191 protein-coding genes and 4 tRNA genes (1 of these 195 cut by a window edge) are annotated in these 230,686 nt (G+C 35.9%); 77 read left to right on the top strand and 118 right to left on the bottom strand.

What is annotated here, in order from left to right:
* From hemH to lnt, 3 genes are all read right to left on the bottom strand, one after another.
* Window positions 1-178, bottom strand: partial view of a ferrochelatase gene (gene hemH, locus GQN54_RS04010; RefSeq protein WP_160632222.1) — the 5' end (the start) only. Its footprint begins 836 nt before the window's first position; only the first 178 of its 1,014 coding nucleotides appear in the window; it begins with the start codon at window positions 176-178; its stop codon lies beyond the left edge, outside the window.
* Window positions 179-259: 81 nt separating this feature from the next.
* Window positions 260-1,657, bottom strand: a complete 1,398-nt coding sequence (gene lpdA, locus GQN54_RS04005) for a dihydrolipoyl dehydrogenase (protein ID WP_160632221.1) — start codon at window positions 1,655-1,657, stop codon at window positions 260-262.
* 101 nt (window positions 1,658-1,758) lie between these two features.
* The gene (lnt, locus tag GQN54_RS04000) at window positions 1,759-3,363 is read right to left on the bottom strand and encodes an apolipoprotein N-acyltransferase (RefSeq protein ID WP_160632220.1); all 1,605 of its coding nucleotides are present in this window, start codon (window positions 3,361-3,363) and stop codon (window positions 1,759-1,761) included.
* Between the two features lie 62 nt (window positions 3,364-3,425).
* Here lnt and GQN54_RS03995 point away from each other — a divergent pair, with 62 nt between their 5' ends.
* Complete coding sequence (locus GQN54_RS03995) at window positions 3,426-5,054, top strand: endonuclease (RefSeq protein ID WP_160632219.1); 1,629 nt, start codon at window positions 3,426-3,428, stop codon at window positions 5,052-5,054.
* 70 nt (window positions 5,055-5,124) lie between these two features.
* Here the strand turns inward: GQN54_RS03995 and GQN54_RS03990 are convergent, their stop codons facing one another.
* Genes GQN54_RS03990 through GQN54_RS03980 form a run of 3 tightly spaced genes read right to left on the bottom strand, consistent with a single transcriptional unit; the run spans window position 5,125 to window position 12,128 of the window.
* Complete coding sequence (locus GQN54_RS03990) at window positions 5,125-6,015, bottom strand: hypothetical protein (RefSeq protein ID WP_160632218.1); 891 nt, start codon at window positions 6,013-6,015, stop codon at window positions 5,125-5,127.
* 48 nt (window positions 6,016-6,063) lie between these two features.
* Entirely contained in the window at window positions 6,064-11,052 is a 4,989-nt protein-coding gene (gene porU2, locus GQN54_RS03985; protein WP_160632217.1) for a putative type IX secretion system sortase PorU2, read from the bottom strand.
* Entirely contained in the window at window positions 11,052-12,128 is a 1,077-nt protein-coding gene (locus tag GQN54_RS03980; protein ID WP_160632216.1) for a putative type IX sorting system protein PorV2, read from the bottom strand. Before GQN54_RS03980 ends, porU2 begins: the two co-directional genes overlap by 1 nt.
* A gap of 195 nt (window positions 12,129-12,323) precedes the next feature.
* Between GQN54_RS03980 and pssA the strand changes: the two genes are divergently transcribed.
* Window positions 12,324-13,046: a CDP-diacylglycerol--serine O-phosphatidyltransferase gene (pssA, locus tag GQN54_RS03975; RefSeq protein WP_160632215.1), complete on the top strand. Its 723-nt coding sequence runs from the start codon at window positions 12,324-12,326 to the stop codon at window positions 13,044-13,046.
* On the top strand, window positions 13,036-13,287 hold the full coding sequence (gene purS / locus GQN54_RS03970; protein WP_160632214.1) for a phosphoribosylformylglycinamidine synthase subunit PurS: 252 nt from the start codon (window positions 13,036-13,038) through the stop codon (window positions 13,285-13,287). Before pssA ends, purS begins: the two co-directional genes overlap by 11 nt.
* Here the strand turns inward: purS and lptB are convergent.
* Genes lptB through GQN54_RS03945 form a run of 5 tightly spaced genes read right to left on the bottom strand, consistent with a single transcriptional unit; the run spans window position 13,284 to window position 18,743 of the window.
* A complete protein-coding gene (lptB, locus tag GQN54_RS03965) occupies window positions 13,284-14,021 on the bottom strand; it encodes an LPS export ABC transporter ATP-binding protein (protein WP_160632213.1) in 738 nt (245 codons plus the stop codon). The two genes, purS and lptB, sit on opposite strands and share 4 nt — an antisense overlap.
* A gap of 10 nt (window positions 14,022-14,031) precedes the next feature.
* Window positions 14,032-16,500 (bottom strand): DUF5686 and carboxypeptidase-like regulatory domain-containing protein, encoded by a 2,469-nt coding sequence (locus GQN54_RS03960; RefSeq protein WP_207554813.1) that lies wholly within the window; start codon window positions 16,498-16,500, stop codon window positions 14,032-14,034.
* A gap of 46 nt (window positions 16,501-16,546) precedes the next feature.
* Complete coding sequence (locus GQN54_RS03955) at window positions 16,547-16,894, bottom strand: carboxymuconolactone decarboxylase family protein (RefSeq protein WP_160632211.1); 348 nt, start codon at window positions 16,892-16,894, stop codon at window positions 16,547-16,549.
* An 18-nt stretch (window positions 16,895-16,912) separates the two neighbouring features.
* Window positions 16,913-17,746: a twin-arginine translocase subunit TatC gene (gene tatC / locus GQN54_RS03950; protein WP_235932958.1), complete on the bottom strand. Its 834-nt coding sequence runs from the start codon at window positions 17,744-17,746 to the stop codon at window positions 16,913-16,915.
* Between the two features lie 31 nt (window positions 17,747-17,777).
* Complete coding sequence (locus GQN54_RS03945; protein ID WP_160632210.1) at window positions 17,778-18,743, bottom strand: KpsF/GutQ family sugar-phosphate isomerase; 966 nt, start codon at window positions 18,741-18,743, stop codon at window positions 17,778-17,780.
* 101 nt (window positions 18,744-18,844) lie between these two features.
* On the opposite strand from GQN54_RS03945, the gene recQ reads away from it, so the two are divergent.
* Window positions 18,845-21,040, top strand: a complete 2,196-nt coding sequence (gene recQ / locus GQN54_RS03940) for a DNA helicase RecQ (RefSeq protein ID WP_160632208.1) — start codon at window positions 18,845-18,847, stop codon at window positions 21,038-21,040.
* A 15-nt stretch (window positions 21,041-21,055) separates the two neighbouring features.
* Here recQ and GQN54_RS03935 read toward each other — a convergent pair whose 3' ends face one another.
* On the bottom strand, window positions 21,056-23,020 hold the full coding sequence (locus tag GQN54_RS03935) for an ABC-F family ATP-binding cassette domain-containing protein (protein WP_160632206.1): 1,965 nt from the start codon (window positions 23,018-23,020) through the stop codon (window positions 21,056-21,058).
* Between the two features lie 26 nt (window positions 23,021-23,046).
* On the opposite strand from GQN54_RS03935, the gene GQN54_RS03930 reads away from it, so the two are divergent.
* Entirely contained in the window at window positions 23,047-23,697 is a 651-nt protein-coding gene (locus GQN54_RS03930; protein WP_160632205.1) for an alpha/beta hydrolase, read from the top strand.
* Window positions 23,698-23,743: 46 nt separating this feature from the next.
* Here GQN54_RS03930 and porN read toward each other — a convergent pair whose 3' ends face one another.
* The 7 genes from porN to topA all read right to left on the bottom strand — a co-directional run bounded on the left by porN (window position 23,744) and on the right by topA (window position 33,232).
* Window positions 23,744-24,577, bottom strand: coding sequence for a type IX secretion system ring subunit PorN/GldN (porN, locus tag GQN54_RS03925; protein ID WP_160632203.1), 834 nt, complete (start codon window positions 24,575-24,577; stop codon window positions 23,744-23,746).
* Window positions 24,578-24,587: 10 nt separating this feature from the next.
* Window positions 24,588-26,237, bottom strand: coding sequence for a type IX secretion system motor protein PorM/GldM (gene porM / locus GQN54_RS03920; protein WP_160632201.1), 1,650 nt, complete (start codon window positions 26,235-26,237; stop codon window positions 24,588-24,590).
* A 54-nt stretch (window positions 26,238-26,291) separates the two neighbouring features.
* The gene (porL, locus tag GQN54_RS03915; RefSeq protein WP_160632199.1) at window positions 26,292-27,113 is read right to left on the bottom strand and encodes a type IX secretion system motor protein PorL/GldL; all 822 of its coding nucleotides are present in this window, start codon (window positions 27,111-27,113) and stop codon (window positions 26,292-26,294) included.
* 68 nt (window positions 27,114-27,181) lie between these two features.
* Window positions 27,182-28,471, bottom strand: a complete 1,290-nt coding sequence (gene porK / locus GQN54_RS03910) for a T9SS ring complex lipoprotein PorK/GldK (RefSeq protein WP_160632197.1) — start codon at window positions 28,469-28,471, stop codon at window positions 27,182-27,184.
* 98 nt (window positions 28,472-28,569) lie between these two features.
* Window positions 28,570-29,520, bottom strand: a complete 951-nt coding sequence (locus GQN54_RS03905) for a PorP/SprF family type IX secretion system membrane protein (RefSeq protein WP_160632195.1) — start codon at window positions 29,518-29,520, stop codon at window positions 28,570-28,572.
* A gap of 110 nt (window positions 29,521-29,630) precedes the next feature.
* Complete coding sequence (locus GQN54_RS03900) at window positions 29,631-30,812, bottom strand: formimidoylglutamase (protein ID WP_160632194.1); 1,182 nt, start codon at window positions 30,810-30,812, stop codon at window positions 29,631-29,633.
* Window positions 30,813-30,814: 2 nt separating this feature from the next.
* Entirely contained in the window at window positions 30,815-33,232 is a 2,418-nt protein-coding gene (topA, locus tag GQN54_RS03895) for a type I DNA topoisomerase (protein WP_160632192.1), read from the bottom strand.
* A gap of 235 nt (window positions 33,233-33,467) precedes the next feature.
* Between topA and miaB the strand changes: the two genes are divergently transcribed.
* The 7 genes from miaB to groL all read left to right on the top strand — a co-directional run bounded on the left by miaB (window position 33,468) and on the right by groL (window position 40,182).
* Entirely contained in the window at window positions 33,468-34,916 is a 1,449-nt protein-coding gene (gene miaB, locus GQN54_RS03890; RefSeq protein WP_160632190.1) for a tRNA (N6-isopentenyl adenosine(37)-C2)-methylthiotransferase MiaB, read from the top strand.
* 6 nt (window positions 34,917-34,922) lie between these two features.
* Entirely contained in the window at window positions 34,923-36,185 is a 1,263-nt protein-coding gene (locus tag GQN54_RS03885; protein WP_160632188.1) for a sigma-54 interaction domain-containing protein, read from the top strand.
* A complete protein-coding gene (locus tag GQN54_RS03880) occupies window positions 36,182-36,691 on the top strand; it encodes an LptE family protein (protein ID WP_207554812.1) in 510 nt (169 codons plus the stop codon). Before GQN54_RS03885 ends, GQN54_RS03880 begins: the two co-directional genes overlap by 4 nt.
* Window positions 36,691-37,704: a tetratricopeptide repeat protein gene (locus GQN54_RS03875; protein WP_160632186.1), complete on the top strand. Its 1,014-nt coding sequence runs from the start codon at window positions 36,691-36,693 to the stop codon at window positions 37,702-37,704. Before GQN54_RS03880 ends, GQN54_RS03875 begins: the two co-directional genes overlap by 1 nt.
* Window positions 37,705-37,715: 11 nt before the next feature.
* Window positions 37,716-38,081, top strand: coding sequence for a preprotein translocase subunit SecG (gene secG / locus GQN54_RS03870; RefSeq protein WP_160632184.1), 366 nt, complete (start codon window positions 37,716-37,718; stop codon window positions 38,079-38,081).
* A gap of 171 nt (window positions 38,082-38,252) precedes the next feature.
* Window positions 38,253-38,528: a co-chaperone GroES gene (locus GQN54_RS03865; protein ID WP_160632182.1), complete on the top strand. Its 276-nt coding sequence runs from the start codon at window positions 38,253-38,255 to the stop codon at window positions 38,526-38,528.
* A gap of 19 nt (window positions 38,529-38,547) precedes the next feature.
* Window positions 38,548-40,182, top strand: coding sequence for a chaperonin GroEL (groL, locus tag GQN54_RS03860; protein ID WP_160632180.1), 1,635 nt, complete (start codon window positions 38,548-38,550; stop codon window positions 40,180-40,182).
* Between the two features lie 202 nt (window positions 40,183-40,384).
* Here groL and GQN54_RS03855 read toward each other — a convergent pair whose 3' ends face one another.
* On the bottom strand, window positions 40,385-41,005 hold the full coding sequence (locus GQN54_RS03855; RefSeq protein ID WP_160632178.1) for a hypothetical protein: 621 nt from the start codon (window positions 41,003-41,005) through the stop codon (window positions 40,385-40,387).
* Window positions 41,006-41,143: 138 nt separating this feature from the next.
* Between GQN54_RS03855 and GQN54_RS03850 the strand changes: the two genes are divergently transcribed.
* Entirely contained in the window at window positions 41,144-41,758 is a 615-nt protein-coding gene (locus GQN54_RS03850) for a hypothetical protein (protein WP_160632176.1), read from the top strand.
* 65 nt (window positions 41,759-41,823) lie between these two features.
* On the opposite strand, the gene GQN54_RS03845 is transcribed toward GQN54_RS03850, so the two are convergent.
* The 14 genes from GQN54_RS03845 to mraZ form a co-directional block, all read right to left on the bottom strand.
* Window positions 41,824-42,270, bottom strand: coding sequence for a GatB/YqeY domain-containing protein (locus tag GQN54_RS03845; protein WP_160632174.1), 447 nt, complete (start codon window positions 42,268-42,270; stop codon window positions 41,824-41,826).
* A gap of 103 nt (window positions 42,271-42,373) precedes the next feature.
* Complete coding sequence (gene ftsZ, locus GQN54_RS03840; RefSeq protein WP_160632171.1) at window positions 42,374-43,918, bottom strand: cell division protein FtsZ; 1,545 nt, start codon at window positions 43,916-43,918, stop codon at window positions 42,374-42,376.
* A gap of 46 nt (window positions 43,919-43,964) precedes the next feature.
* The gene (gene ftsA / locus GQN54_RS03835; RefSeq protein ID WP_160632169.1) at window positions 43,965-45,257 is read right to left on the bottom strand and encodes a cell division protein FtsA; all 1,293 of its coding nucleotides are present in this window, start codon (window positions 45,255-45,257) and stop codon (window positions 43,965-43,967) included.
* A gap of 4 nt (window positions 45,258-45,261) precedes the next feature.
* Window positions 45,262-46,053, bottom strand: coding sequence for a cell division protein FtsQ/DivIB (locus GQN54_RS03830; RefSeq protein WP_160632168.1), 792 nt, complete (start codon window positions 46,051-46,053; stop codon window positions 45,262-45,264).
* A complete protein-coding gene (gene murC, locus GQN54_RS03825) occupies window positions 46,046-47,416 on the bottom strand; it encodes a UDP-N-acetylmuramate--L-alanine ligase (protein ID WP_160632166.1) in 1,371 nt (456 codons plus the stop codon). Before murC ends, GQN54_RS03830 begins: the two co-directional genes overlap by 8 nt.
* Window positions 47,416-48,519 carry an undecaprenyldiphospho-muramoylpentapeptide beta-N-acetylglucosaminyltransferase gene (gene murG, locus GQN54_RS03820; RefSeq protein ID WP_207554811.1) on the bottom strand — a complete coding sequence of 368 codons (1,104 nt, stop codon included), beginning with the start codon at window positions 48,517-48,519 and terminating at the stop codon, window positions 47,416-47,418. Before murG ends, murC begins: the two co-directional genes overlap by 1 nt.
* The gene (locus GQN54_RS03815; RefSeq protein WP_160632162.1) at window positions 48,512-49,657 is read right to left on the bottom strand and encodes an FtsW/RodA/SpoVE family cell cycle protein; all 1,146 of its coding nucleotides are present in this window, start codon (window positions 49,655-49,657) and stop codon (window positions 48,512-48,514) included. Before GQN54_RS03815 ends, murG begins: the two co-directional genes overlap by 8 nt.
* 4 nt (window positions 49,658-49,661) lie before the next feature.
* The gene (gene murD, locus GQN54_RS03810) at window positions 49,662-51,005 is read right to left on the bottom strand and encodes a UDP-N-acetylmuramoyl-L-alanine--D-glutamate ligase (RefSeq protein ID WP_160632160.1); all 1,344 of its coding nucleotides are present in this window, start codon (window positions 51,003-51,005) and stop codon (window positions 49,662-49,664) included.
* A 1-nt stretch (window position 51,006) separates the two neighbouring features.
* Entirely contained in the window at window positions 51,007-52,260 is a 1,254-nt protein-coding gene (gene mraY / locus GQN54_RS03805) for a phospho-N-acetylmuramoyl-pentapeptide-transferase (protein WP_160632158.1), read from the bottom strand.
* A 3-nt stretch (window positions 52,261-52,263) separates the two neighbouring features.
* Complete coding sequence (locus GQN54_RS03800) at window positions 52,264-53,724, bottom strand: UDP-N-acetylmuramoyl-L-alanyl-D-glutamate--2,6-diaminopimelate ligase (protein ID WP_160632156.1); 1,461 nt, start codon at window positions 53,722-53,724, stop codon at window positions 52,264-52,266.
* Window positions 53,725-55,854: a penicillin-binding protein gene (locus tag GQN54_RS03795; RefSeq protein ID WP_207554810.1), complete on the bottom strand. Its 2,130-nt coding sequence runs from the start codon at window positions 55,852-55,854 to the stop codon at window positions 53,725-53,727. It abuts the gene before it with no gap.
* Window positions 55,847-56,248 carry an FtsL-like putative cell division protein gene (locus GQN54_RS03790; protein WP_160632153.1) on the bottom strand — a complete coding sequence of 134 codons (402 nt, stop codon included), beginning with the start codon at window positions 56,246-56,248 and terminating at the stop codon, window positions 55,847-55,849. The genes GQN54_RS03795 and GQN54_RS03790 overlap by 8 nt, the downstream gene beginning before the upstream one ends.
* Window positions 56,235-57,155 (bottom strand): 16S rRNA (cytosine(1402)-N(4))-methyltransferase RsmH, encoded by a 921-nt coding sequence (gene rsmH, locus GQN54_RS03785; RefSeq protein WP_160632151.1) that lies wholly within the window; start codon window positions 57,153-57,155, stop codon window positions 56,235-56,237. Before rsmH ends, GQN54_RS03790 begins: the two co-directional genes overlap by 14 nt.
* A complete protein-coding gene (mraZ, locus tag GQN54_RS03780; RefSeq protein WP_160632149.1) occupies window positions 57,136-57,612 on the bottom strand; it encodes a division/cell wall cluster transcriptional repressor MraZ in 477 nt (158 codons plus the stop codon). Before mraZ ends, rsmH begins: the two co-directional genes overlap by 20 nt.
* A gap of 282 nt (window positions 57,613-57,894) precedes the next feature.
* Between mraZ and GQN54_RS03775 the strand changes: the two genes are divergently transcribed.
* Both GQN54_RS03775 and yihA read left to right on the top strand, forming a co-directional pair.
* The gene (locus GQN54_RS03775; protein ID WP_160632147.1) at window positions 57,895-58,659 is read left to right on the top strand and encodes an alpha/beta fold hydrolase; all 765 of its coding nucleotides are present in this window, start codon (window positions 57,895-57,897) and stop codon (window positions 58,657-58,659) included.
* Between the two features lie 83 nt (window positions 58,660-58,742).
* On the top strand, window positions 58,743-59,348 hold the full coding sequence (yihA, locus tag GQN54_RS03770) for a ribosome biogenesis GTP-binding protein YihA/YsxC (protein ID WP_160632146.1): 606 nt from the start codon (window positions 58,743-58,745) through the stop codon (window positions 59,346-59,348).
* Between the two features lies 1 nt (window position 59,349).
* Here yihA and GQN54_RS03765 read toward each other — a convergent pair whose 3' ends face one another.
* Window positions 59,350-60,060, bottom strand: a complete 711-nt coding sequence (locus GQN54_RS03765; RefSeq protein ID WP_160632144.1) for a GIN domain-containing protein — start codon at window positions 60,058-60,060, stop codon at window positions 59,350-59,352.
* Window positions 60,060-61,064 (bottom strand): acyloxyacyl hydrolase, encoded by a 1,005-nt coding sequence (locus GQN54_RS03760; RefSeq protein WP_207554809.1) that lies wholly within the window; start codon window positions 61,062-61,064, stop codon window positions 60,060-60,062. The genes GQN54_RS03765 and GQN54_RS03760 overlap by 1 nt, the downstream gene beginning before the upstream one ends.
* A gap of 263 nt (window positions 61,065-61,327) precedes the next feature.
* Here GQN54_RS03760 and GQN54_RS03755 point away from each other — a divergent pair, with 263 nt between their 5' ends.
* Window positions 61,328-62,029 carry a DsbA family oxidoreductase gene (locus GQN54_RS03755; RefSeq protein WP_160632140.1) on the top strand — a complete coding sequence of 234 codons (702 nt, stop codon included), beginning with the start codon at window positions 61,328-61,330 and terminating at the stop codon, window positions 62,027-62,029.
* Window positions 62,030-62,053: 24 nt separating this feature from the next.
* Here GQN54_RS03755 and GQN54_RS03750 read toward each other — a convergent pair whose 3' ends face one another.
* Window positions 62,054-62,230 carry an Arc family DNA binding domain-containing protein gene (locus GQN54_RS03750; protein ID WP_160632137.1) on the bottom strand — a complete coding sequence of 59 codons (177 nt, stop codon included), beginning with the start codon at window positions 62,228-62,230 and terminating at the stop codon, window positions 62,054-62,056.
* A 32-nt stretch (window positions 62,231-62,262) separates the two neighbouring features.
* Window positions 62,263-63,114 carry an SPFH domain-containing protein gene (locus GQN54_RS03745; RefSeq protein ID WP_160632135.1) on the bottom strand — a complete coding sequence of 284 codons (852 nt, stop codon included), beginning with the start codon at window positions 63,112-63,114 and terminating at the stop codon, window positions 62,263-62,265.
* A 472-nt stretch (window positions 63,115-63,586) separates the two neighbouring features.
* Here GQN54_RS03745 and GQN54_RS03740 point away from each other — a divergent pair, with 472 nt between their 5' ends.
* A complete protein-coding gene (locus GQN54_RS03740) occupies window positions 63,587-66,562 on the top strand; it encodes a leucine--tRNA ligase (RefSeq protein WP_160632133.1) in 2,976 nt (991 codons plus the stop codon).
* Window positions 66,563-66,675: 113 nt separating this feature from the next.
* Here the strand turns inward: GQN54_RS03740 and GQN54_RS03735 are convergent, their stop codons facing one another.
* On the bottom strand, window positions 66,676-67,173 hold the full coding sequence (locus GQN54_RS03735) for a hypothetical protein (protein ID WP_160632131.1): 498 nt from the start codon (window positions 67,171-67,173) through the stop codon (window positions 66,676-66,678).
* Window positions 67,174-67,424: 251 nt separating this feature from the next.
* On the opposite strand from GQN54_RS03735, the gene GQN54_RS03730 reads away from it, so the two are divergent.
* The 4 genes from GQN54_RS03730 to GQN54_RS03715 all read left to right on the top strand — a co-directional run bounded on the left by GQN54_RS03730 (window position 67,425) and on the right by GQN54_RS03715 (window position 71,675).
* Window positions 67,425-68,246 (top strand): DUF3108 domain-containing protein, encoded by an 822-nt coding sequence (locus tag GQN54_RS03730; RefSeq protein ID WP_160632129.1) that lies wholly within the window; start codon window positions 67,425-67,427, stop codon window positions 68,244-68,246.
* A 129-nt stretch (window positions 68,247-68,375) separates the two neighbouring features.
* Complete coding sequence (locus tag GQN54_RS03725) at window positions 68,376-69,380, top strand: tryptophan 2,3-dioxygenase family protein (protein WP_160632127.1); 1,005 nt, start codon at window positions 68,376-68,378, stop codon at window positions 69,378-69,380.
* 3 nt (window positions 69,381-69,383) lie between these two features.
* Window positions 69,384-70,670, top strand: coding sequence for a peptidoglycan DD-metalloendopeptidase family protein (locus GQN54_RS03720; protein ID WP_160632124.1), 1,287 nt, complete (start codon window positions 69,384-69,386; stop codon window positions 70,668-70,670).
* Window positions 70,671-70,676: 6 nt separating this feature from the next.
* Entirely contained in the window at window positions 70,677-71,675 is a 999-nt protein-coding gene (locus GQN54_RS03715) for a GSCFA domain-containing protein (protein ID WP_160632122.1), read from the top strand.
* A gap of 2 nt (window positions 71,676-71,677) precedes the next feature.
* On the opposite strand, the gene GQN54_RS03710 is transcribed toward GQN54_RS03715, so the two are convergent.
* On the bottom strand, window positions 71,678-72,433 hold the full coding sequence (locus tag GQN54_RS03710) for an SDR family oxidoreductase (protein ID WP_160632119.1): 756 nt from the start codon (window positions 72,431-72,433) through the stop codon (window positions 71,678-71,680).
* A gap of 9 nt (window positions 72,434-72,442) precedes the next feature.
* Window positions 72,443-72,631 (bottom strand): hypothetical protein, encoded by a 189-nt coding sequence (locus tag GQN54_RS03705; RefSeq protein WP_160632117.1) that lies wholly within the window; start codon window positions 72,629-72,631, stop codon window positions 72,443-72,445.
* Between the two features lie 235 nt (window positions 72,632-72,866).
* On the opposite strand from GQN54_RS03705, the gene GQN54_RS03700 reads away from it, so the two are divergent.
* The 4 genes from GQN54_RS03700 (at window position 72,867) to GQN54_RS03685 (ending at window position 76,870) form a co-directional block, all read left to right on the top strand.
* Window positions 72,867-73,106 carry a FeoA family protein gene (locus GQN54_RS03700; RefSeq protein WP_160632115.1) on the top strand — a complete coding sequence of 80 codons (240 nt, stop codon included), beginning with the start codon at window positions 72,867-72,869 and terminating at the stop codon, window positions 73,104-73,106.
* A gap of 2 nt (window positions 73,107-73,108) precedes the next feature.
* Window positions 73,109-75,085: a ferrous iron transport protein B gene (gene feoB, locus GQN54_RS03695; RefSeq protein ID WP_317163935.1), complete on the top strand. Its 1,977-nt coding sequence runs from the start codon at window positions 73,109-73,111 to the stop codon at window positions 75,083-75,085.
* Window positions 75,085-75,696 carry a SprT-like domain-containing protein gene (locus GQN54_RS03690; protein ID WP_160632113.1) on the top strand — a complete coding sequence of 204 codons (612 nt, stop codon included), beginning with the start codon at window positions 75,085-75,087 and terminating at the stop codon, window positions 75,694-75,696. The genes feoB and GQN54_RS03690 overlap by 1 nt, the downstream gene beginning before the upstream one ends.
* A 91-nt stretch (window positions 75,697-75,787) precedes the next feature.
* Complete coding sequence (locus tag GQN54_RS03685) at window positions 75,788-76,870, top strand: mannose-1-phosphate guanylyltransferase (protein WP_160632111.1); 1,083 nt, start codon at window positions 75,788-75,790, stop codon at window positions 76,868-76,870.
* Between the two features lie 63 nt (window positions 76,871-76,933).
* Here the strand turns inward: GQN54_RS03685 and GQN54_RS03680 are convergent, their stop codons facing one another.
* The 8 genes from GQN54_RS03680 to GQN54_RS03645 all read right to left on the bottom strand — a co-directional run bounded on the left by GQN54_RS03680 (window position 76,934) and on the right by GQN54_RS03645 (window position 82,533).
* A complete protein-coding gene (locus tag GQN54_RS03680) occupies window positions 76,934-78,004 on the bottom strand; it encodes a WD40/YVTN/BNR-like repeat-containing protein (RefSeq protein WP_160632109.1) in 1,071 nt (356 codons plus the stop codon).
* 79 nt (window positions 78,005-78,083) lie between these two features.
* Window positions 78,084-78,560, bottom strand: coding sequence for an ExbD/TolR family protein (locus GQN54_RS03675; protein WP_160632107.1), 477 nt, complete (start codon window positions 78,558-78,560; stop codon window positions 78,084-78,086).
* Window position 78,561: 1 nt separating this feature from the next.
* Window positions 78,562-79,161 (bottom strand): ExbD/TolR family protein, encoded by a 600-nt coding sequence (locus GQN54_RS03670; RefSeq protein ID WP_207554808.1) that lies wholly within the window; start codon window positions 79,159-79,161, stop codon window positions 78,562-78,564.
* A gap of 36 nt (window positions 79,162-79,197) precedes the next feature.
* Window positions 79,198-79,611: a hypothetical protein gene (locus tag GQN54_RS03665; protein WP_160632105.1), complete on the bottom strand. Its 414-nt coding sequence runs from the start codon at window positions 79,609-79,611 to the stop codon at window positions 79,198-79,200.
* 6 nt (window positions 79,612-79,617) lie between these two features.
* The gene (locus GQN54_RS03660; protein WP_160632103.1) at window positions 79,618-80,454 is read right to left on the bottom strand and encodes a MotA/TolQ/ExbB proton channel family protein; all 837 of its coding nucleotides are present in this window, start codon (window positions 80,452-80,454) and stop codon (window positions 79,618-79,620) included.
* A gap of 85 nt (window positions 80,455-80,539) precedes the next feature.
* Window positions 80,540-80,626, bottom strand: a tRNA-Ser gene (locus tag GQN54_RS03655).
* A 105-nt stretch (window positions 80,627-80,731) separates the two neighbouring features.
* Window positions 80,732-81,766 (bottom strand): asparaginase, encoded by a 1,035-nt coding sequence (locus tag GQN54_RS03650; protein WP_160632101.1) that lies wholly within the window; start codon window positions 81,764-81,766, stop codon window positions 80,732-80,734.
* Window positions 81,763-82,533: a TatD family hydrolase gene (locus GQN54_RS03645; protein WP_160632099.1), complete on the bottom strand. Its 771-nt coding sequence runs from the start codon at window positions 82,531-82,533 to the stop codon at window positions 81,763-81,765. The genes GQN54_RS03650 and GQN54_RS03645 overlap by 4 nt, the downstream gene beginning before the upstream one ends.
* 76 nt (window positions 82,534-82,609) lie before the next feature.
* Here GQN54_RS03645 and GQN54_RS03640 point away from each other — a divergent pair, with 76 nt between their 5' ends.
* Complete coding sequence (locus GQN54_RS03640) at window positions 82,610-83,620, top strand: glycosyltransferase family 9 protein (protein WP_160632097.1); 1,011 nt, start codon at window positions 82,610-82,612, stop codon at window positions 83,618-83,620.
* A gap of 1 nt (window position 83,621) precedes the next feature.
* Here the strand turns inward: GQN54_RS03640 and GQN54_RS03635 are convergent, their stop codons facing one another.
* The 3 genes from GQN54_RS03635 to kdsB all read right to left on the bottom strand — a co-directional run bounded on the left by GQN54_RS03635 (window position 83,622) and on the right by kdsB (window position 85,999).
* Window positions 83,622-84,158 (bottom strand): acyl-CoA thioesterase, encoded by a 537-nt coding sequence (locus GQN54_RS03635; RefSeq protein WP_160632095.1) that lies wholly within the window; start codon window positions 84,156-84,158, stop codon window positions 83,622-83,624.
* A gap of 64 nt (window positions 84,159-84,222) precedes the next feature.
* Window positions 84,223-85,230, bottom strand: a complete 1,008-nt coding sequence (locus GQN54_RS03630; protein ID WP_160632093.1) for an HU domain-containing protein — start codon at window positions 85,228-85,230, stop codon at window positions 84,223-84,225.
* A gap of 34 nt (window positions 85,231-85,264) precedes the next feature.
* Window positions 85,265-85,999 (bottom strand): 3-deoxy-manno-octulosonate cytidylyltransferase, encoded by a 735-nt coding sequence (kdsB, locus tag GQN54_RS03625; protein WP_160632091.1) that lies wholly within the window; start codon window positions 85,997-85,999, stop codon window positions 85,265-85,267.
* Window positions 86,000-86,114: 115 nt separating this feature from the next.
* Between kdsB and dprA the strand changes: the two genes are divergently transcribed.
* The 3 genes from dprA to kbl all read left to right on the top strand — a co-directional run bounded on the left by dprA (window position 86,115) and on the right by kbl (window position 89,976).
* Window positions 86,115-87,212 carry a DNA-processing protein DprA gene (gene dprA, locus GQN54_RS03620; protein ID WP_160632090.1) on the top strand — a complete coding sequence of 366 codons (1,098 nt, stop codon included), beginning with the start codon at window positions 86,115-86,117 and terminating at the stop codon, window positions 87,210-87,212.
* Between the two features lie 118 nt (window positions 87,213-87,330).
* Window positions 87,331-88,689, top strand: coding sequence for an NADP-specific glutamate dehydrogenase (gene gdhA / locus GQN54_RS03615; RefSeq protein WP_160632088.1), 1,359 nt, complete (start codon window positions 87,331-87,333; stop codon window positions 88,687-88,689).
* 96 nt (window positions 88,690-88,785) lie between these two features.
* The gene (kbl, locus tag GQN54_RS03610) at window positions 88,786-89,976 is read left to right on the top strand and encodes a glycine C-acetyltransferase (RefSeq protein WP_160632086.1); all 1,191 of its coding nucleotides are present in this window, start codon (window positions 88,786-88,788) and stop codon (window positions 89,974-89,976) included.
* A gap of 41 nt (window positions 89,977-90,017) precedes the next feature.
* On the opposite strand, the gene GQN54_RS03605 is transcribed toward kbl, so the two are convergent.
* From GQN54_RS03605 to GQN54_RS03565, 9 genes are all read right to left on the bottom strand, one after another.
* The gene (locus GQN54_RS03605) at window positions 90,018-91,805 is read right to left on the bottom strand and encodes a cytochrome-c peroxidase (RefSeq protein ID WP_160632084.1); all 1,788 of its coding nucleotides are present in this window, start codon (window positions 91,803-91,805) and stop codon (window positions 90,018-90,020) included.
* An 11-nt stretch (window positions 91,806-91,816) separates the two neighbouring features.
* Entirely contained in the window at window positions 91,817-93,280 is a 1,464-nt protein-coding gene (locus GQN54_RS03600) for an alkaline phosphatase PhoX (protein WP_160632082.1), read from the bottom strand.
* A gap of 303 nt (window positions 93,281-93,583) precedes the next feature.
* Window positions 93,584-95,659 carry a peptidylprolyl isomerase gene (locus GQN54_RS03595; protein ID WP_160632080.1) on the bottom strand — a complete coding sequence of 692 codons (2,076 nt, stop codon included), beginning with the start codon at window positions 95,657-95,659 and terminating at the stop codon, window positions 93,584-93,586.
* Between the two features lie 64 nt (window positions 95,660-95,723).
* Window positions 95,724-96,995 (bottom strand): hemolysin family protein, encoded by a 1,272-nt coding sequence (locus tag GQN54_RS03590; RefSeq protein ID WP_160632078.1) that lies wholly within the window; start codon window positions 96,993-96,995, stop codon window positions 95,724-95,726.
* A gap of 31 nt (window positions 96,996-97,026) precedes the next feature.
* The gene (locus GQN54_RS03585; protein WP_160632076.1) at window positions 97,027-97,242 is read right to left on the bottom strand and encodes a hypothetical protein; all 216 of its coding nucleotides are present in this window, start codon (window positions 97,240-97,242) and stop codon (window positions 97,027-97,029) included.
* Entirely contained in the window at window positions 97,226-97,792 is a 567-nt protein-coding gene (gene lptC / locus GQN54_RS03580; protein WP_160632074.1) for an LPS export ABC transporter periplasmic protein LptC, read from the bottom strand. The genes GQN54_RS03585 and lptC overlap by 17 nt, the downstream gene beginning before the upstream one ends.
* A complete protein-coding gene (locus GQN54_RS03575; protein WP_160632072.1) occupies window positions 97,793-99,079 on the bottom strand; it encodes a tetratricopeptide repeat protein in 1,287 nt (428 codons plus the stop codon).
* Between the two features lie 17 nt (window positions 99,080-99,096).
* Window positions 99,097-100,371, bottom strand: a complete 1,275-nt coding sequence (locus GQN54_RS03570; RefSeq protein WP_160632070.1) for a hypothetical protein — start codon at window positions 100,369-100,371, stop codon at window positions 99,097-99,099.
* Window positions 100,346-101,077, bottom strand: coding sequence for a type III pantothenate kinase (locus GQN54_RS03565; RefSeq protein ID WP_160632067.1), 732 nt, complete (start codon window positions 101,075-101,077; stop codon window positions 100,346-100,348). Before GQN54_RS03565 ends, GQN54_RS03570 begins: the two co-directional genes overlap by 26 nt.
* Window positions 101,078-101,167: 90 nt before the next feature.
* Here GQN54_RS03565 and GQN54_RS03560 point away from each other — a divergent pair.
* A tRNA-Phe gene (locus GQN54_RS03560) sits at window positions 101,168-101,240 on the top strand.
* Window positions 101,241-101,541: 301 nt separating this feature from the next.
* Window positions 101,542-102,105, top strand: a complete 564-nt coding sequence (locus tag GQN54_RS03555; protein WP_160632064.1) for a hypothetical protein — start codon at window positions 101,542-101,544, stop codon at window positions 102,103-102,105.
* A gap of 58 nt (window positions 102,106-102,163) precedes the next feature.
* Here GQN54_RS03555 and GQN54_RS03550 read toward each other — a convergent pair whose 3' ends face one another.
* The gene (locus GQN54_RS03550; RefSeq protein WP_160632063.1) at window positions 102,164-102,670 is read right to left on the bottom strand and encodes a hypothetical protein; all 507 of its coding nucleotides are present in this window, start codon (window positions 102,668-102,670) and stop codon (window positions 102,164-102,166) included.
* 155 nt (window positions 102,671-102,825) lie between these two features.
* Here GQN54_RS03550 and GQN54_RS03545 point away from each other — a divergent pair, with 155 nt between their 5' ends.
* From GQN54_RS03545 to GQN54_RS03515, 7 genes are all read left to right on the top strand, one after another.
* On the top strand, window positions 102,826-103,182 hold the full coding sequence (locus GQN54_RS03545) for a response regulator (protein ID WP_160632061.1): 357 nt from the start codon (window positions 102,826-102,828) through the stop codon (window positions 103,180-103,182).
* Window positions 103,183-103,219: 37 nt separating this feature from the next.
* Window positions 103,220-104,620, top strand: a complete 1,401-nt coding sequence (locus GQN54_RS03540; protein ID WP_160632058.1) for a sigma-54-dependent transcriptional regulator — start codon at window positions 103,220-103,222, stop codon at window positions 104,618-104,620.
* 43 nt (window positions 104,621-104,663) lie between these two features.
* The gene (locus GQN54_RS03535; protein WP_160632056.1) at window positions 104,664-106,106 is read left to right on the top strand and encodes a hybrid sensor histidine kinase/response regulator; all 1,443 of its coding nucleotides are present in this window, start codon (window positions 104,664-104,666) and stop codon (window positions 106,104-106,106) included.
* Window positions 106,107-106,111: 5 nt separating this feature from the next.
* Window positions 106,112-107,011 (top strand): mechanosensitive ion channel family protein, encoded by a 900-nt coding sequence (locus GQN54_RS03530; RefSeq protein WP_207554807.1) that lies wholly within the window; start codon window positions 106,112-106,114, stop codon window positions 107,009-107,011.
* Between the two features lie 63 nt (window positions 107,012-107,074).
* Complete coding sequence (gpmI, locus tag GQN54_RS03525) at window positions 107,075-108,598, top strand: 2,3-bisphosphoglycerate-independent phosphoglycerate mutase (RefSeq protein WP_160632054.1); 1,524 nt, start codon at window positions 107,075-107,077, stop codon at window positions 108,596-108,598.
* Between the two features lie 17 nt (window positions 108,599-108,615).
* On the top strand, window positions 108,616-109,986 hold the full coding sequence (locus GQN54_RS03520; protein ID WP_160632052.1) for a dipeptidase: 1,371 nt from the start codon (window positions 108,616-108,618) through the stop codon (window positions 109,984-109,986).
* 3 nt (window positions 109,987-109,989) lie between these two features.
* Entirely contained in the window at window positions 109,990-110,469 is a 480-nt protein-coding gene (locus GQN54_RS03515; protein WP_160632050.1) for an LEA type 2 family protein, read from the top strand.
* On the opposite strand, the gene GQN54_RS03510 is transcribed toward GQN54_RS03515, so the two are convergent.
* The gene (locus tag GQN54_RS03510) at window positions 110,466-113,153 is read right to left on the bottom strand and encodes a PKD domain-containing protein (RefSeq protein WP_160632048.1); all 2,688 of its coding nucleotides are present in this window, start codon (window positions 113,151-113,153) and stop codon (window positions 110,466-110,468) included. The genes GQN54_RS03515 and GQN54_RS03510 overlap by 4 nt on opposite strands.
* Window positions 113,154-113,258: 105 nt before the next feature.
* On the opposite strand from GQN54_RS03510, the gene GQN54_RS03505 reads away from it, so the two are divergent.
* Both GQN54_RS03505 and GQN54_RS03500 read left to right on the top strand, forming a co-directional pair.
* Window positions 113,259-115,286 carry a thioredoxin domain-containing protein gene (locus tag GQN54_RS03505; protein ID WP_235932957.1) on the top strand — a complete coding sequence of 676 codons (2,028 nt, stop codon included), beginning with the start codon at window positions 113,259-113,261 and terminating at the stop codon, window positions 115,284-115,286.
* Complete coding sequence (locus GQN54_RS03500) at window positions 115,267-116,154, top strand: hypothetical protein (protein WP_160632046.1); 888 nt, start codon at window positions 115,267-115,269, stop codon at window positions 116,152-116,154. Before GQN54_RS03505 ends, GQN54_RS03500 begins: the two co-directional genes overlap by 20 nt.
* Here the strand turns inward: GQN54_RS03500 and GQN54_RS03495 are convergent.
* The 5 genes from GQN54_RS03495 to GQN54_RS03475 form a co-directional block, all read right to left on the bottom strand.
* Window positions 116,148-116,729, bottom strand: coding sequence for a DUF922 domain-containing protein (locus GQN54_RS03495; protein WP_160632045.1), 582 nt, complete (start codon window positions 116,727-116,729; stop codon window positions 116,148-116,150). The two genes, GQN54_RS03500 and GQN54_RS03495, sit on opposite strands and share 7 nt — an antisense overlap.
* Window positions 116,730-116,797: 68 nt before the next feature.
* The gene (gene tsaB / locus GQN54_RS03490; RefSeq protein ID WP_160632043.1) at window positions 116,798-117,481 is read right to left on the bottom strand and encodes a tRNA (adenosine(37)-N6)-threonylcarbamoyltransferase complex dimerization subunit type 1 TsaB; all 684 of its coding nucleotides are present in this window, start codon (window positions 117,479-117,481) and stop codon (window positions 116,798-116,800) included.
* Between the two features lie 2 nt (window positions 117,482-117,483).
* Window positions 117,484-118,782 (bottom strand): efflux RND transporter periplasmic adaptor subunit, encoded by a 1,299-nt coding sequence (locus GQN54_RS03485; protein WP_160632041.1) that lies wholly within the window; start codon window positions 118,780-118,782, stop codon window positions 117,484-117,486.
* 4 nt (window positions 118,783-118,786) lie between these two features.
* Window positions 118,787-120,232: a TolC family protein gene (locus tag GQN54_RS03480; protein WP_160632038.1), complete on the bottom strand. Its 1,446-nt coding sequence runs from the start codon at window positions 120,230-120,232 to the stop codon at window positions 118,787-118,789.
* Between the two features lie 117 nt (window positions 120,233-120,349).
* Window positions 120,350-121,129: a hypothetical protein gene (locus tag GQN54_RS03475; RefSeq protein ID WP_160632037.1), complete on the bottom strand. Its 780-nt coding sequence runs from the start codon at window positions 121,127-121,129 to the stop codon at window positions 120,350-120,352.
* Window positions 121,130-121,216: 87 nt separating this feature from the next.
* Between GQN54_RS03475 and GQN54_RS03470 the strand changes: the two genes are divergently transcribed.
* Both GQN54_RS03470 and GQN54_RS03465 read left to right on the top strand, forming a co-directional pair.
* Window positions 121,217-121,810, top strand: a complete 594-nt coding sequence (locus tag GQN54_RS03470; RefSeq protein ID WP_160632035.1) for a thymidine kinase — start codon at window positions 121,217-121,219, stop codon at window positions 121,808-121,810.
* A gap of 12 nt (window positions 121,811-121,822) precedes the next feature.
* Complete coding sequence (locus GQN54_RS03465) at window positions 121,823-124,315, top strand: bifunctional UDP-N-acetylmuramoyl-tripeptide:D-alanyl-D-alanine ligase/alanine racemase (RefSeq protein ID WP_160632033.1); 2,493 nt, start codon at window positions 121,823-121,825, stop codon at window positions 124,313-124,315.
* On the opposite strand, the gene GQN54_RS03460 is transcribed toward GQN54_RS03465, so the two are convergent.
* The gene (locus GQN54_RS03460; protein ID WP_160632031.1) at window positions 124,303-125,397 is read right to left on the bottom strand and encodes a glycosyltransferase; all 1,095 of its coding nucleotides are present in this window, start codon (window positions 125,395-125,397) and stop codon (window positions 124,303-124,305) included. The genes GQN54_RS03465 and GQN54_RS03460 overlap by 13 nt on opposite strands.
* A 42-nt stretch (window positions 125,398-125,439) precedes the next feature.
* Between GQN54_RS03460 and GQN54_RS03455 the strand changes: the two genes are divergently transcribed.
* Entirely contained in the window at window positions 125,440-126,138 is a 699-nt protein-coding gene (locus GQN54_RS03455; protein ID WP_160632029.1) for an SDR family oxidoreductase, read from the top strand.
* On the opposite strand, the gene GQN54_RS03450 is transcribed toward GQN54_RS03455, so the two are convergent.
* Window positions 126,135-126,827 carry a response regulator transcription factor gene (locus tag GQN54_RS03450; RefSeq protein ID WP_160632027.1) on the bottom strand — a complete coding sequence of 231 codons (693 nt, stop codon included), beginning with the start codon at window positions 126,825-126,827 and terminating at the stop codon, window positions 126,135-126,137. The two genes, GQN54_RS03455 and GQN54_RS03450, sit on opposite strands and share 4 nt — an antisense overlap.
* Window positions 126,828-127,127: 300 nt before the next feature.
* On the opposite strand from GQN54_RS03450, the gene GQN54_RS03445 reads away from it, so the two are divergent.
* The gene (locus GQN54_RS03445) at window positions 127,128-128,828 is read left to right on the top strand and encodes a Na/Pi cotransporter family protein (RefSeq protein WP_160632025.1); all 1,701 of its coding nucleotides are present in this window, start codon (window positions 127,128-127,130) and stop codon (window positions 128,826-128,828) included.
* Here GQN54_RS03445 and GQN54_RS03440 read toward each other — a convergent pair whose 3' ends face one another.
* On the bottom strand, window positions 128,829-129,299 hold the full coding sequence (locus GQN54_RS03440) for a hypothetical protein (RefSeq protein WP_160632023.1): 471 nt from the start codon (window positions 129,297-129,299) through the stop codon (window positions 128,829-128,831).
* Between the two features lie 90 nt (window positions 129,300-129,389).
* Here GQN54_RS03440 and GQN54_RS03435 point away from each other — a divergent pair, with 90 nt between their 5' ends.
* A complete protein-coding gene (locus GQN54_RS03435; RefSeq protein ID WP_207554806.1) occupies window positions 129,390-130,364 on the top strand; it encodes a LuxE/PaaK family acyltransferase in 975 nt (324 codons plus the stop codon).
* Here GQN54_RS03435 and GQN54_RS03430 read toward each other — a convergent pair whose 3' ends face one another.
* The gene (locus GQN54_RS03430; protein ID WP_160632021.1) at window positions 130,365-131,069 is read right to left on the bottom strand and encodes a hypothetical protein; all 705 of its coding nucleotides are present in this window, start codon (window positions 131,067-131,069) and stop codon (window positions 130,365-130,367) included.
* Window positions 131,070-132,359, bottom strand: a complete 1,290-nt coding sequence (tyrS, locus tag GQN54_RS03425; protein ID WP_160632019.1) for a tyrosine--tRNA ligase — start codon at window positions 132,357-132,359, stop codon at window positions 131,070-131,072.
* A gap of 107 nt (window positions 132,360-132,466) precedes the next feature.
* Here tyrS and GQN54_RS03420 point away from each other — a divergent pair, with 107 nt between their 5' ends.
* Window positions 132,467-133,483 carry an NAD-dependent epimerase/dehydratase family protein gene (locus GQN54_RS03420; protein ID WP_160632017.1) on the top strand — a complete coding sequence of 339 codons (1,017 nt, stop codon included), beginning with the start codon at window positions 132,467-132,469 and terminating at the stop codon, window positions 133,481-133,483.
* Here the strand turns inward: GQN54_RS03420 and GQN54_RS03415 are convergent.
* The 5 genes from GQN54_RS03415 to GQN54_RS03395 all read right to left on the bottom strand — a co-directional run bounded on the left by GQN54_RS03415 (window position 133,460) and on the right by GQN54_RS03395 (window position 137,504).
* Window positions 133,460-133,852, bottom strand: coding sequence for a DUF4296 domain-containing protein (locus GQN54_RS03415; RefSeq protein WP_160632016.1), 393 nt, complete (start codon window positions 133,850-133,852; stop codon window positions 133,460-133,462). The two genes, GQN54_RS03420 and GQN54_RS03415, sit on opposite strands and share 24 nt — an antisense overlap.
* A complete protein-coding gene (locus tag GQN54_RS03410; RefSeq protein WP_160632014.1) occupies window positions 133,853-135,193 on the bottom strand; it encodes a dihydroorotase in 1,341 nt (446 codons plus the stop codon). It lies immediately after the preceding gene.
* A complete protein-coding gene (locus tag GQN54_RS03405; protein WP_160632010.1) occupies window positions 135,193-135,930 on the bottom strand; it encodes a polyprenol monophosphomannose synthase in 738 nt (245 codons plus the stop codon). The genes GQN54_RS03410 and GQN54_RS03405 overlap by 1 nt, the downstream gene beginning before the upstream one ends.
* A 67-nt stretch (window positions 135,931-135,997) precedes the next feature.
* Window positions 135,998-136,765 (bottom strand): alpha/beta fold hydrolase, encoded by a 768-nt coding sequence (locus GQN54_RS03400; RefSeq protein ID WP_160632008.1) that lies wholly within the window; start codon window positions 136,763-136,765, stop codon window positions 135,998-136,000.
* Window positions 136,766-136,772: 7 nt separating this feature from the next.
* On the bottom strand, window positions 136,773-137,504 hold the full coding sequence (locus GQN54_RS03395) for a pyridoxine 5'-phosphate synthase (protein WP_160632006.1): 732 nt from the start codon (window positions 137,502-137,504) through the stop codon (window positions 136,773-136,775).
* Between the two features lie 88 nt (window positions 137,505-137,592).
* On the opposite strand from GQN54_RS03395, the gene GQN54_RS03390 reads away from it, so the two are divergent.
* From GQN54_RS03390 to GQN54_RS03350, 9 genes are all read left to right on the top strand, one after another.
* On the top strand, window positions 137,593-138,255 hold the full coding sequence (locus GQN54_RS03390; RefSeq protein WP_160632004.1) for a CBS domain-containing protein: 663 nt from the start codon (window positions 137,593-137,595) through the stop codon (window positions 138,253-138,255).
* Window positions 138,256-139,683, top strand: coding sequence for a BamA/TamA family outer membrane protein (locus GQN54_RS03385; protein WP_160632002.1), 1,428 nt, complete (start codon window positions 138,256-138,258; stop codon window positions 139,681-139,683). It begins immediately after the preceding gene.
* Between the two features lie 5 nt (window positions 139,684-139,688).
* Window positions 139,689-140,567, top strand: coding sequence for an NAD kinase (locus tag GQN54_RS03380; RefSeq protein WP_160632000.1), 879 nt, complete (start codon window positions 139,689-139,691; stop codon window positions 140,565-140,567).
* Between the two features lie 81 nt (window positions 140,568-140,648).
* On the top strand, window positions 140,649-141,536 hold the full coding sequence (locus GQN54_RS03375; RefSeq protein WP_160631998.1) for a DUF6089 family protein: 888 nt from the start codon (window positions 140,649-140,651) through the stop codon (window positions 141,534-141,536).
* Window positions 141,537-141,587: 51 nt separating this feature from the next.
* On the top strand, window positions 141,588-142,286 hold the full coding sequence (gene porG, locus GQN54_RS03370; RefSeq protein ID WP_160631996.1) for a type IX secretion system protein PorG: 699 nt from the start codon (window positions 141,588-141,590) through the stop codon (window positions 142,284-142,286).
* Between the two features lie 51 nt (window positions 142,287-142,337).
* On the top strand, window positions 142,338-143,084 hold the full coding sequence (locus GQN54_RS03365; protein WP_160631994.1) for an isoprenyl transferase: 747 nt from the start codon (window positions 142,338-142,340) through the stop codon (window positions 143,082-143,084).
* Window positions 143,081-145,597, top strand: a complete 2,517-nt coding sequence (gene bamA / locus GQN54_RS03360; protein WP_160631992.1) for an outer membrane protein assembly factor BamA — start codon at window positions 143,081-143,083, stop codon at window positions 145,595-145,597. The genes GQN54_RS03365 and bamA overlap by 4 nt, the downstream gene beginning before the upstream one ends.
* A gap of 55 nt (window positions 145,598-145,652) precedes the next feature.
* A complete protein-coding gene (locus tag GQN54_RS03355) occupies window positions 145,653-146,180 on the top strand; it encodes an OmpH family outer membrane protein (protein ID WP_160631990.1) in 528 nt (175 codons plus the stop codon).
* Window positions 146,181-146,222: 42 nt separating this feature from the next.
* Window positions 146,223-146,726, top strand: coding sequence for an OmpH family outer membrane protein (locus GQN54_RS03350; RefSeq protein ID WP_160631988.1), 504 nt, complete (start codon window positions 146,223-146,225; stop codon window positions 146,724-146,726).
* Window positions 146,727-146,799: 73 nt separating this feature from the next.
* Here GQN54_RS03350 and GQN54_RS03345 read toward each other — a convergent pair whose 3' ends face one another.
* Window positions 146,800-147,312 carry a gamma carbonic anhydrase family protein gene (locus tag GQN54_RS03345; RefSeq protein WP_160631986.1) on the bottom strand — a complete coding sequence of 171 codons (513 nt, stop codon included), beginning with the start codon at window positions 147,310-147,312 and terminating at the stop codon, window positions 146,800-146,802.
* A 77-nt stretch (window positions 147,313-147,389) separates the two neighbouring features.
* Between GQN54_RS03345 and GQN54_RS03340 the strand changes: the two genes are divergently transcribed.
* The 3 genes from GQN54_RS03340 (at window position 147,390) to nhaA (ending at window position 150,867) form a co-directional block, all read left to right on the top strand.
* Window positions 147,390-148,022: a NifU family protein gene (locus tag GQN54_RS03340; protein WP_160631984.1), complete on the top strand. Its 633-nt coding sequence runs from the start codon at window positions 147,390-147,392 to the stop codon at window positions 148,020-148,022.
* A 44-nt stretch (window positions 148,023-148,066) separates the two neighbouring features.
* The gene (locus GQN54_RS03335) at window positions 148,067-149,431 is read left to right on the top strand and encodes a T9SS type A sorting domain-containing protein (RefSeq protein ID WP_160631982.1); all 1,365 of its coding nucleotides are present in this window, start codon (window positions 148,067-148,069) and stop codon (window positions 149,429-149,431) included.
* Window positions 149,432-149,532: 101 nt separating this feature from the next.
* Window positions 149,533-150,867 carry a Na+/H+ antiporter NhaA gene (gene nhaA / locus GQN54_RS03330; RefSeq protein WP_160631980.1) on the top strand — a complete coding sequence of 445 codons (1,335 nt, stop codon included), beginning with the start codon at window positions 149,533-149,535 and terminating at the stop codon, window positions 150,865-150,867.
* A 55-nt stretch (window positions 150,868-150,922) separates the two neighbouring features.
* Here the strand turns inward: nhaA and odhB are convergent, their stop codons facing one another.
* The 3 genes from odhB to GQN54_RS03315 form a co-directional block, all read right to left on the bottom strand.
* Complete coding sequence (gene odhB, locus GQN54_RS03325) at window positions 150,923-152,167, bottom strand: 2-oxoglutarate dehydrogenase complex dihydrolipoyllysine-residue succinyltransferase (RefSeq protein WP_160631978.1); 1,245 nt, start codon at window positions 152,165-152,167, stop codon at window positions 150,923-150,925.
* A 26-nt stretch (window positions 152,168-152,193) separates the two neighbouring features.
* Window positions 152,194-154,926: a 2-oxoglutarate dehydrogenase E1 component gene (locus GQN54_RS03320; protein ID WP_160631976.1), complete on the bottom strand. Its 2,733-nt coding sequence runs from the start codon at window positions 154,924-154,926 to the stop codon at window positions 152,194-152,196.
* An 85-nt stretch (window positions 154,927-155,011) separates the two neighbouring features.
* Entirely contained in the window at window positions 155,012-155,383 is a 372-nt protein-coding gene (locus tag GQN54_RS03315; RefSeq protein ID WP_160631974.1) for a hypothetical protein, read from the bottom strand.
* 71 nt (window positions 155,384-155,454) lie between these two features.
* Here GQN54_RS03315 and GQN54_RS03310 point away from each other — a divergent pair, with 71 nt between their 5' ends.
* A complete protein-coding gene (locus GQN54_RS03310) occupies window positions 155,455-156,363 on the top strand; it encodes a TIGR01777 family oxidoreductase (protein WP_160631971.1) in 909 nt (302 codons plus the stop codon).
* On the opposite strand, the gene GQN54_RS03305 is transcribed toward GQN54_RS03310, so the two are convergent.
* The 7 genes from GQN54_RS03305 to GQN54_RS03275 all read right to left on the bottom strand — a co-directional run bounded on the left by GQN54_RS03305 (window position 156,360) and on the right by GQN54_RS03275 (window position 165,120).
* Entirely contained in the window at window positions 156,360-157,334 is a 975-nt protein-coding gene (locus tag GQN54_RS03305; RefSeq protein ID WP_160631968.1) for a polyprenyl synthetase family protein, read from the bottom strand. The genes GQN54_RS03310 and GQN54_RS03305 overlap by 4 nt on opposite strands.
* On the bottom strand, window positions 157,335-158,270 hold the full coding sequence (locus GQN54_RS03300; RefSeq protein WP_160631966.1) for an NAD-dependent epimerase/dehydratase family protein: 936 nt from the start codon (window positions 158,268-158,270) through the stop codon (window positions 157,335-157,337).
* Window positions 158,271-158,272: 2 nt separating this feature from the next.
* Window positions 158,273-159,136, bottom strand: a complete 864-nt coding sequence (rfbA, locus tag GQN54_RS03295) for a glucose-1-phosphate thymidylyltransferase RfbA (protein ID WP_160631963.1) — start codon at window positions 159,134-159,136, stop codon at window positions 158,273-158,275.
* Window positions 159,137-159,140: 4 nt separating this feature from the next.
* Window positions 159,141-161,543 carry an efflux RND transporter permease subunit gene (locus tag GQN54_RS03290; RefSeq protein ID WP_160631961.1) on the bottom strand — a complete coding sequence of 801 codons (2,403 nt, stop codon included), beginning with the start codon at window positions 161,541-161,543 and terminating at the stop codon, window positions 159,141-159,143.
* Window positions 161,544-161,714: 171 nt separating this feature from the next.
* Entirely contained in the window at window positions 161,715-162,299 is a 585-nt protein-coding gene (locus GQN54_RS03285) for a hypothetical protein (RefSeq protein ID WP_207554805.1), read from the bottom strand.
* A gap of 77 nt (window positions 162,300-162,376) precedes the next feature.
* Complete coding sequence (locus GQN54_RS03280) at window positions 162,377-163,744, bottom strand: LPP20 family lipoprotein (protein WP_160631957.1); 1,368 nt, start codon at window positions 163,742-163,744, stop codon at window positions 162,377-162,379.
* On the bottom strand, window positions 163,741-165,120 hold the full coding sequence (locus GQN54_RS03275) for a CsgG/HfaB family protein (protein ID WP_160631955.1): 1,380 nt from the start codon (window positions 165,118-165,120) through the stop codon (window positions 163,741-163,743). Before GQN54_RS03275 ends, GQN54_RS03280 begins: the two co-directional genes overlap by 4 nt.
* An 88-nt stretch (window positions 165,121-165,208) precedes the next feature.
* Here GQN54_RS03275 and GQN54_RS03270 point away from each other — a divergent pair, with 88 nt between their 5' ends.
* Window positions 165,209-166,219 (top strand): glycoside hydrolase family 113, encoded by a 1,011-nt coding sequence (locus tag GQN54_RS03270; protein ID WP_160631953.1) that lies wholly within the window; start codon window positions 165,209-165,211, stop codon window positions 166,217-166,219.
* Between the two features lie 3 nt (window positions 166,220-166,222).
* Here the strand turns inward: GQN54_RS03270 and GQN54_RS03265 are convergent, their stop codons facing one another.
* From GQN54_RS03265 to GQN54_RS03255, 3 genes are read right to left on the bottom strand one after another with little or no spacing between them, the layout of a single operon-like run.
* Window positions 166,223-167,038, bottom strand: a complete 816-nt coding sequence (locus GQN54_RS03265) for a purine-nucleoside phosphorylase (RefSeq protein WP_160631950.1) — start codon at window positions 167,036-167,038, stop codon at window positions 166,223-166,225.
* A gap of 53 nt (window positions 167,039-167,091) precedes the next feature.
* Window positions 167,092-167,703, bottom strand: coding sequence for a TIGR04282 family arsenosugar biosynthesis glycosyltransferase (locus tag GQN54_RS03260; protein ID WP_160631948.1), 612 nt, complete (start codon window positions 167,701-167,703; stop codon window positions 167,092-167,094).
* A gap of 1 nt (window position 167,704) precedes the next feature.
* Window positions 167,705-168,421 (bottom strand): DUF547 domain-containing protein, encoded by a 717-nt coding sequence (locus tag GQN54_RS03255; protein ID WP_235932956.1) that lies wholly within the window; start codon window positions 168,419-168,421, stop codon window positions 167,705-167,707.
* A 94-nt stretch (window positions 168,422-168,515) separates the two neighbouring features.
* Between GQN54_RS03255 and GQN54_RS03250 the strand changes: the two genes are divergently transcribed.
* The 3 genes from GQN54_RS03250 to GQN54_RS03240 are packed head-to-tail and all read left to right on the top strand — an operon-like array spanning window position 168,516 to window position 169,949.
* Window positions 168,516-169,208, top strand: a complete 693-nt coding sequence (locus tag GQN54_RS03250; RefSeq protein WP_160631946.1) for a LytR/AlgR family response regulator transcription factor — start codon at window positions 168,516-168,518, stop codon at window positions 169,206-169,208.
* Entirely contained in the window at window positions 169,209-169,607 is a 399-nt protein-coding gene (locus GQN54_RS03245) for a response regulator (RefSeq protein WP_160631944.1), read from the top strand. It begins immediately after the preceding gene.
* A 9-nt stretch (window positions 169,608-169,616) separates the two neighbouring features.
* On the top strand, window positions 169,617-169,949 hold the full coding sequence (locus GQN54_RS03240) for an Hpt domain-containing protein (RefSeq protein WP_160631942.1): 333 nt from the start codon (window positions 169,617-169,619) through the stop codon (window positions 169,947-169,949).
* Here the strand turns inward: GQN54_RS03240 and GQN54_RS03235 are convergent.
* On the bottom strand, window positions 169,946-172,855 hold the full coding sequence (locus GQN54_RS03235) for a sensor histidine kinase (protein ID WP_160631940.1): 2,910 nt from the start codon (window positions 172,853-172,855) through the stop codon (window positions 169,946-169,948). The two genes, GQN54_RS03240 and GQN54_RS03235, sit on opposite strands and share 4 nt — an antisense overlap.
* Before the next feature lie 191 nt (window positions 172,856-173,046).
* Here GQN54_RS03235 and GQN54_RS03230 point away from each other — a divergent pair, with 191 nt between their 5' ends.
* A complete protein-coding gene (locus GQN54_RS03230; protein WP_160631938.1) occupies window positions 173,047-173,439 on the top strand; it encodes a hypothetical protein in 393 nt (130 codons plus the stop codon).
* A 177-nt stretch (window positions 173,440-173,616) separates the two neighbouring features.
* On the opposite strand, the gene GQN54_RS03225 is transcribed toward GQN54_RS03230, so the two are convergent.
* Window positions 173,617-173,689 (bottom strand) — tRNA-Gln (locus GQN54_RS03225).
* Window positions 173,690-173,831: 142 nt separating this feature from the next.
* Here GQN54_RS03225 and GQN54_RS03220 point away from each other — a divergent pair.
* Window positions 173,832-176,918 carry a DUF2723 domain-containing protein gene (locus GQN54_RS03220; protein ID WP_160631936.1) on the top strand — a complete coding sequence of 1,029 codons (3,087 nt, stop codon included), beginning with the start codon at window positions 173,832-173,834 and terminating at the stop codon, window positions 176,916-176,918.
* 104 nt (window positions 176,919-177,022) lie between these two features.
* Here GQN54_RS03220 and GQN54_RS03215 read toward each other — a convergent pair whose 3' ends face one another.
* Window positions 177,023-179,455, bottom strand: coding sequence for a DUF5686 and carboxypeptidase-like regulatory domain-containing protein (locus GQN54_RS03215; RefSeq protein ID WP_160631934.1), 2,433 nt, complete (start codon window positions 179,453-179,455; stop codon window positions 177,023-177,025).
* A gap of 41 nt (window positions 179,456-179,496) precedes the next feature.
* Here GQN54_RS03215 and GQN54_RS03210 point away from each other — a divergent pair, with 41 nt between their 5' ends.
* Window positions 179,497-180,519, top strand: a complete 1,023-nt coding sequence (locus GQN54_RS03210; protein WP_160631932.1) for a radical SAM/SPASM domain-containing protein — start codon at window positions 179,497-179,499, stop codon at window positions 180,517-180,519.
* Window positions 180,520-180,656: 137 nt separating this feature from the next.
* On the opposite strand, the gene GQN54_RS03205 is transcribed toward GQN54_RS03210, so the two are convergent.
* The 9 genes from GQN54_RS03205 to GQN54_RS03165 form a co-directional block, all read right to left on the bottom strand.
* Entirely contained in the window at window positions 180,657-181,211 is a 555-nt protein-coding gene (locus tag GQN54_RS03205; protein ID WP_160631930.1) for a 2'-5' RNA ligase family protein, read from the bottom strand.
* A 60-nt stretch (window positions 181,212-181,271) separates the two neighbouring features.
* On the bottom strand, window positions 181,272-181,835 hold the full coding sequence (gene frr, locus GQN54_RS03200) for a ribosome recycling factor (protein ID WP_160631928.1): 564 nt from the start codon (window positions 181,833-181,835) through the stop codon (window positions 181,272-181,274).
* Between the two features lie 12 nt (window positions 181,836-181,847).
* On the bottom strand, window positions 181,848-182,558 hold the full coding sequence (pyrH, locus tag GQN54_RS03195) for a UMP kinase (RefSeq protein WP_160631926.1): 711 nt from the start codon (window positions 182,556-182,558) through the stop codon (window positions 181,848-181,850).
* A 97-nt stretch (window positions 182,559-182,655) separates the two neighbouring features.
* On the bottom strand, window positions 182,656-183,492 hold the full coding sequence (gene tsf, locus GQN54_RS03190; RefSeq protein ID WP_160631924.1) for a translation elongation factor Ts: 837 nt from the start codon (window positions 183,490-183,492) through the stop codon (window positions 182,656-182,658).
* Between the two features lie 35 nt (window positions 183,493-183,527).
* Window positions 183,528-184,289: a 30S ribosomal protein S2 gene (gene rpsB / locus GQN54_RS03185; RefSeq protein WP_160631922.1), complete on the bottom strand. Its 762-nt coding sequence runs from the start codon at window positions 184,287-184,289 to the stop codon at window positions 183,528-183,530.
* A 142-nt stretch (window positions 184,290-184,431) separates the two neighbouring features.
* Window positions 184,432-184,818, bottom strand: a complete 387-nt coding sequence (gene rpsI, locus GQN54_RS03180) for a 30S ribosomal protein S9 (RefSeq protein WP_160631920.1) — start codon at window positions 184,816-184,818, stop codon at window positions 184,432-184,434.
* Window positions 184,819-184,822: 4 nt separating this feature from the next.
* The gene (rplM, locus tag GQN54_RS03175; RefSeq protein ID WP_160631919.1) at window positions 184,823-185,278 is read right to left on the bottom strand and encodes a 50S ribosomal protein L13; all 456 of its coding nucleotides are present in this window, start codon (window positions 185,276-185,278) and stop codon (window positions 184,823-184,825) included.
* 177 nt (window positions 185,279-185,455) lie between these two features.
* Window positions 185,456-185,866 (bottom strand): BrxA/BrxB family bacilliredoxin, encoded by a 411-nt coding sequence (locus tag GQN54_RS03170; protein ID WP_160631918.1) that lies wholly within the window; start codon window positions 185,864-185,866, stop codon window positions 185,456-185,458.
* Between the two features lie 343 nt (window positions 185,867-186,209).
* The gene (locus tag GQN54_RS03165; protein ID WP_160631916.1) at window positions 186,210-186,659 is read right to left on the bottom strand and encodes a nucleoside deaminase; all 450 of its coding nucleotides are present in this window, start codon (window positions 186,657-186,659) and stop codon (window positions 186,210-186,212) included.
* Window positions 186,660-186,756: 97 nt separating this feature from the next.
* Between GQN54_RS03165 and aspS the strand changes: the two genes are divergently transcribed.
* Window positions 186,757-188,517 (top strand): aspartate--tRNA ligase, encoded by a 1,761-nt coding sequence (gene aspS / locus GQN54_RS03160; RefSeq protein WP_160631914.1) that lies wholly within the window; start codon window positions 186,757-186,759, stop codon window positions 188,515-188,517.
* 75 nt (window positions 188,518-188,592) lie between these two features.
* Here the strand turns inward: aspS and GQN54_RS03155 are convergent, their stop codons facing one another.
* The gene (locus GQN54_RS03155; RefSeq protein WP_160631912.1) at window positions 188,593-197,961 is read right to left on the bottom strand and encodes a LamG-like jellyroll fold domain-containing protein; all 9,369 of its coding nucleotides are present in this window, start codon (window positions 197,959-197,961) and stop codon (window positions 188,593-188,595) included.
* A 475-nt stretch (window positions 197,962-198,436) separates the two neighbouring features.
* Here GQN54_RS03155 and GQN54_RS03150 point away from each other — a divergent pair, with 475 nt between their 5' ends.
* Both GQN54_RS03150 and GQN54_RS03145 read left to right on the top strand, forming a co-directional pair.
* Window positions 198,437-200,002, top strand: coding sequence for a sensor histidine kinase (locus GQN54_RS03150; protein ID WP_160631910.1), 1,566 nt, complete (start codon window positions 198,437-198,439; stop codon window positions 200,000-200,002).
* Window positions 199,999-200,652 (top strand): LytR/AlgR family response regulator transcription factor, encoded by a 654-nt coding sequence (locus GQN54_RS03145; protein ID WP_160631908.1) that lies wholly within the window; start codon window positions 199,999-200,001, stop codon window positions 200,650-200,652. The genes GQN54_RS03150 and GQN54_RS03145 overlap by 4 nt, the downstream gene beginning before the upstream one ends.
* Before the next feature lie 67 nt (window positions 200,653-200,719).
* On the opposite strand, the gene GQN54_RS03140 is transcribed toward GQN54_RS03145, so the two are convergent.
* From GQN54_RS03140 to GQN54_RS03120, 5 genes are all read right to left on the bottom strand, one after another.
* Complete coding sequence (locus GQN54_RS03140; protein ID WP_160631906.1) at window positions 200,720-201,310, bottom strand: SPOR domain-containing protein; 591 nt, start codon at window positions 201,308-201,310, stop codon at window positions 200,720-200,722.
* Window positions 201,310-202,416 (bottom strand): PorP/SprF family type IX secretion system membrane protein, encoded by a 1,107-nt coding sequence (locus GQN54_RS03135; protein WP_160631904.1) that lies wholly within the window; start codon window positions 202,414-202,416, stop codon window positions 201,310-201,312. Before GQN54_RS03135 ends, GQN54_RS03140 begins: the two co-directional genes overlap by 1 nt.
* Before the next feature lie 5 nt (window positions 202,417-202,421).
* Window positions 202,422-205,778 carry a cadherin domain-containing protein gene (locus tag GQN54_RS03130; protein WP_160631902.1) on the bottom strand — a complete coding sequence of 1,119 codons (3,357 nt, stop codon included), beginning with the start codon at window positions 205,776-205,778 and terminating at the stop codon, window positions 202,422-202,424.
* A gap of 304 nt (window positions 205,779-206,082) precedes the next feature.
* Window positions 206,083-206,802: a head GIN domain-containing protein gene (locus GQN54_RS03125; protein ID WP_160631900.1), complete on the bottom strand. Its 720-nt coding sequence runs from the start codon at window positions 206,800-206,802 to the stop codon at window positions 206,083-206,085.
* 44 nt (window positions 206,803-206,846) lie between these two features.
* Window positions 206,847-208,781 (bottom strand): tetratricopeptide repeat protein, encoded by a 1,935-nt coding sequence (locus GQN54_RS03120; RefSeq protein ID WP_160631899.1) that lies wholly within the window; start codon window positions 208,779-208,781, stop codon window positions 206,847-206,849.
* A 291-nt stretch (window positions 208,782-209,072) separates the two neighbouring features.
* Between GQN54_RS03120 and GQN54_RS03115 the strand changes: the two genes are divergently transcribed.
* Window positions 209,073-209,918, top strand: a complete 846-nt coding sequence (locus GQN54_RS03115) for a T9SS type A sorting domain-containing protein (RefSeq protein WP_160631897.1) — start codon at window positions 209,073-209,075, stop codon at window positions 209,916-209,918.
* A gap of 148 nt (window positions 209,919-210,066) precedes the next feature.
* Here the strand turns inward: GQN54_RS03115 and GQN54_RS03110 are convergent, their stop codons facing one another.
* The 6 genes from GQN54_RS03110 to GQN54_RS03085 form a co-directional block, all read right to left on the bottom strand.
* Window positions 210,067-213,579 carry a T9SS type A sorting domain-containing protein gene (locus GQN54_RS03110; protein WP_160631895.1) on the bottom strand — a complete coding sequence of 1,171 codons (3,513 nt, stop codon included), beginning with the start codon at window positions 213,577-213,579 and terminating at the stop codon, window positions 210,067-210,069.
* 284 nt (window positions 213,580-213,863) lie between these two features.
* Entirely contained in the window at window positions 213,864-214,436 is a 573-nt protein-coding gene (locus GQN54_RS03105) for an REP-associated tyrosine transposase (RefSeq protein ID WP_160631893.1), read from the bottom strand.
* A gap of 269 nt (window positions 214,437-214,705) precedes the next feature.
* The gene (locus tag GQN54_RS03100; RefSeq protein WP_160631891.1) at window positions 214,706-215,293 is read right to left on the bottom strand and encodes a hypothetical protein; all 588 of its coding nucleotides are present in this window, start codon (window positions 215,291-215,293) and stop codon (window positions 214,706-214,708) included.
* Window positions 215,290-216,090 carry a hypothetical protein gene (locus tag GQN54_RS03095; RefSeq protein ID WP_160631890.1) on the bottom strand — a complete coding sequence of 267 codons (801 nt, stop codon included), beginning with the start codon at window positions 216,088-216,090 and terminating at the stop codon, window positions 215,290-215,292. Before GQN54_RS03095 ends, GQN54_RS03100 begins: the two co-directional genes overlap by 4 nt.
* Window positions 216,026-216,535, bottom strand: a complete 510-nt coding sequence (locus GQN54_RS03090) for a hypothetical protein (RefSeq protein ID WP_160631888.1) — start codon at window positions 216,533-216,535, stop codon at window positions 216,026-216,028. The genes GQN54_RS03095 and GQN54_RS03090 overlap by 65 nt, the downstream gene beginning before the upstream one ends.
* A 241-nt stretch (window positions 216,536-216,776) precedes the next feature.
* Window positions 216,777-216,850, bottom strand: a tRNA-Ile gene (locus GQN54_RS03085).
* Between the two features lie 202 nt (window positions 216,851-217,052).
* Between GQN54_RS03085 and GQN54_RS03080 the strand changes: the two genes are divergently transcribed.
* Complete coding sequence (locus GQN54_RS03080) at window positions 217,053-218,306, top strand: MFS transporter (protein WP_160631886.1); 1,254 nt, start codon at window positions 217,053-217,055, stop codon at window positions 218,304-218,306.
* 114 nt (window positions 218,307-218,420) lie between these two features.
* Window positions 218,421-220,247 (top strand): GNAT family N-acyltransferase, encoded by a 1,827-nt coding sequence (locus GQN54_RS03075; RefSeq protein ID WP_160631884.1) that lies wholly within the window; start codon window positions 218,421-218,423, stop codon window positions 220,245-220,247.
* 45 nt (window positions 220,248-220,292) lie between these two features.
* Here GQN54_RS03075 and GQN54_RS03070 read toward each other — a convergent pair whose 3' ends face one another.
* Both GQN54_RS03070 and GQN54_RS03065 read right to left on the bottom strand, forming a co-directional pair.
* Window positions 220,293-222,698 (bottom strand): TonB-dependent receptor, encoded by a 2,406-nt coding sequence (locus GQN54_RS03070; RefSeq protein WP_160631881.1) that lies wholly within the window; start codon window positions 222,696-222,698, stop codon window positions 220,293-220,295.
* Between the two features lie 68 nt (window positions 222,699-222,766).
* The gene (locus GQN54_RS03065) at window positions 222,767-223,243 is read right to left on the bottom strand and encodes a hypothetical protein (RefSeq protein ID WP_160631879.1); all 477 of its coding nucleotides are present in this window, start codon (window positions 223,241-223,243) and stop codon (window positions 222,767-222,769) included.
* Window positions 223,244-223,444: 201 nt separating this feature from the next.
* Between GQN54_RS03065 and GQN54_RS03060 the strand changes: the two genes are divergently transcribed.
* From GQN54_RS03060 to GQN54_RS03040, 5 genes are all read left to right on the top strand, one after another.
* Window positions 223,445-224,563 (top strand): pseudouridine synthase, encoded by a 1,119-nt coding sequence (locus tag GQN54_RS03060; protein ID WP_160631877.1) that lies wholly within the window; start codon window positions 223,445-223,447, stop codon window positions 224,561-224,563.
* 55 nt (window positions 224,564-224,618) lie between these two features.
* Window positions 224,619-227,237 (top strand): AsmA-like C-terminal region-containing protein, encoded by a 2,619-nt coding sequence (locus tag GQN54_RS15565; protein WP_160631875.1) that lies wholly within the window; start codon window positions 224,619-224,621, stop codon window positions 227,235-227,237.
* 75 nt (window positions 227,238-227,312) lie between these two features.
* Entirely contained in the window at window positions 227,313-228,866 is a 1,554-nt protein-coding gene (locus GQN54_RS03050; protein WP_160631873.1) for a sensor histidine kinase, read from the top strand.
* The gene (hemW, locus tag GQN54_RS03045) at window positions 228,832-229,962 is read left to right on the top strand and encodes a radical SAM family heme chaperone HemW (protein ID WP_160631871.1); all 1,131 of its coding nucleotides are present in this window, start codon (window positions 228,832-228,834) and stop codon (window positions 229,960-229,962) included. The genes GQN54_RS03050 and hemW overlap by 35 nt, the downstream gene beginning before the upstream one ends.
* A gap of 249 nt (window positions 229,963-230,211) precedes the next feature.
* Window positions 230,212-230,686, top strand: a 475-nt coding sequence (locus tag GQN54_RS03040; protein ID WP_160631869.1) for an REP-associated tyrosine transposase, incomplete at its 3' end; no start/stop codon positions are given.

The following is a 230,686-nucleotide window of genomic DNA, read 5'->3' as shown; positions in this document are numbered from 1 at the left end:
AGGAGCTAAACGATCGGAAAGGAACAATGATAAGGTTCACTAGAATTTTTCGAGCCAACCATGGGATATCAATCACCCGTGGGTCGTTCAAAAACTCACTTAAATATGGTCGAACATCTTTTACTTTTGGGCTATCTGGAGTTCCCAAATTAACTACCAATACTCCTGTCTTATCCATTTTGTTATTTTTAAAAATTGAAAGCGTTGTAAATTTTCACTCACAACGCTTTTCAAACATTCTTTTAGAAAAATAGTTCGCTTAAATATGTATTGCTCTGTTGTCAGTTGCTGCTAATGCTGCTTCTTTTAATGCTTCTGTAAAAGTTGGGTGAGCATGACTCATTCTTGAAATATCTTCAGCTGTCGCTCTATACTCCATGGCTACAACAGCCTCAGCAATCATATCTGCAGCTCGTGGACCAATCATATGGACACCTAAAATTTCATCAGTGGTTTTATCTGCCAAAACTTTCACCAAACCATCAATATCCATACTTGCCCTAGCTCTTCCACTTGCTTTAAATGGAAATGAACCTACTTTGTAGTCTACTTTTTTCTCTTTCAACTGCTCTTCCGTTTGTCCAACACTAGCCACCTCTGGCCAAGTATAAACTACTCCCGGAATTAAATTGTAATCGATATGAGGATGTTCGCCATTCATATGCTCGGCTACAAACATTCCTTCTTCTTCAGCCTTGTGAGCCAACATTGCTCCTTTCACTACATCTCCAATGGCATAGATATTATCGACATTGGTCTTCAAATGTCCGTCTACTTCTACTCTACCTCTATCGTCTAATTTTACACCTGCTTTCTCTAATCCTAAGCCTTTTGTATACGGAATTCTACCTACAGATACTAGGCAATAATCCGCATCAAGTGTTACTTCTTCTCCTTTTTTATTGTCAGCCTTTACTGTAACTGATTTCCCTTCGTTTTTAACCGACTTAACTTTGTGACTCAAATAGAATTCAACACCAATTTTCTTCATCGATTTTTGTAATTCCTTACCCATGGTTTTATCCATAGTAGGAATTATTCCATCCATGTATTCAATAACGGATACTTCTGTACCTAAACGAGCATAAACAGAACCCAATTCCAATCCGATTACTCCACCACCGATTACAATCATCTTTTTAGGAATTTCTTTCAATTCCAACGCTTCTGTAGATGTAATCACTCTTTCTTTATCTAATTCGATGAAAGGAAGAGAACCAGGTTTAGAACCTGTAGCAATTACAATCTTTTTTGCTTCGATCTTTTTGATATCCTTCCCTTCGATATTGATAACCGTATTGCTTTCCAAAGAACCTGTACCATGCAACACATCAATCTTATTCTTTTTCATTAAAAAGTCGATACCACCAACTGTTTGCTCAACTACACTTCTCTTCCGAGCTACCATCTGCTTGAAATCCACTTTCAAATCTTTCAGGTTGATTCCATGCTCAGGAAATTGATGTTTAGCTTGATGATAATGCTCAGATGAATCTAATAAAGCCTTAGACGGTATACACCCTACATTTAAGCAAGTCCCACCTAACGAATCATATTTTTCGATGAGTGCTGTTTTCATACCTAGTTGAGCGCATCTTATGGCACACACATATCCACCAGGTCCTGATCCAATAATTGCTACATCGTACTTTTCCATTTTCTTTATATTGAAATTATAGTTCTATAAATTATATTCTTCGTTTCAAATCCATTGCAAAATTAATGAAAGTTCAATGGAATCATTATTTAATTCAAGTCTTATTTCGCGCTAAGCTTCCTAACAAAGGCTAACAACAATAACAAGGGAGCGATAAAAGCAGCTGACCTACCAATAATGTCTCCATAGTCGGCATAAACTGTAATTGTATCGTTCTTATTCAACTGCGCCTTAATTACTGCTTGTTCCCACCAAGCAGTCTTTTGAAATACTTCTCCCTTTTGATTAATAAATGCAGAAATTCCGGTATTGGCGCTTCTTGCAATACTCCTTCTGTAGGATATGGCTAAAATTCGAGCATAGGCCAAGTGCTGTCTATAACCAGCTGTATTGTCCCACCACCCATCGTTGGTGATGATAAAAATCAATTCTGCTCCTTGACTAATGTATTCTCCCACATATTCTGGATAAACAGATTCATAACAAATCACTGGAGCTATAACTGTATGTTCCGTACTTTCAAAATTAGTTGGATGTTCTTGATAGCCTAAAGATCCAGTTGCGCCACCTAGCTTTATAGAAAATTTATCGATAAAGCTAAGGTATTTTCTAAAGGGTAATTTCTCTACTCCTAAAACCAATTTAGATTTCCGATGCAATGGAATATTTGGTGTACTATCAATCTGGAGAGCTGCATTGTATATATCGTATCTACCAGGACTATCCTTTCCAAAACTTCTTGCAGTGTAGGGATATTCTTCTCCTTCCGTATACAACTTTGCAGTAGACAAACCTCCAACAAATGTTACTCTTGGAAACTTTTTAATGGTTTCTCGTGCACGCTCAGTCCCATAAATAAAGTCCAACTCATGTTCCCAATAGTTGGCAGGAAAAGAGGTCTCAGGTGCTACAATATAGTCTGTATTTTCATCCACTTCTCTTTCTGCTAAATCAAAAATTCGGTCGATTTGTTCAGACTCTGAAATTCCACCAAACTTTTCGTTGTAGGGATCAATATTGGGCTGAACTACAACTACCTCAACAGGATCTACCGACTCAGCGTATTTATCAAATAGTTGTAGCGACCAAATCATCGGTCCAACTAGAATCATCAATAAAAACACAATTAAGCCCACTTGTTGCATCATATTCTGTTTGAGTAAGGCAATGTTTCTGAAGATAAAGAACACGACTAAATTGACTACTAAAATCCATAGTGAACCACCCAAATGACCAGTATACTCATACCATTGTATCCAATCAGGTGTATTTGCAAAAGCATTTCCAAAAGTTAACCAAGACCATGACAACTCCCAGTTCAGATGTAAATATTCAAAAGCAATCCATAAAATAACCAATCCTATGTAGCCTTCTTTTTTCCCTACCCTGGTTTTCACCAAATGGAAAAAGAAAAACACAGCAGCCATAAAAAATGAATTGAACACTATGGCCATTATAGCTCCTGGAAGGGATGCATAATAAATCCACCACGTAGTGATGAGATTGAAAACAAAAAAAGTTAAGTAGCTGTGTAAAAAGACCGAAACTGAGTTGTTTTGAGACGCTTTAGAAAGATTATGCTCTACAATTAATAATGGAACAAGCGCAAAAAAGATTAAGAATGTGATACCTGGAGTTTCTGGCCAAGCGAATGCCAATAATAAACCGCTTAAAGTAGATAGTAACGTATTCTTAATCCTTGTCATTTGGCATTTGAAGTTTTGTAAAGTTATTAATATTTACTTTTGTGGTAAATTAAAATAACAAAATGAAACAATTATTACTTCTAGCAATCTGTATCCCTTTATTTTCAACGGCTCAAGTTTTGACAGTAGATCAAACTCAATTAAATTTTGGAACCGTAAATGAAATTACTCCAGACAGCCTTCAGTTGACGATTACTAATACTTCTGCCACTCCGATAACCGTTAATCAGATCAAATTTTACAACACCTATAACACCACTCCGTTTTCTGTGAATGAAAGCAACTTTACCATTGCTGCAAATGGAAACAAAACGGTTTGGGTGAAGTTTAGTCCCCAACATAACATCATGCACAACTCAGAGATGATTATAAAGCATACTGCTAATAGCGGTTATACAAGAGTGGACTTAATGGGTCAAGGAACGTATTCTAAAACCTATTATTCTTCGACAGAGAACACTTCAGAAGAGGCATTGAAAACGGCTTTAAATACTCGGTTGGGTCAAGGATACATCTCTTTGGGATATAATTCGGCAAGAGATGCCATGTTTATGACCATTGACAACGAAAAAACGAATGGACAAAATGCGACTGTAAACACCTTAGAATGTGTATATACCGGAACAAAAATTACAGGTTATAGCAGCCGATCTGCCGCGCAAAACGGTTCACCACAGTTCAACACTGAGCATACCTATCCGCAAAGTACATTTAGCTCGGCAGAACCAATGAAAAGCGACTTGTTCCATCTATTTCCAACTACAAACACATCCAATAGTAATAGAGGAAACAATCCATTTGGAGTTGTTTCTAATGGTACTGCAACAGGAGGAGGATCTTTTTACAATAGCTCCATGTTTGAGCCTCGAGATGCCCAAAAGGGAACTACAGCTAGAGCTTTAATGTATTTTGTATTAAGGTATCAGAATTATGGGAATCATTTCACCTCTCAAGAAAACATTTTAAAACAATGGCATGCTACTTTCGCTCCAGATGCGATTGAGCAAAGAAGAAATGACGATATTTTTGCGGTTCAAGGCAATAGAAACCCATTTATTGATTACCCTCAATTCGCTGACCGAATCACCAATTTTGTAACCACCTCATCCGCTCCAACAATTAAAAGTATAGACATTACTCAACCTACTATTAGTTTTGGAACTGTAAATTCGGATACACTTTTCAACTATATCATTGTAAACACCGGAAATACTGCTCTGAATTTAACTAACATCACATTGTCTAATACCACTGATTTAAGTTTCTCTCCTGCTATTGGTGCATCAGCCACGTTAAATGTAGGTGAAGCCTTTGTGTTTCCAATTAAGCTTTCAGCCAACACTTTTGGGACCTTGTCAGAAACTCTATCATTCAATACAGGGCTTCCAGGCTCTCAAGGATCAATCTCAGTTCCAATTACCGCAAATGTGGTTACTTCTTTAGGAGAAATTACATGGGAGCAATCCATCAGTATTTTCCCAAATCCTGTAAATAATCAATTGAATATTAACAGTTCCTATAGTGGAAAGCTAGATGTTAAATTGTATAATTTATTGGGACAACCAACTGCAGTTGATCAAATTAACAGCAATGGCAATATTCAGATAAACACCACTGAATTACCTGAAGGCGTTTATTTATTAGAATTGACCAATGGAAATGAGCGAATTCTTAAAAAAATTATGAAATAGTCTTTTTGAACGGTAAAATAAAAAAGGAGCTTCAAAATTTGAAGCTCCTTTTTTTATCATTTATCTCAATTTATCTGAATTCATATTTATAACCTAATGTCCATATTCTCGCTGTAGTTATCGTACTTGTGCTGGCTTCAGGTATATTATAAAAATAAACACTTGGCTGGTAATCGAAAACAATATGGCTATTCATCCAAAAGGGCGTGCTTTTCCCAATCCTAAAATCTACTCCCAATGGTAGGGAAGCTATAAAAGAAAAGCTAGGGTCATTTTGGTAATATTCATCCTTGGATAGAGATTCATAATTTCTCCAAGGATCATCTATAGAAGCATTTGAATTACTGTTGTACGAACTATTATATTTTGATATAAAAGTATATGAATCAATTGCAAATCCTAGCATAATACTACCTCCTCCAAAAAATGACCATCGTTTAGCAGGATGGGTACTAATCAAGTAGGCTCCATTTAAAAAGACTTCAGTCTGACCATAATCCATATACACTCCACTACTCGCCGTTGAGTCTACATAATAAACTCTATTAGTAGTAGAAGAGTATAACGTGTCAATTCTAAATTTCTCAGATTTTGAATACCCTCTGGACAGCTTTCTTGTATCGGAGAAGGAAATTCCCAACCTAAGCGAACTAAAAAGTTTTTGGTCTTTCTTTTGTTCATTAATAAACTTGAAATGAATATTTATACCGGTCATAGATGCCGATTCATAGTTATCAAAAAGTGCATTTTTATCATAGGAAGAAAAGTCCTCCTTTAGAATATCTGATTCAGGTGCAAGCATTCTAAAATTTTGCATTGTACCAATACTTCCTTGATGTGAAAGTACTCCAGAGTATACAGAGACGCCTGAGAAAACTAGCTTTGATTGATCACTATTCTGAGCAATACTCGTCAAAACTGAGAAAAAAACAATTCCAATTAACCCAACCTTTATATTCATACAATTAATTCTGATTAGTTCCCTTCAAACGATATTAATGCTTACAAATTATCGCATTAGATACATTTTGCCAAAATCTTCTTTAAAATATTTATCAGCACCAGAAGCTCTATGCTCAATTGACTGACCATCGAGGTTAGTTCTTACTCGGTATAAATAAACACCATTTGCCAATCGATCTCCAAATTCATCTGTACCGTCCCATGCATAATCCGTAATATTTTGACCAATGTGAATATTTCCAAGCTCAGCCAAATCAATCTCTCTCACTATTTTACCTGTAATAGTCATTATTTGTATTTGCATAAAATCTGGAATCCTTGTTCCACTTAGTGTGAATACGAATCTCGTAGAGGTAGTAAAAGGGTTAGGGTAATTCATCAATCGAGAAATCGAAGCTTTAGTCTCAATTTGGAAGCTAATTAAATAGTCGTTGCTACCTGATAAATTTCCACTTTTATCATTTGCCTGAGCCCTCAATTGATAAGTCCCGTCTTCATAAAGCTTTGGTCGATATACGATTCTTGCCTTATTCTGTGGTAAAGTCCCTTCTCTAAACTCCATCTGACTTCCATCGGATTGAACTCCAAAATATACCCGCTTTTCATTTTGATTGGGTGTTTTCAAATAAATAGCAAAATCAGAGGTATCGTTTAAAAGCAAGTACTTATTTTCATCCATTAATTGAATAACAATCTCAGGCTCTGGCCCAATCAACTCTCCATTTATTATTCTTCGTCCATCAAATGTTACATCCATTAACGGATTGATATTATCCTTTAAAACATAAAAACTGTATTGACCAATATTGTTAAAGTGAAATTGTTCAGGCTGATCATTCAAAGGATTAACCTCAATAATGAGGGTATTACTCCCTGGTAAACCCAATGTAGGAACCGATACTTCAAGCTGATAATTTTCTCCAGATAACAAGGGTTTTATTCGAGTTTGAGGCAATCCTATTACTTTATTCTGGGAATTAACAATTTGATATTTTATCAAAACACTATCCATATCAAACTCACTGACATTAGTCAAATCTACAGCCAACTGAAAGGTTTCTCCTTCCATTAAGGTATCCTTGTTGACGCTAAAATAATTTTGGGGATTTAGAGCCGCTTCAGGGACTGGGTCATAGTACACATGCCACAAATCCAACTGCGGAGGAGTTTGAAACTGCTCATCATTGGCAGACATTTGTAATCTTAAATAAGGTTTTGTAACAGCGTCAATTGCGGCACTCACATCCAATCGACTCATAGACTTGGGAAGTTTTGTAAATATTTCTGTACCGTTTACCTCTGAATTTACAAATGAACTAATTGTCAGTGCTGAACTATCTTGAGAGTTTAATTCCAAACTTTTCGTTACCCAAACTACAGTATCCCATGCCATAGCCGGACCCACAAACCTTGAGGTAATATCTCCGAAAGTAGAACTAGAAACTAATGTCATCTTCAATTCTATCTGTTGGTTAATACTATCCCCTACCACTTCTTTAATAGTGGATGGCTTCCCTTTTTTTACCGCAAGAATAAAAGGAATAGAGTCAGATATTCCTGTCACCTTAGTTGCCCCTAAAGTTGTAAACGTTTGCATAATAGCTGGGTCGATAACATTTATATCCGTATACTTTATATTGTACCATGAATAAACCAATATATAATTTCCATCGGGCACACTGTCTAAGAGCATTGTTCGCATCGACTGCAATTGTGTTGGTGAATTAGCCCTGAACATGAAGTAACCTTCTGATCGAGAACGACAACTGCCATTAATATTTGCTTGACCATAGTTTCTATTGGCATTCTGTCCATTATAAGGGGTCTGCCAAGATTCAAAAGAAAGGGAGTCTAACACTGCAACCATAAATGTTGGCGAAACTGTACATCCATTCTTCTCCCTCAGCTCGCTATCTACTGAATACTTAATGTTTCCTAAGATGGTAGTGGTTGGTGGATTTCCTATATTCACACATGACAATTGACGAACATTATCAACGAAATCAAATCGTTGACTGGAAATATTCGGCTCCATAAATTGAAAATCGTTCAACTTTAATTGATCGAAATGATCTTGCCCCCACCCTCTTTTGTTAGGAATATACTGAAATGAGAATGTCTTCCAGAAATACCTTCCTTGACTATCAGGTGTCTTACTTACTCTCCAAAAGTAAACCGCACTATCTGGCATATTTGTAAGTATCGACGGTGCCCATTCGACAACCCCTCCAGCTGAAAACACCGATGCAGATTGACGAGATGGCGAATTAAAATCTGCGTTCACATCAATTTCCAATAAGTAGTTTTTACCAGTTTCGAATGCAAATGCAGTAGATGCTTTTAAAGTAATTCCTTGATTAGGCACAACAGCATAATTGTATGGATAAATTGGAATCAAATCTCCAGAACGAATAATGATAGTATTTGAGGCTTGATTATTTAATTCGCTCAACTCTTCTATTTCGCTGTACCTATCAAGTATTACCGTAAACACGTTCTCCCCTATTCCTCTCAATACATCTATCGGCACTTTCAATTTAAAGTTAGATTGATATAAGAGCGGCGCTAACTTAAAAATGTATGATGTATCTCCATTTGTTCCTGGAAATCTTCTATTCAATTCGATGGTGAGTGAGTCAGGGACCGCTTTTCCTAAATTTTCTATCACTACGTTCACAAAAAAAGAATCCACTTCAGTTGTTACTTCTCTTGGATTGAATGAAATATTTGACTTTAGTATTCTAAAATCAGGTTTCAATGGCGAATTCATTACTAGAGCTGGATCACCATGTAAACTCATTTCCAACAAAACACTTTCTAGGCTAGGATCAGGATTCGGACCTACTGTCTTAACAGCTTGTTGCATACAATAAGCCATACTTTTTCCGTAATTCTTATCTGAAAACTGGCGATAAAATTCACTAGAAAAAACATTAAGGCTTGCTGAATAGCTCAAGTCTACAGTAGCTATAAACCCTATTGCTCCCTTATCCGCAATGAGCACAAAATCCTCTGAAGTGCTCAAATTACCTTCCTGATGCACATCACCTGTGTAACAAGCATTTCCCAAAATAAACGGATACTTTCCTTTATTCTTTAAGTTTTGAGGCTCATCTATATTGATATCAAAACCACCCGTATTAGAAGCATGACCGAAAAAAGTCATCAAACTAGCACCCGAATTGATTAAGTTCTGAATAGAATCCGACAAGGTGGTTTGGATAGGGGCCGAAGTTGTTTTTTTAAATGTACTAACCTTACCTCCAAATTGAACATCCGTGAAGGTATTGGCATATTGAATCATATAATTTTCTAGTTGCTGTGTTTCAAACAAACTAGTGCCTCCCACAAAATGTAGTGCATTTTTCATCCAATTGGCTGTAGTGGCAGACTCATACTCAACCACCTTATTAAGATACATTTTAAGTTCTTCAGTATTTCTGGCTGCTATTCTACCTGTAGGAATTGCGACTTCTAATCCAGAGGTCCCTAAACCTGAAGAAAATAAATTATCTGTTGCGGGATTACCCATAGTTGGAACTAGGTTATTCGCAAACAAGGATGGTTTACCACGAACAAACTTTGCCCTAACCGACTTACCAATGAAGTATAAATATTTAGGTGGAGCACTCTTTTTTAAAACCAACTCATTCAAAAAATTACGAATTGCCAATGGATGCTGAGCAATACCAAATCCATATTGCTTATACAATTGATTCACATCTACGACAAATGGCCTAAATCCTTTAGCCTGTCTGTAATTAAAATAATTGAATACTTCGTTAGCTAAAATCGGATTGCTCACCATTAAATAGGCCGAATCAGGTATAGTAGAGAAATAATCATTAAAAAAACCATTTTCTCCAGCAGGTCGGATACCACCAACCGATTGCACCGCATTTTCAGAAAAAATAATACATGACTTTAATCCGCCGTTAGGAATCAAAAAACGATATTCATTACCAACTTGAGTAACTTCAATTCTTCTATTATTAGTTTCGTCGATTACAAAATTATTGGTTGAACCAGCAAAATTATTGAGTCTTAGATAACTTTTATTTCCAACGGAAACATCATTCACGGCGAATTCAAAAAAGGACTTTCCTTCCGCATCAGGCAGATGATCGTATTGAATTTTTACATAGCCAATTGACATTCGATCGCTACCAGCACCTAGGTCGTCTATTTGATTAAATGAAAAAGCTGAAGTAAGCTGCCCTAAATTACTGGTTGAAATCAGCTTCCTTTTCCTTATTAACTGATAACCTTCAAATATAGTATCAAATGATTGATTGGAATAATTCACCACTAAATGGTGGTCTCCATTTTGAATTGGACCATAATTAGATTGACCTGTCACTAAAAACTCTATAGCAGCGAAACCATTAGAAGCAGCTTTCTCGCTGTTAACATTGGTTGTAAACGTTCGTTGTCCTGAATTACTAATAACAGGGCTCATCCAACCTTCAGAAGGAACATATTCTGGACTCGTTAAATCCCCTTGAACAGTTTCTCCATCATAATAGTTAGATTGAAAAGAATTTCTTTTCTCCACCAGAATAGAAGGAACGGGTGTGTATCCAGTAAAATTATTATCCGTTTCTATTTGATACCTCAAGTTATTCCCACTAGTATTCCAAGTTAGGTAATAGGACGCAGTATCAGTGATTAAACTATAGTATGGATTCGGTTGGTTTTTAAACCCTTTGTATAAATTAGAATCTAACCAACCATCATTTTTTCTAGCAACAAATTCTATAAAATCTGTAGGATTGAAAGTATTATCTCCCTCTCCTTGAATATATAAAGGAATTTCAGTTCCTCTTCCAAATACTTGGATGTTCTTTGGATTAATAGTGTTAATTGGGATTCCTGCACTTGCTAAATCTGCATAAGTAACTCTATAAATTCCGTCCTTAACTATCTTAAATTCGTAATATTTTTGATTATAGTTGATCCACTCATTGCCAAACGATTGAGCAATAATGCCTGAAACTGAAAAGATTAAAATACAAAACAGTAAAAGTTTCTTCACTAGCTACCTTTTTTATTCAATTCTATTCTCAAAGAGAAAACGTTGGAATATAAAGATGCAGATTGATCTCCGACATCTGTTAAAGCATAATCTATCGAAAAACCTTTAAATTGAACACCTACACCGAAATTAGGTTGAAAAGTTGTTTGACTTAAACCCAAAACTGTTTGTTCTTTCTGAAAGTTTCCGACTCCTCCTCTCAAAAATATAAACTTTTGGTAGGCCAACTCCAATCCAAACCTTGGGCTTATGGATATAGGGTCAGCACTAATTAAGTCATTCCTTTCTCCATCGAAGGTAACTCCAAGATCCAATTCCGTGAAGGCAGAAAATTTTTCTCCAAAATTAATTAATCGCCCTGCCCCTAAAATCAACTGTGGTAGAGTTATTTCTAAACCATTCTCAGGAATTTCATTACCTGTGTTAATAAAAACAGATTCGGTTTCGTCGTCTAAAGTATAACTCCACGCATTAAAAGTACTAGTTACATCCTTTCCTACTGCTGAAAAAGCCCAATTGTCCTTTTTATACAATGCTGAGAAATCTACACCAAAACCATATGCATTGGCAAAATCTCCTACATTTCTATAAATCACCTTTGCGTTTCCACCCAAGCTCAATCCTGTAATATTTGTCTCCCTAGCATATGAAATCAAGAATGCATAATCTGCAGCAGTAAATGATTTGATATTATCATAATTAACATTCCCGTTTTGATCTATCAATTGGGTAGTGTTGGGAATATCGTCTACTCCAAAACGCAAAACAGAAAATCCAATTACACTTTTTTCATCAATACGAGTGGCAAAACCACCATAATCATACTTGGCTATTCCTGCAAAATACTCGGAATGCATCAAACCTACTTGAAAATCACCTTCTATCTGAGTTAGACCAGCTGGATTCCAATATCCTGCAGTAACATCATTTGCTCTAGCGGAAAAAGCATTCGACATTCCAAGTGCTCTTGCGCCCACACCAATGTTTAAAAATTCATTACTGTATTTTCGTGTTTGAGCAAATAAACTACTCGAAAAAACGAATGCGGCTAATATTAAATAGGCTTTATTATTCATAGACTTAAATAGCGTGTAAAACAATTGAATGCTCTAATAACTGCAATTTCATTATTTTATTACCCAAAAATAAGTAATTCTAAAGACAGGCAAGTTATTTATTCGGTGATTGGTCATTATATCGCCACAAAAGCATTCATAAAAATATACTAAGGCATTAATATATCCTTACTTTTGCAGCCACAGAATCATAAGATGAAAAAGAGTGTCCCAAATATTATAACATCAGCCAACTTATTCTCTGGTTGCTTATCCGTAGTAATGGCCTTCAATGGTAAACTAGCGGAGGCGGGGATATTAATATTAGTAGCCGCGTTTTTAGACTTTTTCGATGGACTTTCTGCCCGATTATTGAATGTTGCCTCACCTATCGGTAAAGAACTAGATAGTTTAGCGGATGTCGTTTCTTTCGGATTTGCACCTTCAGTAATTGTTTATCAGTTGTTACTTCGCTCAAGCCTAGATTTTCCCTATTTAGAATATTCAGCATTCCTTATGACTATCTTCTCTGCTTATCGATTAGCAAAATTTAATCTAGACGAAAGACAAACTTCTTCATTTATAGGAGTACCCACTCCTGCCAACGCACTTTTTTGGTTATCCATTCCATTAATAGCTTGGCAGAAAGACACATTTGATGATGTTTTTGCTCGTGAAGTTTTAAGTCTGCTGACGAACTCCTACTTTATTCTAATCGGGATCTTGGTTTGGAGTTTATTAATGGTTAGTGAAATCCCATTATTTGCTTTAAAATTTAAATCCTTGAAATGGAAGGAGAACAAACTTAAATTTAGTTTTATTGCCGTTTCTGTTGCACTTATTGCATCATTTTATTTTATTGCTGTCCCAATTATTTTAATTTTGTACATCATTTTATCAGTTATTAATAACTCCATCTCAAAAAATCATGAAATTTAGAGCCGAAATAGACATTATGCCATTGAAAGCACTTTTAGACCCACAAGGTAAAGCTGTAACTTCTAGCCTAAAAAACCTAAACCTTAGTGAAATCGAAAATGTAAGAATTGGCAAACATATTTCATTAGAAATAGAAGCAACTGATAAAGCTACGGCATCCTTAAAAGTTGAAGAAGCGTGTAAGAAATTACTAGCTAATCAGCTAATGGAAAGCTATGAATTCGAATTAATAGAAGCCTAATCCAATTTAGGTTTCTTCAATTCAAAATTCTTACCCAAATATACCTTTCTTACTTGTTCATCGGCAGCCAGCTCTTCAGCTGTGCCTGCCTTCAGAATGTTACCTTCAAAAAGTAAGTAGGCCCTATCTGTAATTGCTAAGGTTTCTTGCACATTGTGGTCGGTAATCAAAATGCCTATATTACGTTTTTTCAAACCTGCTACAATACCTTGAATATCCTCTACAGCAATAGGGTCTACTCCCGCGAAAGGTTCATCCAATAAAATAAATTTAGGATCTGTAGCCAAACATCTGGCGATTTCACACCTTCTTCTCTCTCCACCAGATAATAAATCACCTCTGTTTTTTCTTACGTGATGCAAACTAAATTCATCTAAAAGACTCTCTAACTTATCGGACTGCTCCTTTTTGCTGAGCTTTGTCATTTGAAGGATTGCGCGAATATTATCTTCTACAGACAGTTTACGAAACACCGAGGCCTCTTGCGCTAAATAACCAACACCTCTTTGAGCTCTTTTGTACATTGGCAAACTAGTTATATCTTCATGATCTAAAAATATCTTCCCTTCATTCGGAGTCACCAAGCCAACCATCATATAAAATGAAGTAGTTTTACCAGCACCATTAGGCCCTAATAATCCAACGATTTCTCCTTGTTCTACTTCAACAGAAACGCCTTTTACAACGACTCTCTTTTTGTATTTCTTTATTATATTCTCAGCGCGTAACTTCATAGTATATTTTCTAGAACTGTATTTCAAAAGTTGCTCTAATTCCAAATTTAGCAATATCTGGATGATCCAAATACGTTAATCGCCAAAGTGCGTCCACTCGAATTATTTTGAAAATGTTTTCTATTCCAACAGCAGCTTCTGCATATGGCCCTGTTAACTCGTACATATTATTTGGCAACTCCAATACTGCCTTATTCTTATCTTGGAGACTCCCAACAACCGCTCTTCCTGTTACAACCTCTCTCCATTTTAATTTTCGCATTAAAGGTATTTTATTCAAGAAGAAACCTTCAAAATGATGGGTCATCATTAAACTGGCATACTCATCACTAATAAACTCAAAAAAGTTCATGAGGTTAAATGCCGCATTGTCGAAAAAGTAGGTTTCATTCCCATTGTGAATTTCTAATAATGTAAAGGGTAATGTACCAAAGTATTTTCCTGCCTGGGCTTTTACTTCAGTTCTTCCAAAAGTTCCCAATTTAATATTATCAGAAACTGAAAGAGCTACTTTTGTGTAGTTATAATCTCCACCAAACACATCTTTCAAACCAAACCCCATATTGAGTTCTAATATAGGGTACTCGGTTCCTAAACTAATCCGATCAAACTCTCCTGCGACAAAGGCTTCTTGGTAAGCAAATCGAGTTTTTAATCCAACTTCTGTGGTTCGAATACTAGACACAGAAGACAATGAACCGTCGTCTAGAGATTTATTATATCGAATACTTCCTAGCGGCTTCATTGTTCTATTGGTGATCGAAAGTGTATTGGAAAACCCATTGAACCAAAAACGTTCAGTACCCAACTTAAACTCTTCTACGCCTGTCAGTTTATCATTGGGATTTCTTCTTAATACTGAAGATAATATATTGTCTTCACTGAATGCGTTCTGACTAAGCCCTAGCTGCTCTACATCCAAGGAGTAGTTAAAACTAACCGAATGTCGTGGTTCCTTCGATAGAAAATATAAAACTCCACCACCATATTTAAAACGTTCATCTTTGAGACCATAAGCCAAATAACCATCAAACATAACCTGCGTACTGAAGTTATTACTAGTTCTGCCTCCCACTCTAAATCGATGTCCTTCTACTTTATTAAAACTGTATGCATTAAAGTAAGGGCCAATTTCGAAAAGTCCCACCTCCTTATAACCTGTGAACACCAATTGAACCACATCAATAAATGTTCTAAAAGCGGGTACATTCTTTACAGAATCCACCATTAGGTATATATTCTTTTCGTTCTCTGATAAAGAATCATGTCGGTTTTTATCCCAAAATTCCTCATCCTTTTCATTGGCGCCCTTTTGTACCACAACCTTCTCAACTCCTTCAAAAGTTGCATCAGGTCGAGGTTTATTCATGACGAAATCTTTGTAGGTTGTCGTTTTACGGCCATACAAACCCATGGAGTTCTTTGTAATGGTAAAGTCCACTACCAAATTATCTTTGGATAACATCCAGAACTCACCATCTACTTTTTTATAGCGCTGCTCTACAGTAAATCCATTAATAAAGTTGATGTTGGCTTGTTCATTTATTCCTGCTTCAATTCGTTTAATTGCATAGGTAGTATCATTGATCCACATAGTTCCAGAAAAAACAGGTTCTTGAGCTTGCTTAGGCACAAATTCTATTTGATAGCAAAAATTACCATCAACAACCATTGAATCAATTAAGTAGTATTTATAAAATCGCTTACCAAAATCAGCTATAGGGCTAACGAATGACTTCCCAAAAACCCCAATATGATTCTCATATACATTAACATTCTGATACATATCTCCCAAAAACTGAGAAATACTTTCATTCGAAACACCTGAGACCTTCGTTCCTTTTATTACTTCCCTTTCAGCTTTTGGATCTCGACGATAATAATAATCAGACAATGATTCTGTCATAAACATTGGTAAATATTCCTTATCACTTGATGTGCTGTCGATATAATCAAAAATAAATTGGAGGCTATTGAAGACCCTTCTATCTTTAAACTCATCGGAGATGTTATTCAAGTCAAATTCTACCTTATTGTATACTTCGTATTCATATGCATCATACTTTTCTCGATTATTGATTGCTTTGTTATCAATAACTCTATCTAGAATTTTGTGGGCCGGATTACCAGTATAAGTCACCACTACTTCGCCCAATTCAACACCTCCACCAATTGACATTTCAAAGTTCACCACTTGACTTTGATCCTGTCGTACTTTTTTGGTTTGAGAATTATAACCAATAAAACTTACTGTTAATGAATCGGAGGCATAGTAGGTTTCTATTCGGTAGTTTCCATCGATATCAGTTGTTGTTCCCGATTTAGTATTTTTAAATATAACGTTAACAAAGGGCATCGGCTCCTTCGTTTTGGCGTCAATCACAGAGCCACTAACAATCGTTTTCTGAGCAAAAAGCAGCTGTGAACACAGAATTGTAATTGATGTAAGAAAAAATAATTTGAATATATTCCGTGACATTTACTTTTTGAAAACGGTAAAAATAAGAAATTAAAGTAGTTGAAATTTATTTCAAGGATTCCAATTCATCCCAATACTCAGCAGCTCTTCTGGTATGTGGAATAACAATAGTACCTCCAACTATATTCGCTATTGCAAAAACTTCATATACCTCTTCTTTAGTCACTCCATTTTCAAATGATTTACCTAGATGATACTTTATGCAATCATCACACCTTAGAACCATTGAAGCTACTAATCCGAGCATTTCTTTTGTTTTTACATCTAAAGCCCCTTCAGCGTAGGTATTGGTATCCAAATTAAAAAGACGTTTAATCACCTTGTTATCGGCAGCTAAGATCTTTTCATTCATTTTTTCGCGATAAGTATTGAATTCATTAACCAAATCACTCATAATTGCAAGAAGTTTAAATTAAGTAGCTTGTTTTCTAACCACCATTCTAGATATTATAATACTAACCTCATATAAAAACACCAAAGGAATAGCCACTAAAATCTGACTAGTAATATCAGGAGGTGTTATGATTGCAGCTAAAATAAGTACAACAACAATGGAATGCTTTCTATAAGCTTTCATTAACTGCGGAGTCAAGATTCCCACTTTTGACAAGAAATATACAATGATTGGCAACTGAAAAACAATAGCACAAGCCAAAGTAATAGATGTTAAAGTGCTAATATACGAGTTCAGACTGATGGAATTTGAAACGGTACTACTAACTGTGTAATTCCCTAAAAATTGAACAGATAAAGGACTAATCACATAATAGCCAAACAGCACTCCCCCCATAAAAAGAAGAGAGCCAAAAAATACCAAAGCCATAGCAGATTTCTTCTCTGACTGTTTTAACCCAGGCAATATAAACCGCCATACTTCTATTAGAATATAGGGGAACGCTAATATAATTCCAGCCACTGCAGAAACCAAGATATGAGTGGTAAACTGCCCCGACATAGTAATATTAATTAAACTGAAGGAAATATCATTGAAGCACAATTTATCTCCTAAGTCTAAATAATGTGACAAATCACAAAATAATCTATAAGTTAAAAAATTACTTTTTTGTGGAGCAAGAATAATTTGATCAAAAACGAACTCTTTAAAAATAAAGGCAAGGGTCATGAACAACAATACAGCTATTACTGATCGCACTAAATGCCATCTTAATACCTCTAAGTGATCAAGAAATGACATTTCACCTTGGTTAGAAAATTCTTCGTCGTATGGGGATTGGTTGCCTTTCATAGAAGCGGCAAATTTAATGGTAATCTATTAACTAAAGTATCCCTTCACGAATCAAATCGTGAATATGTATTAAACCCGCGTATTGTCCTTCTTTTAGCACAATCAACTGAGAAATGTTGTGCATCTTCATAACCTTTAAAGCTTCTACAGCCAAACTATCATAATCTATTGATTTTGGGGATTTAGACATAATATCCGCCGCCGTAATAGTATCAAAATCAACAGACCCAGAAAGCATTCTCCTTAAGTCTCCATCGGTAATCACCCCTTTCAAACCTCCATTCTCCACTACAGCTGCAGCTCCCAATCGATTGGCAGATATTTCAACAATCACGGCTTTTAAATTATCTGTTAACTTGACAGAAGGCTTCTCGTTTCGATCTGCGACCTCTCCAACTCTTAAGTACAATTTTTTGCCTAAAGCCCCTCCGGGATGATACTTTGCAAAATCCGTAGAACTAAATGACTTTAAATTCAATAGACAAACTGCCAAAGCATCACCAATGGCCAATTGAGCTGTTGTGCTGGTGGTTGGAGCTAAATTGTTGGGACAAGCCTCCACATCTATAGTGGCATTCAAAACAAAATCAGCTGAGGTAGCTAAATTAGAAGTCATATTTCCGGTAATCGCAATAATTTTATTTCCAAAATTCTTAATTAAAGGGATAAGCACCTTTACTTCCGGTGTTGTTCCACTTTTAGAAATACAGATTACCACATCATCTTGCTGAATATTCCCAAGATCTCCATGAATAGCATCCGCCGCATGCATATAAATGGAGGGAGTACCTGTAGAATTCATGGTGGCCACAATTTTTTGTGCAATTATTGCACTTTTACCTACACCTGTAATAACTACTCTGCCCTTTGACTCAAAAATCAATTGAACACTTTTAACAAAGTCGTCGTCAATGTAGTCTATTAACTTAAGTAGCGCATCAGCTTCATTTTTTAAAACTTCTTTTGCAATTCTTTTTACTTCTATGTCAGATTTCAAGCCCTTATTTTTTTTATTATTTCAATTTTTGCTAAATTACACTGTAAATGATAGTAAATTAGTAAAGCAAAAGTAATTTAAAATAGCTAAATAGATATTTCATGCAAACCCTTGAGGAATTGAACTTAAACAAGGAGCTGAAAAAGTTTTTCGGATTCAATAAATTTAAAGGCAAACAAGAATCGATCATTTCTAACATACTAAATGGAAATGACACCTTCGTTATCATGCCTACAGGTGGTGGAAAATCCATGTGTTACCAACTTCCAGCATTAATGTCAGAGGGAACTGCAATAATAGTCTCTCCTCTAATTGCGTTAATGAAAAATCAAGTGGATGCGCTAAGGGGCTTTTCTTCAGATGATAGAATTGTTCACTTTATGAATTCATCATTGAACAAAACAGATACTGCCAAAGTTAAAAATGATTTAATGGAAGGCGTTACGAAGCTACTTTATGTAGCACCTGAGACTCTAACTAAAGAAGAGAACATTGATTTTTTAAAGCAAATAAAACTTTCATTTGTTGCTATAGATGAAGCTCACTGTATCTCAGAATGGGGACATGATTTTAGACCTGAATATAGGAAACTAAGAAGCATAATTGAGGCAATTGATAGGGTTCCTATCGTTGCGCTTACTGCAACTGCAACACCAAAAGTTCAGCAAGACATACAAAAAAACTTAGGCATGCAGGATGCAAAAGTTTTTAAGGATTCATTCAATAGAAAGAATCTTTACTACGAAGTACAGCCAAAGAGAGACGTAGGAAGTCAGATCGTACGATTTATTAAGAATAACTCAAATAAATCTGGGATTGTTTATTGTTTAAGTAGAAAAAAGGTAGAAGAAATCTCACAAACTTTACAGGTTAATGGGATTAAAGCTCTACCTTATCATGCAGGACTAGATGCGAACACAAGAGCAAAGCATCAAGATATGTTCCTGATGGAAGAAGCGGATGTGATAGTGGCCACTATAGCATTTGGAATGGGAATCGACAAACCTGATGTTCGATTTGTGATTCATCACGATATTCCCAAAAGTTTAGAAGGCTATTACCAAGAAACTGGAAGAGCTGGAAGAGATGATGGAGAAGGGAAATGTATTGCATTTTACCGTTATAAAGACATCGAAAAACTAGAAAAATTTTTACAAGGAAAACCAATAGCCGAGCAAGAAATTGGTCGTCAATTAATATTTGAAACAGTATCTTATGCAGAGACGGCTGTTTGTAGAAGAAAACAACTTTTACATTACTTTGGTGAGGAATTTACTGAAGAAAACTGTGGAAGCTGTGACAATTGTTTGAACCCAAAAGAAAAGTATGACGGACAAGTAGAAGTCACTCTATTATTACAAACAATTTTTGCACTAAAAGAGAAATTTAAAGCAAAATATATCTCTAATTTTATCGCGGGAAAAGAGACTAGTGAAATCAAAACTTATAACCATTTAACGCATGAATTATTTGGCAAAGGAGACAACATTAGTAGTGACCCTAAGCATTGGGAATCAATTATTCGACAATGTATTATAGATGGTTTTTTAATAAAAGAAATAGAAAATTACGGCGTTTTAAAAGTGAGTAAAAAAGGAAAAGAATTTGCAAAGAAACCTGGTAAGGTTGACTTAGTAAAACCTCACGATTATAGTGAGGATGAAAATGACAAAGAAATAGATAATGGCTCCAAAGGTGGAGGTGCTGGAGATGATCAGCTATATTCTATCTTAAAAGATTTAAGAAAGAAAGTCGCAAAAGAGAAGGACTTACCACCTTATGTACTTTTTCAAGATGTATCTCTTGAAGATATGGCCACTCGGTACCCTATAACCATTGAAGAGTTAACAAACATCACAGGTGTAGGTCAGGGTAAAGCTGAGAAGTTTGGAAAACCTTTTATTGATGCTATCAGAAAGTATGTGGACGAGAATGAAATCGACCGTCCTGATGATATGGTAGTAAAGTCTGTAGTCAACAAATCCGGTTTAAAAGTATACATAATACAAAGTGTAGACCGAAAACTTCCATTGGAAGATATTGCCTCTGCTAAAGGAAAAACTGTCGATGAAATTTTAGAGGATATTGAACATATTGTCCATTCTGGAACTAGAGTTAACCTAGACTATTGCATTGGAGAGCTACTTGACGAAGAATATCAAGATGAAATATTCGATTATTTCAGAGAAACCTTAACTGACTCTATTGAGGATGCAGTTGATGAATTCGAAGGAATTTATTCAGAGCAAGAGTTACGATTAATGCGAATTAAATTTTTATCTGAATTAGGAAATTAACACTTAAGAGTAATATCAGCCGAGCTTTTCAAGCTCGGCTGTTTTTTTGTCGTATGCTTCTTGTGCGTCCTCCCACTTACCCATAGCAAGTTCTAGTTCAGAGTTATTCTCTTGCCATTGTTTAAGTATTTTATCATATTCTTTATCCTTATAAAACATTGGATCATGCAATTTCTCATTCAACTTTTCAGAAATCTCCTCGAACTTTGAGATATTTTTTTCTAAGTTTTGGATTGTATTTTTCAAACTTTTACATTCCCTTTTTAGTTCTTTTTTAAGTTCAAATAAATTTGGATTGCTATCTTTCTTCGGCTGCTCTTCTCTGATTGTTGGTTTTGAACTACCTACACCCTTCTCAATATCAGTAAAAGAATCTACCTTTCTTGTTCGCAAAAACTCATATACATCACCAATGTGTTGATTAACATTTCCATCTTTAAATTCATACACCTTTTCTGTTAATCCTTGAAGAAAATCCCTATCGTGTGAGATAACAATCATAGCTCCATCGTAGGCTATAAGGGCTTCTTTTAAAATTTCCTTCGATCTTAAATCCAGGTGATTAGTTGGCTCATCAAGAATTAATAAATTAATTGGCGCTAATAACAATTTACAAAAAGCCAAACGCGCCCTTTCTCCTCCAGATAACACTTTCACTTTTTTATCTACATCCTCACCACTAAATAAAAAAGATCCCAATAGACCCCTCACCTTAGTGCGCATATCTCCTTTCGCCTCGTCATCTATTGTTTGAAATAGTGTCTTCTCACCATCAAGAATATCCGACTGATTTTGGGCATAATAACCAAGCTCTACATTATGACCTATAGTAATATTACCTGTATAGTTTTCTAATCCTACCAACAATTTCACCATTGTAGATTTACCTTCACCATTCTTCCCCACGAAAGCTACCTTTTCCCCTCTTACTATACTTAGGCTAACATCATCAAATATTTGCCGCTTTCCATATGCTTTACCCACATCTTTTATATCGACAACAACTTTACCAGACCTGGGAGCCGGTGGAAAATAAAATCGCATTGCAGATGTATCTTCTTCATCAATCTCAATACGTTCTATTTTATCCAATTGCTTAATTCTAGACTGCACTTGAACAGCTTTTGTAGCCTTTGATCTAAAACGCTCAATAAACTCTTCAGTGTCCTTTATTTGCTTTTGTTGATTATTATAGGCCGCTATTTCCTGCTCTCTTCTTTCTTTCCTAAGTTGAACATACTTAGTGTACGGCGCTTTATAATCATATACCTTCCCGATTGATATTTCAATAGTTCTATTCGTAACATTATCCAAAAATGCCCTATCGTGTGAGATTAAAACAATGGCACCATCATATGTCTTCATGAAATCTTCTAACCATTGAATAGATTCAATATCTAAATGGTTGGTTGGCTCATCCAAAAGTAAAAGATCAGCATTAGTCAATAGAATTTTAGCTAATTCTATGCGCATTCTCCAGCCACCACTAAACTCAGATGTCTGACGAATAAAATCTGAACGTTTGAAGCCTAATCCAAGTAGTATTTGTTCAATTAATGCGTCAACATTTCCTGCATCCAATAAAATCAATTCCTCATTCAAATGGGTTAGATCATCTAGCAACTTTAAGTAACCGTCAGACTCATAATCTTCTCTTTCTACAAGTTGGTGATTAATTTTATCAATTTTAGACTGAATATGAGCCAATTTATCAAACACAGTAGCTGTTTCCTCCCACACCGTTCTTCCTTCTTCGAACTCCATGTCTTGAGGTAAGTAACCTAAAGAAAAGTCACTAGGGGTAGAAATGTTACCTGAATCAGGGATTTGAACTCCTGCCAAAATTTTAAGCATCGTAGACTTTCCTGCTCCATTCTTCCCTACTAAACCTATTCTTTCTTGTTTATTGATTATAAATGATACATTGTTAAACAAGAATCGATCAGCGAAACTTAACGTAATTTTATTGATTCCAACCATAGCGCAAAAGTATTAAAACTAGACTGATGATAGAAAGTATTTTAAAAGAGAAACTAATTGTAAAAACGACTGCTAATGTATATACAATGGGACAGTTGAATAAAAACACACAATCAATTTGGATAGTTTTTCATGGATATGGACAAATGGCAGAACATTTTATTCGGAAGTTTTCATTCTTAGAACAATCCTTTATTATTGCACCTGAGGCAACAAACTACTTCTATCTTCAAGGAACCTCAGGAAGAATAGGTGCCAATTGGATGACTGCATATGAACGTGAAGACGCTATTAAAGACTACATCAATTACTTAAATGAAATAGCTTATTTATACCAATTAAACCAAAAAAGTCACCTTAAAATTAATCTACTTGGCTTCTCCCAAGGGGTAGCTACATTGAGTCGCTGGTATTCTCAAATCAATTTTCAGATTAATAATATCATACTGTGGGGAGCATTAATTCCTGACAGTCTAGAATTGAAAAATCAATTTAATCCCTCCAACACGTATTGTGTTTACGGTGATGAGGACGTATATATCAAAGCCAATCAAGAATACTTCGATAAACAATTGAAAACATATGAAAATTTACAATATAAAATTATCAGATACCGGGGTGGACATCGTATTCCTATTTCTGAATTAAAGGGCTTATACACTAAATTGTGGAAATAAAAAAGGGGAATCAAATTGACTCCCCTCTTTAAAAAATATTTCATTTCTAGTATTGCCACATATCGTGTTCGAAATTAACAATCTCTTCCATGATTTTATTTGACTCTAAAAGCAAATCAATTCCAGACTTATAAGATGTTAACTTTCTGTTATCATAAACGTTTGTTTCTTGATAAATATAGCTACTAAACATTCTTTTCCAGAAATAGTCATCGAAAGTCATTCGAGCACCATCATTTCCAGAACTATACACCTCAGCATTAGCAAAAACATATCTAGCTTCCGGAAAATAAATAACAAATGGACGAACCATTGATTGATCCTTAGGGTTAACATATATAGGAGCAATACCTATAATCCTAACATCCATAACAGAGCGCTCTCTGTCAAAGAACCAGTCTTCTTTTATTTCAAATCTTACTACGTCTGCACTTGAAAATGCTACAGGTAGTTCAGTTTGAGTTTCAAATCCATTCTCATCATAATCAGTAACGATCTCAGTATACTGCATTTTATCTGAAGCCTCAGCTTGGGTTAATTTAACAGTAAAACCAGAAATCTCTGAATCATAAGCTTGAATTGTCCCCTCGTCAATACCTTGCTTAATCACATCAATCAAACTCATTCTAACGTAGCCCAATTCATTAATAGGCTCATTTGGAAATTTCATTGGATAATTCTGCTTTTCAGCCAATTCAACCATTCTCCAAACTCGCTTGGTATACAATACGTCTGCCTCACGAACATGAGTATAAGGTACTACTTTTCGTGTAGGAGTGTTCTCTTTAATATATACCCCATCCAATACTTCCTGCGCCACTGATGCACTACCAGACAGGATTAAGATTGAAACCGCAAACGACTTTAAATGAGTTTTCATAATTATAAATTTATATCATTTTAAACACAACAGGCGTTGAAAAACGGGTTGTACCATCAGGCATCTTTACCTTGATTGTTTCAAACGAAACTGTTGTATTTCTTTTTACTCTTCGTAGTTTATCTTTTACGTCTTCAGTAATGTTTCCTCCATTAACCTTGATTGTACTGGTAAAACCATCAACCACGTAGCTAAATTCATAGGATAAAACATCTACATTAACATCAAATACAAAACCTTCCATATCTAAAAATATACCAGAAACTGCAGCTAAAACTCTAGGAGATAAAGCTCCACTACTTTTACCTGAAATTAAGGCTTTTGGAGTTGGAATTTGTTTAACTCTGAAATCCATAGACCCCATCATTTTACTTCTTCCATTCATTTCAGCATTTACAGTAATCTTAACATCTCCAGGTTTAGTAACAGTAACAATCCATTCTCCGCCAGTACCTTTTTTAATACTACCGCCACCACCAGAAATTGATGGACGTATTGCTTCAGCAGGAACACCAGGTGCAGAAATAGAAACTGGATTCGGCACTCCCATGTAGAAAACATTCATTTTAGTAGCAGAAATAGTAGTACTTGGCTTTGCCACCATATAGGTTGTCTCAAAAGTTCTAGGAATAATTTTTCCGCCTGGAGCTTCAAAATTAATAGCTCCTTTCCAAGTAAACTCCCCTTCAGAACGAGTAGGAACCTTTACATATCCTTTACCGTCAACCATTTTAACATTCAATGAATCGCCAGAAGATTTAAAACCCTCACCATCAGGAAGTATATCTTTTCCAACAACAATCTTTGGATTCTTAGTAGAGTCCATAGCTGCTAAGAAAATCTCTGCTCTAAATGTGTCTCCCAACAAAATATAATTTGATGGGGAAATAACAGCAGCTTCCAGCTTGTTAAATTTAAAAGAGGCTGCATCAACTTCTGAATAAAGGTATTTTACAGCGTCCGACTCGAAGTTTCTAATGTCTGTTTGCATCTTAGACAACAATGTAATAGATGCTGCTGCTGGTACACCATAGAAGTTAAATGACTCCCATGATGAGTTTGTACCTCCGCTTTCCTTTTTATCGCTGAAGTCAAAAGTTTTCATCAATGATTGGTAAATAGCTGTTGAAGAATCAACTTTACTTGCAATCACATTTTTGAAATCTTCTAATTTACCTTTTAAAGCAGTTGCTGAAAGATCACCAGTTTTAGGCTTTCCTGGTTCACTACCAATCAATATCGAGGTTCCGATATCAGTATTGTCCTTAGAGCTAATTCTTGCTAAGTTCAAAATAGTATCGTTCCCAAATTGATCCGGTCCGATTACTGCTGCAGTATCCATCTTCTCTAATAAAGCAATAATATTTACTTTTATTCGATCAATATAGTCTGATGCCGCATCAGCAACAACCTTAATTTCTTGAGCATTATCATAATAAGGCTTAACCTTTTTCTGATTTTCTTGATATGAAGCTTCGAAATCTGCATATAAATCAGAGTTCTTGCTTTTAAAATTTACAACAGTCTTTTCCAAACCATCATTGATGATTACAAAAGAGTCTAATATTTCTTTGGAAACATTCAATGCAAGAAGTGCAGTAAGCACTAAGTACATCATTCCAATCATTTTCTGCCGTGGGGGTAATTTTCCTCCTGCCATCTTCTTTAAAGTATTTTAAATGTGTTTGTAATAATTGATTTGGCTTAATGATTATTAAGCATTCACATTCATAGCAGTAAGCATATTACCATAAACTCTATTTAAAGCACCTAGGTTTTTAGAAAGCTCAGCAATGTTCTCTTTGTATTTCTGAGTATCTTCAACTGAATTATTCAAGTTAGTAATCAAACTACTCATACCTTCAAAAGCCTTATTGGTGACCTCCATGTGCTGACTTGCTGAGTTCAATTGTAACTCATAAACATTGTTCAATTCAGATAACTTTGCAGAAATAGACATCAAATTCTCAGAATAGGAATTTCCTGCATCAGGAGAAACTGAAATACTTGTTAGGCTTTCAGAAGCTTTTAAATAAGATTCTGACAACTGACCCATATTATTTGAAGCTGCTCTAACATTGTCAACAAACTCGTTAGTTGCTACAGAAGCATCTGAAATATTATTTAAGTGAGAAGTGTGCTCAGACAAGTTTTGAAATCCTTTACCAAGACTTTCAATTAATTCAGGTCCAATCTTGGCTTCTTCTAACATTCTGTCCAATTCTTGAGAAACAGCATCTCCATTTCCACCACCAACATTTCTTCTTGAAGGTTTAGTCAATGCATCATCTTCCATTCCTGCTAATTCAGGATAAGCCAGAGTCCAATCAACTTCCATATGTGGAGGTTCAAATGCTGATACTGCAAAAATTAATGCCTCAACACTAAGACCGATAATAAGCATCGCTGATGCACCAGGCCAGTGTTGTATTTTAAATAAAGCGCCAATAATTACAACAGCAGCACCCATTCCGTACAAAAGGCCCATTACCTTTTTACCTTTCTTGGTTTCAAATAAAAACTCAACAAATCCCATAATATTTAAATAAGTAGTTTAAAAAAATTGATAAATAATAATTAGTTAGTGTAAATCTTAGCTATTTGTTACAACTGGTCGTTAGTTCCTCTTCCCAAATAAGACATAACGTTTCTAAATCCAATATAACATTTAGCAGTATCTTGATATTCGTATGTTCTAGTTCCATTCATAAGGTACATTCCTACATCCTTCCATGAACCTCCTCTAATAACTTTTCTTTTCAATGAAGGTGGATCAGATTCCTTGGCTTCATAGACATAATCCATATTTAAATCATGTGCAAAATTGTACGAAGACTCATCAAATGCATTACTTGTCCACTCAGCAACATTTCCAGCCATACAAAACAATCCATAATCATTTGGATTATAAGCATTAACTGCTACTGTTGTTAATCCACCATCATCCACATAATTCCCTCTTAATGGCTTAAAGTTTCCTAAGAAACAACCTTTGGTATTTCTGATGTAAGGACCACCCCATGGGTATTGGTTATTATCCAAACCGCCTCTTGCAGCCCATTCCCATTCAGACTCAGTCGGCAATCTAAAGTATTGTACGGTTGTCATTCCTCGCTGGTCCAGGAAATTGTTCAACAATTCACTTCTCCAAATAGAAAACGCTCTTGCTTGTTTCCAGCTAACACCTACCAATGGATAGTCATCATAAGATGGATGCCAAAAATAAGCATTGGTCATTGGCTCATTGAATGAGTATGTAAAATCATGCACCCATGCTAAAGTATCTGGATAGATGTTGATGATATCCTTTTTTATAAATACAGAACGGTCAATTTTTCCTTGCTCTCTGTTTTTTCTAGAGGCAGCTGCTTGCCAATCAATCCATGAATACTCAAACATAAGCTTTCGAGTATCAATTTCTTTTCTTCCATAAAAACGCTCATAATCAGGCAGATACATCACCTCAAGAGCTTCTCTCTCCTCATCTCCATCCCAACGGAACTTCATTTGCCAATTGATAATTGGTGGATCAATATCTTCACCGTAGATATTTACTGTGTGTAGATAATCTTCTGAAACTTCTTCTCCAAGAATTTTTCTTGCGATTGAATCTCTCACCCAATAAACAAACTGTCGATATTCATTATTTGATATTTCTGTCTGATCCATGTAAAATGCCGCAACAGAAACTACTTTTGTCTGTGCAACGGCAGAACTGGTAACATCCTGATCATCATTTCCCATAGTATAACTACCCTGAGGAATTAACAACATACCGTAAGGAACAGGCTGATAAAACATCTCCCGTCCTTGCACTCCTATAAGCTCGCCGTTCTCCTGACTACAAGAAGAAAACAAAGCTATAACCGCTCCTAATATGACTAACTTTTTCATTTTTTTCTATTTACTAATAAGGCCCTTACTACAAAGCCTTGGTTGAAGAGTTCTTTATACCTTCTTTTTTTTAAAAGGTTTCAAATGTATACTTTTTTTTATAAAAATCGAACGCTCTTATATCGCTGTATTTTTAATGGATTCTTGATTGGGTAACAATACCCTAACATAAACTCAAGTGAACCATCATTATATTCATTTAAGATCGAGGTACTGAAATCATATGAGACCCCAACTTTCAACCCATCAATCATGGGCACATTCACTCCTGCCAAAATTGCCACAGCATCTTCATATCTATAAGTAAAACCTCCCCACACCGTTTCGTTCCACTCCAACAAAGCGTTCACATCTATTTGCGTAGAAGAAACATCAGACTTGATAAAAATCGAAGGCTTCAATACAAACGGACTACTAAAGCTAATATTGTATCCCCCCATTACATAAAAGTGTCTGGCTAAACTATACTCAAACGATGACCTTGTAGCCTTGCCACTTAATGAAGGCACAGTTAGGTGAGTACTTGAAATTCCAACATAGTAATCAGTTGTTACATAATATGCACCGACTCCTAAATCAAATGACAAATCTGAAGCTTCTCCATTTGGAATCGAAGGATCTTCGGATCCATCTCCAAAAAAACCACCTGTAACCCAGTCTCCATTTATATTCTTATTATAAACTCCCCCTTCAACACCTACAGACAGCAATCCGTTTCCAATGGTCTTATGGTAAGCATATGCTAATTTTGCAGAAAAAGTTTTTTCAGGCCCAATCTCGTCTTGCATAATGGTCAAACCCACACCACTATTAAATCTATCGAACGGCCTAATTTTAGCATCTAAGCTAAATAGGTTTGTTTGAGGATTTCCTTCAAAACCCATCCATTGCTGGCGAGAAATTAAAGTACCACAATACGCATTGCTTGTTCCTGCGAAACCAGGATTGACAGCCAGCTTATTAAACATGTTTTGTGTGAATTGCGGATCTTGTTGCGCATACGACGCACCAGCAAAAAGAACTAAAGCACTAAGTAACAGTTTCTTCATAGGATGAAATTTCTTTTTAACAAAGATTTTGGTGCACTAAAATACCTAAAATTTGTAAGTTGTTAAACTTTTTTAACGAATCTCTTGAATTTTTCTTTCCAATTTTTTGACTATCGTAGCTTCTTAAATGTCTGAACCCATCTGTCTGGCAACTCGTTATTGCAAGCTACTTGATAATCCAAATAGCTACATGGAACTAACAAATGTCGTTCATATTTACTACCTGAGGCATTCGGATATGGCACATCCATAAACCAACGGTCACTTTTCTCACTTTTATAAAAAACGATATCGTCCTTTTGAGATTCCATAGCAACCGTATACTTAATATATTCTGTTTTATTACAAGCAGGAAAATCCTTTTTACGATTAAAAACACCATCCATAAAATACCAAACCATTTGAGCTAACAAGTGGCTTGTTTGTCCGTGAAAATCAAGAGAAGGATTCACCTCGTAAAAGCCAATTGATGTTAATTTGTCGCTCAAACCAGCGTATCTTGCCAATTGACAGGCTTCGTCACCAAACAGCCCATTGGGTGTAGCTGATGCACATGCAGGAGCCTCAGACTGCCTGATTGAAGAAATATCAAAACTTACGAAGTCCGCATTCCTTATAATCGGTTCATTTTCCCGAATATCAGAACGCACAAAACCAAGCCTATAGGTGTCGAAAAACAATTGATCAATCAAAGCCACTTCGTTTTGACTGACGAAATAAGTCTGGTAACCTATATTGCTAAAATTGAAAAGAAAATTAGGTTGATGAAGCACTACTTTACTCAAATAATTCGAGGCTGATATAGGCGCAGTAGTTTCCCCTATATTAAATGCAGAATCTATAGCAGTAAGATTAACCGTTTGTTCCAGTGTTTTATAAGCTTGGAAATTTGCAAAAGTCAAATCTTTGGTCCCACCAATAATTACCGGAATTATCCCTTTCTTTATTAAACCACTAACTGTTTCTGAAACTGCAAAATAAGTATCAGACAATGCATCTCCTGCTTTGATATTTCCCAGATCGACTATATTGGCAAAACCTACTCCTTTATAAAGTTGGTAAAAATATTTTCTAAATTGGTCAGGAGCATCTGCAGCACCAAGGTTAACAGCATTTCCCCGATCTTCTTCTACTCCAACAATAGCAATTTTATCAGAAGGCAACCACTCAAAGGAACCAACATCTTCAGTGGTTCTAATTCTAACAACATTTTTTAGATGATCTGCTTGATAATTTATATTGGCAAGCGCTTTATCTAATTGAACACCTTCAATAAAATCCAAAAAATCCATTTTTACTTCTTTTTAGGTGGTGTCTTTTTCGCAGTCGTCTTCTTGGCTGTAGTCTTTTTCTTTGCTGGAGCTTTTTTAGTGGTAGTTTTTTTTGCTGCAGTCTTCTTAGTAGAAGCCGCTCCTCTACCTTTTTTATCCGGCGCCTCAGCTGATAACTTTAAACATTGCTCCAATGTCAAAGAACTTGGCTCAACATCTTTGGGAATTTTAACATTTTTTTTCCCGTGTTTAATGTAAGGCCCGAATCTACCCTTTAGAACCTGAACATCCGGATCTTCTTCAAATACTTTGATGTATTTTTCTTTTTCTGCCTGAATTTTAGCCTGAACAATTTCTACTGCTCTATCGTGAGTAATTGTCATTGGGTCATCCCCATCCGCTTTCTTAATAGAAGCAAATAGTTTACCATAACGTATATAAGGTCCAAATCTTCCAATTGCTGCAAACATCTTTTCCCCTTTATATTCTCCAACTTCACGAGGCAACTTGAATAAATCCAATGCTTCTTCAAAAGTGATTGTTTCCAAATTTTGAGTTGGAAGAAGACTAGCAAACTGTGGCTTATCTTCATCTTCAGAATCTCCAATTTGAGCCATGGGTCCAAATCTTCCAATTCTAACGATTAGCTTTTTACCTGTTTTTGGATCCTTCCCCAACTCTCTTTCACCACTAGCGCGATCCGCATTTTCTAATGTATCCACAACATTGGTATGAAAAGTTTTGTAGAAGGTTTCAATCATCTTATTCCATTTCCTTTGTCCCTCTGCAATTTCATCAAACTGCTTTTCAACATTTGCAGTGAAACTATAGTCCATGATTCTTTCGAAATGCTCTAATAAAAAATCAGTTACTACCATTCCTATATCAGTAGGAAACAATTTATTTTTTTCAGCTCCTGTCGTCTCGGTTCGCTCTTCTTTATTTATCCCTTTCGCATCTAGTGTTAATTGCATGTATTTTCGTTCAACACCTTCTCTTGCCTCTTTGATTACATACCCCCTCTTTTGAACCGTTGATATAGTTGGTGCATATGTAGACGGACGACCTATACCTAACTCTTCTAGCTTTCGAACTAAACTTGCCTCTTGATATCTTGGTGGATGTTGTGTAAAACGCTGCGTAGCCGAAATTTCCTTCAATCCCAACTTCTCACCAACTTTCATTGGAGGAAGCACTCCTTCTTTTTCCTCTTCAGATTCATCATCTGTTGATTCAAGATAGACTTTCAAGAATCCTTCAAATTTGATAACCTCTCCTTTTGCAACGAAATCTTGATCAGCTTTAGAAACATCAATTTTAACAGTCGTTTTTTCCAATTGAGCATCACTCATTTGGGAAGCAATAGACCGTTTCCAAATCAAGTCATACAATCTTGACTCTTGAGAGGAACCTCCAATTTCATGTACAGCAAAGTCTGTCGGTCGAATGGCCTCGTGAGCTTCTTGCGCTCCCTTTGACTTAGTCGCATACTTCCTAGTTTGTGCATACTCTTTACCGTAAGCCGAAATAATCTCATTACGTGCACCATTCAATGCCGTTTCTGATAAGTTAACAGAATCTGTTCTCATGTATGTAATCTTTCCAGATTCATACAATCGTTGAGCGATCATCATTGTTTGGCTAACAGAATACCCTAACTTCCTACTTGCTTCCTGCTGAAGAGTAGAGGTAGTAAAAGGAGCCGTAGGTGATTTTTTGGCAGGCTTAGTCTCTAGGTCTGCAATCGAGAATTCAGACTTAGCACATGCTTCTAAAAAATCTTGCGCTTCTTCCATTGAAGGAAATCGCTTTGGCAACTCTGCTTTTAAAATGGTTTTTCCACCAATTACAAAATTCCCAATAACTCGATAAGAGGAAGAAGCATTAAAATTCATGATTTCACGCTCCCTTTCAACAATTAAGCGAACTGCAACAGATTGCACCCTACCAGCAGAGAGAGAAGGTTTAATTTTCTTCCAAAGAATAGGAGACAATTCATAGCCTACTAGTCGGTCTAATACTCTTCTTGCTTGTTGCGCATCCACCAAATTTTTATCTAATGCTCTTGGGGTTTCAATAGCGTGAGTTATAGCACCCTTTGTAATCTCATGAAAAACAATTCGTTTAGTCTTTTTCTCATCTAACCCAAGCGCTTCTAATAAATGCCATGAGATGGCCTCTCCTTCGCGATCCTCATCCGTCGCTAACCACACCATATCTGAGGATTTCGAAAGTTTTTTTAATTCAGCGACCACTTTTTTCTTGTCATCGGAGATAACATATTTGGGTTCGAAATTATTTTCTATATCAATGGAAATATCTTTTCCTGGAAGATCTCGAATGTGACCAAAACTCGATTTCACAACAAAGTCCTTCCCTAAAAATCCTTCAATTGTCTTTGCTTTTGCTGGTGATTCTACTATTACTAAGTTTTTGGCCATTCTTGATTTTTTAAATCTATTAAGTGAAAAATTCGATACAAATAAAATGATAAAACAATTAGCTAACAAAAGTATTCACAAATATCATTTTAAAACTCATTCCCAACACACTGCTTTCTAGGACGCTAAAATCACAATATCCACTTAAATTAAATTATCTTAAAAAATATGTCATTTTGTCACACTTTTAAAAAATGGCTAATTTTGAAATTCGAAAAAGTACAATTAAACAAAAATGCTGAAAGAAGGAATAAAAGTAGTGGATGAGAATAGACAAGGAGAGGCTTTGGCTCCTCCCTCAGCAATCAAAAGTAGCTCTGAGCGAAAAGTATACATTGAAAGCTATGGTTGTCAAATGAATTTTGCGGATAGCGAAGTAGTAGCTTCTATTCTTTCGCAGGATGGATTTGGCACGACCAAAGAATTAGCTGAAGCGGACTTGGTGTTATTGAACACTTGTTCTATCCGTGACAAAGCTGAACAAACTATTCGGAAGAGACTTTCAAATTTTAATACTATCAAAAAAAACAAACCCGAAATGATAATCGGGGTTTTAGGATGTATGGCTGAGCGCCTAAAGTCTCAACTAATCGACCAAGAAAAGTTGGTTGATTTAGTTGTGGGTCCTGATGCATACAGAGATCTTCCGAACTTAGTGAATGAAGTAGACAATGGTCAAAAAGCGGTAAATGTAATTTTATCCAAGGAGGAAACCTACGGAGATATTGTTCCAAAAAGAACCAACGAAAACGGCGTAACAGCCTTTGTTTCTATTACTAGAGGTTGCGACAATATGTGTACCTTTTGCGTTGTCCCTTTTACCAGAGGAAGAGAACGAAGTAGAGATCCAGAGAGTGTTTATAATGAAGCAAAACAATTGTTTGAAAGCGGATATAGGGAGGTTACTTTATTGGGACAAAACGTAGACTCCTATCTATGGTATGGAGGCGGCTTAAAGAAAGAATTTAAAAATCTTTCTGAAGAAGAAAAAGCTAAAAGTGTCAATTTTGCTCAATTACTAGAGAAGGTTGCACAGATTAGTCCGCTCTTAAGGGTTCGTTTTTCAACTTCACACCCTCAGGATTTGACAGATGATGTATTACATGTTATTGCAAAGTATCATCATGTTTGTAGCTACATACACTTACCAGTGCAGTCAGGAAGCTCAAGAATACTCAAATTAATGAATCGAGGTTATACCAAAGAATGGTATAAAGAACGAATCGATGCAATAAATAGAATTATACCCGGTTGTGCTATTTCTACTGATATTATTGTTGGTTTTTGTACCGAAACGGAAGATGATCATCAAGAAACCTTAGAAATGATGCGTTATGTTAAATACGGCTTGGGATATATGTTTAAGTACTCCGAGAGACCAAACACTGTCGCTCAGAGAAAGTTTAAGGACGATGTACCAGAGGATACTAAACAACGAAGATTAGAAGAGATAATCCGACTGCATAGAGAAAACGCTGCATTTAGAAATAGTGAAATGGTAGGCAAAACCTTTGAAGTACTAATTGAAGGGGTCTCTAAAAAGTCTGACCAGGAGTTATTTGGCAGAACTCCCCAAAATGCAGTAGCGGTTTTCCCAAAAGAAAATCACAAAATTGGCACATATGTAAATGTGCTAATAGAAGATTGCACAACCGGCACTTTATTAGGAAAAGTCGTAAATTAAACAGAAATGACAGTAGATCAAATAAAACAACGTTTTGGGATTATCGGAAACTCCCCGGTACTATTAAGAGCTATTGATATTGCTGTTCAAGTAGCCCCTACCGACCTATCTGTGTTAGTAGGTGGTGAAAGTGGAGTTGGAAAAGAAAATATGCCTCAGATTATCCATCAACTAAGTGCGAGAAAACACAATAAATACATTGCAGTAAACTGTGGGGCTATTCCAGAAGGCACTATTGATTCCGAATTATTTGGACATGAAAAAGGTTCATTTACAGGGGCTAATGAGGCGAGAAAAGGATACTTCGAAGTCGCAGACGGCGGAACTATCTTTTTGGATGAGGTTGCTGAACTACCTTTACAGACTCAGGTTCGATTGTTAAGAGTTTTAGAAACCGGTGAATTCTTAAAAGTAGGATCTTCGAAAACTCAAAAAACAAACGTTAGAATAGTAGCAGCGACCAACGTTAATATTCCAGAAGCAATAAAGAACAATAAATTTCGGGAAGATTTATACTACCGATTAAATACCGTTCCAATCTTAATTCCACCTTTGCGGGAGCGAAAAGAAGACATCTACCTATTATTTAGAAAGTTTGCTTCAGATTTCGCTGCTAAATACCGAATGCCTGTCGTTCAGTTAACTGATAGAGCAAGAATTTTATTAGAGAACTTCAGATGGCCAGGTAATATTCGTCAATTAAAAAATGTAACTGAGCAAATTTCTGTAATTGAGAAAAAAAAGGAGATTGATGAATCTATATTAAAAAATTACTTACCAACTATTGACAATCACCATCTACCTGCAATTTATAAAAGCGATGAAGGTGAAGCCGGAATGAATGAAAGAGAAATTTTGTATAAAGTATTATTTGATTTAAAACGAGACGTCACTGACTTAAAAACTCTTGTTTTCAAAGCACTTAACTCTGACAATGGTTTTGTAAATAGTAAAGAAGGTGCTCAAATTATTCAGCGATTGTACGATGATGAACATGATGTTGAAAAAAATGAATTACCAGTAAGAATCCAGCAATACAGTCAACCAATCGAAAATAACTCCGCTGCTAATTATGAAGAGGACGAGACTGAAGAGCCTAACCATGAAATTGTAGAAGACACCTTATCCATAGCTGACACAGAGAAAGAATTGATTAAACGTGCCTTAAAGAAATACGATGGCAAACGAAAAAATGCCTCCAAAGAATTAGGAATTTCTGAGCGAACGTTATATCGTAAGATAAAAGAATATAATATTGCAGACTTATGAAAATGACGATCAAATCCATACTCATCAGTTGTGTTATCGCAACACTGTTCTGTTTCAATGGGTGCTACTCGTTTACTGGCGCCTCAATTGATCCTAAAGTAAAAACTGTTTCTGTTGCACTATTTCCCAACTATGCACCAATTGCTCAGGTTACGGTGAGTCAAAAATTTACTGAAGCATTAAAAGATGTTTTTATCTCTCAAACTAACTTAACGTTAGTAAGAGAATCAGGTGACCTTAGATTTGAAGGTGCCATTACGCGGTATGAAGCAGTTCCTTTAGCTATCCAAGGAAATGAAGTTGCTGCACAAACCCGTTTAAATATGACAGTAAATGTTAAGTTTACCAACACTGTGGACGAAACACAAAGCTTTGAACGCTCATTTACTCAGTTTGAAGACTTCTCTTCTACAGAAAATTTATCTGCAGTAGAAGATCAATTGATTGAATCAATTAATGAAAAACTGACACAAGATATTTTTAATGCATCAGTTAGCAATTGGTAATGAATAAAAATGAATTCATATCATTTATAAAACACCCTGAAAATGTTCAGCAGGATGCAATTGCGGCATTACAACAGTTCACGATAGATTTCCCGTATTGCCAAACTGGACAAATAGTATTAGCCAAGGCTTTTCACAATTCAGATGATATAGCGTTCGAGAATCAATTGCGCTTAGCTGCAGCATACGCAGCAGATAGAAAAGTTTTGCATCGATTAATATTAGAGAGAAAAACAGTTTCAATATCTGAAAAAGTGACTGAATTAGATGAAACGCAATTTCCTTCTGATGCAGAAACAACGTCAGGAGATATTAGCACTTTTCCTAATAATTCAGAATCGCATTTAAACGAAAGTAAGAAAAGCTTAGAGGACAATCAAAAGGCACCTGATACGATAGATGTTACCCCTACGAGCTCTATTAATAACGATATAGCATCAGCTCACAATCAATCGGAGAACACTCCAGCTTCTACTATCGTTGAAACTAACTCTACTACTGAATCCATAAAACCGGTAAAAACGGAAGAAGACATCTTCTTAGAACAACAAATATTAAGTTCCGCTATTAGTAGTTCCTTACTTTTAGAAGTAGATGAAATAGATTCGGAAGACAATACGCAGAATGATGAACAACCAACTGTAAGTGCAGCGTCAGTAATAGAGGCTGGAGAACACAGCTTTAATGAATGGTTGGGGATATATGCCAACGATGCACCTCAAAAAAAGGAAGAAACAAAACCAACTGCTGCAAAAACTGATTTAATCAATAAGTTTATTAAATCGGAACCTCAAATACGTCCTAAGCGAGAATTTTACTCTCCGGCCAACATGGCTAGGCTAAGTGTAAAGGAAGATGATGACTTGGTAACTGAAACATTAGCAAAAATTTATGCTCAACAAGGCAATAAAGAGAAAGCAATTTCAGCTTATGAGAAATTAGCCTTGAAATATCCAGAAAAAAGAATTTATTTTGCAAACCAAATTAATAAACTGGGTGAAGAACCTAAATAAATAAAAATAGAATGGGCACAATTATATCCGTATTGATTTTAATCATCGCCATCTTATTGATTCTAGTAGTACTAGTTCAAAATCCAAAAGGTGGTCTTGCTTCTAACTTTTCATCATCCAACCAAGTAATGGGAGTTAGAAAGACAACCGACTTTATAGAGAAAGCGACTTGGACATTAGCGATTGCATTGGTAGTACTAAGCGTTGTCTCGGCGACTTTTAATGAGAACACTACTGTTTCGGTAGAGCCTACAGAGTCTGAATTGACCAACGAAGCCAACCAAATTATCATTCCAACAGAGCAAGCTCCATTGTTGCAAGACGATATTGCTACTCCTGATAATGCAGAAGATGTTCCTGCTGAAGAAGCAGAATAAAAAAATAGAAAATAAATCTTATTTTAAAGTGTCAGAATGTCATATTCTGACACTTTTTTTGTGTCCAAAATTCATTTATTCTGTCAATTTTTAACAAAAACAGCATTGGCATAAAATATGACAATTGCTCTCTCGTAAAAATTAAATTCATTTTTAAAATTTAGTAAATATATGTCAGTAAACATTAAACCACTTGCAGATAGAGTTCTGGTAGAACCAGCTGCAGCAGAAGAGAAAACGGCAGGAGGTATTTTTATTCCTGATACCGCTAAAGAGAAACCACAGAGAGGCGTTGTAGTAGCCGTGGGTAATGGCAAACCTGATGAACCAATGACTGTAAAAGTTGGAGACAAGGTTCTTTATGGAAAATACTCAGGATCAGAGTTGGCATTAGAAGGAAAAGACTATTTGATCATGAGAGAGTCTGATATTTTAGCAATTGTTTAAATCTAAAAATTAAAAGAAAATGGCAAAGGAAATAACATTCGACTTAGAAGCACGTGATGCACTGAAAAGAGGTGTAGACATTTTAGCGAACGCAGTAAAAGTAACGCTAGGCCCTAAAGGTAGAAATGTAATTATAGATAAAAAATTTGGAGCTCCATCAGTTACTAAGGATGGTGTATCAGTAGCGAAAGAAATCGAACTGAAAGACACTGTTGAGAACATGGGTGCTCAGATGCTAAAAGAAGTAGCTTCTAAAACTGCAGACGATGCAGGTGATGGCACAACTACGGCGACTATTCTGGCGCAAGCAATTGTTACTGCGGGTTTGAAAAACGTAGCAGCTGGAGCTAATCCAATGGATTTAAAGAGAGGTATAGACAAAGCAGTATCGGCTATCGTTGCTGAATTGAAGAAAGTATCTAAAACTGTTGGTGACGATAATCAAAAAATTGAGCAAGTTGCTACTATTTCTGCAAACAATGACAATTCCATTGGTAAGTTGATTGCTGAGGCAATGGCAAAAGTGAAAAAAGAAGGTGTAATCACTGTAGAAGAGGCAAAAGGAACTGAAACTACTGTAGAAGTAGTAGAAGGAATGCAATTCGACAGAGGATACTTATCTCCTTATTTCGTGACAGATACAGAAAAAATGATTGCTGATTTGGATAATCCTTACGTATTGATTTACGACAAGAAGGTTTCTAACATGAAGGATTTATTACCTGTACTTGAAAAATCTGCACAATCAGGAAGACCTTTATTAATTATTGCTGAAGATGTAGAAGGTGAAGCTCTAGCTACCTTGGTAGTAAACAAAATCAGAGGATCATTAAAAATTGCTGCTGTTAAGGCTCCAGGATTTGGTGACAGAAGAAAAGAGATGTTGGAAGACATCGCTATCTTAACTGGTGGTACTGTGATTTCCGAAGAAAGAGGTTACAAATTAGAAAATGCTGATTTATCTTACTTAGGTCAAGCAGAAAAAATCACTATCGATAAAGACAATACGACTATCGTAAATGGTTCTGGAAACAAAGAAGATATTCAGTCTAGAGTAGCTCAGATTAAGGCTCAGATGGAGAATACTACTTCTGATTACGATAGAGAGAAGCTACAAGAGCGTTTAGCTAAATTAGCTGGTGGTGTAGCTGTTCTTTATGTAGGTGCTGCTTCTGAAGTAGAAATGAAAGAAAAGAAAGATAGAGTGGATGATGCTTTAGCTGCAACAAGAGCTGCAGTAGAAGAAGGAATCGTTCCTGGTGGTGGTGTTGCTTACATTCGTGCTTTGGTGGCATTAGATGGCTTAGAAGGCGAAAATGCAGACGAAAAAACAGGCATTCAAATTATCCGAAGAGCTGTAGAAGAGCCATTGAGACAAATTGTGGCTAACTGCGGTGGTGAAGGTTCAATCGTGATTCAGAAAGTAAGAGAAGGAAAAGGGGATTACGGTTACAACGCAAGAACTGAGGTTTACGAGAACTTATTCGATGCAGGTGTAATTGACCCAACTAAAGTATCTCGTGTAGCTTTAGAAAATGCTGCGTCTATCGCAAGTATGCTATTGACTACTGAGTGTGTAATTGCTGACATCCCTGAAGAAGGTGGTGCTCCAGCTATGCCAGGTGGTATGGGCGGAATGGGTGGAATGATGTAATCATCCTCTCAATCGACTTAATTTATATAGAAAGAGCTCCAATGTATTGGGGCTCTTTTATTTTGTTAATGCTCTAATTAATTTTTAGGGGATTTATTAATAGAATAAATAAAGGTTTATCTAAATAGATAAAAACTCAAAAAAAAGACCTTGGATACTCCAAGGTCTTTTAAATATATAGATCGAACTAAAAAAGCTAGTTCTAGATAACCCCCAATAATCTTAGTATTAATAAAATTAACAAAACGGCGACTAGAGTTCCAATTACTCCACCTCCCAATTCTGCTAGAATACTTAAAATTACAAGAACAAGTAATATCACTAACAATAGCCAAATGAGTCCTCCGATTGCCGAATCGTCGTCAACGGCGGGGGTAGCAAGCATAGTTCCATTAGAAGGCATCAAATCATTCCAATTGCTTAGCCCACTTAGTCCAAGAAATGGAGGAAATTCATTCAACTTACTCTTTTCATGCTGAACCTCTTTCTCTGTTCTTAGCTTGATTGACTTCAACCTTTCAGGTTTTCTATTCTGTAGCTTTGGACTTGAAACTTCATTCGCTATCAGATCAGATTCAATAACAGTTCGCTCTAATTTTTCGGTTTCATATTTTTCAATGTCACCTTGACTCAACTCAGTAGCCTCCGACCTTTCAACTTTATCCGTTTTGGTCAATTTTACCCCCTTTAAATGCGGGTGATATTTCACTCGATTGAAATTATTAACATCACCAGATTTCACCATTGAGCAAGAAGAAAAAACAACGGCAATAATTAAGGCTAGTAAAGTTGATTTGTGATTAAGTATGTTAGCTTGTTTCATAATAAATGTTTTATTGGTTTGGAAACATCATAAGCAAACGCAAGACCTTTTTATAAATCCTTAATTTTATAGGAAAATAGACTCTAGTAGACAAAAAACCGTTACGATATGTCTATATTATTGTAGAAAATAAACACCATGAAATATTATCTTATACTATTCCTACTTCTACTTTTTGGCATGAATACAATTGCTCAAGAGGACCATTTGATATATGGAGAGGAAATCGCGATGAAAAGAAAAGAAATCGCCTCCAATGCTTTAGTAAATTTAAGGAATGGAACTCTTTTAGTGAGATTAAATACTTCTAGTAAACAATTGGAATTGCTTCAAAAAATGGGGCTAACTGAAAAGTTAGAAGAAGTCAAAAAAGAACAACAGAATGAGAATAAAAGCATTGTTGAGGCTTTTCAGAATCAATTAACCTTTACTAAGCAGGTTTATTATTTTTATAGTGAAAACACGCCAGAAGTTATTGATGGCAGGTTTATTGGAATCCTCTTGGACACCAATTTAAACCCAATTAAAGAAAGCATCAATATAGATTATTTTCTCATTGCAGATTTCAACCGAACAGAAAATTTGGGAATTCCCGCATTGGTCATTTACGACTCTAGCCTCAATCAAATGCCACCACCCTTCCCCTATTTCACTAGAACTTATGAATCATTACCCATATTCAACAGAGGTCATGACCGCACGGTAGAGTTATTTAATGAAAAACTATTTTTCGAGTACAATAAACCCAATTAAATAAAAAAAGGGGAGCAAAATGCCCCCCTTTTTAATATTGCTTTGAATAGTTGAATTGGCCTCAACTAACTCAACATTCCTTTTACAATTCTTGAAATATCTTTCCCGTCTGCTTTACCAGCTAACTTTTTTGTAGCAGCTCCCATTACCTTACCCATATCAGCAGGACTAGTAGCACCTACTTCACTTATAATTGCAGTAATCTCCTTTACCAACTCCTCCTCACTCATTTGTTTTGGAAGGTATTGTTCTATTATAATAGCCTGATCAATTTCATCATTTGCCAAATCTTCTCTCCCTTGGGTTTTGTATATTTCAGCAGCTTCACGGCGTTGCTTCACTTGCTTTTGCAACATTCTCACCTCTTCTGCTTCAGCATTTGAACCTCCACCCTTTTCGGTTGCTGCTAATAACAATGCAGATTTTATTGCTCTTAAAGCAGCTAACTTAGGCTGATTACGCTCTTTCATTGCCGTTTTTATATCGTTATTGATTTGTTCTGTTAAAGTCATTTCAATCTATTTTTTTATGAGAAACAAAGATAAAAAAAAGCCATCCCATCTCAACAAAAATGAGACAGAATGGCTTCTAAATTTAAAAAGTAATAAAAGTTAATCAATCCACATTATCGTGTAAGAAAGAATTGTTCTGTCTTAACGTTGTCTTTTTATCATCATCTTCGGAGAGCGTATATCTAGAGACATTAGATTCTGAACTATGTGGAGTAGAATCCAAACGAATGTTTCGGCGTTTGTAGGCCGGCTCATTTTCTAAATCATTAATTCCTCCAGGAGTCTTCATTTTCAAATTCAAACTCTTTAGTTTCAAAATACGCTCATGCGCTCTTCGCATCTGCTCTTCATCACTAATTGTTTTTCGTTGCATCGTTTCTTCGTGAGAAGAATCGTCGTTTGCGCTATCGATCTCCTCGTCTAGCGTATGACGTATTATTTCTGGCTCAGGTTTTTTCTTCATTTCTGGCTCAGGAGATGGCATTTGTCTTGGCTCAGGCTTTTTGATTTCAAACTCAAAACTAACTTGACTCTCAGAAGATTTTAAATAGGGCTCATTAGGGGCCTTTTTAGGCTCCTCTTCTTTTTTATCATCTCCGTTTACTTGCTGAGTGATATTGGTTGGCACTTCGTCCGTCAAGTTTCTAACAATCTTCTTAGGTTCAGCATTAAAGTTTACATCAATGGCATTCTTTGACCCAAAACCAGTAGCAACTATCGTCACACTTACTTTATTCCCTAAAGATTCGTCAATTCCGTTACCCCAAATAATATCAGCTGTATTACCAGCTTCTTCTTGAATATATTCAGTGATGGAATCGATCTCATCCATAGAAATTTCATCCTCGCCAGAAGTAATATTTAGCAGAATATACTTGGCACCTTTAATTTCATTATCGTTCAACAATGGAGACGCCATAGCCTTCGTCACCGCTGTTATCGCTCGATCAGTTCCCTCAGCACTTGCTGACCCCATAATGGCGGTTCCACCATCTTTCATTACAGTTTTTACATCTTCAAAATCGACGTTGATATAACCTGCTACTGTAATTATTTCAGCAATTCCTTTTGCTGCAACAGTTAGAATATCATCAGCTTTTGAAAAAGCTTCAGACATTTTTAAGTTTCCATACATCTCACGCAATTTATCGTTGCAGATAATTAGCAATGTATCCACATTATTTCTCAAAGACTCCAAACCTTCATCAGCTTGCAATTTTCTTCTTCTCCCTTCAAAAGAAAAAGGAATTGTAACAATACCAACTGTCAAAATACCCATTTCACGGGCAGTCTGAGCAATAATTGGCGCCGCACCTGTACCAGTTCCACCACCCATACCAGCGGTAATGAATACCATTTGTGTATTGGTCGCAAACAATTCTTTCAATTCGTCAACATTCTCAATAGCAGAATTTTTACCTACTTCTGGATTAGATCCTGCTCCTCTACCTTCGGTAAGTGTTGCCCCCAACTGAATTTTATTAGGAATAGGGCTTAAATCTAAAGCTTGCTGATCAGTGTTGCAGATGATGAAATCTACACCAGTAATCCCTTGATTATACATATGGTTCACTGCGTTGCTTCCGCCGCCGCCTACACCAATTACTTTGATGATCGATGATTGATCTTTTGGTAAGTCAAAATTCATAATGCTATGGTTTTTATTGTTCTGCTAAAATTCTTTTTCTAAATAATTAATCTTCTTCCTCAAAAAACTGCTTCCCCTTATTCAAAATATTTTGGAAGAAGCCTCCTTTGATTTTATCGCCCTGACGAACAGTGCCCGATTCAGGCTCTTGTTGCGAAGAACGATTTATTCTATTTTTTTGTTTTTCTAACTTTTGGAAACCTTTAATCACCAATCCAACACTTGTCGCAAACATTGGACTCGTTACTTCATCAGCATTTCCTTTTGCTAAATATTCATTCGGATAACCAATTCTAGTATCCATTCCTGTAACATACTCAAAAAGCTGTCCCACATGTCTCAACTGAGCTCCACCACCTGTGATTACCATACCGGCAATCAGCTTATTCTCATATCCAGAATTCTTTATTTCGTAATATATATTCTCAATAATTTCTTCCAGTCTAGCCTGAATAATACTTGCTAGGTTTTTGATTGAAATTTCTTTTGGCTCTCTTCCTCTTAATCCAGGAATAGAAACAATCTCATTATCCTGACTCTCGTTCGACAATGCAGAACCAAACTTAATCTTCAACAATTCGGCTTGGTTTTTAATAATGCTACAGCCTTCTTTAATGTCTTCTGTAATCACATTTCCACCAAAAGGAATCACTGCCGTATGACGAATAATTCCATCTTGAAAAATGGCTACATCAGTAGTACCACCTCCTATATCCACTAAAACTACTCCGGCTTCTTTTTCTTCCTGGCTTAAAACAGCCTCAGAAGATGCTAAAGGTTCTAATATCAAATCCTGAACTTCTAAGCCTGCCTTGTGAATACATTTATAAATGTTCTTCGCTGCTGCAACTTGTCCGGTAATGATGTGAAAATTCGCTTCCAATCGAATTCCAGACATCCCAACAGGATCTTTAATTCCTTGCTCGTTATCTACTATAAATTCTTGTGGCAATACATCGATAATTTCTTCTCCTGGAAGCATTACCAATTTATGCATATCGTTAATCAATAAATCAATGTCGTCTTGACTAATCTCATCATCTAATGAGTTTCTCACACGGATTCCTCTATGCTGTAAACTTTTAATATGCTGACCTGCAATCCCTACATTTACGACCTTGATGTCTACTCCACTTTTTTGCTCAGCTTCATCAACCGCCATACGAATAGATTGAACTGTTTTTTCAATATTGGCTACTACTCCTCTTGTAACTCCAAGAGATTCAGACTTACCCATACCCAAAACCTCCAACTTTCCATGTTCATTTTTGCGCCCAACCATGACCACAATTTTGGTAGTTCCAATGTCCAACCCTACAACTATGTCAGAAGAATCCATACTATTATCGTTTTGTGCAGACCACTTGGTCTTTAAATTTTAAATTAATGACGCTATACTCATTCCATCCAGTATTACTCAACCCCTTGTTATAAAACACAATGAGCTTTTCAAATTTACTTTCGATGTTATCTGCGTCCCCAAATACAATTCTATGATTTCCAACACGTGGAATCAACTCTATATCCATATCTTTATTAACATGCAACTGTTCAATCTGAGCTTTCCAGAACGGATGATTATTGATAAAAGTGGCATATTTGTACACTTCATCTACCATGGTTCTTTTAGCGATAGAATCTGGTAACTTTTTCGAAAAATCAACACCTACAAAAGTGCTGTAGGGACTATAAACAAATCCATTTGCGACAAGCACTCTGGCAGTGTATTTATCAGACAATGGCATCATTCTACCCAACTTATCGATGTAATAACTATCACCATTACTGGAATAAACACGGACTATTGGCTCTCTTTGCTTTACTTTAACCGACAGCTTTCCATCCAATGTTTTAAAAACCTCTGCATTCTGAATCGCTGGATGACTGTTCAATTGAAATTCCATCTGATGGCTATTCAAATCCACTAAAGGACGATTAATCACAGACGAAACTTCCTCATGAATCATGGCTTCAACATCCTCTTCATCAATAAAAAAGTTCTGTTCACTTCTATCGATTTGAATTTTTACAGCAGTGCAAGTTTGTTGGTCTCTAGCTTTTTCAACAAAACCAAGCAATACTATCATTGAAATACCCATCAATGACCACAATACAAATTTTAATGTTTTATTCATTGCTAATCCATGTTTTTATGGGTTGAACAAAACGGTCAATGTCACCTGCTCCGATAGTTAATAAAACCTCTATTTCTTTATTTTTTAAAGTGTCCATCAATTGCTCTTTCAAACACACTTCTTTATTCTTTATAGTTATGTTTTTCAACAAATTTCTTGAAGTCACCCCTTCAATTGGTAATTCTCTTGCAGGATAAATATCCAACAAAATCAACTCATCTACTTGGGAAAGACTCTCTGCAAATTCATCAGCAAAATCTCTAGTCCTACTATACAAATGCGGTTGAAAAATGGCTGTTAATTTTTTGTTTGGAAACAACTCCCTAACCGATTTAACGCAAGCATTGATTTCACTCGGATGGTGTGCATAATCATCGATATACACCTTTTCACCATCGTTAAATTGCACATCAAAACGGCGCTGAACACCTCTAAAGCTATTTAACGACGCTTTCAAACTTTCTTCTTTCACACCCAACAAATGCGCAATAGCAATCACAGAAACAGCATTATCTACATTATGCCGGCCGGGCAATCCTAACGACAAATCGGTATAACTTCCTTCCGGTGTAATCACATCAAAATGATACTTTGCATCCTTAACTTCTATCTGATGGGCAGTGTATTCTTCATCACCTTCCAAGCCGTAAGTGATGACTTGTATATCATCTCTAAAACTCAAAACAGGTGCAAAAGCCAGTTTGGTTATGAGCGTCCCTCCAGGCTTAATCTTTCGAACAAAATCTTGGTAATTTTTTATCATTTCATCTGGTGTACCATAAATATCTAAATGATCGGCATCCAATGAAGTGATTATGGCGATATCTGGTGACAACTGCAAAAATGAACGATCGTACTCATCCGCTTCTGTTACAAAATATCGGGCGTCATCGTTTAAAACTAGATTGCTATCAAAATCGCGAGAAATGCCTCCTAAAAAAGCATTAATGGCAACTGCAGAATCATTTAATACATGCGCCAATAAACAAGAAGTCGTTGTTTTTCCATGCGTACCAGCAACAGCTAATGTTTTATAAGCACTAGAAATCAACCCTAACACTTGTGACCGCTTGAACATCCTAAATCCATTAGACTCAAAATAATCCAATTGAGCATTCCCTGTTTTTACTGCAGGGGTATAGACCACCAAAGTGCTGTTTTTATCCAGTTTTTCAATCTCAGTTAAATCAGCATCAAACCAAATTTTAATCCCTTCTTCTTCCAAGCGATTAGTTAAGGCAGAAGGTGTTTTATCATAACCCCATACTGCTTTGTCTTGTGTCAGAAAATAGCGCGCTAAAGCACTCATGCCGATGCCGCCAACTCCTACAAAATAAACAGTATGTATATTATTCATTTCCATTACTTCTTCACCAGTTTTAAAACTTCATTGGCGATAATATCTGCAGAGTTATTCATTCCCAGCTTGGCAATATTGAAACTTAATCGCCCCAACTCCTCTTCATTCGAAATCAACCGAAAAACTTTTGATTCTAATTCATTATTTATTTCTCCATCTGCAACTAATTCAGCTGCCTTATGGTTCACAAGAGCCATCGCATTTTTGGTTTGATGGTCTTCGGCTGCCGATGGAAGTGGTACAAGAATAGCTGGCTTTTTCACCAAACATAATTCTGATACCGCAATAGCTCCTGCTCTAGAAATTACCAAATCTGCAGCAGCATATCCCAAATCCATTTTTGTAATGAATTCCATGGTTTTTATTCCTGCACCTTCTTTTCCTGCAACTGCCTTTGCAGCCCTCTCGGCAAACAACTTTCCTGTTTGCCAAATCAACTGCACCCCTTCTTTTTCAAACCGATCAATCATTTTTTCTATGGCATGATTGATGCTTCTTGCGCCTAAGCTACCTCCAACAACCAATACCGTCTTTTTCTCCGGATCTAATCCGAAAAACTCCATGGCTCTTTCTCTTTTTCCTTCCAACTTCACCACCTCTTGTCTCACAGGATTTCCTGTCAAAATAATCTTCTCTTTAGGAAAAAATGCTGCCATTCCATCATAAGCTACACAAATAGTCTTGGCTTTCTGCCCAAGAATTTTATTAGTAACTCCTGCAAATGAATTCTGCTCTTGAATTAAACAAGGAATATTTCTATTCATCGCTGCTTTTAAAGTAGGTCCACTGGCGTACCCACCAACACCTACTGCAACATCAGGTACAAAATCTTTAACTACTTTTCGGGCTTTAAGCATACTTGCTAACAGCTTAAAAGGAAACTTTAAATTTTGAGCAGTCAACCTTCTATGCAGTCCCATAATTGGTAGCCCAACAATAGTGTAGCCAGCTTGAGGAACTTTCTCCATTTCCATTTTTCCTTCAGCTCCTACGAATAGGATTTCTACTGATGGATTTATTTTTTTTAGTGCATTAGCAATAGCAATAGCAGGAAAGACATGCCCCCCTGTACCACCACCACTAATGATTACTTTTGGATTATGCATTTGCGACCTCCTTTTCTTCTTCATAAACACTTCGGCTCACGCTGAGAATAATTCCTACAGCAAGGCAAGTAAACCAAATAGAAGTTCCACCCATACTTACCATGGGGAGTGGCTGACCAGTCACAGGAAATAAGTTCACAGCGACGGCCATATTTATCATGGCTTGAAAGACAAGACTAAAACTGAGCCCAACTGCCAGTAACGACCCGAATGTTCGAGGCGCTTTTATCGAAATTATTATACCTCGATATAGGAGAATTAAATACAGTAGCAACAAGGTGAATCCACCTAGAATCCCATATTCTTCTATTACAATTGCATAAATAAAATCCGAATAAGGATGTGGCAAGAAATTTCGTTGAGTGCTTCCTCCAGGTCCTTTCCCTAAAGGACCACCAGTGGCAATTGCAATTTTTGATTGTTCTGCCTGATAATTACTTTCCGAATCATCAGACATAAAATTTTCAATCCTATTCTTCCACGTTTCCACCCTTCCGGTATAATTGGAATTAACCACTATGGCAATAAAAACAGAAAGCAATACAACACCAATACCTATCATAGATATGATGTATTTAAGATTGATTCGGCCAATAAACATAATGACAACAGATGTTGTAAACAACATAGCAGCAGTAGAAAAATTAGCAGGCAAAATTAACCCACAAACTGCTAATATTGGTATCATTATGGGAACGAATGCCGAGTTAAAATCCTTAATCACCTCTTGTTTTTTGGACAACATTCTCGCTAAAAACATGATCAATGCTAACTTGGCTAAATCCGATGTCTGAAAGGTTTGGTTAATCACAGGAATGACCAACCATCTACTAGCATCATTGATACTAGCACCAGTCAGTAACGTAAATAGCAGCAAGGGTACTGCTATAAAAATCGCTAACTGAGATATTCTTGAATAGTATTTATAATTTAATTTATGAGCAGCATACATCAGTCCGAAACCTACAATTAAAATGAAACCATGTTTGAATAAAAAATATTCAGTGTTTCCATCCTGGTATTTGTAGGCCAGAGAAACGATAGAGCTGTATACAGCCAATATCGACAAGATGCCTAAAAATAGCACCACTGCCCATATTACTCGATCGCCTTTCAGATTTTTGAATAATGCCTGCATAAAATTATAAGCTTCTTACTGCTGTTTTAAATTGATGACCACGATCTTCATAGTTTTCAAACAAATCAAAACTTGCACATGCTGGTGACAATAAAACTGCATCGCCTTTAGTCGCTAACTCATAAGCCTTTGTTACAGCTTCTCTAGCCGTTTTAGCTTGTTGAATTGCTCCTACCTTGTCGCCAAAAGCATCTACAATTTTTTGATTATCATTCCCAAGACAGATGATTGCTTTCACCTTATCTTTCACAAGCTCAAAAAGCATGGAATAATCATTTCCTTTATCTACTCCTCCAACTATCCATACAGTTGGCTTTCCCATGCTTTCTAAGGCATACCATGTAGAGTTGACATTAGTCGCTTTGGAGTCGTTAATAAATTCAATTCCGTGAACATTGGTCACATGCTCTAAGCGGTGCTCAATGTTTTGAAAGTCTGACAATGACTCTCGAATCAACTCTTTCCGTAAATCAAGAATTCTTCCTGAAATTCCTGAAGCCATCGAATTGTACAGATTGTGTTTCCCTTGTAGTGCTAAATCGTGTATTGACATCTCGAATGTTTGGTTATTAATGTTTATTTGTAGTTTCTCTTTTATTTTATTGAGGCTTGCGCCCTCTTTAAGTTCTTGTGTGTCGCTGAATGGATAACATTTCGCTTCAATGGAATAATTTTTCATCGCATTGGGGATAAACTCATCATCTGCCCAATAAATGAAAGCTCCATTTTTGTCCATGTTTTGAAGGATTCTCATTTTGGAAGCCACATAATTTTCCATTTTGTACTCGTATCTATCCAAATGGTCGGGAGTAATATTCAATAAGACTGCGATATCAGCTTTAAAATCAAACATCCCATCTAACTGAAAACTACTGAGCTCAAGAACAAAATATTCTCGGTCTCCTTCTGCAACTTGTTTAGCAAAGCTTTGCCCGATATTACCAGCTAACCCTACATCTAACCCAGCCTTTTGATACAAATGATATATCATCAAAGTGGTGGTAGTCTTTCCATTACTTCCTGTAATACAAGTAAAATGCGCTTTAGAATACCTCGCGGCAAATTCAATCTCAGAAATGACTGGAGTCCCTTTTTCATGCGCTTTTTTAATCAAAGGCGCGGTATCTGGTATGCCAGGACTTTTGATAATTTCATCGCTCGATAGAATTCTATCTTCCGAATGAGTTTCCTCTTCCCATTCAACTTTCAAACCTGTAAGAACGCTCTTGTACTTTTCCTTTATCTTACTTCTATCGGATACAAAAACATCATATCCTTCTTTTAGTGCTAACTGTGCAGCTCCAACTCCACTTTCTCCTGCTCCTAATATGGCTAGCCGCTTTTTCATTCTACCTCAACTTCAGTGTTACGATAGATAGAATAGCCAGCATAATTCCCACAATCCAAAAACGTGAAACAATCTTGGCTTCGTGGTAGCCCTTCTTTTGATAATGATGATGCAGTGGTGCCATCAAAAACACCCTTCTCCCTTCACCAAACTTTTTCTTAGTGTATTTGAAATAGGCCACCTGTATCATTACTGATAAATTCTCTACTAAGAAGATTCCACAGAATACAGGAATTAACAATTCTTTACGAATCGCTAGAGCGAATACAGCGATTATTCCACCTAAAGCCAAACTACCAGTATCACCCATAAAAACCTGAGCAGGGTATGAGTTGTACCACAAGAAGCCTATACACGCTCCTACAAAAGCACCAATAAATATTACTAATTCACCTGAATCAGGGATGTACATAATATTGAGGTAGTCCGCAAAGATGGTATTACCCGATACGTATGCGAAGATGGCGAGCACAACGCCTATAATCGCAGAAGTCCCAGTAGCTAGTCCGTCCAAGCCATCCGTCATATTGGCTCCATTCGAAACAGCCGTAACGATGACAATGACAATCGGAATAAAGACTAACCAGGCATAATCCATAGCATTTTCTCCTGCCCAATCTACCAACCAAGCGTAATCAAATTCATTGTCCTTCACGAAAGGAATGGTTGTTACAAAGGACTTCGTCTCCTTCCAGTAATAATTTGCACTGGTTGTTTTATCAACATCGTTGTGAATTAATTCCTGAACATGAATCGGTGCATTTTCATCAAATACCTTCTCCTTTACGACTACGTCCTCATGGAAATATAATATGCATCCAACAATCAGCCCAACAATCACTTGCCCTACTACTTTAAATTTTCCGGCAAGGCCTTGTTTGTTCTTTTTGAAAACTTTGATGTAATCATCCGCAAATCCAATCGCACCCAACAAAACAGTTGACACTAGCATCAAGATCACATAAATATTATGCAATTTGGCAAACAACAAAGTAGGAATAAGAATAGATGCTAAAATAATTAGCCCCCCCATGGTTGGAGTTCCTGCCTTTTGATTTTGACCTTCTAACCCCAAATCGCGGATGGTTTCACCCACTTGCTGCACTTTTATGAACTCGATAATCCGCTTACCGAATACCATGGAAATCAATAAAGAGACTATGACAGAAGCCGCCGCCCTAAATGTGATGTACTGAAACACACCTGCTCCAGGAACATCCAATTCATTTAAATACTGAAATAAATAGTACAACATAGTTTAAGCGTTTAATTCGTTTAGCGTCTCTTGTAAAATTTCCATATCGTCGAAGTGATTTCTCACCCCATTAATCTCTTGATAGTTCTCATGACCTTTACCAGCTACTAAAATGATATCACCACTTTTTGCTAAAGCACATGCCATTCGTATCGCTTCTTTTCGGTCTGTGATTGCATTTGCCTTTTTCTTATTTACTGGGTCCAATCCGACCTTCATTTCTTCTATAATTTGTTGTGGGTCTTCCGTTCTAGGATTATCAGAAGTCAATATCACTCGGTCCGATAATTCAGCCGCAATACCCGCCATCAATGGACGCTTGGTCGTATCTCTATCGCCACCACAGCCAACAACGGTTATCACTTGCTCATTACCTGTTCGGATTTCTTTGATGGTTTTTAGGACATTTTCCAGCGCATCAGGGGTATGTGCATAATCTACAATTCCAGAAATATCATTTACACGGATGTATTCAAACCTTCCTTCTACAGGTCGCAAACTGCTCAATGCTGTCAACACCTCTATTTTATTTTGTCCCAGCAAGATCGCTGTAGCATATACAGCAGTTAAGTTATATGCATTAAACTTCCCTATGATTGGGCACCACACCTCTTGGTCATCAATCTTTAGAAGCAATCCAGTAAAATTGCTTTCCATGATTTTGCATTTAAAGTCTGCAGCAGCTTTCACCGCATAATAATTCTTCTTAGCCTTAGACTCTTGTAACATTACCTCAGCACGCTTATCATCCTTATTGGATAAAGCAAAAGAATCCTTCCCTAACTGAGTAAAAAAGCCTCGTTTTGCAGCGATATACTCATCAAAAGTTTTATGATAGTCGAGGTGGTCGTGAGAGATATTAGTAAAGACCCCACCTTTAAAGTGAAGCCCTAAAACTCTATTCTGAACTACCGCATGTGAACTCACTTCCATAAAACAGTATTCACATCCCGCGGCCACCATTTGAGACAGTAGCTTATTTACACTCAAGGAGTCTGGAGTCGTGTGCGTAGCTTTTACTTCCTTTTCGTCAATATAGTTTACAACCGTTGAAAGTAAACCTACTTTATACCCCAACTTTTTAAATAAATTATATAAAAGCGTTACAGTAGTAGTTTTTCCATTTGTTCCAGTCACCCCTACTAACTGTATATCTTCTGATGGATTATCATAAAAATTGGCAGCCATAAAAGCTAAGGCTTCATGTGTACTCTTCACTTTCACAAAAGTGATTGCAGTAGACATCTCTTGAGGCAAGTCCTCACATATTATTGCAACAGCACCTTTTGCTATAGCACCTTCTATAAAATCATGACCGTCTACTTTTAGTCCTTTTTGAGCAACATAAACTCCCCCTTCAATAACACTGCGAGAATCGAAGGAAATATCAGACACCTCAACATTAGTGGTACCATGGACCTCTAAAATTGCAACTTTATATAATATGTCTTTCAGTAATTTCATTTATGTCAGTTCTAATACGATTACACTTCCTTTATGCGCTCTTGTTCCTGCTTGAATAGATTGACTTTTCACTGCCCCACGACCTACAAAACGCACCTTTAACCCAGCGTTCTCTAACAGATATACCGCATCCATCACTCCCATCCCTTTCACATTCGGAACTAAATTTTCAATCACTTTTCTACTTTCTAATGTCACTGATTTCTCTTGGGTTGAAGTAGTAACCCATTCTGGATTAGCAGCAGCAGTTTTCATTTCCACCCCCATGGTTTGGAAGACACGCTTCACATCCTCTCCATAACCACTTTTAGAATAAGGAATAGCAGATGCCGCTAGGAACTTCTGCGGTCCTAGTGGCTTATGAATCTCCAAACTATTGGCATAAACCTTATCAGCTACTTCTTTAAATATTGGACCTGCCACTAAGTTTCCATAATACACATTTCTAGAAGGTGCATTCACCACCACAATGCAGCTATACTTCGGATCTTCCGCAGGGAAATACCCTACAAATGAAGCCTGGTGACTTACCTTCGACTCATACTTATATCCATAACTCTCATTCGCAATTTGAGCTGTCCCAGTTTTTCCAGCAATTTTATAATTGGCATTGCCTAAATTTCTTGCAGTACCATTTTCAATTACCCCTTCTAAAGCTTGCTTCACTTTATCAATTGTACTTTTCGAACAAATTGCAGGATTAATCACCTGCGTTTCAATTTCTCGAACTATCGATCTACCTTTCGTGATTTTATCGGCAAACTTTGGACGAACCATCTTACCATTATTAGCAACCGCGTTGTAATAGGTTAAAATCTGTAAAGGAGTTTGTAAAACTTCATATCCATGCGCCATCCATTCTAAAGTAATTCCAGACCACGAATTATTATCGGTATTCTTGATATTTGGACTTCCTTCTCCAGCAATTGAAATTCCAAGCGGCTCCGCCAAACTCATCGACTTCAAATGATCAACAAATTTTTGAGGATTCTTTGAATAAGCCCCACGAATAATTTTTGCCATTCCTATATTGGAAGAAACCTCAAATACTCGCTTCACCGAAATTTTCCCCCAACCACCTTCATCATAATTAGAGTCATACATGGTACGATCATAAAGATTTAGCTTTCCATTACCGCAATCTACTATGTCATCTAAATCCACATATCCATCTTCTATTGCAGCAATCAACGCTGGCAATTTAAAGGTAGAGCCTGGCTCCGTACTCTCCCCAATTGCGTAATTATAACCTTCATAATAATTACCGTTTGCATTTCTTTTAAGATTTGCAATTGCCTTAATATTACCCGTCTGCACTTCCATCAACACTACACAACCGTGATCAGCCTGTTGCTTTACTAACTGTTTTAACAAAGCACTTTCTGCTACATCTTGAATATTGATATCTATGGTTGAATAAACGTCGTAACCATCTAAAGGCTCTGTCTCGTTTTCATCACCAACTGGCATCCAAACGCCACCAGCAATTTTTTGCATCAATCGTTGCCCATTGATACCTGACAACTCTTTTGAATAAGCTCCTTCTAATCCAACAGGAGTAACACCATCTTTTTCATAACCAATAGTTCTAGCCGCCAACACTTGAAACGGAAGCTCTCTTTTGTTTTTCTGAATAGTTAAAAACCCACCTTTATATCGCCCTCTTCTCATTATCGCAAATGTTTTCATCTGCTTTAACTCGGTATACCTCACATTCCTTTTGATCAAATGATATCTTGCACCTTTTGCTCTCGCTCTGACTAATTCCTGCTTCCATGAAGAAGGGCTTCTGTCTTTAAAGAGGTGACTCAATTGATAAGACAAAGAATCAATACCAGCATTAAAAATCTCATCGGTTAACGCTTCTGTATTTAAATCCATTCGTATTTCATATATCGGAATAGAAGTAGCTAACAAACTCCCATCTGATGCATAAATATTACCACGAACAGCCTCAATACTTTTATCCACCAAAGTCAGACTCTCTACTTTCTTTTTCAACTCAGCCCCTTCTACAATCTGAATAGTTAAAGCCTTGCCAATTATGACTAAACCAAATAGACATATAGCAAAGTAGACGAGGTAGGCTCGCCACTTGATATCTTTTTGTATGTCTTTCTCGCTAGTCAATCTTCTTTATTTTTTTATCTTTCTTTTCTACAATTATTTTTTTAGGAGGCTCCGTCAATTCTTTCAACCCAATAATTTCAGTCGCCCTAGCCACTTGTGACTGTTTACTGATGTACATCAATTCTGATTTTGTAGTGATGTACTCAGAGCGCAATTCTTTTATTTCATTATTCGTTTTGTACAACTCGCGAATTGTCTTTTCTGCATGATAGCCATTACCGATATAACATATTCCCAAGAATGTCAAGAAGAAAATATAAGGAAGAGATGATACCACGTTTGTTCCAGAAAGAAAATTTCCGGACATCACTCCTCTCACCCCCTTTACTCCTTCTGAAGTAGGCGCTTTAGACTTTTCAGCCTTCTCCGTCTCTTTTTTCTTAAACCGATTCATTCTCTATCTTTTTTGCAACTCTTAATTTTGCACTCCTCGACCTATTATTCTCCCCTAACTCCTCCATGCTTGGCATAATTGGCTTTCGATTCACCAACTCAAATGGAGTTAATTTATTTCCAAAGAAATCCTTCTCCACCTCTCCTTCAAACTTCCCTTTCTGCATAAAATTCTTTACCAATCGATCTTCTAAAGAGTGGTAAGTAATCACTGACAATCGACCACCTGGTTTCAACATTTCTAACGACTGCTCTAGTAGCGCCTTTAAAGAATCCAATTCTCCATTCACTTCAATTCTCAATGCTTGAAAAACCTGCGCTAAAAACCGATTCTCCTTTCCCCAAGGAGTTAAAGGCTGCAGCACACTTTTAAGCTGCTCAATAGTTTTTATTGGTTTTTCAGATCTCGCAGCAACTATAACCTGGGCAATCTTTCGAGAATTTCTCAACTCCCCATATTGAAAAAGAATATCTGCTATAACCGATTCCTCGTATTCATTAACAATTGTGGCAGCGGTCAATGGAGACTTTTGATCCATTCGCATATCTAGTGGACCATCAAATCGGATGGAAAAACCACGACTTCCCTCATTGAACTGATGAGAAGAAACACCCAAATCGGCTAATATGCCATCCAACTCGCTTACTCTGTAAAATCGCAGATAATTCTTCAAAAACTTAAAATCTTGAGCAATCAACTCAAAACGATCATCCTCAATCTTATTATTGGCCGCATCCGGGTCTCGATCAAAAGCAAACAATCTCCCACCTTCACCCAAGCGCTCTAATATTGCTTTAGAATGTCCACCTCCTCCGAAAGTAACGTCGATATAAACACCGTCTGGCTTGATATCTAAACCATCAATACTCTCGTGAAGCATAACTGGCTTATGATATTCCCCCATCATCCTCCTGCTTTTTAGTATTTCCCATCACCTCTTCTGCGAGTGTTGCAAAATCCTCAGGTTCATCCGTCAACAACCCATCGTACACCTCTTTATTCCAAACTTCAATTCGATTAGAGTAAGCAAACAGAACCACTTCCTTAGCAACATCTGCATATTCCAAGAGTCGCTTTGGAAACAAAACTCTCCCAGTGCTATCCAACCCCAATTCCGTGGCTCCTCTATAGAAATAGCGGATGAAATCGCGATTTTTCTTCACATATTGATTCAGCTGATTGATTTCTGTACTGATTATTTCCCACTCATTTTTGGGATACAACACCAGGCATTTTTCAAACCCTCGATTTAGAACAAACTTCTCCTGGGCGGCGGGATCCAACTGTTTACGAAGGCCTGCCGGCAACATCAAACGCCCTTTCGGGTCGAGCTTACACTCAAATTCGCCAATGAAGTTTGCCATTAAATGCTATTAATTAAAGCTATTGCGGTTCAATGTGTAAAAATAAAAAAGATTTTACCACAATCTACCACTTCCTACCACTTTGTTGATAACTTTCACCCAAAATAGCCTTAAGAATCGCTTAGAAGCCCCGTAAATACTGAAACAGCAAAGGTGTGTTAAAAGTGGTAACTCTATAAAATTGGCGTTTTTTATTTTCAACAGTTCTTTGTTAAATACCTCATCATTTTTGCGGTCCTCAGGAAATTAAATTATATTACATTTGAAAAAATAGAAAGCGCTATGAGTCACGAAAACGCCATCACTAAAGAAGGGAAGTTCGAATTTTTAGAAAAGGGTGAAGGCCATACTATAATTATCTTGCATGGTTTATTTGGTGCGTTGAGCAACTTCAATGAAGTAATTGACCAATTTTCCCAAAAGTATAAAGTCGTTGTTCCTTTAATGCCACTTTACGATTCTCCTCTCTTAAAAACTAGCGTGGGTGCAATGGCTGAATTCATCAACGAATTCATAAAATTCAAGAACTACAACAATGTCACTCTTTTAGGAAATTCATTAGGAGGTCACATTGCATTAGTATATGCCCTAAAACACCCAGAAAGAGTTCACTCTATGGTATTGACAGGCAGCTCTGGATTATACGAAAATGCCTTTGGAGGTTCATTTCCAAGACGAGAAGACAAAGAGTATTTGAGACAAAAAATTGCTGTTACCTTTTACGACCCAGCTGTAGCAACTGACGACTTAGTAGACGAAGTTCACAAAATAGTGAACGATAGAAATAAGCTGGTGCGAATTTTAGCATTGGCTAAATCAGCAATTCGACACAACATGGAGAAAGACTTGGTAAAATTCAAAATGCCTGCTTGCTTAATTTGGGGTAAAAATGACTCGATTACACCTCCAAATGTAGCTGAAGAATTTCATGCTAAATTACCTGATTCAGAATTATTTTGGATTGACAAGTGTGGACATGCAGCAATGATGGAACACCCAGAAGAATTCAACCAGCTTTTAGATGCGTGGTTAAGTCGCAAAGTGTAGCTACTTGCTTTAACATTTAAAATCTGTATCAAAATGACCATTCAGCTTAATTTAAAGGCTACTTAATTCTGTAACTTTGCGCCATGCAAGTAAAAACAGCCGAATTTGTAATGAGCAACACTCGTGTTGACTTATGTCCAGAACCTACCAAACCGGAATACGCGTTTATAGGTCGATCTAATGTTGGAAAATCATCGTTGATTAACATGATAACCAACCACAAGAACTTGGCTAAAACTTCAGGAAAACCAGGGAAAACTCAACTAATCAACCACTTCATAATCAATGAAGAATGGTATTTAGTAGATTTGCCTGGATATGGCTATGCAAAGGCTTCAAAAAAGTCTAGAGCCCAATGGGATCAATTCATCACACGATACATGCTTGAAAGAGAAAATCTACTGTATGTATTCCTATTGATCGATTGCAGGATTCCTGCTCAAAAAATAGACCTAGAATTCATGGAATTTTTAGGCACCAAGGGCATCCCCTTCATCATAGTTTTTACCAAAATGGATAAGCTCTCGGGCTCAGCTTTTGGAAAAAATATTGCGGCCTACAAAAAAACACTTCTTGAAACGTGGGATGAACTTCCCATTATGGTATTTTCTTCTGCTACTGCTGCAAAAGGACGTGAAGAAGTCTTAGACATTATCGAACAAACGAATACGGATTTTGTGGAGAGGTAGCTTAATAATTCACCAACTTCCCACTCGAAGAAGAAGTCTCCATTTCATAAATTTCAGCAGGATTGCCATATAGATTAATATTGCCTTTATTATGAATACTATAATCAAGTCTATCATTGATTAGAACATAAATATCTCCTATGGAACGATTAGTAATATTTCCATAATCTGCTTTTAAGCACTTAGCATCAACCACATACAATGCATCCGTCCATAACTTTAACTGATTAGTCTTACCAAACAACTCTAGTTCGCCACCGCAAGGGAAGTTATTCCAAAAATAAAATACATTACAATTCAACTCCAGCCGAGCATTATTTAATTTCCCTCCAACTACTAACCCAAACTCATCAGAAGTTATTGGATTAATTGTAGTTATATTACAAGCTTCATTGGCTTCTACTTGTGACAAAGGCAGCGAATGAATGATGATTTGAATCTTATTTTTAGTTGGTTGCAACCACTTCAACTTTTTAGAATTCGACAATTTCAACACTTCTTCTTCTACTCGGTATTCCACATAATCTAATAGCTCTTCATCTCCAACCAATTCGATATAGTAAACGGAATCCTCCTGTAAACCTATCTCAAAAGTACTGTTTAGCTGAACTTCAGTAAATGGTTGCAATGGTATGATCTTCGTATCAATTTCCTCCTTTTGGCAAGAAAACAAGGCACTTAAAAACAGAGTGAAGATTACGATCTTTTTCATTATTTCAACTTTATACCAATTCCGATTTCAGGGTAATCCAAGATGTGCAAGTGAGATTTCATCGCTAACCGAACACTAAAATTGTCGGTTAAATTATACTTGATGATTCCTCGATTATACATCACTTTTTGCACCACTTCATTCTTCAATCCGACATAAATCCCTTCCTGCAAACTCAGGCTAAAACGATTATATCTCAAGGTTTGAGAAATATGAATTCCAGTTTGAAAATAATCTTGCTGCCGAAACTCTCGACCGTCTTTTTCTAAAAATGCTGGTACGGAAGAGTCATAGAAAAAATCAACACCTGCTCCGAAATGTAAAATTCTGAATGTCTCCCGCACATATTCTAACGAAAGAGAATTGACTACAAAATACTTGGTCGATAAAGATTGTAAATGCTTCCCCCCAACACTTCCAAACAAATACCAGTTGCTTTTAGGTTCGTGCTCTGGCAACTCCACTCTTCTCTTTTCTGTTTTATTTCCTAAATAATAAGAAAATCCCGTAAAGGCCGTCAGGTAATTGATTCCTAAGTTGGGCTCTGCAGTGTTGGCGTTAGATAAATGATCAAAAGAAAGACCCGCATTAAAGTTTAGTTTTTCCGACAAAGCATAAGTCCCACCAAACCGGCAATTGAAGTGAATGTTTACATGCGACCCAACTGCTACGTTTGATGGATTAGTTTCCAAATCAAATCGCTTAGTGACATAATCCAACCCGATACCTATTCGATTATACAGCTGAAGTTTATCACGATTTAAAATATAGATTTTAAAAAAGTAGGTCAGCGCCAATTCATTCCCAAAAATCTCCTTATTACCCAAAGTGGAATAAAAGAGCGACAAGCCATATTCCGGATATTTAAAGACTTGCTCCCATGAAGTCTTTCCGATTGTTTGCTTAGACAAAGTCAAATCAAACGACTGAATTGGTCGATTAACAATCAATAAAAAATTAGAATATTCCGGCAAACTATAACCTTTATGGTAGCTTGCACTCAATTTCAAATTGTCGGAAAATTTATCTTGCGAAAAAGCTCCTCCTAGAGTTAGAAAACAACATAAAAAAAATATGAAATGATTACTGTTGCTCACTTAGAGATTTTGTTAATTTTTTAGAAAAATAAATATAGTAGTTATTTACTGGATTCAAGTCAAAGCTCTTGACAAACTATCAAATAAAACAAGAATGGACTCGTCGCTTAGATTACATTTTAGCTCTAAAATTCATCTTAATTTTGTAGCACATTTTAACTGAAAGAATTATGGAAATTAATATATGGTCGGACATTAGATGTCCTTTTTGCTACATTGGAAAAAGAAAATTTGAAGCTGCAATGAAGCAATTCCCAAACTCTGAAAACGTAAAAGTAACTTGGAAAAGTTTCCAATTGGATCCAAGCATAGTTACTCAACCCAACACCAATGCTATCGAACACTTGGCGCAAGCCAAACAAATGCCATTAGAACAAGCAAAAAGCATGGTAGAACACGTGGTAAATATGGCGAATGAAGAAGGATTGCAATTTGACTTCGAGAAAGCTGTTGTGGCTAATTCTTTCAACGCACACCGTCTGTTGCACTTTGCAAAAAGCAAAGGACTAGGCGACCAACTAAAAGAAGCATTGTTAAAAGCGCATTTCGTAGAAGGTAAAAACATAGATGATAACGCTACATTGATTGCAATTGCTAAAGAAAACGGACTAGACAAAAATGCAACTGAAGCCATGCTCAACTCCGACGACTTTTCTTACAATGTGAAACAAGACGAAATGGAAGCTCAAAACATAGGAGTTAGAGGTGTTCCTTTCTTTGTATTTGATAATAAATATGCCGTTTCTGGTGCTCAGCCAACAGAAGTATTTTTAGAAACCCTAAACAAAGCTTGGAGCGAATTTGAAACAGAAAAACCAGAGCTGATTGTTTCTAAAGGAGACAGTTGTGACGTTGATGGGAATTGTGATTGATCCAATATAAAAAAAGCGAAGAGATTACTCTTCGCTTTCATTTTGTTTCTTAGATTTTAGCCGTTTAGCATCTTTTAAACTTTTGCTAATCATCCATTCTATTTGGCCGTTTACACTACGAAACTCATCGTCGGCCCACTTTTCAATTTGCTTGAAAAGCTCCGGATCTATCCGCAGTGCAAAAGTTTTTTTCTTACTCATTCAATCCTTGTTTTGATCTTAGCAGTTCACTTCTAGTTTAAACTACCCGTATTCACTACTGGTATTACTTCTTTATCTCCGCACAAAACTACCATCAAATTACTCACCATTGATGCTTTCTTATCATCGTCAAACTCAATAATATTATCTCGAGATAATTGTTCTAACGCATCTTCTACCATTCCAACAGCTCCTTCTACTATTTTCTTTCTCGCAGCAACAATTGCCACTGCTTGCTGACGCTTCAGCATGGCACTTGCAATTTCAGGCGCATAAGCCAAATAACCAATTCGAGCCTCCATCACCTCTATTCCTGCCATCGCCAAACGCTCCGTTATTTCATTTTCCAAGGCATCATTCACCTCATCCATTCCTGAACGTAAAGTTAGCTCAGCACGTTCATCATCAAAATTATCATATGGGTAAGATCCTGCTAACTTTCTCACTGCTGCATCTGTTTGAACTCGTACAAACTCCTCATACTTATCTACTTCAAAAGCTGCTTTAAAAGTATCACGTACCCGCCATACTGCAATTACATTAATCAAAATTGGGTTTCCAACTTTGTCATTCACCTTTACTCGTTCACTATCGAAATTCCTTGCTCGAAGTGAGATCCGTTGTTTACTGTAAAAAGGATTTGCCCAATGAAAACCATTTTCTCTTACCGTCCCTTTATAAGCTCCAAACAAAACTAAAACCTTAGAGCCATTAGGATTCACAGTGAAGAAACCCGGCGCAATGAATAAAATTACTACCAACAATCCTAAAAAAAATGGGTTCTTGAATAATGCTATTCCCAAAATCATGGTCAATAAGAAAACCCCTAAAACTGATAGTGCTACATAACCATTGGTTACTTTAACATTCTTTTCTTCTTTCATAATAATATCATTTTGATATCACAATGATAATAAAAAAATTTCAGTAATACTAATCCCCTAATTTGTTCAAAAGATCTGAGAAACCTAAGAGCATGCAATACCACTCACCCTTGCTTGACCACTTGACCAGAGTGATCCATTGGCTTTGTATTGTGTAAAAACCCAACTGAATGAAATTATGTAATAAAAAACAAGATGACGATTTCCATAAGGTACCTCCAGAAAAACTGCTTACATTTTATTGAAAATAAAATCACTTTTTTCCAGAAATTACTTTTCCAAATAGAATTCATTGAATTGGATATTGCATGCATCTTAGATTATAATCAGTAGTTTCTACAAATTTGATCTTTTGCTATTCTATTACTTTCACGACAAAAAGGTAATTTACTCTACCTATTTACTGGTATTTTTTAATTTCTAGTTCAGGTCATTATTGATACTTTTGCAGCTTCAAAAAGCATAATAACTGATGGATTATAATTTTAGAGCGATAGAAGCCAAATGGAGAACCTTTTGGCAAGAAAACAAGACGTACAAAACCGAAATAGACAATTCGAAAGAGAAATTTTATGTGCTGGACATGTTCCCTTATCCATCCGGAGCAGGACTGCACGTAGGACATCCACTCGGTTATATCGCTTCTGATATTTATGCGCGTTACAAAAAACACAAAGGATTTAATGTATTGCACCCTATGGGTTACGATGCGTTTGGTTTACCTGCTGAGCAATACGCCATTCAAACGGGGCAACATCCTGCTATTACAACAGCGGCAAACCTTAAAAGGTACCGTGAGCAGTTGGATCAAATTGGATTTTCATACGATTGGGACAGAGAAGTGAGAACTTCTGACCCCAACTATTACAAATGGACGCAGTGGATATTCTTACAGTTATTCCATTCGTATTACAATACGGAATTAGATAAAGCAGACGATATCAAAAACTTAGTGGCTTTATTTGAAAAAGAAGGAAATGCAGCCGCAAAAGCGCATGGCGACCAAGAGACGGTGTTTACAGCAGCAGAATGGAATGCAATGAATGAGAAAGAGCAGCAAGCCATTTTGATGAATTATCGATTGACTTATCTTTCAGATTCATTTGTGAACTGGTGCCCTGCTTTAGGAACTGTATTGGCAAACGACGAAATCAAAGACGGTGTTTCTGAAAGAGGTGGCCACCCTGTGGAGCGTAAAAAAATGCAACAATGGAGCATGCGAATTACGGCTTATGCAGAGCGCTTATTGACCGGATTAGATCAATTAGATTGGACAGATGCTATTAAAGAAATTCAGCGCAACTGGATTGGGAAATCGGTTGGTGCTTTAGTTTCCTTTGAAATTGATCAACACAAAGAAAAGATAGATGTATTTACGACTCGCCCTGACACCATTTTTGGGGTAAGTTTTATGGTGATAGCGCCAGAGCATGAGTTAGTCAATCACATTACAACAGCTGAACAAAAAAAAGCCATAGAAGCATACCAAGTAAAAGCTGCTGCCCGTTCTGAACGAGAAAGAATGGCAGATGTAAAACAAGTAAGCGGTGAATTTACTGGCGCATATGCCAAGCATCCTTTTTCAGGGAATTTGATTCCAATTTGGATTGCCGATTATGTATTGGCAAGCTACGGAACCGGGGCTGTAATGGCCGTTCCTGGTGGCGATCAGCGGGACTGGGATTTTGCACATAAATTCGGTTTAACTATTCCTGTTATTATAGAAGGACAAAATATTTCTGAAGGAGCTGATGCCAACAAAGAAGGTATTATTTGCAATTCAGATTTCTTGAACGGATTGAAAGTAAAAGACGCCATAGTAAAAGCCATTGAAGCAATGGAAGCAAAAGGAATTGGGAAAGGAAAAACCAACTACCGATTGAGAGATGCGGTTTTTAGCAGACAACGGTATTGGGGTGAACCGATTCCAATTTATTACAAGAATGGAATTGCGACAGCGATGGACGAAAGTGAATTACCATTGGAGTTACCAGAAGTAGATAAATATTTACCAACCGAAGATGGGGAGCCACCTTTGGCAAGAGCAGAAAATTGGAAAACTGCTGAAGGACATCCCATTGAAACGAACACCATGCCAGGTTGGGCAGGCTCTTCGTGGTATTTTGCACGTTATTTAGACCCAAATAATACAGGTGAGTTTGCTAGCCAAGACGCCTTGAATTATTGGAAAAATGTAGATTTATACATGGGTGGAGCTGAGCATGCGACTGGTCATTTATTGTATGCTCGATTTTGGACTAAATTCTTAAACGACAAAGGATTTTTGCCGTTTGATGAGCCGTTTAAGAAAATGATTAATCAGGGGATGATTACTGGGAATAGTAGATTTATTTATAGGATTTTATTCTCAATAGACCAGTCAGGAATAAACGACAATGACATCATCAAAAACATAGAGTTTGATGGAAAGCTAATCCACATCTCAAAAGAATACTACGAAGCTTGGACTAATTCATCAATTACAAAACCGGATGAAAAAAATCTCTCTGAGCAACTAAAATTGCTAATCAAAGAACATGAAGCATCTGAGACAGAACGATTAAAAGCTATTTATCCAAACTTTAAAGGAAAAGTTTCCTATTGGGCTACCCCATCTAGTATTATAAAAGCCCAAATCCCAATCAAGCATGTGGATGGATATTCATTAAATGTTGAAGCTTTAAAAAATGACAAAGAATTTTCTAACTATATGAATTCAACTTTTCTATTCCAGAACCAATTTATATGTTTAGGGGAAATTGAAAAGATGTCAAAATCTAAATTCAATGTGGTGAACCCTGATAATATTATCGAAAGCTACGGAGCCGACACCTTGCGTTTATTTGAAATGTTCTTAGGCCCATTAGAGCAATCAAAGCCCTGGGACACGGACAGTATTGAAGGCGTTCATCGATTTTTGCGGAAATTCTGGCGTTTGTTTCACGACGGAGAAAATAACTTCAGTGTAACGAATGCAGAGCCAACCAAAGAAGAATTGAAAGTATTGCATAAAACCATTAAAAAAGTAGAAGACGACATTGAACGCTTTTCTTTTAATACAGTGGTCAGTGCCTTCATGATTTGTGTGAATGAGTTGAACGATTTAAAATCGAACAACAAAACCATATTGGAACAATTGGTGATTTTAATTACTCCTTATGCTCCTCACATTGCTGAAGAGTTGTGGCATAAATTAGGAAATACTGAAAGTGTAACCTTACAAGCATTTCCAAAATTTGAAGCCAAATATTTAGTGGAGTCTTCTCATAAATACCCAGTTTCATTCAATGGAAAAATGAGGTTCATGTTAGAAATGCCATTGGATTTATCGAAAGAAGAAATAGAAAAAACGGTAATGGAGCATGAAGAATCTCAAAAATGGCTGGATGGGAAAACCCCTAAAAAAGTAATTATTGTACCGAAGAAGATTGTGAACATTGTTATCTAATGGTTGATTATTAATTAAAAATGGCTTCGATTAATCAACAAGAAGCAAAACAAAAAAAAGGGCATTTACAAATTCTGTAAAAGCCCTTTCTGTTTTTTAGTTTAACCAATCAACTAAAAATAGGAGCCATCCGTAAAAACTCCATTTTTGACAAATAGCACCTCTCCATTCGGGCTACCATTTACTAATTTTTGTAATCTACCATTAAAAGTTGCTGATACTTTATTCCCTTCGTGCTTTGTAATGTTGACTTCCCCACTATCGCTCATCCAATAAGTTGAAGAAGCATCAGGAAACCAATAAATCCTAGACTTGCCTTTCATTTTAACATTGCCTGCAGGGAAGGAACCTACCATTGGATCCTGAGTAAACCAATCAATGGATAGCTGCTTTCCATTGCTTTCATATTTAGCGAAATAGGAAGTATCATCCAAGTGATACATTCCAACATTACTTGTATACGAAGAATCCTCTATATCAAAACAGATCTTACGTTCTCCACAACTGACAGTTGGATTTTTAACTTCTGGAATTTCTGGCTTTACTTCATCATCCTTTTTACAAGCCATAAATGCTGCACTGATGAATACACTTATGATTATCCTTTTCATATTTACTTGTTTTCAACAAAAGTCTACTTGTTCCTCTCTGAAGTAAATACGGTAATCAGCGTATTTCTAACTTTTATTACTACCAGATTTTTCGAATTTTTATGATTCCAAACATTACATTAAAATCAAACCCTTAATTTTATAGTGAATACTATTCATAAGTGACTTAATCGACTATAAATATCATCCACGAAATGAATTCTATAAGCATCTGGCATAAATATTGGAATACAGTTACAAAATATATAACTATGAAAAAGCTTATTGGATTTACAGCGATTTACATCTTGGGTAGTCTTGCTGGCTATACCACAGATCAGCATCAAGGTCTTTTTCAAGAAGATTTAGATAGCGCACAATTTAGAACAATAAAACATCAAACTTTCCAACCGGGAGAGAAACTTAAATATTCTGTTAATTACGGTTGGATGACCGCGGGAGAAGCTACCTTAGAAGTTAAAAAAGCTCCCCAAAAAATTAATGGTAGAGAAATTTACCACATGGTAGGCACAGGAATTAGCGTAAACACCTTTGATTGGTTCTTTAAAGTGAGAGATAAGTATGAAACTTACATGGATGCAGATGGAGTTTTTCCTTGGGTTTTTGTAAGGAGAATAAACGAGGGAGGCTACAGTAAAGCTCAAGACTATCAATTTTTTCAGCATAAGAAAATGGTGAGAAATCAAAAGGCTCAAGAATTTAATGTGCCGGTTGGAGTGCAAGACATGCTATCTGCCTTTTACTATGCAAGAACTTTAGATTTTAGTAAAGCTAAAAAAGGCGACATTTTCACCATTCCTGCATTTGTGGATGAAGAGTACTATGATTTAAAAATAAAGTATGCGGGTACTGATAAAATCAAAGTTAACAAAGGAAAATTTGATTGTATGGTATTTCATCCAGTCGTCCAAACTGGTAGAATATTCAACGACGAAGAAGATTTAACTGTCTACATTACTAATGATAAAAACAAAATTCCTGTTTTGGCAAAAGCTAAAATATTAGTCGGGTCTATCCGAATGGAGTTAGAAGACTACAGCGGATTAGCCAACCCAGTTGCCAAATTAGATTAATTGAAAAGAACCTTCAACAAAACAGTTGAAGGTTCTTTTTTGCTCCACATTACATTGTTTATAATTGCGATAAAAAAGCAACGTACTCTCACTTAAAGCCATTATTTTTGCTGAAACAAAGTGTGCGAAATGGATTCGAATAACCCTCAACAATCATCAGAATTTAGCGAAGAAATAATCAAACAGTTACAGCAATTAAAAGACAAATATGCTGTTATGGGGCAAGATTTGGGCGCCTATTTGGATGGGTTGATTTACTCCGATTATCTGACTTATTGGGACTACATTCATTTGGACACTTTATTGAGTCTACAATCACCAAGAACAGCCTTTCCTGATGAAGAAATTTTCATCATGTACCATCAAATTACCGAGTTGTATTTCAAGCTTAGTTTACACGAATACAACCAGCTAGCAGAAAAAGAAAATATTGATGTAAAATTCCTGACAGCTAGAATTAGAAGAATCAATAACTACTTCAAAGCCTTGACCGCTTCTTTTGAAATCATGATTGACGGAATGGAAAAAGAGCAATTCTTAAAGTTTAGAATGGCTTTACTGCCTGCTAGCGGCTTTCAATCAGGACAATACAGAAAAATAGAAATCTGCTCTACGGATTTTAGGAATTTAGTTGACAAAGATTTTAGAGATCAATTTACCGATAGCGAATTAACTGACGAAAACATTGAAAAGATGTATGAAAACATCTATTGGTTAAAAGGAGCTACTGAATTGGCCACAGGAAAGAAAACATTGACTTTGCTGCAGTTTGAAAAGAAATACAACAAAGAATTTAAAGAACTAGCAAAAGACTTCAAGCATACCAACCTTTGGCATTTATTTCAAAAACTAACGCCCGAAGAGCAAAAGGATGAAGCATTGAGAAACGAGTTACGTTTCCTAGATGTGAACATAAATATCAATTGGCCATTAATGCATTATAAGTCTGCAGTACGTTATTTGCATAAGACCCCAGAAGACATTGCAGCTACTGGTGGTACTAATTGGCAAAAATACTTACCTCCTCGTTTTCAGAAACGTATTTTTTATCCAGAATTGTGGTCTGCTGAAGAGCACGAAAATTGGGGTAAAGCCTGGGTTGAAGAAAACGTATTCTTAAAAAAAGGAAACTAGTCGATGAAAAAGAAGTTCCGCATCATTTCGCGTATTCTAACTCTTTTATTGGCAATCACTGTTGCTCTTTTTATCTATCAAAGTAGAACAGTCGATTTTGAAGAAGGGACGGTGGAAATCGCCCCATTAGACACATTACAGCCAGAACCAATCATAGAGTTTGGGTTACTAGCCGACTCGTTTGATATTGTAAGAGGAGAAGTTCAGCGAAATGAATTTTTGTCCAATATCCTGTTAAAGTACAATGTTCCATATGTGGAGATTGATGCATTGGCAAAAGCTTCGCGAGAGGTATTTGATGTTAGAAAAATTGCAGTTGGCAAACCATACACCATCCTGCAGCGCAGAGACAGTTCAGCGAAGGCAGAATACTTCATCTACCAGCCTAACGCCATAGATTATGTAATTTATCACCTAGGAGATTCTATTTCCATAAAAATGGAGCAAAAACCGGTAGAAATTGTAGAAAAAACAATGGGTGGAGTGATCAACTCATCATTATACGAAAGTTTACAAGAGAATGGAGGAAGCCCTTCACTGGCCATTGAGCTGGCCGAAGTTTATGCATGGTCTATTGACTTCTATCGCATTCAAAAAGGAGATTATTTTAAAGTCGTGTACGAAGAAAAAATGGTAGATGGCGAAGTAATCGGAATAGGGAAAGTAAAAGCCGCCCAATTTCACCACTTCAATGATGATTTTTACGGATACTTTTTCGAAACTGAGGATGGAGGAGATTATTACGATGAAAATGCAAAGAGTTTGAGAAAGGCTTTTTTAAAGTCTCCATTAAAATTTAGCCGACTAAGTTCTAGGTATACTCAACGGAGGTTTCATCCAGTACAAAAACGTTGGAAAGCGCATTTAGGAACAGACTACGCAGCACCAACGGGAACTCCAATTATGAGCACAGGAACAGGTGTGGTTATAGAATCTGCCTATTCAAGATTTAATGGAAATTATGTGAAAGTGAAACACAACAGTGTTTATACCACACAATATCTCCACATGAGTAAAAGAAATGTAAAAGTGGGTCAGCGAGTTCGTCAAGGTGATATTTTAGGTTATGTTGGAAGTACTGGTTTGGCAACAGGGCCTCACGTATGTTATCGATTTTGGAAAAACGGAAAACAAGTGGATCACTTGGCAGAAAAATTTCCACCAGCAAAACCCATCGAAGAATCGCACAAAGCTGCTTTCCTGGCATTTCAAACTGCCATGAATGCAAAATTGGTGAAAGTGCAATTAAATAAAAAGCCCAAACTAGAGCAGTTATCAGCAAGTAAATAATTTAAGATGATGGATTCAAATAATTTTCGCACTATCCTTCCCCATATTGAGTCGAAAGTTTCTATCCAACATGAAGATAAGATTGTGCTGTTTGGCTCATGTTTTTCTGAACATATCGCGGAAAGATTAGGGTTACATAAATTTCAGATCTTAAAAAACCCATTTGGGATATTGTATCATCCCGCGGCAATCGCAAATGCGGTTCATGAAACGATAACAAAAAAAGTTTATTCAATAGAAGATTTAACTCAACACAATGAACTATTTCATAGTTGGAATCACCACAGTCAATTTTCTGGCTTAGACCAAGATTTAGTATTAGATAAAATTAACATTGAGATAAAAAAGGCTCATGTACATTTAAAAAAAGCAAAATATTTAGTGGTTACATTCGGCAGTGCTTGGGCTTATCAATTAATCTCTAACCATCGTTTGGTAGCCAATTGTCATAAATATCCCAATACTCAATTTCAAAAACGACTCACCTCAGTAGACGCAATTGTTGAACAATGGAGCAACTTGCTCATTAGTTTAAATCAATTTAACTCGAATTTAAACATCATTTTTACCATTAGTCCCGTACGTCACTTAAGAGATGGATTTAGAGAAAATCAATGGAGTAAAAGCGTGCTGCATATTGCTGTTCAACAATTACAACAACAGCATCACCAATTAAATTATTTTCCTGCTTACGAATTAATCATAGACGACTTAAGGGATTATCGTTTTTTTGAACAAGATATGGTTCATCCTAATTCTCTAGCTATAGACTATGTGTGGGAGCGCTTCAGCAGCACCTATTTTAATAACACAACCAAAGAGCTAAATAAACAAATTATTCAATTTATCCGAGCAAGTTCTCATCGGCCGTTCCAACCAAAATCTGAAGCACATCAAAAGTTTGTAAAAAAACAGATCGCATTAATTAGTCAACTTGTACAGACTAAAAAATTCTTAGATTTTGGCTTTGAATTAGAAAAACTGCAGAGCCAACTAGTTCAGTAAAATTACTTATTGATGTAAACAGAGGAAGCCTGAACTGTAGGCATTACAATCATATCATTAATATTGACGTGTGCAGGACGTGAAACAACAAACCAAATAGTTTCAGCAATATCTTCTGCATTAAGCGGCTCAAACCCTTTGTATACTGCAGCGGCTCTTTCGGTATCTCCATGAAATCGTACTTGAGAAAACTCTGTCTCTACCAAACCTGGACTTATTGAAGTCACTTTTATTCCCTCTTTCAGCAAATCTATACGCATAGACTTAGTTAGTGCTTCTACTGCATGCTTTGACGCACAATAAACATTTCCATTCGCGTAGACTTCCTTTCCTGCTATAGATCCAATGTTAACAATATGACCTTTTTTTCGTTCAATCATCAATGGAATCACACACTTCGAAACATAAAGCAACCCTTTAACATTAGTGTCAATCATCTTCTCCCAATCTTCCACATCTCCATCTTGAATTGGATCCAATCCGCTTGCTAGGCCAGCATTATTGACCAGCACATCTATTTTCTTCCACTCTTCTGATAATGCATTAATGGAGTCATTTACAGACTCACGAACCCGAACATCAAAAACTAAAGTTTGCACTTTAATTCCGTACTCAGAAGTAAGTCGTTTGGATAATTCCACTAATCGACCCGCTCTTCTACCCGAAATAATAAGATTATAATCATGCTTTGCTAACTCAATTGCTGTGGCTTCTCCAATCCCTGAAGTGGCTCCAGTTATAAATGCTATTTTTGACATCTTTCTATTCTATTTTTTTGTCTTTCGAGCTAAATAATAAATGACAACTCCGACCAAAAATAGCCCTATTTTAAAAGAATAACCACTATCGATATTCCATTCTCCACCATTTGAAGAAATTTTAACAAACACCCCACTAACGATTGCAAATCCCATCATAACGAGACCTATTATTCGCAATAATTTATCTAACTCCATAATAACAAACAATATATATAACACTTCTGAATAATCAAAATAATAAAAAAAAGGATCACTATTGGCTAATCGAAAACTCTATATATAATAACATTGAAGTTGAGAAGAAATTCCTTTTTTTTTTATAAAAGATATTTCACTTATCGACTATAGGGATTGGGGTAATTTTTCGCATTTTTAATGGTGGATTAAAACAAAAACACCTAATTTAGCTATTTAGAATCAATCTAAATAAATGAGCAATTTCATTCACCTATCCGAAGCAAAAAAAGGAGATTTTGTACGAATTGAATCCATTGATAATGAAAAACTTTCAGTACAATTACTTTGTATGGGCTGTATGGTTGGCGAAATCGCACATATTGAGCAAATCGCACCTTTGGGTGATCCAATGATGATAAGCATTGACGGCTCTTTATTGAGCCTAAGAAAGTCAGATGCAAGAGAGGTAATCGTTTCACAACTGAAGAAATAAAAGTGGGTAGAAAAAACGTGGGATCAAATCAGAAAAAGAAAATTCGCTTATTACTTGTAGGAAATCCAAATGCTGGGAAAAGCTCACTATTCAATGAGTTAACAGGACTCAATCAACAAGTCGGTAATTTTCCTGGAGTGACAGTAGAAAAGAAAAGTGGAAATGCTAAAATAGCTGAACATTTATCTGCCGAAGTTATTGACCTTCCAGGAACATATAGCCTTAGCCCGAGATCCGAGGATGAGAGAGTTACTTTTGATTACCTCAATCAGAAACGACCTGATAACAAAGAGGAAATCATTGTGGTTATCGCTGACGCCAGCAATTTAAGAAGAAACCTCTTGTTATGCTCGCAATTGATTGATTTGAATTTACCCGTCATATTGGCTTTAAATATGATGGATATCGTTCAAAAAAACAAACAGTCCATTGATATAAAATACCTTTCAGAAACTTTAAGCATTCCTGTAGTACCGATGAATGCCAGGTTAGGGAAAGGGATAACCGAATTAAAAGCAAACATCACAAAATTTGCTCGCAAGGACAGACCTCCATTCATTAGTATAATCGAAGGAGAAAAGCCCATCGACAATGCGCAAAGAAGAAACCAACGAATTAGAGAAATTGTAGCCAAAGCGGTAACTGCAGAAGGCGAGATGAAAGTAAATGACTTGACTCGTAAACTTGATGCTATTCTTACTCACAAGGTATGGGGCTATGCTATTTTTCTATTTATTCTTTTTTTAATTTTTCAAGCCGTCTTCTCTTGGTCAGAGTTTCCAATGCAAATGATAGAGGAAGGCTTTTTGTTCTTCGGTAATTTTGTTGCTGAAAGCTTACCTCCTGGTGTTTTAAACGACCTACTAGTGGATGGAATCATTGCAGGCTTGGGTGGTATCATCATCTTTATTCCGCAAATTGCTGCTCTATTCGCTTTCATCTCCATTTTAGAAGATACAGGATATCTCTCAAGGATTAGTTTTATGATGGATGGACTTCTTAAAAAGTTTGGTCTAAACGGAAGGTCAATCATCCCATTGCTAAGCGGAGCCGCTTGTGCTGTACCAGCCATTATGAGTGCAAGAACAATCAGCAATAAAAAAGAGCGATTACTGACCATTTTTATCACTCCGTTAATTAGTTGTTCTGCACGAATTCCTGTTTACACCTTGATTATCGCCTTAATCATTCCGGCAGAAGCATCCATAGGAATATTCAATTTACAGGGAATAGTCATGATGGCATTATACCTATTCGGATTCCTTGCAGCAATAGGAACATCCTTTTTTATGAAATTCTTTGTAAAAACAAATGAATCCAGTCACTTTATCATGGAGATGCCAATTTACAGAGCACCTCGTTGGAAAAATGTAGGTTACACCATTGTCAATAAGGTAAAGGTATTCTTATTTGAGGCAGGTAAAATTATTATAGCTATATCAATCATTCTTTGGATTTTATCATCATATGGCCCTGGAGACTCTTTTGAGAAAATCGATGAAAAATATGCAAGCGGTTTATTGGAACCCAACATCAATAATGAAACCATGGAAGAACAGCGAGCTAGTGCAAAACTCCAAGCTAGTTACGCAGGTCAACTAGGGAAATTTATTGAACCTGCTATAAAACCATTAGGATTTGATTGGAAAATCGGAATTTCAATTATCACTTCTTTTGCTGCTCGAGAAGTATTTGTTGGAACTATGGCAACAATATACTCAGTAGGTGATGCTGATAATACCACATCATTGAAAGAAAAAATGAATCAAGCAAAAGACCCCGTTACAGGAGAAAAAATATATACTAAAGCTACAGGTTACTCACTTTTAATTTTTTATGCATTTGCATTGCAATGCATGGCCACAGTAGCAATAGTTGCCAGAGAAACAGCCTCGTGGAAATGGCCAGTAATTCAGATTATTTACATGGGCGCCTTGGCCTATTTTGCAAGCTTAATTACCTACAATTTATTTAGTTAATGACCAAACTTTCAGCTACCGAAGTACTAAAAAAGTATATTCCTGAAAGCTCTATTGCCCCATGCTTGAAGTGGATTAATGATTATCGACTTCAATTAACCATCAAGAAAAGTAGGTCCACGAAACTTGGTGATTTTCGACCCGCTTTTAATGGCAAGCCTGCAAAAATCACTGTAAACGGAGATCTTAACAAATATGGCTTTCTAATCACATTAGTTCACGAAATAGCACATGGCGTTTGTTGGATAAAATATCAACATAAAGTAAAACCACATGGAAAAGAATGGAAAGACATATACACTACTATGCTAGCGTTGTTTATTGGAAACAATACTTTCCCAGTGGAACTAGAACAATTCATCGTGGCTCATATTAACAATCCCAAAGCCTCTAGCTGTAGCGACATACACCTTTTAAAAGCACTGAGAGCTTATGATAAGAATCCAGTCACTTTTTTAGAAGATTTGCCTTTAGAGTCCAAATTTGAATTAGGTTCGGGACGAAAATTTATCAAGAAAGAACAAAAGCGAAAAAGATTTTTATGTCTAGAAATCTCTAGCAATAGAATGTATCTGGTAAGTCCAATGGCAGAAGTAAAACCCATTGAATAACCGATCATTTTAACATTTAACCGTTTTTACTTTTTATGGAAAAGCAAGGCTATATAATTGGTAATTTAGCCACTTAAAATGAACAGAAATAATGAACAAGAATAACTATTGCGTTATTATGGCGGGCGGTATCGGAAGTCGCTTTTGGCCAATGAGCAGAACTTCATATCCCAAACAATTTATAGATATCTTAGGAACGGGAAGAACTTTAATTCAGCAAACATACGATAGATTACAACGAATTGCACCAAAAGAAAACATCTTAGTTGTCACCAACGAAGATTATAGAGAGCTTGTATTACAACAGTGTGAAGAGATGAACCCTTCTCAAGTATTATGTGAACCTACAAGAAGAAACACTGCACCATGTATAGCCTATGCTAGTTATAAAATTAAGGCACTTAATCCAGATGCCAATGTACTTGTAGCTCCTGCTGATCATCTGATCTTAAAAGAAGATAAATTTATAGAAAGTGTTAACGTGGCATTGGACTATGTCAGCAATAATGATGCTTTACTAACTTTAGGAATCGAGCCATCGCGTCCTGATACAGGATATGGCTACATTCAGTTTGACAGTACAGACAAAAAGAGTAGGGTTAAAAAAGTGAAAACATTTACTGAAAAACCTAATATTGAATTGGCAAAACAGTTTGTTGAAAGTGGAGAATTTAGTTGGAATTCGGGAATGTTTATTTGGAGCAACAAAAGTATACTTAAAGCATTCGAAAACAATTTAAGCGAAGTAAATTCCCTATTTGTAGATGGCTTTTCTAAACTAAACACTCCTGATGAAGAAAACTTCATAAAGGATACATATGCTGTCTGCAAAAGCATTTCGATAGATTATGGAATAATGGAGAAAGCTCCAAATGTCTATGTTATATCAGCTGATATTGGTTGGTCCGACCTAGGAACGTGGGGTTCTATATATACTCACCTTAAGCACGACGAGAACTTAAATGCTACAATTGGAAAAAATGTGATGATGTATGAAAGCCAGAACTGCATTGTAAGCATGCCAAAAGAAAAATTAGTAGTTCTGCAAGGTTTGGACGGATACATTGTTGTAGAATCCAATAACACACTTCTAATATGCAAAAAAGAAGATGAGCAAAAAATAAAAGAATTTGTAACCGATATTAGAATAGAAAAAGGAGAAAAATTCGTTTAATCTATTAAAAATAGACAAACTCTTAAAAGGAAACTTATTAGCTATAAGTTTCCTTTTTTTCTTTTAATAAATAGTGATTTTATAGATTTCTCCTTTACTACCTATCATATAACCGAAATTTCTATTTTCCACGAATTGTATTGAGTTTAACCCTTTTTCAAAATTGGAAATCCTAGTCCAATTCACTCCGTTATCCTTACTGATGTCGATTCCATTTGTACCAATTGCTACAAAAGTATTCGCGGGTCCACAGTAAGCCACACAAGATCGATATCCGCTTAACGGTGTTTGAGGATTAAGCCATGTTTTCCCTCCATCTTGCGTGTATATTGAATTCTCTACCATCATAGAATCAGGTAGTGTATAATCTCCTCCAACAGCAACACCTATGGAATCATTCTTGAAAGTAATAGAGTATATCCCTCTGGTAGGAGCACCTTGGAAGATTGGAGTCTGTATGGCGACCCAGTCTTTGTAAGGAGGCTGTGAAGTAAGTATTCGACCCTTAAAACTTAGCCCAATAAAAACACGATTGTCAGGTGTAAATGATATACTGGAACCACTCGCCGCAAAAGCGGCTTCTCCTTCTAAAGATTCAACTGGAAATTCTTCTGATAGAACGTCCCAAGTTAAGCCGTTATTTCGAGTAGACAGCATATAATGATGTCCTTCAATAGGATCCCCGTATGCTAAACCAAATCCTACAGAATTAAAATTGATTGCATCTAGAAAGAGGTCCTTGTGTGGTGACGAAAACAATTCGATCCAGTTTGTACCGCCATCGCTAGATTTATAAATTCGGCTAGGATTTCCAGAACTCATTAGTACAATTTCAGATGTGCTTTTTATAAAAACATCTCTAAAATCAAAACTATCTGCCTTTTTTGGGGGAGGGATTATCGAAAGTATTTGTCCACCATTAAGTGTTGCAACAATACTACCTTCCGCACCACTAAACCAAGCTACGGAATCATTCAAAATTGAAATTCCTCTTAAACTAGAATTTATAGGACTATTTAGTTTAACAATTTCTAATCCAACATCTTTATCTCCAAACACAAATTCATCCACTTTGTCTACCCTCCCGCACGAAGATATGAGAAGATATAAAAGAGAAAAACAAAGAAGTTTCATTCCTTCAAAAACTATTTAATTCAACAAAAAAAGCCGTTCAACTTAATAGTTAAACGGCTTTCAATTTACTAGATTTTTATTAATCTACTATCTTATCTGTTTTACCAGTTGAATAGTTAATTTTCAAAGCATTCGCTTTTCTTAATTCTTGTTTAACATCGGTAACAATTCCCATTTTTACATCATTATCTACTTTCATAGAAAATGTCATAAAAGGTCGTTCTGCTTCTGATGTATTCTCTCTTTCGATTTCAATAAACTGAATGATATCTCTTTTTGTGGCGAAAGCATCGTTTAATTGAATTCTTGGTTCAGTTCCAAAAGTTCCTTGAAGAGCTTTAATTGGTTCTCCAATATAGATGTAACTCACTAACGATTTACGTTCCAACTTATCAACTTCAGTTGCTTTCGGAGTTTGTATTTCAACCTTCAATGTTACTTCTCTCATTACGGTTGTCACCATAAAGAAAAATAGTAGCATAAAAACGATATCAGGCAATGAAGCCGTAGATATAGCAGGTTGTCCGTCTGATTTTTTCTTCTTAAACTTTGACATTTTATTGGTCTCCTATATTCTTTGGTTCAGCTTCAGAAATTCTTTGCGGATAAACATCTTTAACAGCATCAGCTTGAGCAGCTGCAGTTTCAGAGGTTTCTGCTAACTTTTCTAAATCAACATAACTTTTCCCAAATTTCTGCATTGCAAACTCATTTCTTACCTCGTTGTATGCACCTACTAATTCATTTTGAACCTTAATGTACATTTCATACGAAGTACCTCTATCATTCTGCAATGAGATGATTTGCTTTGAAACTGGGATGTTTCCCAATACAGGTACTTGTGTTAATTTGAATTCAGGCATATTGGGATTGTTCGCATCTCCAATTATAAATTCTTTTGCCTTCTTTCTTAATTCACTTACCAACATTGGCTCTCCTTCCACCAATAAATCGTCATTCGCATTTACCAAAACTTGAAAAACATTTCTCATTTTAACTTCTGGTGGATTCTCAATATCCTCTGGAATTGGTGGCAACTTTCTAGTTAAACCAGTATCCACATCCATGGTTGTTGTCACCAAGAAGAAAATAAGCAACAAGAATGCGATGTCTGCCATCGACCCTGCGTTAATTTCTGGTGCGTTTCTTCTAGCCATAATTATTTAACTATTATCTTGAATGAATATTGTTGCCTATTTAAAAGCTCTTGACACTTCTGCAAATACTGCTGCAGCAATTGCTCCTGCTCCAAGTATGTAAAAAGCGATTAAGCCCATACTCACTTGTTTAGACGCAGAAGGATCAGAAATAAATCCTGCGTATTCAGGTAAAATTTCATCACCACCTAATGCATAAGCAATTCCAAAAACAACAATTAGCGCAACTAATCCAATTACTGAGCTCTTTGCTCTCTTTGGATTACCTACCATATTTGCGATTGAAAAACCAAGTGCAGCTAAGGCAGCAACTACTAAAAGTGCATAGCACCAATAGATTATAGTATCTTCAGAAATACCACCCATCAAGAATACAAATCCTAGGATAGCACTAATACCTAATAATCCGTACTGTACTATTTGTAATATTTTATTTAGTCCTGCTGACATAATTTCTTATTTTTTAAGTTCGTGCTTTACTAAAAGGTCTACCAAAGAGATAGATGCATCTTCCATATCATTTACGATACTATCTACTTTCGCTACGATGTAGTTGTAAAATACTTGCAAAATCATCGCTACGATCAAACCAAATACAGTAGTCAAAAGTGCTACTTTAATACCTCCTGCAACCAAAGATGGAGAGATATCACCTGCAGCTTCAATTGCATCAAATGCCCCAATCATACCAATTACTGTTCCCATGAAACCAAGCATTGGAGCCAATGCAATAAACAATGAAATCCAAGAAACTCCTTTTTCTAATAAGCCCATTTGAACGCTACCATAAGAAACTACTGTTTTTTCAACCATTTCTACGCCTTCATGACTTCTATCTAAACCTTGGTAAAAGATAGATGCTACTGGACCTGCAGTATTTCTACATACTTCTTTTGCAGCATCAACACCACCTGAATTCAATGCATTTTCAACATTCTTCAGTAATTTATCTGTATTTGTAGTAGCCATATTCAAATAAATGATACGCTCAATTACTATCGCTAAACCTAAGATTAGACATAATAATACGATACCCATAAACTCAGGACCACCCTCGATAAACTTGGTCTTTAATATTTGGTGAAAAGATTGCTCAGCTTTTACTACTTCCGGCTCTTGAACTTCTTCTTTTACTGGTTCTTTTACCTCTTCTACTGCAGCTTCTTCAGCCATTGCAGAATCGGTTGTCATTTCTGTTGTGTCAGCTGCAGTCTCTTCTTGAGCAAATGTTTTGTTAAATGCTCCAAACGATAAAAGACCCGTTACGGCTACTAAAGCAAATAGTTTTTTCATGATTTGAATTGTTAAAATCTAGTTTAATTGACTAATTTATTATCTATTGAATTGATTAATTACTTATTAAAAAATAAAACTTCTGCGGAGAGAGGGGGATTCGAACCCCCGAAACGGTCACCCGTTTACACGCTTTCCAGGCGTGCGCCTTCAGCCACTCGGCCACCTCTCCTACTTACGTTTTAAATCAAGAACGCTTATTACAGCTCGCCAAATTACAAAAAAATCTCGTTGTCATAAAAATATTTCGAGATTATCATTTTGTTAACAAACCCACCTAAATACTAATCTCCCCTCTTATATTCTCATTCAAGAACTGTTTAATCTCAGTGTGTGATAGTGTTTCGTCTCCTAATAGAACCATCAATTTTGTAATTGCTGCCTCAAATGTCAGATCTTTTCCACTAATAACTCCAACTTTCTTTAAGTGCGAACCAGTTTCATACTTTTCTTGATCCACCTTTCCGCTTATACATTGAGTAACGTTCAAAATGATTATTCTATTGTCAATAGCTTCCTTTAGAATTTGTGTCAACCATTCCTCAGTAGGAGCGTTCCCTGCACCATAAGTCTCCATAACAATGGCGCGCAATCCTTTCTGATGAAATACATTTCGAATAAAACCTTCTGTAATTCCTGGAAACATTTTCAAAAACCCAACTTCTGAGCACAAAGTGTCTTTAACAACCAACTTAGAGTTTGGGCTATAAGTTGCAATTGCTTGAAGGTTGAACTTAAGATGAACCCCTGCTTCAGCCAAATTAGGATAGTTGGGCGAAGAAAAAGCCTCAAAATTTTCTGCACTTATTTTCTTAGTTCGATTTCCTCTATATAAGGTATACTCAAAATAAATTGCTACCTCAGGAACCACTGGCACCTCTCCATAATATGAAGTAGCGACCTCTATAGCCGTGATAAGGTTTTCCTTTCCATCTGTTCGAATAGTGCCTATTGGCAATTGCGAACCAGTAAAAATAACAGGCTTATTCAACCCTTCCAACATAAAACTTAATGCTGAGGCGGAGTAAGCCATTGTATCCGAACCATGTAAAATTACAAACCCATCATAATTATTATAATTCTTCTCAATAATACGAGCCAACTTCACCCATACAGATGGGTTCATATTTGAAGAATCTATCGGGTTTTCAAATGAATAAGATTCAATTCGAATATCAAACTTTTTTAATTCAGGAACCTCTGCAAACAGTTGTTTAAAGTTGAACGGCTTCAATAACCCGGAACTTGGGTCGTTAATCATACCTATTGTCCCACCAGTATAGATTAATAAGACCGAACGTTGATCACTCATTTCCCAAATATTTTAATTGAATTTTTAGTTGTTATAGCAGCAACCTCCTCTATTGGCAGATGTAATAATTCTGCCACTTTTACTGCCACATTTAATAAATAAGCACTTTCATTTCTTTTACCTCTATATGGAGAAGGAGCCAAATAAGGAGAATCCGTTTCTAAAACCAAATGATTTATACTCAATTGTTCTACCACTTTATCCAAACCAGCCTTTTTGAAAGTAACTACACCTCCAATTCCTAGATAAAAATCTTCATAGCCAATGATATGCTTTGCTTGTTCTATATTACCTGTAAAACAATGAAAAATCCCCTTTAGATTATCATCATTTACTTCATCCAAAATCGCAAGAATTTCATCGAAAGCCTCTCTACAATGTATGACAATTGGCAAGTTTAATTCTTTAGCCCATTCAATTTGTTTTCGAAAAGCAAATTCCTGCTGGGATAAAAAGGTTTTATCCCAATATAAATCGATTCCTATTTCTCCAACAGCACAAAACGAATGATCAGCTAATTGTTGCTTTACTATATTCAACTCATTCTCCACATTGGCGTCAACAGAACAGGGGTGAAGTCCCATCATTGGAAAACAATGATTTGGATACTTTTCAACAAGCTGCATCATTCCTTCAATTGAACTATTATCTATGTTAGGCATAAAAAGTCTGTGGACTCCTTTAGCAACTGCTCTTTCAATCATTTGAATTCGATCATCCGCAAATTTATCTGAATACAAGTGGGTATGAGTGTCCGTTAAAATCATGTGAACAAATTTAGCGTTTTGATAAAGATTGAGTCCATCAAAACAGAATAAATAATTTAATTTGGCACTTTCAAAGATGGCAGAAAAAACCAAAATATTAATCATCCGCTTCAGCTCTATTGGAGATATTGTCTTAACAACGCCAGTAATTCGCTGCTTAAAGCAGCAAATTGAAGGAGAAGTAGAGGTACACTACATTACTAAACAAGCGTATGCTGTAATTTTAGAGTCTAATCCTTATATTGACAAAGTATATAGCATTAAGAAAAAGGTATCTGAAGTTGCTAGTGATTTGAGGAAAGAAAAATACAATTTCATTATCGATCTTCATAAGAACATCCGATCTTCAAGGGTAAAGTCCAGTATTTCAGGCAAATCGTTCTCCTTCGATAAATTAAACTATGAAAAATGGATGATGGTAAATTTTAAAAAAAATCTTTTACCAGACTTCCATATTGTCGATCGATATTTAGCCAGTGCAAAAAGCCTAGGTATAAAAAACGATGATAAAGGATTAGACTATTTTATCCCTAATGAGGAAAAAATTAATGTATCGGACTTGCCGATCAATTTTCAACAAGGATATATTGCATTCGCTATAGGAGGGCAACACGCCACAAAATGCTTACCTGTCGATAAGATCATCGATATCTGTCGAAAAGTGGAGCTTCCTATTGTATTATTAGGTGGAAAGAATGATCAGCGAGTCGCTAAGTTCATAGAAGATAAATTGGATCAAAAAATTCTTAACGGTTGTGGAATTTTTAGTCTCCACCAGTCGGCATCCTTAGTAGAGCAAGCTTCTTTGATCATCTCCCACGATACCGGATTAATGCATATAGCTGCTGCATTTAAGAAGAAAATTGTATCAATTTGGGGAAACACAATACCAGAGTTTGGCATGTACCCTTACCTACCATCGGCGCTTAAGCATTATAGCCAGATGATTCAAGTTGACCAGCTATCTTGCAGGCCCTGCTCAAAAATTGGTTTTGAACAATGCCCAAAGGGTCATTTCAAATGCATGAAACTAATAGATGAAGATACCGTTGTTGAGCATGTTTACGACTTACTCAAACTGGATTAAACTATTTTTCGGAATGCTCTATAGTTGCAGGTACGAAAAGCGCTTTTAATTCAGTCGCCTTTTCCGGATCCATTTTTCCTGCTAAAATCAAACTAAGTTGTTTTCTACGAAGAGCTGCATCGTATCGCTTTTTCTCTAATTCAGTTTCTGGTATGAGTTCAGGCACCTCAATTGGACTACCATTTTGATCAACTGCAACAAACGTATATATCGCTTCATTACTTTTTACCTTTTTTCTGCTCAACCCACTTTCTACCCAAACATCCAAGAATACTTCCATAGACGAAGTGAAAGCTCTACTGACTTTGGCCTCAATAGTAACTACTTCCCCTAATTTTATGGGCTGATTAAAAGAAACTGAATTAACAGATGCAGTCACTACCACACGATTACAGTGACGTTGGGCAGAAATTCCTGCAGTAATATCCATCCAATTGAGCAACTGTCCCCCCATTAGATTCCCTAAGGTATTTGTATCGTTAGGTAGAACAATTTTTGATGTTTGTGCGAATGTATCTTTTGAAAAACGACCTTTCATACTTCCTAATTTTTGGAAGGCAAAGGTACATATAGTAAGCTTAAAAAGCAGCGGTTAGCATGGACTACTTTTCCAACAACCAGGCAGAAGTATTCTCTGTATTTTTCACTTCGTCCAGCATGGCAACGGCTTCCTCTCGAGTCTTGAAGCTTGAATAACTAACCGTGTGTAAATTCTTAAATGTCCCTACCATTCTAGCTGCATATCCTTTTTTTTGCAATCTCTTGTAGAGCTTCTCGGCATTTTCTTCACTTGAAAAACAACCACCTACCACATGATAACGGAGTTCATCCTCCTCCAATAGAGCAACTTTACTTTTTTCATTACTCGATACTTTCTCGCTTACTTCGGTCGATAACTTCCATTTAAAATCATCTTCAAAATCTTGATCTACTACCCTTTCGACTGGCTGATAAGTGTATGTAGGAGTAGCATATTTCAAACCCAATGAAGCATAGGAAACTGGTGAATCATTATTAATTTGATATTTATACGACATGTAACCAATTCCCATAAATATGAAAACAGAGGCTGCAGCCGCCCAGTAAAATCCAAATCGCTTCTTATTTTCCTCTTCAGTAGGGGCTTTAACTACTACTAATCGCTCTTTAATTTCTTTTTGGATACGTTCTTCTAATGCAGGTCTTTCTATCGGAATAGCCTTAAAATTGGACATCCCAAAAGTGTCTAACAAATAGTTGGTTCCATAATCAGGTAAAAACTGAAGGTTTTTTTCTACATCAAGATACAACATCCCAATTTTCTCCAATTTCACTTTCTCTCCTCGGCCCAATGAAGCAACAGTTGCATTCACGAACTCATCAATTGCTTTTCTTGCTTCAATAAATGAGACATTATGCTGGTTGGCCAAGTAATTAGCCAGCAATCCGTCATTAACGGTCAAATTTCTGTTGAATGAAATTCTTTTAGATGGCGGCGAAAAAGTATTCTGCACTGATTGGATTCTTGCACCAGAATAATTGGTGACAAATCCACCAAAATCAGGTATTATCACACAATCAAATTGATATAACAATTCAGAAATACTTTGTTCTATATGGCCTTTGTTCATAAATACGAAAGTAAAAAAAATACTTAAAATTTGACTATAAAATTTGATTTAAATCTTCAGGAGAATCAATGGAAATTGATTCTGTCTCGGTTATTGCAATCTTAATTTTATACCCATTCTCAATCCATCTTAGCTGCTCTAAACCTTCAGCTAGCTCTAATCTTGATGGACTAATTTTAGTAATTTCATTTAATACTTCACATCTATAAGCATACAAACCAATGTGTTTATAGTAGTTAAACTTTTCTATCCAATCTTTTTGATCGACACCTCGCTGATAGGGTAAAACAGCTCTGCTAAAATAGATAGCAAAATCATTTTCATCAATAAGCACCTTTGGTTTATTCGGATTAAACAGTTCTTCAGTATTCTCAATTAACTTGACCAGTGTAGCGATTTCAGTATTCTCATCACTAAAAGCTCTAATCACTTGATTAATCTGCTCTGGGTCTATAAATGGTTCATCTCCTTGTATATTAACTACAATATCAAAAGTTCCATCACAGTTATCAATCGCTTCTTTACACCTATCTGTTCCGCTTTGGTGTTCTTCTGAAGTCATAACCACTTCACCCCCAAAAGCCAAAACCGCATCAAAAATACGTTGATCATCTGTAGCTACAATTACTTTCGTTAAAGTCCCTACTTGTTTTGCTTGCTCATAAACTCGCTGAATCATGGATTTTCCTTGAATTTCAACCAATGGTTTACCTGGGAATCTTGTTGAACCGTACCTTGCAGGTATCACACCAATTGCAGTTTTATTCATAATTTCAATTTTATGTTTACATGAATACTTTCATTCTCAAATTTTTAGTAGCTTACAACCTCTAAATTCAAATCTGTAGAAACATTTAGCAAATTAAAAAAAATTACCCGAACGAATGCCTAATGATGAATTGAAATATAAAGTTGCTGTTACAATCTTAAGTGGAATTGGAGCTATCAATGCAAAAAAACTCATCGCCTACTGTGGGGGAGCTGAGGCAGTTTTTAAGGAAAGTAAAAAAGCATTGTATAAAATACCAGGTCTTGGCGAGAAATTGGTCAATGCCATCAAGGATTCAGATGCCATTAAACAAGCGGAAGAGGAGATCCGTTTTATGGAGGAGAATGATATCGAAGCTTTATATTTCTTGGATAAAGATTACCCAAGGAGATTAATTCACTGCGAAGACAGCCCCGTGATTCTATACACCAAAGGCAAAGTAGACTTTAATCGAGAAAAAGTAATCAGTATAATCGGAACCCGAAAAGCAACCATCAATGGAAAAGCGTTTACTGAAAAACTAATAGAAGAATTAGCTCCACACAAGCCTCTTATTATTAGTGGACTTGCATACGGAATAGACATCACAGCGCATAAAGCAGCATTAAACAATCACTTACAAACGGTGGGAATTTTAGCTCACGGATTGGACAAAATTTATCCCACAGCACACCATAATGTTGCGCAAAAAATGATGCAAAATGGAGGCATTGCAAGTGATTATAGGCATGGTGGACCTATTTTTAATAAACAATTTGCAGAAAGAAATAGGATTGTAGCAGGCTTATCAGACGTTACTGTAGTTGTAGAATCGGCTGAGAAAGGTGGGTCATTAATCACAGCAGAATTAGCCAACGGGTACAATAGAGATGTTTTTGCAGTACCAGGCAGAATAAATGATGAGCACTCAATGGGGTGCAATAAGTTAATAAAAGCCAATAAGGCCGCACTAATTGAATCGGTAAAAGACATTGAATATATAATGGGATGGCAAATAGAAGAAAACCGTCCGAACCAACAAACCATTTTATTTCAAGAACTAAATGAACCAGAAACTGTTATTGTAAATATTTTGAAAGAAGGGCCTGAAATAGTAGATCTTATCAGTACAAAAGCTGAGTTTCCTATGAGTAAAACGACAACAACGCTTCTGAATCTTGAATTCAAGGGAGTTGTAAAGTCATTACCAGGAAAAATATATCAGTTGATTTAAAAGACTTGGAGATAAAGAACAAGCTAGGTATAGCTACGTAAAGGTACAATTAGCACTTCCAATTGAAATTTTCTACATTTGATTTTTAAAACCCGTTTAAACGCAATAAATTAATTTAATGAGCACAAGCCAAACTCACAAAAAAGCAATTGATGCATTCGTACAAAATGTATCGGCTAAGAACCCTCATGAACCAGAGTTCATGCAAGCGGTTCACGAAGTAGCGGAAACTGTTATTCCATTTATAGAAAGCAATCCGAAATACAAACAAGGTAACCTATTAGAGCGCATGGTAGAAGCCGAACGTGTTTTAATGTTTAGGGTTCCATGGTTGAACGATAAAGGTGAAATACAAGTCAATAGAGGCTTTAGAATTGAAATGAATAGTGCCATTGGCCCTTACAAAGGTGGATTGAGATTCCACCCATCCGTTAATCTAAGCGTTTTAAAATTCTTAGCCTTCGAGCAGGTTTTTAAAAATAGTTTAACAACGCTACCTATGGGTGGTGGTAAAGGAGGCTCTGATTTTGACCCAAAAGGAAAGTCGGACAATGAAGTTATGAAGTTCTGTCAAAGTTTTATGACCGAATTATGTCGTCATATTGGACCAAATACTGATGTACCAGCAGGTGACATTGGTGTAGGCGGACGTGAAATTGGATACATGTTTGGTCAATACAAAAGGATACGAAATGAATTCACAGGAGTACTGACAGGAAAAGGGCTTTCGTATGGAGGCTCTCTAATTCGTCCTGAAGCTACAGGATATGGATGCGTCTACTTTTTACAAGAAATGCTTAGCTCAAGAGGTGAAGATTTGCAAGGAAAAGTAGTAACTATTTCTGGGTCCGGAAATGTGGCCCAATATGCGTGTGAAAAAGCAACACAATTGGGAGCTAAAGTGGTAACCATGTCTGACTCCTCAGGGTATATTTATGACCAAGATGGCATTAATGCTGAGAAATTAGCGTTCATCATGGAATTGAAAAACGTAAAAAGAGGTAGAATTCAAGAATATGCCGATAAGTATGGTGTAGATTTTATCGCTGGAAAACGACCATGGGGAACTAAATGCGACGTAGCCTTACCTTGTGCCACTCAAAATGAGCTCAACGACAAAGAAGCTGCTGAATTGGTTAAGAATGGTTGTATTGCCGTAGCAGAGGGTGCTAATATGCCATGTACTCCCGAAGCGGTAGAGAAATTTCATAAAGCAAAAATATTCTTTGCCCCAGGTAAAGCTTCTAATGCGGGTGGTGTAGCGACATCTGGCCTAGAGATGAGCCAAAACTCATTGAGATACAATTGGACTTCCGAAGAAGTAGACGAAAAATTACACAACATCATGAAAGACATTCATCAACAGTGTGTAAAATACGGTTGTGATGAAAAGGGATTTGTAGACTATGTAAAAGGAGCAAATATTGCGGGTTTTGTAAAAGTTGCCGATGCCATGATAGCTCAAGGAGCAGTATAAAGACCAACAAAAAACAAGATTAAAAAATCGCCAATTCAAGAATTTGAGTTGGCGATTTTTATTGTATAATTTTGGAACGCACGTAAAACAAAAAACATGTACGGAAAAATACAACAATACTTAGAAACCGAATTAGAGAATATAAAAGAAGCAGGTCTATTTAAGAAAGAACGAATAATCGCTTCACCTCAGGACGCTGTAATTAAGCTTACTAGTGGAGAAGAAGTTATTAATTTCTGCGCTAACAACTATTTGGGGTTATCTTCTCACCCCAAAGTAATCGAAGCGGCAAAAAACACTTTAGATACGCATGGTTTTGGAATGTCATCAGTTCGATTTATTTGTGGAACTCAGGATATACATAAAGAATTAGAGGCTCGTATTGCAAAGTTCTGTGGAACTGAAGATACTATTTTATATGCCGCGGCATTTGATGCCAATGGAGGTGTTTTTGAACCACTACTTGGACCAGAAGATGCAATTATTTCAGACTCATTGAATCATGCTTCAATTATAGATGGTGTTCGATTGTGTAAAGCCGCAAGATATCGTTATGAAAATAACAATATGGCTGATTTAGAAGAACAATTAAAGAAAGCACAAGAGCAACGCTTCCGTATTATTGTTACTGACGGAGTATTCTCAATGGATGGATACGTAGCTCAATTGGATAAAATTTGTGACTTAGCCGATAAATATGATGCTTTGGTAATGGTAGATGATTGCCACTCGCATGGTTTTATTGGTAAGACAGGAAGAGGAACTGCCGAATTTAGAAATGTGCTAGGTAGAATCGATATCATCACAGGAACTTTAGGAAAAGCTTTAGGTGGTGCAATGGGAGGGTTCACAACTGGGAAAAAAGAAATTATTGAAATGCTTCGTCAACGTTCAAGACCTTATTTATTCTCAAACTCTTTAGCTCCTTCTATCGTTGGAGCTTCCATTGCTGTTTTTGATATTTTGGAAGAAACCACTTCTTTTAGAGACAAATTGATGGACAATGTAGACTATTTTAAAGCTGGTGTAAAAGCAGCAGGATTTGACTATAAGGATGGCGAATCTGCAATCGTTCCTATCATGCTCTATGACGCAAAATTATCACAAGTTTTTGCAGACAAATTACTAGAAAATGGAATTTATGTTATTGGATTCTTCTATCCAGTAGTGCCAAAAGGACAAGCTCGAATTCGAGTACAACTATCAGCTGCACATGAAAAAGAACATTTAGACAAAGCAATTTCAGCTTTCACAAAAGTAGGAAAGGAATTAGGCGTAATTAAATAGACATAAAAAGGAGGAAGCTTGAAGCTTCCTCCTTTTTTATGTTATTGATCTGTTAATGTTTTCATAAAAGCAATAATATTTTCTTCTTCCTCTTCGGTCAGGTTCAGAGCATCAGCTGGTAGGGTTTGATGCTCCAATTTGATTCCTATTCCGTCACCACCACCCAAATCATAAAACTCCATTACTTGCACCAAAGTTTGAAAAGCTCCATTATGCATATATGGCGCTGTTAAAGCAATGTTTCTGATCGTAGGGGTTTTAAAAAAGTGCTTTCTTTCTTCCGTTTTAAAAATATTATATCTCCCCAAATCATCATCTATAATTGCATTTGAAGTAGCATATTTCTCAGGCACACCAAGTAACTCTATTTCTGATTCAGAAAAATTGGGTGGAACAGTTCCATTAAACAAAGGTGGAAAATGACATGTGGCACATTGAGCTTTCCCCATGAACAAATTAAATCCATTAATTTCTTTTGCTGATAGCATTTCTTTTTTTCCGGAAATAGATAAATCAAATTTTGAGTTAAAAGGAGATAGACTTCTAATGTATGCTGCAATTGCATTTCTAATCGATAAGTCAGTAGGCTCTGAACCGTAAACAGTGAGAAAATGAGAGATATAAATAGAATCACCTTTTACCGTTTGGACCAAATCATCTATAGAAGAATGAAATTCAGTTTCATTAAGGATCACATCAACGATTTGACCTTCTAAACTACCAGTTCTCGCATCATAAAAAAATGCCTTTTGGAGACCCGCATACTTCATAGTAGGGCTGTTTCGAGTTTGGTTTTTAGAAATAGCCAACCCATCTGTAAATGCAATTTCACTTTGATGACAACTACTGCAACTTAAACTACCATCAATTGAAAATGAACTATCGTTAAATAGCTTTTTACCTAAAGAAATCTTCTCCTTGGAAATCTCAGACCATATCTTATCTGAGAAATAACCAAGATTGAATGTAGCAGAATCAAATAAAGATGGAGCAGAATTAGAAATCGCTAACTCAAACGGAAACTCAACGTCCCATTCTTTCACTGTTTGATTCCACAATTCAAACTGCCGGTTGGTATGCTTTTGAATAAATCGATATCGATCAAACAAATCAAAATCAGCCTTCATAATTTTACTACTTGTGTCAAATTCGGCTACCCACTTGGTATATAACTCATTCTTATTAAAATCGGACTCATACCACGATAAGTAGGTTTTTAGTTCTTGATAAATTATAGAAGACTCTACAAGAGACTGTCCTAATACTGGAGAATCAAATCCAGATATGCCTGTGGTTGAAATTCTAATAATCTCATCCCTAAGTAGCCATAAAAAATGATACTTTTTAAGATAATCAAGAGAAGTATTCGCCTGAATCAAACGAAGCCGATTCTTTAAAAATCTTGTTTGTTTGGAAACTTCTATCCAATCAATAGAATCTGAGAATAGAACCTCTTCTAGAACCTGAAAGCCCATTGGAGAAATCCTCTTAATATTTGTTGCATCTTCTTCTACTATCTTCAAAATATGAGGTTGAAAAAGTGTCTTGTAATGCTGATTGTCGGTAAAAGACAAAATGGGTTCTACCTTTTTTACTGCGATTCTGGCATTGATAAAACTCATTTGTGCCTTCGATAAAGTAACTGAGTCATTCACTGTTTTCAAAAAATAATTCGCGCTATCCAACTGGGTGATTAGATACTGTTCTAATCTTTCATTTGGAGTTACCGCTTTTGTATCCTCTTTCTTATTGCAGGCTATTAACAACAAAGAAAGGCTTATTAAAAAATAAGCCCTTCTTGCAATAGTTTTATAATCACTATGAATCATAATCTTTCTATTTATCTAGCTAATCCTTTTACTATATAAAGTACACTTCCTTCCTTTGCACTATTAGCAACATCAGAATTAGCCAATGGGTCTGTATATGCAGTGCCATCTTTTTTCTCCCAACCGTGATTCTGGGTTATCATTAAAAATGTTTGATCAATACCAACAGTTTCAGAAATATCTATCATTCCTGTAATTTCCCAAGTTGAGGTCGCAACACCATAACCCAACGTTTCTGCTTTCACCTGGTCACATTCCATCACCGTTTTAATTTCACCTGTATTTAAATTATACTGATACAATCTAGCAAAATGTGTCTTATCTGCATTATCTGGATATCCATTTGGATCTTCTTGGATATAGGCATAATTCTCAGTTACAACAATATTATCAGGAGAGTGAAACATTTTTGCCTTACCATTAACCTTATCGCCATCAAGTACACAAGTAATTTTACCACCTTTTGTTGGATCACTATCATTTAGTTCAAGCTTATACACTCTTCCATAAATGGTTCCTTTCCCGATTAAATCATTACTTTTTCTGCCAGTCACTGCAAAGTATATCTCTCTTTGAGCTTCAGCATTACCCCTTCTCCAATCAATATCTTCTAACCTTGAAAAGCCCATTACTCCCTTTTGTTTGGCTTCAGCATCTAATAGATTAAGGTCTTTCTCTAAGAGCTCTACAAACTCCATGTCATATGAAGTTCCTTCCACCATATCCATTTCATAGTTAATATTAGAAGAAGTCACTTTTAGTCCATAAAGTTTTCCACCGTTCAGGTCTCCTCTATTTCCAACATACATTCCCAGCTGACCTGAAGGAACCGTATTGTCTGCATGATCGTCACCAATAAAAACAACAGTTTTATCAGGATAAGCATCTTTACCAATAACAACTGCATTTTCTGTAGACCACTCGCCCATAGCGTTTAACATTTCTGGGGAGGAAGCATTACCGGAACTTTTAAAAGGATCTAACACAAATACACCATTGGAAGACCCACCCCATTCTCCACCAGAAAGATAAAGTGGTCCGAACCCATGCTCATTTGGCGTAATAAGCGAACCTGAGCACTGTGCAGTATTTGATGTAGCCACTGCATTTAATATATATTCTCCTGCTATCGGCTTGAATGTTTTGTCAAGTGATATTCTGGCAATGGAATAATCGGCTTCTATATTATTGATTAAAGTGAATGTCCCATCAGCATTTCTAATTAACCCTGCTCCATCGGCCATAGAGCCATAAATAAAGTTGGGAGTATTTAATAACTTATCCTCAGAAGACAATAGCGGATATACTTTAACAGCAGAAAATTCTGGTGACAGCTTCATTAAAGATGGTGTAACAGAATGACTTTTTAACTCGATTGGATTCCCAGCTACTACTGGTTCTTCTTTGTCGTCATCTTTGCAGCCGTAAAAAGTTAGGACTAAAGCAGAAAGAGCAATTCCTTTAATTAATTTCATTTTAGTTTGGTTTTACAATTATTGATTGAACATCAAAACTATAAACACAATACTTCTTTCAACCACATTTGATTTTATAGTTATTTTAAGAAAGTTTTAACTATCATGATCAATAAGAACAAACATAAGAGACTTGCTTTTAGCATTATGATTTAGAATCTACATTAAAGCTAATGAGTATTAATTGTTATATTAAAATTAACCATTTGTTTTTTTCAAGTATTTGTAACTTTTATGTTACGTCACAAAAAAAGGGCCGGTCCAATAAATGAACCAGCCCTTTAGTATTTCATATTTCCTTTATTAGAAAAACTTCGATCTATTGTCTTTTATTGTTGCTTTAGCTTTTAGAGCTTCAATACCTTGTCTATTTGAGACTCTAGTAGCATACCCTCTTTCAACTGAACTCCTCATCGATCTAACATCAGCTTCACCAGGCTCATTAACTGCAGTAACCTGCACCATAAACACCCCATTCTTACCTTTAATTGGAGTAGCGGTCATCTGACCTTGCTGCAACGTAGTGATTTTGGCGACAACAACTGGCTCATTTCCTGCGCCGGCTATATTTCCACTTTCAAAAGTAACATTGGTAGCTTCTTGTACCTGAACTCCTACTTTACCAGCCGCCTCTGTTAAGTTTTGGGAACCTTTCATTTCTGCTATGAATTTCTCTGCTTTCTTGTCTCTTTTTGCTTCGTACTCCACTCTAGCTCTCACCTTTTCAAAAGGAGCTACTCCCTTCTCATTGACTTCAACTAGTTTGGCTACCACATAAGCATCTTTTACATCAAATGGCTCGGAAATAGCCCCTTCTTCTGCTTCATTTGCCCAATTTACAACATTCCTAGATCCTTCAATACCTCTAACCTCTCTGTCATTAAGACCTATAATACCCGCTCTTCTCAACATATTGTCTGCATTAATAACATCATTCCATTGCTCAGATGAAGTGTTAATAGAAAAAGCGTTAGCCTTTTGGAATACATTTGCATAAGTTTCTTTTCCAGGCTCAGCAGAACGACTAAGTACACCCACTTTTATCTTTTTAACCTCTGCCGTTTTATCCGTCACTTCAATTAAATGAACACCGAATTGGGTTTCAACTTTCTGAACCTTTCCAACTGGAGAATTGAAGGCTGCTTCATCAAATGGCTTTACCATCATTCCTTCTGTAAACCATCCTAAATCGCCACCCTTTGCACCAGAACCAACATCATCAGAACTGTTAATAGCTAAAGTATCAAAAGGAGTACCTGCATTAAGAACAGTTAATAAACTATCAGCGATCACTCTAGCTTCTTCGATAGTTCTATCTTGTAAACCAACTAAGATATGTCTTGCTTTCACAGAGTCTGCACCTACTTTAATATCCAACAATTTTTGAATCCTTGTAGCATCATCCCTTTCAAAAGGAGGGGTTACATAACCAGGCTCTTGAGTAAATAAATTAGTATCAATATCTACAGGCACTGTTTTCATTGAATAATATCTTGGGTCATACCCATTATCAGAATTATTCATTAAAAATAATGAGTCATTTTTAGTATTCTTAAATTCATGATACATGTCATTCGCCCACTTTCTTACCAACTCTTCATCTTGCTCAGATGGCTGTATATTAAAAGTAATGTACTCGATTTTTTTAGATGCCTCTTGCTTATATTCATCCTTGTGATCATTGTAATAATCCTTCAACTCGTTTTCAGTAAGCACAATAGATGTATCACTCAATTCATTATAACGCTTTAGTACATATTTAATACTGTAATTTTTATTAGCTGCGATATGCTTTGATTTTGCAGCATCAGCAGTAACATACAATCCCTTTGTAACTAAAGTATTGTATTTCTCCAATTCTCGATCCTTTTTCAACGCTTGTTCAAACTGAATCCATTGCCCTTTTACTTCAGGGTTTTGATCTAACGTCTGAATAAATCGAACAACATCTGTTGGATTAAATTGTCCCGTTTCAGGATTGGTAAAGGATTGACGAACTTGAGGGTGCGGATTATTTCCTTGCACCATATCAAACAACTCTTTGGTAGTTACTTCAAGTCCTAACTGATCAAACTCTTTTGTCAATACAATTTGATTGACCATTTGGTCATAAACCTGCTGTCTAATTGCATCTCTTGTATTTTCGTCAATTTGTTCTTCAGGTTGATTTTTTTGATAGTTCTCTGTAGCTATCTGTACCTGATTTTGGAACTCTTGAGCCGAAACATTAACTCCGTCTACTACTGCAACATTTCTTGTTTGATCAAAAACTGATGCTCCTGAACCAAACAAATCACTCAATACGAAAGCAACGATTGCTCCTCCGATAAGTATTAAAACGAGAGTTGATTGCTCTCTAATTTTTCCAATTACTGCCATTTCTTAACGTTAAAAAATTATGGGATGCGAATATACGATTGATTATGGAATTTATAAAAAGAAATTAATCCTCACTTTTCGCAGTTTCTAATCGAATTAACTCAATCCGATTATCACTGACTTTCAGAACAGTTAACTCATAATTATCAATTCTACATTTGGTATCTGCTTTAGGTATACTTTCGTAATGAGAGATGATTAAACCAGCCAAAGTTTCGTAATTATCCGCTTCAGGTAAATTTAGTTTATAGGCATCATTCAAATAATCGATTTCTAAGCGAGCAGAGAATAAATACTCTGTTTCTGAGATAACCTCTTCAATCAGCTCTTCTTTATCATGCTCATCTTCGATCTCTCCAAAAATTTCTTCAATTACATCTTCAATGGTTAGTATTCCAGAAGTCCCTCCAAATTCATCCACCACCACTGCCACACTCTTCCGTTGTTTAATAAATAACTCCAGAATCTCATTAGCAGACATCGATTGTGGAATAATCAAAACTGGTAATAAGATTGACTTTATTGAGTCAGGTCGTTTAAACAATTCAAAAGAATGCACATACCCAATGATATTATCAATATTGTCTCTATAGATCAAAATCTTAGAATAACCTGACTCTATAAAAGTTTCTCTTAATACCTCCATCGATTCATTTACCTCAAGGGCTGTAATTTCAGTCCTCGGTATCATGCATTCTCGAGCCTTAACCTTGGAAAAATCCAATGCATTTTGGAAGATTTGAATTTCATGATCCATCTCGTCTTGTTCCAAATCATTTCTTTCCGTTGCGTCTCTTAGATAGTGCTCCAAATCAATTCTTCCAAAATTCAAATCTTCAGTAACATTTTCCATCCTAAAGACATACTTTAATATAAATTCAGACAAACCAATAATTAGAAACATTGGTATTAAAAGAATATAATACAGCAGACCTATAGGAATTGCGAAGAAACGAAGTATGGAGTTTGGATTAATTCTAAATACAGCTTTTGGTAAAAACTCTGCGGTAATTAAAATAATAAGCGTAGATATAATGGTCTGAACCAACAAAATAACGCTTTCACTCTTAACATAAATTGCAATAACCGGCTCTAATATTTGAGCCATAAAAATACCATAAACCACTAATGCAATATTATTGCCTACTAACATTGCACCGATAAAACGTGATGGGTGTTTTAAAAATTTTGATAAAATGGCAGATAAGACATCCCCTTGCTTGGTGTCTAACTCTATTTTAAATTTATTTGCGGTTACAAACGCTATCTCCATTCCTGAAAAGAATGCCGACAACAATAAAGTAAGAAATATAATTCCCCAGACGTAACTATCCATGTTGGTTGTTGAAGCTATTCAAATATAGCAATTATTGTTCGGAATTAGATTTGTTGTTTTCTTGAGAATTAAAGAACACTCGTTGTCTTTTTCTCAAAAAATAAAAGATGATTGAAACTACACAGAATACATAAAAGTATGCGGCATCTTCCATGGTACTCGTAAAAGTTTTATAGATGGCTATAACTAAAGTCACCGCGGCTAACATTAACCACATCTTCTCTAAAAAGTTAATTATCTTCAGCATCGTCTAAACTAATTATTCCTCTAATTTTTTTAATTCTATATTCTGAAAAATCCTCATTTGATAACAAGCCATCTCCTTCAATTATCTCATCTTGAGTAGTTATCTTAACATATTTCTCAGTGTAGATGGAACCTTCTTTACTATCCCAAAACAGCTCTTCTGTATTTAAAATCTCTCCTTTTTCGTTGATTACTTTAACATTCCCTTTGGCTTCCATTAATCCTACTTTAGGAAGATTCTTACCATAATCAGCTTTTATACTCGATGTCACATTCATTAAAGAATCATATGTCTCTACATACAAACCTTCATTCATAACTGTATACTCCTCTTCATTTGCATATCGCTCCATCAAAGGAGCTGTAAGTAGAGCCGCAACCTCTCCGTTTTGGCTATAATACATTTTAACATCCTTCCTGATCTCTATCGGAAGACCATCCATCTCTGTATATGCAGCTACATCATCGATGTTGTTTTTACAACCAGCAAACATCCCGATGGCGAATACCATCGGGATAATAATATGCAAAACTTTTAGGTTATTTTTCACTTAGAATTTAGCCGTTGTAGTAGCGTTAATCCAACATCCAATTTCAATTGAGTCTCCTTCTTTAACACCTATAAAAAAGCATTCTTCTTTATTTGGCGTGTATTTACTGTAGGTCGCAATTTTACTATTTGCTGTTTGAGCTAAACTTGGATCTACAGATTTTGCTTTGGCATAAGTCTCTATTGCTAACCAATAAACCGCCTTTTGTTTACAAGCATCTCCTTCTCCGCAAGAAGTACTAGAAGCATACATATCTCCAATAATAATATAAGGTAAACCAAATCCACTTCTTGCGTTTGCAGCTTTTAAAGCCATTGATCTTGCTTGTGCGTATTGTCCCATACTAGAATAGGTTTGAGCCAATTCAATATAGTAATCTGCATTTTTATTCTGATCTGCAGACAACTCCAATGCTTGATTGAAAAACTTCAACGCATCATTGTATTGTTTTCCTTTCAAAGACATAATACCCATTTTCTCTGCAGAAACAGCATTAGGATTTGTTGCATGCATCTTTTTTGCGATTGTAAAAAAGATCTCACTATCAGTACAACCCTTTCTATCCAAAAGGTTAGCAGTACTTTCCAACCAAGTAGTATTTTCTTTATTTGCTTCAAAGTTCTTTTTAGCCATATCTACTAAGACCTCACAGCTAAGGTATGGAGCAGCTATGCTAGCAATACTCTCTTCAGCTTGAGCGTAATATTTACCCGTTTTGGGATTACTAGCATTCTTAGAAATAATATTATTTACAGCTGTAAACGCTGTTACTATGTCAGCAGGCGTCTTCTCTCCCTTTTTTTCCAATAAAACAGCAGCTTGCATGTAAGTCACCAATGTACCAGCTTCAGTTCTATCGCCCTGAAGTTCTAACGATTTTTGAGCAGTTGCATAAATTGCCGCCACATCATCTGGTCGATACTTCAACATATCTGTTGCTTTTCTACCTAACACATATCCTTCCTTCCCAAAATTAGCTATTCTATTATCGTATAAAAGAAATAATGAATCAATTAACAATTCTTTCTGGGTTGCATCCTTTTCATTCTTGATTAAGAATTCAATCAAATTAGAACCATCAACGTAACTTCTTTCACTAGCTCCTGGGCAAATCTTATAAACAACTTTCCAATATTTTACAGCGTCTGCATAGGATTTTTGCGTATAGTAACTTCTATACAATGAAATATTCTCTTTACACTTATCAGGTGTAGCACCATAATCTTGAGCAATAGCCATGTTCAATCCAAAAATTGTGGCTACGAGAAATATAATTGCCTTTTTCATTTTTCTTGTATTGGGTTTTAATCGTATTTGCGTTTTATAAACCATCGGTCGTTAATTGTTATTCCTAAGTTAAAATTTAAAAAGTCTTCTTGTACTAATCCATTGGAATTCTCTCCTCTTCTCAGAGCTTCAAGTCCAAATGTAAGTGATGAGATACTTTTCTTGAACGGTAGGCTTATTCCAAAATTGATGCCATACTCATTTAATTCTTGATTATTTAGTTTGATATAGGAGTTTGAATAACTAGCTCCAAAACTGTAAGTAATTCTTTTGAAGTAGTCTGAATAGGCATTTTCATTGGGCAAAATCCTAAAAGCAGCAATGAAAGTTTGACTATTTACAAACTCTTCTTGTCCTTCAGGTTCTATTGAAGACCAGGCCGCATTCAAATAATTCAATTCAAATCCCCAAGACTCCTTTTTTTCTATACTAACGCCAAGTCCAATAGTGGATGGCAATTTAATATTGGTCTTAATAGCATCAACGAATTTAGACGTATCTAGATAACTAATTGACAAATTTGAGCCTCTATATGACCTAATTAACTGAGTCCTTCTTCCAGACAACTTATTTCCCACATCATAAGTCACACCCCCGATGAATGTATATTCTTCTGAAAGTGCTTTTTCATATTGAATCCCCAAATCAAAACTTACATCACTTACCGTAATTCTATCCTTATCAGAACTATTAAAAGCGTAGGTCGTATCCAAAAACTCAATTTGTTTTTCTCTTTCTATTCCTCCAAATAAAAATGAAGTTGTAAACCCAAAAGACAAACCCTCTGCAATATCGAAACCATTTGCTACAAAAACTTTATTGATTCCTCCACTCCCAATATAACTGTAATCTATTCGTCCTTTGTTCTGATTATATTCACTGTAGGAATAATCATAACCGATAGTACTAAGAGGAGTAATACCAAATGTCAGTCCCCACCAATCCTTAATTGGCATAGAGAGTGATAGGTGGTTAAAATAAGTATTATTCCCTTGGGATTTTTGAGTTCCACTAATCGCTTGATAGTTGTCACTTTTAACTGCGACTTCAAATGCAATCATTTTCAGACTAGTCAATGAGGCAGGATTTGCAAAATTTGCGAACCTATCAGATTTTAGTGCGATACCTGCTCCACCTATTCCGAAATTAGTGTTGAATTGAGGTTTTCTAATTTCACCTATTCCATATCTAGAATAAATAGAATTTGTAGTGGTTTGCGCAAAAACCTGACTACATAGTCCAATCAGAATTGCAAATAGGAAATTTTTAAGAATTATATTGGAGTATTTCATTGAGTCCGTAAAGCACAAAATTTGAGTCCGCAAAGATGCTATTTTTTAGTTCTTTTTCAAAGAATTTAGCATCTCCACCACATAAAATAATGTTAAGTTCACGTGTAAACGTTTGTCTGTAACGATTTATTACTTCCGTTAATTCACATAATGCACCATTTACTGCACCAGACAACATCGCATCTCGAGTATTTTTAGGCAATAATATAGATTTTAAATGTCCATCCCAATCAATTTGAGGAAGCTTATCTGTAAAATGATGCATCGCTTTTAAACGCATGTGGACACCGGGTGAAATTGCCCCTCCAACGAACTTTCTGTCGTGAGTTATTAAGTTATAAGTTATACATGTTCCACACGAAATTACCAAAGTGTTGCTGTTAGGGAATTTATATACTGCGGCAACAGCAAGTGCCAACCTATCTATTCCAAGAGTTTCAGGTGTTTCGTAATCAATTGTAAGGGGCAGCAATGATTGATTACTCAACACCATTCCTCTTTCGCATTCATTTTGAAGAAAATTTAAGATATCATCATAATTTCCTTTTACAGAAGAAATAATATAGGCATCAATTGGGAATGTTTGAAACAACTTTTTCCACTCTGCTAACTGAAATGCTTTACTTTCAGATTTATATTCTAGCTTTTGGTCTTCAAAGACTGCAAACTTTAATTTAGTATTTCCTATATCAACAATGATTTTCATCCAACAAATATAATTGAAGTAAAAATAGTTGAAATTAAATTTTTATCAATTAGAATTTTATTAATACATTTGCCACCGCTAACGCGAAAAGGTGCCATAGCTCAGTCGGTAGAGCAAAGGACTGAAAATCCTTGTGTCGCTGGTTCGATTCCAGCTGGCACCACCCAGAAAGCCTCAACTAATTTAGTTGAGGCTTTTTTGTTTCTTGCTCCTGGTAAAACTCTATTTTCAGCCACCAACATCTTATCACCTAATAGATAATCAGCAGTTTTAAACCCTTACGTAAGAATACTTCTTTATTTTAAGTAATTATCATCTATTTGTTAATAGATAATTCCAGAACCTAGAAAGAGTCTGAGGTTAAACCACCATTTTCTTCAGGTAAGCTGAAATTAAAATTGGATATTCAACCTTTTTTATACATTTGTACCTTCCTTAAAACAAAACATCCTCAAAACAGAAATATGAATGCCCTACCAAAGTTCGTTGCAGTCTTATTTTTACTGATTTCCGTAGCTGCTTTCTCAAAAACACCTAACACCTCCACAAGTTTTGAATATCCAACTGTACTGAAACAAGACAGTATTAAGATCGTCGGACTTATATACAACAATCGAAACAAGTTAAGAAAATATACCATTAACATCTACATCAGAAATAGATTATTTAAAACCGTTGAAAGCTCTGCTCGGTATAATTTTGAAACTAATGTTCCAATTAATTCCTATTGCACTATTGAAATTAATGCAAAAGGCTATTACACCAAAAGATTCATTTTCGATACATCTATTCCAGAAAATTACACCAAGCAGATTCCTGAATTCAGTTTTGATATGGATGTTTTTGCCGAAAAAGAATTGGATGGTGTTAATACATCAGCTCTAGATCTCCCTGTTGGAATTGTAAAATATAATAATAAGAAGGAAGAGTTCGAACACAACAAGTCTTACACGAAAAAGATGAAGAAAGTATACAAAGACTTACTAATCGAATCCCAGATGCAAGATCGAATGCAACTCACCAACTAAAAAAGGGGTAGAAAATATTTTCTACCCCTTTTTTTATAACCCTAACATTATTTTTGTTCTAATTACTTGCCTTAGATTTACTTTTAATTCGATCATATAGTTTCAACATTTCTTTGGTATATGATTTATCGAAGGTAAATGCATTTGCCTTTTCGTCAAAGTAAACCTTAGCTACAGGAAGTAGGCAGAATTCATCGGTAAGAAAGTCCTGAACGCTTACTAAATCAATATCCATCTGAAAAGTGGTCCTATTAATATTTAATGTACTATCTATCATCCCATTTAGAATAATCGATTTCGTTAAGTACCCACTTTTTTCAAACGTAATGGAATAAATCCCATCTAATGTAAGATCTAAACGATACCCTTTTTTATGATCGATATCATTCATGCTTAAAACTTTATTATTCTTAACTACGGTAATTGTGTATTCATCCATTTGAGACTCATTTGAGACCACTTTACCATATATTGTAACGACTCCTGCTATGCTTGACTGCGCATATGTATTAAAACTAAAAATTGAGATAGAAAATAAGAACAGGGCTACAAGTATCTTTTTCATTTTTTAAAAAGGTATATTTTTTGACAAATCTAAATATAAATTAAAGAACTAAGATATGTTTTTACTTAATCACTCTCTATCATAGAGTTAAAAGACACTCATTAATTGAGGCTGAACATAAAATTATATATATTGTAGAAATATTACACACAAAAATGGATATAAAAAAAGTACTAATCATTGATGACGAAATTGACATTTGTTTACTCGTTAGCAGCATTTTAAGAAAAGAGGGCTACGAAACAACAGTAGCCAACACACTGGCCGAGGGAGAACAAAAATTTGTAGAATTTAATCCACAAGTTGTTTTTCTAGATTTAAATTTACCAGATGGAGTTGGTTTTTCAATTATCCCTAAGTTAAAAAAGCTCAATGCAGAAATTCGAATAAATATTGTTAGTGCATATGACGGGATTACAGAGCGATCGGAAGCTAAAAAACATGGCATCCAACACTTTATTAGCAAACCATTAAACAGAGATGCTGTAATTCAAGCGATAAAACCTATTTAATATAACTTGTAAATCAATATACTTAAAATCACCAAACATGAAAGAGAAAATTTTAGTAATTGACGATGATACAGACATCTGTATGTTGTTAAAGAAATATCTATCAAAAAATGGATATGAAGTTGAGTTGGCATATACAGGAAAAAGTGCTTTAAATTATATAGAATCAAATGAGGTCGATTTAGCCCTTTGTGATTTTCGATTACCTGACATGGATGGAACAGAGGCTTTGAAGTCTATCAAATCTATTAGACCGAACACAAAAGTTATCATCATAACAGGGTACTCTGATGTTAAGACCGCTGTGCAATGCATTAAAATGGGTGCGGTTGAGTATGTAACAAAACCCATTTTTCATGAAGAAATTCTTCATGCTATAAAAAAAGCATTATTAACGAAAGAAGAAATTCCTGCTGAGAAACCTTCAGCTCCAACTAAAACTAAGTCTACAAAGAAAAACACTCCAAACACGATAAATAGAGAGTTTGTAACCGGAACAAGTGCTCAATCAAAACGGATTGAACAACTAACCAACCTACTTGCACCAACAGACATGAGCGTAGTCATACAAGGCGAAAGTGGAACTGGGAAAGAGTTTATTGCCAAATCCATACATCAAAAAAGCAAAAGAGCAGAATACCCATTTGTTGCCATAGACTGTGGTGCATTGCCCAAAGAGTTGGCCGCTAGCGAATTATTTGGACACATAAAAGGATCTTTTACCGGAGCAGTAAATAATAAGGTTGGTCATTTCGAATATGCCAATGGTGGAACGATATTTTTAGATGAGATTGGAAATTTATCCTACGACAATCAAGTCAAATTATTGCGTGTACTCCAAGAGAGAAAAGTTAGAAAAATCGGTGACAATAAAGATTTTGACATAGATGTTAGGATAATTGCGGCTAGTAATGAAGATTTGACCGCAGCATCCAAAGAGGGTAAGTTTAGAGAAGATCTATTTTACCGACTTAACGAATTTATGGTTGACCTTTCTCCTTTGAGAGAACGAAAAGAGGATATTGAAGTTTATGCCAAGCACTTTTTAAATATTGCAAATGAAGAGTTAGAGAAATCTATCAAAGGTTTTGAAAAAACTGCATTATACAAGCTAAAAAATTACTACTGGCATGGAAATTTGAGAGAACTTAAAAACGTAATAAAAAGAGCCGTTTTGCTCAGCCCAGGTGAGTATATAGAAGAAATTGCTTTGCCAGCTGAGATCATCTCTCCCACATACGATTTCACACCAGACGAAAGTGATGAGGAAACGTTTTCAGATTTAAAATCAGTAGCTGAAGCAGCTGAAAGGAAAGCCATAATAAAAGTTTTAGAACAAGTAGGTTATAATAAAACTAAAGCTGCAAATGTGCTTCAGATCGATAGAAAAACTCTTTACAACAAAATGGAAAGCTATCAAATTGATTTGAAAAATTAATCCAAGTATAAAATTATATTCAGAAAAATATTCAACTAGCAGTATGGTAAACAATGTAAAGCTAACGATAATCGATGATGATGAGGATGACTTTATCCTAACCGAAGATCTATTATCAGATATTGAAGGGTTTCAATTTGAGGTCGATTGGGTAAATGACTTTGAACTTGCAGAAAATCTACTGACTAAGTCTGAATCAGACATTTACCTAATTGATTATCGACTAGGAAAACTATCGGGTTTGGACTTACTAATACACGCAAGAAAAACAGGCTGTAAAAAGCCTATTATCATTTTAACTGGTCAAGGCGATCGAGAGATAGATATGCAAGCCATGAAAAATGGAGCTGACGATTATATAGTGAAATCAGCAATTGATGTCGAAAAACTCGAACGTTCAATTCGTTATGCATTAGAAAGATATCACACTTTAGAGAAATTAAACCACAGTGAAGTCAAGTACAAAAGTCTCTTTCAAAGGTCCATTGACCCTATTTACATCGTAGACAAAAACCTTAATTTCATTGAAGTAAATCAAGCATTAACCACTTTGTTTGGATACCAAAAGGATGATGTAACCTCACATGACTTAAGTTTTCTATTTGAAAAAGAAAAAACATATGAACGCTTTAAAACTTCCCTCTTAAACAAAGGCCTGATCAAAGATTTTGAAGTCACTCTTCTTCGTTCTGATGGGAAGCAATTGAACTGCTCAATAACTACTATTGTCCTCTTCGACATTAACAATGAAGTAGAAGGTTATCAAGGTATAATTAGAGACAACACTAAACAAAAAGAAAATGAACAACAACTTCTGAGAGCCGAGAAGTTAGGAATGACAGGTAGATTAGCAAGAAGCATTGCTCATGAAGTCAGAAATCCATTAACCAACATCAACCTTTCCCTCGAGCAACTAATGGCGGAATTTCAAGATAACGAAGATGCTTTAATGTACAGCGAAATCATTAAAAGAAACTCTGATCGAATTAATAATTTAATCACTGAGTTGTTAAATTCGGCAAAGCCCACAAGCGTGGTAATGGATTCCATTGAAATTGACGATTTAATTCCTAAAGTAATCGAATTAGCTGCCGACCGCATTAAATTGCAGAAAATCTCTTTAAAAACAGAATTAAATTGCAATAAAATAACGGCCAATATTGACGAAGAGCAGATGAAAATTGCCTTGCTTAATATTATTATTAATGCGATTGAGGCAATGCCTCCGGACAGACAAGGTGAACTTACCATATCGACTTGTATGGAAAATAATCAAATTTCAATCTCAATCGCTGACAACGGTGAAGGAATAGAGAAAGATAAGCTGAATAATTTGTTTGATGCCTTTTACACTGGAAAACGCACTGGAATGGGGTTAGGCCTTACTACAACTCAGAATATCATTAACGCACATGAGGCAAAAATAGTTGTAGAGAGTGAAAAAGGAGTAGGAACAAAGTTCACTATACTCATTAAACCAAACTAAATAATATGAAAGATATAAGCATAACAGATGCCTACGAAATAATAAGTGAAAAGCTCATTACCTGGGCAACCAATTTTATCGATATGCTGCCCAACATTTTAGTGGCAGTAATCATTCTAATCCTATTTTACTTTTTATCCAAACTTGCTCGAAAAATTACAGGAAAAGTGTTTGGAAAAGTTTCAAGTAACGTATCCTTAGTTAAATTACTTGGCAATACCATCTCCTTAGCCATAGTTGTTATCGGTCTATTCTTCGCCTTGGGCGTTTTAAATTTAGACAAAACGGTTACTTCATTGTTAGCAGGAGTTGGAGTAATAGGCTTGGCCTTAGGTTTTGCTTTTCAAGATACGGCAGCCAATTTCATGTCAGGAATATTTCTTGCTATACAAAAAACCTTCAAGGTTGGTGAAATCATTCAATCTAACGGATATATGGGTGTAGTTAAATACATTAACCTGAGGGCTACTATAATTCACACTTTTCAAGGGCAAGAAGTCATCCTTCCAAATAAAATGGTCTTTCAGAATGCCATTGAAAACTTTTCAGACACCAACAGAAGAAGAGTGGACCTTTCCTGCGGCATCTCATATGGAGACGATTTGGATAAAGTAAAAGAGATCGCCACTAAGGCTATTCAAGGCAGTGACTTTTTATCGAAAGAAGATCAAGTAGACTTTGTTTACACAGAATTTGGAGATAGTTCTATCAATTTTGATTTAAGGTTTTGGTTGAAAGACACATCTCAAAGTACCTATATGCACGCCAGAAGTGAAGCAATTGTAAAATTGAAAAAAGCGTTCGATGAAAACGACATTATGATTCCATTTCCTATACGCACTTTGGATTTTGGAATTAAAGGAGGTGAAAAACTAAACACCATGCTAAAAAGTAAGATGGATTAAATTTTAACTCAATCTCTTTTTCAAGGTGAATGATTAGGAGTAATTTTACAAAAAACACTAGTTATGTCAAATCAAAAAGTAGCCCTGCTCATACTAGACGGATGGGGAATAGGAGACCAATCAAATGCAGATACAATCCACCATGCAAAAACTCCCTTTATTGATAGTCTATATAAAAAATATCCTCATGCTGAACTTAGAACAGACGGGTTACATGTAGGTCTCCCAGATGGACAAATGGGAAATTCTGAAGTAGGTCACCTCAATATAGGAGCTGGACGGGTTATTTTCCAAGATTTAGTCAAAATTAATAAGGCCATTGACGATAATAGTATAAGTGATAACCTCGTTTTAAAAGAAGCTTTATTTTATGCAAAAGCGGAAAACAAAAAAATACATTTAATTGGATTGGTTTCTGATGGAGGTATCCATTCTCATAGTAAACACTTGAATAAACTAATTGACATCACTGATGCACATGGATTAAAAGATGTTTTTGTGCATGCATTTACAGATGGAAGAGATTGTAAACCAACTAGTGGCATTGACCACATTAGTCGTCTACTAGAAAAACTCAAATCCTCAAATGCTCAATTAGCTAGTATGGTGGGCAGATACTATGCGATGGATCGAGATAACCGTTGGGAACGCATCAAAGCAGCTTACGACCTTCTGACAGCTGGCGTAGGAGCCAAATACAAAGATCCTATAAAAGCCATCACAAATTCCTATGAAAATGGCATTACCGATGAATTTATCAAACCTATAGTTTTTACAAATTCTGATGACGAACCAATTGCCAAGATTGAAAGAGACGATGTAGTCATTTGCTTTAATTATCGTACTGATCGATGTAGAGAAATCACTTTCGCCCTTACCCAAAAGGATATGCCTGAATATGGTATGATGAGTATTCCGCTTCATTATGTGACCATGACCAATTACGACAGTAGCTTTAATCGAATTAATATCTTATTTGATAAAGACAATTTAAAAAATACCTTGGGAGAAGTAATCTCAAATGCCCAAAAGAAACAGATAAGGATAGCAGAAACAGAAAAATATCCTCATGTTACTTTTTTCTTCTCTGGTGGACAAGAAACTCCTTTCGAAGGTGAAAGTCGAATTATGATACCTTCGCCTAAAGTGGGAACTTATGACCAACAGCCCGAAATGAGCGCACCAGAAATAACAAACAGTATCATCAAAGAAATACAGAAAGAATCGGCTGATTTCATCTGCCTGAACTTTGCAAATCCAGATATGGTTGGGCATACTGGAGTATTTGATGCAATTGTTAAAGCAGTAGAAACTGTCGATGGGTTAACTAAGCAAATCGTAGAAGAAGGAATCAAACATGGATATAGCTTTATAATTATTGCTGATCATGGTAATGCTGATTATGCCATAAATGCTGATGGTTCTCCTAATACAGCGCATACAACCAACCCTGTACCAGTATTTCTAATTGATAAAAAATATACCGCAATAAGAAATGGTATTTTAGCAGATGTTGCGCCAACAATTCTTAAACTAATGGGAATTGAATGTCCGCCAGAAATGACTGGAAAAATATTAATCCACTAAATTGATTTTTAAATACAATGAAAAACGTTAAAGAATACATAGAAGAACATAAAGATCGCTTTATAAACGAATTAATAGAACTACTTAAAATTCCTTCCATTAGTGCAGACTCAGCCTACAAAAAAGACACAATGGAAGCTGCAGAAGCAGTTCGTAAAACACTGGAATTGGCTGGAGCAGAGAATACAGAATTATGTCCTACCAACGGATACCCTGTAGTATATGGGGAAAAAGTGATTAACCCTTCGCTTCCAACTATACTAGTATATGGTCATTATGATGTTCAACCTGCTGATCCCATTGAGCTATGGGACTCTCCACCCTTCGAACCAGTTATAAAAGATGGAAAAATTTATGCACGAGGAGCAGCAGATGACAAAGGTCAAATGTATATGCATGTTAAGGCCTTAGAAATGATGGTTAAAACAAATCAGTTACCTTGTAATGTTAAGTTCATTATTGAAGGAGAGGAAGAAGTAGGTTCTGTAAACTTAGGAGCCTTCATCAAAGAAAATAAGGATCGGCTAAAGGCGGATATTATTCTTATATCTGACACTTCTATGCTTTCTATGGAGCATCCATCCATCACCACTGGATTGAAAGGGCTGTCCTACTTAGAAGTGGAAGTAACTGGACCTAATAGAGACCTGCACTCGGGAGTATATGGTGGTGCAGTTGCTAACCCAATCAATATTCTCAGCAAAATGATTGCTTCATTGACGGATGAGAATAATCGAATTACGATTCCAGGTTTCTACGATAAAGTAGAAGAAGTAAGCGCTGAAGAAAGAGCTGAAATGGCCAAAACTCCATTTGATTTAGAGGATTATAAAGATCATTTAAAAATAAAAGACATTCATGGAGAAAAAGGGTACAGTACCATAGAACGGACCTCAATTCGACCAACATTGGATGTCAATGGTATTTGGGGTGGATATATCGGTGAAGGTGCAAAAACAGTTCTACCCTCTAAGGCTTACGCGAAAATTTCTATGCGATTAGTCCCTCACCAATCTAGTGAAGAAATTACTGCCTTATTTAAAAATCATTTTGAATCTATAGCTCCAGACAGCGTAAAGGTGGTTGTTAAACCTCATCACGGTGGTGAGCCATACGTAACTCCAATTGATATCCCCGCTTATCAAGCGGCTGCAAAAGCAATTGAAACCACATTCGGAAAGCCGTCAATACCTGTTCGTGCTGGAGGTAGCATACCTATAGTAGCTCTATTTGAAAAAGAATTAGGTTTAAAGTCAATTCTACTTGGTTTTGGATTGAATTCTGATGCTATTCACTCACCAAACGAACATTACGGAATATTTAATTTCCTAAAAGGGATAGAAACAATTCCTTACTTCTTTGAAAACTTTTCACAATTAAAAGATTAAAAATTGAAAAATAACTCCTCTAATGTAGCCTTAATGATTGTATTCATTTTGGCTACATTCTTTACCTCTTGTTCAGGATTTGAAGAAGTTGAACTTTCGTCTATCCAATCTGTAAAAATGGCTGGAATGACCGGAAATAAAGTTGATTTCGTGGTCAATGCAGAGATATACAATCCCAATTCATTTGGAGTCTCAGTTGTTGGTGCTGATTTAAATATACAAGTGGAAGGAATCGACCTTGGCTCTACGTCATTGGGAGATTCCTTTAAAATTGATAAAAAAAGTAAAGAAGTGCATGAAATTCAATTCAGTTTAAACATTTCTAAACTTCCACTTTCAGCAATCCCTAAATTACTAAGTTTGGCTTCTTCAGGACGTTCAGATGTCAAAGTAAAAGTAGATGGCAATATAAAAGGACGGGCCTTTTTAATCACTAAAAAATTTCCTGTCGCTGAAGAAGAAAGAGTTCCACTAAAATTTTAACGATATAGGCTTACAGTACCTTTAAAAACATGAGATTTTCCGGTAAAATCTTTTAATTCAGCGATGTAAAAATAAGTTCCTGAATCTGACTTTTGACCATCCACTCGTCCATCCCACCCTAGTTCTAATGCATTGGATGTAAATATGGTTAGCCCCCACCGATTTAATATGGAAACTTTATAATCAATTACCCCACAAGCGATTGGCCGAAGCATATCGTTTATTCCATCTCCATTGGGTGTAAAAATATTCGGAAAAACAAATTCAAATACGTCATACACTTCAATCAATTTGATGGTAGTATCTGAACAAGAAAATTGATTTTGAACAATTTGAGTCACAGGATAAAACCCTACATCTGAGTATCTATGATTAACAATACTATCGTAACTTACAAATCCATCACCTAAAGATAAATACCTTTTAGTCCAAGACGATGAAGTGTCTATAAATTCAAATTGGGCATCTTTTATAGAACGTGACGTATCTGAGGATATGAACCCAGAATTCGGTCTTGGAAACACAACAACTGCAGAGTCCAAAGATTTATACAACGTATCAATGCATTTTTCAGAAGTTCTGATTTGAAGGAACACATTAAAAATACCGGTAGTATCATATTGAACAATAGGACTTGGCAAAGATGAAGTATCACCATTCCCAAAAAACCATAAATAAGAAATATCTGAAACTGCTGTCGATTGGTCTATGAATTGAACTTGGTCTGGAAAGCAAATAGTATCATCTAAAACAACAAAATCTATAGTTGGATTTGGATAAACCTCTGCATATAATTCTAAACTATCAGCACACCCACTCTCCTCCACAATTAACTGAACTGGAAAACGTCCAGTTGTGTCATAAGAAATGGTATTACTTTGACTATTACTTTGACTTATAGATGATCTGTCACCAAACTGCCAACTGAATGTGGCTTGACTATTAAAATTTCCAGTGGCAGCAAAGTTAAACTTATTGCCGTTGAAGCATTGTGGATCACCAACAATAAAATACGCCTCCGGTTTTGGCACTACATCAATTGGTTGGAGAGCTATCTTAAAAGAAGTGTCAATACATCTGTCCTTCTGATCTATCCTTAAAGAGATAGAATAACTCCCTGGTGTTGTATACTGCTTAGTTGGATTTTTTAACGTTGAAGTCGTTCCATCACCAAAATCCCACAAATATCCCACATTAACGGCATCTGTGATAGAGCTATCAGTCAGTATTACATTTACAGGAGTACAATTATTGATTGCGCTAGCTCCAAAGTTGGCAATGGCATTTCCGCCCAAGTCAATTGTTTTCTCGACACTATCCACACATTTACCTTGGGTGGTGATAAGTTTTATATTTTTTAACCCTGAGGAGTTATAACTAATATTGTTGACTGTTTGACTAGTAGAAGATTGTATGGAAGCAGAACTCCCAAAGTCCCAATTAAAAGTGGCGTAGTTTTCAAAAACTCCTTTCACAGCAACATCAATATTATTGGTATCTGTACATTGAAATGGATCTAAATCAAAATCAACAGCTAACGAACCGTATACTTTATAGGTTACAATAGATGTATCATCACACAAAGCTCCTGGACCCGCTATTAACGTGATGTTATAAGTCCCAGTATCAGGATAAGTAAATGTAGGTGAAGTTAGATTGGAGGTATCACTTAAAATACCAGGCACTCCAAAATCCCAATGAAAGCGATTAGAACCTGAACTTAAATTATTAAAAGTAATCGTTAATCCATCACACGCCGCAGTTTGAGATTGGACTGCAGATATAATCAATGGATCACAAGGAGCAGTGTTAATGGTAAAATCACGCTTAACCGTACTCAAGATTATCCCATTACGATATTCAGTTACACAGACACCTACCACATAATTACCAATCTGCGTAGGTGTTCCAGTAATTAATCCAGTAGCTGAATCAATTTTAAAAGTTGGGTTAGCAGGAAGAGGATTTTGAGCATTGAAACCATTGACATAGGCCACATTAAAGTATGGAGGTGGTGGCGAGTAATCAGCCACATTGGTATTGCTCAACCCACTGAAAGGGCTACAAAATTCATACACCAAGGAATCTCCATCAATGTCAATTGCACTGTGATCAAATACAAATGGTCGATTCGCACACACTCCTACAGGAGGAAAATCTATAAATTGTGGAGAGTTATTACAAATTATTGAATTGCTTGATGGAATTTGTGTAGTTAATGTAATCCCTTGTGTCCCTGGTTGACTTAAATTGTCTAATATCGGCGAGCGACAACATCTGGCATAACTCACAGTATATCCTGAACTATTATTTCTTAACGTGAGTGTGGTTCTATAAATTCCTTCTTCTACGCAAACAGTTGGTAATGTCACCAAACAGGGGTCTGAAATAGCCAAGGGAATAGTATCCCTTGAAATTAATGATAAATCTTCTTGTTCAAGTATTAGGGTATTATTATCGTATACAGCAAGTCTTAACGGATCGTCAAAATCTGCTCTATTTGTTCCAACCGGAAATTCACAATCTCGGTATACCTTAATTATTACTTCATACTCGGTAAAAGCTGACCCTGAAGGACCTATACAATTATACATGATTTCTCCACCAATAATGTGACCAGCTTTTAACTTTAAGAATGGGCTTAATATAAAAGTGAACAAAAAGAGATAATAGAGCTTTTTCATCAATTGATAGTGCATTTCAATTGGTAAAGTTAAATAATTAACCCCATTCAAAAATCATAAGGTGAAAGGGATACGTAACTTTGTAAAATCAAAAAACATTTAATCATGGAAGAGGCAAGGATGCATAACAATCAACTTATCAACGAAACAAGTCCGTACTTGTTGCAGCATGCCCACAATCCTGTAGACTGGAGACCTTGGAATGCTGAGACATTGTCCCTAGCAAAACGTACAAACAAACCTATCATTATCAGCATTGGCTATTCTGCTTGCCATTGGTGTCATGTGATGGAACATGAATCTTTTGAAGATGAATTAGTAGCCGAGCTAATGAATCGTCATTTCATTTGTATTAAAGTTGATCGAGAGGAACGTCCTGATATTGATCAAGTATACATGAGCGCTGTTCAATTAATGACTGGTCAAGGTGGGTGGCCACTCAACTGTGTCGCCTTACCTGATGGCAGACCTTTTTATGGTGGAACTTATTTCAAGAGAGATCAATGGATGAATGTATTGAATCAATTGGCTGACTTATTCAAAAATAACTACCCAAAAGTATTAGAGTATGCAGAGAAGTTGACCAAAGGAATGCATCAATCAGAATTGATTGAAAAGGTGGAAGAAGCTCCAACTTTTAAGCGGGAAGACATTATTTCCACAATAGAAGAATGGTCTAAATCTTTCGATCCAGAAAACGGTGGCCCCAATAGAGCTCCAAAATTCCCAATGCCTAGCAATCTTGAATTTCTGATGTATGCCAACTACTATGCTCCAAATGCTAAACTAGAGGCTCATATCGACTTAACCCTAGAAAAAATGGCAAAAGGAGGAATATACGACCAAATCGGTGGTGGATTTGCCCGCTATTCGGTTGATCCGATATGGAAAATACCCCACTTTGAAAAGATGCTTTACGACAATGCTCAATTAATTAGTGTTTATTCCAAGGCCTATCAACTCAAACAAAACCCTTTATACAAACAAGTTGTCAATCAAACCATACATTTTATAACTACAACTCTTATGCACCCTGAGGGTTATTTTTACTCTGCGCTAGACGCTGATAGCGAAGGTAAAGAAGGCAAATATTACATCTGGACAAAGGAGGAGTTAAAACAAGTGGCTGGAGAAGATTTTAAAATAATTGAACAATACTACCACATCAACTCCCATGGATATTGGGAAAACGGTAATTACATTTTGATGCGAAACCTATCAATTGATGAAATTTCAAACTCCCTCAACCTTACAAAAAAGACCATCGAAGAAAAGGTAAATTCCTTTAATCAACGACTATTAATTGAACGAAAAAAAAGAGTGGCACCAGGTTTAGATGACAAAACGTTAACCTCTTGGAACGCTTTAACCATATCGGGTCTATTGGATGCCTATAACGCACTTGGTGAAAGTCGCTACCTAGAATTAGCTATCAATTGTGGTAAATTTATCATTTCTAAATTACTTAAAGTTGATGGAAGCCTATGGCATAGTTTTAAAAATGGTCAATCTACCATTCAAGGCTTTTTAGAAGATTACGCTTTTACAAGCCAGGCATTCCTACAACTTTTTGAAAACACTGGAAATCAAAAGTGGTTGACTCATGCTAAATCATTGACCAATTACTGCTACACTAATTTTTATGACTCTTCAAATGGAATGTTCTTTTTCACCGATTTGCAAGACGACCCACTTATCTCAAGAAAAATTGAATATATGGACAATGTAATTCCAGCTTCCAATTCTGCTTTAGCACTAACACTTTTCAAATTAGGACATGTTTTAGCAGAGGAGAAACATTTAATAACTTCGAAACAAATGTTAGAAAACGTTCATCATCAAATTAATCAGTTTGGAAGCGCTTTTTCCAATTGGGGAATTCTATTGATACATCACTTAAAACCATTCTATGAAGTGGCGATAATTGGCAAAGACAGTAAGACAAAATATGCCTCATTGATGAAAGAGTACATACCGAACAAAGTTGTAGTAATAGCAGATACAGCATCAAACTTAGAACTACTTAAAAATAGATTTGTAGAAAATAAAACCTACCTCTACGTTTGTACGAACAAAACCTGTAACCAACCAACGGAATCTGTTAAAACAGCTATTGAACAACTTAAAAAATAAAAGCCCTCTGAAAACGATTTTTGCCTTCATTTTAACTTCAATCATTCAACTTGGATACTCACAATTGGTACTACCGGATGAACATTTTTTTAAAGACTATAACTCATTTAACGTTGATTTTATTAAAAAAAATAAAATACGTTCCATCCAACTTACCTACTCCGAAAAGATGGATGGTGAAATAATCGTCAGTAAACCTGCAATCAAGCGATTTTACTTTAACCAAGAAGGTCGACCTACTAAAGAGGTATATATTGAATCTAGAGGAATATATAAAGATAGCAGCACCATTTATTTTAAATTTAATGCCTCAAATCTATTGCACGAGGAACTGATAACATATCAAAGTGAAACGATTAAAAGAGCATTTAATTACAATGCTAAGAATAGAGTTCAATCAATCGTCACAACAAAGCACTATAAAGGGAAGGAAGACACGGTTTCAATCGAGCGATATAAGGAACCATATAGTGATGAGTCGTTTGCCAAACGCATTTATTTAAATTCTGAAAACAGACCTTACCTGGAGGAGCGACTGTATTATGAAAACAATCGTATTATTCGTGAAGAAAAGGATCTAATTATAACTTCAAAGTCTTCTACTAAATCATGGTCCTACAAGGGTCATCTAATCGATAAAATCGAGTATTCAAATTACATTAACCGCAATGAAAAAGGAGTTTATCAATTTGAATACGTCAATCAAAACCACTTAGAATATGCCTATCTATTTATCGAAGGTGAACTAGAAAAAAAGTTAGCTTTTGTTTACTCACCTGACGATTCCGACCATTTGGAAGCATTGGTAATTCGTTATGAGCAAGAAGGAAAGATTGAAATTATTCAACTGGAGTATACCTATTATTGATCATTTTTAAGTCCAAGGGTCAGTTCAGTGTATTTGTAGGCATCATACTTTTCTAGCTCTTCTGCTACTTCATTGTTCCATTCTATCTGTTTACTTATAAAACGAGAAAAATTACTTTCAGCATCATAGCGTTCCTGCATTTTCTTGTACTCCCCTGCCCAGTAGTGTTTCATTATCGACTTCATTACTGCTTCAGCATTGTCTACAGTAACATCTGCCTCAATAAGTGCTTTCACTATCTTCCTCCGGATTAACTCCGCAATATCAAAGTGAAGCTGTTCATGCTGTAGGAGCAAGTTGTTTTTGAATTTTGGGACAACCCACGACTTTGAACGAATAAAACAAGCATTTATATTAACCGTTACTCTTCCATCGCTATAGGTTTCGAATCCATAGGGTATAGCAATATTTGAGAGAGCGGCAGATTCTTGTGACTCAGGTGGTGTTCCCTGAAAATCTGACCATTCTAGCGTAAAAGTCTTGTTCCAATAGATATGATCATTCTTCTCATCATTTTCCTGAGAAAATGCAGAATAAGAGATGATTATAAAAGAAAACAAGGTTAATAGTTTCATCTTAAGTGTAGCTTTAGCTATCAAATATAACGAATTGTCCTTTTGTATGGTTTAAAAATAAATCCTGTCTAGAGGAGTTTTTTGGGAGTAGTTGCCAAAAAGTCTTTCAAATAAAACGGTTCAAAATACGCAACATCTTCAAATTCGGACAATTCAAACTTCAGTTTCGCTAACATTCCTAATTCTATCGCAGATGGGAAAATCGCCTCTAAACGTATAAAACTAGGATGAGTAAGAACCCCTTGACACTTTTCTGCACCATCTCCAAAATAGAACACTTCTTTACTATGCAATTCACCGAAACTTTCTTCACCTATAATTTGGGCTGAAACAGGGACAATTAGATTCAAATCGAAATCATAAACCCCACAATAAACCTCCATTCTTCTGGCATCAATCATAGGAAGATAGTAAGCGTCTTCATTTTTTACAGAACGATAAGCTCTTAAACTCATCGCCTTTAGCGTATCCACAGCAATTAATGGAATACTTAGAGCATAACAAAAGCCCTTAGCAGTAGAAACTCCAATTCTCAACCCAGTATAGGATCCAGGGCCTTTACTAACGGCGATAGCCTCTAATTGATTAAATTCAATAGCAGTTTCCTCTAATAATTCTGCGATAAACTGATTGAGTAATTCAGAGTGTGAATAGGCACCCGATTGCTCCTTCACTCCTAACAATTCCCCATCTTTATGCAATGCTACAGAACACACCTTCGTGGCTGTCTCCAGAGATAATATTAATGCCATAATTAATCTTCCTTTCGTTCAAAAAGTTGCTCTTTTGAAACCTTCCTTACCTTACTTTTATTCTTTAATGACTTAGAAATAGCGGTGTAAGGTCCTGTAATAACATCAGCGTTTTCATCTAGTTCTGACTTTATTTGAATGTATTTTGTGTCTTGAATTCCTGTTTTCACATTCATTTGAATGGCTTCTCCATTTTTTATTACGAAAATACACTCTACCAGTTCTTTATCTCCATTTTTATCCTCCTTTGTTGAATCCTCTCTTGTAGTAACAGATTGGATAGGAAGCGAAAGAACATTGTTTGCTCGTTTGGTTTGAATCTCCACATTAGCAGACATACCGGGTCGAAAAGGTGAGGAGTTTGAATCGGCATTTTGAATTAAGTCTGAATAACTATTACTAAGTATTCTAATTTTTACATCAAAATTGGTCACTTGATCTATACTTGATCCTACTGTATTGGCGGAATTAGCTATTTCCGTAACTACACCTTTGAACTTCCGATCTAGATAAGCATCTACTTCAATAAGCACCGTATCTTCTCTACTTACACGAACAATATCATTTTCATTGACATCCACATCAACCTCCATGGTAGATAGGTTAGCCACAGTTAAAATTTCTGTACCAGCCATTTGAGCTGTACCTACAACTCTTTCTCCCTTTTCTTTACTTAAGTTGATGATAGTCCCGTCCATTGGCGCATATATTGAAGTTCTTCCTAAGTTCTCCCTAGCTTCCTTTAAACTTGCTTCTGCACTTTTTATATTGTACAATGCAGCTTGAGCACTCTGCTCTGCTGCTAGGACTTCTGCCTCACTTACTTCAAAAGACGATTTTGCATTATCGTATTCAGCTTGAGAAATTACCTTGTCTTTAAATAACTTCTCATTACGTTCGTAACTAGCCTTAGCGTTGACAAATTGAGACTTAGACTGAGTTAATCTCGCTTTAGAGCTAGAATAGTTTGCTTTAGCGGTATTAACGGCTGCTTCTGCCCTTCCCAAAGCAGACTCTACCAAGTCCGGGTTAATTTTTAAAAGCAAATCGCCCTGCTTTACATAATCTCCTTCCTTAACTGCCATTTCAATAATTTCTCCAGAAACATCAGAACTAATGATTACCTCAACTTCTGGTTGGATTCTTCCACTTGCTGAAACCGTCTCTATAATGGTTCTATAAGATGGATTTTCAGCAGTCACTTTATACTCAATTCCTTTTCCTTTTTTCATTACAACAGCAATCACCAATAAAACTGAAACTGCAGCAACTAAAATCCATATTATTTTCTTCGATTTCATTTTCTTATAAATTCTTTAAACTAATGGTTTTTCCTTGATAAAATTCAAGCACTTGAGTTTTAAATATATATTCATATTTGGCTTGTAAGAGATTAGACTGAGACTGAATTAGTCTATTCTTTTCGTTGCTAAAATCGAATGAATTTAACAATCCAACATTAAATCTTTCCTGTGTGTATTTAAAGGACTCTGTTAAGGCTTTTACCGATGCACTTGCAGACTCATAACGCTTTGAGGCTGCTGCTGCATCAAGGTAAGCCGATTCTATTTGTTGTCTCAATTGCAACTTAGTATCTGTTAAATCAAGCTCTGCTTGCTCTAACCTAATTTTAGATCTAGATACATTACTTCTTGCTGCCATTCCATTGAATATAGGAACGGTTAAACTCACGCCAATAGAGCTATTAATATTATCACGAAGTTGATCATTAAAGGATTTATCTTGAAACTGAGGAATTGTGGTTGGAGACAGTACAGGTGTGTTTGAACCTTGAACTACATCTCCATTGGGTTGAAGACCTAAATCAGTAATACCAACTAATTCTTGGCTCACACCAGAATAACCTGTTCCATATGATCCGCTTAATGTAACTCTTGGCGAATAAGCCCCACGAGAAGCTTTTAAAGTTTGCTCGGCTGCTACAAGTCGATACTGTGAGCTTTTAACTTCAGGCATTATTGTTAACGAATTTTCGTAGATAGCACCAGGAGTACTCAACATTTTGCCTTTATCTATATTATCAATAGAAGGTTCAACTACTTCAAAATCCTCAGAAGATTCGATTAATAACAATTGTCTTAGATTTAACAGCGATAGGTCGAGCTGATTTTTAGCATTGATTCGGTTTAATTCTTCTTGAGCTAACTGCGCTTCAATATCATATTGGGCTCCTTGTGGCTGACTACCTGCAGCAACTAACTTCTCAATTCGCTGAGCTTGAATCTTAGTTACTTCTAGTTGGCTCTCAGCGTTTCGAAGCAATTCTTTGTTGAATAAAATCTGTAAGTAGAGATTTGCAACATTCAATGAAATATCATTCTTCATCTTTTGAAGATCCGATTCAGCGGCTTGCAGTTCAGTTTTATTTGCTTTGACTGTATTTAATGTTTGAAAGCCATTGAATACCGTAACCTGTGCGTTCAAAAAGAAACTATTTGAGCGAACTGTTGTAGTAGCAAACTGGTTAGTAAAGGGGTCAATTGTTTGCCCAAAGTTATAGGTATTGCTTGCGGATCCGTTTAATGAAGGCAAACGCCCATACTGAGACTGAGACAAATTCACCGCTGAATTTTCTAGATTAAGACTGGTCCGCTTGATGGAAATATTTTGTTCTACCGCATAGCTAATGCACTCTTCCAGCGTCCATTTTTTTTGGGCGTTTACCGTTGAAGTTAGCACAAAAGCCAATACAAATACAGCAACAGAACGCATATGATTCAGATGTTTCATTCAACAAGATTTTAAAATTCTGAATATAAAAGTAGTCCAAAAAAGCTGTAATCATAGAATACTTTTACAATCGGCAAATCGACAAATTAAATGGTATTGAGACCATTTAAACGCATTCTACTTAAATCGTCTTGCCACTAGCAATTTTAAAGAAGTGACTAGTTCATTTTCTAAATCCCATGCGTATTTTGAGGCCAAATCACCATTAAAATAATTAAAAGCTTCCTCAGCATTAGATTTAGAATTCAATTCTTTTAAGGCAGTTCTAAAGTCTTCCATATTGCCTCCAAACAATTCATTGGAGTATAAGTATCGCTCATTTAGACCAATTGCAGTCGTTAAATCAGATATTGGCTGTCTTTGTAATTGGTCTACCACACTATTCTCCTCCTTACCTGATAGCTTTGTGTTTAAGTCTTGGAAGTCAACTTCGTATGGAGTAGGAGTTTTTACAGCTTCAACTGCTTCTTTAGGCAATTCTTCATCCTTCGGAATTTCAATGGGTTCATCTATTTCATCCACTATTTGATCTTCTACAAATGATTCAAATGTCTTTGTTTCTTCTTTTTCAAATTCTCCTTCTTCAGGTGCAATAATTTCAACCGTCTTTTCCATTCTTTCAGTTCGACTTTCCTCTGCATGCTTCGCCTTTTCTACTACTTGCTCAGAAAATTCAGATTGCCCCTCTACTTCTAATAGGCTTTCTATTGAGTCGTATTCAACTTTAGACAATTCATGTTTGAGCACAATCATCTCCTCATATAGCTTTGAAATCTTTGACAACAGAACGCTTAATTCTAAGGTTGGCAATGTATGACTGACTGTCAACCGGTCAGAATGCTCTTTAATATTGTCCACTAGGGCGGTTAATTCCTTACGCTTACCTTGAATATCCATAGTTGTTTTTAATCTTGAAGAAAATAAAAGTTTAATGATACTTTTGCAAAAGTAATCAATAGCTATTATCTCATATAATTTGACTGCATGTTTCTTGAAAACACAATAAATCCGAAGAAAAAAAAGGGCTGGATAGAAGTTATTTGTGGTTCTATGTTTTCTGGAAAAACCGAAGAATTAATTCGACGATTAAAACGCGCAAAAATCGCAAAACAAAAAGTAGAGATTTTTAAACCAGAGATAGACACCCGATACGACGAGATTGCAGTAGTTTCTCACGACTACAATCAAATACACTCCACCCCTGTACCTGCTTCAGCAAACATCCCACTATTGATTAATGATGAAGATGTTGTGGGAATAGATGAAGCCCAGTTTTTTGATATGGGATTAGTCGCTGTTTGCAATCAATTAGCGAACAATGGCATTAGAGTAATTGTTGCAGGATTAGATATGGATTATACTGGAAAGCCATTTGGCCCAATTCCCGCTTTGCTTGCAACTGCAGAGTATGTCACTAAGGTTCATGCCATTTGTGTCAATTGCGGAAATTTGGCCAACCATTCTCATCGAATCACAGACAACAACAAACTTGTAATGCTTGGTGAAACCGATAGCTACCAGCCGCTATGTAGGGATTGTTTTACGCTTGAAAACAATTTTAAGAACAAGAAAGAATAGAGACAAAATAATATGAAACCCAAAGGTTACAGTAGTATAGAATTGAGTAATATTTGTAAGGGCACTCACGAAGGAGTCACTACAGTAGTAACTCATATACTAATTGATAGCCGTGCGCAACAAGAGTATTCCGACTCCATGTTTGTTGCTTTAATTGGTCAACGACAAGACGGACATCAATACATTGAGGAAGCTTACCAAAAGGGAGTTCGTTCATTTTTGATTTCTAGATCTCAGATTATATCCGATCAATACGAAGACGCTAATTTTATTGTTGTACCTGACACATTGAAAGCTCTTCATCAAATTGCAAGTTTTCACAGAAGTCAATTCAAGCTTCCAGTAATCGGAATTACAGGAAGTAATGGCAAGACAATTGTCAAAGAATGGACATTTCAAGTTTTAAAAGAAGTATATCAGATTTGTAGAAGTCCAAAAAGTTATAATTCTCAAGTAGGGGTTCCTTTGTCGGTTTGGCAACTCACCAGTAGCCATGATTTAGCTATTTTTGAAGCAGGAGTATCTCAATCAAATGAGATGGAGTGTCTAGAGCGGATGATTCAACCCAACATTGGTATTTTCACCAATATTGGAAACGCTCACGCACAAAATTTCGAATCGCAAGAGAAGCAGATAATAGAGAAGATTCAATTATTTAAAAACTGTAATCAATTAATCTACTGCAAGGATCATCATGCTATTGATATACAGATTGCGAAGACAATTTTTAGCCAACCTATTGAGTTAATCACTTGGTCAAGAGAAAAAAGTACAGTGAGTTTACAAATAACTTCCATCACCCATTCGAATAAAAAATCATTAATCAAAGGAATTTATAAAGGAGAAGACGTAGAGATCAATCTGCCTTTCAAAGACAGTGCATCGCTGGAGGACGCAATACATGTTTGGCTATTGTGCCTTACCTTTTCAATAGATACAGCCATTATCTCAGAAGGAATGAAGTCCCTCACTTCCATTGCAATGCGGTTGGAACTAAAAAAAGGCATTCATTCTTGTACGTTAATTAACGACAGTTATAATTCTGATATTACCTCTCTTAAAATCGCCATCACCTATTTAAAACAACAGCAACAACATCCACAACACACCCTTATACTATCTGATATACTTCAGCATTCTGAGTCAACAGAAAAGCTATATGCAGAAATCTCAGACTTACTTAATCGAAACAAAATAGACCGTCTGATTGGTATTGGACCCAACATCCAAGCGCAGAAACATTTATTCCAAATTCCGACGGAGTGCTACCCTGATACTATAAGCTTCTTAAATTCTATTGATCAAATCAAATTTTACAACGAAGCAATATTGATCAAAGGCGCGCGAAAGTTTGAATTTGAAAAAATTACCGAAAGATTACAAGAGAAAGGACATAACTCTACACTAGAGGTCAACTTGAATTACTTAATTGATAATCTCAATTATTTTAAGTCTATTCTGAATAGCAACACCAAGCTAATGATAATGGTGAAAGCTTTTTCTTATGGAAATGGCACACATGAAATCGCAAATATCTTAGAATATTATCGTGCTGACTATCTTGCTGTAGCCTATACCGATGAAGGGATCGCATTACGCAATCAAGGAATAGCCTTACCAATAATGGTTTTAAATCCTGAACCACAAAGCTTCGACAGCCTAATCAGACATCAACTTGAAGCAGAAATATACAGCTTGAGAAACTTAAGACTTTTCTTGGAAAACCTTGACCGCAACACCTACTTTCAAGATCCGAACCAAGCAGTTAAAATTCATTTAAAAATGGATACAGGTATGCGTCGATTAGGTTTTGAACAAGAACAGTTAGATGAGTTAGTTGAACTTTTAAAAGCAAATCCTCAAGTCAAAGTAGCCTCTGTATTTTCTCATTTAGCAGCAAGCGATGAACAAGAGAAGGATGACTTTACGCAGCTTCAATTTGAACGATTCAATACAATGACTGCAAAAATAGAGCGATCGCTTGGATATTCATTCTTAAAACACATCCTCAATTCCAGTGGAATTTTAAGATTTCCAGATCAACAATTTGATATGGTTCGATTAGGTATTGGGTTATATGGTATTAGCAACACTCCAGAACATAAAGCAATTCTTAAACCTGTCAATAGATTAATAGCACATATTTCTCAAATTAAACACCTAAAGAAAGGAGAGACAGTGGGCTACGGACGACGAGGAGTCATGCCAACAGATGGAACAACAGCCACCATTCCTATAGGCTATGCAGATGGATTTAGTAGACTGTTGGGAAATGGCAATTGGCAAATAGAAGTGAACGGTAAGCTCGCTCCAACAATAGGCTCAATTTGTATGGACATGTTAATGATAGACATTACGGGTATAGAAGCTGAAGAAGGCGATGAAGTAGTCATTTTTGGCGAAAACAATACCATTTATGACTTGGCTAAAGCCAGAAATACCATACCCTATGAGGTTTTGACAGATATAGGAAGTAGATTGAAACGCGTTTTTTACTTGGAGTGATTAAGCCGATCTGCTAGCGCTTTAATTCTATTTCTTAAGTCGGATCTATCTAGTTTATATTTTACTCCAGTATAATCTTTAGAAGCCTCTATGGCTCTCATTAAATTAAATTCGTGTTGATGTTCGAAATAATATTTCTTCTCAGATTTTAACTTTTCAGCAAGGTATTCTTGTTCCGTCTGACCTGGGGTAGGCACCAAAATAGCATTCTTACCTAAGGCGGCTAGATCCATTATGGAACTGTAACCACTTCTGCAAACAATATGCTTCGAGTTGGCCATTTCAACTTCTAATTCTTTCGCCGGCAAAAAGGATTTTACTTCGATATTAGCTTGAAGCCTTAACGGGTTTATAGTTTCAGGAAGCCCTCTCACTAACAGCACATTTCCTTCATAATTTTGGATTTGGTTTAAAACAATTTCTTCAAACTGTGTTCTAGTGGGCTCCGGACCGGATAACACAATAGTTAAATCTCTCGTATAGTTTTGATTGGCTGTGGCAAATCCAGAGAATCTTGAAATAGGCTGAATATAATGTACATTTTCTAGGTCAGTATCTCCATGAGACAAGTTACCTGAAAGATTATCTTTAGAATCGAAATCAGGTACCCAAGTTTCCTGAAAATTTTTTACTCTTCCAGCAGTGAAAGCCTTCAAAGCACGCTTGCCCATTGGAGCTTGAATAAAGAGCTGATGAGTGATCAAAATAGAAGGAATCCTTTCGGAATAGGCACCGTATCTATTGTCAGAAATAATAGCATCTATCTGATAACTATCGATAAAACTTTCTAACAACAAATGCTCCTCTTTTAACCATCTAATTAAATTTGGCGCTTTAAGTAACATGAATAAAGCCATCCCGATACGTTTAGGATACTTAATTTCAGGACCTGGATAGGAAAGAAATTCTTTATCGGGAAATTGATTCTTTAGTAATTGGAGCGGAGCTCGATCTGCAGCTATAACGACTTCAAATCCCATTCGATCCAACTCATGAATAACAGGAATACACCGAGAGGCATGACCCAAGCCCCAATCTAAAGGGCAAACCAAAATACGTTTCTTAAGAGAATCTACTTTCATGTGCGAGTTTCAAATTTAAGAATTAGAATTTACCTTTGCTAGATGTTAGCATTGATTACTGGAGCAACAAAAGGTATCGGCAAGGCTATTGTAGAATCACTCTCTAAAGAGGGCTATGACATCATTGCAATTTCTTCTTCCAAAGAAAACCTAGAGACATTAAAAAACGAGATTGAATTAAAGTATAGAAATCAATGTTATGTAATAGCAGGAGATCTAACATCCTCTGCATCAAGAACACAATTGATTAAAAACCTGTCTCCACATCTAGAAAATATTCATGTATTAGTGAATAATTTTGGAAAATATAGTGTTGGTAATCTAGAAGATGAATCATCCAACTCCATTCAAGAATTATTTAATGCAAACTTTTTGAGTGCTTTCGAGATTAGCCAAGCACTAATTCCTTCTTTTAAAAAGAAAAAGAAAGGATACATCTTCAACATATTATCTGTTCTAGCCAAAGAAGTAAGAACTACCGCTGCAGCCTATACGATCAGTAAACATGCATTGAAAGCTTTGAATGACTTATTACGAGAAGAGCTTCGTCCCTATTCTATTAAAGTTTGTGCCATCTATCCAGGCTCTGTGAATACCCCTTCATGGGACGGTATTTCTGCGAATCGGGAAAGTATGGTTCAACCAAATGACATTGCCGATTTTATTAAAAATAGTGTCGCTGGAAGTAAGCACTCTTTTGTAGAAGAAATCACCTTCCGGCCATTAGACCCTTCACTTTAAGCATGTAATCTATAGCCTACACCTTTTATGGTTTGGATATATCGCTTTCCTATTTTTTCTCGAATTTTTCGAATGTGAACATCAATGGTTCTACCTTGAACAATGGCACCCATCCCCCAAACCGAATGCGTAATTTCTTGCCTTGTAAAAATTTTCTGTGGCTTTGCCGATAACAAAGAAAGTAGTTCAAACTCTTTTTTGGGTAAATAGATTTCACGATCGTTCTGAATAACAACATATCGCTCTCTATCGATAACAAAGTCCTCTGTTCTCAACTCATCCCTTTCGTTGTGCAGCCCAATTTCATTTCCCTTTCTCCGGAGTAAAGCTTTTAACTTTAAAGCTAATATTCTAGCTTGAACAGGACTCACTAAAAAATCGTCTGCCCCAGAATCTAACCCAGCAATTTGGGTAAAATCTTCCTTTTTCTTTGAAATTAAAACCACAAAAACAGAACTCAATTCCTGATGATTTTTTATCTCATAACACATTTCTATCCCATCTCCTTCAGCCAACTCTACTGGGATAAAAATAATATCAGGTGGTTTAGCGACAGCCTGATTCAATAAATCTTCATGATCTTCTACAAAGGTAACTTCAAATCCAGCTTCTACCAGAGATTTTTCAATCGAAGTGGTGGAATGAAATGGGCTTTTTACAATTAATATGGAGGACTCAGACTTGCTCATAATACAATTACAAACCTATATTTTAATCCTACTCTTTACGTTAATTTAGTTTTACTATAATTAAAAGGTGTCATTAATAAAAAGTTATCATTAGCAGTCACTCACAACACTCTACCAAATGATTCTCCAATTAGGATTTGAAGTCCTTTAATTCGGTTGGATAAATATTAAGGATTATGTTATATCTTAACATTAAATTAACACACAGTGATTAAAAACGTGGTCTCTTTGAAGTTTGAATAAAAGAGCTACTTTTTAATATTAAAAAACTAATTAATAGCTCATTACAAAAACACAAATATGGATTTTGGACTGTTAGAATCATTAAATCTGCTAGGAGCTTTGGGTTTTTTCATTTTTGGAATGAAAATCATGAGCGAAGGAATACAAAAAGCTGCAGGAAATAAACTCCGCCAAATATTAAGCAGTATGACCAGAAACCGTTTTCTGGGTGTATTCACTGGCTTTTTAATCACATTATTGATCCAGTCATCTTCTGCAACCACGGTAATGGTAGTTAGTTTTGCCAACGCAGGATTACTTAGTCTTGTTGAGTCTATTGGAGTAATTATGGGAGCCAATATAGGTACCACTGTTACCGCTTGGTTGATTGCTTTTTTTGGTTTTAAAATTAAAATTTCCTCTTTTGCCTTGCCGATTATTGCGATTGGCTTTCCCATGATGTTTGCTAAAAAAAGCACTCTAAAATCAGTTGCTGAAGTACTCATCGGATTTGCCCTTTTATTTCTAGGACTTGATGCACTAAAAAATTCGGTTCCAGATCTCAATCAAAACCCTGAAGTTCTAAGCTTCCTAGCTACTTTTACTGATTACGGAATTTTATCTACCATTTTATTCGTTTTGGTAGGAACCATTATAACCATTATCATTCAGTCTTCTTCTGCGGCAATGGCCTTGACTCTCACTTTACTTTATACTGATGTCATCACATTTGAAGTAGCAGCAGCAATGGTATTAGGTGAAAATATTGGAACTACGATAACGGCCAACCTTGCAGCTATCGTAGCAAATGTACACGCCAAAAGAGCAGCAAGAGCTCATCTTATCTTCAATGTTGTTGGGGTTATCTGGATGATATTATTGTTCTCATTTTTTATTGATTTAGTAAAATGGCTTTGGGTTCCATTTCAAAATGGTTTAACTGCGGCTATCCCAGATATAGGAAGCAGTCAAGAGGAATTACAATTATCGCTTTTCCATACAGTATTTAACATCATCAATACTTTATTGATGGTAGGATTTGTTCCACTGATTGCTAGAGTTGTTACCAAAATGGTTCCCTCAAAAGGCGATATGGATGAAGAGTTTCATTTGGAATATATTGGAACCGGTATGATGTTAACTACTGAAGCTGCAATATTAGAAGCAAAAAAAGAAGTAGCTAAGTTTGGTAAGCTGACTAAAAAAATGATTCGTTTTATCCCTAAATTATTGGTTGAAACAGACAAAAAGGAATTCAAGCATTTATTGGCTAGGATTAAAAAATATGAGGAAATTACAGATAGAATAGAATCTGAAGTTTCTAACTATTTGGCCAAAGTTTCTGAAGGCGAATTAAATTCTTCTGCATCTGAGCGAATTAGAAGTATGCTATCCATCATTAATGACTTAGAGCGAATTGGAGACGTTTGTTACCAAATGTCAAAAGCCATTGAACGAAAGTCTGACAAAAAAGTGTGGTTTACACCAGAGCAGCGTCAAAATCTAAAAGAGATGTTTGATAAAGTTGATCAAGCTTCTGATTTGATGGTAAAAAATTTAGAACAAGATTATGATCTAGTTCAACTTGCCAAGGCAAATGAATTAGAGAAAGAAATCAATAAACTGAGAAACAAGATTAGAAAAGAGCACTTAGTCAATATTGAGACTGGAGAATACAATTTCGCTAGTGGAATTATCTACAATGATTTATTCTCTTCTGTAGAGCGATTAGGTGACCATATCATCAATGTTAGCGAAGCTGTTGCAGGAGAAGTATAATTACTCATTAGAGAAAATTATAATGGGATCCTCTTTAAATGCCGGAGTACGAATGAGATTACTTCTGTTTCCCGCATTATCTACAATGTAAGTAGTAAAGTATACAGTGTCCTGCTTAGTATATCCCCCTGTACCTATTAATTGTAATTGGGCTAGGTTTGTGCTCTTTGTAATCTCTCCTTCTATTCCTTTTGACCCTCCAACAATCTCGATTGCAGGGATTCTTTCTCCAACAAAGGCTATTGTAGTATCTTTTGATAAATTAACTATGGATTGGAAGAAATTAGTGTCTGTTTCTAAAGAGGAGCCTAAATTCCCATCCCCATCTTTGAAAGAAAACTTCCAGTAAGCCTCACCATCTATTATTTGAAAGGAAACAGTTTCAATTTGAGGCACATTTGGGAAGTCAGGATCTTCTTTACAACCAAAAAGCACTGCAAATAAAGCAGCAGCTACAGCTATTTTCTTCATGACTTAAAAATTTCAATACCAAATTAATCTAAAATTACTGATTTAAGCGGCTAATCATTGGTAATTTTCTATTTTGAAAACACCATAAGGTTGAGAAAGCTAATCGAAGATATATTCAATGTCACTTCTAACTCCTTCGAGGAAGTTGCTTTAAAAGTATTTACCCATCAATATGAAAACGTTGATATCTATAAAGCATATTGTAATTTATTGAATAAAAACCCAACCAATGTCCAATCAATCGATTCGATACCGTTCTTACCCATCTCGTTTTTTAAAACTCACCGCATTTCAGATTCCACCGATTGTCAATCCACATTCACCAGTAGTGGAACAAGCGGAAGTCAAACCTCAAAGCATTTTGTGAACGACTTAGCTATTTATGAACGAAGTTTTCAGACAGCATTTGAGATGTTTTATGGCCCTATCAATCAATACACTTATTTCGCTTTATTGCCTTCATACCTAGAACGCGAAGGCTCCTCATTAATTTACATGGTGAATCACTTGATTCAAAACGGAAACCCTTCAAGTGGCTTTTATCTGCACAACCATTTAGAAATGATTAATAACATCAAGCAATCTATTTCTAAGGGAGAAAAAGTAATCCTCTTCGGAGTTTCATTTGCTTTATTGGATTTAGCAGAGCAATTCCATTTTGATTTTTCAGCAATCACGATTATAGAAACAGGTGGAATGAAGGGAAGAAAAAAAGAAATGATTCGTTCAGAGTTACACGCTATTTTGATGCAGCAGCTAAACTGCAAAAACATTCACTCAGAGTATGGTATGACGGAGTTGTTATCTCAAGCCTATTCCATTAGCGACGAAAAGTTTAACACTCCACCTTGGATGAAAATTATAATTAGAAGTCACAATGACCCGTTTAGTACAGAAAAATTTGGGAAAACTGGTGGTGTAAATGTGATTGATTTGGCCAATATACATTCCTGTTCATTTATTGAAACACAAGACCTAGGCAAGTCCCATGAAAATGGACAATTCGAAATATTAGGCAGATTTGACCTTAGCGATATTAGAGGTTGTAATCTTTTAGTTGAATAACTAATTTGAAATTGCTACGCTGCTTATTTCATTTGCAATCCAAGTAGAATAACGAAGATATCCCATTTTTATCGAGGCGACATCTTTTCCTTCATACGTGTAGTTTTTAACATTTATTCCTGGCATCGGGAGTTCATATCGCCCTTTAGCCATTACCCTCTTTTTATCTTTTGTATATACTTCAAAGTCCAATAAATGTCTACTATAAAAGAGTCGTCCTTCAATTGATCCGGAATTTTGTGTTTCCAATAATTTTCGTACCAATCCTTCTTTTTCATCTTCAGGAACACGTACTTTTTCAAACTGATAATAATTTATAAACAATACAAAATCAGCACTATTCTTAGACAACAAATAATTAAACTCCTTATTTGAGATGTTATCAAGCACCACCCCTTGCCTAGATGGTTTCTTCATGGCGACCTTTGTAATTTGGGATTGTATAAACTGATATTCACCTTCTGAAACCTGACTAAAAGAAATGTTCCCATTATCAATAGCCTCCAAAACATTCAGTAATGAATTAATCAGTGTATCATATACTTCATCTCCTCTAATAGAATTAGCCCTTGCAATTTCATTAAGACTGTAATCAGTGCTAAAATCAATTCGATCATAAACCACTACCAACACCTTTTTTTTGTCAAATTGGCCAAAAGAAACCAATTGCATCGACACTAAAAGAAATGTAATTAATCCTTTCATTTATGAAACGCTAATTAAGTAGTAATTCTTTTTACCTTTTTGTAAAATCAAGTATTTACCAAATAACAAGTCTTCAGAATTAACAACCTTAGATTCATCTACCTTCTCTTTATTTAAACTAACCGCATTACTTTTAAGCATCCTTCTTGCTTCACCATTCGAAGAAAACAAATCTGATTTCTCCGCGGTCAATTCAATAATCCCAAGTCCATCCTTAATAACCGACAAATCTACATCTGATTGTGGAACCCCTTCAAAAATAGACAAGAAATCCCTTTCTGAAAGTTTCTTTAAATCCTGTGTTGTGGATTTCCCAAATAAGATATTAGATGCAGCAACTGCGTTATTGTAGTCTTCTTCTGAATGAACCCGTATAGTAACATCTTTCGCCAAAGCACTCTGAAGAGCTCTCAAATGTGGGGCTTCTGCGTGTTTTTTTATTAATTCTTCGATTTCATCCTTAGAAAACAAAGTAAAAATTCGCATATATTTAGCAGCATCCTCATCTGACACATTCATCCAGAATTGATAAAACACGTAAGGAGATGTTCTATCAGCATCCAACCATATATTCCCACTTTCTGTTTTACCAAATTTTCCACCGTCAGACTTAGTAATCAATGGGCACGTAATTGCAAATGCTTTACCATTTCCAATTCGACGTATCATTTCTGTACCAGTAGTGATATTCCCCCATTGGTCTGAACCTCCCATCTGCAAAGTACAACCTTCATGATTAAACAAATGCAAAAAGTCATATCCTTGAACCAATTGGTAGGTAAATTCCGTAAAAGACATCCCTTCCGAATCTTCTGCTGTCAACCTTTTCTTGACAGAGTCTTTGGCCATCATATAATTGACCGTAATGTGCTTCCCAACATCTCGTATAAAACCAAGAAAGGAAAAATCTTTCATCCAATCAAAGTTATTGACCACTTTAGCCGCATTTTCAGCATCAGAATCAAAGTCTAAGAATCTAGCAAGTTGTTGCTTTATGCTCTCTTGATTGTGTCTCAGAGTTTCCTCATCTAATAAATTTCGTTCTTTAGACTTACCAGAAGGATCTCCAATCATGCCTGTTGCACCACCAATCAATGCAATAGGACGGTGTCCAGCAGCCTGAAAATGTTTCAACATCATAACACTTACTAAGTGACCTATATGCAAAGAGTCTGCTGTCGGATCTATTCCAACATAAGCTGACCGCATTCCTTCCTTTAAATGTTCCTCCACTCCCGGCATAGAAGTATGCAACATTTCTCTCCACTCTAGTTCCTTGACGAAATTCATATCTCCAAAAATTTATGCAAATGTAACCTTTAGCATGCATAAATGACAAGCCAAACAACGGCTATTTTTTATAGCGATTTGCCTATTATTATCATTAAATTTGAAACATGATTTTGGTTACAGGAGGAAGCGGATTAGTTGGAGCACACACATTATTAGAACTTATAAATCAGTCGAAAGGTCCTATTTCTGCAATTTATAGAAACGAAGAAAGCCTGAAAAAGACCAAACATATTTTTGCGTTTTACGGAAAGGAGGCTTACTATAATCGCATTGAATGGCGGCAAGCTGACATATTAGATATTTTTTCTCTGGATGATGCATTTCAAGGGGTAACCACCATTATTCATTCTGCTGGATATGTTTCTTTCAATCCAAAAGATGGGAATAAATTAAAAAAAATCAATATTGAAGGCACAGCAAATGTTGTGAATGCCGCGATAGATGCAGGAGTCAATCGATTGATTCATGTCAGTTCAGTTGCTGCATTGGGGGAAAATAAAAAAGGAAACCCAATTGATGAATCTACCAATTGGGAGAAGTCAGAAAAAACCTCCAACTATTCCATTAGCAAACACTACGCTGAAAACGAAGTATGGAGAGCCTCTGCAGAAGGGATAGAAGTTTTAGTTTTAAACCCTTCCACGATTATAGGTCCTGGCGATTGGAACAATGGCAGTCCTGCCCTTTTCAGAAGAATTAATGAAGGTTTAAATTACTATAGCCCAGGGTCAAATGGTTTTGTTGCCATAAGTGACGTTGCTCAATTATTAATCAAACTAGTAGAACATCGAGAAGTCAATCAACGATTTATAGCGAATGGCGCTAACCTTAGTTTTCAAGAACTATTTACCCAAATTGCGAAAGGAATTGGAAAAAAAGCTCCCTCTAAAAAAGCCAAACGATGGCAAGGCAAGCTGGTCCAACTATTAGATAAGATAAAAACGAGTTTAAATGGGAAAGCCCCAGTTTTAACTAAAGAAAGCCTTGAAGCTGCTTTCAGCAACAAATCTTTTAATAATAACAAATCAGTCAATCAACTGAATCATACCTATAGCGACTTAGGGAAGGCAATTCAAGAAACTGCTGAATTATACTTATCAGATAGCCGGGTTCACCGGTAAAGTATCACGAACTTGTTTTTTTTGTTTTTCCCCTTCGTTCTTAGCATCCAGTGTACTAAGGTTTATGATAGCAGCTTCGTATATTTCTTGCAGAATTTCAGGCCTATTAACGTAATAAGAAAAACTACTATCATAGGCTTCTTTTGTCAAATTATGCTTCCTGTAGATAGCATTATAAATACTATCTGTGAGCTGAACACTATCGTTTCGAACTGCAAACTTTAACTTAATGTATGATTCTGCGATCTGTACATCTGTTATAATCTCAATCATTTCATCTTTAGAAACAACGAATTGAGGCAACTTATCAGAGGATTCGCAACCAAAACATAAAATCAACAAGAAAAAAGCAACTAAATCATTTCTCATTTATCGCTCAAAGGTTAATCGTTGACCTCTAACAGAAGTATTAACTCGCCCATTTTCATAAGCGATTTCACCGCTCACAAAGGTTGTATCAATAGAAGAACTAAAAGTGGTTCCTTCGAATGGGGACCATTGGCATTTACTTAAAATATTTGACGAGTTAACCTCCCAAGAACTATCCAGATTAATCAACACTAAATCTGCAAAATACCCTTCTCGAATATATCCTCGTTTTTCTATTTGAAAACACTCTGCTGGCGCATGACTTGTTTTATAAACTAAATGCTCTAGTGTAATTCTCCCATTTTTATATTGTTCTAATAACGCCACCAAAGCATGTTGAACTAATGGACCTCCAGAGGGAGCTTTGAAATAGCTATTTGCCTTCTCTTCTTTAGTATGAGGAGCGTGATCAGTTGCTATAATATCAATGCGATTATCATTGACCGCTTTCCATATTGCGTCACGATCTTTTGCCGTCTTAACAGCAGGATTCCACTTAATATTCGATCCATATCGTTCGTAATCTTCGTCTGAAAACCACAAATGATGTACACAAGCTTCTGCGGTAATTCTTTTTTCACTTAAAGGAATGTCATTCCTAAAGAGTTCAGTTTCCTTGGCTGTAGAAATATGTAAAATATGTAAGCGGGTATTATACTTTTCGGCCAAATCAATTGCCATTGAAGAAGATTTATAACATGCTTCAACGCTTCGAATAACAGGATGCATTTTCATTGGTAAATCTTCTCCATACAAATTCCTATAATACTCGGTATTCGCACGTATGGTTGCCTCATCCTCGCAATGAGTAGCGATAAGCATTCCACATTCTTGGAATAAATGATTTAACACCTCTTTACTATCAACTAGCATATTTCCAGTTGAGGAGCCCATAAACACTTTAACCCCACACACTTTCCTGGGGTCAGTTTTTAACACCTCTTTTAAATTGTCATTAGAAGCTCCCATAAAAAAGGAGTAGTTTGCAACAGAATTAGCAGCAGCAATGTCGTACTTGTCTTGCAACAATTCCTGAGTCAAGGTATTGGGTACCGTATTTGGCATTTCCATAAAAGTGGTAATTCCACCAGCAACAGCAGCTCTAGCTTCTGTTTTAATTTCAGCCTTGTGAGTCAAACCAGGCTCCCTAAAATGAACCTGATCATCTATCATTCCAGGAATTAAGAGTTTTCCAGTAGCGTCAATTTCTCGGTTGGCTTTTATTGCAATTTCCGTTTCTGATACCGTTTTAATTTTATCTCCTTCTATTAAGACATGTCCAACAAATTGTTTTCCTTCATTAACAATTGTCGCATTTTTTATTAAAATCGTATTCGCCATTAGGCCGCTTTTTTATAATTTGTAAACCAACTTTTGATTTTCATCTGAATCACTCCGAAAAGCGCCTCTTTAAAAATTCCACCACTCATTTTAGAGTTTCCTTCTCTTCGATCCGTAAAAATGATAGGGAATTCTTCGATTTTAAAACCATGTTTCCAAGTTTTGAATTTCATTTCAATTTGGAAGGCATATCCTTTAAAAGAAATATTATCAATCCCGATAGTCTCCAACACTTTTCTTCGGTAACAAACAAATCCTGCAGTGGAATCATGAATAGGCATAGAAGTAATTAATCGCACATAAACAGAGGCGTAGTATGACATTAACACCCTACCTATAGGCCAGTTAACTACATTCACCCCTTTAACATAACGACTACCAATCACTAAGTCTGCTGACGTTTCTATCGCATGATTATACAAGTTGACCAGATCTTCAGGATTATGCGAAAAGTCAGCATCCATCTCAAAAATGAACTCATAGTCTCTAGCAAGGCCCCAATGAAAAGAATGGATATAAGCAGTACCTAAACCCAACTTCCCAGTTCTCTCCTCAATAAACAATCGATTAAGGAATTCTGCCTGTAAGCGTTTTACTATTGTTGCTGTTCCATCGGGAGATCCGTCATCAACGATTAGCACGTGAAAGTCTTTAGAAAGAGAAAATACTTTACGAATGATTTTCTCAATATTTTCCTTCTCGTTGTAGGTGGGGATTACAACTAAACTATCCGACATATTTTTGCGCGCTTAACGGGTTGAATAACCAAAAATAACAATAAAATGGTTTTGTCCTAATTTACTACTATTTCTCCATAAAATCTTTAACTATTGTTATGAATTCTTCTGGAGCTTCCGCATGCACCCAATGTCCTGCGTGAGCGATTGTTTTTATGGTAGCTTTAGGAAAATATTCAAATATTTTTGAATGATATTGCTCAGTAATATAATTAGAAGTCCCTCCTGCTATAAAAAGTGTTTCACCATCGTAAGCACCCTCAATTCTAACACCTGCACTTATTTCTTCAATTGTCTTAGTTAATACAGGAAGATTAAACCTCCAAGCTAGTTCAGTTTTAGTTTTCCAGTAAATATTTTTTAGTAAAAATTGACGTACAGACGCTTCTTCTATACCTTCCGCCAAAATTTCATCTACATCCCCTCTCCTATTTATTTTAGAAAAGTCAACTTGATTCATGGCTTTTAAAATAGCTTCATGATGAACCGGATAACTAACTGGAGCAATATCGACTACTATTAATTTTTGTACCAATTTTGGATATTGGGTAGCAAAATGCATCACCGTCTTTCCACCCATACTATGCCCTAAAACAAATGGGTTTTTAATCTGATGGGTTTCAATAAATTCACTTAGATCCCTAGCCAGCACTAAATAATCAAACTCTTCGCTATGCGGTGATTGACCGTGATTTCTTTGATCTACTAGCCATACTTGATAATCTTGTGACAAATATTTCCCTAGTGTTAGCCAGTTATCTAATGAACCAAATAGGCCATGAAGAATAATTAAATGTTCTCCAGTATCTCCAATCTTTTTAAAATTTAACTCCATTTAAAATTTAGATGTCTTGATGTGAAAAATTTAATTCTGCCAAATAAGTTTGAATGGTTTTTTCTAATCCCCAGTATAACGCATCTGAAATCAACGCATGTCCGATGGAGACCTCTAAAAGCCCCTTTATATTGGCTCTAAAAAAATGCAAATTATTCGTATCCAGATCGTGCCCCGCATTAATTCCCAATCCTAAATTGTTTGCCAAATTCGCTGCCTCTATATAAGGCGCTATTGCTTCATTTGGATGATGAGGAAATTGCTCTGCGTATGGACCGGTATAAAATTCTATTCGTTCTGTAAACGTATTTGCAGCATGTTCTATATTTTTTAAATTGGTGTCCACGAAAATACTGGTTCGGATATTATTTCGATTTAACTCAGAAATTACCTCTCTCAAAAAATCGCCCTCTTTTAGAGTATCCCATCCTTCACTAGAAGTCAAAGCCTCGGGCGGATCGGGAACCAAGGTCACTTGATCAGGTTTAGTTTTTAATACTAAATCAATAAATGAAGAAGTCGGATACCCTTCCACATTAAACTCAGTAGTGACTACCTTTTTTAATTCCAAAACATCATTATAACGTATATGACGTTGGTCAGGGCGTGGATGAACGGTGATTCCTTGGGCACCAAAACGCTCACAATCTTTCGCAACTTGTATTAAATCAGGCACATTTCCACCTCTTGCATTTCTTAGGGTGGCAATTTTATTAATATTTACACTTAAACGGGTCATGGATTAATAGTAATATTGTATTATTATAACTACAAAATTAAGGGTTATATACTTAGTATTTTAGCTTGGTTGCAACTGAATTGATATTATGCTAGCAATAGATTTGATCACAGACGAAATTCCTCCATTAAAAACTTCAGACACTGGAGAAAAGGCGTTACTATGGATGGAAGAATTTAAAGTAAATGAACTGCCAATTGTAAACCACAATGAATTCTTAGGTTTAGTTACTGAAAATGACATTCTTGATGCTAACACCCCAAAAGAAGCATTAGGAAATCACGAACTATCTATTGAAAAGCCCATGGTTTATGCTCATGAGCACATTTACGCAGTAATAGGAAAAGTAAGCGAACTAAAACTTAGTCTTATTCCTGTGCTTGATGCTCAAAACAATTACTTGGGAACAATAACGCTATCAAAGTTGATTGATAGAATTTCACATATTGCGGCAATTGATGAACCAGGAGGAATAGTGGAATTAGAGCTCAATAGCAACGATTACTCAATGATAGAAATTGCAAACATTATAGAAAGCAATGATGCTAAGATATTAAGTAGCTATATCACCCAAGTTCCAGATTCTACTAAACTGGAAGTTACTATAAAAACAAACCAAGAAGACCTTAGCGGAATCCTTCAAACTTTCAATAGATACCAATATACCATTGTGGCCTCCTTCCATAAAAGTAGTGCTGATGACGAGCTCCGACAGCGATATGATGCATTTATGCATTACTTAAACATATAAATGAAGCAATTTCTTCTTCTCATAATACTATCGTGCTGTTTTCAGTTTACCTATGGACAAGCCACTGAATTGAACGAACTAAAAACAGATAGTGTTCAGTTAGACACCAATCAAACTTATGTAATCAACTCCATAGTTTTAATAGGCAATAAAAAGACTAGGGACTATATCATTCTGAGAGAAATTCCAGTAAAAAAGGGTGACACCTTATCCGGAAAGAAATTAACCAAAGAACTAGAACAAGCAAGGAAAAACATTCTTAACACAACTCTTTTTCATTTTGCTTCTATCAATTTGGTGGAAGAAAAAAATCAAATATCCATTTATGTTATTGTAAATGAAAGGTGGTATTTTTTCCCATTTCCTATACTGGAAATTGATGACACCAATTTCAACACTTGGTTTGAAACTAAAGATTGGAACCGGATCAATTATGGAATATACTTAACTCAGAGAAATATTGGGGGAAGAGATGAGACCATGCGTTTCACATTTCAACTCGGCTTTAGAGAACGAATAAAACTTTCATACTCCATACCGTACATCAATAAAAAGAAAACCATTGGACTTAATCTATCTTCGAGTTTTCTTAGAAGACATGAGATTGCCTATATCAGCTCCAACAATAAACGTCTTCAAGTTAGAGATGAAGACGATTATTTGTATAAAAATCAAACCTATGGAGCAGCTATCCATTATCGAAAGAAAATTTTCAACAAACATACACTTATACTAAATTACAATAACATTCATGTTACAGACACCGTAGTTAACCTTAATCCTGATTACTTATCTGAAAATAAAAACAGGAATGAATTTTTAACACTATCTTACAACTTTACTCGAGATAGAAGAGATTCCAAAAACTACCCTTTAAGCGGACATTATTTATCTGCTAACATTCAAAAAATAGGACTTGGAGTTTTTGATCATTCAATGAATTACATCAATACGACATTACAAGTTAAAAAATTCGGTAAATTATCAGACCGATTTTCTTTAGCAGGGTCCCTCTCATCTACTTTTTCCTACAATAAAAAGACCCCTTACTTTTTAGAAAATGGAATAGGGTATGGCGTAGGTGTAAGAGGATACGAATACTATGTCATCGATGGACAAAATGTCGGATTAGCGAAACTACAATTTAGATTTAGCTTATTACAGCCACGAGTTTATAGGATTGGATTTATACCTAGTGATAAATTTAGTAAAATGCACTTCGCTATTTACTCCAGTATATTCTCAGATTTAGGTTATGTTGATGATCGAATTGGGTACCCTTCTAATAACTTGGCAAATACATGGCTCTTCGGATCTGGGATATCTTTAGATTTTGTAACATATTATGATTTGGTGTTGCGAACAGAATTTTCATTTAATAAATTGGGAGAGTCGGGATTATTTATTCACTTTGTAGCACCAATATAAGCAATATGAAAATAGCTATTTATGGCCGAAAATTGGCAGATGGGAACAAGGAAAGCGTATCAATGCTTTTCCAATGTTTAAAAAATAAATCTGCTGATATTTATGTCTTTTCTAATTTTCAAAATGAAGTTGTTGGATTAACCAATGACGAGGCTATTATTCCTTTTAGTAGTTACGCTGAGCTCGACCAATCCTTTGATGCCTTTATCTCTATAGGAGGAGATGGAACAATATTGGAGTCTGTAACACTAGTCCGTGATCTAAACATCCCCATTTTAGGAATAAACACCGGCAGACTTGGCTTTTTATCGAACACTAAACCAGGAGAAATAGAATATGCCATTGAATGCATCAGTAATAAAGACTACCAACTAGATCACCGAACATTATTGGAAGTAAATACGGAAAGTAACCTTTTTGGTGATACCAATTTTGCGCTAAACGAATTGAGTATACTTAAAAGAGATTCTTCAAGTATGATTACCATTCATACATATATCGATGATTGTCATTTAAATTCCTATTGGGCAGATGGACTTATTATTTCTACTGCAACGGGCTCCACAGCCTATTCATTGAGTTGCGGAGGTCCAATAATAATGCCTGGCACAGGAAACTTTACACTAACACCAATTGCTCCCCACAATTTAAATGTTCGGCCTATAGTAATTGCCGATTCCTCTGTCCTACGGTTTACTGTTGAAAGTAGGGCTAAGCAAAGTTTACTGGCATTGGATTTTAGGTCAAAAGTTATAACTGCCAAAGAATCTATCGTTGTTCAAAAAGCTAAATTCACTATTTCCTTGATTCAACTTCCAAATCAGTCGTTTATTTCTAGCTTGCGCAACAAATTAAATTGGGGGTTAGACCAACGCAATAAATAACATAACTACTTAATATTACCATTAATCGAAAAATGGGGTAAAATTCACATTGATTTTTTATATTTGCGCAGACTTAGAGTTATGAAAAAGTATTCCATCATTTTATTATTTCTTTTTATCCCAACACTTGTTAGCGCTCAGCTATGGAAAAGATATCGTAAACAAGTATACGGTGGTGTCGGGGTTACGAACTTTTTAGGAGACCTTGGAGGCGGCAATGATATCGGAGCCCATGACTTTACAGACCTTGACATCGCAGCTACAAGAATGACTGTAAATGCTGGAGTTAAATATCAGTTGAATCAATTCATAAGTGCCAGAGGTAGTTTAACTTGGGGTCTTCTAAAAGGTGATGATAAGAATACCAAACAAGAGCAAAGAAGAAGGAGAGATTTAAACTTTAGATCTCATTTTTGGGAAGCAAGCCTAATGGCCGAATTCTACTTTTTACAAAACTCTAGAAATGGTGCTTATCGATTAAGAGGAGTTAGAGGGAACAAAGGTTTAAAAATGGACTTTTACCTTTTAGGTGGTATTGGGTTTATGTATTTTAATCCCAAAGCTGAATTGAATGGCAAATATGTTGCTCTTCAACCAATCGGAACCGAAGGCCAAGGACTACCAGGACAAAAAAGCAAATACAAACGCACCACATTGACTATACCTCTCGGAATAGGTGTTGCAAAATCGATTGATCGTTATTGGACAATTGGTTTAGAATTTATGTATCGCATTACATATTCAGATTACATCGATGATGTAAGTGGAAAATTCTATGATACAGAAGCAATTATAGCTGCTAATGGAGGCAATAGAGATATTGAAAAATTAATCTCTAGTGGCGAACTAGGGAATGGTGCGCAAGGTGAAACAAGAGGTGATCCTTCCCAAAATGACGCCTTCATGACAGGAACGGTTACTGTCACAAAGAAGATTTTGGCTAGAAGAAGAAGTCGACCAAAATTCTAAATACACTATTTATTTCTTTACTACGTTAATTGCTTTTACGAACTTTAGCGCATGAAATATTTCTTTAGTGTTTTTCTACTTTTATTGAGTGTCTTTTGTAATGGACAGAAAATTCCAGAAATGGGAATTTTATTAGGAAAAGGCAATTATAACGGAGAATTAAACCCAACGCAGCAGTTTAGTTCTGATGGTGGAGGACTCGCTTTTGGAGGAGTTTTTAGATACAACTTAAATCCTAGATATGCTTTAAAAGCAACCGCTATTTATACTAAGATCAGGGGCAATGATGACATTGCAGATTTAGAGTTTGGTCAAATCAGAAATGCAGAATTTGAATCCAACCTTCTAGAATTATCCACCCAAATCGAATTTAATTTCATGAAGTATACGATCGGAGACTGGAGTCAACCGTTTTCTCCATTTTTATTCGTGGGACTATCTGCATTTCAATACAATCCTCAAACCACTCAAGATGGAGTAGATGTGAGATCAGAAGACATCAAACAATGGGGAGTGGCTATCCCTTTTGGAGTCGGATTTAAAGTTAACTTATTCTCAAGGTTTGGGCTTTCTGCCGAGTGGGGCTTCAGAAAAACAGGAAGAGACAACATCGACGGCTTAATCAACAATAATTTAGAACTACCAGATTTTGAAAATGGAAAAGATTATGACAACGATTGGTATTCAATAATTGGTGTCTCTTTAAACTATAGATTAACGAAGAAAAACGTCTGTCCCTCCAATTTTTAATTGCCAACTATTAATTGGATATTTGTAAGCATTTTTAGCAGGAAAATATTAATGAGTAATATCGATAAAAGTAAACTCCCTAGTCATATTGCAATTATCATGGATGGTAATGGTAGGTGGGCCAAAAACAAAGGCAAGGCAAGAGTTTTTGGACATAAAAATGGAGTTGAATCTGTTAGACAAGTAACAGAAGGTGCTGCGGAACTTGGCATTCAACACCTTACTCTCTATGCCTTTTCAACAGAAAACTGGAATCGTCCAAAAGCTGAGGTGACAGCATTAATGACTTTGTTAGTTACTACAATAAGTAAAGAAACAAAGACACTAAATAAGAATAATATCCGTTTACATGCCATCGGAAATTTAGACAACTTGCCAAACTTAGCCAAGAAAGAGCTTTTGAGCTCGATAGAGAAAACTTCTAACAATACAGGACTGAACCTAATATTAGCCTTGTCTTATAGTTCTAAATGGGAAATTACCCAAGCAATGAAAACGATTGCTAACAAAGTCAAAAATGGCGAATTAAATCCTGAAGAAATTAATGAAGGCACCATACAGTCTAATTTATGTACAGCTCAATTTCCTGATCCTGAATTATTAATTCGCACAAGTGGCGAACATAGAATTAGCAATTTTCTTTTATGGCAAATTGCCTATTCTGAACTCTATTTCACTCCTACCCTTTGGCCAGATTTTAGAAAAGCAGATTTAGAAGAGGCTATTCTCAGTTACCAACAGAGAGAAAGAAGATTTGGAAAAACGAGTGAGCAACTAGAAACCCCAACCAACGCATGAAGAATATTTTAATCCTTGTAGCTCTGCTATCAATAGGACTGACTGGCTATGGTCAAATTTCAACTAGTCCAGGATTGGATTTAATCGATTACTCCACTCCTAGAACTTTTACCATAGGTGGTGTAACAGTTTCTGGAGTACAAAGTTTTGATAATAATGCATTAAGAGCTATTTCAGGATTAGAGATTGGAAAAGAAATAAAAGTTCCAGGAGATGAAATCACTAAAGCGATTACAAACCTTTGGAAACAAGATTTGTTTACAGATATTCAAATTTCCGCTACGGAAATTATCGGAGATAAAATTTTCTTAGACATTTATATTCAAGAGCGACCTAGGTTGTCAAAATTTAAATTTGTAGGGGTCAAGAAAGGAAAACAAGAAACGTTAAGAGAAGAGATTAAATTAGTTAGAGGAAAATTAATTACCCAAAGCCTAATAGAAAGTACAGAATATAAAGTAAAGAAGTATTATACCGATAAAGGTTATTTAAATACAACAGTGAATTTAGTGCAAGAAGTTGATACACTTATCAACAACAGTATCATTCTTACCATTAAAGTCGACAAAGGGGAACGAGTTAAAATAAAAGAAATTTTTATAGAAGGTAACGAAGCACTTTCAGACAAAAAAGTGCGCCGATTAATGAAAGACACTAAACAAAAGAGGTTCTACAATATTTTTAAAACATCAAAGCTTGTAAAACCAGCCTTCAAAAAAGACAAACAAGCCATCATCGACAAATACAATGCAAAAGGTTATCGGGATGCCAAAATCATTTCTGATTCCATCCAAAAAATTGATGAAAAAAACATCCAACTATTCTTAAAAATTTCAGAAGGGAAACAATACTATTTTGGAAAAATAAAATGGGTTGGTAATACGAAGTACACTAACGAAGAGTTAGATAGAATCCTCAACATAGATGAGGGAGAGGTTTTTAATCAAGAGTTAATGGATCAACGCATTTTCATGGATCCTAATGGACGAGACATAAGTTCTCTTTATTTAGATCAAGGATACTTATTTTTTCAACCTGATGTCGTAGAAGTAGGAGTTAGAAATGATTCTATTGATTTTGAAATTAGATTGAGAGAAGGCAAACAGGCGACCATCAATAGTATTACCATAACAGGAAATACAAAAACGAATGACCACGTAATTCTAAGAGAAATTAGGACTCGTCCAGGAGAACTATTTAGTAGAGCTGACATCATTAGAACACAAAGAGAATTAGCCCAGTTAGGATACTTTAACCAAGAAACCTTGGGAGTAAACCCAATTCCTAATCAAGAAAATGGGACCGTAGACATTGAGTATGTTGTTGAGGAACGTCCATCCGACCAAATTGAGCTTTCCGGAGGATGGGGAGCAGGAAGAGTGGTTGGAAGTTTAGGAGTATCATTCAATAACTTTTCTGCGCGTAACTTCTTTAAAAAAGGGGCTTGGCAGCCATTACCCGCCGGAGATGGACAAAAGTTAAGTTTGCGAGCGCAATCTAATGGGCGTTATTTTCAATCTTATAATGCTTCATTTACAGAACCATGGCTGGGAGGAAGAAAACCAAACTCTCTAAGTGTTAGTGTTTATCACTCTAATCAAACTAATGGACTTGACAAGAAAGTTTTGGATTCCGAAGGGGAAATGGTTGACAATCCTTTGAGGTATGCCATTCAAACTTCTGGAGCATCAGTAGGTCTTGGAAGAAGATTAGAAGTACCTGATGACTTTTTTACGCTTTACAATGAAGTCTCTTATCAATACTATACTCTTCAAAATGCTGGATCGAATTTTATTTTCTCCAATGGATTTGCTAACAGCTTAAGCTTTAAAACAGTACTTGCTAGGAACTCTATTGATGCGCCAATTTATCCTCGATCAGGGTCACAAACCTCATTGAGTGTCCAATTTACCCCTCCGTACTCACTATTCCAACCTGATAAAGATTATGATGCTATTTCAGCTCAAGAAAAGTATAAGTATATTGAATACCACAAATGGAAATTTAATACTTCTTGGTTTACCAGTATTGCCGGAGACTTAGTTTTAAACACTAAAATGGGTTTTGGTGTATTAGGTCAATATAATCAAAGTTTAGGTCAATCACCTTTTGAAAGATTCTATTTGGGTGGTGATGGTCTTAGCGGATTCGCATTAGATGGTAGAGAAATTATTGCATTACGTGGTTATGGAAATGGAGATCTTTCCCCTTCTACTGGTGCAACTATTGTTAACAAGTATACGATGGAACTCAGATACCCTGTATCGTTAAATCCATCAGCTACAATTTATGGCCTAGCTTTTGCAGAAGCAGGAAATTCATGGGCAGCCTTCAATGACTTTAATCCTTTTGAGGTGAAAAGAGCAGCAGGAGTTGGAGTCAGAATTTTTATGCCAATGTTTGGATTGCTTGGGCTTGATTGGGGCTATCGTTTTGACGATGTTCCAGGTTCTAATCCAGATAAAAGAACTGAAATTCACTTCACGATTGGAGGTAGCTTAAATGGGTGGTAGAAAAAAGTTAAATTCGCACACCCTTTTAATTTAAGTCGAACTAAAATTGAAAAAAATGAAAAGAATTGTAGTACTATTAGCCTTTATTTTAATTGCAGCAACTTCTGCTTTTGCTCAAAAGTTTGCATACATTGATACCGAGTATATTTTAAGTAATATTCCTGAGTACAAAACTGCACAAACCGATTTAGATAATTTGTCAAAACAATGGCAAGAGCAAGTGGAACGTAAATATTCTGAAATTGATAAAATGTACAAAGATTATCAAGCAGAAGAAATTTTGTTGACAGAAGAGATGAAGACCAAACGAAGAGAAGACATCATCAAAGCTGAGCAAGCAGCAAAAGATTTTCAAAAGTCAAAATTTGGAGTTGACGGAGAGTTATTCAAAAAAAGACAAGAGTTAATTAAGCCAATACAAGATGAAATATACAAAGCTGTTAAAGAAATTTCATCTATTGGTCAATATGCCATTATCTTTGATAAATCTAGTGCATTAACATTAATTTATACCAACCCTAAATACGACAAAAGTGACGATGTCATTAAACGATTAGGATACAGTCCAAGCCAATCTAAGTAATCCACTATTAAAACCAATAATAACATTTCAAACAATCTATCAATGAAGTTCATTAAAATTTTCACACTTATAGCATTATTAGCAACTACAACTGTAGGTTTTGCACAAAAGTTTGGACACGTAAATTCAAACGAATTGCTTTCGATAATGCCCGAGAAGGTGCAAGCAGAAAAAGATTTTCAAGCTTATACTCAGCAATTAGAAGAACAATTGCAAAAAATGTCGAAGGAACTACAGGCTAAATATGCAGATTACCAGGCAAACCAGTCAAATATGTCAGAGCCGATAAAAAAGGCAAAGGAAAATGAAATTCGTGACATGGAAGGAAGAATTCAAGAATTTAGAGCAGGGGCTGAAGAGGACTTAGCGAAGAAAGAAACAGAACTTTTGGAGCCTATCATCACTAAAGTTAAAAATGCAATCGAAGAAGTAGCAAAAGAAGGACAATATACTTATGTATTTGATTCAAGTGCAGGCTTTCTATTGTATGCGAAAGATTCAGAAGATATTATGAGCAAGGTAAAGAAGAAGCTTGGCTTAATATAACATTTTAAAAGGCAGTTCTAATTGAGCTGCCTTTTTTGATTTCCCCTATCAATACTCACTAGTGCTTTCTTCTTTATTTGAACCAGGAAGAATACTTCACATAATTTTGTGCAATCCGATTGATTTCACCATCAATTAAGGCACGATCAGCTTGTTTTACCAGTTTTGCAGGAACACCAGCATACACACTTCCCTCCTTCACATGAGTCCCTTCTAATAATACAGCACCAGCTGCAATAATGGAGTTACTCTCTACAATGCAATTATCCATCACTATTGATCCCATACCAATTAATACGTTATCATGAATAGTACATCCATGCACTAATGCATTGTGACCAATCGAAACATTATTTCCTATGGTAGTTCCAGCCTTTTGATACGTACAATGGATTACAGCACCATCTTGTACATTCACCCTATCTCCCATTCGAATAAAGTTGACATCTCCTCTAATGACAGCATTGAACCAAATGCTACATTCTTTGCCAATAATAACCTCTCCAACTATTGTAGCATTTTCTGCTATAAAACTATTCTCTCCTATTTGGGGTGCTTTTCCTTGTACCGCTTTTATTAATGCCATAATACGTTGTTAATGTAGACTCAAATTTCGGAAGAAAGCCGCACAATTCTTAATACCTTTGTAAAAAATAAAAGAACATGGAAGTAAAACTTGCACCACATAGTATATACGCTGAAAGCACACCGAACCCCGCTACAATGAAATTTGTATCGAATAGATATTTGATAGTGGATGGTGAAGTATATGAATTCAACAATAAGACGGAAGCGGAAGTATCAGACTTAGCCAAAGAATTATTTACTTTCCCATTTATTACGGGTGTTTTTATTGCTAGTAACTTTATAAGTATCTCTAAGTCTAGTCTAGTAGATTGGGATGATGTCTTACTTGAATTAAAAGCATTTATTGGAGATTTTTTAAATGCTGAAGGTTCAAAAATTATAGATAAAGAGAAATTAGCCGAATCCAAAGCAGTTCATAAACGCGAACCTAATCCTGAAAAAACAACTATAAACTCGCCTAGAAAGGAAGATTTAACCCCTATTGAAATTAAAATCACAGAGATTTTAGACGAATATGTTCGCCCGGCAGTAGAAAGTGACGGAGGGGCTATTCATTTTCATGAGTTTAAGGATGGGGTGGTAAGTGTAGTTCTAAAAGGAGCATGCAGCGGTTGTCCTTCATCTACTATGACATTAAAAACCGGAATCCAGAATCTTTTAATGGATATGCTTCCTGAAGTAAAACAAGTCGAAGCCATTAATGGATAGCTTTTTATTTAGTTTATAATTAACTTGGTACAAAATCTATCATAATGAAACGACAACTCGCTTTAATTTCGCTAATTATTCTGACAAAGTGTAGCTTTGGCCAAATTACTATTACCAGTACAGACTTACCTGTTAGCGGAGATACACTTAGATATAGTGCCGCTATTTTAGATTCAGCATCTGAAGTAACTTTTAATATTTCGGGAGCAAATGTAAACTGGGACTTTTCTCATATTGAGCCCGAAGTTCAGGGTGTTGTAAGCTATTTACCAAAAGGGCAAACACCCTATAATTCAGACTTTAGCAATAATAGTTATTTTGGACGGAAGGCAACAGATACATTAAAAATTGAAGGTAACGTAGTTACAAAAGTTTACGAGTTCTATCAAAATACAACTCAAGGATTTACTCGGGTTGGATTAGCAGCCAAATACAGTGTACTTACGATTGCCAACACGTTTTCTAATCCAGACGAGATTTATCAATTTCCTTTAAATTATGGAGATGTTGACAGTTCTAACTTCTATTTTTCCAAGAGTATATTGTTTGTTGGCTCATATATAAGTAAAGGATATCGTAAAAACACGGTAGATTCATATGGTAGTATTACAACCCCATTTGGAACTTTTAATAGTATTAGAGTAAAAACTGAAGTTTTTACTAGAGATTCTGTTAACGTAAATGGTCAGCCTTCTGCAGCAAATACTCACACTATAGAATACAAGTGGTTAGCGCCTGGATCTAAAATCCCGATTATGCAAATAAACGGAACTGAAATCAACGGTGAATTTGTTCCAACTACTATGATTTATAAAGATAGCTATCGACCAGTTTCTAAAGACCTTAGTCCAAAAGCACACTTTACCACTTCTTCAATTTTCCCTGAAATAAACGAAGACACAGTCCAACTAATTAGTCAGACTATTGATATTGAAAGAACTAATTACAACTATAGCATTACACCGTCAACTTTTTACTTTGTCAATAATTCTAATAGATATTCTCCTCGACCTGAAATTGTATTTCAGAATGTTGGTTATTACACTATAAAATTTACCGTTTCTAATAGTTTTGGCTCTGCAGAAACTACATATGTAGATCATATATATGGTTCCTTAAATTCAAGTGTTAGAGAGAATAATCTACTTTCAGACAACCTTCAAGTGTATCCAAATCCTATTGAGACAAATGAGATTTCACTATCTTTTGATTTAACCTCAAATGGCCCTGTTTATATAGAAATACTCGATGTTTTAGGAAAGAGATTACATTACGAGAATAAAGGTTTTTTCTCTAGCGGCAAAAGTACCATTCTACAAAAGATTCCAACAAATGGCAGTACCGGTTCTTTAATAATTAGAGTTATCTCACCAGATGGAATAGCAACGCAAAAAGTGATTCGTAAATAGGTTAAAAAAAGTGAAATACTAACCTTGTTTAACAGAGATTTCTAAGAGTAAAGTTTTAAAGGAATGATCTTTGCGATTATTTCTGAAAAAATATTACAACTGTGAACTTTCTCAAGCCAAACCGCCGATCACCAATTGACATTTTATTAAAACCAGTAGACAATTTACTGAAAAACAAAGCATCATCTGGAATTTTACTGTTCCTAGCAGTAATAATTGCCCTAATTTGGGTTAACTTCATTGATGCAGAAGGATATCATCACCTGTGGGAAAATGTCATCGGTTTTAGTGTAGGTAGTTTCTCAATTGAAAAATCATTGCATTATTGGATTAATGATGGATTAATGACCATCTTTTTCTTTACGGTAGGATTAGAGATTAAAAGAGAGATTATGGCTGGGGATTTATCATCTCCTAAAAAAGCTGCATTACCGATCGCTGCCGCAATTGGAGGTATGGTTTTTCCTGCCATCATCTATTTATTCTTTAATAACGGCACAGCAGGAGAATCAGGTTGGGGAGTTCCTATGGCGACTGATATTGCATTTTCTTTAGGAGTTCTAAGCTTATTGGGCAAACGTGTTCCTATAGCACTAAAAGTTTTTCTAACGGCATTAGCGATTGTAGACGATTTAGGTGCCGTATTAGTAATTGCATTTTTTTATACCGAAAATCTATACATAAATTTTTTAGAATGGGGAGGCTTATTCTTTGCCATCCTAGTGATTGGCAACCTCATCGGTATTCGTAAAAGTGGATTCTATGTTATCATTGGGGCTTGTGGTTTATGGATTGCCTTTTTACTTTCAGGGGTGCATGCTACGCTCGCAGGTGTTCTTATCGCAGCAGCTATTCCTGCAAGAGTAAAAATTGACGAAGGTCTTTTTTTAAAAAAATTGCAATTTTTAATCGATAAGTTTAAACACGCAAAGCGGACCGACAGCACCTTTGTAACGGAAGAACAACAAGACATTCTAGAGCAGATGAAAGAAACCAGGGCAATGGCGGAGACACCTTTACAAAAAATGGAACATGCTTTGAATCCAATTGTAGCTTATTTGATATTACCGCTCTTTGCATTGAGTAATGCTGGCTTAATTATCAATCAAGAAATAATCGGTTCTCTATTCAGTAATGTTTCTTTAGGTATAGCACTTGGACTGATCCTAGGAAAAACAATCGGTATTGTGTTTTTATCTTACCTACTAGTCAAACTCAAAGTATCAATACTTCCTCCCAATACTACATGGACGCAAATGATTGGGATTGGGTTAATGGCAGGTATAGGTTTCACGATGTCTATTTTTATCTCAGAATTAGCTTTTACAGATGCATTAATGAAAGAGCAAGCCAAAATGGCTATACTAGTTGCTTCGTTGATTTCAGGGTTTGGAGGATACCTTGTACTAAGATTCTCTGCTCATAATATCAAATAAAAAAGGCTGAAAGTATAATACTTTCAGCCACAATCTTTCTAGTTTGTATTCTGATTTACAATCCCAACAACACTTCTTCTGGATTCTTACCACCAAAAATCATTCTAGCAGGATTTTCGATCATTTCTTTCACTTTTACCAAGAAACTAACTGATTCCTTCCCATCAATAATTCTATGATCGTATGATAATGCGAGATACATCATTGGACGAATCTCTACCTTTCCATCAATTGCAACAGGTCGTTCAACTATATTGTGCATCCCAAGTATTGCACTTTGCGGAGGATTAATAATAGGCGTACTCATCATTGAACCAAAAACCCCACCATTGGTGATAGTAAACGTTCCACCTGTCATCTCATCTATTGAGATTTTACCATCTCTAGCTTTTATGGCCAATCTCTTAATCTCTGCTTCAATTTCTGCCAAGCTCATTTGCTCCGCATTTCTTACAACAGGAACCATCAGTCCTTTTGGTGAACTCACAGCAATTCCTATATCAGCATAATCATGGAATACCACTTCTTGTCCGTCTATCATAGCATTAACAGCAGGGTAATGATTTAAAGCTTCTGTTACAGCCTTTGTGAAAAAAGACATAAATCCTAAATTCACGCCTAACTTCTCTTTAAATTGTTCTTTATATCGAGCCCTTAAATCCATAATAGGTTTCATATCTACCTCATTAAAGGTAGTTAACATTGCTGTTTCATTCTTCACAGAAACCAATCTTTCAGCGATTTTGCGACGAAGAGTACTCATTTTTTCGTTACGCTTATCTCGAGTTCCTCCCCATCCTTGTGCAGCGTCAGCTGAAATTCCTGCAGCCATTGCACTCAACACATCTTGCTTCGTAATTCTTCCGCCTTTTCCTGAACCAGACACCTTATTTGGTGCGATTCCATTCTCGCTCATTGATTTTCTTGCAGCAGGAGAAGGATGACCCACAGCGTGACTACTTGTATTACTGCTCTCTACTTTCTGTGGCGCAGGCTCTGCTGCCTTTGAAATTTCCTTTTTCTCCTCTTTAGGTGCAGTATCTGCAGATTTCGCAGGCGCTTTAGCATCTGTATCAATTTCTGCAACCACATCCCCTACAGCAACAGTATCACCTTCCTCTGCCTTGAAAGTAATGGTTCCTGCTTCGGGAGCTGTTAATTCTAATGTTGCTTTATCCGAGTCTACCTCAGCAATTACATCATCTTTTTCTACATAATCTCCTTCTGCAACCATCCATGTTGCTATTTCTACTTCTGAAATGGACTCTCCTGGTGAAGGAACTTTTACTTCGTATGCCATAATATAAATTGACTATGATAAAATTTTTATTTTTTTACTTCGCTGTATTCAAATACTCCATTAATAACAGCAGCTTGTCTTTTCGCAAAAACTTTAGACGAGCCAGCTGCAGGACTTGCACTTTCTCTTCTCGAAATTAATTTAATCACCTTTGATTTAAAATTTCTTAAGATAAAAGACCATGCTCCCATATTCTCAGGCTCCTCTTGAACCCACAGTGTATTCTTAGCTTGTTTATACTTTTCTAAAATTGCATCAACCTGTTTTTGAGGAAATGGATAGAATTGCTCCATTCTAACAACTGCAACATCGTTAGCTCCTAACTCTTCTCTTTTTTCAATTAATTCATAATAGATTTTACCCGAACAGAATGCGATAGTATTCACTTCTTGTGCCTTTACCTCAACATCGTCAATCACCTCTTGGAATTTTCCAGTGGCTAGCTCATCCAGCGTAGAAACACATTTCGCATGACGCAACAAACTTTTCGGAGTCATCATTACTAGGGGCTTTCTAAATTCACGCTTTAGTTGCCTTCTTAATATATGAAAGTAGTTTGCTGGAGTAGTACAATTTGCAACTTGCATATTATAATCTCCACATAAAGTCAAGAATCTTTCTAAGCGAGCACTTGAATGTTCTGCACCTTGACCTTCATAACCATGAGGCAACAACATAACTAACCCATTCTGACTTTTCCATTTATCTTCTGCACTGCTTAAAAACTGATCTATAATAATTTGAGCACCATTATTAAAATCACCAAACTGAGCTTCCCAAATGGTTAGCCCATATGGAGTAGCCATGGCGTAGCCATACTCAAACCCTAAAACAGCATACTCTGATAATAATGAATTATAGATTTCAAATTTCTCTTTAGTATCGGGAATATGATTTAGTGGAATATACTCTTCTTCTGAGTCTTCTACCTTTAATACAGCGTGTCTGTGTGAAAAAGTTCCTCTTTCCACATCTTGACCAGTCATTCTTACTGGGAAACCCTCTGTTAGTAAAGTTGAGTAGGCAAGTAATTCTGCCATTCCCCAATCTATGACTTCTGACTCAATCATTTTCAATCGTTCACTGAACAATTTCTCCGACTTTTTGAAAAAATTCATATCCGATGGAAGTGTACTGATACTTTTACCTACTTCTATCAATTTCTTCTTATCATATGATGTATCAACAGAAAGTTGCATATCCGCATCTGTAGATTCTCTAAGACCTTTCCAAGTTTCAGCTAAAAATGGAGTGATAACAGCTTTTTCGATTTGTTTGGCCTCTGTCAAACGATCTTGAAGCATGTCATTGAACTTCTTCTCCATTTGCTTGGCAGCTTCTTTATTCAAAACCTCTAACGAAATTAGATTATCCAAATAAATCTCTCTTGGGTTCTTATGTTTAGCGATGGCCTTGTATAATAAAGGTTGCGTAAACCTTGGCTCATCTCCTTCATTATGACCATATTTTCTATAGCACAACAAGTCAACAAAAACGTCCTTTTTATATTTCTGTCTAAACTCTAATGCTAATTTAATGGTATAAACCACAGCTTCAGGGTCATCTCCATTTACATGAAAAATAGGGGACAAAGTTACTTTACCTACATCTGTACAATACGTACTAGACCTTGCATCTAAATAGTTGGTAGTAAAACCAATTTGGTTATTAATTACGATATGGATAGCTCCCCCTGTTTTATAAGCATCAAGAGATGCCATTTGAATCAACTCATACACAACCCCTTGCCCTGCAATTGAGGCATCACCGTGGATGATAATTGGAACAATTTTTTGGTCGTCATGCAAATACTGGTCAACTTTTGAACGGGCAATCCCTGCTACAACAGGACCTACAGCCTCCAGGTGAGATGGGTTAGGAGAAAGTGTTAGCTTCACATCTTTTCCAGAATCAGTTTTAATATCACAAGAGTAACCTAAGTGATACTTTACATCCCCATCAAATAGATTGTCTTCGTATTCCTTTCCCTCAAACTCACTAAAGATATCTTTGTAAGTCTTATTGAATATATTAGCTAAAACGTTCAATCGCCCTCTATGTGCCATTCCAACGACAAACTCTTCAACACCCTCTTTTGCTCCAAGTTCAATAGCTGCATCTAAGGCAGGAATCAATGACTCACCACCTTCTAAAGAAAATCGTTTTTGACCAACAAATTTCTTATGCAGGAATTGTTCGAATACTACGGCTTGATTTAGTTTATGCAATATATGCTTCTTCTCTTCATTAGTAAAAGTTCCTTTATTTTTAGAACCTTCCATTTTATTCTTCAACCAATCTACCTTATCTGGCTTTCGGATGTACATATATTCTACTCCAATGGAGTGACAATAGGTCTCTTTCAAAAAGTCTATTACTTGCTGTAATGTTGCATCTTTTAGACCGATTTCAGTTCCTGCTTGAAACACTTTAGAAAGATCTTCTTGGGTTAACCCGAAATTTTCAACATCCAAAGTAGGAGTATACTTTCTTCGTTCTCTAACTGGATTTGTTTTTGTAAACAAATGGCCTCTAGATCGATATGCATTAATTAGGTTGATAACTTTAAACTCTTTATCAAAATTTAAAGAACCTGAAGGTGCACTAACTTCTTGCTCGTAGTTTTTTCTTGCGAATTCAAACCCGTCAAAAAATTTGCTCCATCCTTCGTCTACAGACTTTGGATCTTTAAGATATTGTTGATAAACAGTGTCGATTGCAGTTACGTCTGCATTGCTCAGATAGGAAAATTTATCCATTATAGTCTTTACATGGTTGAACACTTCAAAATTAAAGAAATATTACCTACCAACGTTGGTATATTCATTTTCTAAAAGATGAAATTTACGGCTTCTTCAGCTTATTGCTAAAATATGCTCTTGTGAGCACTTTTAACAGTTCTCGTTCGATGATGAGTTTTGTTACAGCATGCGACACCCCTCCTTCGGTTTGATCATCTAAAGCCGCCTTAATAGCCTTTTCTGGAATATCAATTAAATAAAAAAGAGCAAAAATTTTTTCAGATTGGCATTCGAATTGTCGATTAACGATTGGCAACAGTAATTCACACAAACCTTGAAAACTCCAGTTTTGGTTGCCCTCAACCTCCAAATCTATTCCAGCTCGATCTGTATCTTTCTTTAATTGAAGAAAAGTTTCATTCAAGAATACTTGTTCATTTTTATAATTTTCAATTTGTTGGATTGTTGGTATCATTTTCGGAGGTTCTATTCATTAAATTTGAACATCAAACAAAGATGCGTGTTTTAAAATAAAACATCAAAATTATGGCAGAATCAGTATTAATCAGTGGAGGGAGTGGTTTAGTTGGAAAAGTTCTCACAACGCTTTTAATCGAAAAGGGTTACAAAGTAGGTCACATTAGCAGAAGCGCCTCAAGCAATCCAAATGTAGAAACTATTGTATGGGACTTGAAGAAAAAAACGATTGATATTGAACAGGTAAAAAAATATGATTATCTGATTAATTTAGTAGGAGCAGGAATTGCAGACAAAAAATGGACAGAAGAAAGAAAAGAAGAAATTGTGCGAAGCAGAGTAGAGTCCTTAAACTTTCTATTTAATATAACGAAAGAACACAACCTTCCCTTTAAATCTGCAGTATCTGCCTCAGCCGTTGGATACTATGGATTTAACACTTCTGACCACATCTACAATGAAACAGATCCGCCAAGTGAAGATTTTTTAGGAAACACTTGTCAAAAATGGGAAAAAGCTCTTTTTCAGTTTAATGAAATAAACATTCCCGCATCAGCAGTTCGAATTGGATTAGTATTATCCACGGAAGGAGGAGCGCTTAAAGAATTAGCTTTCCCTATAAAATTGTATGCAGGAGCTCCTCTTGGTAATGGCAAACAGTACATGCCATGGGTTCACATTAGGGATATTTGCAATCAATTCATTTTTCAAATGGAGCATAAACTAAAAGGCAGTTATAATGGTTGTGCTGATGAGCATGTTACCAATAAAGAATTTACAGAAGCGGTTGCACAGGTTCTGAAAAAGCCACTTATATTGCCAAACGTTCCAGCATTTGTTATGAAAGTTATTCTCGGCCAAAGATCGCTCATGGTACTAAATGGAAGTAGAGTTTCAAACGAAAAAATTAAGAAAGCTGGATTCAAGTACGATTTCTCCAAACTCAATTCTGCTTTGCAAGAACTTTATAACGGCTAAATATTTCTATACATCAATTCTTCTGCGATGTCCATTAGAGGCTGTTTCTTTTCTTGAGCAACATTCACTTTTGTTAATGCCTCCATCCCTCTATCGAAATACGTTTTCATCTTTAACTGACTCAATTGAGGTATTTTCAACTGGTCGTAGACTGCTTTTACTCTATTTACTTTATCGTCGTCACTTAACTCTCCATCCAAGCAAGATTTTAACTCCAATTTCTGCTCTTCATTGGCTAAGTTCATTGCTTCTAGTAACAAATATGTTTTTTTATTTGCGATGATATCCCCTCCAACTCGCTTACCAAAACTCCGAGGGTCAGCATAAGCATCTAAGTAATCATCTTGTAGTTGGAACGCAATCCCGACATTCTTTCCAAATTCATAAATGTTATCAGCATCTTCCTCAGAGGCTTTACCAATTATTGCTCCTATTTTTAAACTAGCAGCCAACAAAACTGCGGTTTTCAGCTCTATCATTCTCAGATATTGCGGAATTGAAACCTCTTCTGTAGTTTCAAAGTTCATGTCCATTTGTTGTCCATCACAAACCTCAGCAGCTGTTTTATTAAAAACACGAAGAACCCTCCCCATCTTTTCAGCCGGTTGTAATTTTAGAAAATAATCTACCGCTTTAACAAACATTACATCTCCAGATAGAATAGCAATATCTCTATTCCATTTTTTGTAAACGGTATCTTGTCCTCTTCTCAAAGGGGCTTCGTCCATGATATCATCGTGAACCAAGGTAAAATTATGAAACACTTCTACTCCCATTGCTGCATGAAGCGCATCTAGTTTATTCGCTTCAAAGATATCGGCAACCATTAACAAAGTAGCAGGTCGAACCCTTTTACCTCCTAAGTTCATGCTATACGAAATTGGATCATACAACTCAGTGGGATTTCCACTAAAATCAGCTTCCGCTATAAATTTTTCAACCTCTAAAAAAGCCTGTTTGAAAGAAAGCATTTAAAGTATAAATGAAGGATTATTAATAACATTAGTTAAGCCGGTTTCGATATCCGTCAATTCCCGACCAAGCAACTTCCTCATTTTAGATATGTCAGGGTTTCTTCTACTCATATCCCCCTCCTCTAATGGAGGTAAATGCACTATTTTAGAGGAAGAGCCTGATAACTTTATAATTGTTTTAGCCAAATCCAAAACAGTCATTTCGTTGTCATTCCCAATATTTATCACATCATTCATTACTTCATCATTCTTGAATGCATTGTAGCAAGCCTGAATATTATCTTCAACATAACAAAAAGTTCTAGTCTGCATCCCATCACCAAAAATGGTAATATCTTCACCCTTCAATGCTTTTGCAACAAATTTGCTGATTACAAAATCTTTACTTTGCTTCGGCCCATAGGTATTGAAGAACCTAAATATGGTATAATCTAAATCAAATTCTTTTTTATATGATTTCAAGAAAGCCTCACCAACATTCTTTACGATTGCATACGGCAACCTAGAGTTCAGCGGGGTAGTATGCTCGTTCTGTGGCATTTCTACAGGCTCGCCATAAACTTCAGAAGAAGAAGAAAAGAAAACTCTCTTCACTCCAGTATTTTTGGATAAACTTAATACATTCTTAACACCTGTTATATCATCTAAAACCATCACAGGATTATCAATCGTTCTCTTAACCCCTACCACCGCAGCATAATGAAATACATAATCGAAAGAAAAAGCATAGAATACTCCTGATATATCTTCCAATCGATTGACATCAGCCTTTATAAACTTGACATTATCTTTTTTTGGAACTCGAGCTATATCTCCCGTTAGTAGGTTATCAACAATTACAATAGTATTGGAAACGTCTTGTGCCAATTTTTCTGCCATTGCACTAGCGACAAATCCGGCTCCTCCAGTAATTAAAATATTTTTTTGGGTCATTATTAATCTTTGGTCAAATTCATTAAGTATTTTCCATAACCACTTTTTACAAGTGGTTCAGCTAGTTTGTGCAACTGTTTCTGGTCGATATAACCCATTCTAAAAGCAATTTCTTCCAAACAACCAACTTTTAATCCTTGTCGCTGCTCAATCACTTCAACAAACTGGGCCGCTTGCATTAATGAATCAAAAGTACCGGTATCTAACCAAGCAGTACCCCTATCCAAAATTGCTACCTTCAACTCTTTCCTTTTCAAGTATTCTTTATTTACATCAGTAATTTCATACTCTCCTCTTGCACTAGGCTTTAGCTCCTTTGCGATCGAAATCACAGAATTATCGTAGAAATACAAACCTGGTACAGCATAATTAGACTTAGGCACATCTGGCTTTTCTTCTATAGAAAGAGCGTTTTTATTTTTATCAAATTCAACAACTCCATACCTTTCTGGGTCAGAAACATGGTAAGCAAAAACGACTCCGCCCTTCGGATCAAGGTGTTGTTGCAGATTTTCTTCTAAACCAGTTCCATAAAATATATTATCTCCCAACACTAAAGCAACACTATCCTTTCCAATGAAAGATTCTCCAATTATAAAGGCCTGAGCTAATCCATTGGGAACTTCTTGTATAGCAAATTCGAATCTACATCCAAATTGACTCCCGTCACCCAATAACTTTTTAAAACTGCCGCTATCATGTGGAGTTGTAATAATTAGTATTTCATTAATACCCGCACTCATTAGCGTTGAGAGCGGATAATAAATCATTGGTTTATCATAAACTGGCATCAATTGCTTACTCACAGCTAAAGTTAATGGATGTAAACGTGTACCAGACCCACCGGCTAAAATTATTCCTTTCATACTTTTATTCGTTTTTATCGGATTGAGATTCTATTTCTAACCCTTCTAAATCAATATCTTCTTCTTCGTCAACTAATTCTATTAAAGACTCTTTTTCGAAAGCTTTGGTTGTTACCCACTTGTCTAAACTAAGAATTAAAGATGGCAATAGCAACAAGTTAGAGCACATCGCAACTAGTAAAGTAAGCGACACCAACATACCAAGAGCTACAGTACCTCCAAATTCTGAAGCTGCGAAAACACCAAAGCCAAAGAAAAGCACAATAGAAGTATAAATCATACTGACACCAGTTTCTTTTAAAGCCAAGAGAGCAGCCTCTTTAATATTCCAGGAGTGAGCTTTCAACTCCTGTCGATACTTAGCTAAAAAGTGAATCGTATCATCTACAGATATTCCAAAAGCAATACTAAAGATTAGAATAGTTGAGGGTTTTATGGAGATTCCGAAGTATCCCATAATCGCAGCAGTGGTCAAAAGTGGAAGCAAATTTGGAACTAAACTCATAAACACCATACGAACCGAAGAGAATAGAATCGACATAATGATAGCAATCAAAAGAATAGCAATCCCCAAACTAATGAATAGGTTTTTGACCAAATACTCGGTTCCTTTTAACCAAACAATACTAGTCCCTGTTAAGGATACTTTATATTTATCAGGAGGAAAAATAGAATCTACTCGAGGTTTCAAATCAGTCATTATGGCCTCCATCCTATTGGTTCCCACATCTGCCACTTGAGCAGTAATACGAGTAATTTGGTTGGTGCTATCAACATAAGACTTCAGTAAATTCTTACTGGTTTCATCTGCACCTCTAAAATATGGTCCAATAAAAGATTGTTCTTGACTATTAAACAAGGTATATTTTGAGGGATCTCCACCGTAAAATGCCTGCTTGGCAAATTTCAATCCTTCTACCACTGAAAGTGGTTTAGAAAATTCTGGATACTCATGCAGTAAGTCTTGAAGTTTGTCAATCTTTTTAAGATTTGAAAGTTTAAATACTCCTCCCTTCTTTTTAGTATCTATCGTTACTTCCAATGGGAGCACTCCTTTTACTTCACCTTCAAAGAATTTCAAGTCCAAAAATACAGGATCATGTCGAGGTAAATCGTCTGCAATATTTCCAGTTACTTTTATCTTAGTGACTCCATAAATGGAGACTACTATAATAAGCGCTGTCACCAAATAAACTACCTTACGGTGTTTCATTACAATAGTCATCAAATGATTAACTACCATAAAAACCCACTTTCTTTCCAAGTGCTTAATATGCCTTTGACTTGGAGGCTTTAAAAAGCTTTGAAGTATTGGCATTAAGGTTATTGACAAAATAAATACAGAAAGAATGCCTAATGATGCTATAATTCCAAATTCAACTAGGATAGCACTCTGAGTAAATATAAAAGTGGCAAAACCTAAACCAGTTGTAGTGTTGGTTAAAAAAATAGCATTCCCAATTTTATAAATAACACGGTTGAGAGCTTTCATTTGATTCCCGTGATAACTATATTCTTGATGGTACTTATTAATGATGAAAATACAGTTGGGAATTCCAATTACGATAATCAAAGGAGGGATTAAGGCAGTTAAAATACTTATTTGAAATCCAAAAATTCCTAGAAATCCGACGGACCAGACCACACCTATCATCACTATAAGCATTGAGAAGAACATGGCTTTAAACGACCTAAAGAACAGCAACAAAATGGTTGCCGTCACCAAAATTGCGAGAACTATAAACAACTTTATCTCTTCACTAATCTTGGTCGTATTGTTGGATCGAATATAGGGAAGTCCAGAAGAACGAACAGTTAATCCTGTCTCATCTTCAAACTGATGAATTAGGCTATACATTTCATCAATTAAAACTTTTCTGTCCTTTGAATCTAAATACTTTCGATCAAGAGTTAAGGCCATTAAAGTGAATTCGTCCTCGTTATTGAAAAGATATCCGTTATAGAATGGCAGATTCCTGACTACATTCATGAGGCTATCCAGCTCTTCTTGTGACTCAGGCCGGGACTTAAAAACCCTTTCGGGAATAAATTTCTTTGCTTTAGAATCCTTTGTAAGATCAACAATAGCAGGAATTGACAAAACCTCATCTATTCCTATTACCTCCCTTAAATCATTACTTAAGTCATACCATTTATTAAAATTATCCAGCTCAAACAGCCGTTCATCTTTCATTCCGATGACCAAGATACTGCCTTCTTGACCAAATTGCGCCTTAAAAGATTCAAACTCTTGAAAAGTAGAGTCGGTTTCAGGAAGCATTTGTGCCATTTCGTAGGACATCTTAACCTTGGAGGCGAAGAACCCCATAATCAGGGTTATGACAATTAATAAAGCAATAATGTAATACCTCTTTCTAAGAATATGACCTGCAAACTTGGTCCACATAAAGTACAGCTTAAGCGTTAAAAATGTTTTTTGAAAAACTCTTTCCAAAAAAGTTTGACAAATATCGTTAAATATAACAAAAACGTGACTTCCTATCGATTAAATAAGACAGAAAACAAAAAGGAGATGAGTTACAACCCATCTCCTTTTTTGTGCTATTGAAATATCATTTTATCTATTCTCCAGTTTTTTCATTTCTTCTTCGAAAGTCTTTTTGAATTTCTCGTAATCATAATCAACCTTTAATATCTCATCTTTAGAAAGACGCTCATTCATCTTAGAAACCATTTCGTCTCCAGACAACTCAATTGCGATATACGTTTTATAGTTTCCAGAAGAAGTTTTAGTCACCTTTTCGCAAATAGTTTTTGTACCAACAAGCTCTTGGTTAATCACTTCTCTTGTTAAACCTTCAAAACGCTCTTCCAACTGCTCTACATTATTTACTTCAGTAGAGTTTACATAATTATCGATTGTTCCTTTTATTGTAGTTTGAATTGCAGAAGCCAAATCTGCTTTTGCGTTACTCATCGCCTTCTTTTTAGAAGTAGATTGGTCCATACTCTCCCCTACTGAATTTGCTCTAAAAAACTTACTATTACTAAAATAGTCTTCTCCTGAGCAGTATACATTTACTAATACTTCATCAGCAGGACGTTCTCTTTCAGCTATCTTCTCCTTATTCTTACAAGCACTTACACTCGCCATTAGAGCTAATGCCGTAATCGCCATCACTCCTACTTTTTTGATTTTCATTTTCATGGTTATTAGATTTATAATTGTGTTTTTATCTTTTCAGAAACTGTGCCAAAATTGAATTATAATTTTGAAACTTACAATATGGCTTCTTTTAATTTTGGCACCAACTTTCTATACATTTCAGCTTCAGCTTTTTCATATGCCTTTACAGATGCCCTCGCCTCATCAAGGTTGACACCTTTTATTGGACCGTCTGCACCGGAATAAATTGACTTCTTAGACTTCACCTCAGATAAATTAATGTTGTAATTTAATACTACCACCGTAAAGTTTTCATCCTTACTTTGAAATTTTGTATCTGAAACCAGCTCTAGTAAAAGATCAGCTTTTTCCTTTTTATCTACAATTTGAATTCCCTCCTTTACCAATTCTGACACTAGTATTCCAGAAAGCTGCTCTCCACTTCTCCTTTTCCCAAACTCCTTCTCTGTTGCATCAACAAATAATTTTGGACGTTCTACGTTTACGATTAGCTCCATTCTTGGATACACCAAATTGGCAAGTTTTGCGTTTAAAAATTCTGCATCAACTCTATTCTTAGCAATTGCGAAAATGTTAACCTTAACCACATTGCTCACGTTTGGTACTTTTATATCAGTAGCTGCTAAACTTACATTGGCTTTCCCATATTCATTCGTAACATATTGTTCAGTAATCTCACCATATTGATTAAAATAGGTAGACTCCAATGGAAGCCCAGTGATCATTCTCCCTTTTCTTTTAATTAGCAATGGATAATACGTTTTAAATCCATTAAAATAACTTAACGCAGCAGGCCGCTCACTATTATCTATTTCGATATCAACTAACAAACTCTGCAGAGCAGACATTATTAAATGGTCAAGAAACACGAATTGACCACCACTCAACACTTCAATTGCACTAGGCCCATAATTCTTTATTGCAGAAATCGCGTCAAAGTAATGATTAATTGAAAGAATCACATCTCCCTTCTCGGCTGCTTCAATTCCTAGTCTGTAAAACTCCTCCCCTGCCTTTTTAGCTGCCAATCTCTTTCTTTCAACTTGCTCAAAATACTCAGCTTTAGACAACCTATAATACACCCAGTACTTATTTTGACCTTGCCATGAATCAATTAATGAATAGCCCTCTAAATCGGCTGCAATAGAAGTCTTAATCGTCGACCTAAAATCCTCATTAAAGGTCTTATTAGATTCATTCTGATAGTAAACCGTATTTGACTCTAAACTAACCTTAATCTCTGAGGCTAAATCATTTAATGCATTATTCTTTGCAGATTCAATAAAATTAGTCCCTTCCTCCATTGTCGCAGAACCAATGCCTATATAATACATATCAGTAATCGGGCGATCGCTAATCCACGAAGGTTTGGGTAGAGTAGTCTCCTCAACCACCTTCTTTTTATTATTACAAGCGATTAGCATAAAAAAAGTTAAAGAATAAAATAAATACTTTTTCATTCGCTTATATATTTCTGAAGGTTTGTAATTATATCTCTTGAAAAAACCGAGGTAGAACTATTTAGCAAACTATTCGTCAACTCATTTGTTCCACTAATCTCTCTTTTAGCATTCAATAGTTGATTCAATTGATTTCGCTCATTTTTATTAAAACTTACTGCACCGTTGGCCTCAGGATATAAGTTCCTGGAGTCCCCTTCGTATACTGCAAAGTGCATTGCATCCCCAGTGGTTTGATCAAAAAATTTAGAAAACAATATCTCTCCTGTTTGAAGTGAAGTTAATTGAACTTGATATGCCAACTTTACTTCATTCTTTTGATAATACTCTGTATATGAAGTCTTTTTATACTTGGTCACCACCTCATCTTTTTGAGTTACTTTATTGAATTGTTTTACACCGTATGCTTCAAAACCTGAACGGTCGTATACTTGCATCTTTCCAGGATTAGCTGAATATTCAATCACTTTACCTGTTAAAACCGCCTTTGCTCCTAATAAATCTCCTGCAGTTGCAGCCGTCTTTTCATCAATTGCTCCAGATAAGTTTAGTTTTTGTTGAGCCAATAAAGCTTCCATGTTCTCTCGATCAATAATTTTAATAAACGGATTATTGTTATTGGCTAAAGATGACAATAAATTGGCTTGAATTTTATGACTTATAGCCTGATCAGTAGTAGCATTACTAAAAGACAATAGCGCAACTGTATAAGTTCCTAATTCTAGGCATTGCTCTTTTATATGAATACTTTCCTTATAGGAATTATCATACACTCCAACTTGGTTTAAGAGGTTATACGCTTTCACAAACTTATCTTGCTGAAATGCCTGCTCAGCTTGGAGATATAATGGTTCAATAATAGCAATTTTCTCAAGCTCCTTTGCATCTTTGTATTCTTCATCGATACTAGTTATCTCACTCAACTTACTCTTAGCTGCATTAAAATCTCCCTTTCCTAACAGCATTTTTCCATCATTGTAAAGACCAGTTAAATACTCCTCTTTTAAACTTTCAAAATCACTTTTTATATAACTCGGTTCATCCACCTGAATGTTATACATCCCAAGCGTTTCTGCATATCTTTTGGCCTCAATGTATGTATATACAGCCTTACGAGTATCTCCTATCGCCTTAGCTTTAAAAAAATCATCTAAATAATCTCCAAATACTCTGGCTCCATTTAGCCTTAAACCCACCCGAGCATCTAGATTAGTTGGATCTCTACGAAGAGACTCTAAATAACTAGCTGCAGCATCTTTGTACAAACCTGCCTCTTGATAAGCCTGAGCCTGCTTCGCATACTTTTTGGTCCCAGAGCAAGCCTGCGTAAATAAAAAGCAACTGATTAATGTGGTGTATAGAAATTGTTTGGTCATTCAGGTTGTGAATTTACTTGCAATATTATAAAAATTGTGCCAAGCATTAAAAATGTTCTACTTCGATTGCATTTTATTAATTTTAAACATGATTAAATCGCTCCTTTTTTCACTGATAGTAATTTGCTTAAACGCTTGTATCAAAAATAATAAGCCCATAATCGAACGATTTAACGGAATTAGCTTTGTTGCTCCTCCAGTTAAAATTGACAGTTTACCCATCAAAATCCTAATTGAAGAAACAGGGTCAAATTCCTTAGCCATAATGCCCTTTGCTTTTTGTTATGGAAACTCCAACCCTTCCTTATATTTTAATCACGAGAAGCAATGGTGGGGAGAAAAAAGCGAAGGTGTAATATCCACCATTCGGATGGCAAAATTTCAGAACCAAAAGGTTCTCTTAAAACCACAAATTTGGATTAAACGAGGGGAATACACCGGGGATCTAGTTTTCAAATCAGCAGCTGAGTGGTCAAAATTTGAATCAGATTACCAGAATTTTGTGTTAAGTTTTGCAACCATTGCTGCCCAAGAAAAAGTAGATATTTTTTGCATAGGCACCGAACTTCAAAATTTCATTAATAAACGACCCGCCTTCTGGGAACAACTCATACAATCAATTAAAAAAATTTATAAGGGCAAACTCACCTATGCAGCCAATTGGGATGAGTATCAAAACACCCCATTTTGGAACCAACTTGATTACATTGGCATAGACGCCTATTTCCCTGCTTCAGCAGAACGTCAACCAAGCATTGAGGAACTCATGAATGGCATGAAGGTGACTCAATCAAAATTGAAAACATTTTCAGCAAGATATAAACTTCCGATACTATTCACCGAATATGGTTACAGAAGTATGAATTATGCTGCTCATAAACCATGGGAATCTTCTTCAGAAAAAGGAATAAACTTTAAAGTTCAAAGCAATGCACTGAGTGCATTCTACGAAACCTTTTGGTCCGAAGATTACGTCGCTGGTGGTTTTCTATGGAAGTGGTTTTATAACAACGAAAAAGCCGGCGGAATTGAAAATAGTGGATTCACTCCTCAAAACAAGCCGGCTATATCGGTAATCAAACAATATTATAGAGAATAATATCTAACCTCTTTTTATCAATTCTACATATAGTTTCGTAAGGTCTTTTTCTGCCTTACCTGCAATTTCTAATATTTCAGCAATTGAAACTGGGTGCAAATTATCAGGATCGCACTCATCTGTTAATACAGAGATTGCTACACATGGTAATCCCATGTGATTGGCTACAATAACTTCAGGTACCGTAGACATTCCAACAGCATCGCTTCCAATAGTTCTTAAAAATCTATATTCTGCTCTAGTTTCTAGATTTGGACCAGCTACTGGGGTATAGACCCCCTTGTGAAGTGTAATTCCTAAGTCTTTCGCAATACGTTCCAATTCTCCATTCATTTTTGAGTCATATGGTTGGCTCATATCCGGAAATCTTGGCCCTAAATCATCCAAGTTTTTTCCAGTTAATGGATTCGCAGGCAACATATTAATATGATCATCAATTAACATTAAAGTTCCCTTTTTAAAGTCTGGGTTTACAGTTCCTGCAGCATTAGAAATCAATAGACGCTCCACTTCTAAAAGCTTCATTACCCGAATTGGAAAGGTAATTTGCTGCATGGTATATCCTTCATAAAAATGAAAACGACCTTGCATAGCTAGCACTTTTTTTCCTTCAATCAAACCATAGATTAATTTTCCATGATGAGATTCTACTGTTGAAACTGGGAAATGTGGTATGTCTGCATAATCAATCTCGAAAATTTTCTCGATTTTAGTTACTAAATTTCCTAAACCAGTTCCTAAAACAATCCCATATTGCGGCTGATCTACTCCCTTACTTTTAATATAGTTAGCTGCTTCTTTGATTTGATCCAATGTCATTCTCTTTCTTTTTTTAAATAAAATAGGGAGCAAAGTTAATACAAATTAATAGCTTAAGTCAACGAAAGAAGCCTCAGATTAAAGGAGGAAGCCTTCAAATCATCTTCTGTATCTATATCAATTAGCGTAGGAAGCGTTTCATAAGTAAACGCTGCTTTTTTTACCTTTGATACGGTATCTCGAAAAACTGACTCTGTGCTCCATTCTATATCTTGAAACAATCCGACATCTACATTTTTCATTCCAATTAAATAATAGCCTCCATCATTTGCTGGACCTATTACAACATCGGCATTATTTAATTTTTGATAAGCCAATTCTATTAATTCAGGAGTAATATCAAAGCAATCGCTTCCAATAATTATTGCTTTTTCCATACCAGCGGCAAACGCAGCACGAAAGGCATCAATCATTCGCTCTCCTAAATTACCGTCTGCTTGTAGCAACTTTTCAAACTCTTGTTCAATCCATCCATCGTTTTGAGCAATTGAATTAGAATAAAATAAAAATCGTCGGGCATTTACACCCAACGATACTTTTTTAGTTCTTTCTTGAAGAAGCTGGTATACCTCCAACGCCTTTTGATTTCCTATTGTTTTTGCAAGTCTCGTTTTAACTTTACCTATTTCAGGATTTTTTATAAAAATAATTAAGCCGTTACTCATTTTATTCGTTGAGATTCCAATTATATTCTTTGTACTTTACCTTTGCATCAGGACTCACTTTAACAGAAGCAAATTTGTTAATAAACGGAATTACTCCACCATAAGTTCTAAAATCATCGGCAAACCAATCAAATATTTTTGAAATATCAATCGCACCAGGAGTAAGGCGATTTTTCTGCTCATTATTAATAAAGTTTTTTGCAGAAGCATCTAACTGTATGGAGAGCGTCGTTGCTTCATAAGCAACATTTAGGAGTTTAGGACAAGAAACAGATGCACAGTTGACAGCAAAATGAATTCTCGGGTCATTGAAATCTTTTCTTAATATTTCATGTTCAATATGATTCAATGAATACTTGACATTTCCTATTGTTATAAAATTTAAATCCCAAGGTTTACCATTATTTATTTCCATGATACTCTTTAATGGATAATGTTGAAGAATAAGATCGATAGTGAAAGCGTTATACGCATTAATCCAATACGCCATTTTTTCATTCTTGGCCCAGCTTTCTTTTGGAGGATTAGCCTGAAGAAACTTTAAATAATTATCCAAATCTGACCTATTCGACGACAAAGCTTTATAGTTGACGTCTCCATTAACAGTAACATACTTAGCAAGCACTTTACTAAAGCTACTGTGGTTAATTGAATAGCTTCCTTTAACAAGAAAGATCATTAATACAAAAAGCAAAAGACTTCCGGAAAATTTTTTCATGAGAAATAATGGTTTAAATTTGCTCAAATCAAGAAATAAACATTTCTTTCCGCAATTTACGTAAAATTTGCAATTGCAGTTAAAAACCTAATGTATGAATTGCCTAATACTAGATGACGACCAAGTTTCGAGACTCGCGCTCGAAAAATTAATAGAAAAAACAGGAACTTTGGAGCTAGTTGCTTCATGTGAGCATGTGACCGATGCTCTGCAAGTTTTGAGTAACAATGAGATTGACCTTTTGTTTTTAGACATTGAAATGCCTGAAATGACAGGGTTTGAATTTTTAGAGGCGATTAATGATGACCCTTACATCATTTTTGTAAGCTCAAGACAAGACTATGCTTTGAAAGCATACGAAACCACTGCAACAGACTATTTATTAAAACCATTCTCTCTTGACCGATTGCTAAAAGCAATCAATAAAGTAAGTGCTTCAGGAAGCAGAAAATCAAAAAAGGCCAACGAATCCTCTTCCAAAAGCATCTTTGTTAAAGCCGACTCTGCTTTCGTAAAACTAGAGCTAGACACTATCAATTGGATTGAATCGTTGGGCGATTATGTAACTATCCACACCAATGAAAAAAGGTATGTAGTAAATATTACTATGAAAAAGGTAGAAGAGAAGTTAGCTTCACAAAACTTTTGTAGAATACACCGTTCATACATCGTGAACTTAAACCAGATAGATAAAATTGAAGAAAATATTGTTGTAATTAAAAACAAAACATTCCCCATTAGTCGATCTAATAAGAAAGACTTGTATGAAAGAATTAATTTGCTATAAATGAACAAACTAAAAAGAATTTTACTTATTGATGATGATTTTGTGACTAATTTTATCAATGAAAATTTAATCAAAGAAATGGGGATTGCGGAAGAAATTCTTTGCTTCAAGAATGGAAAAGAAGCAATCGATTTTTTCAAAAATAGAGATTCGTCACAACCGCCGATAGATTTAGTTTTCTTAGATTTAAATATGCCCGTTATGGATGGTTTTCAATTTATGGAAGCTTACCATAAGCTAGAAAAAAAATCGACTTCTGAGGTGATAGTAGCAATGTTAACTTCTAGTTCTCTCGAAAAAGAAAAAGAAATAGCCGACCAATTAGGAGTACAAGAACACCTAAACAAACCGCTTACAAAAGAAAAAATCAATCAGTTATTTTTAAAATATTACTCTTAACTCCAAAAAGTGCCTATACTAAACCTATACAACCTCAAAGAATTTGACAGCGCATTAATCAGTCAGATTTTATCCATTTATATTACAGATGTGACCAAAGACATAGAGCGACTAAGTGAATTACTTAAAAGTAACCAACATGAAGAAATAAGAAGGTTGGCGCACAAAATTGTTGGTGCTTCTAAAACTGTTGGCGCAACTAAGGTTGCTGAAATTGCTGAAGAAATTGAAGATAAAGCTGAGAAAAAAGCTCCTATTAACGACATTCAATTTATTAAAAGCCTCAATGGTGCATTCAACGAAGTGAAAGAGCACATCTACAAAAACGATTTGATCCACTAACTCTCTTTGAGGAAAATGGTAAACTTTGTACCTATTCTTAGCTGACTTTCTACTTCAATATAACCACCAGAATTTTCTACCATTTCCTTTATTAGATGCAGTCCAACCCCTGTTCCTTCAACATGATCATGAAAACGCTGAAACATCTTAAATAACTTGTCTCTATTCTCATCTAAATCCATCCCTAATCCTGTATCCTCAATCTCTAGTACTACAAAATCTTTATGCTTTTTTGTACTGATACTGATTTCCAGATCCCTATAAGGGTCTCTATACTTAACCGCATTAGAAACTAGATTATAGATAATACTGTATAGATAAGTATGGTTATATAAAATTTCGTCCACCTGAATATCTTCTTTAAAGACCGCCTTACTGTCTAAAATCTGTAACGATATGGCATTCTTAACTTCTTCCAATACTTTTGAAACATATACTTTACTTATCTCAACAGATTCGTTTCTAACTTTGAGCAATTCAACTAACCCTTTAACTAGGCGATCTAACTGACTAGAAGAATGGGTGAGCATATCGAAAATTTTTCTCGACTCTCTATCTTTAATAGCATCCTTCTCATTTAGAAGATCAATTAATCCGATGATATTTATAACCGGATTCTTTAAATCATGGGAAACTGCGTAAGCAAATTGCTCTAATCTTTTATTTTTTAGCGTAATCTCTCTAGTTCTTAAATCCACTAATTCAGTTAGCTGCACATTCCTTAGCTTTAATTGCTTTATCCTATATTGAACGATTATATAAAGATTAACACTCAGGATTAAGAACAAAATAACATAAAACCAAATTTGCAGCCAGAAGGGTTTATTGATAGAAAGGTTGATGGTTTGTTGTCTAAATAAAATTCCACCTTCAGTTAATGCTCTTATTCGTACGGTAAAATCTCCATAACCTAAATTAGCATATTCAATTACATTCTTTTCCGCTTTTCGCCAGGAGGTATCTCGATCATCTACTTTAAAATAATAATTCAAATGATTATTATTAACCATATCATCGTACCTAAACTGCAGTTTGATACTTTCGGAATAACTTAAGTTAACAACCTCTTCTCCATCTATGTTGACCCCATTAATACTGGAATAAAATTTTACTTTCTTAATATTCTTACCAAGTTGAGAGTCAAAATACAATACTCCTCCTTCAGTTCCATAGTACAACCATTTACTGGATTTTAAGTTGTAATTAGACAATTGACGAAAACCACTAGAAAAGTATTCAGTAGCAAGCGATGCAACAACACCAGCAGTTGGACTCCAATAAAAAAGCGCCTTCTGATTCGAAAACCAAAAACCACCGCCATCATCTGTAATTATTGAAAAGCATTGGTTACTATTGGTCACCTTTTTGATATCAATAAATGACACTTGCTCATTTTTGACATAAATTATCCCTTCATTTTCTGTTGCAGCAAAAAACTCACCCGAAGAATTAATATCAAAATCCAACATCTTAATGGAAGGAAAGGTTTTAGGAGTATGAACAGTGCTATCTTTTAAATCAACATATGCAACACCTTCGTCTCCATTAATGAACCATAGCTTTCCCTTATTCCATAGTATTTTGCTTAAATCATTTCTATTGAACATTTTTTTGTCAGAAAAATGAATTACTTGTTGATTTGAATAAACAAACAATCCTTCATAAGCGGTACTTATCCAAAGATTTCCAATTGAATCTGCTTCAATATCCTGAATTGACCTAATGTTGTTAGTTAATTGCTTTAAAGACTTATCTGGTGCAAGCAGCCATACACCATCATTTTCAGTTCCTATATAAACCCCCTTCTTAGTTTTTTGAAAGGTGTTTATTTCAGACTCCTTTAATGAATTTAATTCCTCAAAATCGTCCGAGACATTCTTACCATTTAAATAAAAACTTACCCCCTTTTTCCCTCCAAACATGAAAATATTTTCAGAGAATCGATCGATACAATTTATATCAGAATTCTGCAATATTTCATTTGGAAGGTAGTAGAAGGTTGGAGATGAAATCCCCCAAAGTCCATTCCCCTTTGTCCCCACATAAATTGATTTATCTGGACCATAACATAATTTAGAAACAGAAAACTCAGAATCATCTTCAAATTCCTTTTTAGCAGACAAGAAATAATTAGGCCCAGTAATATAAAGATCATAAATCCCTCTCGAGGTACCGACTACCAGCCTGGTATCATCTACCAAAATTGACTTTATATCTCCTTTTAATAGTGGTGACAAATCTAACTCCACTAATTCACCTACTATTAAACTTATGTGTCTAACTTGCTTTTCTGTAGCAACAAAAATTCTTTTGTCTGCAAAAACTACTTTGATATTTTCGCCTTGAAAAATATGTTTCTTTAATTCTAACTCCTGCTTTTTAGAAGAATAAATGTAAAGTCCATTTGTCGTAGCGATATAAATTAATCCATTTTTATATTGGACATCGTTCACTACCAGGTTGGTTCCAATTGAGTACTCTCTGTTGAAAACAAGGTCTTGATTTAACTCTTGCAATTGCCCTTTTTGTCCTACCACATAAGTATGATATAACCCACTAACGATGGCAACTACCTTCATGGAATATTTTAAATCAATCAGTCTTTCTTGACTACTAATCTTACCTTCAAAATTAGCATACAATAGAGCTGAATCTCCTTTTTCAATAGCAGAAATAAAAGGATTTTCATCAGCATACTTCAACCCTAACTTATTGAATCCAAATCCGTCATATAAAAAAAGACCCTTATCAGAGGCAATGTGCAATCCGCCATTAACATCAACTTTAAGGTCATATATAAATTTCAAGTCAGACTCATTGTCTGAAAGTTTATTAATAGACATCTCTTGTCCAGAAAGACCAAAAACTAGAAAAAAGGAAAAGAGAATGAGTGTTATTTTATTCATATTAACTCTGTAGTATATAACAAAGATGCCATTTCGTTTTTAATTTAATTGAAAAAACTCAGCACCTTATCCTTAATATATTCCAATCAAACCTTTTGCTGTTTCATTTAACCTCCAAAAATACGCTCTCATCGAATTAAAGCCCTCTGTCGTTTACATGCAACTTATCTTTGAATCATACATTTAGACATATGAAAAAGAAGTGGGTAATAAAGCAAATAGATGATGACAAAGTATTGCATTTTTTATTGAAGAAAAAAATCTTTGATCATAGAGCAGATTGCACCTTTTTACCATTAGATGAAAACGTCGACTCCATACAAAAGCATGATGCAGACATCTTTTTAGTAAACTTTGGGTTAGCGGACAACGAATCATCTTTAAGTCACTTAAGTAAATCAGAGTCTAATCGAGCAATAATTGCACTGGTAAATTCAAAAAAACAACTGAATCAATTGAGTGCTGAGATTAATTTACCCTACATCGAAAAAGGAAAAGACTCGATTTCAAAAATTACAGACATCATCGAAAGCACCATTTTCAATTTGTATGAAAGAGAAAGGAGAATTACGATGAGTATATAGAAGACAATCCACCCAATGATTAAAGAAAAAAGGAAAGCATTCAATTCATGAATCTCTCCTTTTTTTTATGGTCCTCTATACAGCTCTTCACATGAAAGAAGTTGAAGTTGCTCTCTGAAAAAGTTTCTAAAATAAAAAAACCTCCTAGCTGAAATCACTAAGAGGTTAAAAAAAATGTTGCCCGACTAGGGCTCGAACCTAGACTCTTCTGTACCAAAAACAGACGTGTTGCCAGTTACACCATCGGGCAATCTTTCTTAAGAGTTGACAAAATTATGAATATTTTCTATTTCTCAAAATAAAATGGATAACATTTTGTTCGAATTTCTTTCTATTCCCTAAATATCTTTAAATTCGCATTTGTTTGAACCTAATTATATCATTTCAGAAGCATGGATACTTTTAAGAAATTAAATCTAACATTTGGATGGGGAACTTGGCTAGTTGCAACTATAGTTTACTTATCTACCATTGAACCAACAACAAGCTTTTGGGATTGTGGTGAATTTATCGCTACAGCCTATAAGTTACAAGTTGGTCACCCTCCAGGAGCACCTTTATTTTCGATGATTGCGCGATTCTTTATGATTTTTTCAACTCCGGACAATGCTGCAATGATGGTTAATATTCAATCAGCGCTTTCCAGTTCGTTTACGATTTTGTTCTTATTCTGGACCATTACCTATTTTGCTCATAAAATCGCTATGAAGTCAGGCGAATTAACCCCAACCAAGATAAATGCAATTATTGGTAGTGGGGTAGTTGGTGCACTAGCATATACTTTTAGTGATTCTTTCTGGTTTTCAGCAGTAGAAGGTGAAGTGTACGCCATGTCTTCTTTATTTACAGCCATTGTTTTTTGGGCCATTTTGAAATGGGAAAGCGTAGCACATGAAAAACATAATTTAAGATGGATAGTACTTATTGCCTACCTAATGGGATTGTCAATCGGCGTCCACTTATTGAACTTATTGGCTATTCCAGCAATAGTATTTGTCTACTATTTCAAAAACTTTAAAGTTACCAAACCAGGAATAGTAAAAGCTTCTATCATTGCTGTATTAATCTTAGGATTTGTACAATATGGAATTATACCAGGATTAATCAAAGGAGCAACCATCTTTGAAAGAATTTTTACGAATGGTATGGGAATGCCTTTCAATACTGGCTTCTTTGTATACCTCCTGCTTATTGTTGCGGCAATAGTTTTCGGACTATACTACACTCAAAAGAACAACAAACCAGTATGGAATACAGCTATTTTATGCTTTACCGTTATCGTTTTAGGTTATTCATCATTTGCAGCTATTGTGATTCGTTCAAATGCGAATCCTCCAATGGATGAAAATAATCCCGAAAATGCATTCACCCTGTTGTCATACTTAAATCGTGAACAATATGGTGATCGCCCTTTATTTAATGGTCCTTCATTCAATAGTCCATTAGATAGACAACAGCCTTATACAGACGGAAGCCCTTCCTACGTAAAAGATGAAGAATTAGGAAAATATGTTATTTCTGATGATAAGAAAAACTCAGTACCTAATTACGACTCTCGATTCAAGACCCTTTTACCTAGAATGTGGAACACCGAAGCACCAAGAGTTAAACAATACAAACGTTGGTCGAGATTTGAAGGCAAACCAATACAAACTGTTGACAATTCAGGTAAACAGGTGGTAATAAACACCCCAACCTTAGGAGAAAATTTAAGGTATCTATTCAGCTACCAAATTGATTGGATGTATTTTAGGTATTTCATGTGGAACTTCTCGGGTCGTCAGAACGACATCCAAGGACATGGAAACGTGAGAGATGGAAACTGGATTACAGGAATCAAATTTATTGATGAATTCCGATTAGGAAATCAGGATTTTCTACCAGAGTCTGTTACAGAAAATAGAGCCAATAATAAATACTATATGTTCCCATTTATATTAGGACTGATTGGTTTATTCTTTCAATTTAAAACCAATAGAAACAATGGGGTGATTGTACTTCTTCTATTCTTCTTTACTGGTTTAGCAATTGTATTGTACTTGAATCAATACCCTTTACAACCCAGAGAACGAGACTATGCTTATGCTGCATCTTTCTATGCTTTTGCAATTTGGATAGGACTTGGAGTAATGGCTATTTCAGACCTGTTATCAAAAAAATTATCCGGTAAAATCGCTCCAGTTATTGCTACGGTTCTTTGCTTTGCCTTAGTTCCAGGTATAATGGCTAAAGAAAACTGGGATGACCACACCAGAGCTGAAAGGTATACGGGTAGAGACTTTGCTAAAAATTATCTAGATTCTTGTGCTCCAAACGCGATCTTGTTTACAAATGGCGATAATGACACCTTCCCTCTTTGGTATGTTCAAGAAGTAGAAGAATATAGAACGGATGTGCGTGTCGTTAATCTAAGCTTATTAAATACCGATTGGTACGTTGAACAAATTAGAAGAAAAGCATACGATAGCGATGCCATTCCATTAAGTATTCCTCAAAACAAGTACCGTCAAGGAACTAATGATTATCTGCCTGTAGTAGATAGAAAAGAGCTAACAGGCTACACCGATGTTGAGAAAATTATAGACTTCGTAAATTCCGATAGCCCACAAACAAAAGTGCCTGTAGGAAGTGGCCAAAGCATAAATTTTGTACCTACTAAGCGTCTTAGAATAAAAGTGGACAAGCAAAAAATGGTGGATAATGGAACCATCAAGAAAGAAGATGCAGATAAAATCGTTGATTACATCGAGTGGAATATAAAAGGAAACTATGTACTGAAAAATGATTTAGCTGTACTTGACTTATTGGCCACATTTGAATGGGATCGTCCAATATACTTTGCAAGCACTACTGGACCAGATAGCTATATTGGACTTGAAAACTATTTCCGTCAAGAAGGAATGGCTTACCGACTTGTTCCAATTAAGGCAGAAAATACAGATGGAAACCCAGGGTTTGTTGAAACAGACATATTATATGACAACGTAATGAATAAGTTCCAATGGGGCGGAATGGAAAGCAGCGACATTTATATGGATGAGACCAATAGAAGAATGACCATGAGTCTTCGTATTCTATTTAATCGATTGGCAAGCAAATTAATTGAAGAAGGCAATAATGCAGATGCATTGAAAGCAATGGATAAAGCTTTTGAGGTCATGCCTGATAAAACGGTCCCTTATGACATCTTTGTAATGTTCCTAGTAGAAAACTATTACAAATTGGGCGAGTTTGAAAAAGCTAATGCCATCACTAGCAGATTGGTAGAAATCTTCTCAAAAGACGCTGCATATTACAGATCGTTGAGTCCTGAACTACAACGTTCATTTAACAGTGACAACCAACAAGCTCTAGGAATATTGCAACGACTAAATCAAATGATTAGTCAACAGTATCCACAAAGCCCAGAATATCAAAAAGAGATAGAGAATAGGATTGCTCCTTATTTTAATGCTGGTATACGCCCTCAAGACAGATAAAAGTTAATTATCTATAAAGAGTCCTCATCCATAGTCAATTGACATTGGTGAGGACTTTTTTTATGGATTAAACTGAATACACTTCTATTGAACTGCTCAAAATATTATAGTGCAAAGCTCATAGATAATTTAAACGTGAAGTTATCCAACTCATCAGGAGTGGAATAATAACCATAACGATAAAAAGTTCCAACTCCGAAGGTTAAAAATTGCATTCTGTATAAATCGTTTACAATTACGCCTGACTCAAAGTATCCCTTTTCCATAGTCTTAAATTCGATATTTTGGTGGCTAGTAGTTTGTTTCATTTGCCCAAATCCTACTGCAGTATGTATCACAAATTCAGGATGAAACTTTTCTCCTTTGTATAATAGTTGTTTGAAGTTATGACGGATAAATAAACTTGCAAAACGATCATGAAAAAACTCATTAGGACGAGCAGTTTCAAAAGTATTGGCAACAGATATTCCAAACCCTTTATTGACACCTGTGGGCGTAAAATTGAACATTAATGGAACATTTGCATCCACATAACCTGCTAGCATTCGTACATTCAACTCTCCTCCATTCCGAATAACAAATAGTTTTTCAATCCTTCCTTCATACTTATTAAAATCAAATTGTGACTCATTCTGCTCAAGACCTTTGGTGTATTTAAAGTGAACGATTGGAAACTTAGTCCCAGATGAAATTTTCATTCCAAATAGTTCTACAAATTTTTCACCATAGGCAAAACGAGCTTCTAGTCCCAATTCGGTTTGTTGAAACGGATTTAACCTTAAAGCTACCTCATTGGTAATCGGCTTTAAGAATCGATAATCATCACCTGACTGGATCCAATTTTGTTGACCAAACACATTAAATTGCCAACTTTTTAAAAGACTAAACCTGCTCTCCAATCTTACCCGCTCTATCAAATCCATTTGATAGATAAAAAGATCTTTATAGTTTTCAGAGGTTAGTGAGGATTTTTTTAACAACGTATACTGAACTCCTCCTCTCTCTTGCACATCATTTGAATAACTCAATTTAAAATGAATGGCTCTATCTTGAAATGGTTTATAGCTTAAGTCTCCTCCATATTTCCAGTTTTTATCTTTGAATCCGTATGCAAAATACCCACCTAGTGAAAGGGATTTAGAAATTTTATCATTCGTATGAACGCCCAATCCTAATCTGAACCCTTCATAATTATTATAGCCTCCTAGTTTATTTAAATCGACATTTATCGGGCCTAGCGGAATATTACCAGTAGTAATTATTTTTAGTAGTCGTAGTTTCTCATCAAATTTTTCAGCTTCCCCTATCGAATCCATCATATGATAGGTTTTCGCCTCCTTCGCATCTAAAGTATCTAATCGAAAAGCATTCAATAAACTATCCGTATTGCTTTTAATCTTTCGATCCATTTCCAACACAACATTGTCAAACTCATTTTTGGGCCTTAAAGAAGTCAGTTGGATGTTCTGCAAATAGGATCGACCAATACCATACAACGGGAATTGATCGATAATTATGGTATTAAATGTCAAATTACTATTTAGCTGAACAGGGAACCACTGACCATCGACTTTTTCATACAATTGCTGAATCTTCATCTCAATTCCTCCTCCTTCAGCTGCGGGGCTTGCAGAGACACTTTTTATGGCGAAGTCCTTTTTGTGAATAAATAACTGACCTTTCAAACCTTCAAAATTCTTTCCCTTTTTCGGTTGAAAACTAATGGTGTAAAATAGTTCTCCATTTTCAATAATGCTATCTTCTAAAATGAATAAATACTGACTAGTTGCACCTTTTGAAATAGGACTCAACAATCTATAATCCATCAGTTCTACATAATCCTTGTAAAATGAAAAAGACTGCAACTGAGTTCCAATCAATGAAAACTCAGGAGACTTTAATCCACTCACTCTACTTGCTAGTATCACTTCTTTGTCTTTTGTAGGAGACATGAAATCACGGTGACTCACTGACTCCATCATCACCAAATGTTGTTTCGAAATATAGTCTGCAGTATATAATAAAGAAGAATCTTTGTTGACAGAGTCCTTTTGCATTTCCATTTTTTTAGAAATACTGTCTGGGTTAACTGTAAAAACCAACTTATTATAAGAATCATAAGAAAACTGAGTAGCTTCCTCAGGATTATTTAATTTACGATTTTCAATTACTTGATTCATGATAATATCTGCCGGATTTATTCCAGGAACAACACGTACCTCAGAAACTTCCACAGCCCGTTGGTTTAACAATATTATGGGATTAGCCTTAAGCTCTTTTACCTCAATTACTTTTCGCTCATACCCAATAAAGCTGAACGTTAGTGATTGGGACTGTTCGCTTATTGAAGAATTAAATCGACCATCAATATCGGTTATAAATCCTGTATTCGTACCTTCTATTCCAATAGTTACAAATGCCAATGGACTCTTAGATTGAGCATCTAAAACTTGTCCTGAAATTTGAATGGTTTGACCATAAGTAACAATACTGATGAATAGATTCAATAGTAGAAAAGTCAGTTTTTTAGTAATCATAAATGAAAGATAGTGATATTTTGAATGTGTAACTTCGTTGCATGTTAATTGATACAAAAGACGCCTTTAACCTTATTTCTAAACTGAGTGCTAGAAAACTGGTGAACATCACCAAGGTTTGGGGCAGTTTTTTCTGGAGCAAATGGCAAAGTAAACCCATACAAAAGGGATTACCAATTAGCATTTCCATGGAACCGACGACAGCATGTAACTTAGGTTGCCCAGAATGCCCAAGCGGATTGAAATTCTTTACTCGTCCAACAGGAAATTTGAAACCTCGGTTTTACGAAAGCATCATCGATCAACTAGAAAAAGACTTGCTTTACCTTACTTTTTATTTTCAAGGAGAGCCTTACATCAACCCTTCTTTTTTGGAAATGGTAAAATATGCCTCAGACCGAAAAATATACACCGCGACATCTACTAATGCGCACTTTTTGAATGATGAAAATGCACGAAAAACAGTAGAATCTGGTTTAGACCGTATTATTATTTCCATTGATGGTACCACACAAGAGGTATATGAGAGTTACCGGAAGAATGGCGATTTAAGTAAAGTAATCGAAGGAACTAAAAACATCATCAAATGGAAGAAGAAGCTAAAGTCTTCTACTCCAAATGTAATGTTTCAGTTTTTGGTCGTTAAGCCCAATGAGCACCAAATAGCCGATGTAAAAAAACTCGGAAAGGAATTAGGTGTTGATTCAGTAAAATTAAAGACAGCGCAAGTCTACGAATACGAAAACGGAAATGAGTTAATACCGGAACAACAGCAATATTCTCGTTACCAAAAGGAAGCAAATGGAAAATACAGCATCAAAAACAGCTTGGAAGACCAATGTTGGAAAATGTGGAGTTCTTGTGTGATTACTTGGGATGGAAAAGTAGTTCCATGTTGTTTTGATAAAGATGCTACCCATCGTTTAGGCGAATTGAAAGACTTGAGTTTTCAGGAAATCTGGCAAGGAGAAGCCTACCAAAAATTTAGAGGGCAATTGTTGAATGGCAGAAAGAACATTGATATCTGTAAGAATTGTTCTGAAGGTACAAAAGTGTGGGCTTAAAGACGAGACTAGACCGCTGCTCTGTTAGAAGTTAGACTAGTTGTTGATAACAATCTTATTCAACAGAAATTTGGATCTAAGTTGCATTTTCTTTGTGTTCTTTGCGAAAAACTTTGTGTACTTTGTGGTTAAGAGTTTCATCCAACATTCTTGATTGGAAACTTGGCTCGCTCTTCCCAACCGCTTTCTTTTTTCTCAAACAAAACCAATTCATCCAACAGCATTGTTGCTTGAAATTCCTCTTTTGAATATAGGTTAGTCAACGCTTTAAAATGCGACTTTCTTGTAAATTTATTGCGAATGGTAATGTGAGGCGCGTAAAAGTACTTTTCTCGCTTCTGAGGCGTTATTTTTAAACCAATCAACCATAATTTCAATCCTCTTCTTAATTCCTCCAATGCTTCGTTCTTTACGATATCAATACTCAGGTTAGTATTGGGCAATGCAATGAAACCAGTGGTCTCGATTTCGATGGTGGCTGACCTCAGCTGACTTAAATAACTTTCTAGTTCCTTAATAAACGTCTGAATTCCTCTTTCATCGGTTTTGAAGCTCGGTAGAATCGTAATGTGTGGTGGCAATGAACCAATTTTTACCGTTGGGTAAACTTCATTGATAGCCGATTGTATTTCGTGAATACGGGTGGTTATTTCTTTCGGAGGAAGAAAGAGAAGAATGTAGGGAGATTTCATGAATGGGAAACAAAAAAGCTTCAATTAAAAATTGAAGCTTAAATTACTAGTTTATAAACGTTACACCGTCATAATGTCTTTCTCTTTCGCAACTAAAAATTCATCAATTCGTTTACTAGTAGCATCTGTTAATTGCTGTACTTCATCGATCAACCCTTTTACTGCATCCTCTGCTAGTCCTTCCTTTTCCAATCTTTTAAACTCGTCATTGGCTTCACGTCTAGCATTTCTCACTCCCACTTTTGCATCTTCTGCCTCAGCTTTCGCTTGCTTTACTAAATCACGTCTTCTTTCCTCTGTCAATACTGGCACATTGATCATAATGTTGGTTCCATTGTTCTGAGGGTTCAAACCTAAGTTCGAATTAATGATTGCGCGTTCTATAGGCTCAATCATACCCTTTTCCCATGGTTGTACATTGATTGTACGAGCATCCAACGTACTTACGTTAGCCACTTGTGCCAATGGAGTCATCGCTCCATAGTATTCCACCATCACGCTGTCTAACATTGAAGGTGTTGCTTTCCCTGCTCTAATTTTCAACAATGACACTTCCAAGTGAGCTAATGATTTTTGCATTAACTCTTTCGCATTATCTAATATTAATTCAATTTCTTCTTCCATGATTAATTGATTCTAAAACTCTACTAAAGTACCTACTTTTTCTTGACCTGCTAATACCTTCTTTAAATTTCCTGGAGTATCCATATCGAACACGATTATGGGTAGCTTGTTTTCATTACACAAAGTAAATGCTGTCATATCCATAATATTCAACCCTTTCTCGTACACTTCACTGAAAGAAACTTTATCATATTTAATCGCATCGGGATTTTTTTCAGGATCAGAATCATAAATCCCATCTACTCTTGTTCCTTTCAGAATCACGTCTGCTTCTATCTCTATAGCACGCAAACTAGCTGCTGTATCAGTGGTAAAATAAGGGTTACCTGTACCAGCGCCAAATATGACAACTCTTCCTTTTTCTAAATGTCGAACCGCTCGTCTTCTAATAAAAGGTTCAGCAATTTGTTCCATTTTTATAGCTGTCAACAGTCGTGTATACACATCGGCTTCTTCTAGTGCAGATTGCAAAGCCATACTATTAATTACTGTGGCTAACATTCCCATGTAATCTCCTTGCACTCGGTCCATACCACCTTCTGCTGCTTGGATTCCTCTAAAAATATTTCCACCGCCAATCACTATGGCTACTTCTACTCCCGACTCTACTATTTCCTTAATTTCTTTTGCATATTGAGCCAATCTATTGTGATCGATACCAAATTGCTTATCTCCCATAAGAGATTCACCACTTAATTTTAGAAGAATTCTTTTATAAATCATCATCAAAATTTTTACAAACTTAATAAAAAGTAAAAAGCTAATTTTTGGGCAAAAAAAAGAGAGAAATAAATTTCTCTCTTTTAAAATGATGTATTGATTAGCTCAATGAAATACGCTTAAATCCTGTAGCTACTAACTCTTTGTTTACACTCTTTAAGTAAGCTTCAACAGTTAGGCTGTTATCTTTAATGTATTGTTGTTTAACCAATGTATTCTCTTTGTAGAATTTACCCAATTTACCTTGAGCAATTTTATCAATCATTTCTTCAGGTTTCCCTTCTTGACGTGCCTGATCTCTACCAATTTCTAATTCTCTTTCGATAGTTTCTGCATCAACTCCTTCGTCATTTAATGCGATAGGATTCATAGCAGCAACTTGCATTGCTACATTCTTAGCAGCCTCTGCCTCAGCATCGCCAGCCTTAGATACAGCAACCATAGAAGCTAAACTATTTCCTGGGTGATTGTAAGCAACAACTAATTCACTTTCGATAATTTCTACAGCTGAAAGATCGATTTTCTCACCAATTTTACCTACTTCTTCAATAATTCTATCAGCGATAGTTAAAGAAGTTCCAGGATAAGTCAATGCTTTAGCAGCATCTACAGTAGAAACTCCATTTTCAATTACTGCATCCAAAATGTTGTTTGCAAATGCTGCAAAATCATCATTTTTAGCAACGAAATCAGTTTCACAGTTAACTACAACCATTACACCTTTTTTGTTGTCAGCAGTAGTTTTAGCTAATACTAAACCTTCTTTAGCATCTCTATCACCTCTGTTTGCAGCAATTTTTTGACCTTTCTTTCTCAACAAGTCAATTGCTTGCTCGAAATCTCCGTTTGCTTCAACTAATGCCTTTTTACAGTCCATCATTCCAGCTCCGGTTTGCTTTCTTAATTTATTTACCTCAGCAGCAGTTATTGTAGCCATGGTTACGCTTTATTTTAAGTTACTATTGTTATAAATTATGCTTCTTCAGAAGATGCTTCTTTCTTGTCAGCCTCTTTCTCTTTCTTAGGTTTTGTTTTTTCTTTGTCTGCAGTACGCTCAGCTAAACCTTCATTTACAGCTTTAGTTACATACTCCATAATTTTTCCAATTGACTTAGAAGCGTCGTCGTTTGCAGGAATTGGGAAATCCACTAATCCTGGGTTAGAGTTGGTATCTACGATAGCGAAAGTTGGAATATTTAATTTTCTAGCTTCAGCTACAGCGATGTGTTCTTTTTTAATATCAACGATAAACAAAGCAGAAGGCAATCTATTCAAATCAGAAATAGAACCTAAATCTCTTTCTAATTTAGCTCTTTGACGGCTAATTTGAAGACGCTCTCTTTTAGATAATACATCAAAAGTACCATCCTTCATCATGTTATCGATAGTTGCCATTTTACGAACTGCCTTACGAATTGTCGCAAAGTTCGTTAACATACCTCCAGGCCATCTTTCAGTAACGTAAGGCATTCCAGTAGATTTTACTGCTTCAGCTACTGTATCTTTCGCTTGTTTTTTTGTTGCAACGAAAAGGATTTTCTTTCCTGACTTCGCGATTTGTTTCATAGCAGCAGTAGCTTCATCTAATTTTACTACTGTTTTGTTCAAATCGATAATGTGGATTCCATTCTTCTCCATAAAAATGTACGGAGCCATTTTTGGGTGCCACTTTCTTTTAAGGTGACCAAAATGTGCACCTGCCTCTAATAATTCTTTGTAATCTGTCTTAGACATTTGTTAAATTTTTATAGTGTTTACATTCATTTAAAGCAATTGCAGAGTAGCGCCCAAAGGGAACAGTCTCTGCAATTTAGATACTAAACACCTCTTTAAAGGTGAATTGAATATGTTGAAAACTCCAACAAGAAACGGAATATTAACGTTTCGAGAATTGGAATTTCTTTCTTGCTTTTTTCTGACCTGGCTTCTTTCTTTCTACCATTCTTGGGTCTCTTGTCATCAAACCTTCTGCTTTCAATGCAGGCTTGTTTTCGGCGTTGATTTCAACCAATGCTCTTGAGATACCCAAACGAATAGCTTCAGCTTGACCAGTGATACCACCACCTTGCACATTCACTTTTACATCATATTGACCAGTTGTTTCGGTCAAAGCAAAAGCTTGTGACAAACGGTACTGTAAACCGATAGTTGGAAAATAGGTTTTCATATCTTTTCCGTTTACAGTAATCTCACCTTTACCTGCTGAAAGGTAAACTCTAGCGATTGATTTTTTTCTTCTACCTAGTGTATTTACTACTTCCATAGGATTATTTAATTGTGTTCAATTTAATTTCTCTTGGCTTTTGAGCTTCGTGATTATGCTCAGTACCTGCAACAACAGTTAAGTTACCAAACAATGACTTACCCAATCTGTTTTTTGGAAGCATACCTCTAACAGCGTTTTCAACAACTGCTACTGGCTTTTTATCCAACATTTCTCTTACAGATCTTACTTTTTGTCCACCTGGGTGTAAACTATAAGTGATATACACTTTTTCGTCCATTTTATTTCCAGTCAACTTGATTTTCTCAGCGTTGATAACAATTACGTTATCACCACAATCAACATGCGGAGTAAAATTAACTTTGTGTTTTCCTCTTATTAATTTAGCAACCTTTGATGCTAACCTTCCCAATGTTTCATTCTCAGCGTCAACAAGTAACCATTCTTTGTTTACTGTTGCACTGTTTGCAGAAACTGTTTTATAACTTAACGTATTCACCTTAATTTATCTTTTAACTGTTTATTAAGCGCACTTATCCCAAAAGGGGCTGCGAAGTTAGAACTATTTTTTTTCTTCAACAAACTTTATTAACAAATAAATTGTGAATTATTACACTTTGCCAATATTCACCAACTTACCTTGCTTGTTGATGTTGCGAAAGAAACTTTATACTTTCTAACAATATTCGTTGAATGCCATGTTCAAATTCTCTGCAATCATTTCGGCAGGACGTCCTTCAATGTGGTGACGTTCGATAAAATGAACCAACTTTCCATCTTTAAATAAAGCAATAGATGGAGAAGATGGAGGATAAGGCAACATGTGTTTTCTTGCTTGTGCAACCGCTGCTGCATCTACACCTGCAAAAACTGTAGTTAAATGATCTGGTCTTTTAGCATTCTCTGCTGCCATTCTTACAGCAGGGCGTGCATTTGCTGCAGCACAACCGCAAACAGAATTAATCATGACTAATGTGGTTCCAGATGCATTTATCGCATTGTCTACATCTTCTGGACTTAATAATTCTTTAAATCCAACTGAAGTTAATTCAGCTTTCATTGGGGCTACCATTTCTTCTGGATACATGGTTCTATATTTTTGAGTTTATACTTGTATGAATTGGAAGGACAAAATTACCAATAAAGGATTTTATAACAGCTTTTTTAGACAGTTGTTCTTTACCTTATATAAAGAGTAGATTTTAGACCGCTTCGATGTTAGAAATTAAAATGTCACCACTAAATGGCTGTTACCTTTTGATACTATTACTTTCTATTCAAATTTCACCCCGAAGAAGCTTGAAGAACCTCCCAAAAGTGAATTTTGACTATAGTATTCTCTATCCTTTGTTGTATTGAGCACTTCGATAATATCAGCACAGACTTTCTCGTTATATAGATAGAGGAGCACTAAGATACTTGGATGAAAATTATCTTTTACTTTTAAAGAAGTTCTTTACCAAAGCTCCACACTCTTCTGCCATTATTCCATTCACTACTTCCGTTTTGGGATGTAAAATGGATTTTTCTGCTGCAGCACGATATCCTCTTCGTTCGTCGGCAGCACCAAACACTACTTTTCCAATTTGTGTCCAAAAAGCTGCTCCGGCGCACATGACACACGGCTCCAAGGTTACATACAAAGTGCATTCATCCAGATATTTACTGCCTAAATAATCCGCAGCAGCAGTGAAGGCTTGCATTTCTGCATGAGCTGTCACATCATTCAAATGCTCTGTATAATTATGCGCACGAGCTATAATGGTATTCTTATGAACTACAACAGCTCCAACCGGCACCTCGTCAGCTTCGAATGCTTTTTGTGCCTCTTTTAACGCTTCTTTCATAAATCGTTCGTCGGAAAATACTGTTAATTCCATGGTCGTCTTATTTTCGACAAAGCTAATTAAAGTCCATCTTATGTAGCTTAAAACATACCGATTCACTAATTTCGCAGCTTAAATTATATTGAAGAATATGTTACGATCAAACACTTGCGGAGAATTAACTATTTCCGATTTAAATAAAGAAGTAACCCTTTGTGGATGGGTACAAAAATCAAGAGATTTAGGAGGTATGACCTTTATTGATTTAAGAGATCGGTATGGCATAACGCAGTTAGTATTTAATATGGAAACTAATGCTGACTTGTGTGAAAAAGCAAGAAAATTAGGTCGTGAGTTTGTAATTTCTATTTCAGGAAAAGTAATAGAAAGAAGTAGCAAAAACAAAAACATGAAGACTGGTGAAGTAGAAATTGAAGTGACTTCAATGACTATTTTAAATGCTTCAAAAACACCCCCATTCACAATTGAAGACGAAACGGATGGCGGTGAAGATTTGAGGATGAAATACCGCTACTTGGACTTGAGAAGAAAGCCGGTAGCTTCAAAACTGATGCTTAGACATCAAATCAATAAAGAAGTAAGAAACTTCTTAAACAACGAAGATTTTATTGAAGTAGAAACTCCTTATTTAATTAAATCTACTCCTGAAGGTGCTCGTGACTTTGTGGTACCTTCAAGAATGAACCCGAATGAATTTTATGCTCTTCCACAATCACCACAAACATTTAAACAGTTATTGATGGTAGCGGGTTACGACCGCTACTACCAAATTGTTAAGTGTTTTAGAGATGAAGATTTAAGAGCCGACCGTCAGCCAGAGTTTACTCAGATTGACTGTGAGATGACTTTTATCGAGCAAGAAGACATCTTGAATACGTTTGAAGGCATGATGAAACATTTATTCAAAACTGTAAAAGGTGTTGAATTAACAGACTTCCCTCGTATGACTTTTGATGACGCTATGCGTCTGTATGGAAACGACAAACCAGACATTCGATTCGGAATGCCTTTCGTTGAACTAAACGACGTAGCACAAAACCAAGGATTCAAAGTTTTTGATGACGCTGAATTAGTGGTTGGAATTTGCGCTGAAGGTTGTTCAGAATACACAAGAAAACAATTGGATGCATTAACTGACTTTGTAAAGAAACCACAAATTGGAGCTACAGGATTGGTATATGTGAAAGTAAATGCTGATGGTTCATTCAAATCGTCAGTAGATAAATTCTTTGATACCCAGAAGTTGAAAACTTGGGCTGACAAAATGAATGCGAAGCCTGGCGACCTACTATTGGTAATTTCTGGTGAAGTGAATAAATCAAGAAAAGCGCTAAGCGAATTGCGTTTGGAAATGGGAAAACAATTGGGTTTAAGAGATAACAATACATTTGCTCCACTTTGGGTAATCGACTTTCCACTATTAGAGTGGGATGAAGATAGTAAGCGTTTCCATGCAATGCACCACCCATTTACCTCCCCAAAATTAGCTGATTTAGATAAGATGAATACTGCTCCAGGAGACATTAGAGCCAATGCTTACGACATGGTAATTAACGGTGTTGAGATTGGTGGCGGTTCTATTAGAATCCATGACCGAGATTTACAAAAGAAAATGTTCGACCTACTAGGATTCACAGAAGAAGAAGCTAAAGCTCAATTTGGTTTCTTGATGAATGCTTTTGAATATGGTGCGCCTCCACATGGCGGAATTGCTTTAGGCTTTGATCGACTTTGTGCTTTATTTGGTGGCTCTGAGTCCATCCGAGATTACATAGCATTCCCAAAGAACAATAGTGGTAGAGATGTCATGATTGATGCGCCTGCAACGATTGCTGATGCGCAATTAGAGGAATTGTTTTTGAATACGGTAAAGCCGGTTGCTAAAGGATAAACATAGAATATAAAATAACAAAAACGCCCGAACCAAATATTTGATTCGGGCGTTTTTTTTGGTCAAACTAACTCTTTAGTATTTCACTACTTTTTCCACTTTTTGACCTGCATCCGAACTAAATCGGATGTAGTAAACTCCTTGAGCAATCTCTTTGCTTCCTGCAATTTTACTCCAGTTCAATAAGCTGCCTTGCGCTGATTTTTCTTGATGTAATACTCTGCCATAACTGTCGATTAGGCTCACTTCTATTGCTTCACCTAGGTCTGTTGGCACAGTGATATTCAAAGTATTTCGGAAAGGATTTGGATACACCAAATTCATTGCTTCTATTGGACTAACTTCTACCTTAAACTCATCACAATCTACTTTTGTAGTTGGATGTACCACTATAGGTTTGTTGGGTGTTCCTTGTAAACCATTCTTTTCAAAAACTAGATTACCTAATAATGCAATTTTCTTATTCGTAACCGTATCAATCAAGATATATTCAAATTGATCATTCCCTTCACCATAAGCAGTCAAAAAGTATTGGTAACCCAACACGTCATTCACTTTTGTTGCCGACTCAGACCAACCTCTCAATTCTTCTCCTAGGAACGCAGTTAAGATGACATTTTCATTCTGAACCACTTCTTCACACACCTCCACTTTTACTATGGCACTAACTCCTGCCTCATAATTATAGGGGTTCAAACTGTAGCGTTCAGTTAACATATCTTCCAACTCCATTTGTGCAGGCAACTCTGTTCGTTGACGCAATAATCCTTGACGAGGATAAACAAAGCTGGTGTTTGCAGTGCTTTTTAACAAGTATCCTTTAGTAGGTTCTAATGTTTGTAAACTACCAATCCAGCCAAGGTTAGAGTCGAAATAAGAGAAGCGCTCTTGACTCTTGATAATATCGCCATCTTGTGCATTAAAATTAGCTAGTGCGGTAGATACTTGCATATTTCTCAAAGAAACGAATCCAATTCTGTTCCAACCATTTACTACATCAATCTGCACGGTATCAGGATCTATTGCCAACCCTTTGTAATTTAATGTATCCCTCACTGACATTTTAATCAAATAGGAAATCTCATTCTTTAAACCTTGGTTGACCAAATTACCACTCCAGCCAATCGCCGTACCTCCGTATTGCGCATTCGCATTATTACCAATAGTTTTTACCATATCACCATCACGAAGATTCAATTCTTCGAAGAAGTTGTGAAAACTATTCATCTTATTATCCATTAACGGGAAGGACACCCAGTTCCAACCGCTCTTCAGGATAATCGGCTTAGAAATATTATTAACCGCATCAAAATATTGAGGACTTACTGGCGAACCTACCAAATCATTATTATTAAAAAATAAAACAGGGTTGATGTCAGTGTGAATTTGTCCTTGGGATGCATTCCATACTTGGAAATAAATACTGTCAGAAGTATTACTATAAACATCTAGAAAAGCCACATACTTATCATAAGTAGGAACATATTGCAAATTGGCTACTCCCCTTACTTCTCCATTTATAAAGGCCACTAGTTTATCATCAGGGTTCGTAGAAACCTGTCCGTTGATTCTAATCTGACCAATAACTGACATACTTTGCTGATACAATGATGGATCTAAATGGAAGTTAGGTGAAGTTTTAGCTACTTTTAGTTTCACTAACAATTTTTCGTTAAAGCCAAAATCAGTGGTTAGAAGTACATCTTCAGTAAAATCACCAATATTAACTCCTTGATTCACCGTAAACTTAATGGTTTTAGTACTCAATGGGTTAATTGTTCCACTAGCAGGAGTAGCAGTCAACCATGATGGAATGTTGGAAATGGTAAAATTCTTTACTTCCCCTCCACTATTAATCACTTTTGAAGTAAATGTCAATGTATCGTTTAACTCCTTGCTCAGATTCTTCTCAGCATCTTGCCACAACACTTGATTTTTGTTGACGAATGCAATCCATGTTTTTGGCGATTGCATTTCATTTCCATGAAGATCTTTAACCCCTTTTACTGAAATATTAAGCGTTACGTTTTCAATATTTGCTGCTTGTTCGTTTGGAGTGATAACAATTTCATCTCCATTCACACTCCAAGAATACTTAATCTTTTCAACCGGTCTTTGAAGAGCTATTGCAGGTGTTTCAATAGAGTAAATAGATCCATTGGCAGCTCTTAAATTAAGGCGACTAGCATTAGGCAATACACCAGATTGGTTACCCAAAGAAACGTCCAAAACAGGAGTACCCAACTCTAAACGGTAGCTTTCAAATGGGTAATATGCCAGTAATCCGAATTCATCTCCTTTCATCCTGTTGTAACGATTCAGCTCAATATTGTCTCTTAACAATGCCGTATTCCAGATACGAACTTCATCCATAAATCCAGTAAAATATTGATCGAAAACCTCTTGGTTTGCAATAACACTGAACCTAGCTCCTATTGCTAATTTGGCTGCTCCAAAGCCCCAGAAATTGGTACTTGAAGTGGATTTCTGCTGCACCCCGTCGATATAAGCGGTTGTATTTGCTAATCGATTAACGACTAAGGCAAAATGATGCCATTTATTATCTGCATAATTGGTTTGTACAGCTTTAAATGCAAAAGAATCATTCTTTACCCAAATTTCATTTTGAGCATTCATCTCAATGTTCCAGCCATTTCTATTGGCATCATTAGCTACCAATCGACCACTTCCATTGGAAAGGAAAGTTTGCAATCGACCACCAACTGTCTTAAACCAGAATTCGATACTCATATCCATTTCTTGTGTGATGGCTAAAGTTCCTGCAGAATCTACTACTGCATATTTTGTCAAACCATCAAATTGGGCCGCTGTTCCTTTAGGATTAATTTCCCAGTTGGCATTCATTTCCGCATGACGGAATCTTGCTTTATCCTCAGCCAGCATCCCTTTACCTTCATCCATTGGCCAATAGCCGATCAAACCAGCTTCTCTTCCGTGTAAATTTTGATTGATTCTACTACTTACCTCTCCAGAAGTTAAAGCTTTATTCCATATTCTTAATTGGTGCATAGATCCATTGAAGAAATGTGCATTTGAAACAGAACTCTTTCCTACAAAGGTTTTACCTCCGCTTGTAAAATTGGCAAAAAAGTTATTGTTAGTGCTCAACTGGGACGTTTGAGCATCTCGCTCGGTAATTTCTAAGACTAAATTATCCTTATCATACGTAACCGTATAATGGTGCCAATATGCCGTATCAGTAATTGCGAATGTTGACATATAGTTTTGGTTACCCAACTTCACATCTATTTGATTTGCCGCATTAAATCCAATAGCAAACACATTATTATTACTTGCTCCTTGAGAAATAATGGTTTGATCGGTTCCTATAACATCTCGTTTTGCCCAAAACTCAATAGTAAAACTACCAGAGGCAAAATCGAATCCATTTGCGATTTGCAGAAAACCTGTAGCACCGTCAAATGCTACCGCCTTGTCATGTCTTAATTCCTGACCATTTAACACTCCTGTAATTTGGAAATTATCGGGAGTGAGAGACCCGGCTTCTATCACTTCATTGAATCGGATTGCGATATCGTCATTGGGGTCTAAAACACCATCTGCAGGAGATGGGCTACCAAATGGATGAGGATTCACTCGATCAAAAACACCTGAAACCACTTTAGACTCTTGGCTAAAATCAGGATTAAAAGGAATCTTACAAGTAGCGATAGCACGCAAGTCATAATTTCTATCTATTAATTGATCCATTTCAAATGAATAATTAATGTATGATTGATTCCTTGGAATCAATTGTGGGTCAACATGATTAGGATATCGTGTATCAATATCGTTCGTATCCTTAAACCACTCTCTACCCAAAGGAACCCAAGAAGCTTGATTAGAAGGCTTGTATTGCAATTGAATTTTTTCTAAGCCTCCATAGTTTATATCATAACCCGAAATAATAACCGGTAAAACATTTGAATAGGTATTATTGGCTACAAATTGATTTTGTGGGCTTTGAACATCTAACTCAGTACACGATGGCAAGAAGTAAACTGAAAAATAAACCGTGTCCGCAATATCCTTATATCCCGCAGTTCCAAACGCATACTGACATCTCGAATGAAATACTAAACCAATACTATCATATGCAATATGGTTAGGACCTTTTTCCACCACCAATGTCTTATTAATAGAAGTAGAGGCTGGTACAGCAAAATCTCTATTGGGACTAATTCCATCAATTTTTAATATGGCTCCATTGGGATTGGTATTTTCAAGTACTTTCAATGAATAAACCACATCCTCTAATCCATTATTGATTAGAGAAAGGTTAATGTTTCCTTGTCCATTCGCGGGAATATTGAATAAAACAGAAGGGCTTGCAGTAATCCCAGGATCCTCAAGTTGAATGGTAGCCTGATCTATTATTGTTCCAGGTTGGTAATACTTAGTTTTAACCTCTCCTTGATAAGGACAAGATGTCTGTCCTCCACGAGTTTTGAAAATTGGACCAAAACCATCACGTGCTTTAAATACATCTACACTAAATTCATCCAATGCATCTGGGTCGTCCAAGGTATAAGAAAAAGTGGTAGAAGTTTCCTCTTTAGTACCAATGGTAGCATTAGTTTGCATCGACAAACTAGTACTTTGTTCGACTTTAGCGCCTGTACCTCCAATTTCTGCACCTACGGCCAAAGTCATTTCTTTAGATAAATTAAACCCAATCGTAATTGCCCCCCCTAATGACTTGGTAGTGGTATTAGTATGAGTTTGTGTACTACCGCCTTGATAGGAAATGTTTTTATCTAAATTACTTTGATTAGCGGTTACTTTAGCTCTTTCATTCTCAGCTAAAGCATCTTTCCACAATGTTATTTGTTTATTGTACCACCACACACTGTCTACTCCTTCATACATTGTCATTGTTCTGGAAACTCCAGTAAATGGACTTGTATAAGTGGTATCAACTCTAATGTATCCTTTAAAAGTATAGCTTTCTCCAGTCGAATCTTCTAATGAGTTCGATTCAGGATCAGGAGTCGGATTGGTCAATGTAATATCATCGTTACTCTTTCCAAAATTAGGGTGAGAAGCAGGCACCGAAGTATACTTTGAACTGTTCAGTAAAAATTGATTTCTTAAAGCTTCCAATTTGGGGATGACAGAATTCTCTATACCCGCTTGAGTAAATACAAATTCCGTTTGATAGCCCTTTGGTATGGCATACATGCTAACATAAGTTCCTATTTTGTAATCAACACCATTGTATCGATATGTGGTGGAAGCACAGTTTCCGTTACAATGATTGGCATCAATTAAGGATAATACTTGTGACAAACCGAAGTCCATATTCATAGATCTACCAAAAAACAAATCTGCATTCCCTCCTACAAACTCATCACCTGTTCCTGTGCTAATTCCCAGAGAATTAGTTGTTGACTCTATCAATTCTCCATTTGCCCCAATACTCGCTTCTACAGAAATATCATTCTTAGCTGAGGCCTCAATTTTAGTTGGAGTAGTATATCCTAACCCAACGTCAAATTCTGTCCCAAGCGATATTTCACTACTTAAATTACTTGCAACTCCCGCTTGCACTCCAAACGAATAAGAATTTGTAACTGTTGAGGCTCTTTCCCAGCTAGCTTTACTTCTTGTTCCTGGGGGGTCTCTAAGAACCATAGTAACCACCTGAGGACCTGCAGTCGCAAAAGAGTTCCCCAATGCTTTTCCTCCAAAAACAATTCCTCTAAAAAATTGACTTTTAGTATCATTAACATTAGGTTTCCATGAAACTGCATTACCATTTTGAGGCGCTAAAGTAATTTCACAAGTTTTAGAGAACGAGTATTCAGGATTGGTTTGATCTGCAGCTGTATTGGACTGACCTCCTGTAAAAGTATACTCTTGAACTCCGGAAAACTTCGTGGTATCTGTTATCCTAAATTTAAATTCTTGACGAGGCTCACTAGCCAAATTATTCACGATAATGATGTTTCCTTCAGTCATAGGAACCGAATCTAACACAGTCATTCCATTGTCCTTATTGGTATATATTTGAAATGCTGAAATATTCCAGGTATACTCTTTATTTTCTTCAAAGATGGGGTAATTCAACCCTAAAGAATCTGAAGGAATTAAGATTTTTACCCCTGAATTACTATAAGTAACGGTATCTGAACCATACTTATTAACAGGTCTGTTTGCTGATCTTACATCAATTGATGGACTAACGGTCTGGATAAAATCACGCTGTCTTTGATAGTGAGCAGAATCTACTCTAACTAATTGTTTAATTCCCAAAGAGTCTCTAAAAACAGAATCTATTGATGTAACTACTGGAGGAACATTTGTAATATCAAGCAATGCATTGTTATTAAACTGAATAGATGCATTACTTATTACATTAAAGTTTGGGATTTCAAAACGCATAGGTGGCAAATCAATAGCATATTCACCAGTATTTGAATCCGTTGTAGTTTGAGTAGTTAAACAACCGTTTCCTTGTTGAGCTTTAAAAGGAATTGAAGCAACTCCTATATTATTTTTACCCTTACCAAGTGCCGGAGGCAAAGCTTTTTGAATACTTCCACCTGCGACTCTTCCAACTACCCTCACAAGTGTGCTATCAATAAACTCAATACCAGTAACGTTTTGCTGAAAATTCCTTGTTCCAACTGCTGGATAACGACCGGCAGAGTAAACGTGGCTGGTTTGCTCAACAGTAACAACGTGTGGGCCAATAGGTACTTGAATCGTAAATTTACCTGAATCGTTTGTTGTGGCTACTTCACCATTTCGAATGACCACCTCTCCATCGATTTTTATTCTCGCATCTTTTACAAAACAACTAGTATTTTTAAACTTCACTGTACCGGATACAGTAAAGGATGAGTTGTCTGTGAAATTTTGTCCTGTATAGTTCGCGGATCCGGTACCTATTAACAAAGTAGTAGTAGCGGGGGTAAATGTATGTGTTCCAAATTCAGGTCGGATAGTGTAATTATCGCCGCTTCCTAAGTATGGTACAAATGGAATAAAATAACTTCCTAAGGAATCTGTATAAGCACCCGCAGTCAACTGAGAGGTAGAAGGCTTAGCGTTACTCCAAGTTACATTTGATAAAGTTGCATGATTTTTATTGGTTGTTAGTAATGTTTTAGAGTAATCATAAGCTGTAACTCCGAAACCTTCATCAAATCTCCAATACCCTACTAGTCCATCCATTGATGGATTAATGTATACGTCAAAACTTCTTTCATATTCTTGTTTAGACAACGGCTTATTGTATAGTCTTACTTCATCTATTTCTCCTTTAAAGTAATTTGTGGTCCCATTCCTTCCAATTTCAATGGAAGAAGTGTTTTTAATATTCGCACCCTCACTGTGTGCAAAGACTCCTAAATATTTTCCATTATGGAGCAATTTAACACTATCACTAGACACAATAGTTCCTACAGAAATCCAATTCCCTGCTGTGAAGTTCGGTATAGAAACTTGCTTGGTAGTTGTACCAATTTTCACTTTAAGTTGGCCACCTTCGATAAACAATTGGTATCCTTTTGTTCCACTTATTTTACTTATAACAGTCTGAATACCTGAAGTAGTAGATGGTCGCACATACGCTAAAACAGAAACTAAGCTATCTGACAACTTAGCTGAATTTGAAATAGTTGCGTAAGAACTAGTTCCGTTAAACCCTCCAGACTTTCCACTTGCACCAGATGCAGCTAAAGCGGTAACCTTAACTCCCTTCACCGCAGAGCCTCCAGAATAGGTAATTTGTCCGTTGATGGTTCCAAAGGCCAATCTAAATCCAAAATCACTTGTGGTATCTGAGTAAACTACGTTACCAGCACAATTTGATTCTCCTGAGATTAAATACTTATACAAGGTATTTGCGTCAGCAGTATTATCAGTAAATGATTTCACTCTACCATCTAAATTTGCAATTGGAACGGTATCATTTGTAATTGGATTTATTCTGAGAATACTCCAGTCATCATTTTGTTTATTTGGCGTAGACCACTTAATATCAATACGCTCTCCAAACTCGCCATCTGTAGCCTCAAGTTTACCGTTATTGCTGAATGTTTGAGAAATATCTGAAGGGATATATGCAGAAAGCGAATTAGTAGAAATCACTCCAGTTGTTTTGCAACTGTTATAGGTTTTAACTAAGTATGTATAATTGGTGCAATTATCTGCGGTATTATCCGTATAACTAGTATCATTGGCTGCTACATCAAATTCTACTTGGCCGCTTCCTGACTGACGAACAACCTTAAAACCATCTTCTAAATTAGTATTATCTGTCCAAGTTAGTGTAACTGACTTGTTAACCGAATTTACTGAAATGTTTTTCACTGCAGGTTTTGTTGGAATACCTAATCCGACTTCAGTTGCACGAGTAGATACTTCAGATTTCGTTTTTAACGTTGTACTATTGGGGCAATTATCTTGAGCAAAAACTCTATAATAATAAACTTGACCTATCATAGTATTAGCATCTCTAACACTTCGATCAGAACCTGAAACGGTTAAAGTGGTGAAGGTGGTAAAGCTAGAATCAGTAGAACGCTCGATCAAAAAATTACTAGGATTGGTAGAATTGCTCCAATTCCAATTGACTTGAATCTGTCCATTACAATTGGCTTGCTCTAAATAAACTCCTTCAGCTTTACCAGGTGGTCCGTATTTTTTACCAGTAACATTTACAGTTCCGCCATATGCAAATCTAGTTTGTCCATCGTTAGTCCATTCTAAATAGGTTTGCACGCTTAAATTTAAATCTACAGCGGTTGGACCCTCGGTATAATCGGCCAAATTAGTGCTACTATACACATAGTTAGAACTAGCGACTCCATTCCTAATAATCCTAACGCGAGTAGGATTCAATCCATTTACATTTGAACCATCATCCCAAGTTAACCTTACCTTATCACAATAGGAATTACTAGACGCTGTTACGTTTCTTGGTGCATCAATAGTGTTGTTAAGAGTATATGTAAAGTCCTTGCCATTTGTGTTTCCATCGCAAAAGAAACCATCTTCCTCTTTCCAGCTACCTGTAAATCGAACTTGTACAGTTTGCTCAAAAAAAGTGGCCGGCATTGTTCGAAAAATAGTTGTTCTTCGTTCGTTTGCAGCTGAAGAAGAATGAGCAACAGCTGCTATTGTACTATTTTGATCGTAAATCTGAATCCAAGTGCCAGACTGGCCAATGCGATAATAGACCCTTGCACTATGCATGTAATCATCACAAGTAGAATTGGTGCGGTAATCTCTCCAATTCACGTTCAAATACCCTGATGAATAATCAACACTAACAGACACTTCTTCGCTTCCATAACCTGAAACAGATGCTTGAATCGTTCCAGATGCAAAACACATCACGGATAATATCGCTAAACGCAAACAAATGTTTTGCAGAAAGGTAGCATTAATTGGATGGTAAAAATTAATTCTCATAAAGTTCGTTGTTATGATGTATTGGTATCTTATTCAATAAAATCAGAATTACGGTCATTCATTCTCATGGTTTCATTAGTGATGCGAATAGCATTTTTTTGTTGTGAATGGACAAAATTTCCATTAGCTATTCTTACTTACACCAAGAAAACAATCACGATGAAGACCACGCAAAGATTTTCTAAATAAAAGTAGAAAAGGAAACATCAACTCCATAATAATTGTGTTGAGCGACCATTTTTTGTTGTGAACGCCTTGACCCAATCTACATTTCCTAAGAAAGTATTACTTATTTTGTTCTCACAAACTTAAATGAAAGGACATAAAACAGTTACTCCATATATTAGCCCTTGTAGCCCTTTTACTTTGCTACTCCAATAATACAATAGGAGCAGAAAAGAAATATGGTTTCAATAAAGACAGTTTAAACCATTTAAACTCAATTGGTAATTTCCAAGCTGCTAGAAATTATCTATTGAAGTTTCATGAACAATTCATGTCTTCAACTGATTCTATAAAAATTGAATATTTAATTGAACTTGGAAAAACTACCACTAATGCAGACGAGTCAAGCGAAGGGTACCAATTATTAAAGAAAGCAGCTCACCTTTCTCAGGAAATTAAAAATCAATTTTTAATCAACAAGTCCAATATTCAAATTATTGAATTTTATAGAAAAATCAGAGATTATTCTTCTGCGTTATCTCTCATAAAAAAAATGCAACAAGATGTTCCAAAAGACCCAGAGCTTCTGTGCCGTTTTTATCATCGTGCAGCTGCAGTATATTGTGAACTTTATGATGCCAAAAATGGAGCTTTCCCCAAAAGACTAGACACCTCCCTTGCTTATTCCAACTTATCCTTGCAAATTTCTAGGAAGCACAACTACTTAGACCATCAGTACACCTCCTATTTGGAAATTAGTGGATTATACAATTCAAAATCTAAATACAACTCTCCAACTAAAGCTCAGAGATATATAGATAGTGCATTAAGAACCCTTTCCAATAAGAAAGACCTGAATTACTACTCTCTTTTGAAGACCAAATCACATATGTTTTTAAACAGTAAAGAATTTGACTCTACGATACTATACGCAAAGAAGGTTCTCCCTTACATGGACAGCTTGAAGTATTACAGACAAGTAATGGAAACCTATTGGCTATTAACGAATTCATATTTTGAGTTGAAAGATACCTTAACAGCATTAAAATATCAAATAAAGGAGTCTCAAGCGGACGTGATGTATAGAGAGGTTCAATCTAAAAATAAACTAGAAGAGTTGACTACGCTCTATAAGTTGGAAGAAAAAGATAAATTACTCGCCAAAAATCAAGAAGAGTTGCTAAGGGCTAATGATGAGAAGAAATTCTATTCCTTCATTGGGGTTTTACTCTCGATAATTATACTACTGATTGTGACCTACTCCTACATAACTAGTCGTAAAAACAAACAACTTGCTAAACTCATTAAGGAAAATGAATTCTTAATTGGTGAATCCAATCACCGTATAAAAAACAACCTACAATTGATTATTTCATTGATAGGCCGGGAAATCTATAAATCAGACACGGCAAAGAGTGAACTCCAAGGGATTTCGGAAAAGATAAATTCGATAGCTGCTTTGCATCAGCAACTCTATATTAATGAAAGTAAAAAAAGCATCTCAGTTAAAGATTATTTAAAAAGTATTGAAAACAACTTTAAGTCAGGGCTTATTCAAGAAGGTGTTCAATTGACACTTGAAGTAGAGGATTTTGAAATGCCTGTAGACAAGTCTGTTTATCTCGGGCTGTTGGTTACAGAATTAATAATTAATTCCCTAAAACATGGTTTTAAAACTACTAAGGCTAAAATAATTAAAATCTCTACTTGGAAAGCGGCTGACAATGTCGTCCATTTTAATTATCAAGACAATGGGTCAGGGTTAAAAGAAGGGGAGTCTCCTTCACTTGTAAACTTATTGTTGAAACAATTGAAAGCTTCAATAACTTTGAACAACACAATCGGCTATAGCCTAAATATAAAATTTAACAAATGAATGTAATTATAGTTGAAGATGACTTTATCGTTGCAGACCATTTGCGGCTAATACTTGAGAAACACCAAGTGACCGTTATCGGTATTTTGGATAATGTCGATGAAGTCATTCAAAATACTTCGCTTAACCCAGACTTATATTTTGTCGATATTCGTTTGACAGGAGATAAAACGGGAATAGATTTAGGCATTTATTTAAATGAAATTAAACAACCATTTGTTTACCTCACAGCTAACAACGAGATTCCAACTGTAAAACAGGCAGCACTCACTAAGCCAATATCATACATTACCAAACCTTATAAAGAGAGTGATATAGTTGCGCTGTTAGAAATTTTCAAAACGAATAATCAGAAGACTATTCAGATTCGAACAAGTTATGGTAAGAAATCTATTGAACAATCAAAAATACTATATCTTGAAGCTAGTGGATCTTATGTTAAAATTGTAACAGCCAATTCTACCTTTCTTGAAAGAGCTAGTTTATCTCTCTATGAGGAAGAACTAAATGACCAATTCATTAGAATACATAGAAGTTTTATTATCAATAAGTCACACATCGAACAGTACAATGCAACGACAGTCTATATTAACAATACAGAACTGCCGATTTCCAGAAGTTATAAGGATGGATTGAAGAATGTGCTATAAATACCTAATAAAAAAGCGCTGAACCGATTCGATCGATAACAGCGCTTTATAGCAAAAAACCAATTAACTAATCTTTTAAAATTCTAGTAGATGATGTCCACCAAGCATCTTGGAATTCACCTTTTCTCAACTCTATCATTTTAGTAGTTGCTTCTTCTTTGGTATACGGAGTGCTCAAAATAATATGATTCCATGTTTTCTTACTATTTTTTACTAGAATTACGTCTTGTGTTTGCTTTAATTCGTTCAACAAGGCGATAGCAAGAGCTGGATTTCTTCTAGAACCTATCACTACATAAAATTTTCCATTTTCTACATTGATGTCTTGTCGATTTGACCCGTTATTTAGTTCTTCAAAAGCCTGACGATTCTCCTCTGACATGGTATTCATGGCAGTTTTAATGGTAGAAATCTCCTGTTTTACCTCAGCCATTTGTTTTAGCAATAAGTTCAACTTAATCTCAACACTATCTTCCTTTCCAATTGAGGAGGTATTTTTAACTAAATTGTCCAATCGTTGGTTTAACTCATCAATCTTCGTTTTATTTTGACCCACTTTTGCAGTATCCGATTGGGCCAACAATAACTGAAAACAACCCATCATAAAAATGGAAAGTATTGTTCTCAAAAGGTATTTTTCAATTTCCGATCGTTGCATTATTTACCGTATTTGTTTTCCAGTTGCTCAATTTGTTCCTCTATGGTTTGCAGGCGTTTATCTACAATTTTAGCAGTAGACTTATCGTTACTTGCCTCCAACTTGGACAACTCCACTCTAATTTGCTGTATTTCACTAACTACCTGACCTCTGTTATACTGGTTGGAATTATCATTAATCATAGCATCAAATCGAGCAACATACTCATCCAGTGTTTTCACTAATTCATCTTTTCGCTTTAGTTTGGCAGATTTAAAAGCGACTTGAATTAAAATCTCATGTGAGCCTCCAGCAATAGTAGACAACTCCGAATTCGTCATTTCATAAGCATATCCCACTCCAAAAGGGCCCAAATCAAACCCCAATCCAAAAGTTAGGTTGTTGTTTGATCGATAGCCTGCCATCGCCCACACTTTTTCCTGATATTCACCTTTTAAGAGAATATCAAATTGGTTGTCAACTACTGGTAAGTTTTGATAGATGACAGTTGGTTTTAATACAAAATCTTCATTGCTTAACTTATAGTTATAAGAAACAGAACCAACGATAAAGTCACTAATTTCATCACTTCCGTCAATTAAATTGGGTGCACTTAACCCTATTTGTAAATTTTCAAAGTCGTAGACCAAACCAACTCCTGCTATGAAATTGGTCTCATCAAAATAGCCGCCAACCAGTGTAGGATCGTTTTGATTTAAGAATTCCGAATTATCAATACTTGTCGGGTTCAACTTTCTATTGACTGCACCAGCAGAAACACCAAACCTTAGATCCGATCGATCGTCTAATTGTATCTGGTAACTGTATACAGCATCGTATTTATCCACTTGATAGGCCCCTCTTCTATCGGAAACCACTCTTGCTCCAACTCCTTGGCTCAAATTAATGGGGGCATGCATCCCAAACATAGTGTTTCGAGGTGAATTATTGAACCCAGCCATATGCGTTTTTGTGTTCAACATGGCGGAAATGTTTCCATTATTCCCCGCAAAAGCAGGGTTTAAATTGAATCGGTTCATTACATAGTTATAGTAACTGTATGAAAGATCTTGACCATAACTTAAACTTGAAATTGCTATTGCTGCAATAAATATAACTTTTTTCATTGGGCTTATCTTTTTAATGTTATGGTTCCTTTATAGGTATTTTTGCTATTATTATTGTCTTGTAAGAAGTAGTAATAGACACCTTCAGGCAGCTGGCTACCTCCTAAAGTTCCATCCCAGTCATTATTATAGTTGGCACTTTGTTCAAACACGATTCCCCCAGTAGTTGAGAAAATCACCAATTTATAATTGGAGTACAAATCCACATTTTGAATCTGCCAAGTATCATTGTAACCATCACTGTTTGGAGAAAAGTAGGCGGCTGCAGGCAAACTTCCTTCTATTTGGTCATTTATATAAATAATAACCTCTGTGGTATCTTTGAGCCCTCCTGCATCAGTAGTTAATACCATGATAGTATAGGATCGGTTACTTTCATAATCGAAACCTATTAGTGACTTTAACTCTGCATTAGTGGGGTCTATTGATACAACATTTCCACCTTGGATTAATTGATAAGTTAAAGCATCATTCTCATCAATATCATTGACAATTACAGTTCCAATTGATGTTCCTATTGGAGAATTTTCAAGAATACTAAACTCTTGAGCGGAACTTGTTGGAGACTCATTCTGATTCAGCACTGCTATTAAAAATGCACGATCAAATGTAGCTCCTTGGCTATCTGTCGTTCTAATTCTAATTCGATATTCATTCTTGGTCTCAAAATCAAAGGTGGAAGCTGTAAACAACTCATCAGACTGAATATTAAACTGATTATTGTCTGCATCTCCGAAACCATTCACCAGTCTGTAAGTAAATGATTCACCATTATCATCATCTATAGTGATTAAACTAGCAATACGCGTTCCTATTGGACTATTTTCAAGAATAGTGGTATCTGAAATTAAAATATTAGTTGGAGAATCATTCTTATTAGTTATTCTGATGGTAAAGTTCTTCTCAAAAGTTTTACCGTTAGCATCTGTACTTCTTATGCGAATACTTCTAGTACGTTGATTATTATAATTGAAAATAGTATCTGTTTCTAATAATTGACCATTGATTCTAAACGAACCATTATCGGTTGCTCCTTGTCCAGCAACAAGGCTGTATGTAAATGAATCATTGGCGTCAGGATCTACTGTTGTTATGTTAGCCACAAACGTTCCTTTAGGCTGTAATTCTGAAACACTATCGTTTGAGAGAAGAATTGCAGCAGGAGCATCATTGCTATCTAAAACACTTACAGTCAACTGCCTTGTATAATTCAACCCTTGTGAATCTGTACTTTTTACTTCAATAATGTATAAGCTCTTTGTTTCAAAGTCAAACTGCCCTTGAGTTTTCAATTGATCCCCTGAAATAAGAAAAGCACCATTGTCATTCGTACCTTGAACAAAACTATAACTGTGCGTATCGCCTTGATCTGGATCAACTGATGAAAGGAGACCAACTGTAGTATTCTGCGCTACCATTTCCTTAAAGCTTGCAGGAGAAAGTACAATATTGGTAGGTGCATCATTCGTATTGGTGATGCTGATATTAAAAGTGTCTTGATAAGTCCCTCCAAACCCATCGTTGGTTTCTACCCGAATTCTATACAAGTCCTTTACATTATAATTGAAAGCTACTTTGGTCTGTAACTTGTCTCCAGCTATCTGAAAACTATTATTATCGTTACTCCCAACTCCTGCAACCAATTTATAAGTATGCACATCTCCCAAATCTGCATCAGTAGTATTAAAGGCACCTACTTGCCCCCCAATTGGAGTGTTTTCAGGAATAATTGAATTGGATAATGTGATGCTTGTAGGAATATTATTCACATCTTTAACAAAGATGGTAAATGTCTTACTGAAAATTCCTCCATTTTGGTCATCGGTTGCTACTCTAATGCTATGTTGTGGCTTTAGATTCTTATCCAGAATAATTGCAGTAAAAAGGGAATCATTTCGGACCGTAAAATTGGCGTTATCAGCATCTCCTACTCCACTTACTGTGCTATAGGTATGAATTTGAAAAGTATCTTGATCTAAAGAGTTGAATTTCCCAACGAAGAGCCCCGCGGGGAAATTCTCATTCGCACTGGCGTTAGAGATTAAAATATCCGAGGGAATATCATTTGCATCCAACACTCGGACAACAATCAACTTGGTGAATAGCCCACCATTTAAATCATTGGTTTGAACATAAATAAAGTAATCCTTTCGACCTTCGTAATCAAAAACAGTATTGGTCCGCAACTGATTTCCTACTATATTAAAACTAGCATTATCATTGCCTGGAATATTATTGAAAGAGTAAGAATGGCTTTGCGCGGCATCTTCATCTATAGTAGAAAATGTACCTACAAGCGTATTGACTGCCAAGTTTTCAAATAGGCTATCCTTTGAAATCAAAATATCTGTTGGAACATCATTTAAATCATTGACAGATATCGTCAAACTATCTTCGAAAGTATTAGAAGCTTTATCAGTTACTCTTACTCTAATTTTAAAGGTAGATTGCACCTCAAAGTTAAACGACTGATTGGCCCTTAATGTAGCATTAACAATATTGAACATATTGTTATCAACACTACCTGCACCACTAACCAAGGTAAAAACAAAAGACTCATTAGCATCCTGATCAGTAGCAGTTAAACTCCCGATGGTCGCATTAATAGCATTACCCTCATTAATATTGGAACTACTAAGACTAATAGCTGTAGGGGCATCATTCAAGTTTTTAACATAGAGCATCAACACCCTTTCAAGCGAACAACCTTGAGAATCTGTGGATCTTATCCGTATACTGTAGGAAGACTTGTTCTCAAAATCGGCAGTAAAATTGGCTATTAATTGACTTCCCGAAATGGAAAAAATAAGATTATTTGTAGCTCCCACACCACTCACTAAGGAATAAGTATGAGACTGATTAGCATCTACATCAGCAGTTGTAAATGATCCTACCACCTGCCCACTCACTTGATTTTCCGTAATGCTATCATTACTGATTGAAATTGCAGTTGGTGCATTATTGGTTTTCACAATAAATGGAGCACTGAGAGTTCCATAAATGGCATTGTCTTGAAAGACCACATTATCGACACTTTGATAAATAGAGTCAGTAGTTATATTATAAAATCGAAACGAAACGTTTTCACCACTACTCACATTGCTATACACAGACATGGTAGCGAGGTATTTTCCGTTGATTACATTAGAGGTATTGGCAGTTCCCCTCAAAACTCCTCCGACAAATGCTCCTAACTTATTCGAGGGGTTAGTCAATTCAACACAATTAACATCTAATGTGGCAGTAACTGTCATATCATACTGGAATGCATTGGCATTCACACTCCACGTTGGAGCTTGTGCAAATAGGCTGCTACTTGCCAATAGGATCCAACCGCTAATTAAATTTCGTATTTGCTTCATATTGATGATTTGTCCTTAGTATTTTAATTCTTTGTTCTTATCCTAACACTACTTTACTAGTGTAAATGCATCTTACAGCATATTTCAACCAAATGTAGCTGATGAAAGCACATGTACTAAATTTATGTTGTGAGCAACCAAAATTTGTTGTTAATGACAATTATCGTGACTAGCTAAAAAAGTTATAACTGTATATATTTCGACTGTAACAAAATCGAGATCAAGAGCAAACCCAATAAAAAAATTGAATAAAAAAAGCCCGAGTCGATTAAACGACTCGGGCCAATATATAGAACATCAGTTATTACTCCACTTTCTTTACTTCCCCACTTCCTTTTATGTTAATATCCGTCTTAGCTGGATTTCCTTTGTATTGTACATCCCCACTTCCATAAATACCTACTTCTAAACTTTCGCTAACATTTACCTTAACATCCCCAGATCCTTTTATCTCCACTTCGGATTCTTTAGTCTCCAACTTGAAGGCTTGAACATCTCCAGAACCCATTACACTAATGTCCGTTTCATTAGCTACCCCGGCTAGTAGGATATCTCCTGAACCCTTTATATTAATTTCAACCTCATCAGCATTCATCTCCATCTTGACATCTCCAGATCCATTAATGGTTATCTCTAAATCACTTAGAATAAAATCACTCTTTCCTATTATACTTCCTGACCCGTTAACAGTCAATTGCTCAATATGAGGTAAAGCGATGTATACTGCTACTTTTGATTGGGTATTAAAACATTCATCAAACTCTATCTCCCACTGATCCGCCACCACTTCTTTACTTAACAAATCTATAATTTCTTGTGGAGCCTTTATGGACACAGATTGAGTAGTGGCCTGAGTTAAATAAACTTCAATTGAACTGGATAGCTTAATTTTCCTAAAACTGGGTAAATCAATTGTTTTTTCTACCGTTGACCCTTCAGGACTAATACAGTTACTGGTCCAAATACATGAGGTTAAAACCATGGATATTAAACCGATTGTTAAAAAGCGTGTCATATTTTTCATCGCAAAAAAGATTTGATGCAATTTATCAAAAAACAGCGAGATTCCTATTTTTTGCAATACCTCAAGATTATATTATATGCTTCCTTAATCCCTAACTCCCCTGCCTTACCTAAGTCCGTACATCCTTGATCTGTCCGTTTTAAATAAAGATAGGTTAACCCTCTATTAAAATAAGCTTGACCAAAATTAGGCTTCAAAGCAATGGCTTTATGAAGGGATTCTAAAGAAGCATTGTATTCTTCATTCTTATTCTGAACAAAGGACATATTGTAATAGGCATAAGAGAACTGAGGGTCTAATGAAACGGCTTTCTTATAATCGCTAATGATATTGGTATAATTATAATCTAAGTACTCTTCTTCAATACGATTCGATGTAATTTTATCTCCCTCTTTTTTAAACTCTTGAACATTGGGAAAAGTATGCAATAATTCACGTAATTTCAATGAAGTATTGGCTCGCCCAAAATAGGCCAAAACATTATTAGGATCAAGAGATAAAGTGGAATCATAATCTAAAAAAGCTTGGTTATACCACTCCATTTGGGAGTATAAAATTGCTCTATTTAAATAGAAAGCTGCACTTTTGTCGCTTTTTTGTTTGTTTAATGAATCCAATTGCTGCTTTAGTTGTTCCATGTCCCAATCTCCATCCTCTGACATTAAACCAATGAGCTGGCTATTTATAGCTAGTTCTGAAGGTTGGTAATAGTCTTCAGCCACTTTTGTAGACAAAACCGGGGTTAAATAATAATATGGCCTTAACCTCGCTTCAGCATATTGATATTGAAGTTTCTCACTATTTTCGGCGACAGCACTACCATCAGAGGACAACTTTATAGTTTCCATAGCTTCTTGAACTTCTTCACTACTCAAACCTTTGTCGAGAGCTGCAATATTATTTGCTCTGACTTGAGCAGCGAGTTGTTGATCGTCAGCTGCCCCTTTTAGATCTTTCATTTGTCTTTTTAGTTGAGCTCTGGCTCCGTATGCATCCACATAGTTGGGTTGTATTTCAATCAACTGATTAAAGTCAGCCAATGCACCTTTTAAATCTCCCAACTCTTGTTTTAGTAGCGCCCTATTAAAGTAGGATGAAATATGCTTAGGATTAGAAACTATTACCGCATCATAATCAACTAAGGCGCCTTTTAAATCTTTTTGTTTTGTTTTAGTAATCGCTCTATTGAATAATGCTAAGGTATTGTACGGAGACAACTTCAAGACTTTATCCAACAGTTTTAATGCTTTTTCGAGTTGGTTCTCCTCCAATTCTAAAATAGCCAATTGGTACAATCCATCCACATTATTCGAATCTCTTTGCAAAACCGTCTTTAAATCAGCCCTTGCTTCCTCAAAACTTTCCATTTTTCGGTAACATTCCGCTCGGTATACCATTGCAAAACTATTGTCCGTTTTATGGTTGATGGCAAAATTAAAATCAGAAAGAGCGGCCTCAAACTGCTCCAATTCCGTTTTGGCAATTCCTCTAATCACATAACTAGCAGCATCTCCCTTTTTAAGGCGTATAGCCTGATTGCAATCTGCTATTGTAGCTTCAAACTTTTCTAATGAAAGTAAAGTAATAGCTCTACTCAAATAGATTTTAGAGTTGAGAGAATCTGCATGTAATGCCCTTTCATAATCTTTAAATGCTCCTTCAAAATTGGACAATTGATCGCGTACAATGGCTCTGTAAAAAAGGGCATCTTGGTGATTTGGAATTTCTTTCAGGCAGGCTGTATAATCGGCCTCTGCTCCTATCAGGTCTCCTAAATTATATTTGGCATATCCTCTAAAAAAATAAGCTTGAAAATAACTGCGATCGTCTAACGAATAATTGAAATTTTCTAGCGCCAATGCATAATCTCCTGCTGCTATAGCTCGTTTACCTTTCTCGAAATAGGTTTCTTTAAACTGTGCCTTCCCATCCAAATAATTAATAGTAAGCAAAATAAAAAGGAGAATGACTTTTTTCAATGGGAGACTATTGGTAGATTAAATTTAACTAGTTAGCATACTTAACGACAAACTTCCGATTTTAGTTAATCCTATCGAACAATTCTTGTTTTTTTCTTCAGGATATTGGAACATTCAATACTCACAAAAGCTATTATCCCTATCCCTTTCTGAATTATATCATTTAAGAGACAATGAAACTAAATAATTTGGATGTCGAAGTTTTTTTTGTGTCCGTTTATAATCAAGTGAAAGCAACTCATTTAAATTTCATTCGTCACGAAAAAATAATATTAATCCTAAATTATTCTCATGAAAAAATTACTACTTTCAATCGCCTTTCTTCAATTGTTTGCTGCAGTTAGTGCCCAAAACTTATTAGAAAAAACAAATCTTACATTTTATGAACACCACAGTCCTGCAATTGCAGGATCAAGCGGTGCAAATGGATCTCAATCAGGTTATGATTTTGTAAATCACACCTACTTTAACAGTTTTAACACAGCCAACTTTGGAAAGTATCTGAATGGAGAAGAATCCAACATTGATATGGTGGAGCACAATGGACCCTATGGAAATAGAAGTAAATTCGGCTTTACCTCCGCTGTCAGTTCTATCTGGTTTGGAGATATTAAAGGAAACGGAACGAGCTTATGGGTAAAAGCCTCCAATAATTTCAACTATAACACAGCTACTACCGTTTTAGAACTCGAAACAGAATATAATGCTGGAACACCAAGCGCAAATATTGACACGGTATTAGAGAATGGAATTTATATTTCGAAAATTAGAAACTCCAATCTATTCGTAGCTATTAAATGCTATAACGTAACCAATAAGACTCCAGGAAATAATAACATCTACTTCAATTTTGACTACAAATATGGCTCCTTATCAGTAAGTATTAAAGAGCTTACTAAAGACCAAATCGCCATATTTCCTAACCCTTCATCGGACTATATTTCTATTGTGAATAATGCTATAAGTGATGTCCAATCTATCGCTATTTATTCTTTAAACGGACAAGCGTTGCTCCATCAAACTTTAAAAAATAAGAATGAAAGAATAGCTATTAGTAATCTTCCAAATAGCGCTTACATACTTGTTCTAGTAGATAAAAATGGAGCAAGATATACCAAAAAATGGGTGAAGAATTAGAACAATTCAGTTGGACTTGCAGTCAGTGAAATTTATTAAATAATAGGCTCTGAACTATAAATTATTATATGGCTGCAAGTCCGATTTAAAGACTAACTCTAAACTAAATATCTAACTTTCAAAACTATTATTTCTAACCAGAGACTCTTTACTTCACTACCAGTCTGCGAGTAGTTACTCTATCTGTTTGACTCAACTGAATAATATAAACTCCTTTCTCATAATTATTAGTCATCAACTCCAACCGTTGTTGCCCCTCAATTAAATCTACAGTCCTTTGCTCTACTTGACGACCTCGAACATCAGAAATAGTAAGCACAATTTTCTGTGAATACATTGTATTAATATTAATAAACGCATTTCCATTGGTCGGATTAGGATAGATAGCACTAATTTTTACCTCCTCTCCTTGCTCGTTTATTCCAATTGGCAATTCAGAAATCAACACATCATCAATGGCAATATCACCTCTAATGGTCCCACTGCTGAATGGTACTTCCCCATTAAAAACCACTCGAACTTGCCCAGTGTAACCTGCTAAACTAACTGATTTACTATGCCAACCAGCTCCTTGATTTCCAACAATTGGTGGAATAATGTCTCGAATATAGCTACCATTGTTCATTAAATCTACACGTAACTTTCCAACATCCGTCCCGTTCATATTGTACCAAAATTCTAAGTTTGGAGTTAACGCATTTGTTAAGTCGATACACGGACTCATTAGCATCGAGTAGGTATTTTTATACCCATCTGATTGGATGTAAAAGTACTTTCCATTGCCTGAGGTATGGTCTCCTGCAGGACCTGTAAGTGCTGTTGGGGTAGTATCAGAATGAATCCACCAATTGTGTAAATCGAGGTTCAAATTGTTTTCCCAACCGAAATTGTACATTTCTTTTGCTCCCATAGTAAATGAATCAAAATTCTCGAAATACGGCAATTGAGTAATTAAACTATTGGTTGTTATTGTTTGATATAAAGTGTCATTGGTTGGAATAGAATCCAAATGATGTTCCACCCAAAATTTCAATTGATTATTATAATTATTTAAAAATGAAACACTCTGAGGTAATGTATATGAATAAGTTGCTTGTATCGCTAAAGGCCCTGAAATTGTATCTCTTATGATAGTTCCATTATTTAATGTATAAGCTAGTGGAATATCGTGAATAATTAAATTACTATTGTTCTTAATGTCAAATGAAACAGTTTGACCAGGATTAGGAACACATGCCTGAAAATTAGAGATATTAATTTTTTCTAAAGCCAAGTCTACAATGGCATCATTGGTGATTGTTAAATTATCGATTGCCATATCACTATAGGAAAGACCATCTTTAAGTGCTCCTCGAAACCTTAGTACAATTGCTTGATTCTGAAAAGCTGAAAGATCTACTGTTTGTTTGAACCATTGGTCTCCTTTGTCCCCACTTAACTTCGGCATTACATCCAACACCCAATTTCCATTGGAGTAGACATCTAAACTTAAACTTCCCATGTAATGGCCATACATGTGGTACCAAAAAGTCAAAATCGGCTTTAATTTATTCGTTAGGTCAATACATGGACTCACCAAAGTAGCTAAGGTGTCATTCCTAGTACCATTCGGAGATGATTCTATATAAATATAATTACCATTCCCAGTAGAATTTTGATCTTGAGAAGGGCCTGTGCCACCAGAAGCAGTGCTACCTGAATATACAACCCAATTGAGTTGTTTGTTACTAGTATTAAATATACTTCCTTCATTGTGCCAACCATCATAAAACACACCTGGATCCATAATTCCTCGATACCAGGGGTAGCCATTAGACTTTACAAAATGATCGAAATTATTGTTGTACGGGTAATTTGAAACAATAGGATTCTCTATTAATGCAATCTTTAAGGTATCATTGGTTGGGTCATAATCATTGCGTACTTCTGTCCACGCTAGTATTTCATTCTTTATATTTCGGTCAATTAAAGCCGATTGAGAAAAGATAAATGTTTGTTTACCAAAATACCCTATATTTCCAAACAAGGTATCTCTAATAATCGGCCCCGTATTTACCTGATAAGCCATGGGAATGGTATCTGTTTGTATCACTCCATTGTTAACCACCACTACCGAAACATCCTGAAAAGAAGCAGTTATACATTCGGGTTGAATTGGAGTGATAAATGACTCGATTGAGGTATTGGCAAAAGGGTATTCTGTAATCCTAAAATCATCTACAGCCATTCCACCCCCACCAGCAGTAAGCAGAGATTTTGCTCTAAACCTAATTTTTATCGTTTGTCCTGAATAGGCGGACAAATTAATTGTTCTCTTATTCCAATTACTTCCTTGGTTCCCAACAATGGAATCTAAAACATTTAAAATCCATGTATTATTTGCAAAAACATCAATATTGAAAGATTTGTTTGGGTATCCCCACTGATGTAAATAGAATTCTAATAAATAATCTCTATTTACCTTTAAATCAAAACAAGGTGAAATTATATTGGCAGTTGAATTTGTTGTTGTAAGTGTATTGTCTACGTACAAATACTTTTGATTTCCACCTCCAGTATTATCAGTAAGTGGCCTATAGGATCCACTAAGAACAGTATCTACATACCAATCTCGATCATCAGTAGTTTCATTTTCCCAACCGTTTGGCGCTAAATCAGAAACTCCACGAATTAAATTACTGAATGATTGTATGTAGGGGTACGTATTGACTGGTGGAGTAATGCAAGATATGGTAGGAAACAAAACGACAAACTGATAACATTGCGAACTTGGCAATTGTATCTTATTTCCACAAGAGGTATTATCTGTGGCTTGGAAATAGTAGCAAACCGTATCCCCTGAATTAAACAATGGAAAGTTACCCACCCAATGATCAAACAATGGATTTTTTAAGGAAATCGAGTCCAATGCGCTTCCATTCACGGTATAAAACACTTTCGCGCTTTGAACGCCTGTAGAGTCAAAAATATCAACTGCTAATTGGATGGGGTATGTTTGAGAAGTATCTCCGGTAATAGTGGTTGCATTGGTTAGAATTGGTGGATCTAATTCACAGTTAGCTCCTTTTATTGTTACATTATCTAATAACCAGCCATAATTTCCTGATGGACCATTAAAATCTCCATCGGTCAATACAAATCTAATTTTGGCATGGGGCACATTCGCGATACTCGAAATATTGAACTCTTCATTCATCCACCAAGTATTTGTTGGAGTTAATGTTGGTTGAGACGCTGTCCAAATGGGGTAAGAAGTAGCATTAAAAGCATATTGATTAAAAGTAGATTGTCCTCTATACTCGGCGTTATTTACATAAATCCAGGTCCTTCCACTATCCAATGAATACTGTAATCTAGCTTTATCTAAATTGCCGACTTTACAAATCTGACTAAAATATAAGTTGACTCCTGTATAACCTACCGTAGAAAAAGTATTGGACTCCAAAAATAATGTATCGTTAAAAGTAACAACTCCTCTGTAGCTTTTTTGTCCCGATTTATATAAACTTGAATTACTACTCCAGCTTGCCACCTGATTGACTGCTGCATAACTACGAAACTTAACGGAAGAACCTTCGAAATCTTCACTAAAAAGCGTGGTCTGTGAAAAGCAAATATTGCTTATTAGAACTAATAATAGAGTTAAAGTAAAAGCCCTCATAAGGATAGGTTTAGTTATTGATTATCTAAAAGTAATAAAAAAATGAATTTATACTAACAACAAATTGAATTTCATCTCTTTTAATAATCCATTGAAACTGGTATACGCAGGTTTGCAGTTCGTGTGAAATGTTTAAATCGAGACACTAAATCAACTTGTAGTAATTAGCATCTGTTTTGCAGCAGGGTTGAAAACCACTGCGGAGCACATCCTGTTTTCCCGCTCGCGCGGACTTGCAGTCCGTGTGCACTCTTTTATGGACTTGCAGTCCACAATATAATACATTAACTAAAAAACTTCCAACTTCTACTCAAAATTTCTACTGCGAGTAAACCTTCCATTTCTGCATAATTTCTTGCACTTGAATAGATATAATGCTCAGGAAACTCAACAATTCTTGCTTTAACAGGATTATAATTAATGTAGTCTATTTTTTGTTCTAAAAACTTTTGAGTACGTATTTCTTCAGCATGAAAGCCAGTCTGCCAAACTTTGTATTTCTGATTACGTTTCAACTTCTCACAAGACTTTTTAAAAAAATCGAGCATCCACTCTCGACGACTTTCAGGCTCTTCTTCTATTGTAATAAGTATTTGCTTACTTGTAAATCTTTTAAAATCTCTAATAATATCTGATAATGGAACTTCTTCATCGGAACTTTGACAGATCATATGCAGATGATTGGTCATTAAGCACCAAGCATATATAATCAAACCTTTACTTTCTTGACAGTATTTCAAAGATTCAACTAGCCTTTCTTTTTGTACTTCTCTCGTAAAAACATCTACCCATCCAACAATTGTTGTAGTTATATAGTATGGCTTCGAGTTATCATTTACTTTATACTTAGTTGACATATCACTAAAGTAATAAACACTTTAACTACATAATCTTGAGCGAATGCAATTTATAAGCTTTTGAATAAAAATTAAGTGAGACACTGCTTATACGGACTGCAAGTCCTCTCCTCTTTCATGCTTATTTTCACGGACTACAAGTCCGCGCGAACAGGAAGAGATAGCAGCGATTTTAGGGGATTGTTGATAACTTTTCTGTTTTACCCACTTTGAGCGGAGCGAACAGGACAAAAAAGAAGCCCAAGCGGTGAACTTGGGCTTTGGATTATTTATTCAAAAGGCTTTTTCTCTAACTCAATTTGCTTTTGGTCGGGACATTCCACCTTGACAGTTCTTATCTTGGAAATTTGCTCCCCGAATACGAAATAAGAAGTGAAATTATCTTGTGGCTTTCCGTTATACCTTGGGTATCTTGTCCATTGGTAAACTCCTTGGTGATTGTCTGTTTTCCTGATGATAATACTATCAGTTAATTCACCATCATTCCACTTATACGACAGTTGTAACAACTGCCTATCTGAATCGAGATTACGAAGCTCTTGAACCTGATACGTTATTGGCTCATCCATTCCCCGATCATCAACCAAAGTAGTTTTTGTGAGTTTAATATTTGGGATATGACCATCACAAGGTTTTTCGATGTAATAATCTCCTTTTTCTTTATCGTACTCAACCCCAACCCACATATTTTCCTTGTCAACAATAGGTCGTTCACTTTCCATCTGTTTTAATGGACTATTCTTTCTTTGCACCGAATCTTGAATTACTTTTTGTTTTTTGTTATCAACTCGATTAGCCCCATTTTCACAAGAAAAAAGAACCACAACACAAAGCATTATTCCAAATACTGCTCTCATTCGTCTTCCTTGTTTGGTCTGACTTGTGTAACGGTAAATGTAATATTGCTACCCCAAGATGTATTGCCTTTTAAAGTTCCATCACTCTGTATGTAAAGCCTATTTGTAGAAACATCTGTTCCTTTATCTTTATCATTTACAGCATTTTCATAGAAAGTAAAAAACTCTCCATTGTCATCACTTCCACGCCCTACGATTGTGATAAAATGGTCTGTTGTCTTATCCAAATTTTTATCATCAGAAGTTGTCGCACCATAATCAACCCCAACCATAATACCGCCTCCACCTTCAACAGCCCGATGTAAAGCATCTAATCCCGCAAGTTTTGAAGCATCTGTAACCCCTTTTCCTGAATTACCTTGCTTAAACATTTGGAAAGCTGATGGCCAATAGGCATCTGAAGAATTACCTTGCTTGCCTAATTGCTCTTGGCAATTAGCGTAACAATCATTTTTGGTTGACCAATTGACAAAATTATCTTTCGGTATAACGGGAGTGATTGGGGTGTAAACCCATTCTGTGATTTGTTCAGAATTGGGGTTCTTTAAATGAAATCCGAGATTGTAATATTTATTCCCTTTGTACTCAACAACGGGGAAACCTAAGCCGCCATTGTTATGATAATAGGTTAGAAGGCTGTTACCAATGTCTGCAACCTTATCAAATCTAATATACTCTCGACCTTCTAAATCAAGTCCATCTATTACCCTGTTTTCTGCATAGGCAAAAGGGCTATTCCAAGGGAAAGAAGCAGCAAGCGGGTCTAAACTTTTGTAGCGTCCTAACCTTGGGGTCATAACTTCTAAATTTGTGGTCTTGGCTATTTCCCTGCCCCGAAATCTCATTATCGTTTTCCATTCCGATAAATCCATACTTATACCCTGCTCCAATTCTAATTGCCAATTGTTGGCTACTGTTCGCTACGTATTGGTTTATCTTAATGTTCTCTATTCTAATGCTATTGCTCGCAAAACCAACCGCATTACCCACGGCAATAGAGAGGGTAGCTTTGCCATTTACGGCCATTGCTTGTAATGCGGCTCCTGTCATATTAAAGGTTATTATTTTTACTGCTGCGGCTTTCACAGTTGCAGGCGTTTGATTTCCATTTTGGTCGGCTATCACCAAACTTGCAGTATCCATAGAGGCGGTTATTGCCCTTCCACTGCTGCCTTCAATTCTTACTTCAAACGAGTAAATAGCCGTTGGATCCAAATTAGGAATTATTTCTGATAGACGCATATTTATACTCAAACGGACTAAAAGTCCTCTCCTCTTTAACGCTTGTTTTCAAGGTAAAAGACTTGAATCATAAAAATTTCCCTGCTCAAAATGAACAGAGGATTTAATATCAGTGGGGCCAGCTGGACTTACTTTCGACTCGTCCCTCGCTCAGCATAAACCCTTCGACGAAATGCTCAGGGCATCGCTTCTCGCCCATCAGGGCAAAAAAAAGACCCAATCTTTCGATTGAGTCTTTTTGTGGGCCCAGCTGGGCTCGAACCAGCGACCACCTGATTATGAGTCAGGTGCTCTAACCAACTGAGCTATGGGCCCGCAAAGAGAACAAAGTCTCTTTTTATATATTGTAATGCCCAATCACATTGGAACATTGAGGGCCAAAACTGATTACTCAATTTTGGGTGTGCAATATTACAAAAAAAATGATTGAATTATCCAACCCTTTCGCCTTTTTGTTTCTCACTATTTATCCCTCTACATGATAACAATCCTTAATTTTGGCTCCTCAATTTTTTTAATGGGAAAAGTCAATCCATATGCGGCACTAAAATTTAAAGAATTTCGAATCTTCGTCATTCTTCGCTTTGCCTTAGTTTTTGCTTGGGCCATGCAATTTATTGTCATTGAATGGGAGATATATAGTCTAACTAAAGACCCTCTTTCTCTGGGCCTAATTGGTTTAATGGAAGTCATCCCTGCTGTATCGCTATCGCTTTTCGCCGGACACTTTGTAGATCAATTAGAAAAAAGAAATCTATTTGCAGTTTGTATCACTGCCTTTTTGTGCATCAGTTTTGGATTATTTTTATTGACGTGGCCCATAATTACAGAGCACCTCACCCACTCGTGGCACATTGGGCTCATCTATGGACTTGTATTTTGTGGAGGAATAACTCGAGCATTTTTTGGTCCAACCATCTTTTCCTTGTTTTCTCAATTAATTCCAAGAGAATTTTATGAGAATGCCGCCACCTGGAGCAGCTCAGCTTGGCAAATGGGTTCCATGTTAGGTCCTGCATTGGGAGGTTTGTTTATCGTTTGGATTGGCGTTCATTGGAGTATGCTCATTATTGCTGGCTTTGCTCTTACTTCTTTAATCCTTTTGTTTCAAATTAAACGCAAACCAATTCTAAACACGAAAAAAGGAGAACCAATTGTAAAGAGTCTCAAAGAAGGATTAAACTTTGTTTTCACCAATAAGTTGGTTTTAGGAACCATCTCTCTCGATATGTTTGCAGTACTTTTTGGAGGTGCTGTTGCCTTATTGCCTGTGTTTGCTCAAGATATTTTAAAAGTTGGTTCCACTGGCTTTGGAATTTTGAGAGCAGCGCCTGCTGTTGGCTCCTTCCTAACCATGATGGTAGTAGCTTATTTTCCATTAAATAAAAACGCCGGCAAAAAATTATTGTGGGCTATCTTTGGTTTCGGCGTTTGCATCATCATATTTGGGTTATCTGAAATATTCTGGATTTCATTAGTAGCTCTCTTCTTTAGCGGAGTAACTGATGGAGTAAGCGTTGTCATCCGACAAACAATTTTACAACTGAAAACTCCAGATGCTATGCGAGGTAGAGTAGCCTCAGTTAATTCTATGTTTGTGGGTTCTTCTAACGAGCTAGGCGCGTTTGAAAGTGGGGTAACTGCTAAATTAATGGGTACTGTTACTGCAGTCGTATTTGGTGGAATGATGACTTTAGGAATTGTTGGAGCTACCGCAATTTTATCCCCACCTCTGAGAAAATTAGACATCAAAAGAGACCTTATTGATTAGATTTAGCTTTAGCTTCACCTATTTTTAACACTCGAGAAGCATCAACTATTTAATTTAGTTGGTTATTTTAGTGGATAAATAGCAACAGACGCATTGTCCCCAAACTATGCTCTTATGAGAAAAGACTTAATCGAAAAAGAAAGTATTTCTAAACTTCTTCACTTAACAAATTTAACTGCAGAAGTCGTTTCCTCATTAATAATGAAAATCTTGAGGTACGATGCTTTCAATCAATTGTATCAAGAAGCCTACTCCGACCAACCCATTGAATTCATCGACAAGGTCCTTGAAATTCTAAAAATAGATTTAAAATTCAATGAAGAAGCATTGGAGAAACTTCCGTTAGATACTTCTTTCATCACCATCAGCAATCACCCTTATGGAGGAATTGACGGTATTATTTTATTAAAAATATTTAGAACCAAATTTCCGGACTACAAACTATTAGCCAACTTCTTACTGCAAAAAATTGATCCGCTTAAAGATTGTTTTATTGAAGTAAACCCGTTTGAAGAGCTAAAAGATGAAGTGAGCAACTTATCAGGTGTGCGAAAGGCGATAGCCCACAAAAACAACAATAATCCGATTGGGATTTTCCCAGCAGGCGAAGTATCGACTTATAAAAGTAGAAAGATCCAAGATAAAGCATGGGAAACAAATAGTCTTCGCTTTATTAAAAGCATGAAAATCCCTGTTGTTCCAGTTTATTTTAAAGGTTCTAATTCTAATCTATTTCATCTTTTAGGTGCGGTGGCTCCAAAAATCAGGACTGCCAAATTACCTAGCGAATTATTAAATAAAAAAAATAAGACCATTGAAGTTCGAATCGGCAACCCTATTTCGGTAAAAGAACAATCTAGCTTTGAGGACATCAACCAATATGGCCGTTTTTTAAGAACCAAAACCTATAGCCTTGGATCTTCTCTTCAAGTAAAACGATTTTTTAACTACAGCCTAAAAAGAACACAAAAGCAAGAAGAAATAATTCCAGCGATTCCGACTGAACTAATAGAAAAAGAACTTTCTAGGCTGTCTGAAAATCAACACCTATTCGACTCAAGCAATTTTGCAGTTTACTGCGCTGCAGCCAATTTTATACCCTCTACATTAAGAGAAATTGGTCGATTGAGAGAAATCACCTATCGAGAGGTTGGAGAAGGAACCAACAAAGAAATAGACACTGATGAGTTTGATTTATATTACAATCACTTGATCATATGGGATAAAGATGAAAAGAAAATTGTTGGAGGTTATCGGTTAGGGAGAGGCGCAGACATTATGACCCGCTACGGCCGTAAAGGATTTTACATTAATGAATTGTTCCGATTTAGTAATGAGTTTAATCCGATTTTAAAACAATCTATCGATTTGGGACGATCTTTTATTACGTCAGAATACCAGAAAAAACCACTCCCTCTCTTCTTGCTTTGGAAGGGTATCTTTTTCTTTTTACTACAAAATGAGGAATACCGCTACTTGACTGGTCCTGTAAGTATCAGCAATGAATTTTCTACTTTTTCCAAAAGCTTGATCATCTCTTTTCTAAAAAAATACTATTACGACGAAGAGATTGCAAGTTGGGTTAAACCCCGCAACGAATTTCGAATTAAAATTGATCCATCGGAAATTGAAAACGTGATGGAAATAACAGCAGATGACCTTCAAAAGTTGGACAAGTTCATAGAAGAAATAGAACCTCAACACCTTAAAATACCTGTACTTTTCAAAAAGTATTTAAAACAAAATGCCAAAGTGCTTTGCTTTAATGTAGACCCAAAATTTTCAGATGCCCTAGATGGATTGATGTTGTTGGATGTATTCCAAATACCAGAAGACACTATTCAAGGATTAATGAAAGAATTCAATGCATTAGAAAAGAAAGCTTCATTTGATGAGCGAAAAAACAGAGTATTAAAAGAAGAAAACTCTGATAATCAATAAGAGAACCAGAGTTTTCATATCCTTTATTTTCAAAGACAAATTCTTTTAGAGTTTTGCTTTTACCCCTATAATGAAATTCCGGCCTGGAGCAGAAATTCCTGAACTATAGGGTCGGTATCGCTGATCGGTTATGTTTTCCAACCCTGCCGTTAAGTGCAGAGTCTCATTTACTCGATACATGGTTTTAAAATTCAACGTATACCATGCCGGTGAATACGGTTCTCCGTTGACATCCAACGCATAGAATTCCGTTTTGCCTAACTCTTCTTCGGGCATGTATTTTGCCTTTCGTTCCGCATTGTAAACAGCATAGAACTGAAGATCTAAGTTTTTATAATGGTACGTCAATTTCGTATTTCCAAAAAGCGGTGCAGCATGTCTTGATGGACTTTTGTCTCCGTTGTCCAATTCTTCTTCTCCCTTTTGGTAATTGATTCTTGACGACAATCCGAACCCACTTCCAAAATCAAATTGAATTCCTGCCTGCACTCCGTAGACTGTAGATTGAGCCGCATTCTGAATCGCTTGAACTTGGCTCAAGTCTCCTTCATAAATCACACTATCCATTCCATTGAGAGTGTAATCTCGACGAACCATTGCATTGTCCAAAAGAGTGTAATATCCAGTTGCATCAATTTTTACAAAATCCAGAATGGTAGCAGCAAAACCAACATCTACACTATAAGCATACTCAGCTTGTAAGTTTTTATTAGGAACAACTACACTTCCTGCTTCAGAATCAAATAGTTTTCCCATATCATCAATATTCGGAGAACGAAAACCAGTAGCGGCATTTGCAGTCAATACCAAACGATCTGTAGGTCGAACAACTACACCAAAACTACCTGTGACGGCATCGTTATTCAAAGAAGTAGAGGTAAAAGGATAAGGAAATAACGAAGTATCAAAGTCCGCCTGGATTTGATAATTGCTATACCTCAATCCACCTTGTAACATTACTTTTTCCGTCGCCTGAAACTGATTATTGACATATGCAGCATAGCTTCCCCAATTAGATTTAGGATATCTAGGGGCTCCTTCAATGGAGCTTCCTGTAATAATATCCTCATCAATGCCTTTAGAAGTTACATCATTATAAACCCCTTCTATTCCGTAAAAGAAATCATTTCTGGCACTTAACTTTTTATTGAAATCCATATTGAATGAATACGCTTCCACTTCCTCCATTCGAGTTTCCCGAATGGCATCATTAAAATCTCTACTAATTCTGCTTTCTTCAAAAGATTGTTGAGCCAGTCGAATGGTAAACTCATCATATACAGTTGTTTTATTTTGATGCATAATGTTCAAGTTATTCATCATCCACTTTTGTGGCCCATACGCCCATTCTCCATATTGTGGCAAACCATTTTTAGTCCGCTGATGCCTGTCATAACGACTATAGTCTGATGTTTCAGAATAATGAAAACCATATTGAAAATCCCATTTTTCATTCGGTTTAAACCGGATTTTCTGCATCATGTTAATTTGATCGTAACCAGATGGATTCTGAATTTTTGGATCTTCGTTGGCGACAACAACATCCATACTATCCTGACGAATTACATAATTGGGGCGCAAATAATCATCCGGTCCATTACTCCCCATTTTTAAGTCGCCATATTTATTTGCAGTGATGCTTGTCAACACCGACCATTTTTTCCAACCTACGTTGACATTAAAATGACCAGTATTTTCTTGGTTGGCACTTGAATATCTGCCAGCAGCGACACCACTCACTAAAGGTTCATCATCCAAAGACAATTGAGGTGTTAAAGTCTGAAAACTCATTACCCCACCAATAGCATCACTTCCGTAAATATTAGACCCGGGCCCAAAGAGAACCTCTGTTTTCTCAATGGCGAATGGATCCAAAGAAATCACATTTTGTAGGTTTCCACTTCTAAAAATGGCATTATTCATTCGAACTCCATCAACAGTATACAGCAAACGATTTGTAGAAAAACCTCGAATCATTGGGCTTCCGCCACCTTGCTGACTTTTCTGTATGTATACTTCACCAGAAACATTTAAAAGATCTGCTGCAGTTTGTGGATTTTGTAAACTCACTTCTTTGGAAGAAATCACACTAATCCTCTCAGGAACAGCAGCCGTTACTTGCTTAGATCGACTAGCTGATATCACCACCTGATCCAGATTCATCGCCGAAACCTTTAGTGGAATCAAAAACGATTGTTGTTTTAATTCTTCATATGATTTTACAATTATTTCATAGCCAATCATCCTGATTTGAATCTGTTCAGACCCTTTAAAATCAGAAATATCAGCTTGACCTCTGGTGTTTGTTGTTGTAAATGAACTCGGAGTTTCGCTTATAATTGCAGCAGCCTCTAAAGGTTCATTATTTTGAGCATCGACTATTGTCAATACCTGCGAAGAGCTAACATGACATAGCAATACCATGCAACTCCATAAAATAATTTTTCTCATTATTCAATTTTATAGTTTTAATTAACAATTGGTTAAAATTCAATTCAACCCTATTTATAATCTAAAAACTATACTAGCTCCGGAGGTGGAGTGATGTTGGAAAGGTAAATTAGAGAGGCACTTAAATCAACAATCACCCATTTAATAACAGTTGTATTCAATAGCAATAATTGCTTCTCCATAGCATGCCAATACTGCTTGCTAAAAAAGGAACTGATGGTCTCTTTAGTGTCTTTCTTAGTGGGATTCTCTGCTATAAATTCTCTTGTATGCCGGTCTAATCCAATAGAAAGTGCTGTTTCCTTGGTATCCTTATAGCAATAGAAGTAAAAGTCGCCCTCTTTTTCTACACTTCGTACGATGTCGTAATACACTCCATTTAAAACAAATTCCTTGCTATGTTCCCATTCTATATTCGATGGAGGAGTTTCCACCCATTCTTTGGGCATCTTGATTAACTCTAAGTCCTCGTTAGACATCCCAGCACGAATCATTCGCTTCACTTCCTTTTTCACGCGGTACTCCCAAAATTGATATACGGGCATATACCCGATACATTGGTATAGGAATAAAACAAGAAAGAAAATTCCAAAAACCTTTTTCAAATGGAGAGTGAATTAATTAATGCGTCAAAAATAAGGCATTTTTAAGGCAAAAACGTTGATTTCATTGATAAATACCGTTTATCTCTAAATCAAGTAAAACAATCAATTAATAATTAACTTTGTATCAAATTAGCAATTAAGATGAGAGAACAGTCAAATAGAGGCGAAGGCAAAAAAGACGGGAAAGGTAAATTTGAAAACAAGCGAGGCGGAGGAAAATCGACTCGTTCTAAGTCGGGTGATGCGAAAAAATCAGATCGATCATTTTCACCAAGAAGCGAAAAGAAACCTTTCGTTAAAGGAAAATTTGAAGGAAAGAAATCTTCTTCAAAGTCAGAGTTCGAAGAGTCATTCGATGGAGAAAAATCAACGAAATCTTTTACCAATAAGCCAGAGAAAAAAACTGGGAAATTTGGTGCTAAAAAAGGAGATCAGAAATTTCAGGACAGGGGAAAATTCAATAAAGAAGGTGGTTACAAAAAATCAAGTCCTAATCGTCCCAGAACGGAAGCAGAAGGAATTAGAATCAACCGCTATTTATCGAATGCAGGTGTTGCTACTAGAAGAGATGCTGATGATTTAATTCTGGCAGGAACAGTGACCATTAATGGTAAAGTAGTTACTCAATTGGGAGTAAAAGTAATGCCTGGAGATGAAGTCACTTTCGAAGGAACTAAGCTTAAGAAAGACACCAAACGCTATATTTTACTCAACAAACCTAAAGATTTTGTCGCTGCTACATTTGACCCAAAAGGCAGAAAAACAGTTATGAATTTAATTGCAAAGGCCTGTAAAGAGCCTGTTGCTCCTGTTGGCAAAATGGAACGAATGGCTACAGGAGTTTTATTATTAACCAACGACAGTGACTTATCTCGGAAACTATCTAACCCTAACCATGCAGTAAAGAGAATTTTCCATATTGGCTTGGATAAAAAGGTATCATCAGACCACCTTCAGTTATTAGAAACTGGTGTTCAATTGGAAGAAGGGGTTGTGAAATTTGATGAAGTTTCACTAGTTGGTCAGGACAAAAAAGAGGTAGGATTAGAATTAAATTTGGGTAAAAATAGTGCTGTCAAAAGAGCTTTTGAAAGTTTAGGGTATGAAGTGAGTAAAATTGACTGTGTTTACTTTGCAGGATTAACAAAGAAAGATTTACCAAGAGGTAATTGGAAACATTTAGATCAAGAAGAATTGAGTCTTTTAATGCGATTACCTTCCGGAAAAAATAAAACAACATCAAAACCAGATTTTCGTTAAAGCTTTCATGCAAAGGCTAAAGAAATTTTTCTTCCGTTTTACAATTATTTTCTTAGTGCTTCTAGGAAGTGCAATTGGATTGGCCTTTTTCTTTGAGGACGACGTAAAGCAATTCGCTGTAAAAACCATTAATACTTATATCAAGTCTGAGGTAAAAGTGGGCGAAATAGAATTTAGTTTCATCAAGAAATTTCCTTCCGCCTCATTGGAGTTTAAAAATGTTTTGGCATACGGAACTACTGAATCCACAAATACCGATACTTTATTTCAATTTGGATCCATTTTTATGGAATTCAACATTTGGAGTATTCTCAACAAAAACTACACGGTTAACAAGCTGAGCTTCGAAGAAGGTGCCGTGAATCTTTTAATCGATGAAGATGGAAAAGAAAATTTCATCATTTGGAAAGAATCTGAAGAAACTACAGATGTGCAGACTGACCTGAAACTATCATTAAGTTCGGTACATTTTGAAAATGTCGCTTTTCAATTCGAGAATCAAATCAAACAATTATTCTTCTCCAATTATATCCATCAGTTAGAATTAAATGGTGCTTTTACGAGCAACAACTACGATTTAGATTTTGACACCAAATTTCAATTAATCAACTATCAGCAAGGAAGCACAACCTATGTTGAAAATCGAACTGTTGAACTTAGTGCTGTTTTTAAAATTGATAGAACTACTAATGTTTATACCATCAAAAATGCACAACTGACTTATGATAGGCTGCCTTTTAAAATTGATGGAAGCATCAAAAACCTAGAATCTGGAATGGATTTAGACCTTTCCATTGCTAGTGATAATGTCAGTATTCCTGCTATCATTCAGTTATTACCAGATGAACAAAAAAACACTTTAACGGCTTATCAAATCGATGGAAATGCATTGTTCAATGGGATTATAAAGGGTCTAGTGACGGATAGTCAATCTCCTTCCATCAATTTCAACTTTCAAGTAGAAAAAGCTTCGTTTATTCATCAAGAATCTGATGTAGCACTGCACAACATCTCATTGAACGGAAGCTATGACAACGGAAGTGAGAACGCACTACGAACAAGCAAGCTGGCGTTAGAAAACATCAATGCCAAATTTGGTAAAGGAAGTATAAATGGAGGTCTTACCTTGACAGATTTTAACGACCCCAGCTATATTTTCAACGGAAATTTGACCTTATTTCTAGAAGAATTAATTCCATTTATGAACGTCACTGCTCTCACCGATGTGAAAGGACAGCTCGATATTCATTTGCAGACAAAAGGTCGGATAGCTAAACTTAAAGAATTTACATTAGACGATTGGAAAAAAGCACAAACTAAAGGTGAAGTAGTATTGACCAACGTTAATTTCAAACTGAAAGACAAACCTCAGGAATATAAAAATATATCAGGTAATCTAGAATTAAGAAATAACGACATAAAAGCAAGTAACTTCAAAGGCCAAATAAGTAGAAGTGATTTTAACTTTAATGGAACGCTTAACAATTTAATTGGATTTTTATTTTCAGAGGAGCAATCACTTAAGATGGATGCTAGTCTCAGGTCCAAACGCATCTTCTTAGATGAGTTACTTCTTAGTGATAAAAGTACTCCAACTGATTCCGCCTATCAATTGGCTTTTTCAGAGCGAATAAGTTTCTATTTGGATTGTAAAATAGATAGCTTATCATTCAGCAAGTTTAGTTTTTCTTCTGCACAGGCATTTGTTAGTCTGCAAAGCAAAGTATTAAAGGCTAGTGGTGTTTCATTTAAAACAATGCAAGGAGAAGCAACAGGAAACTTGGTTGTGAATACAGCCACTAAAGGCAAAGTAGTCATGACCTCAGAGGCGCAATTGAAACACATATCCATCACTGACCTATTTAATGATTTTGGAAATTTTGGACAACAAACCATAACTGCTCAAAACTTAAAAGGTATCGCTGATTGCGATATTGAATTATACTCAGAATGGACTCCACAGTTGATTTTGGATAAAAAATCATTAGAAGTACATGCTGATTTAAAAATTGAGAAAGGAGAACTTATAAACTTTGCGTCATTAGAAGCTTTATCAGATTACATTGCATTGAGCGATTTGAAGCACATCAAGTTTGCTACCTTAAGCAATCAAATCATTATTAAAGACGAACGGATTTTCATTCCTTCCTTCGACATTAATTCTTCTGCACTGAATTTAAAATTAGAAGGAAGCCACTCGTTTGAAAATGACATCAATTACAAATTCCAGCTTTTACTCAATGATATTTTAGGAAACAAAGCTAAAGCAGCTCGGAAAAAGCAATCAGAATTTGGGCAAATCGAAGACGATGGATTAGGTAAAACTCAATTATTCATTAAAATGACCGGCAACTTAAGTGACCCCAAAATTAGCTACGATACAGATGCCCTCAGAAGTTATTGGAAAGAGGGCTTACAGAATGAAAAAAAGGTGGTAAAGTCGATGTTGAAAGAAGAATTCGGTTTGTTTAAAAAAGATACTACACTAAAAAGCATTCCAGATCGATCGACGAAAAAACAAACATTTGAGATGGAATGGGATGAAGAAGAAAACCAATCACGACCTAAAGACGTAAAAGAGACAGAAACGGAGAAGAAAAAAAGTAAAAAGTCGGGATTTGGAAAATTTATTGATAAAATTGCACAACCCAACGAAAATGAATTTGAAGAATAAAGGTTCAAATTTAGAGTAACAGCAACTAATGCGAAGGATTATTCGTCATTATTATAGATTTAAAGCGGAGAAAGTTTGAACATATATTCAAAAAAGCAGCGGTGGAAATTTGGTCTAGCAATTGTTGCAGCTCTCATTATTTTAGTGTCTTTATGGTACACAAATGTGCTAGTGAATAAAATAGCTGCGGAAGAAAAGTTAAAAGTAAAATCCTGGGCAGAAGCTATTGTAAAAAAAGCAGAATTGGTAAATTATACCAACACTCTTTTTAATACCATCTCTGAAGAAGAACGAAAACGAGTTGAAATTTGGGCAGAAGCAAACAGAAGAGTAGTCACCTCTGGAGTACAAGATGATTTAAGTTTCTACACCCAGATTTTATTTTCCAATACAACTATTCCCATAATTCTCACCGATAAGAAAGGAAAAATTGTTTCTCATCGAAACTTTCCAGAATCCATCAGTAAAGACACTGCTCTCTTAAGAGCTGAATTAAAAAGACTCCAAGAGCAGAATACTCCAATAGAAATTGCTTATTACAAAACGGAGAAGAATTTTCTCTATTACAAAGAGTCAAATATCTTTTCTGAGCTTCGAAAGGTGCTTCAAAATCAAATAGAGGCGCTGAATAACGACATTATTATAAATTCAGCTTCTGTACCTGTTATTTACACAGATAGCTCTCACTCTGACGTCATTGCTTTTGGAAACATCGATACCAATAAAACAAAGGATACGGCCTATATCGCTCAACAAATTTTTGAAATGGAGGCTCAAAATAAGCCCATCCAAATTGACATTGGCAATGGAGATATCAATTACATTTATTATGCAGACTCTCCCCTTTTAAAACAATTGAAGATTTATCCTTTCATCCAATTCGGAATAATCGCTTTGTTTCTAATCATAGCCTATTATTTGTTTAGCACTGCACGAAATGTTGAGCAAAATCAAGTTTGGGTAGGAATGGCAAAAGAGACTGCTCACCAATTGGGAACTCCACTTTCTTCTCTTTTAGCTTGGCTAGAAGTGTTGAAAATGAAAAATGTTGATGCTAAAACCATTGAAGAAATGGGGAATGATGTGCAACGTTTGGAAACCATTACCGAGCGATTTTCTAAAATTGGTTCTGTTCCATCTCTTCAACAAGAAGACATCAATAAGGTGATCCAACATTCTCTCGATTACTTCAGAGCTCGCATTTCACAGAAAGTACAATTTACTTATCAAACTTCAGATGCTGATGAAGTGATAGCAAGTGTAAATATTCCTTTATTTGAATGGGTATTGGAAAATATCATTAAAAATGCAGTAGATGCAATGGAAGGTGATGGAAAAATTGATATTCAAGTTATTGACCAAACCCAATACGTGTATATCGACATTACTGACAATGGGAAAGGAATGCCAAAAAGCAAAAAGAAAACCATTTTTGAACCAGGATTTACTACTAAAAAACGAGGGTGGGGATTAGGGCTTTCATTGACTAAGCGAATAGTAGAAAACTACCATGCTGGTAAAATATTTGTCAAATCCACTGAAATAGATAAAGGAACTACTTTTAGAATAGTACTCAACAAACTCACCGACCAAAATGGCAGGAATCTACATTCACGTTCCTTTTTGTAAACAAGCTTGTCATTATTGCGACTTTCACTTTTCTACCTCCCTCAAGAATAAAAAACCCTTGATTGATGGAATTTTAAAAGAATTAGAACTGAGAAAAGCGTATTTACACTCGAAAAAAATTGATACGATCTACTTTGGAGGAGGAACTCCATCCCTATTGGATACGGAAGAAATTCAGCAAATATTAGCGCAAATAAACACACTCTTTAAGGTAGCAACTGACGCTGAGATTACTTTAGAAGCCAACCCTGACGATTTAACAATCCCTAAAATAAAGAGCTTAAAGGCAGCTGGAATTAATCGATTGAGCATAGGTATTCAATCTTTTTATGACGAAGACCTCAGCGATATGAACCGGGCTCACAATGCTAACGAAGCAAAAGTGGTAGTTCAGAATTGCTTGAATCAAGGATTCGAGCACCTCAGCATCGATTTGATTTACGGTGGCACTACCCTTTCGGATGAGAATTGGATTCAGAATTTAAAAACGGCATTTAACTCAGGCATCAATCATTTATCTGCTTATTCCTTAACAGTAGAACCAAAAACCGCTTTAAGCAGCTTTATAGCAAAAGGGAAAAAAGCCCCATTGGAAGATGAAAAATCGATCCGTCATTTTGAGCTCTTGAAGTCCATGGCAAAAGAGCACGGTTTTGAGCATTATGAAATTTCCAATTTAGCCAAACCAGGGCATTATTCCACCCACAACACCAACTACTGGAAAGGGGAGCCATATTTAGGCGTTGGACCTTCTGCTCACTCTTTTGTTGGCAATAGCCGACAATGGAATGTTCGAAATAACGCTCAATACATAAAACTAGTAAGCGAGAAAGGTGACTACTTTAAGCAAGAACAACTCTCCCCTTATGATCAGTATAATGAATACATTATGACTGCACTTCGTACTACTTGGGGTGTAGATTTCAATAGAATTCAAGAACGGTTTGGAGCTGAATTATTGTCCTACTTGGAAGAACAAATTCAACAGATTTCTAATAATCTAATCGAAGAAACAGCAATTGGCTTTAAGCTTTCTACAGCAGGCATGAATGTGGCGGATACGGTTATTTCGGAGTGCTTTTGGGTTGAGAATTAACTATACTTTTTAAAATTCACGGTTCCCACGGTTCCCGCGCGATTACATCGCGTGATTAGATACTACTAAAAAATACCACAAAAGCTTTTATTACAAAACAAAATTCATTTTTCTACCCCGTTTCACGGTTCCCGCGCGATTGTATCGCGTGATCAGTTGCTACTTAAATGTACAACAAAAGCTTTTATTATAAAGACACTTATTTTAATCCCTTGAATTTGTTATTTTTAGAAAACAAATTAAATTGTAATGAGTAGAAATTATAAATTCAAAAATCCTGAAGGACTTTATTTTGTGAGTTTCGCGGTTGTTGAGTGGTTGGATGTTTTTACAAGAAATGAGTACAAAGATATAGTATTAGACAGTTTAAGATTTTGCCAAAAAGAAAAAGGATTAGAATTAGTTGCCTGGTGTATTATGACTAATCATATTCACTTAATATTTAGAACCACTGAAGGGTTTAAACCAGAACAAGTTTTAGGTGACTTTAAAAGGTTTACAAGTAAACAAATTGTTCGTGCAATTAGAGATAACCCTCGAGAAAGTAGAAAGGAAAACTTATTAAAAGTATTTAAAGCAGCAGCCAATAAATCGTCTAATGTAAAGGATTATCAATTTTGGAGGCATGATAATCAACCTATAGAATTATGGAGCAATAAAGTAATAGCCCAAAAAGTAAATTACATTCATCAAAATCCGGTAGAGGCAGGTTATGTATATTATG

This window comes from Acidiluteibacter ferrifornacis (genome assembly GCF_009909615.1).
Taxonomy (GTDB): domain Bacteria; phylum Bacteroidota; class Bacteroidia; order Flavobacteriales_E; family Vicingaceae; genus Acidiluteibacter; species Acidiluteibacter ferrifornacis.
The sequence above is the reverse complement of the archived record's forward strand: the minus strand, read 5'-3'. Positions and strand labels throughout refer to the sequence as shown.

Excerpts from the sequence above, each read along its gene's own strand:
- lpdA (WP_160632221.1), bottom strand. The coding sequence starts at position 1,657 with ATGGAAAAGTACGATGTAGCAATTATTGGATCAGGACCTGGTGGATAT.
- lnt (WP_160632220.1), bottom strand. The coding sequence starts at position 3,363 with ATGACAAGGATTAAGAATACGTTACTATCTACTTTAAGCGGTTTATTA.
- GQN54_RS03995 (WP_160632219.1), top strand. The coding sequence starts at position 3,426 with ATGAAACAATTATTACTTCTAGCAATCTGTATCCCTTTATTTTCAACG.
- GQN54_RS03990 (WP_160632218.1), bottom strand. The coding sequence starts at position 6,015 with ATGAATATAAAGGTTGGGTTAATTGGAATTGTTTTTTTCTCAGTTTTG.
- GQN54_RS03980 (WP_160632216.1), bottom strand. The coding sequence starts at position 12,128 with ATGAATAATAAAGCCTATTTAATATTAGCCGCATTCGTTTTTTCGAGT.
- pssA (WP_160632215.1), top strand. The coding sequence starts at position 12,324 with ATGAAAAAGAGTGTCCCAAATATTATAACATCAGCCAACTTATTCTCT.
- purS (WP_160632214.1), top strand. The coding sequence starts at position 13,036 with ATGAAATTTAGAGCCGAAATAGACATTATGCCATTGAAAGCACTTTTA.
- lptB (WP_160632213.1), bottom strand. The coding sequence starts at position 14,021 with ATGAAGTTACGCGCTGAGAATATAATAAAGAAATACAAAAAGAGAGTC.
- GQN54_RS03960 (WP_207554813.1), bottom strand. The coding sequence starts at position 16,500 with ATGTCACGGAATATATTCAAATTATTTTTTCTTACATCAATTACAATT.
- GQN54_RS03955 (WP_160632211.1), bottom strand. The coding sequence starts at position 16,894 with ATGAGTGATTTGGTTAATGAATTCAATACTTATCGCGAAAAAATGAAT.
- tatC (WP_235932958.1), bottom strand. The coding sequence starts at position 17,746 with ATGAAAGGCAACCAATCCCCATACGACGAAGAATTTTCTAACCAAGGT.
- recQ (WP_160632208.1), top strand. The coding sequence starts at position 18,845 with ATGCAAACCCTTGAGGAATTGAACTTAAACAAGGAGCTGAAAAAGTTT.
- GQN54_RS03935 (WP_160632206.1), bottom strand. The coding sequence starts at position 23,020 with ATGGTTGGAATCAATAAAATTACGTTAAGTTTCGCTGATCGATTCTTG.
- GQN54_RS03930 (WP_160632205.1), top strand. The coding sequence starts at position 23,047 with ATGATAGAAAGTATTTTAAAAGAGAAACTAATTGTAAAAACGACTGCT.
- porN (WP_160632203.1), bottom strand. The coding sequence starts at position 24,577 with ATGAAAACTCATTTAAAGTCGTTTGCGGTTTCAATCTTAATCCTGTCT.
- porM (WP_160632201.1), bottom strand. The coding sequence starts at position 26,237 with ATGGCAGGAGGAAAATTACCCCCACGGCAGAAAATGATTGGAATGATG.
- porL (WP_160632199.1), bottom strand. The coding sequence starts at position 27,113 with ATGGGATTTGTTGAGTTTTTATTTGAAACCAAGAAAGGTAAAAAGGTA.
- porK (WP_160632197.1), bottom strand. The coding sequence starts at position 28,471 with ATGAAAAAGTTAGTCATATTAGGAGCGGTTATAGCTTTGTTTTCTTCT.
- GQN54_RS03905 (WP_160632195.1), bottom strand. The coding sequence starts at position 29,520 with ATGAAGAAACTGTTACTTAGTGCTTTAGTTCTTTTTGCTGGTGCGTCG.
- GQN54_RS03900 (WP_160632194.1), bottom strand. The coding sequence starts at position 30,812 with ATGGATTTTTTGGATTTTATTGAAGGTGTTCAATTAGATAAAGCGCTT.
- topA (WP_160632192.1), bottom strand. The coding sequence starts at position 33,232 with ATGGCCAAAAACTTAGTAATAGTAGAATCACCAGCAAAAGCAAAGACA.
- miaB (WP_160632190.1), top strand. The coding sequence starts at position 33,468 with ATGCTGAAAGAAGGAATAAAAGTAGTGGATGAGAATAGACAAGGAGAG.
- GQN54_RS03885 (WP_160632188.1), top strand. The coding sequence starts at position 34,923 with ATGACAGTAGATCAAATAAAACAACGTTTTGGGATTATCGGAAACTCC.
- GQN54_RS03880 (WP_207554812.1), top strand. The coding sequence starts at position 36,182 with ATGAAAATGACGATCAAATCCATACTCATCAGTTGTGTTATCGCAACA.
- GQN54_RS03875 (WP_160632186.1), top strand. The coding sequence starts at position 36,691 with ATGAATAAAAATGAATTCATATCATTTATAAAACACCCTGAAAATGTT.
- secG (WP_160632184.1), top strand. The coding sequence starts at position 37,716 with ATGGGCACAATTATATCCGTATTGATTTTAATCATCGCCATCTTATTG.
- GQN54_RS03865 (WP_160632182.1), top strand. The coding sequence starts at position 38,253 with ATGTCAGTAAACATTAAACCACTTGCAGATAGAGTTCTGGTAGAACCA.
- groL (WP_160632180.1), top strand. The coding sequence starts at position 38,548 with ATGGCAAAGGAAATAACATTCGACTTAGAAGCACGTGATGCACTGAAA.
- GQN54_RS03855 (WP_160632178.1), bottom strand. The coding sequence starts at position 41,005 with ATGAAACAAGCTAACATACTTAATCACAAATCAACTTTACTAGCCTTA.
- GQN54_RS03850 (WP_160632176.1), top strand. The coding sequence starts at position 41,144 with ATGAAATATTATCTTATACTATTCCTACTTCTACTTTTTGGCATGAAT.
- GQN54_RS03845 (WP_160632174.1), bottom strand. The coding sequence starts at position 42,270 with ATGACTTTAACAGAACAAATCAATAACGATATAAAAACGGCAATGAAA.
- ftsZ (WP_160632171.1), bottom strand. The coding sequence starts at position 43,918 with ATGAATTTTGACTTACCAAAAGATCAATCATCGATCATCAAAGTAATT.
- ftsA (WP_160632169.1), bottom strand. The coding sequence starts at position 45,257 with ATGGATTCTTCTGACATAGTTGTAGGGTTGGACATTGGAACTACCAAA.
- GQN54_RS03830 (WP_160632168.1), bottom strand. The coding sequence starts at position 46,053 with ATGAATAAAACATTAAAATTTGTATTGTGGTCATTGATGGGTATTTCA.
- murC (WP_160632166.1), bottom strand. The coding sequence starts at position 47,416 with ATGGAAATGAATAATATACATACTGTTTATTTTGTAGGAGTTGGCGGC.
- murG (WP_207554811.1), bottom strand. The coding sequence starts at position 48,519 with ATGCATAATCCAAAAGTAATCATTAGTGGTGGTGGTACAGGGGGGCAT.
- GQN54_RS03815 (WP_160632162.1), bottom strand. The coding sequence starts at position 49,657 with ATGCAGGCATTATTCAAAAATCTGAAAGGCGATCGAGTAATATGGGCA.
- murD (WP_160632160.1), bottom strand. The coding sequence starts at position 51,005 with ATGAAAAAGCGGCTAGCCATATTAGGAGCAGGAGAAAGTGGAGTTGGA.
- mraY (WP_160632158.1), bottom strand. The coding sequence starts at position 52,260 with ATGTTGTACTATTTATTTCAGTATTTAAATGAATTGGATGTTCCTGGA.
- GQN54_RS03800 (WP_160632156.1), bottom strand. The coding sequence starts at position 53,724 with ATGAAATTACTGAAAGACATATTATATAAAGTTGCAATTTTAGAGGTC.
- GQN54_RS03790 (WP_160632153.1), bottom strand. The coding sequence starts at position 56,248 with ATGAATCGGTTTAAGAAAAAAGAGACGGAGAAGGCTGAAAAGTCTAAA.
- rsmH (WP_160632151.1), bottom strand. The coding sequence starts at position 57,155 with ATGATGGGGGAATATCATAAGCCAGTTATGCTTCACGAGAGTATTGAT.
- mraZ (WP_160632149.1), bottom strand. The coding sequence starts at position 57,612 with ATGGCAAACTTCATTGGCGAATTTGAGTGTAAGCTCGACCCGAAAGGG.
- GQN54_RS03775 (WP_160632147.1), top strand. The coding sequence starts at position 57,895 with ATGAGTCACGAAAACGCCATCACTAAAGAAGGGAAGTTCGAATTTTTA.
- yihA (WP_160632146.1), top strand. The coding sequence starts at position 58,743 with ATGCAAGTAAAAACAGCCGAATTTGTAATGAGCAACACTCGTGTTGAC.
- GQN54_RS03765 (WP_160632144.1), bottom strand. The coding sequence starts at position 60,060 with ATGAAAAAGATCGTAATCTTCACTCTGTTTTTAAGTGCCTTGTTTTCT.
- GQN54_RS03755 (WP_160632140.1), top strand. The coding sequence starts at position 61,328 with ATGGAAATTAATATATGGTCGGACATTAGATGTCCTTTTTGCTACATT.
- GQN54_RS03750 (WP_160632137.1), bottom strand. The coding sequence starts at position 62,230 with ATGAGTAAGAAAAAAACTTTTGCACTGCGGATAGATCCGGAGCTTTTC.
- GQN54_RS03745 (WP_160632135.1), bottom strand. The coding sequence starts at position 63,114 with ATGAAAGAAGAAAAGAATGTTAAAGTAACCAATGGTTATGTAGCACTA.
- GQN54_RS03740 (WP_160632133.1), top strand. The coding sequence starts at position 63,587 with ATGGATTATAATTTTAGAGCGATAGAAGCCAAATGGAGAACCTTTTGG.
- GQN54_RS03735 (WP_160632131.1), bottom strand. The coding sequence starts at position 67,173 with ATGAAAAGGATAATCATAAGTGTATTCATCAGTGCAGCATTTATGGCT.
- GQN54_RS03730 (WP_160632129.1), top strand. The coding sequence starts at position 67,425 with ATGAAAAAGCTTATTGGATTTACAGCGATTTACATCTTGGGTAGTCTT.
- GQN54_RS03725 (WP_160632127.1), top strand. The coding sequence starts at position 68,376 with ATGGATTCGAATAACCCTCAACAATCATCAGAATTTAGCGAAGAAATA.
- GQN54_RS03720 (WP_160632124.1), top strand. The coding sequence starts at position 69,384 with ATGAAAAAGAAGTTCCGCATCATTTCGCGTATTCTAACTCTTTTATTG.
- GQN54_RS03715 (WP_160632122.1), top strand. The coding sequence starts at position 70,677 with ATGATGGATTCAAATAATTTTCGCACTATCCTTCCCCATATTGAGTCG.
- GQN54_RS03710 (WP_160632119.1), bottom strand. The coding sequence starts at position 72,433 with ATGTCAAAAATAGCATTTATAACTGGAGCCACTTCAGGGATTGGAGAA.
- GQN54_RS03705 (WP_160632117.1), bottom strand. The coding sequence starts at position 72,631 with ATGGAGTTAGATAAATTATTGCGAATAATAGGTCTCGTTATGATGGGA.
- GQN54_RS03700 (WP_160632115.1), top strand. The coding sequence starts at position 72,867 with ATGAGCAATTTCATTCACCTATCCGAAGCAAAAAAAGGAGATTTTGTA.
- GQN54_RS03690 (WP_160632113.1), top strand. The coding sequence starts at position 75,085 with ATGACCAAACTTTCAGCTACCGAAGTACTAAAAAAGTATATTCCTGAA.
- GQN54_RS03685 (WP_160632111.1), top strand. The coding sequence starts at position 75,788 with ATGAACAAGAATAACTATTGCGTTATTATGGCGGGCGGTATCGGAAGT.
- GQN54_RS03680 (WP_160632109.1), bottom strand. The coding sequence starts at position 78,004 with ATGAAACTTCTTTGTTTTTCTCTTTTATATCTTCTCATATCTTCGTGC.
- GQN54_RS03675 (WP_160632107.1), bottom strand. The coding sequence starts at position 78,560 with ATGTCAAAGTTTAAGAAGAAAAAATCAGACGGACAACCTGCTATATCT.
- GQN54_RS03670 (WP_207554808.1), bottom strand. The coding sequence starts at position 79,161 with ATGGCTAGAAGAAACGCACCAGAAATTAACGCAGGGTCGATGGCAGAC.
- GQN54_RS03665 (WP_160632105.1), bottom strand. The coding sequence starts at position 79,611 with ATGTCAGCAGGACTAAATAAAATATTACAAATAGTACAGTACGGATTA.
- GQN54_RS03660 (WP_160632103.1), bottom strand. The coding sequence starts at position 80,454 with ATGAAAAAACTATTTGCTTTAGTAGCCGTAACGGGTCTTTTATCGTTT.
- GQN54_RS03650 (WP_160632101.1), bottom strand. The coding sequence starts at position 81,766 with ATGAGTGATCAACGTTCGGTCTTATTAATCTATACTGGTGGGACAATA.
- GQN54_RS03645 (WP_160632099.1), bottom strand. The coding sequence starts at position 82,533 with ATGATTTTAACGGACACTCATACCCACTTGTATTCAGATAAATTTGCG.
- GQN54_RS03640 (WP_160632097.1), top strand. The coding sequence starts at position 82,610 with ATGGCAGAAAAAACCAAAATATTAATCATCCGCTTCAGCTCTATTGGA.
- GQN54_RS03635 (WP_160632095.1), bottom strand. The coding sequence starts at position 84,158 with ATGAAAGGTCGTTTTTCAAAAGATACATTCGCACAAACATCAAAAATT.
- GQN54_RS03630 (WP_160632093.1), bottom strand. The coding sequence starts at position 85,230 with ATGAACAAAGGCCATATAGAACAAAGTATTTCTGAATTGTTATATCAA.
- kdsB (WP_160632091.1), bottom strand. The coding sequence starts at position 85,999 with ATGAATAAAACTGCAATTGGTGTGATACCTGCAAGGTACGGTTCAACA.
- dprA (WP_160632090.1), top strand. The coding sequence starts at position 86,115 with ATGCCTAATGATGAATTGAAATATAAAGTTGCTGTTACAATCTTAAGT.
- gdhA (WP_160632088.1), top strand. The coding sequence starts at position 87,331 with ATGAGCACAAGCCAAACTCACAAAAAAGCAATTGATGCATTCGTACAA.
- kbl (WP_160632086.1), top strand. The coding sequence starts at position 88,786 with ATGTACGGAAAAATACAACAATACTTAGAAACCGAATTAGAGAATATA.
- GQN54_RS03605 (WP_160632084.1), bottom strand. The coding sequence starts at position 91,805 with ATGATTCATAGTGATTATAAAACTATTGCAAGAAGGGCTTATTTTTTA.
- GQN54_RS03600 (WP_160632082.1), bottom strand. The coding sequence starts at position 93,280 with ATGAAATTAATTAAAGGAATTGCTCTTTCTGCTTTAGTCCTAACTTTT.
- GQN54_RS03595 (WP_160632080.1), bottom strand. The coding sequence starts at position 95,659 with ATGGCAGTAATTGGAAAAATTAGAGAGCAATCAACTCTCGTTTTAATA.
- GQN54_RS03590 (WP_160632078.1), bottom strand. The coding sequence starts at position 96,995 with ATGGATAGTTACGTCTGGGGAATTATATTTCTTACTTTATTGTTGTCG.
- GQN54_RS03585 (WP_160632076.1), bottom strand. The coding sequence starts at position 97,242 with ATGCTGAAGATAATTAACTTTTTAGAGAAGATGTGGTTAATGTTAGCC.
- GQN54_RS03575 (WP_160632072.1), bottom strand. The coding sequence starts at position 99,079 with ATGAAAAAGGCAATTATATTTCTCGTAGCCACAATTTTTGGATTGAAC.
- GQN54_RS03570 (WP_160632070.1), bottom strand. The coding sequence starts at position 100,371 with ATGAAATACTCCAATATAATTCTTAAAAATTTCCTATTTGCAATTCTG.
- GQN54_RS03565 (WP_160632067.1), bottom strand. The coding sequence starts at position 101,077 with ATGAAAATCATTGTTGATATAGGAAATACTAAATTAAAGTTTGCAGTC.
- GQN54_RS03555 (WP_160632064.1), top strand. The coding sequence starts at position 101,542 with ATGAATGCCCTACCAAAGTTCGTTGCAGTCTTATTTTTACTGATTTCC.
- GQN54_RS03550 (WP_160632063.1), bottom strand. The coding sequence starts at position 102,670 with ATGAAAAAGATACTTGTAGCCCTGTTCTTATTTTCTATCTCAATTTTT.
- GQN54_RS03545 (WP_160632061.1), top strand. The coding sequence starts at position 102,826 with ATGGATATAAAAAAAGTACTAATCATTGATGACGAAATTGACATTTGT.
- GQN54_RS03540 (WP_160632058.1), top strand. The coding sequence starts at position 103,220 with ATGAAAGAGAAAATTTTAGTAATTGACGATGATACAGACATCTGTATG.
- GQN54_RS03535 (WP_160632056.1), top strand. The coding sequence starts at position 104,664 with ATGGTAAACAATGTAAAGCTAACGATAATCGATGATGATGAGGATGAC.
- GQN54_RS03530 (WP_207554807.1), top strand. The coding sequence starts at position 106,112 with ATGAAAGATATAAGCATAACAGATGCCTACGAAATAATAAGTGAAAAG.
- gpmI (WP_160632054.1), top strand. The coding sequence starts at position 107,075 with ATGTCAAATCAAAAAGTAGCCCTGCTCATACTAGACGGATGGGGAATA.
- GQN54_RS03520 (WP_160632052.1), top strand. The coding sequence starts at position 108,616 with ATGAAAAACGTTAAAGAATACATAGAAGAACATAAAGATCGCTTTATA.
- GQN54_RS03510 (WP_160632048.1), bottom strand. The coding sequence starts at position 113,153 with ATGAAAAAGCTCTATTATCTCTTTTTGTTCACTTTTATATTAAGCCCA.
- GQN54_RS03505 (WP_235932957.1), top strand. The coding sequence starts at position 113,259 with ATGGAAGAGGCAAGGATGCATAACAATCAACTTATCAACGAAACAAGT.
- GQN54_RS03495 (WP_160632045.1), bottom strand. The coding sequence starts at position 116,729 with ATGAAACTATTAACCTTGTTTTCTTTTATAATCATCTCTTATTCTGCA.
- tsaB (WP_160632043.1), bottom strand. The coding sequence starts at position 117,481 with ATGGCATTAATATTATCTCTGGAGACAGCCACGAAGGTGTGTTCTGTA.
- GQN54_RS03485 (WP_160632041.1), bottom strand. The coding sequence starts at position 118,782 with ATGAAATCGAAGAAAATAATATGGATTTTAGTTGCTGCAGTTTCAGTT.
- GQN54_RS03480 (WP_160632038.1), bottom strand. The coding sequence starts at position 120,232 with ATGAAACATCTGAATCATATGCGTTCTGTTGCTGTATTTGTATTGGCT.
- GQN54_RS03475 (WP_160632037.1), bottom strand. The coding sequence starts at position 121,129 with ATGGATATTCAAGGTAAGCGTAAGGAATTAACCGCCCTAGTGGACAAT.
- GQN54_RS03470 (WP_160632035.1), top strand. The coding sequence starts at position 121,217 with ATGTTTCTTGAAAACACAATAAATCCGAAGAAAAAAAAGGGCTGGATA.
- GQN54_RS03465 (WP_160632033.1), top strand. The coding sequence starts at position 121,823 with ATGAAACCCAAAGGTTACAGTAGTATAGAATTGAGTAATATTTGTAAG.
- GQN54_RS03460 (WP_160632031.1), bottom strand. The coding sequence starts at position 125,397 with ATGAAAGTAGATTCTCTTAAGAAACGTATTTTGGTTTGCCCTTTAGAT.
- GQN54_RS03455 (WP_160632029.1), top strand. The coding sequence starts at position 125,440 with ATGTTAGCATTGATTACTGGAGCAACAAAAGGTATCGGCAAGGCTATT.
- GQN54_RS03450 (WP_160632027.1), bottom strand. The coding sequence starts at position 126,827 with ATGAGCAAGTCTGAGTCCTCCATATTAATTGTAAAAAGCCCATTTCAT.
- GQN54_RS03445 (WP_160632025.1), top strand. The coding sequence starts at position 127,128 with ATGGATTTTGGACTGTTAGAATCATTAAATCTGCTAGGAGCTTTGGGT.
- GQN54_RS03440 (WP_160632023.1), bottom strand. The coding sequence starts at position 129,299 with ATGAAGAAAATAGCTGTAGCTGCTGCTTTATTTGCAGTGCTTTTTGGT.
- GQN54_RS03430 (WP_160632021.1), bottom strand. The coding sequence starts at position 131,069 with ATGAAAGGATTAATTACATTTCTTTTAGTGTCGATGCAATTGGTTTCT.
- tyrS (WP_160632019.1), bottom strand. The coding sequence starts at position 132,359 with ATGAATTTCGTCAAGGAACTAGAGTGGAGAGAAATGTTGCATACTTCT.
- GQN54_RS03420 (WP_160632017.1), top strand. The coding sequence starts at position 132,467 with ATGATTTTGGTTACAGGAGGAAGCGGATTAGTTGGAGCACACACATTA.
- GQN54_RS03415 (WP_160632016.1), bottom strand. The coding sequence starts at position 133,852 with ATGAGAAATGATTTAGTTGCTTTTTTCTTGTTGATTTTATGTTTTGGT.
- GQN54_RS03410 (WP_160632014.1), bottom strand. The coding sequence starts at position 135,193 with ATGGCGAATACGATTTTAATAAAAAATGCGACAATTGTTAATGAAGGA.
- GQN54_RS03405 (WP_160632010.1), bottom strand. The coding sequence starts at position 135,930 with ATGTCGGATAGTTTAGTTGTAATCCCCACCTACAACGAGAAGGAAAAT.
- GQN54_RS03400 (WP_160632008.1), bottom strand. The coding sequence starts at position 136,765 with ATGGAGTTAAATTTTAAAAAGATTGGAGATACTGGAGAACATTTAATT.
- GQN54_RS03395 (WP_160632006.1), bottom strand. The coding sequence starts at position 137,504 with ATGACCCGTTTAAGTGTAAATATTAATAAAATTGCCACCCTAAGAAAT.
- GQN54_RS03390 (WP_160632004.1), top strand. The coding sequence starts at position 137,593 with ATGCTAGCAATAGATTTGATCACAGACGAAATTCCTCCATTAAAAACT.
- GQN54_RS03385 (WP_160632002.1), top strand. The coding sequence starts at position 138,256 with ATGAAGCAATTTCTTCTTCTCATAATACTATCGTGCTGTTTTCAGTTT.
- GQN54_RS03380 (WP_160632000.1), top strand. The coding sequence starts at position 139,689 with ATGAAAATAGCTATTTATGGCCGAAAATTGGCAGATGGGAACAAGGAA.
- GQN54_RS03375 (WP_160631998.1), top strand. The coding sequence starts at position 140,649 with ATGAAAAAGTATTCCATCATTTTATTATTTCTTTTTATCCCAACACTT.
- porG (WP_160631996.1), top strand. The coding sequence starts at position 141,588 with ATGAAATATTTCTTTAGTGTTTTTCTACTTTTATTGAGTGTCTTTTGT.
- GQN54_RS03365 (WP_160631994.1), top strand. The coding sequence starts at position 142,338 with ATGAGTAATATCGATAAAAGTAAACTCCCTAGTCATATTGCAATTATC.
- bamA (WP_160631992.1), top strand. The coding sequence starts at position 143,081 with ATGAAGAATATTTTAATCCTTGTAGCTCTGCTATCAATAGGACTGACT.
- GQN54_RS03355 (WP_160631990.1), top strand. The coding sequence starts at position 145,653 with ATGAAAAGAATTGTAGTACTATTAGCCTTTATTTTAATTGCAGCAACT.
- GQN54_RS03350 (WP_160631988.1), top strand. The coding sequence starts at position 146,223 with ATGAAGTTCATTAAAATTTTCACACTTATAGCATTATTAGCAACTACA.
- GQN54_RS03345 (WP_160631986.1), bottom strand. The coding sequence starts at position 147,312 with ATGGCATTAATAAAAGCGGTACAAGGAAAAGCACCCCAAATAGGAGAG.
- GQN54_RS03340 (WP_160631984.1), top strand. The coding sequence starts at position 147,390 with ATGGAAGTAAAACTTGCACCACATAGTATATACGCTGAAAGCACACCG.
- GQN54_RS03335 (WP_160631982.1), top strand. The coding sequence starts at position 148,067 with ATGAAACGACAACTCGCTTTAATTTCGCTAATTATTCTGACAAAGTGT.
- odhB (WP_160631978.1), bottom strand. The coding sequence starts at position 152,167 with ATGGCATACGAAGTAAAAGTTCCTTCACCAGGAGAGTCCATTTCAGAA.
- GQN54_RS03320 (WP_160631976.1), bottom strand. The coding sequence starts at position 154,926 with ATGGATAAATTTTCCTATCTGAGCAATGCAGACGTAACTGCAATCGAC.
- GQN54_RS03315 (WP_160631974.1), bottom strand. The coding sequence starts at position 155,383 with ATGATACCAACAATCCAACAAATTGAAAATTATAAAAATGAACAAGTA.
- GQN54_RS03310 (WP_160631971.1), top strand. The coding sequence starts at position 155,455 with ATGGCAGAATCAGTATTAATCAGTGGAGGGAGTGGTTTAGTTGGAAAA.
- GQN54_RS03305 (WP_160631968.1), bottom strand. The coding sequence starts at position 157,334 with ATGCTTTCTTTCAAACAGGCTTTTTTAGAGGTTGAAAAATTTATAGCG.
- GQN54_RS03300 (WP_160631966.1), bottom strand. The coding sequence starts at position 158,270 with ATGACCCAAAAAAATATTTTAATTACTGGAGGAGCCGGATTTGTCGCT.
- rfbA (WP_160631963.1), bottom strand. The coding sequence starts at position 159,136 with ATGAAAGGAATAATTTTAGCCGGTGGGTCTGGTACACGTTTACATCCA.
- GQN54_RS03290 (WP_160631961.1), bottom strand. The coding sequence starts at position 161,543 with ATGTGGACCAAGTTTGCAGGTCATATTCTTAGAAAGAGGTATTACATT.
- GQN54_RS03285 (WP_207554805.1), bottom strand. The coding sequence starts at position 162,299 with ATGAAAATCAAAAAAGTAGGAGTGATGGCGATTACGGCATTAGCTCTA.
- GQN54_RS03280 (WP_160631957.1), bottom strand. The coding sequence starts at position 163,744 with ATGAAAAAGTATTTATTTTATTCTTTAACTTTTTTTATGCTAATCGCT.
- GQN54_RS03275 (WP_160631955.1), bottom strand. The coding sequence starts at position 165,120 with ATGACCAAACAATTTCTATACACCACATTAATCAGTTGCTTTTTATTT.
- GQN54_RS03270 (WP_160631953.1), top strand. The coding sequence starts at position 165,209 with ATGATTAAATCGCTCCTTTTTTCACTGATAGTAATTTGCTTAAACGCT.
- GQN54_RS03265 (WP_160631950.1), bottom strand. The coding sequence starts at position 167,038 with ATGACATTGGATCAAATCAAAGAAGCAGCTAACTATATTAAAAGTAAG.
- GQN54_RS03260 (WP_160631948.1), bottom strand. The coding sequence starts at position 167,703 with ATGAGTAACGGCTTAATTATTTTTATAAAAAATCCTGAAATAGGTAAA.
- GQN54_RS03255 (WP_235932956.1), bottom strand. The coding sequence starts at position 168,421 with ATGAAAAAATTTTCCGGAAGTCTTTTGCTTTTTGTATTAATGATCTTT.
- GQN54_RS03250 (WP_160631946.1), top strand. The coding sequence starts at position 168,516 with ATGAATTGCCTAATACTAGATGACGACCAAGTTTCGAGACTCGCGCTC.
- GQN54_RS03245 (WP_160631944.1), top strand. The coding sequence starts at position 169,209 with ATGAACAAACTAAAAAGAATTTTACTTATTGATGATGATTTTGTGACT.
- GQN54_RS03235 (WP_160631940.1), bottom strand. The coding sequence starts at position 172,855 with ATGAATAAAATAACACTCATTCTCTTTTCCTTTTTTCTAGTTTTTGGT.
- GQN54_RS03230 (WP_160631938.1), top strand. The coding sequence starts at position 173,047 with ATGAAAAAGAAGTGGGTAATAAAGCAAATAGATGATGACAAAGTATTG.
- GQN54_RS03220 (WP_160631936.1), top strand. The coding sequence starts at position 173,832 with ATGGATACTTTTAAGAAATTAAATCTAACATTTGGATGGGGAACTTGG.
- GQN54_RS03215 (WP_160631934.1), bottom strand. The coding sequence starts at position 179,455 with ATGATTACTAAAAAACTGACTTTTCTACTATTGAATCTATTCATCAGT.
- GQN54_RS03210 (WP_160631932.1), top strand. The coding sequence starts at position 179,497 with ATGTTAATTGATACAAAAGACGCCTTTAACCTTATTTCTAAACTGAGT.
- GQN54_RS03205 (WP_160631930.1), bottom strand. The coding sequence starts at position 181,211 with ATGAAATCTCCCTACATTCTTCTCTTTCTTCCTCCGAAAGAAATAACC.
- frr (WP_160631928.1), bottom strand. The coding sequence starts at position 181,835 with ATGGAAGAAGAAATTGAATTAATATTAGATAATGCGAAAGAGTTAATG.
- pyrH (WP_160631926.1), bottom strand. The coding sequence starts at position 182,558 with ATGATTTATAAAAGAATTCTTCTAAAATTAAGTGGTGAATCTCTTATG.
- tsf (WP_160631924.1), bottom strand. The coding sequence starts at position 183,492 with ATGGCTACAATAACTGCTGCTGAGGTAAATAAATTAAGAAAGCAAACC.
- rpsB (WP_160631922.1), bottom strand. The coding sequence starts at position 184,289 with ATGTCTAAGACAGATTACAAAGAATTATTAGAGGCAGGTGCACATTTT.
- rpsI (WP_160631920.1), bottom strand. The coding sequence starts at position 184,818 with ATGGAAGTAGTAAATACACTAGGTAGAAGAAAAAAATCAATCGCTAGA.
- GQN54_RS03170 (WP_160631918.1), bottom strand. The coding sequence starts at position 185,866 with ATGTATCCAGAAGAAATGGTAGCCCCAATGAAAGCTGAATTAACTTCA.
- GQN54_RS03165 (WP_160631916.1), bottom strand. The coding sequence starts at position 186,659 with ATGGAATTAACAGTATTTTCCGACGAACGATTTATGAAAGAAGCGTTA.
- aspS (WP_160631914.1), top strand. The coding sequence starts at position 186,757 with ATGTTACGATCAAACACTTGCGGAGAATTAACTATTTCCGATTTAAAT.
- GQN54_RS03155 (WP_160631912.1), bottom strand. The coding sequence starts at position 197,961 with ATGAGAATTAATTTTTACCATCCAATTAATGCTACCTTTCTGCAAAAC.
- GQN54_RS03145 (WP_160631908.1), top strand. The coding sequence starts at position 199,999 with ATGAATGTAATTATAGTTGAAGATGACTTTATCGTTGCAGACCATTTG.
- GQN54_RS03140 (WP_160631906.1), bottom strand. The coding sequence starts at position 201,310 with ATGCAACGATCGGAAATTGAAAAATACCTTTTGAGAACAATACTTTCC.
- GQN54_RS03135 (WP_160631904.1), bottom strand. The coding sequence starts at position 202,416 with ATGAAAAAAGTTATATTTATTGCAGCAATAGCAATTTCAAGTTTAAGT.
- GQN54_RS03130 (WP_160631902.1), bottom strand. The coding sequence starts at position 205,778 with ATGAAGCAAATACGAAATTTAATTAGCGGTTGGATCCTATTGGCAAGT.
- GQN54_RS03125 (WP_160631900.1), bottom strand. The coding sequence starts at position 206,802 with ATGAAAAATATGACACGCTTTTTAACAATCGGTTTAATATCCATGGTT.
- GQN54_RS03115 (WP_160631897.1), top strand. The coding sequence starts at position 209,073 with ATGAAAAAATTACTACTTTCAATCGCCTTTCTTCAATTGTTTGCTGCA.
- GQN54_RS03110 (WP_160631895.1), bottom strand. The coding sequence starts at position 213,579 with ATGAGGGCTTTTACTTTAACTCTATTATTAGTTCTAATAAGCAATATT.
- GQN54_RS03105 (WP_160631893.1), bottom strand. The coding sequence starts at position 214,436 with ATGTCAACTAAGTATAAAGTAAATGATAACTCGAAGCCATACTATATA.
- GQN54_RS03100 (WP_160631891.1), bottom strand. The coding sequence starts at position 215,293 with ATGAGAGCAGTATTTGGAATAATGCTTTGTGTTGTGGTTCTTTTTTCT.
- GQN54_RS03095 (WP_160631890.1), bottom strand. The coding sequence starts at position 216,090 with ATGACCCCAAGGTTAGGACGCTACAAAAGTTTAGACCCGCTTGCTGCT.
- GQN54_RS03090 (WP_160631888.1), bottom strand. The coding sequence starts at position 216,535 with ATGCGTCTATCAGAAATAATTCCTAATTTGGATCCAACGGCTATTTAC.
- GQN54_RS03080 (WP_160631886.1), top strand. The coding sequence starts at position 217,053 with ATGGGAAAAGTCAATCCATATGCGGCACTAAAATTTAAAGAATTTCGA.
- GQN54_RS03075 (WP_160631884.1), top strand. The coding sequence starts at position 218,421 with ATGAGAAAAGACTTAATCGAAAAAGAAAGTATTTCTAAACTTCTTCAC.
- GQN54_RS03070 (WP_160631881.1), bottom strand. The coding sequence starts at position 222,698 with ATGAGAAAAATTATTTTATGGAGTTGCATGGTATTGCTATGTCATGTT.
- GQN54_RS03065 (WP_160631879.1), bottom strand. The coding sequence starts at position 223,243 with ATGCCCGTATATCAATTTTGGGAGTACCGCGTGAAAAAGGAAGTGAAG.
- GQN54_RS03060 (WP_160631877.1), top strand. The coding sequence starts at position 223,445 with ATGAGAGAACAGTCAAATAGAGGCGAAGGCAAAAAAGACGGGAAAGGT.
- hemW (WP_160631871.1), top strand. The coding sequence starts at position 228,832 with ATGGCAGGAATCTACATTCACGTTCCTTTTTGTAAACAAGCTTGTCAT.